This window comes from Thauera mechernichensis (assembly GCF_029588855.1).
Lineage (GTDB): Bacteria > Pseudomonadota > Gammaproteobacteria > Burkholderiales > Rhodocyclaceae > Thauera > Thauera mechernichensis.
On sequence record NZ_JARQZE010000005.1, the window covers coordinates 24114 to 252576 of the forward strand.

196 protein-coding genes, 4 tRNA genes, 1 pseudogene and 1 riboswitch (1 of these 202 running past the window's edge) are annotated in these 228463 nt (G+C 65.6%); of the genes and pseudogenes, 83 read left to right on the forward strand and 118 right to left on the reverse strand.

The annotated features are described in order from the left end of the window. The 4 genes from P7F68_RS08845 to P7F68_RS08860 all read left to right on the forward strand — a co-directional run. Positions 1-1937, forward strand: a 1937-nt coding sequence (locus P7F68_RS08845; protein WP_277832432.1) for an Ig-like domain-containing protein, incomplete at its 5' end; no start/stop codon positions are given. 2 nt (positions 1938-1939) lie between these two features. Further along, positions 1940-4111, forward strand: a complete 2172-nt coding sequence (locus tag P7F68_RS08850) for a hypothetical protein (protein WP_277832434.1) — start codon at positions 1940-1942, stop codon at positions 4109-4111. After that, the gene (locus P7F68_RS08855; protein ID WP_037982335.1) at positions 4108-4836 is read left to right on the forward strand and encodes an efflux RND transporter periplasmic adaptor subunit; all 729 of its coding nucleotides are present in this window, start codon (positions 4108-4110) and stop codon (positions 4834-4836) included. The genes P7F68_RS08850 and P7F68_RS08855 overlap by 4 nt, the downstream gene beginning before the upstream one ends. Beyond that, positions 4833-6194 (forward strand): efflux RND transporter periplasmic adaptor subunit, encoded by a 1362-nt coding sequence (locus P7F68_RS08860; RefSeq protein WP_277832437.1) that lies wholly within the window; start codon positions 4833-4835, stop codon positions 6192-6194. Before P7F68_RS08855 ends, P7F68_RS08860 begins: the two co-directional genes overlap by 4 nt. A gap of 17 nt (positions 6195-6211) precedes the next feature. On the opposite strand, the gene P7F68_RS08865 is transcribed toward P7F68_RS08860, so the two are convergent. Then, positions 6212-7186, reverse strand: coding sequence for a curli production assembly/transport component CsgG (locus P7F68_RS08865; RefSeq protein ID WP_277832440.1), 975 nt, complete (start codon positions 7184-7186; stop codon positions 6212-6214). Between the two features lie 520 nt (positions 7187-7706). Here P7F68_RS08865 and P7F68_RS08870 point away from each other — a divergent pair. Together P7F68_RS08870 and P7F68_RS08875 are read left to right on the forward strand one after the other, a co-directional pair. Continuing rightward, positions 7707-9203 (forward strand): O-antigen ligase family protein, encoded by a 1497-nt coding sequence (locus P7F68_RS08870; RefSeq protein ID WP_277832442.1) that lies wholly within the window; start codon positions 7707-7709, stop codon positions 9201-9203. 28 nt (positions 9204-9231) lie between these two features. Then, entirely contained in the window at positions 9232-9603 is a 372-nt protein-coding gene (locus P7F68_RS08875; protein WP_277832444.1) for a hypothetical protein, read from the forward strand. 117 nt (positions 9604-9720) lie between these two features. Here the strand turns inward: P7F68_RS08875 and P7F68_RS08880 are convergent, their stop codons facing one another. From P7F68_RS08880 to P7F68_RS09000, 25 genes and pseudogenes are all read right to left on the reverse strand, one after another. Beyond that, on the reverse strand, positions 9721-10080 hold the full coding sequence (locus P7F68_RS08880) for an H-NS histone family protein (RefSeq protein ID WP_338405587.1): 360 nt from the start codon (positions 10078-10080) through the stop codon (positions 9721-9723). Positions 10081-10300: 220 nt separating this feature from the next. Further along, entirely contained in the window at positions 10301-11266 is a 966-nt protein-coding gene (locus P7F68_RS08885) for a VanZ family protein (RefSeq protein ID WP_277832446.1), read from the reverse strand. A gap of 75 nt (positions 11267-11341) precedes the next feature. Further along, a pseudogene (locus P7F68_RS08890) lies at positions 11342-12733 on the reverse strand (mannose-1-phosphate guanylyltransferase/mannose-6-phosphate isomerase). After that, positions 12733-13032, reverse strand: a complete 300-nt coding sequence (locus P7F68_RS08895; protein WP_277832448.1) for an NUDIX hydrolase — start codon at positions 13030-13032, stop codon at positions 12733-12735. Before P7F68_RS08895 ends, P7F68_RS08890 begins: the two are co-directional and overlap by 1 nt. Then, a complete protein-coding gene (locus tag P7F68_RS08900; protein ID WP_277832450.1) occupies positions 13032-13322 on the reverse strand; it encodes an NUDIX domain-containing protein in 291 nt (96 codons plus the stop codon). The genes P7F68_RS08895 and P7F68_RS08900 overlap by 1 nt, the downstream gene beginning before the upstream one ends. An 11-nt stretch (positions 13323-13333) precedes the next feature. After that, complete coding sequence (locus P7F68_RS08905) at positions 13334-14110, reverse strand: WecB/TagA/CpsF family glycosyltransferase (RefSeq protein ID WP_277832452.1); 777 nt, start codon at positions 14108-14110, stop codon at positions 13334-13336. A gap of 4 nt (positions 14111-14114) precedes the next feature. Continuing rightward, positions 14115-15254 (reverse strand): glycosyltransferase family 4 protein, encoded by a 1140-nt coding sequence (locus P7F68_RS08910; protein WP_277832454.1) that lies wholly within the window; start codon positions 15252-15254, stop codon positions 14115-14117. Further along, positions 15251-16456: a glycosyltransferase family 4 protein gene (locus P7F68_RS08915; protein ID WP_277832456.1), complete on the reverse strand. Its 1206-nt coding sequence runs from the start codon at positions 16454-16456 to the stop codon at positions 15251-15253. The genes P7F68_RS08910 and P7F68_RS08915 overlap by 4 nt, the downstream gene beginning before the upstream one ends. After that, a complete protein-coding gene (locus P7F68_RS08920; protein ID WP_277832458.1) occupies positions 16457-17332 on the reverse strand; it encodes a glycosyltransferase family 2 protein in 876 nt (291 codons plus the stop codon). Next, positions 17307-18527, reverse strand: a complete 1221-nt coding sequence (locus P7F68_RS08925; RefSeq protein ID WP_277832460.1) for a hypothetical protein — start codon at positions 18525-18527, stop codon at positions 17307-17309. Before P7F68_RS08925 ends, P7F68_RS08920 begins: the two co-directional genes overlap by 26 nt. Positions 18528-18602: 75 nt before the next feature. After that, a complete protein-coding gene (locus P7F68_RS08930) occupies positions 18603-19202 on the reverse strand; it encodes an acyltransferase (protein ID WP_277832462.1) in 600 nt (199 codons plus the stop codon). 4 nt (positions 19203-19206) lie between these two features. Then, a complete protein-coding gene (locus tag P7F68_RS08935; protein WP_277832464.1) occupies positions 19207-20442 on the reverse strand; it encodes a glycosyltransferase family 4 protein in 1236 nt (411 codons plus the stop codon). A 7-nt stretch (positions 20443-20449) separates the two neighbouring features. After that, entirely contained in the window at positions 20450-21943 is a 1494-nt protein-coding gene (locus P7F68_RS08940) for a lipopolysaccharide biosynthesis protein (RefSeq protein WP_277832465.1), read from the reverse strand. Between the two features lie 37 nt (positions 21944-21980). Beyond that, on the reverse strand, positions 21981-23114 hold the full coding sequence (gene gmd / locus P7F68_RS08945; protein ID WP_277832467.1) for a GDP-mannose 4,6-dehydratase: 1134 nt from the start codon (positions 23112-23114) through the stop codon (positions 21981-21983). 18 nt (positions 23115-23132) lie between these two features. Continuing rightward, positions 23133-24161: a GDP-L-fucose synthase family protein gene (locus tag P7F68_RS08950; protein WP_277832470.1), complete on the reverse strand. Its 1029-nt coding sequence runs from the start codon at positions 24159-24161 to the stop codon at positions 23133-23135. Between the two features lie 133 nt (positions 24162-24294). Further along, positions 24295-24492, reverse strand: a complete 198-nt coding sequence (locus P7F68_RS08955) for a hypothetical protein (protein WP_277832472.1) — start codon at positions 24490-24492, stop codon at positions 24295-24297. A gap of 352 nt (positions 24493-24844) precedes the next feature. Beyond that, entirely contained in the window at positions 24845-26290 is a 1446-nt protein-coding gene (locus P7F68_RS08960) for an undecaprenyl-phosphate glucose phosphotransferase (protein ID WP_277832474.1), read from the reverse strand. 147 nt (positions 26291-26437) lie between these two features. Next, entirely contained in the window at positions 26438-27187 is a 750-nt protein-coding gene (locus P7F68_RS08965) for a hypothetical protein (RefSeq protein ID WP_277832476.1), read from the reverse strand. Positions 27188-27217: 30 nt separating this feature from the next. Beyond that, the gene (locus P7F68_RS08970) at positions 27218-27955 is read right to left on the reverse strand and encodes a tyrosine-protein phosphatase (protein ID WP_277832478.1); all 738 of its coding nucleotides are present in this window, start codon (positions 27953-27955) and stop codon (positions 27218-27220) included. Between the two features lie 42 nt (positions 27956-27997). Next, positions 27998-30244 (reverse strand): GumC family protein, encoded by a 2247-nt coding sequence (locus tag P7F68_RS08975; RefSeq protein ID WP_277832479.1) that lies wholly within the window; start codon positions 30242-30244, stop codon positions 27998-28000. A 173-nt stretch (positions 30245-30417) separates the two neighbouring features. Then, a complete protein-coding gene (locus P7F68_RS08980; RefSeq protein ID WP_277832482.1) occupies positions 30418-30972 on the reverse strand; it encodes a polysaccharide biosynthesis/export family protein in 555 nt (184 codons plus the stop codon). A 70-nt stretch (positions 30973-31042) separates the two neighbouring features. Beyond that, a complete protein-coding gene (locus P7F68_RS08985; RefSeq protein ID WP_277832484.1) occupies positions 31043-32230 on the reverse strand; it encodes an outer membrane beta-barrel protein in 1188 nt (395 codons plus the stop codon). 63 nt (positions 32231-32293) lie between these two features. Then, positions 32294-32953: a hypothetical protein gene (locus P7F68_RS08990; RefSeq protein WP_277832486.1), complete on the reverse strand. Its 660-nt coding sequence runs from the start codon at positions 32951-32953 to the stop codon at positions 32294-32296. Positions 32954-33048: 95 nt separating this feature from the next. Further along, positions 33049-33777, reverse strand: coding sequence for a hypothetical protein (locus P7F68_RS08995; RefSeq protein WP_277832488.1), 729 nt, complete (start codon positions 33775-33777; stop codon positions 33049-33051). 77 nt (positions 33778-33854) lie between these two features. Beyond that, positions 33855-34343, reverse strand: a complete 489-nt coding sequence (locus P7F68_RS09000; protein WP_277832490.1) for a MerR family transcriptional regulator — start codon at positions 34341-34343, stop codon at positions 33855-33857. A 184-nt stretch (positions 34344-34527) separates the two neighbouring features. On the opposite strand from P7F68_RS09000, the gene P7F68_RS09005 reads away from it, so the two are divergent. From P7F68_RS09005 to P7F68_RS09015, 3 genes are all read left to right on the forward strand, one after another. Next, positions 34528-35394 (forward strand): response regulator, encoded by an 867-nt coding sequence (locus P7F68_RS09005; protein WP_277832492.1) that lies wholly within the window; start codon positions 34528-34530, stop codon positions 35392-35394. Positions 35395-35452: 58 nt separating this feature from the next. Beyond that, a complete protein-coding gene (locus P7F68_RS09010) occupies positions 35453-36541 on the forward strand; it encodes a GDP-mannose 4,6-dehydratase (protein WP_277832494.1) in 1089 nt (362 codons plus the stop codon). Between the two features lie 601 nt (positions 36542-37142). Then, a complete protein-coding gene (locus P7F68_RS09015; RefSeq protein WP_277832496.1) occupies positions 37143-37967 on the forward strand; it encodes a hypothetical protein in 825 nt (274 codons plus the stop codon). A 78-nt stretch (positions 37968-38045) separates the two neighbouring features. On the opposite strand, the gene P7F68_RS09020 is transcribed toward P7F68_RS09015, so the two are convergent. The 6 genes from P7F68_RS09020 to P7F68_RS09045 all read right to left on the reverse strand — a co-directional run bounded on the left by P7F68_RS09020 (position 38046) and on the right by P7F68_RS09045 (position 45874). Beyond that, entirely contained in the window at positions 38046-39119 is a 1074-nt protein-coding gene (locus P7F68_RS09020) for a hypothetical protein (RefSeq protein ID WP_277832498.1), read from the reverse strand. Between the two features lie 178 nt (positions 39120-39297). Further along, a complete protein-coding gene (locus P7F68_RS09025; RefSeq protein WP_277832500.1) occupies positions 39298-40089 on the reverse strand; it encodes an Hpt domain-containing response regulator in 792 nt (263 codons plus the stop codon). Between the two features lie 12 nt (positions 40090-40101). Continuing rightward, entirely contained in the window at positions 40102-40869 is a 768-nt protein-coding gene (locus P7F68_RS09030) for an HD-GYP domain-containing protein (RefSeq protein ID WP_277832502.1), read from the reverse strand. Continuing rightward, on the reverse strand, positions 40866-44267 hold the full coding sequence (locus tag P7F68_RS09035; RefSeq protein ID WP_277832504.1) for a PAS domain S-box protein: 3402 nt from the start codon (positions 44265-44267) through the stop codon (positions 40866-40868). The genes P7F68_RS09030 and P7F68_RS09035 overlap by 4 nt, the downstream gene beginning before the upstream one ends. 3 nt (positions 44268-44270) lie before the next feature. Continuing rightward, complete coding sequence (locus P7F68_RS09040; protein WP_277832506.1) at positions 44271-45488, reverse strand: ABC transporter substrate-binding protein; 1218 nt, start codon at positions 45486-45488, stop codon at positions 44271-44273. After that, the gene (locus tag P7F68_RS09045; protein WP_002937142.1) at positions 45488-45874 is read right to left on the reverse strand and encodes a response regulator transcription factor; all 387 of its coding nucleotides are present in this window, start codon (positions 45872-45874) and stop codon (positions 45488-45490) included. The genes P7F68_RS09040 and P7F68_RS09045 overlap by 1 nt, the downstream gene beginning before the upstream one ends. Positions 45875-46114: 240 nt before the next feature. Here P7F68_RS09045 and P7F68_RS09050 point away from each other — a divergent pair, with 240 nt between their 5' ends. Continuing rightward, positions 46115-46609, forward strand: coding sequence for a response regulator (locus tag P7F68_RS09050; RefSeq protein WP_277832508.1), 495 nt, complete (start codon positions 46115-46117; stop codon positions 46607-46609). A gap of 49 nt (positions 46610-46658) precedes the next feature. Here the strand turns inward: P7F68_RS09050 and P7F68_RS09055 are convergent, their stop codons facing one another. The 4 genes from P7F68_RS09055 to P7F68_RS09070 all read right to left on the reverse strand — a co-directional run bounded on the left by P7F68_RS09055 (position 46659) and on the right by P7F68_RS09070 (position 49585). Then, positions 46659-47531 (reverse strand): HD-GYP domain-containing protein, encoded by an 873-nt coding sequence (locus P7F68_RS09055; RefSeq protein ID WP_277832510.1) that lies wholly within the window; start codon positions 47529-47531, stop codon positions 46659-46661. A 34-nt stretch (positions 47532-47565) separates the two neighbouring features. After that, positions 47566-48702 (reverse strand): sensor histidine kinase, encoded by a 1137-nt coding sequence (locus tag P7F68_RS09060; protein ID WP_277832512.1) that lies wholly within the window; start codon positions 48700-48702, stop codon positions 47566-47568. 73 nt (positions 48703-48775) lie between these two features. Beyond that, on the reverse strand, positions 48776-49069 hold the full coding sequence (locus P7F68_RS09065; RefSeq protein WP_277832514.1) for a hypothetical protein: 294 nt from the start codon (positions 49067-49069) through the stop codon (positions 48776-48778). Positions 49070-49168: 99 nt separating this feature from the next. After that, the gene (locus tag P7F68_RS09070; protein ID WP_002937160.1) at positions 49169-49585 is read right to left on the reverse strand and encodes a hypothetical protein; all 417 of its coding nucleotides are present in this window, start codon (positions 49583-49585) and stop codon (positions 49169-49171) included. Positions 49586-49927: 342 nt separating this feature from the next. Between P7F68_RS09070 and P7F68_RS09075 the strand changes: the two genes are divergently transcribed. After that, a complete protein-coding gene (locus P7F68_RS09075; RefSeq protein WP_277832517.1) occupies positions 49928-51562 on the forward strand; it encodes a sensor histidine kinase in 1635 nt (544 codons plus the stop codon). Next, entirely contained in the window at positions 51559-51912 is a 354-nt protein-coding gene (locus P7F68_RS09080; RefSeq protein WP_338405588.1) for a response regulator, read from the forward strand. The genes P7F68_RS09075 and P7F68_RS09080 overlap by 4 nt, the downstream gene beginning before the upstream one ends. Positions 51913-52278: 366 nt before the next feature. Here P7F68_RS09080 and P7F68_RS09085 read toward each other — a convergent pair. The 6 genes from P7F68_RS09085 to P7F68_RS09110 form a co-directional block, all read right to left on the reverse strand. Continuing rightward, positions 52279-52354, reverse strand: a tRNA-His gene (locus P7F68_RS09085). Positions 52355-52397: 43 nt separating this feature from the next. Continuing rightward, positions 52398-52474: transfer RNA gene (locus tag P7F68_RS09090), tRNA-Arg, on the reverse strand. A 27-nt stretch (positions 52475-52501) separates the two neighbouring features. Continuing rightward, positions 52502-52578: transfer RNA gene (locus P7F68_RS09095), tRNA-Pro, on the reverse strand. Between the two features lie 57 nt (positions 52579-52635). Next, positions 52636-53907 carry a hypothetical protein gene (locus P7F68_RS09100; RefSeq protein WP_277832519.1) on the reverse strand — a complete coding sequence of 424 codons (1272 nt, stop codon included), beginning with the start codon at positions 53905-53907 and terminating at the stop codon, positions 52636-52638. Further along, positions 53904-54122: a DUF2249 domain-containing protein gene (locus tag P7F68_RS09105; RefSeq protein WP_002928280.1), complete on the reverse strand. Its 219-nt coding sequence runs from the start codon at positions 54120-54122 to the stop codon at positions 53904-53906. Before P7F68_RS09105 ends, P7F68_RS09100 begins: the two co-directional genes overlap by 4 nt. Next, complete coding sequence (locus tag P7F68_RS09110; protein WP_002928281.1) at positions 54119-54574, reverse strand: hemerythrin domain-containing protein; 456 nt, start codon at positions 54572-54574, stop codon at positions 54119-54121. The genes P7F68_RS09105 and P7F68_RS09110 overlap by 4 nt, the downstream gene beginning before the upstream one ends. 172 nt (positions 54575-54746) lie before the next feature. On the opposite strand from P7F68_RS09110, the gene P7F68_RS09115 reads away from it, so the two are divergent. Continuing rightward, positions 54747-55967 (forward strand): MFS transporter, encoded by a 1221-nt coding sequence (locus P7F68_RS09115; RefSeq protein ID WP_232431528.1) that lies wholly within the window; start codon positions 54747-54749, stop codon positions 55965-55967. Between the two features lie 15 nt (positions 55968-55982). Here the strand turns inward: P7F68_RS09115 and P7F68_RS09120 are convergent, their stop codons facing one another. Next, positions 55983-57221, reverse strand: coding sequence for a BaiN/RdsA family NAD(P)/FAD-dependent oxidoreductase (locus P7F68_RS09120; RefSeq protein WP_277832524.1), 1239 nt, complete (start codon positions 57219-57221; stop codon positions 55983-55985). 149 nt (positions 57222-57370) lie between these two features. Between P7F68_RS09120 and P7F68_RS09125 the strand changes: the two genes are divergently transcribed. Beyond that, positions 57371-61054 (forward strand): DUF748 domain-containing protein, encoded by a 3684-nt coding sequence (locus P7F68_RS09125; protein ID WP_277832526.1) that lies wholly within the window; start codon positions 57371-57373, stop codon positions 61052-61054. Between the two features lie 20 nt (positions 61055-61074). Here the strand turns inward: P7F68_RS09125 and P7F68_RS09130 are convergent, their stop codons facing one another. The 8 genes from P7F68_RS09130 to P7F68_RS09165 all read right to left on the reverse strand — a co-directional run bounded on the left by P7F68_RS09130 (position 61075) and on the right by P7F68_RS09165 (position 68204). Beyond that, positions 61075-61584 (reverse strand): DUF3617 domain-containing protein, encoded by a 510-nt coding sequence (locus tag P7F68_RS09130; protein WP_002928295.1) that lies wholly within the window; start codon positions 61582-61584, stop codon positions 61075-61077. A 154-nt stretch (positions 61585-61738) separates the two neighbouring features. Beyond that, complete coding sequence (sufT, locus tag P7F68_RS09135; protein WP_002928297.1) at positions 61739-62308, reverse strand: putative Fe-S cluster assembly protein SufT; 570 nt, start codon at positions 62306-62308, stop codon at positions 61739-61741. Positions 62309-62348: 40 nt separating this feature from the next. Further along, positions 62349-62813 carry a Fe-S cluster assembly sulfur transfer protein SufU gene (sufU, locus tag P7F68_RS09140; protein WP_277832529.1) on the reverse strand — a complete coding sequence of 155 codons (465 nt, stop codon included), beginning with the start codon at positions 62811-62813 and terminating at the stop codon, positions 62349-62351. Beyond that, entirely contained in the window at positions 62813-64072 is a 1260-nt protein-coding gene (locus P7F68_RS09145; protein ID WP_270069871.1) for a cysteine desulfurase, read from the reverse strand. The genes sufU and P7F68_RS09145 overlap by 1 nt, the downstream gene beginning before the upstream one ends. Before the next feature lie 2 nt (positions 64073-64074). Beyond that, entirely contained in the window at positions 64075-65385 is a 1311-nt protein-coding gene (gene sufD, locus P7F68_RS09150; protein WP_277832531.1) for a Fe-S cluster assembly protein SufD, read from the reverse strand. Continuing rightward, positions 65382-66161 (reverse strand): Fe-S cluster assembly ATPase SufC, encoded by a 780-nt coding sequence (sufC, locus tag P7F68_RS09155; protein WP_002937180.1) that lies wholly within the window; start codon positions 66159-66161, stop codon positions 65382-65384. Before sufC ends, sufD begins: the two co-directional genes overlap by 4 nt. Positions 66162-66270: 109 nt before the next feature. Beyond that, positions 66271-67725, reverse strand: coding sequence for a Fe-S cluster assembly protein SufB (gene sufB, locus P7F68_RS09160; RefSeq protein ID WP_002937182.1), 1455 nt, complete (start codon positions 67723-67725; stop codon positions 66271-66273). After that, complete coding sequence (locus P7F68_RS09165; protein WP_002928308.1) at positions 67722-68204, reverse strand: SUF system Fe-S cluster assembly regulator; 483 nt, start codon at positions 68202-68204, stop codon at positions 67722-67724. Before P7F68_RS09165 ends, sufB begins: the two co-directional genes overlap by 4 nt. A gap of 125 nt (positions 68205-68329) precedes the next feature. On the opposite strand from P7F68_RS09165, the gene P7F68_RS09170 reads away from it, so the two are divergent. Further along, a complete protein-coding gene (locus P7F68_RS09170; protein ID WP_002937190.1) occupies positions 68330-68866 on the forward strand; it encodes a sterol desaturase family protein in 537 nt (178 codons plus the stop codon). Positions 68867-68903: 37 nt separating this feature from the next. Here P7F68_RS09170 and gstA read toward each other — a convergent pair whose 3' ends face one another. After that, on the reverse strand, positions 68904-69509 hold the full coding sequence (gene gstA, locus P7F68_RS09175) for a glutathione transferase GstA (RefSeq protein ID WP_277832540.1): 606 nt from the start codon (positions 69507-69509) through the stop codon (positions 68904-68906). 226 nt (positions 69510-69735) lie between these two features. Here gstA and P7F68_RS09180 point away from each other — a divergent pair, with 226 nt between their 5' ends. Next, on the forward strand, positions 69736-71178 hold the full coding sequence (locus P7F68_RS09180) for an MATE family efflux transporter (protein ID WP_002937197.1): 1443 nt from the start codon (positions 69736-69738) through the stop codon (positions 71176-71178). 17 nt (positions 71179-71195) lie between these two features. Here the strand turns inward: P7F68_RS09180 and dtd are convergent, their stop codons facing one another. Continuing rightward, positions 71196-71645 carry a D-aminoacyl-tRNA deacylase gene (dtd, locus tag P7F68_RS09185; RefSeq protein WP_277832544.1) on the reverse strand — a complete coding sequence of 150 codons (450 nt, stop codon included), beginning with the start codon at positions 71643-71645 and terminating at the stop codon, positions 71196-71198. An 83-nt stretch (positions 71646-71728) separates the two neighbouring features. Continuing rightward, positions 71729-73000 carry a bifunctional O-acetylhomoserine aminocarboxypropyltransferase/cysteine synthase gene (locus tag P7F68_RS09190; protein ID WP_277832546.1) on the reverse strand — a complete coding sequence of 424 codons (1272 nt, stop codon included), beginning with the start codon at positions 72998-73000 and terminating at the stop codon, positions 71729-71731. Between the two features lie 172 nt (positions 73001-73172). Here P7F68_RS09190 and P7F68_RS09195 point away from each other — a divergent pair, with 172 nt between their 5' ends. Both P7F68_RS09195 and P7F68_RS09200 read left to right on the forward strand, forming a co-directional pair. Continuing rightward, complete coding sequence (locus P7F68_RS09195) at positions 73173-74363, forward strand: class I SAM-dependent rRNA methyltransferase (RefSeq protein ID WP_277832548.1); 1191 nt, start codon at positions 73173-73175, stop codon at positions 74361-74363. 137 nt (positions 74364-74500) lie between these two features. Beyond that, positions 74501-74989, forward strand: a complete 489-nt coding sequence (locus P7F68_RS09200) for a hypothetical protein (RefSeq protein ID WP_277832550.1) — start codon at positions 74501-74503, stop codon at positions 74987-74989. Between the two features lie 14 nt (positions 74990-75003). Here P7F68_RS09200 and P7F68_RS09205 read toward each other — a convergent pair whose 3' ends face one another. Beyond that, complete coding sequence (locus tag P7F68_RS09205) at positions 75004-75651, reverse strand: pyridoxamine 5'-phosphate oxidase family protein (protein ID WP_002928334.1); 648 nt, start codon at positions 75649-75651, stop codon at positions 75004-75006. Between the two features lie 93 nt (positions 75652-75744). Between P7F68_RS09205 and pdxR the strand changes: the two genes are divergently transcribed. Further along, positions 75745-77232 carry a MocR-like pyridoxine biosynthesis transcription factor PdxR gene (gene pdxR / locus P7F68_RS09210; protein ID WP_277832552.1) on the forward strand — a complete coding sequence of 496 codons (1488 nt, stop codon included), beginning with the start codon at positions 75745-75747 and terminating at the stop codon, positions 77230-77232. 34 nt (positions 77233-77266) lie between these two features. Here pdxR and P7F68_RS09215 read toward each other — a convergent pair whose 3' ends face one another. The 3 genes from P7F68_RS09215 to P7F68_RS09225 all read right to left on the reverse strand — a co-directional run bounded on the left by P7F68_RS09215 (position 77267) and on the right by P7F68_RS09225 (position 80255). Continuing rightward, positions 77267-78364, reverse strand: a complete 1098-nt coding sequence (locus P7F68_RS09215; RefSeq protein ID WP_277832554.1) for an NADH:flavin oxidoreductase/NADH oxidase — start codon at positions 78362-78364, stop codon at positions 77267-77269. Between the two features lie 54 nt (positions 78365-78418). Then, positions 78419-79576 carry an iron-containing alcohol dehydrogenase gene (locus tag P7F68_RS09220; RefSeq protein ID WP_277832556.1) on the reverse strand — a complete coding sequence of 386 codons (1158 nt, stop codon included), beginning with the start codon at positions 79574-79576 and terminating at the stop codon, positions 78419-78421. A gap of 91 nt (positions 79577-79667) precedes the next feature. Next, on the reverse strand, positions 79668-80255 hold the full coding sequence (locus P7F68_RS09225; protein ID WP_002937225.1) for a TetR/AcrR family transcriptional regulator: 588 nt from the start codon (positions 80253-80255) through the stop codon (positions 79668-79670). Between the two features lie 125 nt (positions 80256-80380). On the opposite strand from P7F68_RS09225, the gene P7F68_RS09230 reads away from it, so the two are divergent. Further along, the gene (locus P7F68_RS09230) at positions 80381-81559 is read left to right on the forward strand and encodes an MFS transporter (protein WP_002928342.1); all 1179 of its coding nucleotides are present in this window, start codon (positions 80381-80383) and stop codon (positions 81557-81559) included. Positions 81560-81570: 11 nt separating this feature from the next. Here the strand turns inward: P7F68_RS09230 and P7F68_RS09235 are convergent, their stop codons facing one another. Next, positions 81571-84819 carry an error-prone DNA polymerase gene (locus P7F68_RS09235; RefSeq protein WP_277832562.1) on the reverse strand — a complete coding sequence of 1083 codons (3249 nt, stop codon included), beginning with the start codon at positions 84817-84819 and terminating at the stop codon, positions 81571-81573. Positions 84820-84991: 172 nt separating this feature from the next. Between P7F68_RS09235 and P7F68_RS09240 the strand changes: the two genes are divergently transcribed. The 4 genes from P7F68_RS09240 (at position 84992) to gltX (ending at position 89525) form a co-directional block, all read left to right on the forward strand. Further along, positions 84992-85984 (forward strand): ABC transporter substrate-binding protein, encoded by a 993-nt coding sequence (locus P7F68_RS09240; RefSeq protein WP_002927800.1) that lies wholly within the window; start codon positions 84992-84994, stop codon positions 85982-85984. 96 nt (positions 85985-86080) lie between these two features. Then, on the forward strand, positions 86081-86971 hold the full coding sequence (locus P7F68_RS09245; RefSeq protein WP_002927806.1) for an ABC transporter permease: 891 nt from the start codon (positions 86081-86083) through the stop codon (positions 86969-86971). Position 86972: 1 nt separating this feature from the next. Beyond that, entirely contained in the window at positions 86973-87767 is a 795-nt protein-coding gene (locus P7F68_RS09250) for an ABC transporter ATP-binding protein (protein ID WP_270069763.1), read from the forward strand. 345 nt (positions 87768-88112) lie between these two features. Beyond that, positions 88113-89525: a glutamate--tRNA ligase gene (gltX, locus tag P7F68_RS09255; RefSeq protein WP_277832571.1), complete on the forward strand. Its 1413-nt coding sequence runs from the start codon at positions 88113-88115 to the stop codon at positions 89523-89525. 33 nt (positions 89526-89558) lie between these two features. Here gltX and P7F68_RS09260 read toward each other — a convergent pair whose 3' ends face one another. The 7 genes from P7F68_RS09260 to mnmC form a co-directional block, all read right to left on the reverse strand. Then, positions 89559-90473 carry an HPP family protein gene (locus P7F68_RS09260; protein ID WP_002927811.1) on the reverse strand — a complete coding sequence of 305 codons (915 nt, stop codon included), beginning with the start codon at positions 90471-90473 and terminating at the stop codon, positions 89559-89561. A gap of 79 nt (positions 90474-90552) precedes the next feature. Further along, complete coding sequence (locus tag P7F68_RS09265; RefSeq protein WP_002938617.1) at positions 90553-91923, reverse strand: type IV pili methyl-accepting chemotaxis transducer N-terminal domain-containing protein; 1371 nt, start codon at positions 91921-91923, stop codon at positions 90553-90555. Positions 91924-92127: 204 nt separating this feature from the next. Continuing rightward, positions 92128-93855: a nitrite reductase gene (locus P7F68_RS09270; RefSeq protein ID WP_002938619.1), complete on the reverse strand. Its 1728-nt coding sequence runs from the start codon at positions 93853-93855 to the stop codon at positions 92128-92130. Between the two features lie 208 nt (positions 93856-94063). Next, positions 94064-94504 carry a phasin family protein gene (locus P7F68_RS09275; protein WP_277832577.1) on the reverse strand — a complete coding sequence of 147 codons (441 nt, stop codon included), beginning with the start codon at positions 94502-94504 and terminating at the stop codon, positions 94064-94066. Between the two features lie 142 nt (positions 94505-94646). Beyond that, positions 94647-95315, reverse strand: a complete 669-nt coding sequence (locus tag P7F68_RS09280) for a response regulator (RefSeq protein WP_002938624.1) — start codon at positions 95313-95315, stop codon at positions 94647-94649. 13 nt (positions 95316-95328) lie between these two features. Continuing rightward, complete coding sequence (locus P7F68_RS09285) at positions 95329-96432, reverse strand: PAS domain-containing sensor histidine kinase (RefSeq protein ID WP_002938625.1); 1104 nt, start codon at positions 96430-96432, stop codon at positions 95329-95331. Then, positions 96429-98351 (reverse strand): bifunctional tRNA (5-methylaminomethyl-2-thiouridine)(34)-methyltransferase MnmC2/FAD-dependent 5-carboxymethylaminomethyl-2-thiouridine(34) oxidoreductase MnmC1, encoded by a 1923-nt coding sequence (gene mnmC, locus P7F68_RS09290; RefSeq protein ID WP_277832580.1) that lies wholly within the window; start codon positions 98349-98351, stop codon positions 96429-96431. Before mnmC ends, P7F68_RS09285 begins: the two co-directional genes overlap by 4 nt. Positions 98352-98458: 107 nt before the next feature. On the opposite strand from mnmC, the gene P7F68_RS09295 reads away from it, so the two are divergent. After that, a complete protein-coding gene (locus P7F68_RS09295) occupies positions 98459-99289 on the forward strand; it encodes an ion transporter (RefSeq protein WP_277832582.1) in 831 nt (276 codons plus the stop codon). On the opposite strand, the gene P7F68_RS09300 is transcribed toward P7F68_RS09295, so the two are convergent. The 3 genes from P7F68_RS09300 to lysS all read right to left on the reverse strand — a co-directional run bounded on the left by P7F68_RS09300 (position 99265) and on the right by lysS (position 102535). Then, positions 99265-100125 carry a putative RNA methyltransferase gene (locus tag P7F68_RS09300; RefSeq protein ID WP_277832584.1) on the reverse strand — a complete coding sequence of 287 codons (861 nt, stop codon included), beginning with the start codon at positions 100123-100125 and terminating at the stop codon, positions 99265-99267. The genes P7F68_RS09295 and P7F68_RS09300 overlap by 25 nt on opposite strands. A gap of 1 nt (position 100126) precedes the next feature. After that, complete coding sequence (locus P7F68_RS09305) at positions 100127-100939, reverse strand: undecaprenyl-diphosphate phosphatase (protein WP_277832585.1); 813 nt, start codon at positions 100937-100939, stop codon at positions 100127-100129. Between the two features lie 96 nt (positions 100940-101035). After that, a complete protein-coding gene (lysS, locus tag P7F68_RS09310) occupies positions 101036-102535 on the reverse strand; it encodes a lysine--tRNA ligase (RefSeq protein ID WP_002927836.1) in 1500 nt (499 codons plus the stop codon). Positions 102536-102808: 273 nt separating this feature from the next. On the opposite strand from lysS, the gene P7F68_RS09315 reads away from it, so the two are divergent. The 11 genes from P7F68_RS09315 to cobJ all read left to right on the forward strand — a co-directional run bounded on the left by P7F68_RS09315 (position 102809) and on the right by cobJ (position 116467). Beyond that, positions 102809-104596, forward strand: coding sequence for a methyl-accepting chemotaxis protein (locus P7F68_RS09315; protein ID WP_002938632.1), 1788 nt, complete (start codon positions 102809-102811; stop codon positions 104594-104596). 68 nt (positions 104597-104664) lie between these two features. Beyond that, positions 104665-104885, forward strand: a riboswitch (cobalamin riboswitch). 157 nt (positions 104886-105042) lie between these two features. Then, a complete protein-coding gene (cobO, locus tag P7F68_RS09320; RefSeq protein WP_002927840.1) occupies positions 105043-105654 on the forward strand; it encodes a cob(I)yrinic acid a,c-diamide adenosyltransferase in 612 nt (203 codons plus the stop codon). A gap of 64 nt (positions 105655-105718) precedes the next feature. Next, entirely contained in the window at positions 105719-106795 is a 1077-nt protein-coding gene (gene cobW, locus P7F68_RS09325; protein WP_277832591.1) for a cobalamin biosynthesis protein CobW, read from the forward strand. A 1-nt stretch (position 106796) separates the two neighbouring features. Continuing rightward, complete coding sequence (gene cobN, locus P7F68_RS09330) at positions 106797-110567, forward strand: cobaltochelatase subunit CobN (RefSeq protein WP_277832593.1); 3771 nt, start codon at positions 106797-106799, stop codon at positions 110565-110567. Next, positions 110564-111583: a magnesium chelatase ATPase subunit I gene (locus P7F68_RS09335; RefSeq protein WP_277832595.1), complete on the forward strand. Its 1020-nt coding sequence runs from the start codon at positions 110564-110566 to the stop codon at positions 111581-111583. Before cobN ends, P7F68_RS09335 begins: the two co-directional genes overlap by 4 nt. Before the next feature lie 11 nt (positions 111584-111594). Next, positions 111595-112248, forward strand: coding sequence for a vWA domain-containing protein (locus P7F68_RS09340; protein ID WP_277832597.1), 654 nt, complete (start codon positions 111595-111597; stop codon positions 112246-112248). 42 nt (positions 112249-112290) lie between these two features. After that, complete coding sequence (locus tag P7F68_RS09345) at positions 112291-112971, forward strand: energy-coupling factor ABC transporter permease (protein WP_002938641.1); 681 nt, start codon at positions 112291-112293, stop codon at positions 112969-112971. Between the two features lie 73 nt (positions 112972-113044). After that, positions 113045-114280, forward strand: a complete 1236-nt coding sequence (locus tag P7F68_RS09350) for a cobalamin biosynthesis protein CobG (protein ID WP_277832600.1) — start codon at positions 113045-113047, stop codon at positions 114278-114280. Further along, the gene (locus P7F68_RS09355) at positions 114280-114909 is read left to right on the forward strand and encodes a precorrin-8X methylmutase (protein WP_002938645.1); all 630 of its coding nucleotides are present in this window, start codon (positions 114280-114282) and stop codon (positions 114907-114909) included. Before P7F68_RS09350 ends, P7F68_RS09355 begins: the two co-directional genes overlap by 1 nt. Positions 114910-114911: 2 nt before the next feature. Beyond that, positions 114912-115709, forward strand: a complete 798-nt coding sequence (cobI, locus tag P7F68_RS09360) for a precorrin-2 C(20)-methyltransferase (RefSeq protein WP_002938647.1) — start codon at positions 114912-114914, stop codon at positions 115707-115709. Continuing rightward, complete coding sequence (gene cobJ / locus P7F68_RS09365; RefSeq protein ID WP_277832604.1) at positions 115706-116467, forward strand: precorrin-3B C(17)-methyltransferase; 762 nt, start codon at positions 115706-115708, stop codon at positions 116465-116467. The genes cobI and cobJ overlap by 4 nt, the downstream gene beginning before the upstream one ends. Here cobJ and P7F68_RS09370 read toward each other — a convergent pair. Then, positions 116431-117240 (reverse strand): cobalt-precorrin-6A reductase, encoded by an 810-nt coding sequence (locus P7F68_RS09370; protein WP_277832605.1) that lies wholly within the window; start codon positions 117238-117240, stop codon positions 116431-116433. The two genes, cobJ and P7F68_RS09370, sit on opposite strands and share 37 nt — an antisense overlap. Between P7F68_RS09370 and P7F68_RS09375 the strand changes: the two genes are divergently transcribed. From P7F68_RS09375 to cobF, 4 genes are read left to right on the forward strand one after another with little or no spacing between them, the layout of a single operon-like run. Further along, complete coding sequence (locus P7F68_RS09375) at positions 117239-118459, forward strand: bifunctional cobalt-precorrin-7 (C(5))-methyltransferase/cobalt-precorrin-6B (C(15))-methyltransferase (protein ID WP_002927855.1); 1221 nt, start codon at positions 117239-117241, stop codon at positions 118457-118459. The genes P7F68_RS09370 and P7F68_RS09375 overlap by 2 nt on opposite strands. Then, a complete protein-coding gene (locus P7F68_RS09380) occupies positions 118456-118842 on the forward strand; it encodes a cobalamin biosynthesis protein (protein ID WP_002927856.1) in 387 nt (128 codons plus the stop codon). Before P7F68_RS09375 ends, P7F68_RS09380 begins: the two co-directional genes overlap by 4 nt. Continuing rightward, positions 118839-119663 (forward strand): precorrin-4 C(11)-methyltransferase, encoded by an 825-nt coding sequence (cobM, locus tag P7F68_RS09385; RefSeq protein WP_002927859.1) that lies wholly within the window; start codon positions 118839-118841, stop codon positions 119661-119663. Before P7F68_RS09380 ends, cobM begins: the two co-directional genes overlap by 4 nt. After that, positions 119650-120435, forward strand: coding sequence for a precorrin-6A synthase (deacetylating) (gene cobF, locus P7F68_RS09390; protein ID WP_002927862.1), 786 nt, complete (start codon positions 119650-119652; stop codon positions 120433-120435). Before cobM ends, cobF begins: the two co-directional genes overlap by 14 nt. A 40-nt stretch (positions 120436-120475) precedes the next feature. Here the strand turns inward: cobF and P7F68_RS09395 are convergent, their stop codons facing one another. Then, positions 120476-121411, reverse strand: a complete 936-nt coding sequence (locus P7F68_RS09395) for a transporter (RefSeq protein ID WP_277832609.1) — start codon at positions 121409-121411, stop codon at positions 120476-120478. A gap of 389 nt (positions 121412-121800) precedes the next feature. On the opposite strand from P7F68_RS09395, the gene P7F68_RS09400 reads away from it, so the two are divergent. Genes P7F68_RS09400 through P7F68_RS09410 form a run of 3 tightly spaced genes read left to right on the forward strand, consistent with a single transcriptional unit; the run spans position 121801 to position 125346 of the window. After that, complete coding sequence (locus P7F68_RS09400; RefSeq protein WP_002938671.1) at positions 121801-123450, forward strand: flavin-containing monooxygenase; 1650 nt, start codon at positions 121801-121803, stop codon at positions 123448-123450. Between the two features lie 17 nt (positions 123451-123467). Further along, positions 123468-124235 carry an SDR family NAD(P)-dependent oxidoreductase gene (locus P7F68_RS09405; RefSeq protein ID WP_037982557.1) on the forward strand — a complete coding sequence of 256 codons (768 nt, stop codon included), beginning with the start codon at positions 123468-123470 and terminating at the stop codon, positions 124233-124235. Positions 124236-124287: 52 nt separating this feature from the next. After that, the gene (locus P7F68_RS09410) at positions 124288-125346 is read left to right on the forward strand and encodes an alpha/beta fold hydrolase (protein WP_002938674.1); all 1059 of its coding nucleotides are present in this window, start codon (positions 124288-124290) and stop codon (positions 125344-125346) included. Positions 125347-125514: 168 nt separating this feature from the next. On the opposite strand, the gene P7F68_RS09415 is transcribed toward P7F68_RS09410, so the two are convergent. Continuing rightward, positions 125515-126264 carry a helix-turn-helix domain-containing protein gene (locus P7F68_RS09415; RefSeq protein ID WP_198291761.1) on the reverse strand — a complete coding sequence of 250 codons (750 nt, stop codon included), beginning with the start codon at positions 126262-126264 and terminating at the stop codon, positions 125515-125517. Positions 126265-126780: 516 nt separating this feature from the next. On the opposite strand from P7F68_RS09415, the gene P7F68_RS09420 reads away from it, so the two are divergent. Further along, complete coding sequence (locus tag P7F68_RS09420; protein ID WP_277832615.1) at positions 126781-127881, forward strand: MBL fold metallo-hydrolase; 1101 nt, start codon at positions 126781-126783, stop codon at positions 127879-127881. A gap of 80 nt (positions 127882-127961) precedes the next feature. On the opposite strand, the gene P7F68_RS09425 is transcribed toward P7F68_RS09420, so the two are convergent. The 5 genes from P7F68_RS09425 to prfB all read right to left on the reverse strand — a co-directional run bounded on the left by P7F68_RS09425 (position 127962) and on the right by prfB (position 134983). Then, positions 127962-130754, reverse strand: a complete 2793-nt coding sequence (locus tag P7F68_RS09425; RefSeq protein ID WP_277832617.1) for an AAA family ATPase — start codon at positions 130752-130754, stop codon at positions 127962-127964. A gap of 21 nt (positions 130755-130775) precedes the next feature. Then, positions 130776-131864, reverse strand: coding sequence for a tRNA (uridine(54)-C5)-methyltransferase TrmA (gene trmA, locus P7F68_RS09430; protein ID WP_277832619.1), 1089 nt, complete (start codon positions 131862-131864; stop codon positions 130776-130778). A 4-nt stretch (positions 131865-131868) separates the two neighbouring features. Further along, a complete protein-coding gene (locus P7F68_RS09435; RefSeq protein ID WP_002927874.1) occupies positions 131869-132588 on the reverse strand; it encodes a hypothetical protein in 720 nt (239 codons plus the stop codon). Between the two features lie 15 nt (positions 132589-132603). Continuing rightward, the gene (locus P7F68_RS09440; RefSeq protein WP_002938693.1) at positions 132604-133875 is read right to left on the reverse strand and encodes a hypothetical protein; all 1272 of its coding nucleotides are present in this window, start codon (positions 133873-133875) and stop codon (positions 132604-132606) included. Positions 133876-133878: 3 nt separating this feature from the next. Next, positions 133879-134983 (reverse strand): peptide chain release factor 2 gene (prfB, locus tag P7F68_RS09445; protein ID WP_157354493.1). Its coding sequence is split into 2 segments (ribosomal slippage): positions 133879-134901 and positions 134903-134983, totalling 1104 coding nucleotides; the frame shifts between segments, so codons are not numbered across the junction. A gap of 264 nt (positions 134984-135247) precedes the next feature. On the opposite strand from prfB, the gene P7F68_RS09450 reads away from it, so the two are divergent. After that, positions 135248-137914, forward strand: a complete 2667-nt coding sequence (locus tag P7F68_RS09450; RefSeq protein ID WP_277832626.1) for a bifunctional diguanylate cyclase/phosphodiesterase — start codon at positions 135248-135250, stop codon at positions 137912-137914. On the opposite strand, the gene P7F68_RS09455 is transcribed toward P7F68_RS09450, so the two are convergent. From P7F68_RS09455 to P7F68_RS09475, 5 genes are all read right to left on the reverse strand, one after another. Next, positions 137899-139002, reverse strand: a complete 1104-nt coding sequence (locus tag P7F68_RS09455; protein ID WP_002927885.1) for a dihydrolipoamide acetyltransferase family protein — start codon at positions 139000-139002, stop codon at positions 137899-137901. The genes P7F68_RS09450 and P7F68_RS09455 overlap by 16 nt on opposite strands. Further along, entirely contained in the window at positions 138999-139979 is a 981-nt protein-coding gene (locus P7F68_RS09460) for an alpha-ketoacid dehydrogenase subunit beta (protein WP_002938705.1), read from the reverse strand. Before P7F68_RS09460 ends, P7F68_RS09455 begins: the two co-directional genes overlap by 4 nt. Continuing rightward, complete coding sequence (gene pdhA, locus P7F68_RS09465) at positions 139972-141075, reverse strand: pyruvate dehydrogenase (acetyl-transferring) E1 component subunit alpha (protein WP_277832629.1); 1104 nt, start codon at positions 141073-141075, stop codon at positions 139972-139974. The genes P7F68_RS09460 and pdhA overlap by 8 nt, the downstream gene beginning before the upstream one ends. Before the next feature lie 244 nt (positions 141076-141319). Next, positions 141320-143011, reverse strand: a complete 1692-nt coding sequence (recJ, locus tag P7F68_RS09470; RefSeq protein ID WP_002927897.1) for a single-stranded-DNA-specific exonuclease RecJ — start codon at positions 143009-143011, stop codon at positions 141320-141322. After that, positions 143008-144084 carry a hypothetical protein gene (locus tag P7F68_RS09475; RefSeq protein WP_277832633.1) on the reverse strand — a complete coding sequence of 359 codons (1077 nt, stop codon included), beginning with the start codon at positions 144082-144084 and terminating at the stop codon, positions 143008-143010. Before P7F68_RS09475 ends, recJ begins: the two co-directional genes overlap by 4 nt. A gap of 163 nt (positions 144085-144247) precedes the next feature. Between P7F68_RS09475 and parS the strand changes: the two genes are divergently transcribed. Beyond that, the gene (gene parS / locus P7F68_RS09480) at positions 144248-144718 is read left to right on the forward strand and encodes a type II RES/Xre toxin-antitoxin system antitoxin (RefSeq protein ID WP_002938713.1); all 471 of its coding nucleotides are present in this window, start codon (positions 144248-144250) and stop codon (positions 144716-144718) included. Beyond that, a complete protein-coding gene (locus P7F68_RS09485) occupies positions 144718-145230 on the forward strand; it encodes an RES family NAD+ phosphorylase (protein WP_002938714.1) in 513 nt (170 codons plus the stop codon). The genes parS and P7F68_RS09485 overlap by 1 nt, the downstream gene beginning before the upstream one ends. A 47-nt stretch (positions 145231-145277) precedes the next feature. On the opposite strand, the gene P7F68_RS09490 is transcribed toward P7F68_RS09485, so the two are convergent. After that, positions 145278-146276: an SGNH/GDSL hydrolase family protein gene (locus tag P7F68_RS09490; RefSeq protein WP_002938716.1), complete on the reverse strand. Its 999-nt coding sequence runs from the start codon at positions 146274-146276 to the stop codon at positions 145278-145280. 336 nt (positions 146277-146612) lie between these two features. On the opposite strand from P7F68_RS09490, the gene P7F68_RS09495 reads away from it, so the two are divergent. The 8 genes from P7F68_RS09495 to P7F68_RS09530 all read left to right on the forward strand — a co-directional run bounded on the left by P7F68_RS09495 (position 146613) and on the right by P7F68_RS09530 (position 152814). Then, the gene (locus P7F68_RS09495; protein ID WP_277832639.1) at positions 146613-147821 is read left to right on the forward strand and encodes a PepSY-associated TM helix domain-containing protein; all 1209 of its coding nucleotides are present in this window, start codon (positions 146613-146615) and stop codon (positions 147819-147821) included. Beyond that, positions 147818-148372, forward strand: coding sequence for a hypothetical protein (locus P7F68_RS09500; RefSeq protein WP_002938718.1), 555 nt, complete (start codon positions 147818-147820; stop codon positions 148370-148372). The genes P7F68_RS09495 and P7F68_RS09500 overlap by 4 nt, the downstream gene beginning before the upstream one ends. Beyond that, complete coding sequence (locus P7F68_RS09505) at positions 148369-148695, forward strand: hypothetical protein (protein WP_002938719.1); 327 nt, start codon at positions 148369-148371, stop codon at positions 148693-148695. Before P7F68_RS09500 ends, P7F68_RS09505 begins: the two co-directional genes overlap by 4 nt. Continuing rightward, positions 148695-149264, forward strand: coding sequence for a DUF6162 family protein (locus P7F68_RS09510; protein ID WP_002938720.1), 570 nt, complete (start codon positions 148695-148697; stop codon positions 149262-149264). Before P7F68_RS09505 ends, P7F68_RS09510 begins: the two co-directional genes overlap by 1 nt. A 76-nt stretch (positions 149265-149340) precedes the next feature. Continuing rightward, positions 149341-150285, forward strand: a complete 945-nt coding sequence (locus tag P7F68_RS09515; RefSeq protein ID WP_002938721.1) for a metal ABC transporter solute-binding protein, Zn/Mn family — start codon at positions 149341-149343, stop codon at positions 150283-150285. After that, positions 150282-151034, forward strand: coding sequence for a metal ABC transporter ATP-binding protein (locus P7F68_RS09520; RefSeq protein ID WP_002938722.1), 753 nt, complete (start codon positions 150282-150284; stop codon positions 151032-151034). The genes P7F68_RS09515 and P7F68_RS09520 overlap by 4 nt, the downstream gene beginning before the upstream one ends. Further along, complete coding sequence (locus P7F68_RS09525; protein WP_002938727.1) at positions 151031-151930, forward strand: metal ABC transporter permease; 900 nt, start codon at positions 151031-151033, stop codon at positions 151928-151930. Before P7F68_RS09520 ends, P7F68_RS09525 begins: the two co-directional genes overlap by 4 nt. Next, the gene (locus P7F68_RS09530) at positions 151927-152814 is read left to right on the forward strand and encodes a metal ABC transporter solute-binding protein, Zn/Mn family (RefSeq protein WP_277832646.1); all 888 of its coding nucleotides are present in this window, start codon (positions 151927-151929) and stop codon (positions 152812-152814) included. The genes P7F68_RS09525 and P7F68_RS09530 overlap by 4 nt, the downstream gene beginning before the upstream one ends. A gap of 65 nt (positions 152815-152879) precedes the next feature. On the opposite strand, the gene P7F68_RS09535 is transcribed toward P7F68_RS09530, so the two are convergent. The 16 genes from P7F68_RS09535 to P7F68_RS09610 form a co-directional block, all read right to left on the reverse strand. After that, positions 152880-153296, reverse strand: coding sequence for an ExbD/TolR family protein (locus P7F68_RS09535; protein ID WP_002938730.1), 417 nt, complete (start codon positions 153294-153296; stop codon positions 152880-152882). Continuing rightward, the gene (locus tag P7F68_RS09540; protein WP_277832649.1) at positions 153296-154192 is read right to left on the reverse strand and encodes a MotA/TolQ/ExbB proton channel family protein; all 897 of its coding nucleotides are present in this window, start codon (positions 154190-154192) and stop codon (positions 153296-153298) included. Before P7F68_RS09540 ends, P7F68_RS09535 begins: the two co-directional genes overlap by 1 nt. 55 nt (positions 154193-154247) lie before the next feature. Next, complete coding sequence (locus tag P7F68_RS09545) at positions 154248-154973, reverse strand: energy transducer TonB (protein WP_002938732.1); 726 nt, start codon at positions 154971-154973, stop codon at positions 154248-154250. A 474-nt stretch (positions 154974-155447) separates the two neighbouring features. Then, positions 155448-157754, reverse strand: a complete 2307-nt coding sequence (locus tag P7F68_RS09550; RefSeq protein ID WP_277832652.1) for a TonB-dependent siderophore receptor — start codon at positions 157752-157754, stop codon at positions 155448-155450. 231 nt (positions 157755-157985) lie between these two features. Continuing rightward, positions 157986-159008, reverse strand: coding sequence for a FecR domain-containing protein (locus P7F68_RS09555; protein ID WP_277832654.1), 1023 nt, complete (start codon positions 159006-159008; stop codon positions 157986-157988). Between the two features lie 4 nt (positions 159009-159012). Further along, on the reverse strand, positions 159013-159534 hold the full coding sequence (locus P7F68_RS09560; protein ID WP_002938735.1) for a sigma-70 family RNA polymerase sigma factor: 522 nt from the start codon (positions 159532-159534) through the stop codon (positions 159013-159015). Positions 159535-160187: 653 nt separating this feature from the next. Next, positions 160188-162617 (reverse strand): TonB-dependent siderophore receptor, encoded by a 2430-nt coding sequence (locus P7F68_RS09565; RefSeq protein ID WP_277832658.1) that lies wholly within the window; start codon positions 162615-162617, stop codon positions 160188-160190. 292 nt (positions 162618-162909) lie between these two features. Then, complete coding sequence (locus P7F68_RS09570; RefSeq protein WP_002938740.1) at positions 162910-163911, reverse strand: FecR family protein; 1002 nt, start codon at positions 163909-163911, stop codon at positions 162910-162912. Then, positions 163908-164450: a sigma-70 family RNA polymerase sigma factor gene (locus tag P7F68_RS09575; protein WP_037982563.1), complete on the reverse strand. Its 543-nt coding sequence runs from the start codon at positions 164448-164450 to the stop codon at positions 163908-163910. The genes P7F68_RS09570 and P7F68_RS09575 overlap by 4 nt, the downstream gene beginning before the upstream one ends. 195 nt (positions 164451-164645) lie before the next feature. Further along, positions 164646-167072: a TonB-dependent siderophore receptor gene (locus P7F68_RS09580; RefSeq protein ID WP_277832664.1), complete on the reverse strand. Its 2427-nt coding sequence runs from the start codon at positions 167070-167072 to the stop codon at positions 164646-164648. A gap of 116 nt (positions 167073-167188) precedes the next feature. Next, a complete protein-coding gene (locus P7F68_RS09585; protein ID WP_277832665.1) occupies positions 167189-168214 on the reverse strand; it encodes a FecR domain-containing protein in 1026 nt (341 codons plus the stop codon). After that, positions 168211-168720, reverse strand: coding sequence for a sigma-70 family RNA polymerase sigma factor (locus P7F68_RS09590; RefSeq protein WP_002938750.1), 510 nt, complete (start codon positions 168718-168720; stop codon positions 168211-168213). Before P7F68_RS09590 ends, P7F68_RS09585 begins: the two co-directional genes overlap by 4 nt. A 225-nt stretch (positions 168721-168945) precedes the next feature. Further along, on the reverse strand, positions 168946-171207 hold the full coding sequence (locus P7F68_RS09595) for a TonB-dependent receptor (RefSeq protein WP_277832668.1): 2262 nt from the start codon (positions 171205-171207) through the stop codon (positions 168946-168948). Between the two features lie 91 nt (positions 171208-171298). Next, complete coding sequence (locus P7F68_RS09600; RefSeq protein ID WP_277832670.1) at positions 171299-172348, reverse strand: FecR domain-containing protein; 1050 nt, start codon at positions 172346-172348, stop codon at positions 171299-171301. After that, positions 172349-172846, reverse strand: coding sequence for a sigma-70 family RNA polymerase sigma factor (locus P7F68_RS09605; RefSeq protein ID WP_277832672.1), 498 nt, complete (start codon positions 172844-172846; stop codon positions 172349-172351). A 187-nt stretch (positions 172847-173033) separates the two neighbouring features. After that, on the reverse strand, positions 173034-173426 hold the full coding sequence (locus P7F68_RS09610) for a DUF423 domain-containing protein (protein WP_002938766.1): 393 nt from the start codon (positions 173424-173426) through the stop codon (positions 173034-173036). A 151-nt stretch (positions 173427-173577) separates the two neighbouring features. Between P7F68_RS09610 and azu the strand changes: the two genes are divergently transcribed. From azu to P7F68_RS09670, 12 genes are all read left to right on the forward strand, one after another. Further along, positions 173578-174021: an azurin gene (gene azu / locus P7F68_RS09615; protein ID WP_002938767.1), complete on the forward strand. Its 444-nt coding sequence runs from the start codon at positions 173578-173580 to the stop codon at positions 174019-174021. A gap of 173 nt (positions 174022-174194) precedes the next feature. Next, on the forward strand, positions 174195-174740 hold the full coding sequence (locus P7F68_RS09620; protein ID WP_037982566.1) for a sigma-70 family RNA polymerase sigma factor: 546 nt from the start codon (positions 174195-174197) through the stop codon (positions 174738-174740). Next, positions 174733-175791 carry a FecR family protein gene (locus P7F68_RS09625; RefSeq protein ID WP_277832679.1) on the forward strand — a complete coding sequence of 353 codons (1059 nt, stop codon included), beginning with the start codon at positions 174733-174735 and terminating at the stop codon, positions 175789-175791. The genes P7F68_RS09620 and P7F68_RS09625 overlap by 8 nt, the downstream gene beginning before the upstream one ends. A 114-nt stretch (positions 175792-175905) precedes the next feature. Further along, entirely contained in the window at positions 175906-178314 is a 2409-nt protein-coding gene (locus tag P7F68_RS09630) for a TonB-dependent receptor (protein ID WP_277832681.1), read from the forward strand. A gap of 256 nt (positions 178315-178570) precedes the next feature. Continuing rightward, positions 178571-180175: a PepSY-associated TM helix domain-containing protein gene (locus tag P7F68_RS09635; RefSeq protein WP_277832683.1), complete on the forward strand. Its 1605-nt coding sequence runs from the start codon at positions 178571-178573 to the stop codon at positions 180173-180175. Continuing rightward, positions 180172-180471 (forward strand): DUF3649 domain-containing protein, encoded by a 300-nt coding sequence (locus tag P7F68_RS09640; protein WP_002938781.1) that lies wholly within the window; start codon positions 180172-180174, stop codon positions 180469-180471. Before P7F68_RS09635 ends, P7F68_RS09640 begins: the two co-directional genes overlap by 4 nt. Next, complete coding sequence (locus P7F68_RS09645) at positions 180471-181301, forward strand: DUF3325 domain-containing protein (protein ID WP_277832687.1); 831 nt, start codon at positions 180471-180473, stop codon at positions 181299-181301. The genes P7F68_RS09640 and P7F68_RS09645 overlap by 1 nt, the downstream gene beginning before the upstream one ends. Before the next feature lie 26 nt (positions 181302-181327). Further along, positions 181328-181918 carry a Fur family transcriptional regulator gene (locus tag P7F68_RS09650; protein WP_277832689.1) on the forward strand — a complete coding sequence of 197 codons (591 nt, stop codon included), beginning with the start codon at positions 181328-181330 and terminating at the stop codon, positions 181916-181918. A 20-nt stretch (positions 181919-181938) separates the two neighbouring features. After that, on the forward strand, positions 181939-183084 hold the full coding sequence (locus tag P7F68_RS09655) for an efflux RND transporter periplasmic adaptor subunit (RefSeq protein ID WP_277832691.1): 1146 nt from the start codon (positions 181939-181941) through the stop codon (positions 183082-183084). After that, a complete protein-coding gene (locus tag P7F68_RS09660; protein ID WP_277832693.1) occupies positions 183081-186233 on the forward strand; it encodes an efflux RND transporter permease subunit in 3153 nt (1050 codons plus the stop codon). The genes P7F68_RS09655 and P7F68_RS09660 overlap by 4 nt, the downstream gene beginning before the upstream one ends. Beyond that, entirely contained in the window at positions 186230-189325 is a 3096-nt protein-coding gene (locus P7F68_RS09665) for an efflux RND transporter permease subunit (RefSeq protein ID WP_277832695.1), read from the forward strand. Before P7F68_RS09660 ends, P7F68_RS09665 begins: the two co-directional genes overlap by 4 nt. 139 nt (positions 189326-189464) lie before the next feature. After that, a complete protein-coding gene (locus P7F68_RS09670; RefSeq protein ID WP_277832697.1) occupies positions 189465-190628 on the forward strand; it encodes an alkaline phosphatase family protein in 1164 nt (387 codons plus the stop codon). Between the two features lie 19 nt (positions 190629-190647). Here the strand turns inward: P7F68_RS09670 and P7F68_RS09675 are convergent, their stop codons facing one another. The 8 genes from P7F68_RS09675 to P7F68_RS09710 all read right to left on the reverse strand — a co-directional run bounded on the left by P7F68_RS09675 (position 190648) and on the right by P7F68_RS09710 (position 196973). Then, positions 190648-191112: a DUF1178 family protein gene (locus P7F68_RS09675; RefSeq protein ID WP_277832699.1), complete on the reverse strand. Its 465-nt coding sequence runs from the start codon at positions 191110-191112 to the stop codon at positions 190648-190650. 71 nt (positions 191113-191183) lie between these two features. Continuing rightward, a tRNA-Leu gene (locus P7F68_RS09680) sits at positions 191184-191268 on the reverse strand. 9 nt (positions 191269-191277) lie between these two features. Continuing rightward, entirely contained in the window at positions 191278-191538 is a 261-nt protein-coding gene (gene minE / locus P7F68_RS09685) for a cell division topological specificity factor MinE (protein ID WP_002927916.1), read from the reverse strand. Position 191539: 1 nt separating this feature from the next. After that, positions 191540-192352: a septum site-determining protein MinD gene (gene minD / locus P7F68_RS09690; RefSeq protein ID WP_083485749.1), complete on the reverse strand. Its 813-nt coding sequence runs from the start codon at positions 192350-192352 to the stop codon at positions 191540-191542. 32 nt (positions 192353-192384) lie between these two features. Then, positions 192385-193146: a septum site-determining protein MinC gene (gene minC, locus P7F68_RS09695; protein ID WP_277832701.1), complete on the reverse strand. Its 762-nt coding sequence runs from the start codon at positions 193144-193146 to the stop codon at positions 192385-192387. Between the two features lie 116 nt (positions 193147-193262). Beyond that, positions 193263-194138 carry an Hsp33 family molecular chaperone HslO gene (gene hslO / locus P7F68_RS09700; protein ID WP_002942258.1) on the reverse strand — a complete coding sequence of 292 codons (876 nt, stop codon included), beginning with the start codon at positions 194136-194138 and terminating at the stop codon, positions 193263-193265. 46 nt (positions 194139-194184) lie between these two features. Next, positions 194185-194538, reverse strand: a complete 354-nt coding sequence (locus P7F68_RS09705) for an ArsC family reductase (RefSeq protein ID WP_277832705.1) — start codon at positions 194536-194538, stop codon at positions 194185-194187. A 47-nt stretch (positions 194539-194585) separates the two neighbouring features. Further along, positions 194586-196973: a Tex family protein gene (locus tag P7F68_RS09710; protein ID WP_277832707.1), complete on the reverse strand. Its 2388-nt coding sequence runs from the start codon at positions 196971-196973 to the stop codon at positions 194586-194588. Positions 196974-197231: 258 nt separating this feature from the next. Between P7F68_RS09710 and P7F68_RS09715 the strand changes: the two genes are divergently transcribed. Beyond that, a complete protein-coding gene (locus P7F68_RS09715) occupies positions 197232-199313 on the forward strand; it encodes a YgiQ family radical SAM protein (RefSeq protein WP_277832709.1) in 2082 nt (693 codons plus the stop codon). Here P7F68_RS09715 and P7F68_RS09720 read toward each other — a convergent pair. After that, positions 199310-201310 (reverse strand): GGDEF domain-containing protein, encoded by a 2001-nt coding sequence (locus P7F68_RS09720; protein WP_277832711.1) that lies wholly within the window; start codon positions 201308-201310, stop codon positions 199310-199312. The genes P7F68_RS09715 and P7F68_RS09720 overlap by 4 nt on opposite strands. A gap of 208 nt (positions 201311-201518) precedes the next feature. Here P7F68_RS09720 and P7F68_RS09725 point away from each other — a divergent pair, with 208 nt between their 5' ends. Then, the gene (locus P7F68_RS09725; protein WP_002942269.1) at positions 201519-202775 is read left to right on the forward strand and encodes a lipoprotein-releasing ABC transporter permease subunit; all 1257 of its coding nucleotides are present in this window, start codon (positions 201519-201521) and stop codon (positions 202773-202775) included. Next, complete coding sequence (lolD, locus tag P7F68_RS09730; protein WP_002927935.1) at positions 202768-203466, forward strand: lipoprotein-releasing ABC transporter ATP-binding protein LolD; 699 nt, start codon at positions 202768-202770, stop codon at positions 203464-203466. The genes P7F68_RS09725 and lolD overlap by 8 nt, the downstream gene beginning before the upstream one ends. A gap of 29 nt (positions 203467-203495) precedes the next feature. Here lolD and P7F68_RS09735 read toward each other — a convergent pair whose 3' ends face one another. Then, on the reverse strand, positions 203496-204059 hold the full coding sequence (locus tag P7F68_RS09735) for a DUF2062 domain-containing protein (protein WP_277832714.1): 564 nt from the start codon (positions 204057-204059) through the stop codon (positions 203496-203498). Between the two features lie 160 nt (positions 204060-204219). On the opposite strand from P7F68_RS09735, the gene P7F68_RS09740 reads away from it, so the two are divergent. Together P7F68_RS09740 and P7F68_RS09745 are read left to right on the forward strand one after the other, a co-directional pair. Then, on the forward strand, positions 204220-206595 hold the full coding sequence (locus P7F68_RS09740) for a DNA internalization-related competence protein ComEC/Rec2 (protein WP_277832716.1): 2376 nt from the start codon (positions 204220-204222) through the stop codon (positions 206593-206595). 83 nt (positions 206596-206678) lie between these two features. After that, positions 206679-207593 carry an alpha/beta fold hydrolase gene (locus P7F68_RS09745; RefSeq protein WP_277832718.1) on the forward strand — a complete coding sequence of 305 codons (915 nt, stop codon included), beginning with the start codon at positions 206679-206681 and terminating at the stop codon, positions 207591-207593. A gap of 43 nt (positions 207594-207636) precedes the next feature. Here P7F68_RS09745 and rsgA read toward each other — a convergent pair whose 3' ends face one another. Continuing rightward, complete coding sequence (gene rsgA, locus P7F68_RS09750) at positions 207637-208539, reverse strand: ribosome small subunit-dependent GTPase A (RefSeq protein WP_277832899.1); 903 nt, start codon at positions 208537-208539, stop codon at positions 207637-207639. 113 nt (positions 208540-208652) lie between these two features. After that, positions 208653-209900: a M48 family metallopeptidase gene (locus tag P7F68_RS09755; RefSeq protein WP_277832720.1), complete on the reverse strand. Its 1248-nt coding sequence runs from the start codon at positions 209898-209900 to the stop codon at positions 208653-208655. A gap of 219 nt (positions 209901-210119) precedes the next feature. Between P7F68_RS09755 and orn the strand changes: the two genes are divergently transcribed. Beyond that, positions 210120-210668 carry an oligoribonuclease gene (gene orn, locus P7F68_RS09760; protein ID WP_002927955.1) on the forward strand — a complete coding sequence of 183 codons (549 nt, stop codon included), beginning with the start codon at positions 210120-210122 and terminating at the stop codon, positions 210666-210668. 9 nt (positions 210669-210677) lie between these two features. Here orn and P7F68_RS09765 read toward each other — a convergent pair whose 3' ends face one another. Both P7F68_RS09765 and rpmE read right to left on the reverse strand, forming a co-directional pair. Then, a complete protein-coding gene (locus tag P7F68_RS09765; RefSeq protein WP_002942285.1) occupies positions 210678-212330 on the reverse strand; it encodes an ArnT family glycosyltransferase in 1653 nt (550 codons plus the stop codon). Between the two features lie 248 nt (positions 212331-212578). Further along, positions 212579-212797 (reverse strand): 50S ribosomal protein L31, encoded by a 219-nt coding sequence (gene rpmE / locus P7F68_RS09770; RefSeq protein ID WP_002927961.1) that lies wholly within the window; start codon positions 212795-212797, stop codon positions 212579-212581. 173 nt (positions 212798-212970) lie between these two features. Between rpmE and P7F68_RS09775 the strand changes: the two genes are divergently transcribed. The 4 genes from P7F68_RS09775 (at position 212971) to P7F68_RS09790 (ending at position 216091) form a co-directional block, all read left to right on the forward strand. Then, a complete protein-coding gene (locus P7F68_RS09775) occupies positions 212971-214011 on the forward strand; it encodes a tRNA dihydrouridine synthase (protein WP_277832726.1) in 1041 nt (346 codons plus the stop codon). 37 nt (positions 214012-214048) lie between these two features. Then, on the forward strand, positions 214049-214753 hold the full coding sequence (gene trmB, locus P7F68_RS09780; RefSeq protein WP_277832728.1) for a tRNA (guanine(46)-N(7))-methyltransferase TrmB: 705 nt from the start codon (positions 214049-214051) through the stop codon (positions 214751-214753). Positions 214754-214807: 54 nt separating this feature from the next. Next, the gene (locus P7F68_RS09785) at positions 214808-215575 is read left to right on the forward strand and encodes a UPF0149 family protein (RefSeq protein WP_277832731.1); all 768 of its coding nucleotides are present in this window, start codon (positions 214808-214810) and stop codon (positions 215573-215575) included. A gap of 141 nt (positions 215576-215716) precedes the next feature. After that, positions 215717-216091: a YkgJ family cysteine cluster protein gene (locus P7F68_RS09790; RefSeq protein WP_002927970.1), complete on the forward strand. Its 375-nt coding sequence runs from the start codon at positions 215717-215719 to the stop codon at positions 216089-216091. Positions 216092-216102: 11 nt separating this feature from the next. Here P7F68_RS09790 and P7F68_RS09795 read toward each other — a convergent pair whose 3' ends face one another. Then, on the reverse strand, positions 216103-216960 hold the full coding sequence (locus P7F68_RS09795; protein WP_002942306.1) for an ATP adenylyltransferase family protein: 858 nt from the start codon (positions 216958-216960) through the stop codon (positions 216103-216105). 285 nt (positions 216961-217245) lie between these two features. On the opposite strand from P7F68_RS09795, the gene P7F68_RS09800 reads away from it, so the two are divergent. Continuing rightward, positions 217246-218403 (forward strand): NAD(P)/FAD-dependent oxidoreductase, encoded by a 1158-nt coding sequence (locus P7F68_RS09800; RefSeq protein ID WP_277832736.1) that lies wholly within the window; start codon positions 217246-217248, stop codon positions 218401-218403. Here P7F68_RS09800 and P7F68_RS09805 read toward each other — a convergent pair. Further along, entirely contained in the window at positions 218358-219503 is a 1146-nt protein-coding gene (locus P7F68_RS09805; protein WP_002942312.1) for a CobW family GTP-binding protein, read from the reverse strand. The two genes, P7F68_RS09800 and P7F68_RS09805, sit on opposite strands and share 46 nt — an antisense overlap. Positions 219504-219709: 206 nt before the next feature. On the opposite strand from P7F68_RS09805, the gene P7F68_RS09810 reads away from it, so the two are divergent. Further along, positions 219710-219940, forward strand: a complete 231-nt coding sequence (locus tag P7F68_RS09810) for an RNA-binding S4 domain-containing protein (protein ID WP_002927982.1) — start codon at positions 219710-219712, stop codon at positions 219938-219940. On the opposite strand, the gene P7F68_RS09815 is transcribed toward P7F68_RS09810, so the two are convergent. Genes P7F68_RS09815 through P7F68_RS09825 form a run of 3 tightly spaced genes read right to left on the reverse strand, consistent with a single transcriptional unit; the run spans position 219928 to position 222511 of the window. Further along, positions 219928-221700, reverse strand: coding sequence for a potassium channel family protein (locus P7F68_RS09815; protein ID WP_277832741.1), 1773 nt, complete (start codon positions 221698-221700; stop codon positions 219928-219930). The genes P7F68_RS09810 and P7F68_RS09815 overlap by 13 nt on opposite strands. Before the next feature lie 24 nt (positions 221701-221724). After that, a complete protein-coding gene (locus tag P7F68_RS09820; RefSeq protein WP_002942318.1) occupies positions 221725-222108 on the reverse strand; it encodes a DUF6394 family protein in 384 nt (127 codons plus the stop codon). A gap of 16 nt (positions 222109-222124) precedes the next feature. Then, positions 222125-222511, reverse strand: a complete 387-nt coding sequence (locus tag P7F68_RS09825; RefSeq protein WP_002942320.1) for a YchJ family protein — start codon at positions 222509-222511, stop codon at positions 222125-222127. 151 nt (positions 222512-222662) lie between these two features. Here P7F68_RS09825 and P7F68_RS09830 point away from each other — a divergent pair, with 151 nt between their 5' ends. From P7F68_RS09830 to P7F68_RS09845, 4 genes are all read left to right on the forward strand, one after another. Continuing rightward, positions 222663-223349 (forward strand): DUF502 domain-containing protein, encoded by a 687-nt coding sequence (locus P7F68_RS09830; RefSeq protein ID WP_002942323.1) that lies wholly within the window; start codon positions 222663-222665, stop codon positions 223347-223349. A gap of 144 nt (positions 223350-223493) precedes the next feature. Continuing rightward, positions 223494-226091 (forward strand): bifunctional aconitate hydratase 2/2-methylisocitrate dehydratase, encoded by a 2598-nt coding sequence (acnB, locus tag P7F68_RS09835; RefSeq protein WP_277832746.1) that lies wholly within the window; start codon positions 223494-223496, stop codon positions 226089-226091. A gap of 263 nt (positions 226092-226354) precedes the next feature. Next, positions 226355-226639 (forward strand): excalibur calcium-binding domain-containing protein, encoded by a 285-nt coding sequence (locus P7F68_RS09840; RefSeq protein WP_277832748.1) that lies wholly within the window; start codon positions 226355-226357, stop codon positions 226637-226639. Positions 226640-226697: 58 nt separating this feature from the next. Continuing rightward, positions 226698-228463, forward strand: partial view of a DUF3427 domain-containing protein gene (locus P7F68_RS09845; RefSeq protein WP_277832750.1) — the 5' portion only. 1369 nt of this gene lie beyond the right edge of the window; 1766 of the gene's 3135 nt are visible here — the first part of the coding sequence; it begins with the start codon at positions 226698-226700; the stop codon falls past the right edge of the window.

The window sequence follows — 228463 nt, forward strand, 5'->3', positions numbered from 1 at the left end:
TGCCCTTGCCGGCGACGGTGTTCCCGTTTGCCGACGCCGACGGCGACGCGCTCGCCGGGGTGACGATCACCGCGCTGCCCGAACATGGGACGCTGCTGCTTGCAGGGGAGGCGGTGGCCGTGGGGCAGTACATCGATGCGGCTGCGCTGGCGACGCTCGAGTATGTCCCCCTGCCCGACTACAACGGCCCGGATGGCTTCGGCTTCAAGGCGTGGGACGACAGCGGCGAGGGGCGTGGGCCCGGGCTGTCGAGTGCTGAGCACCGCGCGTTGATCACGGTGCTGCCGGTCGACGATGCACCGACCAGCGCAGACCTGCCGCTGGCGAGCGCGCCTGAGCGGCTGTCCGTGGATGAGGACGGACGCCTGCCGCTGCCTGCGGACGTCTTCCCCTTTGGCGACGCCGACGGCGACGCGATGGCGGGCGTCAGCATCGTGCTGCTGCCCGAGCACGGCGTACTGCTGCTCGACGGCGTGGCGGTGCAGGCCGGGCAGTTCATCCCGACGGCGGCCCTGGCGATGCTCGAATATGTGCCGAACCCGGACTACAACGGCCCCGATGGATTCAGGTTCCGGGCCTGGGACGACAGCGGGACGGGTGGCGGCCCTGGGCTGTCGAGTGCGGAGCATGTGGCACTCATCACGGTGCTGCCGGTTGCCGATGCGCCGACGAGTGCGGATCTGCCCAAGGCCGACGATCCTGGGCGCTTGACGGTGGATGAGGACGGCCGCTTGCCCTTGCCGGCGACGGTGTTCCCGTTTGCCGACGCCGACGGCGACGCGCTCGCCGGGGTGACGATCACCGCGCTGCCCGAACATGGGACGCTGCTGCTTGCAGGGGAGGCGGTGGCCGTGGGGCAGTACATCGATGCGGCTGCGCTGGCGACGCTCGAGTACGTACCCCTGCCCGACTACAACGGCCCGGATGGCTTCGGCTTCAAGGCTTGGGACGACAGCGGCGAGGGGCGCGGGCCCGGGCTGTCGAGTGCAGAGCACCGCGCGTTGATCACGGTGCTGCCGGTCGACGATGCGCCGACGAGCGCAGACCTGCCGCTGACGTCCGACCCCGAACGGCTCACCGTGCCGGCGGACGGCCGCCTGCAGCTTGCGGCGGATCTGTTCCCGTTCGCCGACGCCGACGGCGACGCGATGGCGGGCATCAGCGTAGTCGCGCTGCCCGAGCATGGCGCGTTGTTGCTCGATGGCGTCGCCGTGCAGGCGGGCCAGTTCATTGCGAGCAGTGCGCTCGCCGGCTTGCACTACGAACCGGCGCGCGGCTTCGACGGAGCGGACGGCTTCGTATTCCGCGTCTGGGACAATAGCGGCCGCGATGGCAGTCCTGGCCTGACCAGTGTGGAGCACCGTGCGCTGATCACCGTGACCCCCGCGCCGCTGCCCTTTGTGTTCAGCAGCCGTACAGAGGCGAGCACGCCTAACGAGGCCGGGCTCCAGTGGGTGTCGCCGCTGCAGTACCAGTCCGCGTTCGCCTACGAGGTGATTGACTACGCGGTGCTGCTGGAGCCATTCAGCTACCCCGATGTGGACAGTGGTTTGGATGCCGAGAAGGCGCTTGCACAGGCGGATGTGTTCGAGGTCTGCACCTTGCACCGGCTGCTCGGCATCGGGTGCCGCTTCGTTCCTGCCGCGGCCCCGGGTGAATACCTGCTTGCGACCGGGCGCGGCTCCCTGGCGTATGCCGTGCCGACTGCGCCGGGCGTGCCGCCGGTGGGGCTGAACGCCGAGGGCGCCTTCGTGGCTGAGGCGAGCGGCCCTGAGTCAGGCTTCAATGCACCGCTCGCAGACGCCTTCGCCCATACCCTGGGTGACAGCAGTTTCGAAGGCGTGGAGCCGGGCGTGGTCGAGTTGCCCGCCGAGGGCCTGCTGATCGTGCCACAGCCGCCGGCTGGTCCGGCGGGAGAGGCCGGGGCGAGGCGCTGACGATGATGGCTGAGGGCAAGCCTGCAGCGGGTCTCGAGGCGCTCGACGCGGGCTGGAAGGGCCTGCGCGCCGACATCGAACTGCGCGTGAGCGCTGCGGACGAGGGCGGACAGGCGGCGTGGGTGATCGAAGACCCGGTCAGCGGGCGCTACTTTCGTGTTGGCCAGGTCGAGTCCGTCGTGGTCGAAGCGCTGCGCAGCGGCGCGTCGCCGTCGGCCGCACTGGAGCGTGTGCAAGGGCTCGGCTTGCCGCCACCGACACCGGCCGCGCTGCGCGCCTTCCTGGGCGAGTTGCGGCGGGCCGGCCTGTGCCGCGAGGGCGACACCGCAGCGGATGGCACCGGGCGCGGCCAGCCCGGGTTCTGGACGCGGATGCTGCATGGCTACGTCTACTACCGGATCCCGCTCCTGCGCCCTGACGCATGGCTTACCCGGCTTGCGCCGGTGCTGCGGCCGCTCGCCAACCCGCTGGCGGTGCGCGCGCTGCGCTACGTCGGCCTGCTCGGGGTGCTGCTTGCCCTGCCGCAGGCCCAGCTCTACTTCTCTACCGCTAGCTACTTGCTCACGCCCACCGGTTTTGTGAGCTTCATCGCCTGCCTGGTCGCGCTCAAGCTCGGTCACGAACTGGCGCACGCATTGAGCGCAAAGCTCAAGGGGCTTCATGTACGCAGCATGGGCGTTGCCTTCATCCTGCTGTGGCCCATCCTCTACACCGACGTTACCGACGCCTGGCGCGAACCCGACCGGCGGCGCCGGGCGCAGATTGGCTCGGCAGGCATCCGCTTTGAACTTGCGGTGGCGGGCGCTGCCCTGCTGCTGTGGTCCGTCCTGCCCGATGGCGTACTGCGCAGCCTCGCCTTCTACCTGTCCAGCGCGTCGATCCTGTCCACGTTGCTCATCAACCTCAACCCCTTCATGCGCTTCGACGGCTATTACCTGTTGATGGATGTGTGGGGAATCGACAACCTCCAGCCGCGCGCCTTCGCGTTGCTGCGCCATCGCCTGCGCCGGATCTGCCTGGGCTGGCGGGGGCAGGCCCCGGAGGCGCCGCCGCAGGCGCCGCTCATGGTGGCCTATGCGGTCGCGACGCTGGCTTACAGGGTCTTCGTGGCGATCGCGATCGCCATGGCGGTGTTCGCCTTCATCGGCGCCCTCGCAGGTGTGCTGGTCGCGGCGCTGGAGCTCTACATCCTGCTGTTGCGCCCGCTCGCGCGCGAACTGCGCGCGCTCGTCACACAGCGCGCGAGCATCGGGTCGCGGCGGCGCACGCTGGCAACGCTCGGCGTGCTCGGCGTTGCGGCCCTTGCGCTGGCGCTGCCGTTGGAGCGCACCCTGGCCGTGCCCGGGCTGCTCATGCACGAGCGCCTGCAATACGTCAGCGCACCGTTCGAGGGCCGCATCGTGACGCTGCCGCCCGCGGTCGGCACGGCGGTGGAAGAGGGCGCCGTGCTGCTCGTGCTCGAGAGTGCGGCGCAACGCCATGCGCTGGACCGGCTCGACATCGAGCTCCGCCACAACCGCGCGCAGCAGCAGGCGCTCGACACCCGCGGCAGCGAGGGCGGCTACCGCAAGTGGCTGCAGGAAGAGGAGCGTCGCCTTCTCGCAGCGCGTGCGGCAGCCGAGTCGCGCCTCGCCCAGCGTGTGGTCCATGCCGCTGCAGGGGGTGAGCTGGTTGAACGCCATCCCGACTACCAGGTGGGCGATACCGTTGCCGCGGACGTAGTGCTGGCCAGCGTCCGACAGTCGCCGCGGCTTCGCGTCAATGCGCTGGTCGAAGACAAGTACAGCGCACTGATCGACCCCGCCGGGCTCACGCGTGCCCGCTTGCGGCCTTGGGATACCGGCCTGCCCGGGCCCGAGGTCGTGGTGGCCGAGGCCCAGCCACGGGCGGCAGAGTCGCTACCGAGCGTCGTCCTTTACGACCGCTTTGGCGGCCCCATTGCGGCAGTGCAGTCGGGGCGCAAAGACCTGGGCGCCGACACCGCTGCCGCTCTGCGCACGGGGTCGGCGCTCCAACCGCGCGATGCCTACCAGGCCTTCAGCTTCATCGTCGATCTGCCGGCGATGGCCGAGCGCATTCCCGATGCAACGCCAGCGTGGGTCGAGCTGCAGCTCCAGCCGGTGTCCGTCCTTGGTCAGTTCCTCAGCTTTCTTGTTCGTACCGTATCCAGATGAGCACGCCCTTGGTCTATCTGTTTTCTGCGATCGTCGCCGCGGTCATTTTCGCCAGCTCGAGCTTTGCCGCGACCTTGCCTGAAGTCCCCGTGGCCATCGAGTCGCGTCAGCAGGTGGTGCTGTCCATGGGGCGCTCGGGGAAGCTCCTCGAACTCGTACCGGACGTCGGCAGCGAGGTGCAGAAGGGGGCCCTGGTGGCGCGTGTCGACAGTCGCGAGCTGGAACTGCAGATCGAGCGCAACAATGTCCAGATCTCCTACCTCTCCAATCTGGCAAAAACCACCCTGGGCCTGGTCAATCAGGGACTCAAGACGGAGGATGACCTCGGGCGTACGCGCGCTGAGCAAGGCGTCCTCGAGGCCGAGAACCGCATTCTGCGCCAGCAGATCCAGATGTCCAGGGTGGTTGCGCCCTTCTCGGGCTCGGTTGTGGAGCGCCATGTCAGCAAATACCAGTGGGTGGAGGCGGGCATGCCCATCGTCGAGATCGTGGACAACACCCGTCTGCGTGCAGTGGGGGACGTGCCTGCGGAGGCGGCGGCGGGGCTAAAGCGCGGCGCGCGCGCGCGCCTGGTGCTGCCCGACCTCAACCGAGAGCTCGACGTCGAGGTCGAGGCGGTGTCGGCCAAGGTGGACCTGCGCAGCAACACCGTCCGCGTGATCTGGGCGCTGCCCAAGCCCGCCAACGGCGTTGTGCACGGCATGAAGGGCATGGTGCAGCAGTGAAAGAGGGGCGACGCGAGGCCGGTGAGCTCTTGCTCGGGCGCCTGTTGCGCTTGTGCACCGCCCTCGCTGGGGTACGCGATGCGGACAAGGCCGGGCAGTTGCTGGCGAACCGGATCGGCGAGGTGCTCGCATGCGAGCGCGCGGTGCTGGTATCTGTCCCGGCGCTGTTGCCTTGCCAGGCCAGTGCGGGGGTAAAGCCTGCCGAGCGTTCGGTGCTTGCCGATGCGATCCGTATTGCCGCGGGTGAGCTCGGGCTGGGCAATGGGCCGGCTCGTCTGGGGCATTCGGCGCGGCCGGCGCAGGTGCGCAGCGAAGTCGCAGGGGAAGCGCTCGCGGATGCGCTGCAACGTGTCATCGCGGCTCAGGGCGGCACCCAGATCCTGTGGTGGCCGCTGCCGGGGCGCGATGGCGAGCCGGGCCGCCATGCTCTGTGGCTCGAGCGTCACCGCGGCCGCGCATGGACGGACGAGGAGGTGCTCTTCGCGCACCGCTTTGGGGCAATGCTGGGCGCCCTCATGCCGTCGCCGCAGCCGCCGCGCTTGGGCGCGCGCAGGCGTGCGCTGCTCGCAGGCCTTGCCGTGGTGCTCGTGGCCGCCCTGGTACCGGTGCCCGCAGCGGTGACGGCCCCGGTGCAGGTCGTGGCCGCCGAGCCGCGCCACGTGTTTTCGGCGCTGGACGGCGTGATCGCAACGCTCGAGGTAGCGCCCGGTCAGCAGGTGGAGCCCGGAGACCTGCTGCTGCGCATGGACACCCGCGTGCTCGAGAAGAACGTGGACGAGGCGCGCCAGTCGCTGGCGGTCGCCCAGGCCGAGCTCGCGCGGGTGCGCGCAGCGTCGCACTACGACGCCAGCGCCCGGGCGCGTGTGGCGGTGACGCAGATCGAGCTCGAGCGCGCGCAGCTCGAGCTCGACTTCCAGCTCGCGCAGCTCGAGCGTGCCGAGCTGCGCAGCGAGCTGTCGGGCCAGGTGCTGCTCGAAGACCCCGACCGCCTCCCGGGGGCGGCCGTGCGGATGGGTGAGCGGCTGCTCAGCATCGCCGACACGCGTGTCACGCGCCTGCGCATCATGGTGCCGCTGGCCGACTTCAGTCTCGTTGATGAAGGGGCGCCAGTCCAGGTCACACTCGACCGCAGCCCTTTGTCCGCGCTGTCTGCACAGGTGGTACGGCGTGGTTACAGCGTGCAGCTGTCCGATGACCAGCTGCCCTCGATCGCGGTCGATGCCGACTGGCGCGCAATGCCGCCGGCCGTGCTGCCCGGCGCCCGCGGCACGGCTCGCATCACCGGCGAGCGTATCCCGCTTGCCCAGCAGTTGCTGCGCAAGCCCTTGCAGGCGCTTCGGCGTGCGTGGGGCCTATGAGCGCGGCAAGCCTCTGCTCAGAACACCGCCGACGGCCCTTGCACGGGCATGGAGTAGGGCGTGGTGACGGCCTCGCCCTCGTCGAGCAGGCTGGGTTCGAAGCTCAGCAGTGCGGCCTCGGCGTCGAAGCCGACCACCGCCGCCGCTTTGGCCGCGCACTGGCGATCATGTCCGAAGTCGTGCCCGAAGTAGCCCTTCGGCCGGCACAGGCGCACCACCAACTCGCGCATCTCGTAGCCGCGCAGCGAGCCGGACACCAGCGCACCGACTGCAACGTTCTCTTGCCCGGGGCCGTTGCCGTTGTCGACGATCAGCACCTCGCCCACGACGCGGCCGGGGAGGCTGACGGGGGGCTGTGCCTGCCCCCGTGGCAGACTGTGCTCGCGGGTCTGGATCGAGAGCAGGATGCCCGGCTTCAGCCCAAGGCGGCGACCGTGGGCGATGAGGATGGTCTTGTCGTCCTCGATCTCGAGGACGGGGGCTTGCCAGGGCAGGGTGCCGAGCACTGCAGAGGCGCTCTGCAGCGCCTGGCGCACGGCATGGTCGAGTGCGCCCAGGCGAGCCTGCACGCCGTCGGCGCCCGCCTTGTCCGCGCCGAACAGGCGCGTGGTGCGCGAGAGTGGGACCCCCTCGCCGACGAACTCCATCAGCGTCGTGGTCGATGCGGGGTCGTGAATGCGCAGGCGAACCGTGCTCAGGCCAGCGCGCTCGAGCAGTTCGGCGCTCAATTGCAAGGTGTCGGCGCCGGGCTGTGGGCTGCGTCCGCCGGCTGCGCGCCCTCGGTGCAAATCGTTCCGCTTCACCAGTTCGTAGCGGCCCGAATCGACGAGCGCACGCTCGAGCGCGATACGCAAGGCCAACAGCCGCGCCGCCGCGGCGTCGTCCGCGGGGCCGTGCTCACCGGCATTGCGCACACCGGTGATGACGACGGGGCGCTTGATCCGGGCTGTCTCCAGCCCTGCCGGCGAAGTGCTGGGTCTGCTTGCGACCAACTGCGGCGTCAGCGTCGTCGCCGTGGTGGGGGCGGCCGTTGCCAGCTCTGGGCTACTGGCGCAGCCGGACAAGGCGAGCAGGGCGAATGCCAGTGCGCCGCAGCTGAGCGGTCGGCGAGGCGTTCGAGGGGGCGAGGCTTTCGATAGTGCCGGGCGCCTTGAAGGCGCGGCTGGCGGGAGGGGCGCTGACGTCATGGTAAGCCCTTGCGGTTGTATGTGCCTGTATCAGTAAGGCTGTCGGGAGACATCGTCGATACTAGTGTCTCGCTGAGAGGGTAAGTTTGATGCTGCTCAAAGGTAATGTTTTGCGGGCCGTCAGGTCGAGGCGTGGCGTCGGCGGGGCGTTCTGAGGGCCTCGGGTGCGTGGTGAGGTTGCGCCGGGATGCAAGGAGTGTCGAATATAGGGGTAATGATGTACCTCTACAACATTTCGTGCTTGCGCTGAAAACGGGTAATCGGCAGTATAGTTCTCCGCAAACATCCCCGGCCCAGGGCAGATGCGAGCGTCTGCATTGTCCCTTTGAGCCACCAGGTGCGCATCTACCCAATGGACGAACATCATTCCCGGTTCGAGCGTCTCCTTGTTGGGCTCGTTCTTTGTGTGCTTGTGGGGCTGCCCTTACCGTTGGGTAGCAATCGGGACTGGGCCATCGGGATCTTCGTTGCGGTGCTAGGTGCGATTGGGCTAGGGTGCGCGATCGTACGCAGCCGTCAGCGCGCGCCCCGCGCTGGCAATGCTGCTTGGCGCCCGGGCCTGCCGATGGTCGTGGCCCTCTTGGCGACCCAGTGTTGGGTAGCCATTCAATGGCTGGGAGGCCTTACGCTAGATCCCGGTGCGACTTTCAGGTCGCTCTCGCTGGGCCTGGCCTACTGCCTGCTTTTTGTGGTCGTCATCGAGCTCTTCCATACCCGTAGCCGACTCACCCTGCTACTGGCCACGCTCGTGGTAAGCGGCACATTGCAGGCCTTTTACGGGGCACTCATGACCTTGTCGGGCGTCGAGTGGCTGCTCGTCGGCCCAAAGGCCAGCTATCTTGGCGACGCCACCGGTACGTTCATCAATCGCAACCACCTTGCAGGTTACCTGGAGCTGACGCTTGCCTGCGGCATCGGGCTTCTGCTTGCGCTGCGAGACGGCCGCCCGATCAACTGGCGCAGCAGTCTGGAGCTTGTCCTCGGTCCCAAGGCAAGGCTGCGCATGGCGCTGGTGATCATGGTCATTGCCCTGGTCATGACGCACTCGCGCGGCGGCAACATCGGCTTTTTCGTCGGCCTGGTCCTTGTCGCCGGCATCTTCGTTGTTCGCAATCGCGAGCATCGTGCGCGCAACGTCGCGATCTTGCTGAGCATCGTCGTGATCGACGTCCTTATCGTCAGCCAATACTTCGGTCTAGAACGGCTTAAGAACCGCCTCGTCGATACCCGCCTGACCGACGTCGTCGTCGATGGCGCGGTCGTTGCCACCGCGAACGAACTGCGCGATGACGTGGTGCTTCAGTCCCTCCCGTTGGTGCGCGAACGCCCGCTCACCGGCCATGGGGCAGGAAGTTTCGAGGCGGTGTTCCCGCGCTTCCCCGACCACAGCATCCCGCTGCATTTCGATCATGCGCACAACGACTATGTGCAGTTCGTTGTCGAGTTCGGCGTGTTTGGATCCTTACCGCTCGCGGCTTTTGTGGCGCTTGCGCTGTTCCACGCATTCAAAGCCTTGTGGCGGCTGGATTCGACCTACGGCAGTGGCGTGGGGTTCGGCGCCGCCATGGGCATCGTTGCGCTGGGTGTTCACGCGGCGACCGATTTCAACTTTCAGATTCCAGCCAACGCGGCAACCTTCGTGGTGTTGTGTGCGATCGCAGTGCTCGCCGGACACCACACCAAGCGAAGTCGTTCGCGTCCAAGCCGCGTTGAAGAGCCGCCGGCGAGCGGTAACGCACATCGGGGTCTGCAGACCGTGTGGCAGTCGGAAATGGCGCTGGCCAAGTCCGCTGCACCGCGGGCAAAGGCCTTGCTCACATAAAGCAAGTAGGCGAGTAGGGAGACGAACAATGGGAGTAATTCGATACAGCGATCTTGAGCGCGCCAACAGCACAAGGGCATTGAGCTTTCATCTCGATCTCAACACCAGCACGCTGTCGAGCAGCGATGGGCGTAATCTCAAGTTGCCTTGTGAGGAGGCGCTCTTGCTTGGTCAGCTTGCCCGCGCGCCGCACACCGAGTTCAGCAGCCTCGCGCTGGTGGCCATCGTTGCCCCACTTGGCGAGGACCCCGAACTGTCACGCATGCATGCCCACCTTTTCCGGCTGCGCCAAAAGCTCGTCGCGCTCGACCGGCGCATGGTGATCGCACCCGGCCAACGGCTCACCTACTTCTATGCGGGCCCTGAAATACGCGTCACCGCGCCCCGCCCCGGGGCCTGAGGATGCCGGCGAGCCCAGCGAGGCGGTGGCAGCGCTGGCAGGCGACGCAGGTCACGGGGGGCCGCGACGGCCTTGCTGCGCATGCGGGCACCGCCCGTGTCCCTGGCCGCGCGCTGATCAGCGCTCGGGGATCAGGAACGCATCCCGCTCGTGGCCGGCGTCGATGGCTTCCTTCAGCCACTTGGGCATCACGCCTCGGCCCGTCCAAGTCTTGCCCGACACCGGATCCTGGTATTTCGGCTTCACTGGCGCGCGCTTCGACGGCCGGCCGGCAGCCGCCTCGCTGCGTGCTGCAGAAGGCGCAGCAAAGCCGAGGTCTGCCGGGGTGAGATCGTAGTCGCGCATCTTTTGCTTGATCTCCTCGATCACGCCGGCGATCTCGCTCTGGCGGAGCGCCTCGGCCTGTTTCTGCAGCGCCTCGATCTGCGCCATCAACTCTACATAAGTGGTCATTTTTGTTTCTTCCTGATCAATCATCCAACGGTTGTGACATTCACGGCCTCGAGTTTAGCCGCTGATGTCGTGAGGCCTCCACTTTGAAGAACGAAAAAATCTGCAGCATCTTCGGCCAGGCACTGGTTTTCTCAGTAGTGGAGATCTTCAGGGAGTTCATGGCATGCGAATGCGATGACCCTGGGGCGGAGCGCAAGGCCATTCACTCAGCATGCTCACTCAAGACTCTGCGAAGAACTCAGCTTCAAGCGGTGCGCGTAAACCCAAGGCGAGCCATCAATACACCCAGCATCGCCCCGCCCGCATCAAGCCCGACATCGAGCCAACCACCCTCGCGGCCCGGCACCAGAAACTGCAAAACCTCGGTTGCCGCGCCGAGCAAGATCAGGCCACCGATCAGCCGCCACGCCGCCAGATCGCGCCGAGCCACCGCCAAGGCCGCGCCCAGCAGCGCAAACATCAGGAAATGCATGTAATCCGAAAGCCCGCGCCCCTCCGAAACCGGCATCGACCAGCCCAGCCAATCCGCCAGCCACTGGTACAAGACCATCGTAACCTGTTGCTGCAGGACATCGCGCCACTCGCCCGGCATTACCACCGCCGCCAGCACCAGGGCAAATGCCAGCACCAACTCCGCCCGGTAACGCGCTGCTTGTAGCCAGTGTGCCAGCAAGGCGCCGAAAGGCACCAGCCACAACACCCACAAGGCCAGCAAAGCAGTCGACACCCAGGTACGCTCCACCAGCCAGGACAGCCGCAATTCACTCACTGAGAACGTTCCGGGCACCCGCAGTAACTGCGCCATCAACTGCAGCTCGGTGGTTTCCGGCAGCAGTAGAATCACCGAATCCACCGCCCCAGCCTGCGTCCCGGCACCCATGAACGCCGCCCGCTCATGCGTTTTGCCCTGCGCATCCACCATGCGCACCGACAACATCGCCCGATGCCTGGGTTCCTCGCCCTCACCAACGGCGTCCAGGGCCACCTCGGCCAGCACCCGCACCGCCTGCGCCCCATCCGCCATCGGCAAAGCCCAGGCCAGGCCACGTGTTCTATCTCGATTTGTCGCCGACAGCGCAAAGCCATCGGGCAAATTCGCCAGCACCGGCTCACCGAACCGGCGCAAGCCCTCATCCGCCAGCGTCGGCTTCACCGATGCCAGGGTGGAATAACGCACCTCGGGCAAGTTAAGCAGCAAGGTGGCAGCCATTGCTGCCACCAGCAAAACCCAGGATAAAAAATCTCTCACCCAACACCGCCCATCTTGCCCACACAAACCATCGACTTACCGCCCGTAGCGATCCTCAAACCGCACGATGTCATCCTCGCCCAGATAAGACCCGCTCTGCACCTCGATCATCTCCAGCGGTAGCTTGCCGGGGTTTTCCAGGCGGTGCGTGGTGCCCAGCGGGATGAAAGTCGATTCGTTCTCCGACACCAGGAAAGTCTCGTCGCCCTTGGTCACCCGCGCCGTGCCGGAAACCACGATCCAGTGCTCGGCGCGGTGGTGGTGCATCTGCAGCGACAGCACGCCACCCGGATTGACCACAATGCGCTTGACCTGGAAGCGCGAGCCGAAATCGATGCTGTCGTACCAGCCCCAGGGCCGATGAACCTTGCGGTGGGCATTGGTTTCCGAACGCCCCGCCGCCTTCAACTGGCCGACCACGTTCTTCACCTTCTGGATCTGATTGCGATCCGCCACCAGGATGGCGTCGTCGGTTTCCACCACGACCACATCCTGCAGCCCCACCGTTGCCACCAGCCGGCTGCTCGCCATCACCAGCGAATTCGCGGTATCGACCGCCAGCACATCGCCCTTGAACACGTTGCCGGCTTCGTCCTTGTCGCCGATCTCCCACAGCGCACTCCAGGCGCCGACATCCGACCAGCGCGCATCCAGCGGCACCACCGCCACCTCGCCGGTATTCTTGCCGGCGGCCGTCAGCGGCTCCATCACCGCATAGTCGATGGACTCCGACGGGCAAGCCGCAAACGCCGCCTCGCACGCCGCCAGAATATCCGGCCGGCACTGCGCCATCTTGGCCAGCCACACCGACGCCTTGATCACGAAAATACCGCCATTCCACAAATACTGGCCGCTATCCAGATAGCGCTGCGCCGTCGCCTGATCCGGCTTCTCGACAAACTGCTCGACCAGGCTCGCGCCCTCGCCCAGCGAATCGCCCACGCGGATATAGCCATAACCCGTTTCCGGTGCCGTCGGGCAAATGCCGAAAGTCACCAGCTTGCCCGCATCCGCCAGCGGCAAAGCCAGCGCCACCGCCGCCCGGAAAGCCGCTTCATCCTGGATCACATGATCGGCCGGCATGATCACCAGCACCGGATCGTCACCGCCCGCTTGCGCCAGCAAGGCGCCCAGCGTCAAAGCCGGCGCCGTATTGCGCCCGCAAGGCTACAGCACCATGCCACCGTGTCTCACGGCAATCTGGCGCAACTGCTCGGCCATCAGAAAACGGTATTCCTCGTTGCCGATCAGAATCGGCGCCGCCAACCCGGCCCCCGCCAGCGGCAAATCCTTCAGCCGCTGCACCGTGGCCTGCAACATCGAGCTCTCACCCGCCAGATTCAGCAACTGCTTGGGAAACTGCTCGCGCGACAGCGGCCACATCCGGGTGCCGGAACCACCGCACAGGATCAAAGGTTGAACGTTCATCAAATCACTCCAGGAAAACATAATTCTTTCGCCACCCAGCGCAAATACGGCTGAACATAGGCATGCGCAGGCTGCTCATGGGCTGCATCTTCAGCCGGGCTGAGCCAGCGCCAGGCGCCGTGCTGGGCCAGATAAGCCGCTTGCGGCCCATCCACCGCTTCTAGCTTGCCCGGCAAGGCCAGTTTCAAGGCCACCGACTCGGCAGCATCCAGCATCAGACAATGCGGCAAATTCACGTAATGCGTGGGCGTGTTCGCGCAAAACGCGCTATCCGGGTAGAAATGGTCCCACACGCCCATCAACCGCGCCCGGCCCGCCCAGGCCTGCGCAGTAGCATCATCCGCGCCCGGCCCGCCCAGGCCTGCGCAGTAGCATCATCCGCGCCCAGTTCAACCGCCGCCACCCGCGCCAGCGCAGCCTGCCAAGGCTCGCCCTTGCGAATCCGCCCGCCCGGCGTGAACCAGCAATGCCGCGCCGGCGCGTTCTCGCGCCAGCCGGTCAACACCCGGCCATCGACATCCACCGCCACCCAGTCCACCGACACCAGCGGCAAAGCCTGCAAGGCGCTATGGAACTCTGCTTGCGTCAAACCCGCCGCCATCACTTATTAATGCGATGCGCTTTGAACCCATGCCGGGCCATACCAAGAATGAACAACGTATTGGTCACCAAGTAGCGCTTCCACAAACGACGCGGTTCCGAACACAAGCGGTGAAACCACTCAAGTCCGTAACGCTGCATCCATAGCGGTGCACGCTTGATCGTACCGGCGTGATAATCAAAAGCCGCGCCGACCCCTACCATCACCGCATTGATACGCCCACGATGGGCATGCATCCATTTTTCCTGCTTCGGACAACCCAGACCGACAAATAAAACCGCCGCCCCTGCCGCGTTGATTTGATCCACGTAGACCTGATCCTCTTCTGCGGTCAACGCCCGAAAAGGCGGCGAAACCATTCCGCCGATTTTCAAGCCTGGGTAAGTAGCAAGCATTTTCTCGCGCAGGATCGCCAAAACATCATCCTGACCACCAAAGAAGAAAACAACCTGCCCAAGCTTTTCCGCCTCAGCCAGATAACGCCACATCAAATCCGGGCCATTGACACGCTCCTGCGACACAAAACCTGCACGACGCATTGCCCAGGCAACAGGCGCACCATCAGGCGTAACCATATCCGCCTTATCCAGCACAGATGCCAGTTCGGGGTCCAGCCCGGCAGTCACAGCCATATGGACGTTACAGATGCAGACAACCGCACTGCGACGCTCTCGCCCCCAATCCGTGAGCCGCCCCAGCGCATCGCTCCAGCTCAGCAAATCCAATGGGGCCGATAGAACCCTGACAGTCATCCGCTTCATTTCGAGGCTCTTCATAAAACTATTTCTTTGGAGCAGCAAGGCAGCGCTCGATGCCATCACAAAAATTCTTCACCATATTGTCCAGCGTATAGCGGGAAGCGCTTTCCAGCGCAGCGCTACGCATTGCCTCAAATCGGGGACGGTCCTGCAGTAAATCAACAACAGCATCCGCGTACTCCGCTACCTCACCAGCAACAACTAAACCATTTTTTCCGGATTCGAGATAAGCCATCTCAGGGCCATGCCGGGCATCGGCAGTCGTCACCATAGGCACGCCAGCACAAAAAGAATCAACAATGTGCAAACCCACCGCACCCGGATTCAGCACTACACCCGCCAACTTGAACCAAGCAGCCTTATCACGCCCTTTACTTACTCCCACCGGATGCAACCAAGGACGTGTTTTTGCAGCAACACGGACCTCTTCTGCACTGGGTCCGTCGCCAATCACAACCAATGAAAAACCCGGGACTTCAGCCCGTATGCGATCAGCGGCAGCGATCATGAAATCAATGCGCTTGTCTGGATATAAAGAACCACAGAACAGCCCCAACGGGCCTGCACCATAAATTTGGCGTAACGGAAGCAAATCGGCTTCGGTAACCGCCGCCAAATCTGCATGGAACGCTTCATTATCAATGGCATTGTCGAGTACGGTAATACGTTGATCCGGATAGCCATCAGAAACCAATATATCCCGCGTCATCTGGGTATAGGCAAACCACCAATCGACCCGCCCCACCAAAAGCTGCTTCCATTTTTCGCGTATTCCTGTTGGAGCATCCGTTTGAAAGTTACGTCCATGCCCCCAAAACGCAACTTTTGGCCCGCCCAATGGCCGGCGCAGCAACCACGCGTAATTCGCCAGAAGCTTGTTTTCCTGGGGCACGATGACCAATTCTGGTGTCGGCACTTCTTTGGCCATCGGCACCCACACACCAGATGTACTGCCGAACGTAAATGTGAGTTGTTCAACTTCATGAGCCCAAGACAAATGACCACGATCATTTATCTTCAAGGCGGCTGCATCTGGCTTGCCATGTACCAAATGAAAAGAAATTCCACGATCTACCAAAAAATCTCGTGCTCGTTCAAAAAACGCTTCCCGGTAATGCGTCAACCTTTGCTGAAAACAAACCACATGGCGAGATTGATTCATACGCGTTGGTTCTCCGCTATTGCTGCACCGTATATTCTCATCAAAATCTCGTAGTTTGCATCCTCAGTATACTTCTTTTCGAACTCCTTCCGCACGTATTGCCCCATACTCTCAAGTTTGGAGGGCTGTGTCCAAACTGATCGTACACTTTCCAACATCGCACGCGGCTGACCAGTGGGAAAAACCACTCCGCAGGAGCCATCTACAACGATGGAAGGCAAAGGTCCGATATTAGAAACAGCGACAGGTGTTCCAAAAGCAAATGCCTCAATAACAACCAAACCGAAAGTTTCAAAGCATTCAGAAGGCAAAACCAATAACTTAGCCTTCGAAATTTGCTCTTGAGCTTTGTCAGCGGGCATCTGTCCGAGAAACCGTATAGGCAAGCCAACTGCTTTTTTTTCCAAGTCCGAACGCAAGGGACCATCGCCAACCAAGCGCAATTGCGGTGCCGATTCGCCCCATTGCCGCCAAGCATCGATCAACGTAGCCGCCCCCTTTTCGGCTGAAAGTCGACCAACAAACACAACATAATCTTCGCGTTCTGACCAAGGCACCACTGGTGGCGTGCCTGGATAAAAGTTGGGCTTCACATGAATCTTATGTTCCGGCAGACCGGCATCAGCGATGATCTGCTTTTGAAAATCTGACAAAGCGATAAAGGCATCCACATCATGTTTCCAAGTACCGAGCCACCGATGTAAAGCGATATTCAATGCCAAAGGGATTGTTGCAATTCGACTATCTCTGTAACAGCCATGATTCAGTGACGGAATAACGGATTTGTGATCAATGCATTCGGTACAGACCTTACCATCGCGCATGGGAATTGCCGCCGGGCACACCAGTCGGTAATTGTGCAAAGTTAAAACGCGCGCGGAACGTTTTCCTATTGCACGAAATATTGACGGAGAAATTAGAGGAAAGGTGTTGTGAACATGACAAATATCAGGGTTGCATCGATTGATTATCTCTTGGATTTTCGTAGCTGACCAAGGATTCCAAGGAGTAGAGAGCGCGCCCTTGATTTTCCCAAAACGCCCCTGCCTTAGAATATCATCACTCTGGCGAGTGAACTTCTCTAAAAGATGCCCTCTCGTTCTCAACAGATCGTTCTCGGAATCAACGACCAGATTCTCACCCGATGGCATGCTTGAGTTGTAGAAGTTATGAGCAATTAATATCCGCAATTTTATGGCCAATTACCGAACGAGTGTTTTAAAGTAGGGCCACGCAAAATAAAGTGGCCATAAAATTCCTCCGTGCCTCCTGGTAAAACATAACCAAGATTTAATCGGAAGCCCTTTCCGGCTGGTGATGTGTTTAAACCGGGCAGCAAGGGAAATTTGCTTGTCCATGAATGTCTGGGTAACAGGATTATTTGAACATACCCCAACAAATCCTGGCGCAACAAAAATGCGGCCCCCCGCCCGGCGGACACGAAGGGCATAGTCAGTATCACCCATCGCATGCTCAAAAACAGGATCTAAATTCCCGATAATCTCAGCAACCAACCTCGGAATGAGCGCACAGTTTCCATTCATGACTTCGCACTCTACTGGCTTCGACGAATCCCAAACCTTTCGGTATTGAAACCGCCGCAATTTTCCTTGCGCGACACTTCCCCCATAGCTCAATCGACCCTCTTCATCTCGAGTGCTCCCAACAACAACAATTTTCTCACCATGAGCAGCAGATAAATCTTTGTAGGTATCGGCCAGTTTAACTAATGCGTCACTATCCAAGATAGTGTCATCGTTAAGCCAAAGATAAAAATAAAAGTCACGTTTCATTGCGTGAGCAAACGCCCAGTGCATGCCACGATTCCAGAACAAACTACCATCACCCCTAAGTATTTCTACGTTATTAAACTTGTTTGCCACCTCCTCGGCTGTGCCATCTGTGCTGCCGTCATCCACTAGCACCACGTGAATAGACCACGAGTTAGGCAGAGCCGCTGAAAACAGAGCGTGAAGCGACCCAGCAGTTTTATCCCTGCGGTTGTGACAAGTCATCAAAACCGCAACGTTTTTTTTTTCATAATTAGCCCTCTTAAGCGAAGCGTGCTTTAGCGGCATGCTCCGCTATTACCTTATTACTAGTACTTAACAAACCAACCAAAAAAGCATAAATTAAAGGAAAGTTAGTATATTGCTCACCAACCAGTAACACGGAAACAGTCAAAACCAAAAAGAAACCACGAATAGGTTTATTCTCACCCCATTTGACGAAATACAAGCTAACAAACAAGGCAAACCAGCCTATTGCGCCAAACCTTACCCAAAACCCGGTCAGAGCACTACCTTGCCCGGCAACCATCTCTGCAACCTCTGGATCTAGCGCGTAACGGGTTTCCGGATTTCCACTCCAGCCAGCAAGGGGTTTATCTCTAATAAACTCAAGGTCATATAACATATTACCAAAGCGATTGATCTGGTAATTTCCCACCCCGGCCTGTGCATTAAACATCTGTTCCTGTATTTTCTCACTAAGAAAATCCAGTTGCGTCACCGAAAAATAGGCCACAACCGCACCTACAACTAAAATTACGGGCGCCATTAAAATATAAATGGCTTGCTGCCTCTGTGGAACACGTTCAACCATGTAAAAACACAATACAGAAAAGCCCGCAATGTAGCCCATTGTCGATTGTGTCGATATCAATCCAGCAATCAATGCAACCACTTCCCAGCGCGATATGGCCGATGACCCACGAAATACTATTGAAATAAAAAGCGCAAGAACGAGATAGCCTGAAAATGCGCCAGGTTCCCAGAACATTCCACTATTACGCGTCTCATGCTCGACATGAAAATTATGAAACCCGATATGCCGTATAGGATCCAAGCCCTCTCGGGTATCCACGGAAAGGTACATAAAAGAAAGCGGGCCGGACAAGTCAATCCCGAAAACATACGGTATGTAAAACGCAAGGCTCATGCAGGCCAGCACAGCCATCACTCGAACATACTTAATGAAGAAGTTTTCTATCACTGTAGCCGCTAGCACACCAATCGCAATTTTGACCAAGAAACCCAGGCTAGCCATTATAATCAGCGCACCAAAAGTGAATAGATGTATAAAAACCAATGAAAAAATAATCAATGGAAAAACAATAGCCGTGTTTTTAATTGGAACTGGCTTTCTCATCCACATAGCGAATAAAATCACCAATACCAAAAAATAGGTAGCCTCTTTACCAAAAATCAGCGCCGTGGGGTTCCCTGAAATCGCAATAACAAAAAAAACCAAAAAATAAACAACGTGGTTCATCTTAAAACACCCCTAGCCAAATCTTCCTACACCAGTCACCGATAATTCAGTCGAAAAGCACGAAGATAATGCGCCTCATTTACAAATTACCCTCAAAACACGAGCAGGCACACCTACGGCAATAACACCAGGGGGAATATCTGAAACAACAATAGAGCCTGCGCCGATCACCGAGTTTGAACCAATTGTTACCCCCTTGAGCACTATGCTGCGCGTTCCGATAAATACATTATCTTCAATAACAACAGGAGCAGACTCAATAGAATCATGCTTAGCAAAGCGACGCCCGGCCGATTCAATTGGGTGAAAGTCATTATCTGCCACAAGAACATCAGCACCAAATAAACATTCCTTACCAATTTTTACTGAGTTGGCAGCACATATAACCACGCCACTCAAGCCCGAATCACTTCCTATCGTAATGCTGGCGCCAGGCCGCATCGTTCGAAGAATACAAGGGCGTGCTACTCCAAGCGCGGTGAAATAGCTATGAGAAGCAAGAACGACTCGGTCGCCAAGCCTGATGGTTGAATTTTTTACTACCGAGACAATCGGCATCCCGTAGAAAATATTCGCATACCCAACACTAACACCACTCATCCTGAGGCGCGAAGGCACAGTTATACACCACCATCGTTTGAGTAAAGCATAAAAGATATCCTGATACATCTTCATTTGATTACCCTATATTGCACTCAACGGGCAGTGACATTGCCTTCAGATATTCTCCTAAATAAAGGTCTGCAACGACCGGCGCGGTAAAAGTCTCGCAAGTCCGACTGACAGCCGCCTCTGAGCAGGCTTGCCAAACTGTCGCATCCGAAAGAAGAATTTTCGCAGTGTCGGCAATCGCCTGCGGTGATGTAACGTCGGTGGTGATGCCGCCTTCACCGATCACCCAGGGAACTCCACCGCTTTCATCACCACCGATAACAGGAAGCCCCAGAGACATAGCTTCGGCGATACCCATAGGGCATGACTCTTCCAGCGCCGGATGAATCATGAAATGCATTGTGCGAAGTTGTTCTAAAAGCTCACGGTGAGGGGTGCAGCCATGAAAATGGATGTCATCAGTCAAACCATTTTTATGGCACCACTGTTCTGCCACTTCACCTGGCCCAAAATCTGCGCCATAGAGGTGCAACTCCAATTCGGCGTGGCCCGACGATCTCAGTAATCCGAATGCCCGCAAAGCTGGTTCAGGATTCTTTAGACTGCCCCAGCCATTAATGACCATGGCAATTCGCCGAGGCTCCCCACCACTTGCCTGTGTAGAATTTTGAGTATGCCCTGAGTGAAGAAACAGAAAATCCGGTAAAGGGTTCTGTACGACAGCCACACTGCCTTTAAAATATTTCTGCACAGCATCGCGAAGATAGGGAGAAACAGCCGTCACAACACCTGCCTTGGCCAAGCAATGGCGCCCCATCAAATAGCGAACAAAGCGATACGCATTAGGCATGAATTTCAAAACAACATCGGGCGCATCATGACAGGTCACCACATGAGGCTTACCCGATTCAACAGCGGACAAGCCAAACTCGTAAGCCCAATGAGCATGCACCACATCAGGATTCGCCTCACGAATTGCCTTGACGAGGGCAGCACGCTCAACCGAAAAGAAGTCCATTGCTCGACCAAGATAGCCAAATTTTGGCCGGAATGAGTGTGGTCTTTGTCCAATGTAGTAGATCTGGAATTGATCACCCATGGCACAAGTCCATTTACTCCGGTCTGCGGGCATGTCGGTTGATGTCGTAAATGCCGACACTCGGTGCCCTCGCTTGAGCAATTCACCGATCAAGGTTGCCAAGAGCGGGGCACCGGAGTAACCCTTGGGTAGTCTTTCTGTATTACATGTGAGAAACGAAGCGATATTTTCAGTGGCAATAGGGCCAGCGATAGCAATATGCATATATTTATCAATTCAGGCGAAGCCAGTACGTTACACGGCAAGGCAGTGCGTTACGTTCAAGGAGTAATTTGAAGAGTGCACCACGACCGATATACGGACCTAATGCGCGCAAAAAAAACAGCAGTGCGAGCGAAGCAGTAGCCATGAGAATGAGCAGATTGACCATGTCATTCTTCGCACTAAGGAAATAATCGGTCAGCGCTACAGTGCCAGCGACAAGAAGACCAAGAACTAAACCACGTTGTAGCGCAACGCTTACCTCGAATAGCGTGACGCACATACCGAAACGCGCTGCGACCAGCAATGTTATCCAGCGAATAAGGTGTGCGATAAAAACCGCCCATGCAAGCGCATCTAGCGATTGCATGCCGGCAAAAAACAGCAGTGGCGCACTAATCAAAAGTGCGACTAACTGCGCATAAACCTCCAACTCCGTTCGATTTATCGCCATCAGTACAGGGCCAATTACAGCAAGAAAGGCATGCACTGGCATAGCAAGCGCTAGAGGAACCAATGGTGAAATAGCCGCACTCCACGCTTCACCGTAGATACCAAGAACAACTACCTCCGGCACAACTGCTACGGTCAGAAAAATAGGGAGACAGACAAGCCCAACAAATTCTGTTGCTGCAAGAAAACTGCGCTTGGTGGATTCGGGATTGTTCTGTTCGCGTGATGCAGCCGAGAATAAAACCGACTGAAGGCTGGTGACAATAACGCCGTTGGGCGTCCCCAGAAGAGTCATTGCCCGGTTATAAACTCCTAACTGGGCAACACCAAGGTATTTGCCAACAATAAAATTATCCAGGTTCAGAATGGCATAACTACAAAGATTTGCCCCAATAACCTTGCCACCGAAGGTAAATAAACCTGGCTTTGAGGGGCGTAATCGCGGTCGAATGGCAACCCTCGATTTGACAAGTACGATGACTGTATAGGCCACTGCCTGAGCCATCTGCGCTGCAACCAAACTCCAGGCGCCGTACCCTAGATAGGCCATCGGCAACCCGATGCCGACGTAGCCGAGCATGTAGGTGGCCACGTTAGCCATTTGTGAAAACTTGAACCGAAGTGCTCGATTCAATGCTGCGGTGGTGGTTTGGCCAATTGCCTGAATCAAAAACAGCCATGCCATCACAGCAATGACAGGCTCTGCCGGTGCGTGATTGAAGAACGCTGCGATCTGGCTGGTAAATAGAAATCCGAGTAGCGAAAGGCTAAAACCGATGAGCACCTGAATGGTGAATATGTACCCGACGTCTCGATCTGTCAGGTCTGGCCGCTGGATTAGGGCAGCACTAAACCCGAAGTCGGAAATCAGCTTCCCTACGCCGATCATCAACCAGGCGATCGCAACAACGCCGAACGCCTCCGGGCCGAGCAAGCGTGCCAGCCAGACGCCAATCAGGAATTGGAGCATTACCTTGAAGCCATTGCCGAGATAATTCCACTTGGCAGCCGAAACGGCGCGCTTGGTTAAGGATTCAACGTTTTCGGTCATGTGCGGCAGTGACGATGCAGATATGCTGCTTATTCATTTACCGCTCAGAACTCACAGAAATATCGTACCCATGCTTCTTCAAGAGCGCATGGCGCTTGGCCGATTCCAGATCATGCGCAACCATTTCCTCGCACATTTCCTGCACGGTGATTTCCGGTACCCAGCCAAGTTTCTCCTTGGCTTTGCTCGGGTCGCCAAGTAGCGTTTCCACTTCGGCCGGGCGGAAGTAGCGCGAGTCGATCTTGACGATGATGTCGCCGACCTTGAGTGCGGGTGCCTTGTCGCCTTCGATGGCTGCGACGATGCCCACTTCGTCCACGCCCTGCCCTTCAAAGCGCAGCGTCAAGCCCAGGTGTTCGGCGCTCCAGCTGATGAACTGGCGCACGTTGTACTGCACGCCGGTGGCAATAACGAAGTCCTCCGGCTGGTCTTGTTGCAGCATCATCCACTGCATGCGCACGTAGTCCTTGGCGTGGCCCCAGTCGCGCAGCGAATCGATGTTGCCCATGTACAGGCAGTTTTCCAGCCCTTGGGCGATGTTGGCCAGGCCGCGGGTGATCTTGCGGGTGACGAAGGTTTCGCCACGGCGCGGGCTCTCATGGTTGAACAGGATGCCGTTGCAGGCGTAGAGGCCGTAGGCTTCGCGGTAATTGACGGTGATCCAGTAGGCGTAGAGCTTGGCTACCGCATACGGGCTGCGCGGGTAGAAGGGCGTGGTTTCCTTTTGCGGGGTTTCCTGGACCATGCCGTAGAGTTCGGAGGTGGAGGCTTGGTAGAAGCGTGTTTTCTTTTCCAGGCCAAGGAAGCGGATGGCTTCGAGCAGGCGCAGCGTGCCAATGGCGTCGACATCGGCGGTGTATTCCGGGGCTTCGAAGCTGACGGCCACGTGTGATTGGGCGCCGAGGTTGTAGACCTCGTCCGGTTGCACTTCCTGCAGGATGCGGGTGAGGTTGGAGGTGTCGGAGAGATCGCCGTAGTGGAGCTTGAAGCGGGCGTTGTCGATGTGCGGGTCTTCGTAGATGTGATCGACGCGCTGGGTGTTGAACAAGGAGGCGCGGCGCTTGATGCCGTGCACTTCGTAACCTTTTTCGAGCAGGAATTCGGCAAGGTAAGAGCCATCTTGGCCGGTAACGCCGGTGATGAGGGCAATTTTCTTGGTTTGAGCAGTCATTGTTGTTTTCCTTGAAGCTTATTTACCGAGGTAATCGTTGTAGGCCAGCAGCAGGCCCTGCTTGAGGGCGATGGTGGCTTTCCAGCCGAGCTTTTCCAGCCGGCTGCTGTCCATCAACTTGCGGTAGGTGCCGTCGGGCTTGCTGGTGTCGAATTCGATTTCGCCCTGGTAGCCGACAACTTCGGCCACGGTACAGGCGGCTTCCTTGATCGTCAGGTCGCTGCCGTAGCCAACGTCGATGTGACTGAGCATGGGCTGGGTGTTGGCGTCGTAGGTGGGCTTGTCCAGGTTCATGACGAAAATGCTGGCGACGGCCATGTCGTCGACGTGGAGGAATTCGCGGTACGGGGTGCCGGTGCCCCACAGGGTGACCTTGCCGCTTTGCATCATGGCGCGGATGTCGGCGGGGATTTCGCCGTACTTGGCTTCGTCGGCTGCAATGCCGGCGCTGTCGCCGGCCTGGGCGAGCTTGCACAGGTGGAGCTTGCGGATCATCGCCGGCAGGACGTGGCTGTTGGCCAGGTGGTAGTTGTCGCCGGGGCCGTAGAGGTTGGTCGGCATGACGCTGCGGTGATCGCGGCCGTACTGGCGGTTGTAGCTTTCGCAGAGTTTGATGCCGGCAATCTTGGCGATGGCGTAGGGTTCGTTGGTGGCTTCGAGTACGCCGGTAAGCAAAGCATCTTCGCGCATGGGCTGCGGTACGGCCTTGGGGTAGATGCAGCTGGAGCCGAGGAAGAGCAGTTGTTGCACGTCGTTGGCGTGCGCGGCCTGGATGATGTTGGCTTCGATCATCAGGTTTTCGTAGATGAACTGCGCCGGGTAGGTGTTGTTGGCGTAGATGCCGCCGACCTTGGCGGCGGCGAGGTAGACCTGATCGGGCTTTTCGGCGGCGAAGAAGGCGTTGACGGCAGCCTGGTTGGTCAGGTCAAGCTCGGCGTGGCTGCGGGTGACGATGTTTTCGCACCTTGATGCCTTGAGCTGGCGGACGATGGCAGAGCCGACCATGCCACGGTGGCCGGCGACGTAGATTTTGGCTTGCGGGTTCATGCTGGGTTGGTCTCCACCAAACAGATCGCACGTATTACCTTTGGCCGCCACGGCAACCAGATTTCTTGATGACCCCCTAGCGGAAGAACTCGTCTTCGAGTGAGCGTAGGTGCTCGTGGCCGCCGGGGATGGGCTACCGGCTGATCCCGGGGTGTTTCGCCTGGGACGAGGCGAACTGGCCGGTCAGCGGTTCGCGCTGCCGGCGCACCAGCTCGTGGGCTAGATCGAAAGCCAGTTCGCCGACGACGATGCGTGCCGGGTGCGGGTTGTGGTAAAGCGCTTTCTCTTCGCGCACGAACTCGGGCCAGAAGAGGATGCCTTCGGTGGCCACTTTCGACGCTGCGGGTGTGAACGAAGTTGGTCTCTGAGTCGCAGTCGGTGGGCGTGCCGATGATCACGAACGCGGTGCTGCCGTACACGTTGTGTTTGTCGAGCGCTGCCTGGAGGTCGAGCGGCTCGTGACGCAGGTTATCCTCGATCTCGGCAGCGGCGATGGGCGACACCCAGTCGTTGAGGGGTTTCTCCTTGGCCGGCACGATGTCGAGTAACACCTCCTCTTTGTGCTGGGCGAAGAGATGGACCTTGGAGTAGCCGACGCAGCCGATGTCAGCGATGGCTATTTTCATCTGGTGGGTGGACGGTTGCGAAACCCTGCTCGCGGCTGGCGCCGCTCCTACATGGGGTTAATAGATGTGCTTGCCAAACAGCGTGAAGGGCGTCTTGATCAGGATCTTGATGTCGAGCCACAGCGACCAGTTGTTGATGTAGGCGAGGTCGAGCTCGACGCGCTTTTGCATCTTGTCCAGGGTGTCGGTTTCGCCGCGGTAGCCGCTGATCTGCGCCAGGCCGGTGATGCCGGGCTTGATGCGGTGGCGGGCCATGTAGGCCTGGATCTTGTTGGCGTAGAAGTCGTTGTGCGCCACGGCGTGCGGGCGCGGGCCGACCAGCGACATGCTGCCCTGCAGCACGTTGAAAAGCTGCGGCAGCTCGTCGATGGAGGTGCGGCGGATGAAGCGGCCGATGGGGGTGATGCGGCTGTCGTTGCGGGTGGCCTGGCGGACCTGGGCGTCGTCATGCATGCGCATGGAGCGGAACTTCCACACCTCGATGACCTGGCCGTTCCAGCCGTGGCGCTGCTGGCGAAAGAGCACCGGGCCGGGGGAGGAGAGCTTGACCAACACCGCCACCAGCACGAGCAGCGGGCTGAGGGCGACCAGGCCCAGCAGCGCCAGGCTGCGGTCCATGACGGCCTTGAGGCGGGCGGCGTTGGGGTAGGCGGTGAGGGGGCTCTCGTTGAGCTTGATGGCGGCGAGGCCGCCGATTTCGGTAACGCCGTGGTTGAGCAGCAGCAACCCGTGCAGGTCGGGGACCCATACGACGTCCACATTGGCGTCGAGCAGTTGCAGGTAGAGCTGTTTGATGTCGGCGTCGTGGGGGAGGGCGACGTACAGGCGCTGGATGCGCTGGGTGGCGAGGATATCGGCCAGGTCGCCGATGCTGCCCAGGGTGGCGAGCGTGGCGGGGGGCGGGTGTTCCGCCGCTGCGGGGGCGATGATGCCGGCCAGCGTTTCGCCCGCGCTGGTGCGCAGGCGCTGGGCGAGCTCGAGGGCGAGCGGGCCGTTGCCGATGATGGCGGCACGGATGGTGCGTTGCCTATGCGCGACGCGGCCCTTGGCCCAGCGCTGCAGCACCAGGTAGCTGCCCGTTTGGGCGGCCAGGCCGAGCACCGCCCACTGCGCGAGGACCTCGCGCGAGTAGGCGTCGGTGGTTTTGGTGGCGAAGGCAATGCCGAGCAGGCAGGCGAGCAATACGCACCAGCCCAGGGTGAGGTGTGCCGTCCCCTCGAGCGCGCCGTGCTGGGGGTGATACACGCTGCATAGTGCGTACGCCGGTAGCGACAGCAGGGCGGTGAGGGCCAGCAGTGTGGCGTAGGTGGCGTCAAAGCCGCCGGTCTTGTCGAAGGTAAGGATTACAAGTGTGGTGAGCGCGCACGCCACGGCGGCCAGCCAATGCAGCCAGAACAGGCCGTCGGTGGTGGGTGGGGTGTCGACATGTCGCGCCGGGGGCGTGGCATTGACCAGGCTGGGGACAGTGTCGACAAGACTGGCGTTCGGGTTCGATGGGGCCATGGTCTCGTCTCGGGTATGACACGCGTTAAATCACTTTACCATAAAGATTACATTACCTGACCATCTGCGCGATATGTATTGGGCGTGTGTTCCCCGAGTTGGGGAATGCTGCATGGCTGGCAGGGGCAGCGCGTGTGCCGCTGCGGCTCAGGAGCAGTGGCGGGCGAGGCGGGTGCGGGTGGCTTCGTCGAGGCTGCGGCAGAGCGCAGGACGCTGGCCGGCCGTGGTGGCCTGGGCGAACAAGGCGGTGGCGCTGGCGGCGTTGAGCCGCTTTAGCGCACGGCGGGCTGCTTCGTGCGTGGCTTGGCGCGGGCCGGTGTCGAGCTGGGGCCAGGCGGTGAAGCCGAGCTCGGCCAGGCGGCGGTTGATGTCCGGTCGCCAGGGGGCGTGGGCGTGGGCCTGGGTGAGGGCGTGGTGGAACTCGACGTCGAATTCGAGCAGGCGGAGCTTGGTCTCGGCGAGCGCCAGCCAGGCGTAGGGCCAGGTGGGGCGGGCGGCGATGGCAGCGCGGAAGGCGTCGCGCGCGGCCGCACGGCTGGGCTGCGCGTGCGCGGCGCCGAAGGGTGCGTGGTGGTGTTGCCAGGCGTGCACGTAGCCGAGGCGCTCCAGGTACGGGCCGTAGGCGGTGGGGTAGTGCGCCACAGCGCGCTCGGCAGCAGCGTGGGCCACGGCCCAGGCTTGTGCGCTGGGCGGGCTGCGGCGGTTTTCCCAGTCGGCAAGAAAGGCACGGGTTTGGAAGTCGGCGAGGCCGGCGAGTGCGATGCGGCAACCCAGGTAGATGAGGGCCAGCGCGAGTGCCCCCAGGCCATACAGGTAGGCGCGCCGGCGGGCGCGACTGGGTGGGGCGGCGTGTATGCCGGCGGCGCTGCAGGGCAGACGGGTGGGGGGCGTGGGCATGAGGGGGGCGGGGCGCGCCTTCCTGCGCGTTTAGGGCACGTTGGCGGGGAAGTGCGAGGCCGCGATTTCGCGCGGGGTGTGGTCGACGAGGCGCTGGGCGAGGGCGTGGCCGATGAGGGCGGCGGCGTGTTCGAGGCCTTCGTGCAGGAGGGGGGGGCGGTGGGCTAGGTTGTGGGCGTCGCTGGCAAGCAGGGTGACAACGCCGGCCTGCAGCAGGCGGTGGGCGAGGTCCTGGCAGGCGGGGCCGAAGCGGCCGGCCACCGCGCCAGCGGTGACCTGCAGCAGGCAGCCTTGTTGCAGGAAGGGTTTGAGCCGGCCGGGCTGGCGCAGCAGGGTCTTGTTGCGCTCGGGGTGGGCGATGAGGGGCACGACGTCGTGCGCGAGCAGCCAGGCGGTGAGCTTTTCCGCGCCGAAGGGCAGTTCGCCGTGGGGGAACTCCAGCAGCAGGACCTTTTTGCCCTGCCAGTGGCCGAGGTAGGGCAGGGTGTGGGTGGCGACGGCCTGCATGATCTCCATGCCGAAGCGCACCTCGGCGGCGGCGGATAGCTGCAGGGGGATGTCGTGCTCGCGCAGCGCCAGGGCCAGGCTGCGCCAGGCTGCGTGGATGGTGTCGGGGGTGTTGTCGTAGCGCCCGGGGTGGATGTGAGGGGTGCACACCATGTGGGTGATGCCGTCGGCCACCGCGACCCGCGCCAGCGCCAGCGCGGTGGCGAGGTCGGGGGCGCCGTCGTCGATGCCGGGCAGCAGGTGGGCGTGGAGGTCGATCATCGCGGCAGCGGGCTGTGTGCAGCGGGCAGGGCCTGCGGGGGCTCAGGCCTTCTGCGTGCTGTAGCCGTAGTAGTCGTAATAGCCGCCGTAGCGGTAGCCGTATTTCTGCGCCTTCTTGATGTCGACGTGGTTGAGCACGACGCCGGTGACGGGGGCGTTGTGCTGCAGGAGCTGGCCGACGCCCTTGACGGCGAGCGGGGTAGGGGTGGATTCGGACTTGATGACGTAGATGAGGGCGTCGGCCAAGGTGCCGAGCACGACGGGGTCGCTGACGGCCTGGGTGGGCGGGGAGTCGATGATGATGCGGCTGTAGCGCGCGGACAGTGTGTCGAGCAGGGCGGCGAAGCGCGGCGAGGACAGCAGCTCGAGCGGGTCGGGCGGGACGGTGCCGGCGCTGATGAGGTCTACGCCGTCGAGGTGCCTGATGCAGTCCTCCAGGCGGGCGTTGCCGGCGATGAGGTTGGCCAGGCCCGGCGTGCCCACCGGCAGCTCGAAGTTCTTGGCGAGCATGGGGCGGCGCATGTCGGCGTCGAGCAACAGCACCGTCTCGCCGACCTGGGCGAGCGCATAGGCGAGGTTGGACGACACCGAGGATTTGCCCTCGCCCGGAATGGAGGATGTGACCACGATACGCTTGTGTGGCTCGCTCATGTCCGCCAGCACGAGGCTGGTGCGCACGGTGCGCATGGATTCGGCAAAGCCTTTGTCGGTGTTGGCCTGGAACAGGCGCGCGATGCGTGCGCGCTCGGCGCGGCCCTTGACCAGGGGCAGGATGCCCAGCACCGGCAGGTTGAGCTTGGTTTCGACGTCTTCGGTGCTCTTGAAGGTGTTGTTGAGCGCCTCGAGCAGGAGGGCGAGGCCGATGCCGACAAAGAGTGCGAGCAGGCCGGCGATGCCGACGATGAGCGCCTTGCGCGGCTTGACCGGGGTGGCGGGGACGGTGGCTTCGTCCACGACGCGGGCGTTGGCGGTCTCGAGGTCGGAGGTGGCGGCGGTCTCCTTGAGGCGGCTCATGAACGTATCGTAGAGGGCACGGTTGGTGTCGACCTCGCGCTGCAGTTCGCGCAGGCGGAACTCCTTGCGCGAGATGTCCTGGATCTGCGCCTTGTTGGCGTCGAAGGAGGCGCGCAGCGAGCTCTCGTTGGCGATGGCGAGCTGGTAGTTGCGCTCGATGCCGGCGACGATTTGCTCGACCTGGCCGCGCAGGCTGGCGGTGGCGGCCTGGAGTTCGGTGCGTGCCGATTCCATGTTGGGGTGCCGCGGGCCGTAGCGCTTGGATAGCTCTTCTACCTTGGCGCGCGCACGGGCTTCGTCGGCCTTGAACTGCTGGATGAGCGGGTGGCCGAGCACCGCCGGCACGGTGGCGAGCTTTTCCCAGCCGCCGCTGCGCATTGACTGCACCTGGCGGTATTGGCTCTCGGCCTCGGCGCGCTGGCGACGGGCGTCGATCATGCGGTCGCCAGTGAGCGAGAGTTCGTTGGCGGTGACGGTGGCCACGCCTTGCACGTCGACGAGGTTTTCCTGCTCGCGGTAGGCCTGGAGGCGGTCTTCGGCGTCCTTGAGCTTGTCGCGCAGCTCGCCGAGGCGGCTGTTCATCCAGTTGGTGGCGGTCATGGACATCTCCATGCTCGCTTCGAGCTGGCTTTCGATGTAGCCGCGGGCGAGCGCATTGGCTGCGCGTGTGGCCATGCGGGCGTCAGCCATGTCGACCTGGATGCGCGCTAGCTGCGTCCTGCGCTCGGGTTCGACATTGATGCGCTCCATGAAGGCGCGGGTGACCTGATCGAATCGCTGCGCTTCGGTCGGGGCGGCTTCTTCCTCGAGGTGTTCGGGGAGCGTGATGGAGAGCGCGTTGAGGAAGCTGAGATGGCCGAGCAGCCCCTTGATGTTGACGAGTGGTTCGGGCTGCTGGAGGGGGTCGAACTCGGGGTGGGTGGTGAGCTCGAGCTCGCGCACCACGCGCTCGGCGAGCGAACGCGAGCGCAGCAGCTGGAACTGGGTCTGCAGGTATTCTTGACCGCTGCCTTCGAGGCCGTAAACCTGCTCGATGGACACGACCTTGGCCGACCTTTGCTCGATGAGCAGGGTGGCGATGGCGCGGTAGATGGGGGTGATGGACAGCACGACCAGGGTGGTGAGCATGGTGACGACCAGCACCAGCGACAGGATGCTGAGCTTGCGCCGCCATACCGTGTGCCACAGTTGCAGCGGGTCGATCTTGTCGACTTCCTCGTCGGCAACCCGAGGCGGGGTCCAGCGGCGGTCGAGGCTTGGGTCCTTGGTGTCCATGCGATGTGCTGCTCGGTTGGGAGGCCCTGTGCGGCTGTGGGGCGCGCAGTGGGGGCCTGGATGCTGAAGGCGGAGTGTCGGGGCAGTGGCCGGGCGTGCCGCAGGCCGGTGCGGGCCGCAGGGCCAGGGCCTAGGGCCCCGGCGAGGCCGGCGCTGCGTACGACGCCATGGCGCTAGAAGAAGCCTTGCTCGATGGTGATGGTGTCGCCCGGTTCGAGCTCGGTGTCGAGCGTGGCCTTCTGTGGCCTGCGGCTGGGGTCCTTGTCGCGAATGATGCTGATGCGGTTGGTGGAGGCGCGCTCGGTGAGCCCGCCGGCGAGCGCGACGGCACGGCGCAGGGTGAGCCCAGGCTGGTATGGGTAGCCGCCGGGCGACTTGACCTCGCCGCTGATGAAGAACTCGCGGTACTTGAGGATGCTGACGGTGACGCGGGGGTCGACCAGGTAGTCGCCCTTGAGCTGGGCGGTCAGCAATTGCTCGAGTTCGCGCGCGGTGCGGCCATTGGCGCGCACCTCGCCGATGAAGGGGTAGGAAAACGTGCCGGCGTCGGTGAGTCGGATCTCGTCGATACTGAGCTCCTTTTCGCCAAAGACGCTGATACGGATGACGTCGCCCGAGGCCAGGCGGTACTGCGCGTCGGTCTCGGCCTGCGCCGGCACAGCGCCGAGCAGGCCGAAGGTGAGCATGAGACCGAGTAGGCGCAGAAGCAGTAGCGGGGAGGCAGTCATGCAGGCGTGGCTGGAAGCGTTCGTTGCGCCGCGGCCGCAGCTGCGGACGGGTTACGGATGGCGCCGTGGATCATAGGCTGGCGTTGACCGTTACCCCGACGACGTTGCGCTTGTAGCTCTTGCCGGCCTGGGTGGAGTCGTTCTCGGTGTGCTTGTAGCCCACGCCAACGTCGAGCCATCGCCGCATCTTGTAGGTGAGGCCGATGCCGACGCTGTCGAGCGTGTCTTCGCGCGGGTTGGACGGGCGGTCGTAGTCCTGGTTGCTGTTGGTGTAGCTGAGGTTGGAGCTGAGACGTTCGCTCCAGTCGTGCTTCCAGCTGAGCGTCCACGATTGCGTCTTGATGCTGTCGGCGTTGTCGCTGCCTTCGTCGAAGCCGCGGCGGGTGTTGAGGCTGAAGCTGGAGTAGGTGAGCGGCGCCCAGGTGATACCGACTTCCCACATGCCGGTCGAGGTGTCGCGTTTGCCGGCGCGGTCGAAGTCCTTGCGTTCGCGGCCGAACCTGGCCGAACCGCTGGTGAAGGCGGTTGCGTCCCATTCGGCACCAAACAGCAACGCGGTGTTGCGGCTGTCCAGGGCAGTGTTGCTGACGTAGTCGTGGTCGGTGAGGCGGGCTTCGGCCAGCGCGCGCGTCTTGGCTGTGACGCGGTACAGGAACGCGCCGGTGACAGCGGTGCTGTCGCGCTCCTTGTCTGCGTTGAGGCGCTTTGCGCTGATCGGGTCGAGGCCATTGTCGTAGCGCAGGCGGTCGTGGTTGAGACCAAGCCGGATCTGGCCGCTGGCGTTGTCGGCGCCGTAGGTGTAGCCGGCGTTAAAGCCGGCGCTGTTGTACTTGTCGTTCTCGACTTTTTGGTCGGCCGACGCGGTTTCTTCCATCTTGCGGTAGTTGGCCGCGAGGCGCAGGCGGTTGCGCACGTCGAACTGCAGGTCGGCGGTGAGCCCGAGCAAGTGGTCGGTGTTGTCGTCCTTGCGGCTCGAGCGGTAGAGCTCGTGGTTGGCGGTGTAGCGCAGGTCTAGCTTGACCTTGCCGGTGTCGGTGCCGAGTGCAAGGGTGGGGGCGATGCTGCTGACCCAGGATGCGTCGCGGCCGCTTTCGACCGCGCGGAAATTGTCGTCGTACCCCAGGCCCAGCTTGAGCGTTGGGGTGAGCGCCAGGCCCTCGGATACGCGCACCGGCATGGGGTCGAGCGCCCATGCGGTGGCGCTGAGGGTCGAGGCCACGGTGGCGGCGAGCAGGCGTTTTTGCAGGGGCAGGTTCATGTGCGTTGGACGTCTTTGATGATGGAAAGGCCGCCGCACGGTGCTGCGGCGCGATCGACTCGATCAGTTGGGGCTTGCGGGTGTTCCGCCGCCACCTGCGCTGCTGCTGGGCACGCTGGGCGCAGCAGAGCTTGCCGGGCCGGCGGGGCCCGAAGGCGTGCTGCTTGCAGGTGCGGTGTTTGCCGCTGCTGCCTGAATGGCGGCCGCCTGTTCCGGCGCGGCGACCACTGCCGCCTGCGTGATGGCTGCAGTCTGATCGGCCGGGGCCGCGGCAACAGCCGCTTGGGTGATGGCGACCGCTTGGGCCGGCGCGGCGCTGACGGCGGCCTGGGTGATGGTGGCAGCTTGCGCCGGCGCTGCGGCGACCGCCGCCTGAGTGATGGCGACCGCCTGGGCCGGGGCCGCGCTGACCGCGGCCTGGGTGATGGCTGCAGCTTGCGCTGGCGCGGCGGCGACGGCAGCTTGCGTGATTGCCGTTGCCAGGGCCGGCGCTGCGGCGACGGCGGCGCTGGTGATGGCGGCAGCGTTCTCTGGATTGGCGGCGACCAGGCTCGCGACGACTTGGGCGAGCTGATCCCCCTGGGCGACAGTGATTGCTGCGACTTGTTCTGCAGTGAGCTCAACGCCTGCAGCCTGGAGTGCGGCAACGACGCTTTCGTCCGCCCAGCTGGTAGCGGAGGACAACGCAGCGACAAGCGTTAGTGTAATGAGAGATTTGCGCATGATGTTGGCCTCGCTCTGGATGACAATTCTTTACTTATGGTAAATGGCTGGAATTGGAAAGTAAACATTTACGATGAAGCGGGATTGTTCGGCGCTCAGGTCTCGAATACTTGATCTCCCAGCCTGAGCGCCAACCACAAGACGATGACGCCAAGCACAAGGCTGCCCGAGTTGCCAAGAGAAGCCTGCAGGGCGCCGTTGGCGGAACTGACCGGGTTGCGAGCGAGGTTGTGTCCCACCAGGGCGGCCGTGATGCCCAGCGCGCCTGCGGAGAAATGGAGCGCAGTTTGATCGCCAACGCCTTTTGCCAGTACCAGCAGGGCCGCGAGCGTAATGACGGCGAGGGTGCCGCCGAGCGCCGATGTTCTGATTGCGAGGGCGAACAGTTGAAGTGCGACGGCTCCGGCGACCAGCGATGCGAGAAAAGCGGGGAGGTTCGCGCGGACGGCCGGGTCGGTCCAGTAGCGCATGACATCAAGGATGGTGAGCGTCGATGTCACAGGCACGAGTGCCAGTATGCAGGTGGAGCCGACAAATTTGGCCGCTGCCGAGAGCGTGAGGATGTCAGCAAGCAGGCCGAGCGTGAGGTAAAGCAGGATACCCACGTACAGGCTGTGCCACTCGTGAGGTAGATTGAAGACGGGCAGCGCGAGGTGCAAGGTCGCCGCGATGGTCAGCCCGGCGGCGATCGGCGCGGCGGGTGCGGGAGCGCCGCGGTCGATTGCATGAATGCCCAGTCCGAGTGCGGGCGCCAGCCGGTTAATGAAGTGCAAGAGGCCGATCGTGGTGAATGCGATGAGGACGAAAACAAGAAGCAGATGCACGTGTGAGTCCCGGTGGAGCGAGGGATGCGAATGCGCAAAGTCGTGTGGCTGTCAGGCCTGGGTGGGAAGCGCCCGCGTCATTCACTGACCAGGTCGCACGGTGGGGATGCCAGCATGGCAAGCACGCTTTCGAGCTCGCCCCGCAGCGTGGCCAGGAAGGCCCGGCGCGCGTGGGCGCGGAGCTCGACGTCGTCCATTAGCGACAGGCGCTTGCGTACGCCTTCGAGGGTGAGGCCTTGGGTGACGTGAAGCGCCTTGACCAGCAGCACGAACTCGACCGCCTGCGTGCAGTAGCCGCGTTCGCCGCGTCCCGGGGCACGAAAGCGCGGCGGCAGGACCTCGCCGAGCCAGTAGCGGATGTTGTGTGGCTTGATGTCGCAGAACTTGCTTACCTCGGCCAGCGTCCAGGTGCGCTGCGGGCGTTGGGTGGCAGGTGCGGCATTGGGGTTGGCGGCTACCGGGGCGGGGGGCACGGCGCCCGCTGGCGGGTGCGCGCGCGGGAATGTGAGGAGCTGTGCAGTGGCGGCAGGGCCAGCGGTGGCAAGCGCCTGTGTTTGCGCGGGCATGGGGTGGCACCTCGATGAGGTTGGTGGGCTTGCGCTCTGCGAGGCACCCACGGAATGAACCGGATTCCAGTATAGTAAGATTACATTAAATCGATGACAGGGTGAGCGTCCGCGAGTGCTTGATGGAGCGTGTAACATTACGATCTGAGACTCGCTGTGGCCGCCCCTTTGCTGGAACTGCGAGATGACCATGGACACCCCGGCCGGGCAAGGCCCAAAGCGTGTAGTGATCTTCGACGATGACCCGGTGTGCCGGGCGTTGCATCGTGCGGTGGTCGAGGAGTGCGTCCCAGGCGTGGTCGTGGTGGAGGCGGATGAGGGCATCCGGGGTATGGCGGCGGTGATGAAACATACGCCGGATCTGGTGTTGGCCGATCTTGCCCTGCCCAATATCGACGGCCGGCGGGTGGTTCGCGAGCTGAAGGCCATGCCAAAGGTGTGCCACATCCCGATTCTGGTGATCAGCTCGGTGAGGTTGGGGGCGATCGACGTCCATCCGATGCAGCAGGGCGTGTTCCACGTGACCAAGCCGGTCGCGCGCGACGATCTGAAGTCCATGATCATGCAATGCCTGAGCGTGAAGCGCGTGGTGCCCGGCTTCGAGCCGAGCATTTTGCGCGGCGAGTTCTACTGCGTGTTCGACCAGCAGGCGATGGCGTTTGCGCTGGGTACCGATTGGCGCTGCCAGCTCGAGGTACTGGGCCTTTTTGTCGCGCTTGCCGACGAGCGCCTGCGGGTGCTTGATCAGGTACGGCTGATGAGGTTGCCGCACTTTGAATCCAGGACCGAGGTGCATGGCATGCTTGGTTCGGCGCGGGTTGTGGGGGCGAACCGCTTGTCGTACCGGCTTGCGGCCCTGGTGCGCGCCATTGAAGAGGATGACCTGATGCTGATCGAGCTCTATGCGCTGGAGGCCAAGGATGCGCTGGAGGCGGCGGTGTCTGCGGTGCGTGGACACATGGACAGCATCTCGCGGGAGGCTTCGGTGGAGATTCTCGACCGAATCCGTGCACGCCAGGATGACCCGGGCAAGCGCATTGGCGAGGTCTGATTCAAACAGGCGGGACCGACCATGGCGCCACAGCCAGTCGGGCGAGGAGGGGGAGACAATGACAATAAGACATCTTTACAGTGGTCGCCGGGCGTTGATCATCGGCGTTACGGGGCAGGATGGTGGGCTGCTGGCGAGTCAGCTGCTCGACAAGGGGTATGAGGTGCATGCGCTGGTGCGACGTACCCCCGCGCACCCCGAGAGCCGGTTGAAGGCGGGTGCCGGCGAGGTCGATCCCCGCGTTGTGCTGCATCGCGGCGACCTGGCCGACCTGGCGAGCCTGGTACGCACGGTGAATCGTGCCGAGCCCGGTGAGATCTACAACTTCGGCGGTTGTGGTGGTAGTGCGGAGAGCTTCGATGAGCCCGAGCATGCGCTGGAGACGGATGGTCTGGGTGTGCTGCGCCTGTTGGAGGCGATCCGTATCTGCGGGCGAGTGGCGACGACGCGTTACCTTCAGGTGTCGGGGCCTGCGCCGTTTGGCAGGCCGGATGATGCGCCGCAGAGTGAGACGACCGCGTTCAAGCCCGATAGCCCGCATGCCGTGGCGAAGGCCTGTGGGCACTGGCTCACGCGCATCTATCGGCAGACCTATGGGCTGCATGCTTGCACGGTGATCATGTTCGGCCACGAGAGCCCGACCGGGCCGGCGAACGGAGTGTTGCGCGGAATCACCCTGGGGCTGGCGAAGGTGGTGAGTGGGGAGGCGGTGGCGTTCGACGTGGGCGAGTTGCTCGACTACCGCTACGACGTCGGCTGCGCGGCGGAGTACGTGGAGGCCGCCTGGTTGCTGATGCAGCAAGCTAGGGCAGCCGATTGTGTGTTGGCGACCGGTGAGCTTCATAGTGGCCGCGAACTGATCGTGCGCGCTGCTGAGGAGATGGGCATGCGCTTGCGTTGGGAGGAAGCCGGCGACGCCGTGCTGGGTGTGCTCACCGAGGCGTTTGGTGCGGCCGCGGGGATGGAGGTGGGCCGTGTGGTGGTGCGCGCGCGTGCAGCCGAGTTGCCGGCGTCTGTTCAGCCTTTGCAGGGCGATGGCACCCGTGCATTCGAACTCCTTGGCTGGCAACCGGGCAAGGGGATCGACGAGCTGGTACGTGAGCTGGTCGCGGCCGACCTCGCTCGCCAGCTGGCCTTGCGCCGGTGATTGGGGTTGACGGTCAGTCGTTATCGCTATCGGGTATCGTAATGTAATTAAGGTGGTGGTAATATTCTCCTGGGGTTACATTAATTTTGGCGTGCTTGCCCAGGGTGTATGAGGAGGGTGGCTGCCGAGTCGTGGTTGATGTCCCCACACCTGGAGGATGAGGTGGACCCGATGCGGGGCGCCGTGCCAGAAGAGCGGTCGCTTGAAGTTCGCGTGCTTGCGCACGAGGAAGTCCTTTTTGCTCTTGTTCATCACTTGTCGGTCGAGGCGCCTATGGTCGCGAGGCCGCTGGCCATGAGGATGCGCTTGCATGCACGCGCGACGGACATGTCAGAGGAGGCGCAACGCTTGTTCGTGCAGATTGCGCGCTTGCTCGAGGGGGGATAGAGCGAGCTTGGAGGATGGGCATGCACGGGGTTAAGTTTTTGTTGTTAACTCATTGACATCAAGATCATAAAAAAGGTAAAGTTACTTGCGTGTGATGAAAGGTACTTGTAGCTTGCGACGTTTCTTCATGCTGTCTCTTTAGGGTGTCGCTCGCTCCCGCCACGATGTTGTTTCCGTGGCGGTTTTTTTTGCCTGAAACGAGGAGGTTGCGCTCATGCGGCTTGGTTTCGTGGAGGACGGCGAGGCGCGGATGCTGCGCGCAGTTCCACGCTTGAAAGCGAGCGATGGGCGCGTGCCGAGGTTTCAGCGCTTTCCAGGGCCGGTGGTGGAGGTGAAACCGGTATTCGGTGGGGTGCTGCTGTGTGTCGGTATGCGCCCGGCCGATGTCTGCGGCGGCGAGGAGACCTTGCGCTTCGGGCATGAGAGCCTGGCCATCGAGCATGTGGATGACTGCGAATGGATCGGACAGGCGCTCTTGTTGCTGCGCTTGAGGATGGTGGAGACCTGCAGCGGCGAGAGTTTTGAGCGCTGGATCGTGTTCGATTGTGCCGGGGAGGTGGTCGAGTTCGTCTGCCATGACCTGCGCGCATTCGATGAGCGCCGAGTGGAGTCGGTGCGATCGAACGATCTGCACGCGCTGTGGGTGCAGAGCACTTGGCTGGCAAAGGAGGCGTATCGCTCCCGCCAGCGGACCTCGGTTGACGGGGCGATCCTGGCGCTGCATCGCGTGGCGCTGGATGCGTTGCTGACAGCGGATGCGTTGCGTCCGTTGCTGGGGCCTTGGAGCCTGGTTTGTGCGGCGTCCTTGACGCTGGCGACGGCCGGTGAGCGCTTAGCGCTGGCCGTGGGCGAGTGTGTCTGGGTGGACGATGTGATGGTCAGCGCTGATTCGCCCAGCGTGCTGGTGGGTTTCGCTGGCTGCGAGCCGGGAACTGCGGGCGAGGCCGCTTACTACGAGCTGACGACGAATGAGCGCGGCGAGTGGGTGGGGGCGCGGCTGTTCGATGCGGCGGCTGACGAGGATCTGATGCTTTACTAGGCCCCGGTAAGTGGGCTCCCCACCAAGGCTGCCGCGCTGCAAGGCGTGGCGGCAGCCTCGGTGAGGCAGTGCGCAGGTTCAGCGCTGGGTGGTGGTTTCGGCGATGACGATGCCGAGGAGCTGGAAGGCGCGTGCCTCGGAGAGTTTGTCGGCCGCTGAGAGGTTGAGAATGGTTTTGGCGAGCGCTTCGGCGATGGGGCCGGACTGGCCGTGGGCCTTGTCGAAGAGCCCGGTCAGCGAGTCGGTCAATGTGGCTTGGTGGGCGGCGGAACCCTGCGCAGCGCGCAGTGACGGGGGCGGCGAGGCCTCGGTGGCGACTTCGGGTAGTGCGACCTGCTGGGGGGCGGGTGCCTGGCCGGCGGCGCTGTAGGCGCCGCGCGCCGATCTTGCGGGGCGCGCGAGGCGCTTCTTTTCGACAGGCGCGGCGGCTGCCGGGGGCGCTGTGTCAGCGCCGTCGGCACGCAAGCTTTGCCACACGTGGGCCGGCACTTCGGCGGCCTTGCGCGGTTTGTCCAGCCAACCCCTTGGTAGCCGGAGGCCTTCTTCGATGCCGCTGGCGAAGGGGTCGGAGACGGGCTTGCGCGACGAGGTCATGAGGCTGATTCGGCTGCCTGAGGTGCCGGCGAGCTGCGCGAGGCGGTTCTTGGAGCCACGTTCGCTGGTGAGCATGTTGAGATTGAGGCGCCGGTTCTCGTAGATCTGTTTTTTGTCGAGGGATGGGCTGGACTCTTGGACGGTCGCTGCGGTCGCGGGGCGCTCGGGGGTGGTGATCATGTCGGGGGCTCCTCGGTAGAGTGGCGCGTCCTGAGGCGGGACGTCCTGAAGCTGAGTGTCTTGGTCGAGCCAGGCGGCGGGTAGCTGCAGCATCTCTTCGATGTGCGTGGCGAGCTCGTTGCTGATCGGCGCACGGCCCGAGGTGAGCTCTTCGATGCGTGCGGGCGACAGCATGAGCCGCACGGCAAGTTGGTCGGTGGTTTGCCCACTTTGCTGCGCGTAGCGTTGCAGCTGTTCGCGGCGACGTAATGTCTTGACCAGCTCTACTGCCGTGAGTGGCGCTGCCGATACGGTACGCGCCTGGCGCGGGCCTTGGTGGCTCGGGTAACGCTCCCCGTGATGGGAGAGGCGGTCCTTGCTGAATGCGACCTTACTCATGGTATTTGTGGGTGCATGCGTGAGTGTTTGTACCTACGGATATGTACGTTGTTCCTATCACATATGCGACCGAGTTTCGCACCGGGAGCGCGGTGGGGTCAAGTTTATGTGGTCTGCAGTTGTGATTTCCATTACGCGACCAAGCTTTCCCTGCGGTGGGATACGCTAGGGTTCGGCGCTAGGACTTTTCGTCGTAAAGATCGAACTCGTTGGCAAGCATGACCGCGATCTGGCGCAGTTCCGTTGCGATGGCAGCGACCTGGCGCACGATACCGTCGGCGTCTTTGGCATCGACGTAGTCGCGCAGCGTGTTTACCTGGTCGTGCAGATTCTGCGCCCCGATCATGCTGCTGGTGCCGATCAGGGTGTGGCACCACTCGCGCAGGGAGTGGAGGTCGCGCTGTTGGACGCAGTGCTCGAGGCGGGCGATTCGGTCGGGCGTGAGTTCGTAGAACTGGCGCGCGATCTCGCGTTGCAGTGCGGGGTTGCCACCGACGAAAGCCGTGAGCTTGCTGTGCAGCAGATGGCGGGGCTCGTCCTGGCTTGTGCGCGAGTCGATGCTTTCGGCCAGTGTCTGGCGGGCAAGCTGGCGCAGTAGGGCAGGCCTGATCGGCTTTGCGAAGACATGAACGTGCGGCAATGCCCGTAGCGGAGCCATGACCTCGGCGTCTGCAGAGCTGACGACGAATACGGGTACCTCGAGCAGGCAGTCCTTACGTTTGAGGATGGACAGGAAGGCGACGCCGTCCAGGCCTGGCATGTGCAGGTCGAGGACGATGAGGTCAGGGAGGTGTGTCTTGAGGCTCATCAGCGCGAGGTAGCCGTTCGCGGCGAGCTCGATCTGGATACCCGGGGCTGCGGATGTAAGTGTTTCCTTGTAGACCGTCGCGAACAAGGGGTCGTCCTCGACGATCAGGGCACGTAACGAACGATGGCCGGCGGCTGGCCTGGGGGCGGGGTTGATGGACATCTGGGGCGTGGGCTAGTGAGCACGTACGAAGGAGGATGCGGACTGCAGGTGATGGCTCACCCATTCGCCACGGTTGATGGCGTCACGGAGCGCGGTAAGCTGGGGCAGTGAGGCAACCAGCGCGTCGACCACGGCAGGGTCGAAGTGGGAGCCGCGTCCCCGGCGCAGCATTTCCTTGGCGGTGTCGTCGGGGAGTGCTTTGCGATAGCAGCGATCCATGGTGAGCGCGTCGAAGAAGTCGATGGCCGTGACGATGCGGGCCGATTGCGGTATCGCGTCCCCTTTGAGGCGGTTGGGGTAGCCTTGGCCGTCCCAGCGCTCGTGGTGGCCAAGAGCGATCTCGGCGGCCATCTGCAGCACCGGGACGTTGGTGTTGCCAAGGATCTGTGCGCCAATGACGGGGTGCGTTTCCATGATCTTGCGTTCTTCGACGGTGAGCCCGTCGGGCTTCTTGAGGATGCCGTCGGGGATGCCGATCTTGCCGATGTCGTGCATCGGTGCGGCCTGTTCGATACGTTCGGACCAGTCTGCGGGCATCCCCATGTTGCGGGCGAGCAAGCCGGAGAGGGCGCCGATCCTGACGATGTGGGTGCCGGTGTCGCCGTCCTTGTATTCTGCAGCAAGCGCTAGCTTGGTGAGTGTGATGTGGTAGGCACGCTTGAGTTCGTCATAGGCATCCTCGCGCTGTCGGCGCAGGAGGTGGAAGTCCTGAACGATGCGCAAGATCTGATGCTGGTCGAGATCGTTGCCGATGGTGGGGGGGGTGGGGTGATCGATCATGCTGGAGATCGTTGCGTGAGGTCGGTGGGGCTTGTCATATGGGGCGTAGCGCTGGCCGTGAGGCTGGCGCCGGCGTTGTGCGTATCGTTATGGTCCAGGTCGAGCGGAAACCAGAGGGTTACGGTCGTGCCCAGATTGGGGGCGCTGTTCAGGGTAACTGCGCCGCCATGGATCTTCATGATCTCTTTGACCAGCGAGAGGCCTAGCCCGGTGCCTGGGATGTGGCCGGAGCGGTCGGTGCGGTAGAAGCGTTCGAAGGCGCGTTGGCATTCGTCCGCATTCATGCCGATGCCGTGGTCTTCGACTGCGATGCCGACTTGGTCGTGCTCACCAGGCGTGGGAGGAATGACATGGATGGTGATGTCGCCGCCTTCCGGAGAGAATTTGCAGGCGTTCGATAGCAGGTTGAGGAGCGCTTGCTGGAATTTGTCGCGATCAGCGCGGATGTTCGGGGGGGGCACTGGCATGTCGACGATGAGCCGGTACCGCGGGTCGGGGACCATGAAGGCCTTGATCGTTTCGTCGAGGAGTTCGGGTACGGCGAGCGTGGCGAAGTTGAAGATCTCGGCTCGCCTTGCCTCTATGCGGGCAAGGTCGAGGAGGTCGCCGAGCATGGCGCTGAGTCTTTGGGCTTGACGATTGATGGTTCCGAGCAGGTCTCGTGTTCTTTCTTCGTCGTAGCGTCGCATGAGCAACAGCTCGGAGAAGCCGACGATGCTGGCCATTGGGGTCCGGAGCTCGTGGGCTGCGGTCGACAGGAAGTCGCTCTTCATGCGGTCGAGTTCGGCCTCGCGGGTGATGTCGCGGTAGTACACGATCAGCGAGGTCGATTCTCCACCGCAGAAGCGATAGGTCTGGTGGAGTGTGATGTTCTTGGGCTTGAGCAGGTGAACATTGCAGTCTTTTGCCGGGTCGGTGGCGTCGGCCTGGTTGTCGGCGCTGCGAGCGTGCATGTGGGCGGGCAGGCCCGGGTAGGCGTAGGCGGGGTCGCATTGCGCGCGCAGCTGGGCTTCGAACTCGGTGACCGTGAGCACGATGAGGGCGCCCATGGTGGTGCCGAAGACGCGCTCGGCGGCGGCGTTGGCATAGACGACTTGGCCGCGGTCGTCGAAACAGATGAGTGGGTCGGGGCTGAGGGTGAAGACGACGTCGAGCCGCTCGAGCCAGTCGATGAGCAGGTCTTCGGCGGCGCGTGCTTCGGTGATGTCGGTCTGGATGCCGACGTAGTGGGTGATTTCGCCGGTGACAGGGTGGCTGACCGGCGAGATGGAGAGCTGGTTCCAGAACTCGGTGCCGTCCTTGCGTACGTTGCGCAGGACGACGCTGCAGGCTTTGCGGTCGGCGATGGCGTTGCGCAGTTGTGCGACGGAGGGGGAATCGGTGCCTGCCGGACGCAGCAGCCGGCAGTTGAGTCCAAGCACCTCGGCCGCGGTGTAGCCGGTGATACGCTCGAACGCCGGGTTGACGTGGATGATCGGGTTATCGGGCTGCTGCAGGTCCGTGATGATGATGCCGTTCGAGGCCGCCTCGAGTGCGCGGTCGCGGATCTCGATGGCGAGCCGGGCGTCATGATTCGCGGTGACGTCGGAGAGTGTGCCTGCGAAGCCGACGGCGTGACCGGCGTCGTTGGTCTTGAGGGCCACATCCACCCACAGCCAGCGTGTGCTGCCGTCGGCACAGCGCGCGCGGGTCTCGAATTCGTGGTGTTCGATGCGATGTTCGAGCAGGGCGTCCAGGGCGGGCCGGTGGCGGGCAGTGTCGGCCGGGTGGATCAGTTCCGTGAGCCGGCGGCCGAGGCTCTCGGCGATCGAGTAGCCGGTGATCCGCGTCCAGGTCTCGTTGAGAAATATGCAGCGACCTTCGAGATCAACCTCGAACACTGCTTCGCGGAGGCTGTCGAGGCGTGCGCGATATGCCCGGGCGGCCTGAACGCGACGAGTGACGTCGGTGACGACGACGATGGTGTGGCGGCCCGAGGCGACGTGATCGCCATGGAAGTCTGATCGCGAGAGCTGAAGATAGGCGCGGCTACCGTCTGGACGTAGCCACTCGAGTTCTTCGTTGTCGCCAGCGTGGCGTGCCGCGAGCGCCGTGTCCCCGGTCGGTGCTGGCAGGTGCCTGTTCAGGAGGGCAGGCCAATGCGCGCCGATGACGCTCGCCGTGCCCAGCCCCGTGATGGACAGGAAGGCCGCGTTTGCGTAGCGGATGTGTTCGGATTCGGTCTCGGCGCGGTCGAGGATGAGGATGCCGCTATCGGTGGAGGCGAGGGCGTGTTCCTTGAGGTGGCGGTCGGCCTCGGCGCGTTCCATGCGTTGGGTGCGGTCATCGAGGGTTTGCGTCAGACGGAGTTGTGTGTCCCTGAGCGCAGCGATCATGCGATATACGGCCGCTTCAAGGAGCCGGAAGCTGTCTTGTTCACCGGGTTCGAGTGGGCGTTGCGGGATGTCGTCGAGTTGGCCCGCAGCGACGCGTTGCGCCGTGCGCTCGAGTTCGGCGAGCGGGGCGGCGATGATCTTGGCGATGCTGCGACTCTGCCACCAGACGAGTGCGAGCACCACGGCGCAGATGCCGACGAAGCCGACCAGCAGGCGGTAGAGGGGGAGATAGGCGCTGTCTCCGCTTACCTCGACTTCGATCGCGAGCGGGAGTGAATGCCCGAGCTGAGGAGTGACGAAGGTGGTGAAGCGCAACTGGCCGTCGCCACTGTCAAGGGTGTCTGAGTGGCTTGCTGTCTCGGGTAGGCTGCGCAGCGCGACCCGATAGGTCGAGGGTGGGTGAAGGTCCAGGGTTTGGAAAACGGCGGAGAGGCTGATCTCGGCAACGAGGCTGCCTTCGTGACTGTTGGTTGGCAGATAAATGATGGGTGCAGCGACGCTGAGGCGTTGCTCCGGGTCAGCCCCCGGTTGCGGCGGGCTTGATCCGAGCTCCAGGCGTGGTAGCCCGGCCGCGATGGCCTCGGTGGATAGCCGGCGCCGCTTGTCTTCGGCCATGCCGCTGCCGTTGCAGCCGTACTCTAGCGTCTCACCACGAAAGTCCGTGAATTTAAGGACCCGCAGCTCGGGCGTGGCGGCGCAGAGGTCGCGCAAGATGGGCCGGATGTAGAGCGTACGCTCGCTGGAGTCGGCCAGGGCGTTGCTGAAGATCGTTTGGGTTGCTGCACTGCGGACTTTTTCGACACTGCCCGCGAGCCGAGACTCGAAGCGCAAGCGTGTCTCGATGCCGAAGACCTCGAGCTCGCTCGCCATCTTGTCGTGCAGGAAGGAGTGAAGCGCTGCGTAGGCGAGCAGGAGCATCGGCAACAGCACCAGGGCTGTGAGCAGGCCAGACAGCAGCGCGATGCGCGTCGCCAGATCGCTGCGCCGCCAGCGCTCGGTTCGCGTCAGCAGGCGAATGGGCATTTCCTACCTCGGCTCGTCGATAGGTTGGAGACGACCACGATCGTCGAACTGGCAGAGCAGGACATCGGCGCGCTCGAGTGCTTCGTGTCGAGCCGGGGTGAAGGCGGGGTCAAGATGCTTGACCACACCATCGTAAGCGGGCAAACGCTCGAGCGCAGCGCGGATGTCTGGACGATGGGTGCTGCGCGCTTGCTCGATGGCGAGCGCGAGCAAGTGAATGAGGTCGTAGGCGGGCCCGAGCCCGGTCATGGACGGGACGGCGAGTGGGTCGGCGACGCTGAAGTGCGACATGGCCGCGAGCGCCAGGCGTTGTGCTGCGGGGTGGCTGGCACGTGCGAAGTTGAAGGACTGGACGACGGTGAGGTCGACGCGGTTGAGGGCAGGGCCGCATAGCTCGGGAAAGCGTCCGCCGGTGATCCCCCAGTGGCTGAAGATGGGGCGTTGATCGGCTTGATCGAGCTCGGCGAGTGCGCGAACGAGCGCTGCACCTTCGGGTTCGTTGGCGACGAGGAGAATGGCCTGAGCGCCTGCGTCCACCAGGCTGCGGTAGTTCTCTTCGATGCTTCTCTCGCTTCCCCAGCGGTGCCATTCGACGCCGACGAGTTTGAGTGCCGTCCGCCCCTCGTGGGTAATGAAGTGCTCGGCGAAGTGAAGGCTGCTTCGGCCCCACGCCGAGGCTGGGACGATCACGCCGACGTCGCGATATCCGCGTTCGATGATCTGCTGCAACAGCCGCTCCATGGCGATGCTGTCTCGGAGCCCAAGACGAAAGGCGAAGTTGGGTTCGCGGCCATTGTTAACGATTGCGTCAGCGGCTGCCCATGGGTTGAGGAGCGGCAGCTCCAGGGCGTGAAACGCAGGCAATTGCTCGAGCACGACGGGAGAAAACTTGCCGCACAGGTAGGCGGCGATGTCGGGTTGGGCCGCGAGGTGCTGGACGTTTGCCAGGCCGCGGGCCGGCAGGCTGCGGTTGTCGGTGGTGACGAGCTGGAGCGGGCGGCCGCCGAGGACGCCGCCGCGCACGTTGATGTCTTCGATGGCGAGCCGGGCGCCGAGCTCGATGGCGTCGTCGGCGGTGCTGGTGCGGTTGAAGAACTCGGCGTCGAGCCCCACCATGACCGGTGACGCGCCGTCGAAGGCACGTGCGATCGGGGTGAGTGCAAGCAGCCCTGCTGCGCCTGCGTGCAGCACTTGCCTGCGGCTGATACGCGGTAGTGCCATCACCGACGCCTGGTGGCCGAGCTCGCCAGGCGCTCGACGGTTTCGATCAGCTGCAACGGACTGAATGGTTTCGTCAGGTAGTCGTCGCAGCCTGCACGCCGACCTTCCTCGAGATCGGTCTGCTGTCCGCGGGCGGTAAGCATCACGATGGGCGTGGCGGCGATCTCGGCGTCGGCACGCACATGTTGGCAGACCTGAAAACCATCGAGCTGGCCGGGCATCATCACGTCGAGCAGGACGACGCCGGGCCGGAGTGCCTTGATCATCTTGAGGCCAGTGTCGCCGTTGTCGGCTTCGTGTACTTCGAAGCCGTCGTAGTCCATGGTCATGCAGATGAGCTTGCGGATCTCCGGCTGGTCCTCGATGACCAGGATGATCTTGTTCATGATTACTCCGAATTGTATGCGCGTGGTGCCGTGTCAGTAATGTGCCGGCTTACGAAGTAGCCTGCATCAGGCGCATAATGTTACATACCCTGGTAGCCGATTGGGCAGTCGTGCTTGTTCCGATCCGTACTTGAACAGACGCACCGAGCAGTGAAGCGAAGCCCCGTGCGATGCGGCTGGTGCCGGACAGGGCGAAAGCTTACTACTGCGTAGACTGTGAAACCATTAGATTTGTCACATATGAGCAATATTCATTCGGAAGTACATGGAGCGCCGAGCGAGCTTTCGGAAAGCGCAGAAGGTATCGCGGCGCTTGGGGTCTTGATCGTCGATGATGAGCCGGAGATCCGCTTGATGTTGCGTCTGATCCTCGAGCAGCATGAGTGCAGCTTGCACTTTGCTTGTGACGCGGACCAGGCGCTCGATAGCGTTAGGCTGGCGCCGCCGGAGCTGGTGCTGTTGGACATTGGCTTGCGGGAACCCCGAGAGGGGCTGAGCTTGTGTGCCGAGCTCAAGAGGCGTGCCAAGGGGCGGCTTCCTGTCGTCATCATGCTGACGGGCGACAACGACCCGAGCACCATTCGCCAGGCTCAAGCGTGTGGCGCGGACGGTTACCTTGTGAAGCCCTTTACGCCGATGCAGATCCTGGGCTTGATCGATAGTTTCGATGCGTGGCGAATCGATCCCCGGCGTGCCCCTCCTGCGTTCTGGCCTGCCGCGTATCGCCTGCGCTAGTGTGCTCGGGTTTGGGCCGGCAGGTCGCCTGCGGGCTGAGCGGTCGGCATCAAGCGACTTGCCACCATGGGGGGTAATCGATGTCGGTGCCGAGCTTTGCAGCACATTCAGCAGCACGTTCGCGGATTCGAGCGAGTTGCGGACGCTGTGCTTGCATGGCTTGCACGACCGCGGGTTCGAAGTGACTGCCACTTGAGAGTTCGAGTAGCTCGAACACCTGATCTTCAGCCAGGACCTCGCGGTAATCCGAGCTCGAGCAGAGCGAGTCGACGAAGTCCGCTACCGATACGATTCGGGCTGCAAGGGGTATGTTGGTGCCTTTGCGCTGCGCCGGGTAGCCGCCACCGTCCCAGCGCTCGTGGTGGTTGAGTGCGATTTCTGCCGCGAGTGACTCCAGCGGGCTTGTCGAGCTACCAAGAATGTTTGCGCCAACCAGGGGGTGGTCGCGCACGATGACCCATTCACGTTCGGTGAGGCGACCCGTCTTGTAGAGGATCGCGTCTGGAATACTGATGTTGCCGAGATCGTGCACTGCTGCGGCGTCGAAGATCATGTTGCACCAGGCTACCGGTTGCCCGAGCGCTTGCGCGATGACCGCCGAGATTGCGCCAACTCTGAGGCAGTGCGCTGCACCCCCGGCCTCGCGGCGCGAGGCGATAAGGATGAGGCGGCGTATGGCGCGGCGGTGGGCATGGCGCACCGCTCGCATGGCGGCGTTGCGCTCCTCGACAACGGTGTGGAGGTCATCCACGATACGGAACATCTGCTTGTAGACATCGCCCGCCTGCCGATTCGGGGGGGCTGGCTGCACGTAAGCCACGGCGCTTGCCGCATCCGCAGTCCTCGCGGGTGGCAGGCTGTCATTGCCGATGATGATGCTGTCGGCGGAGGGGCTTCCGGTGGGGCGGGCTGTGGAGCTCATGCGGGCGTTCTGTAAGTGGGCTGGAGGCGCTTGATCATGATGAGGCTCGCTCAGCGGCCGCGGTGTTGCGGTCAGAGAGCAGGCGCACGAGGTCGTTGGCGTAGCGCTGCGCCTGAGCAACATTCATGTCCTGGGATGGAAGTGGGCTTGTTCCTGCAGGTAGTTCGATGATGCAGGTGACGAAGCCATCGAGCTCTTGCTCCAGCACTAGCCGACCGCCGTGGAGCTCGACGACCTTGCGTGCGAGCGGCAGGCCCAGGCCGAGGCCCGGTCGCTCGTCGCTGGCAGCTTTGCCACGCATGAGCGGATTCGCCAGGCGGCGCCGGAGCAGTGCGGGCTGCAGGCCATAGCCCTGGTTGCGCAGCGTGATGCGTACGTAGTTGCCAATGCCGCACGCACTCAGGGCGATATCGGTGCCGTGACCCGAGTGGCAGATGGCGTTGTCGATGCAAGCGTCGAGGGCCATGCCGAGCCAGTATGTGCTGCCATATACGGTGGGTAGCAAGCCTGTTGCACTTTGAAGCAGCAGACGTTGGCTGCGGCTCTTGGCTTTAGCGTCGTGACGGGACAGTGTTTCGTCGAGCCAGGATTCAAGGATGATCCTGTCCTCGCCGAGAATGGGGCGGCCGGCGGAGAGTTGGGCGATCCCGGCCAGCGCCTTGAGCTGGCGCGTGATGTCCAAGCCTTGAAGGACGAGACGCTCACGTCGTGCGAGGAGGGCAATTGGGCCCAGCGTGGGTTCGCTGGTGTCGGCCACCAGGTCGCTTAATTGCTCGGAGAATTGAACAAGCGGGGCGGCGAGGGCGTTGTCGATCAGCGCCGAAAGGTTCGCAATCGTGGTCTCGTACAGCGAACTTTCGGTGAGGTTGCGAACCACGACGACGAGATCGTTGCCGGCAGGGCTGCGGACAAGATGGACTTCGAGGCGGTCTGGGGTTGCGACGTGGTGGTCGAAGACGAAATCGGTCTCGAAGCGATGCGGTAGATTGAGGTGACCCGCACAGGCTTGATCGATGTTTGCTGCGATGCTGGCGTGCGGAAACGTTTCGCCAAGCACGATCGGCATCAGTTTGCGAATACCTTCATTTGCGAAGCGGACCGCACCATCGGTGGCGATAACCGCAAGACCGTCGGTGAGGCGGTTGAAAAGGTCGATTATGGAGGGGGTCATCTCGGGTTGGTTTCAAGCAGTCGCGTTACCTGGCATCGTGGAATGGAGCGATAGCTGGCGACCTGCTCAGTGCTTAGATTCGATCAAAGTGGTGGAGCGCTTCCCGGCGGTCACTCGAGGTTTCGGAAAGTAGGCCTTGGGAGAAGAGCTTGAGGTACGTTTTGTCGAGCACAAGGCCTGCATAGCGCGGCGCCTGCGCTTCGTCGTCGACATCGATGCCTGCGATGGCGGTGTCGAACCACTCGAGCATGGCTGCGATGGTGCGTTGCTCTGCAGCAGGAAGGGGGAGTCCTCCGGCAAATGTGAGCAGGGCGCGCTCGCGTTCCTGGTCGATGCAGACGAGACCGGCTGTGATGAACAAACGCATGGTCTTATTGAGCTCCGAAGGTGCAGGGGCTAGGTATTGACAGCAGGCTGTTCGTGGAGCAACTGGACGAGTCCTCGTGGCCGGAACGACGCGGCGCGATCACGTGTATTGTCTTGCGGTGTCGAGCGCATGGTGCCTCCACATGAACCAATGGGTGTATAGCCCGAGCAGCAGCGCAAGCGCGAGCAAGGATACCCAGCCCGGTACACCCGCCCTCCAGAGCGCGTAGCCGGCTAGCACGGCCTGCAGGCCGAAGAGCATGCGAACCACACTGCTCTTCGCTTCGGAGTAACCGCAGGCCAGGTGCAGCCCGCGTAGATCGTCGGTGGCGCATGGCCTGCCCACACACGCCTCACTGTGCCTGCAGAGCATCAATGACAGCGAATCCATCATGTGTCGCGCAAGCAGCCAAGGCACAAAGAAGATGTAGTCGCGATAGGGCGAGGGAAGTGAGTCGTCCAGGATTACAATGACGGCACCAAAGAATGCGACATCAGTCAATCGTCGGGTCAGCATGGCCGAGTCAAACCTCTCGTTCGAACCTGTTTCCCGCGAGCGCGGGTGGCATGTGTGTTCTCCGGGGAGTGTTCGGTAATCTTTACATGTCTGGCGATCCCTGGCAAGCATCAGAGCGAGCCGCATCGAAGCTGCGGCGTCTTGGTAGCGAGGGTAGGCAGCATAGGTCTGATAGTGCATCGGTATTAAGTGGGTGTTAGCCGGCCTTTCAGCGACAGCGTCACGACAGGCCGGCGCCCGCGGTGTTACAGTAAAACAAGGTGAATAATGTATCGATGGATGTGGGCTCATCGCCTTCCGCCTCGTTTGGCGCGGGCGGCAGATGGTGTGTGGTCGCTCTTTATGATTGTGGCCCTGGCGGGCGCCCTGCTTGTAGCGCTCTGGGTGGCGACAATTCATGACATTCAGCGTGATGCCCGTGTTGAGAAGCTTGCGATCGAGAGGCAAACGATGAGTCTCGCGCGCGTCTTCGAGGAACACACGGTTCGTACTTTGGGAGCAGTTGACCAGGCGCTTAGGTTCGTGAAGTTTCAGTACGAGAGGGCTGGTGATTCGTTTGACATCGCATCAGCTGTCGAGCAGGGCACGATCGAGAGCAGCCTTTTTCATCAGGTGGGCGTGATCGATTCGAATGGAATCTATCATCTGTCGAATCTGCCAGACTTCAAGCGGGTTGACCTGAGTGACCGTGAGCATTTTCGTGTGCACGTGCAGTCGGATTCACGCACCTATTTCGTGAGCAAGCCTGTGCTTGGGAGGGCGACGGGTGCGTGGTCGGTACAGCTTACGCGACGCATCAACCGAAACGATGGAAGCCTGGGCGGTGTAGCGGTGATCTCGATCGATCCTTTCTACTTCACGGCGTTCTACAACGAGGTGGATGTTGGCAAGAAAGGCGTCGTTGCGCTGGTCGGGCTTGATGGCATCATTCGAGCGCGCCGCTCGGGTGATGAAATGGCGGTTGGCCAGGACGTGAACCGATCCAGTTTGTTTACGCGCTTGCAGGATGCGCCCGTTGGCCATTACACGGCCCAAAGCGTGATCGATGGTCGAACAAGAGTGCACAGTTACCGCAAGCTTCCGGATGTGCCCTTGGTGGTGGTGGTTGGGCTGGACGAGGAAGAGGCTTTTGCGGAGCTCCTGGAGCGCCGCCGATCGAAGCTCGTGTTTGCCGTTGGGATGAGCTTGGTGATCGCCTTGTTCTGCGCGTTGTCCATTTTGCTGATACAGCGGCAGCGGCGGATTTCTGCACGTTTGAAAGAGACGCAGGTACGTGCGGAGTCTGCCAACCGATTGAAGTCAGAGTTCCTGGCATCCGTGTCGCATGAGCTCAGAACGCCAATGAACGGTATCATTGGCTATGCTGAGTTGATTCGAGATCTCGCGACCGACAAGGAGCTCAAGGGGTACGCGAAAGTCATCTTCGAGAGTAGTGAGCACTTGCTGTCCTTGCTCAACTCGATCCTCGACCTTGCGCGCATCGAGGCGGGGCGTATACGACTCCGATACCAGCTCGAAGATGTCAGCGGCGTTGTGGGCGAGGTGTGCTCAGCGCACGGCGCGGTGGCGCAGAAGAAGGGCGTGGCGCTGAAATGGTCGGTTCCACCCGGGCTAAGCCTCGAGTGTGATCGAGTCCACGTAACGCAGATCTTGCATAATTTGGTGCAGAATGCCATAAAGTTTACCCATTCAGGAGAGGTCTCCGTGAATGTGTCCGTGGGTGATGATGAATGCCGATTCGATGTCATCGATACCGGCGTGGGTATTGCCCCGGACCTGCATGCAGCGATCTTTGAGCGCTTCAGGCAGGGTGAGTTCTTCGAAACGCGCAGCGCGGGGGGCGCGGGCCTTGGGCTCGCCATCTGTCGTGAGCTCGCCGAGTTGATGGGCGGGACGGTGCGCGTTGAGTCGACGCCGCAGGTGGGGAGCACTTTCAGCTTTTCGTTACCGCTTAAACATCGGGGAACCGAGTCTTGAGAGTTTTGATTGTTGACGACAACCCGATCAACCGCTTGCTTCCTGGCGCGTGGATCACCCGTAGCGGCTGGGATGCCGTTGAGTGCCCCAACGGCGTGGAAGCGCTGAAGAAGTTGAGCGCCGAGCGTTTCGATGTGATCTTGCTGGATTTGAGCATGCCAGGTTTGTCCGGTATCGAGGTGTGTAGGCGCTTGAGGGCGCTTCCAAACGGAAAGGGCGTGCGCGTGATTGCATACACCGCACACGCCGTCCCGGATGCGCTCGAGGGCTTGACGGCGGCAGGCTTTGACGAGGTCCTGATCAAGCCCATCACCAAGGAAGCTCTGATGCGTGTCGTCACGGGCGAATGATCAGGACAGGGCCCGACGTCTTCAAGCAGTTGGTGATCTCGGCATTTTGTGAGCCCGGTGTGTCGGTGGCTGGCGTAGCCCTCGCTCAGCGGCGTAAACGCAAGCCGGTGGACCGCGCAATGCGTGAGCACGCCAGCGAGCGATCCAGCCGTCGAAAGCCTGGCGAGGGTAGATCTCGCTGCGTTGGCTGCACTGGGCTTTGTGCCGGTGGGGGGGCGCACTTTGGGGGCGCCTGGGCGCAGCTACAAGAGAACGCACAGCGGTCAAAAACGAAAAACCCACCGCTTAGGGTGGGTTCATCTACATGCAGTATGTTTTCGGAGACTTAGCGCACCGACTGGGATCTGCGCTAAGTCTTCAAATTTGTGGGGCGACATACCGGTTTCGAACCGGTGACCTTTGGAGCCACAATCCAACGCTCTACCAACTGAGCTAATGCCGCCACTACTTGGCCCCGGTAAAACCGAAGCCCAGAAAACTCGTCCTGGCCTGCCCGGCAGGGATCGAACCTGCAACCCCCGGCTTAGAAGGCCGGTGCTCTATCCAATTGAGCTACGGGCAGATCCCGCGGGCATATCGAGGTGTGAGCTGGTCGGGGTGGAGGGATTCGAACCCCCGACATCTTGCTCCCAAAGCAAGCGCGCTACCGGACTGCGCTACACCCCGAGAGCCGCGAACTATACAGAGTCCTTTTTGCCGCGTCAAATCAAATCAGCAGAAAATTCACAGTGTCGATGCGCGATGCCATTCACGTACGACGCGGACCAGGTTTACGAACAGCCAAATGAACTCCGCGGCGATGAGCATGCCGGCAAGCGGTGCCAGCTTAGGGATCATGACGGCAGCGCAAAGGGCGCCGAGGGCGACTGCGTGGAGTTGCAACTGGCGGCGTACCGGTGGGTCGGGCAGCAGCTTCTTGACGTTTGGCGCGCGCACGCCCGACTGGGTCAGGTTGAGCCAGGCGAGGAAGGGGACGATCTTGTAGAGCATGGCGCTGATCGTGCCGACGAAGGTCCCGTGCAGGATCAGCACGCCGGCCAGCACGGGCCACTGGGAGCCGTCATGGAACTGGGCCAGCAGCAGCACGCCAAGGCTCGCCAGGAGCGCGAGCATGGCAAGGCGGAAGGCTCGGAAGGGGGCATCCGGCACACCGCGCCGCGAGCGCATCTGCAACCGCAGCGTCTGCAGGCTGAATGCCGCGGCGGCGATGAGCAGGGCGATTCCGCACAGCAATGCGCCCGTACTCAGTCCGCTGATCATGCAGATCGACCACAGCACCAGTAGCGCCAGCGTGGCCGGGGACCACACGCGGGTGAAATCCGCGGGGTAGGAGGGCGTGATCTGGAACATCGGCACCACGACCCAGCTCGTTGCCGCCAGCAGGATGCCACCCCAGCCCATCCAGGCCCACACGGCATGCATGTCCACAGCGGTAGGGAGGTCGATCGGCAGGGCGAGACCGCGCCCAAGGGCGAACGCCAGCAGCGTGCCCAGCAGGGTGGCCACCGTCAGCCCGACCAAGGCCAGGCGCAGGTCGCGCGGCGTTCGGCTGGCACCTTGGTTGGGCGCGGCCTTTGCCAAGGCGATGAGGCTCGAGGCGAGAAAGGCGACGAGCCCGCCGGCCACCAGCATGGCCCCGGTGACGATCGCGGCCGGGATGCCCGCACCCAGCCCTAGCGCGAGGCTGGCGGCTCCGAGCGCGAGGAGCGCGTGGGTGGTCGCCGCAATGCGGCGCGGCGCTGGGAGCGCGGCGCCCGCTGCCACCGGGAGGATCTGCAGCAGCGCGCCCAGCATGACCTGCAGCATGAAGCCGGCAGCGAACAGGTGGACGACTGCCAGGGCGCCCGGTGTCCACCGTGAACTCAGTAGCTCGGCGTCGAACAGCAGCACCAGACCGGCTGCGAGACCGAACAGCGGTGCAGTGAGGAAGAAGCGGAGCGGGGCGGAAAGCGGTGGCGTGTCCTGGTAGGCGAGTCCGGGATTGGCGCTGCTCATGGACGACCGATCAGGATCTCGATCGCGCCGTCGTCACGAAAGTTCGCCTCGTGCCGATAGCCGTCCCGATCAAGCATGCGCAGCAGCGGATGCGGCATGCGATCGATCAGCAGGGTGAAGCTGCTGCCGGGGGCGAGGTCGGCGATGGCCTCCATGGCGCGCTCGAAGGGCTGGGGCGGCTCCAGGCCGCGGGCGTCGACAGTCTTGTTGCTCATGCAGCGTGCTCCCTTGCGAGACGGTGCGACAGGTTGCCCACAACGGCTTCGCTTTGCGCGCCGAGCCGGGTATCGCACATTGGGTAGAGGATGTTCTCTTCTTTCATGTTGTGCTGCTGCATCATGATCAGCAGCGTTTCGGCCTCGCCCGCGAACTCGTCGGCGTCCTGGTTCTCGAGGGCCGAGGCCAGGCGTTCGAGTGTTGCGCGCATCTCGACGTGCTCGCCGCGCATCACCTGGGTCGGCCCCTGGGTCATTCCGGTCGCCGCCTCGAAGCGCGGGAACAGCTCCTGCTCCTCGGCCTGGAAGTGGGTCTCGAGGCTGGAGGTGAAGCGGTTCAGCGCCTTGGTCGCAGCCGGCCAGTCCTTGCGGGCCGCAAGGGTCTCGGCCGCTGCGAACTCATGGTCGCAACTGCGGTGGTCATGCGTCATCAGTTCGGCGATCGAGGTCATTTTGCGCTCCGGCGGTGGATGCGCTCATTCTCCTTACCGCGTGTTCATCAGCATTGATAAGTGTCAATTAGGGCGTGCTGATCGGCCGCGCGCAGGCCCCCGGCGAGGTGGGATGGCCTGCGCGCGGCGCTGCAGGCACAATCCTGCCTCGACCTTCCACGGGATGTTTCAGATGCATGACTCCATGGGGCCGAGCGCCTGGGGCAGGATCTTCCTGCCCTTTGCGCTGGGCTATTTCCTTTCCTATCTGCTGCGCACGGTCAATGCCGTGATTTCGCCGGCGCTCACCGGGGAACTCGGCCTCTCGGCGGCCAATCTCGGTTTGCTCACGAGCACCTATTTCCTCGCCTTCGGGCTGGCCCAGATCCCGGTCGGGATGGCACTCGATCGTTATGGCCCGCGGCGGGTGGAGGCGATCCTGCTGCTGGTCACCGCGGCGGGCGCGGTGCTGTTCGCACTCGGCGAATCGCTCGCCGTGCTCGGCGCCGGGCGTGCGCTCATCGGACTGGGGGTTTCGGCCTGCTTGATGGCAGCGCTCAAGGGTTTTGCGCTGTGGTACCCACCCGAGCGCCAGAGCTCGATGACCGGATTCATCATGGCTTCCGGCGCGATGGGCGCGCTGGTGGCGAGCGCACCGCTCGAGGCCGTGCTGCCGATCCTGGGCTGGCGCGGCGCGTTCTGGGTGGTCGCTGCACTTGCAGTGGTGGCCGCACTGACCATCCACCGCTCGCTGCCCGATGCGCGCTCGAGCGGTCCGCGGGGCAGCCTGGGCGACGGCCTGCGCGTGGTGGCGGGGATCTACGTCTCTCCCGCATTCTTGCGCTATGCCGCATCTTCGGCCTTCTTCGTGGGCGGCTTCATGGCGATGCAGAGCCTGTGGGCCGTGCCCTGGCTGATGAACGTCAATGGCTTCGACCTTGCAGGGGCGGCGCGCATGCTGGTCGTGCTCAACCTCGGCAGTCTGGTCGGACAGTTGTCGATCGGTTTCCTGGGCGTGCGCCTCGCACGCCTCGGTGTCGGGCCCATGGCCTTGCTGCGCTGGGGTTATGCGCTGTTGGTGCTGATCCAGTGCGCGATCCTGTGGTCGGTCGCGCCGCCGGCAGTGCTCTGGTTCGCCTACGGCATGTTCTCCGCGGTGAACTCGCAGACCTATCTTGCGGCGTCGAGGGACTTCCAGCCCGCGCTGTTCGGCCGCGTGAGCACGGCGATCAACCTGATGGCCTTTGCCGGTGCCTTTGCCGTGCAGTGGGGGCTGGGCGGGGCACTCGACCTGTTGCAGGCCAGTGGGCACTCGATCGAGGCGGCGCTGTGGGTCAGCTTTGCAGGGCTGATCGCGCTGCAGGCGGTGGCCTTCCTGCCCCTGCTGCGCAAGGGCGGGCGCCCTGCGGCCTGAGTCGTGCGCGTGGTCTCAGGCGGCTAGCCCGCAGGCCACGCCCGACGACCACGCCCACTGGAAGTTGTAGCCGCCCAGGTGCCCGGTGACGTCGACAACCTCGCCGATGAAGTACAGGCCAGGTACCTCGCGCGCCTCCAGCGTCTTTGACGACAGTGCGCGGGTATCGACCCCGCCCAGCGTGACCTCGGCCTTGGCGTAGCCCTGGGTGCCCGAGGGCGTCAGCTGCCAGCCCGACAAGGCGGCGGCGATCGTGCGCAGCTCGGCGTGGCGGTACTGGTTGAGCGGGCGCTGCCAGTCATGCAGTTCGCACCAGGCGTGGGCGAAACGCCGCGGCAGGCGTTCGGCGAGCAGGTTGGCGAGCAGCGTCTTGTCCTGGGCGTGTGCCAGCAGCCAGTCTTCGGCGTCGACGCCGGGCAGCAGGTCCAGGCTGACCGGGGCCCAGTCACCGGCATCGTAGGCCTGTTGCTGCCAGTAGCTCGACACCTGCAGTATCGACGGGCCGGACAGGCCACGATGGGTGACAAGGGCGGCCTCGCGGAACACCGGGCCGCGGCACTGGGCCCCCACCTCGAGTGAGATCCCCGCAAGCGGTGCGAGCAGTGCGAGCGTTTCCGGCGGCAGGGTCAGCGGCACGAGGGCAGGGCGGGGCGCCACCACCGGCAGGCCGAACTGCTCGGCCACACGGTAGCCGAAGGGGGTGGCGCCGATCTTGGGGATGGCCAGGCCGCCGCTCGCGATGACCAGGCTGTGGGCGGAGAAGCTGCCCTGCGTGGTGGCGACGACAAAGCGCTCCGCTTCGTCGCCGCTGCGTGCGACGCCTTCTACCGTGGCGGGCATGGCCCACTCGACGCCGCCGTCATCGCAGCGCGCGCGCAGCATGTCGATGATGTCCTGCGCAGAGTCGTCGCAGAACAGCTGGCCCCAGTCGCGCTCGTGATAGGCGATGCCATGGTGCTCGACGAGTTCGATGAAGTCGCGCGCACCATAGCGCGACAGCGCCGAGCGCGAGAAATGCGGGTTGCGGCTCAGGTAATTGTCGGCACTGACACGGCGGTTGGTGAAGTTGCAGCGCCCACCCCCGGAGATACGGATCTTCTCGGCGAGCCGGGTCGCGTGATCAACCAGCAGCACGCTGCGGCCACGCAGGCCGGCAGTCGCTGCACACATCATGCCTGCAGCACCCGCACCAATGACGATGACGTCGAAACTGCGCCGGCCGGATTGCGGAAATGGCTTGCTGGCGTGCTTCACGGCCTTACCTGTGGCTGCAAAGCGGCGCAGAATACGCCTTGTTCCGCAGTGCGGCAATCAGGAGCGGCCTTGGCCGGTCATCAGCATGACCTGCATGCTTCAAGCTTCTGAAGTCATCCAACAAATTCAGGACCCAGAGGAGTACACACATGCCCGATCCCACGACCGACCCGAATCCGGCCTCTCTCAGCGGTCGCCGGCCTCGTCGGGCGCTGTGGCTCGGCGGCGGCCTGCTCGCACTCGCCGCGCTGCTTTACCTGGTCGTGCCGCCGCTGGCGCGCCAGCAGGCGGAGACGATCCTTAGCGAAAAGCTCGGCCGCGAGGTCCGTGTCGAGCGTGTGCTGATCAATCCCTTCCGCCTCACGGCCGAGGTCGGTGGCTTCAGTGTCAAGGAGGCCGATGGCAGCGCCGATGCGCTGGCGTTCGAGACCCTGCGTGTGAATCTCGAGCTGGAGTCGCTCGTTCGGGGCGGGGTCGTACTGCATGAACTGGCCCTGATCGGGCCGAGACTGCGCGTGGCGGTCGATGAGCAGGGCGGACACAACTGGGCCGACGTCATCGAGCGCTTGGCTGCGCTTGGCGGTGAGGACAAGGGCGATGCCGGCCCGATGCTGTTCTCGGTGGGCAACATCCGCATCGCGGGCGGGCTGCTCACGGTGGACGACAAGGCGCGTGGACTCACGCACGAGCTGAGCGAGATCGGACTGGGTGTGCCATTCCTCTCCAACCTGCCGGTGCGTGTCGATGTGTTCGTACAACCCTCGCTGTCGGCCAAGCTCAACGGTGATCCCCTCCTGCTCAGTGCGCGCACCAAGCCTTTCGCGGATTCGCACGAGACGATTCTGGATGTGGTGCTGCAGCAGTTCGACCTCGCGCCCTGGCTCGCCTACCTGCCGGCGGAAGTGGGGGTGCGCCTGCCGTCTGCACTGCTCACGACCAATGTCGAGATCTCCTTCCGCCAGCCAGCGGGGGCAGCCCCTGAGCTGGCGCTGCGTGGGCCGCTCAAGCTCGAACAGGTCGTGCTGCAGGATCGCGATGGCGCTCCGCTTGCCAAGGTGGCCGAGGCTGAGCTCGAGTTCGCCGATGTGCAGCCGCTGATCGGCCGTTGGCAGTTCACCCGGCTGCGGCTTGCACAACCCGAGGTGGATGTCATCCGGCGAGCCGATGGCAGCCTCAACCTCGCTGCGTTGATGCCGCCCGCGCACGGGGCGACGACTAGTGGCGCGGCAGCCGTGCCGGCGGAGGGCGGTGGCCAGCCTGCACCCGCTGCCGCATCTCCGGCACCGGCGGTGGATTTCCTGCTTGCGCTGGCGCGCGTCCGCGATGGCGTGATCCGCTTCGAGGACCAAGGCGTGGGTGGCCCGTTCCGCATGCGCATCGAAGCCATCAACCTCGACATGCGCGACCTTGCCAGCAGTGGCGATCTGCCCGCCGAGCTGCGGCTCGACTATCGCACTGACGCGGGTGAGCAGTTCGTGCACGAAGACCGGCTGCGGCTCCAGCCCTTCGAGTTTGCCGGGCAGACTCGATTCGATGCGTTGCAGCTCGCCCGCTATGCACCTTACCTGGCGGCTGCGCTGCCGGGTGGCGAGTTGCGTGCGGGGACGCTGTCGGGGGCGGCGAACTACCGCGTCGTGCTGGGTGAGGATGGGCAGCCGAAGGTGGACCTGAGCCTCGGTACGCTTGCATTGCGCGAATTTGCGTTTGCCCTGAAGGGCGCCAAGGAGCCAGCAGTTCGGGTGCCTGAACTCGACCTGAGCGAAGCGGTGCTCGACCTCGAGGGGCGCAGGCTGCGGCTGGGGGCGCTGGACGTCAAGGGGGCGGCGGTGGCCGCAGTGCGACTGCGCAACGGTGATCTCGATCTGGTGCGGGCGCTGTCGGGCCCGGCTCCCGAGCCCCGCGCCGCTGCAGGCAGACGGAAGCAGCCCCAGCCGCCGCCTCAGCCCGATTGGGTGGTGGAGCTCGACAAGCTCGCGCTCAAGGCAGCGTCGCTGCGCTTGGAGGATCGTAGCGTGGGGCGCCCGGTGGTTACCACGATCGACGACATCGATTTCGAGCTCGAGGGCTTTTCGAGTGCAAAAGGGAACACCAGCCAGTTCAAGCTCGACTCGCGGCTCAACAAGCGTGGCCGGGTGGCGGTCTCGGGGCCGCTCTCGCTGACGCCGCTGAAGGCCGAACTCCGGCTCGACCTGCGCAGCGTCGACCTCATGCCCCTGCAGCCCTATGTGCTCGAGCAGACCAAGATCGCGATCTCGCGCGGAAATCTCACCACGCAGGGCCGGCTCAACCTGCAGACCGGGCGGCGGGGACAGTTGCTGGCGAGCTTTCGCGGTGACCTCGGGGTGGCCAACTTTGCCTCGGTCGACCGCCTCAACGCGACCGACTTCGTGCGCTGGCGCACCCTGCGCGTCGGCGGCATCGATGCCCGCCTCGAGCCCTTCTCACTGGCCATCCGGCGCGTGGCGATCGACGACTTCCATACCCGGCTCATCCTCGACGAGGAGGGGCGCCTGAACCTGCGCGAGATCGGTGGGGGCGGGTCGCAAACGGCAGCCACGCAGTCCGCGCCACCGACCTCCAGCGCTGGGGGGAGCTCAGCTGCCGCGTCGTCAGTGCAGGGCCCGGATGCGGTGGCGGCAGACGGGCCGCCTCCGCCGCCAGTGCGTATCGACCGCATCGAGATCAAGCGTGGCAATGTCGCGTTCAGCGACCGCTTCATACGGCCGAACTACGACGCCAACCTGACCGGCCTTGCCGGCGAGATCGTCGGCCTGTCGACCTCGTCGGACACCATTGCCCGGGTCGAACTGAGCGGAGAGGTGGACAAGACCGCGCCGCTGTCCATCAGCGGCGAGCTCAACCCGTTCCGCCAGGACGCCCATCTCGACATCATCGCCAAGGTCAAGGACTTCGAGCTCACCGGCCTGTCCAGCTACTCGGGCAAGTATGTTGGCTACGGTATCGCACGTGGCAAGCTGTCCGCCGAGCTCAACTACAAGATCGAGGACCGCAGGCTCACCGCCACCAACCAGATCTTTCTCGACCAGCTCACCTTCGGCGACAAGGTCGACAGCCCGGATGCGGTCAACCTGCCGGTCCAGCTCGCCGTGTCGCTGCTCAAGAACAGCCGTGGCGAGATCGATCTGCACCTGCCGGTGAGCGGCACCCTGGATGATCCCGAGTTCAGCGTGTTCGGCCTGGTCGTGAAGATGTTCTTCAACCTGATCGGCAAGGCCATCACCTCGCCCTTCACCCTGCTCGGCGCGGCGTTCGGCGGTGGCGAGGAGTTGTCGCATCTCGAGCTCGCGCCCGGTAGCGGTCGACTGGATGAGGCCCAGCAGGACAAGCTCGCCAAGCTGGCGCAGGCCTTGGCCGAACGTCCTGCGCTGCGGCTCGACGTGATTGGCCGTGCCGACCCCGCCTCCGACCTCGACGGCCTGCGCCAGGCCGGGTTGGACAATGCGCTGCGGGCGCAGAAGCTCAAAGCGCTGATCGCACGTGGCGAGGAGGCGCCGTCTCTCGACGACATCGAGGTTGGCGCAGACGAGTATCCGGCCTTGCTCGAGAAAGCCTACAAGGCGGCCGACATCAAGAAGCCGCGCAACCTCGTCGGCCTGGTGAAGGATCTCCCAGCCGCCGACATGGAGGCGCTGCTGCGCGCCAGCGTGAGCGCGTCGGAGGCGGAGTTGCGCGCACTTGCCCAACGGCGCGCACAGGCTGTACGCGAGTGGATGATTGCGCAGGGGGGCATCCCGGGCGAGCGCATCTTCGTGCTCGAGCCCAAGGTCGAGCCCGTGGCCGAGGGCGGCCAGGTGCAGTTCTCGCTGCGCTGAACGGGCTGCAGTGGTGGCGCTCAGCGCAGCTTCACGACGGGCTCGCCGAGGTTGAGGTTGCCGACGCCGTCCTTGCCCTGAATGAGCATCTTGCCGACCGGATGTTCCGCCTTGCACGGCGACAGGCGGCGTCCGTCCATCTCGAAGCGCGCCAGCTCGACACCGTCGAGCGGCGGGGAATAGGTGGCGGTGAGTTCGCCGTGGTAGTTGTACTCGAAGTCGCCGGTGAAGCGCGCCTCGATCCGGGCCTGGCTCCCCCGCACCGTGCATTCGGCGCGGTAGTAGCGGTAGTGCGCGTCCTTCGACCACGATTCGCCGCTGCAGGCCGGCTCTTCGTGCCCCGGGCGGCGCAGGATCGGCGCGGGCGTCGAGCCCAGGCAGACATGGAAGCTGGCGACCCCGGCCGCCTCGGTGGCCGGCGCCGTGTTGATCAGCCACAAGCCCGGCAGGCGTGCAGGGGCGTCGATCGGGGTTGCCGCGAGGGCTGCGGTGCTGGACAGGGTGGCAATCAGGAGCAGGACTGGGCGCATGGCCGGTCTCCGGGGGGACGGGTTGATGGGGTCGAAACCTAGCGGCGACAGCTTATCAGGCGTGTTCCGGCAGGCGATTTGAGCCAGCGCAAGAAGTGCGCGCCCGTGCAACCAGGGGCAGGGTCTGGTGCATTCGGAGGCCTTGCCCCGCCCCCTACAGCATCCCCATTTCCAGGCGTGCCGCCTCGCTCATCATTTCCCGGCTCCAGGGCGGATCCCACACCAGGCTCACCGTCGCCTCCGCAACGCCGGGGATGGTCAGCAGCTTGTCGCGCGCTTCGTCCGCGATCAGCGTGCCCATGCCGCAGCCCGGCGCGGTGAGGGTCATGTTGACGGCAAGGCGGAAGCGCCCATCTGCCAGCGCTTCGGCCGTGCATGCGTAGACCAGGCCGAGATTGACGATATCGATCGGTATCTCGGGGTCGTAGCAGGTGCCGAGCTGTTCCCACGCCGCGCGTTCGATGCCTGCAGCGTCGAGTGCGCCGTCGGCAGCGGGCGGGGGTGGCGGGGGCAACTGTGGTTCGAGGCCGAGCGCGTCGGCGTTGCGCTCATCGATACGGTAGAGGTTGCCCCCGCTCATGACCGTGATCGAGCCGCCCAGGCGCTGGGTGACCAGCGCGTAGCTGCCTTCCTCCAGCGTCTGGGGCTGGCCCCAGGGCACGCTCACCGCCGCGCAGTCGCGCTGCAGGATGCGGGTGTCGGTTTCGCCGTAGCGTTCGCCCATGATCTGCTCCTGTGCCGCCTCATCGGTTGGCGGCCTTGGTTCATTCGGTATGTGCCGTGGATGCCTCACCGGTCAAGGCGTTGTGCAGCGTGTGCCAGGCCAGGGTGGCGCACTTGACCCGCGCCGGAAACTCGCGCACACCGGCGAGTGCGGCGAGCTTGCCGAAATCGCGCTGCGGGCCGGGCTCGTCGCGCGCTGCGGTGAGCAGGGCGTGGAAGTCGCGAAACAGCGCTTCCACCTCGGCAAGCGGGCGGCCCTTGACCGCCTCGGTCATCAGCGACGCCGAGGCGGTGGAGATGGCGCAGCCGTGGCCGACGAAGCTGGCGTCATGAACGATGCCATCGGATACCTGCAGGTAGACCGTGAGCTGATCTCCGCACAGGGGGTTGTGGCCGTCGGCGTGGCGGTTGGCGCCGGGCATGGGGCGGTAATTGCGCGGGCTGCGGTTGTGATCGAAGATCACCTCCTGGTAGAGCTCGCGCAGCATGTCGTCCTTGTCGTTCATCACGCGCCCCTGGTGCCGAACATGCGTTGCGCCTTGTGGATGGCGGCGACGAGCGCGTCGATGTCGGCCGGGCTGTTGTAGAGGGCGAATGAGGCGCGCGCAGTGCCGGGGATCCCCAGGCGTGTCATCAGCGGCATCGCACAGTGGTGGCCGGCGCGGATCGCCACGCCTTCGCTGTCCAGGATGGTGCCGAGGTCGTGCGGGTGGATGCCATCGACCAGGAAGGACAGGATGCCCGCCTTGTTGGCCGCCGTGCCGACGAGGCGCAGCCCGCGGATGTCGGCGAGCGCGGCGGTGGCTTGTTCGAGCAAGGCGTGCTCGTGGGCTGCGATGCGTTCGAGCCCGATGCCGCGGACGTATTCGATCGCCGCGCCGAGGCCGACCGCACCGGCGATGTTCGGGGTGCCGGCCTCGAAGCGTTGTGGCGAGGGCGCAAAGGTGGTGTGCTCGAAGGCGACGGTGCGGATCATGTCGCCGCCGCCTTGCCAGGGCGGCATGGCGTCGAGCAGCGCGCGACGGCCGTAGAGGGCGCCGATGCCGGTCGGGCCGTAGAGCTTGTGCCCGGAGAAGGCGTAGAAGTCACAGCCGATGGCTTGCACGTCGACCGTCGTGTGGGCGACGGCCTGCGCACCGTCTACCAGGACGACAGCCCCTGCGGCGTGCGCCTTGGCGGTCAGCTCGGCGACCGGCAGCACCGTGCCGAGCGCGTTCGACACATGGGTGATCGCGACCAGGCGGGTACGCTCGCCGAGCAGGCCGTCGAAGGCGAGCATGTCGAGCTCGCCATTGATCTCCACCGGCACGACCTTGAGCACCGCGCCGGTCTGCTCGCACAGGAGCTGCCAGGGCACGATGTTGGAGTGGTGCTCCATGTGGGTCACCAGGATCTCGTCGCCCACCGTGAGACGTGGCCGCCCCCAGCTCTGTGCGACGAGGTTGATCGCCTCGGTGGTGCCGCGGGTGAACACGATCTCGTCTGCGCTGGCGGCATTGAGCAGCCCTTGCACGCTCGTGCGCGCAGCGTCGTAGAGCTCGGTCGCATGCTGGGACAGCCAATGCACGCCGCGGTGGATGTTGGCGTTCGAGTGGCGGTAGAAGCCGCGCTCGGCCTCGATCACGGCATCGGGCTTCTGCGTGGTTGCGCCGTTGTCCAGGTAGGCCAGGCGCTTGCCGTGCACCGGCCGCGACAGGATCGGAAAGTCGGCCGCGCGCTGCAGCAGGGCAGGGCGGGTGGCCGGTGCGCTTTGAAGGGTGTGCATACTCACTGCAGGGCCTCCATCCGTGCGCCGCCCGGCAGGCTCGACAGCAGCAGGCCACGGCCGCGCTTGCGCACGGCGGCGTGGGCGATGCGTTCGATGACCTCGGCGGCAAAGGCATAGGTCAACAGTTGGCGCGCATGGTCGGTGTCGATGCCGCGCGCGCGCAGGTAGAAGAGGGCGTCCTCGTCGATCTGGCCGACAGTGGCGCCGTGGGCGCATTTGACGTCGTCCGCATAGATCTCGAGCTCTGGGCGGGCGTCGGCCTCGGCCAGCCTGGACAGCAGCAGGTTGTCGCAGCGCTGTATGGCATCGGTACGCTGTGCGTCCTGGGCGACGATGATGCGTCCGGCGAACACACCGCGCGCGTTGCCGTCGACCAGGCCACGGTAGTACTCGCGGCTGGTACCCAGCGGCCTGGCATGCTCGATGAGCGTGTGATGGTCGACATGGCGCCTGCCATCGACGTGATACAGGCCGTTGAACAGTGTCTCGCAGCCTTCGCCGGCGAAGCGGGTGCGGATGTCGTTGCGCGCCAGGCGGGCGCCGAAGGACAGCGAGTGCGAGGCGAAGTAGGCGCCGCGTGCCTGTTCGGCTTCGATCTGCGCGAGATGGATGGCTTGCGCGTCCTGCTGCTGCAGTTTCACGTGGGTGATGCGGGCGTCCTGCGCCGCCTGCACCCGGGTGACGATGGTGCCGAGCGTGGCGCCGCCGCCGACATGGTGCTCGACAACCGTTGCCTCTGAATTGGCATCGGCCACGATCAGGTTGCGCAGGTGGGTGTCGGCCGCGCCGGTGGCGCCGATGAACACCAGGTGCAGCGGTTGCTCGAGCGCGGTGCCGCGCGCCAGATGCACGAAGGCGCCGTCGCTGCATAGCGCCAGGTTCAGTGCGTAGGGGCTGACGCTGTCGTCAGCGCTGCCGAAGGCGGCCTCGGCCGCATCGGGGGCGCTGTTCAGCGCCTCCGACAGTGCGCCTGCCTTCACGCCGGCCGGCAGCATGCCGGTAACCGACAGGGCTGGCGCGAACCGTCCGTCTACGAACACCAGCCAGTGGTCGCCCTCATCGAAGGCCGCGCGCAGCGTGGCCAGTGCGAACGCAGGGTGGGGGGCAAACTCCGGCGCCGCCAGCGCCTGCTGATCGAGGAACGCGAGCGAGGTGTGGCGCCAGCCTTCCAGCCGGCTCGTCGGCCAGCCGAGATCGGCGAAGCGCGCGATCGCGTCGGCGCGGCGACGCGCCAGCCAGGGCAGGGCAGCGCCGGGCAGCTGGCTGGCGCGCTCGCGCTGGCGGGCGACCCAGGCGTCGATCGTGCTCATGACCGTGCTCCTGATGCAGCCGCGGCGGCCTTGCCGTCGGCGTCGATCCAGCCGTAGCCGTGCGCTTCCAGCTCCAGCGCCAGTTCGCGACCGCCCGAGCGCACGATGCGGCCCTGCGACAGCACGTGCACCTTGTCGGGCACGATGTAGTCGAGCAGGCGCTGGTAATGGGTGATGACGATCATCGAGCGCTCGGGCGAGCGCAGACGATTGACGCCCTCGGCGACGATCTTGAGCGCGTCGATGTCCAGGCCCGAGTCGGTCTCGTCCAGCACTGCGAGCCGGGGTTCCAGCAACGCCATCTGCAGGACTTCGTTGCGCTTCTTTTCGCCGCCGGAGAAGCCCTCATTGACCGAGCGGTAGAGGAATTCCTCCTTCATGCCGACCGCCTTCATCTCGGCCTTCACCCGCGCGAGGAAGTCCATCGCGTCGTACTCGGGCAGGCCGCGGTGGCGGCGCACCGCGTTGACCGCAGCCTTGAGGAAGTAGGCGTTGGACACGCCGGGGATCTCGACCGGGTACTGGAAGGCGAGGAAGAGCCCGGCGCGCGCGCGTTCCTCGGCAGGCAGGGCGAGCAGGTCGGTGCCGTCCCAGTCCACGCTGCCGTCGGTGACGGTGAAACTGTCGCGCCCGGCGAGCACCTGGGCCAGCGTGCTCTTGCCCGAGCCGTTGGGGCCCATGATGGCGTGCACCTCGCCGCTGCCCACCTCCAGGTTCAGACCCTTGAGGATGGCCTTGCCGTCGACTGCCGCGTGCAGGTTGTTGATCTTCAGCATGTTTTCTCTCCCGATTTCAATTCCATATCTCGCCTGAGGCCCCTGCACGACAAGCGTGCGGCTACCGGCTCCTACGAGGACCTGCGGGGCCGATCTATCCCATTTCGGTTTAGCCGACGCTGCCTTCGAGGCTCACGCCCAGCAATTTCTGCGCTTCCACAGCGAATTCCATCGGCAGTTCCTTGAACACCTCGCGGCAGAAGCCATTGACGATCATCGACACAGCGTCCTCTGCACTGATGCCGCGCTGCATCGCATAAAAGAGCTGGTCCTCGCCGATGCGCGAGGTGGTGGCCTCGTGCTCGACATGCGCTGTGGGGTGGCGTACCTCGATGGTGGGGAAGGTGTGCGCCGCGCAGCGATCGCCGATCAGCAGCGAGTCGCACTGCGTGTAGTTGCGCGCACCTTCCGCCTTGGGCGTGACGCGTACCAGGCCGCGGAACGTGTTGCTGCCGCGCCCGGCCGAGATGCCCTTGCTGAGAATGGTGCTGCGGGTGTTGCGCCCCATGTGGATCATCTTGGTGCCGGTGTCGGCCTGCTGCAGGTTGTTGGTCAGCGCCACCGAGTGGAAGTCGCCCACCGAGTCGTCGCCGCGCAGGATCACGCTCGGGTACTTCCAGGTGATCGCCGAGCCGGTCTCGACCTGCGTCCAGGAGATGTGCGAGCGCGCGCCGCGACAGTCGCCGCGCTTGGTAACGAAGTTGTAGATGCCGCCCTTGCCGTCCTTGTCGCCCGGGTACCAGTTCTGCACGGTGGAATACTTTATCTTGGCGTCGTCGAGCGCGATCAGCTCCACCACCGCGGCGTGGAGCTGGTTCTCGTCGCGCATCGGCGCGGTACAGCCTTCGAGATAACTGACCGAGGCGCCTTCCTCGGCGATGATCAGCGTGCGCTCGAACTGGCCGGTATCGCGGGCGTTGATGCGGAAGTAGGTCGACAGCTCCATCGGGCATTTCACGCCCTTGGGGATGAAGACGAAGGAGCCGTCGGAGAACACTGCGGAGTTGAGCGCAGCGTAGAAGTTGTCGCCCGGCGGCACCACCGTGCCGAGGTACTGGCGCACCAGCGCCGGGTGCTCCTTCACCGCCTCGGAGAACGAACAGAACACGATGCCGTGCTCGCCCAGCTCCTTCTTGAAGGTGGTGGCCACGCTCACCGAGTCGAACACCGCATCCACCGCCACGCCAGCCAGGCGTGCGCGTTCGTGCAGCGGCACGCCGAGCTTCTCGAAGGTGCGCAGCAGTTCCGGATCGACCTCGTCCAGGCTCTTGGGGCCGTCCTTCTTCGACTTGGGTGCCGAGTAATAGACGATGTCCTGGAAGTCGACCGGCGGAAACTGCACCGCGGCCCAGAGCGGCGGCGTCATCGTCAGCCAGTGGCGATAGGCCTCGAGCCGCCAGTCGAGCAGCCATTCCGGCTCGCCCTTGCGCGCCGAGATCGTGCGGATGACGTCTTCGGACAGCCCCTTGGGCACGGTGTCGGTCTCGAGCCGGGTTTCGAAGCCGGCAACGTAGTCCTGCTCCAGAAAGGCACCGAGTGCTTCATTTCTCGTGGGGGCGTTCATGCTCGCTTCTCCTTGTCGGTGGCTACTGCGTGCGGGCCGAGGATGAGGTGTTCGTCCGGACCCTTGCCGCAGCCCTGCGGCTGGATCATGTCGGCGACGCTGACGTCCTGGAGTGCGTGGCGCACCACCTTGTTGATGCGAAGCCAGTTGTCACGGATGCGGCAACCGTCTTCCATATTGCACAGGCCGCTGCTCGCACTGCACTCGGTGAGCCCGAAAGGGTGCTCCTCGAGTGCGTCGATGATTTCGGCGACGCTGATCTGCTGCGGCGGGCGCGCCAGGCTGTAGCCGCCCTGCGCGCCGCGCTGACTGGTGACAAGCGCACCGCGTCCAAGCGTCTTGAGGACCTTGCTGACCGTCGGCACTCCCAGCCCAAGCGCGTCGGCCAGCCCCGCGGCGCTGAACACCCTGGCGGGGTCGCGGGCCATGTGGGTGAGGATGAGCGTGCCGTAGTCGGTGAGCTTGCTGATGCGCAACATGTCTGTGGGTTCCGGGGTCTGTGTTTAAAGAGTACGAAAATGGTGCGATATAGTCAAGCGCTGCAGTCTATAAAGAAAGGAGTGCGATCCAACCTCGTCCTTCTCAAGTGGAGGCCTTGCTGCCGATGCGCCACATCACGCGCTTCGAATGGCCCTATCCCGTCTCACTTGCATTCCCGTTGCTGGGTCTTGCTGGGCTCGTGGTGTGGTGGCCTGTGTCGCTCTGGCGCTGGCCAGCCCTTGTCGGCGCGCTCGCCGGCCTGGCTGGCTGGACCCTGCTCGAGTATGTCCTGCACCGTTTCGTGCTGCATCGCATCGAGCCCTTTCGCACCTGGCATCTGGCCCACCACGCCGACCCATCGGGCCCGATCCGGGTGCCGGTAGCCTTCAGCCTGGGGTTGTTGCTGGCGGTCCTGGGCGTGCCTGTGCTGCTGCTCGGGGCGGACGGGATGGCCGGCCCAGTGTCCGCGGGGCTGCTGTTGGGGCAGGTCGTGCAGGAGAGCGTGCATGTGAGGCTGCATGCACCGGCTGATGCAGGCGCGGGGCTGGCGCGCCTGTGTGCGCATCACGCCTACCACCATCAGTGCGACGCCGAGCGGGCGTTCGGGACGCTGACCTTGTTCTGGGATCGCTGTCTTGGCACCGCACCGCCCGCACGGTGAGGGAGAAGGCGGCGGGGGGCGGATGCGGTGGAGGGGCTCAGCCGAGGCTTTCGGTCTTCAGTACGGCCTGGACTGCCGGACGCTCGGATACACGTGCCACAAAGGCGCTCAGGTGAGGCCACTGCGCGAGGTCGAGCTGGATATAGCGCGCCCAGCTCAGGACGGTGAACAGATAGGCGTCGGCGACGCTGAAGTCATCGCCCATCAGATACGTCTTGCCGGCCAGTTGGGCGTCGGTGTAGCCCAGCCGGCGTTCGAGGTTGGCGCGTGCCAGCGCCTTCCAGTCGTCCTTTGCGGCCGGGTTGAAGAACGGGCTGAAGGACTTGTGCAGCTCGGTGGCGATGAAGTTGAGCCAGCCCTGCAGCTGATAGCGGGCGATCGTGCCGTTGGCGGGGGCGAGCTTCCTGCCGGGGGCGTGGTCTGCGATGTACTGCAGGATCGCCGGCCCTTCGGTCAGCAGCACGCCGTCGTCGAGCAGCAGGGCAGGGACGTAGCCCTTCGGGTTGATGACATTGAAATCTTCGTTCTGGGCCGTGCGCTTGGTCTTGAGGTCGACCGATTCCGTCTCGTAGTCGAGTCCGGACTCTTCAAGGGCGATGTGCGGGCTCAGCGAGCACGCGCCGGGCTTGAAATAGAGCTTCATGGGGGCTGTCTCCACCAGGGGGAAGGAGCTGCCTATTATGCCCTTGCAGGCATTCCCGAGGCACCGGTCGCGGGCTCACCGCCGGTACGTCTGTGCGCTTGAACCTCGAGCCAGTCCGGCTGTACCCTGGCCGCCCGCAGTCGCAGTGTCGCGGCGTGGCTCAACCCTTGAAAACCTCACACCCCTGGAGCTCCGACATGATCCCTGCGTTGCAGCGGGCGGTGGTATGACCTCGCGCGAGACGGCTCCGGAGGCTGAAACGCATAGGCTCCCTGGCGGAGCACCCACGAGCCTGTGGGCCGACCTGCGCGCCGCGCTGCGCGGCACCAACGCCGACTACACGCGCATTCCGCTCAAGCGCGCGGTGTTCCTGCTGGCCGTGCCGATGATGCTGGAGCTGGTGCTCGAGTCGACCTTCGCAGTGGTCGACATCTTCTTCGTCGCCAAGCTCGGCTCGTCGGCGGTGGCGGCCGTCGGCCTGACCGAGACCTATCTGTTCCTGCTCTACTCGATCGCGATGGGGCTCGCGATGGCGGTCACGGCGATCGTCGCGCGGCGGGTCGGCGAGCATCGGGGCGACGAGGCCGCACTGTCGGCGGTGCAGGCCATCGCGGTGGCGGTACTGGTGTCGCTGCCGTTTGCCGTGGTGGGTATCGTCTGGGCGCAGGATCTGCTGCGCTTGATGGGGGCGGACGCCTGGGCCGTCGAGCACGGCTACCGCTACACCCAGTGGATGCTCGGCGGCAACGCGGTGATCATGCTGTTGTTCGTCATCAACGCCATCTTTCGCGGTGCGGGCGATGCTGCGGCGGCGATGCGCGTGCTGTGGGTCGCAAACGCCTTGAACATCGTGCTCGATCCGATCCTGATCTTCGGCCTCGGGCCGATCCCGGCGCTCGGCATCGAGGGCGCGGCGATCGCAACCAACATCGGCCGTGGCGTGGGCGTGCTGATGCAGCTGTGGATCCTTGTGCGCGGCAGCGAACACTTGCGTATCTGCCGAGCCAGCCTGCGCTGGCATGGTGCCACCCTGATGCAGATCGTGCACACTTCGCTGGGCGGCATCGGACAGATGATCGTTTCGATGACGGCGTGGATCTTCCTGATGCGCATCCTCGCCAGCGTATCGACCGAAGCGGTTGCCGGGGCGACGATCACGATACGCATCATGATGTTTACGCTGATGCCGGCCTGGGGCATGTCCAACGCTGCGGCCACGCTGGTCGGGCAGAACCTCGGCGCGGGCGAGCCCGAGCGCGCAGAGGCCGCCGTGTGGCGTATCGGCTGGATGAACATGGCCTTCACGCTCGCCGTGTCGGTGGCCTTCTTCTTGCTCCACGACGAACTCGTCGCACTGTTTTCCGATGACCCTCAGGTCATCGCCATCGGTGGCGAATGGCTGGCCATTCTGGCGTATTCCTACTTCGTCTATGGCTGGTGGATGGTGTCGGTGCAGGCCTTCAACGGTGCGGGCGACACGATGACGCCGACCTGGATCAACCTCGTGTTCTTCTGGCTGATCCAGATCCCGCTCGCCTGGGCGCTAGCACTGCCCCTGGGGTGGGCGCACTCGGGTGTGTTCTGGGGGGTGTTCGTGTCGGAGACCGCGGTCGGGCTGTTTACGCTGTGGCTGTTCAGCCGTGGCCGCTGGAAGACGGCAAAGGTCTGATGATGGGGGGCTGATGATCAGGCGGGCGGCGCAATCCGCAGCGGAATCGTCACCGGCCCGTCGTTGACCAGCTCCACCTTCATGTCGGCGGCGAAGCGCCCGGTCTGGACGACGGGATGCGCCGCCTGCGCCCGGGTGACGAAATGTTCGTACAGCGCCTTGCCGGCGTGAGGGTCGGCGGCGTTGGTGAAGCTCGGGCGGTTGCCGCCCGCGGTGTCGGCAGCGAGGGTGAACTGGCTGACGATCAGCAAGCCGCCTTCCACATCCTGCACCGAGCGGTTCATCTTGCCTGCGGCGTCGGAAAAGATGCGCAGCTTCAGCACCTTGGCGAGCAGTTTGTCGGCCTCGGCGGGGGTGTCGGCGCGCTCGGCGCACACCAACGCGAGCAGGCCTGGGCCGATCTCGCCGATTGTTTCACCGTCGACGATCACGCGCGCTTCGGAGACGCGTTGCAGCACTGCGAGCATTCGGGCTCCTCAACAAATAGGACGCCACCCGGAGGTGGCGTCGAAAGCGATTGCGGCCGTCGCGCTGGCGACGGCAGGTGGGGTCAGACCGCGGCCAGCGCCTGCTCCAGGTCGGCGATGATGTCGTCGATGTGCTCGATGCCGATCGACAGGCGCACCATGTCGGGCGATACGCCGGCCTTGGCCAGTTCCGCCGGCGACAGCTGGCGATGGGTGGTCGAGGCGGGGTGGCAGGCGAGTGACTTGGCGTCGCCGATGTTGACCAGGCGGGTGATGAGCTTGAGGGCGTCCTGGAAGCGGCCGCCGGCTTCGAGCCCGCCCTTCACGCCAAACGACAGGATGCCCGAGGCGCGGCCACCCATGTATTTCTGCACCAGGCCGTGGTCGGCGTGGTCGGCCAGGCCTGCATAGTTCACCCAGTCGACCTTGGCGTGCTTCTTCAGGTACTCGGCCACCTTGATGGTGTTGGTGCAGATGCGGTCCAGGCGCAGTGCCAGCGTTTCGATGCCCTGCAGGATCAGGAAGCTGTTGAACGGCGAGATCGCCGCGCCGGTGTTGCGCAGCGGTACGACGCGCGCACGGCCGATGAAGGCCGCTGCGCCGAGCGCTTCGGTGTAGACCACGCCGTGGTAGGACACGTCCGGCTCGTTCAGGCGCTTGAAGCGCGCCTTGTGCTCTGCCCACGGGAACTTGCCCGAATCGACGATGATGCCGCCGATCGAGTTGCCGTGGCCGCCGAGGTATTTGGTGAGCGCGTGCACCACGATGTCGGCGCCGTGCTCGAAGGGGCGGCACAGGTAGGGCGAAGGCACGGTGTTGTCGACGATCAGCGGCACGCCGGCCTTGTGGGCGATCTCGGCCAGGCGGCCGATGTCGGTGACGTTGCCCAGCGGGTTGCCGACCGATTCGCAAAAGATCGCCTTTGTACGCTCGTCGATCAGCGCAGCGAAGCTCTCCGGGTCGCGGTAGTCGGCGAAACGCACCTGGATGCCGAACTGCGGCAGGGTGTGGGCGAACAGGTTGTAGGTGCCGCCGTACAGCGTCGACGCCGAAACGATGTTGTCGCCGGCTTCGGCGATGGTCTGGATGGCGTAGGTGATCGCCGACATGCCCGAGGCCACGGCGAGCGCGCCGATGCCGCCTTCCAGTTCGGCGACGCGCTGTTCGAGCACCGCGGTGGTCGGGTTCATGATGCGGGTGTAGATGTTGCCCTGCACCTTGAGGTCGAAGAGATCCGCGCCGTGCTGGGTGTCGTCGAAGGCGTACGAGGTGGTCTGGTAGATCGGCACCGCGACGGCCTTGGTGGTGGGGTCGGGCGAGTAGCCGCCATGCACGGCAATGGTTTCGAGCTTCATGTGTCAGGTCTCCCCTACGGTGAAAGTGCCGGGGAGTATAGCCATCGCATGGGGGATATCGAAATAGCGGAACAATCCAGGGCGCTGCCTCAAGCGTGCGCTCGCTATGGGCCAATGCCGCATGACCCGGTACACTCCGCGGCCTGACTTACGCGATATCACCCGGAACCCCATGGCCCAACTCATCCTCAAGCCCGGCAAGGAACGCTCGCTGTTCCGCCGCCACCCCTGGATCTTCGCCGGGTCGGTCGACCGTCTCGACGGCCGCGCGCGGCCGGGCGACACGGTGACGGTGGTGACGGCCGAGGGCAAGGCGCTGGCGCGCGCGGCGTGGTCGCCCGAATCGCAGATCCGCGCGCGGGTGTGGAGCTTCGACGCCGAGGCGGCGATCGACCATGCCTTCTTCAAGCGTGCGGTAGCGGCTTCGGTCGCGCGCCGCTCCGCGATTCCCGCGCTGAAGGGGCAGGAAGGCGTGCGCCTGATCCATGGCGAATCCGACGGCCTGCCCGGGGTGATCGCCGACCGCTACGGCAATGTCGTGGTGCTGCAGCTCACCAGCGCGGGCGCGGACAAATGGCGCGAGGCCATTGTCGCCGGGCTGGTGCAGGCCACCGGCTGCGCGGCGATCTACGAGCGCTCGGACTCCGAAGTGCGCGGCCTGGAAGGCCTCGAACCGCGTACCGGCTGCGTGCATGGCGAACTGCCGGCGGGCGGGCTGACCATCGTCGAGAACGGGGTGCGCATGGAGGTGGACGTGGAAGGCGGCCACAAGACCGGCTTCTATCTGGACCAGCGCGACAACCGCCTGCTGACCGGCCAGCTCGCGGCCGGGCGCGAGGTGCTCAACTGCTTCTGCTACACCGGCGGCTTCTCGCTGCAGGCGCTGGCCGGCGGGGCGAAGTCGGTGCTGTCGATCGACTCCTCGGGGCCGGCGCTGGCGTCGGCGCAACGCAACCTCGCGCTCAATCCGCAGCTCGATGTCAGCCGCGCCGAATGGCACGAGGCCGACGTGTTCAAGGCGCTGCGCGCGCTCAAGGACGAAGGCCGCAGGTTCGACCTGATCGTGCTCGATCCGCCCAAGTTCGCGCCTTCAGCCGCACACGCCGAGCGTGCCGCGCGTGCCTACAAGGACATCAACCTGTTCGGTTTCCGACTGCTCAACCCGGGCGGCATCCTGATGACCTACTCCTGCTCGGGCGGTATCGGCCAGGAACTGTTCCAGAAGATCGTCGCGGGCGCGGCCAACGACGCCGGTGTCGATGCGCGCATCATCTACCGCCTGGCAGCCGCACCCGACCATCCGATCGGGCTGGCCGTGCCCGAAGGCGAGTACCTGAAGGGGCTCGCCTGCCAGGTCGGCTGAGCCGGCGCTTTGACGCAAAGTCGAGGCGGCATCAGGCGGCAAGGACGTCGGTGCGCATTGACTTGGTCGTGTCCGATCGTCCGCCCTCAGGCATCATGGCGCCCCTCACTCCCCGATAACCGGAAACAAGGCTCCGCATGTACCCCATTCACGATACCGACGCCCAGCTGCTGCTGGCCACCTTCATGGCTTCGAAGAGGCGGCCCGCGGCGCTGGCGGAGATCGTGGCTGCCGCCGAGTTCATGGGCTGCCCCGTGACTGCACCCAGGGCATGGGTGAGTGCATTCGAGCAACTCTCCACGCATGGCCTGCTGGTGGCTGCGGGCGACGGCTACGCCCTTGCCCCGGCCGCTCAGGAGATGGCATCCGGTCTGCCAAAGAAGGCGGAGAGCGATGAGCGTGTCTTTCTCGTGCGTGAGAGGCTGTCTGCCTACAAGGCACCTGCCTCGAGCGCGGCCGTCGTCGTCAGCGAGGCGCAGTTCGAGGCCGCCCTTGCGGCGCATGCCGCGCTCGCACAGCAGGGTGGCAAGAACCTGCTGATGCCCAAGCCCAAGCGCGATGACGACGACCGCCCGCGCCGTCCGCAAGGCCGTCGTCCCTTTGGTGGCCCCCGCCGTCGCGCCTGACGCCGCGCCTGCATTCAGCCGAAGCGGGTCGCCGGCACGCGCTCGCCGACGCTGTCGGCCTCCGTCAGCGGCTCGCCAGTTGCCGTGCGGAGCGGGATCACGCCTGCCCACACCGGCCAGTCGAGATCTTCCGCATCGTCCTTGACGCCCCAGTCGCGCACCTTGGCCGAGGCCTCGGCTAGCGCGATCCGCAGCAGGCCGGTGGCGTTGAGTTCCTTGTCGGAGATCGGGCGCAGCGTGTCCCAGCGGCCGGGGTAGAAGCCTTCGATGAAGGCGCGCAGGCTGCCGAGTTTGTGTGCGGGGTCGGTCACCAGTTCGAAACGGCCATAGATGACCACCGAGCGGTAGTTCATCGAGTGATGCATCGCCGAACGCGCCAGTACCAGCCCGTCGGCCAGTGCGATCGTCACACAGGCCTCGCCTGCGGTCAGCGCCTTCAGCATGCGCGAGGCCTTGGCGCCGTGGATGTAGAGATGATCGCCCTCGCGCCAGTGGATTGTGGGGATCGCATGCACGACGCCGTCGATCTGGAAGGCGACGGTACAGATCATGGCCGCGTCGACGATGGCGGCGACCGTGCTCGCATCGTAGTGCGCGCGCTCGGGCAGGCGGCGGATGCGGGCACGGGAGGATGGGGCGGCGGCTGAGGCGGATTGGGGCATGGCAAGGTGCTCGCAGTGGTTTCGATGGCGCCATCCTAGGGTATCGGTGGTACCTTGCGTGGTGCCACAACGACCACTCTCAATGGAGCCACGATGGAGTTCGACTGGCTGCTGGCCATGCTCTCGCCCGAGACCGTGCCTGGGACCACGCCCGGTGAGGGAGGTGGCGCGGGCGCCGAGGCCATCCCGCGCCAGCGCATGCTCTATCTGCGTTTGCGCGAGGCTGTGCTGGCGGGGCGGCTTCCCGCCGGGACGCGCCTGCCAGCCAGCCGAAGCCTGGCGGCGACGCTGGGTATTGCGCGCAACACGGTGCTGTTTGCCTACGAGCAGCTGGTTGCCGAGGGCTGTCTGGTCGCCGACCGTCAGGGCACCTGCGTGGCGCCGCTGCCGGCGCCGTGCGCGGCGCGACCGGCTGCAGTGGCGGCCACGAACGCGCCAGGGCTTGCCGAACGGGCCGCGCTGGCGGTGCGGCGCGAACCCGCGCGTGATGCCGAGGCGTTACCGTTCTCGCCCGGAGTGCCGGATTTGGGCGCCTTCCCGTTCCGCAGCTGGCGCGCCTGCCTGGAGCGTGCGTGGCGCGATGCCGGCTGGCGCCAGCTGGGCTATGCCGCACATGGCGGTGATGCGCTGCTGCGAGAGGCACTGGCGGGCCATCTCACCAGCGTACGAGGCTTGGCCGTGGCAGCCGGGCAGATCGTCGTCACCAGCGGCACGCAGGCTGCGCTCGATCTCTGCGCGCGCTTGCTGGCCGATCATGGCGACACGGCATGGGCTGAAAACCCGGGCTATCTCGCCGCCCGCGTAGCCTTCGGGCTGGCCGGGCTGCGGGTGCATGACGTTCCCGTCGATGCACAGGGAATGGCCCCGGAAGAGGACGACTGGGGCCGCCATCGGCCGCGTCTGATCATGGTGACGCCTTCGCACCAGTATCCCAGCGGCCGCGTAATGCCGTTGTCGCGCCGGCTGGCATTGATCGAGCGTGCCCGTGAAGTCGGGGCGTGGATCATCGAGGACGACTACGACAGCGAGTTCCGCCGCGCCGGCCCGGCGCCGCCCGCGCTGTTCGGCCTGCAGCCCGATGCACCGGTCGTCTACGCCGGCACCTTCAGCAAGACGCTGTATCCCGGCCTTCGCCTGGGCTACCTGGTGCTGCCGCAAACCATCGCGGCCGACTTCGTTCATGCCGCAGCGCTGGCCACGCGCGCGGGGCAGGGCATCGAGCAGCGTGCGCTGGCCGACTTCATCCGGCGCGGCCACTATACAACCCACCTGCGCCGCATGCGTGCGCGCTACAACGGCCGGCAGGCGGCGCTGCGCTCGGCCATGCAGCGAGTCTTCGGACAGGACGTTGAGCTGTCCGGAGGAGAAGCCGGGCTGCATCTGGTGATGCGCCTGCCCGACGCTGTTGCCGACGTGGCGGTGGCGCAACGCGCCGCCGTGCTGGGCCTGGGCGTGAGGGCGCTGTCCGCCTACGCCAGGCCACCCGTGCGCTGCAACGGGCTGGTGCTGGGCTACGGCAACCTGGATGAGGACAACGTCGCCGAGGCCGTACGCCGCCTGGCGCTGGCGGTCGGCGGCTGAGCGCCTCGCCGCCGACCGTGGGCTATCCCGTGGCTCAGCGGGTGCCGTAACGCTCCAGCCAATGCGCGTACGGTGCAGGCAGCACCCAGGTGGGGCGGTCGATCTTCAATGCGCGCGCGGCCTGCATCGGCCAGTGCGGATTGGCGAGATGGGCACGGCCGACCATGACGAGGTCGAGCTGGCCCCTGGAGACCGTACCATCGGCGATCTGCGGATCGTCGATGCCCCATGCCGCGGCGACGGGCAGACCGGCCTCGGCGCGAACACGGCCGGCGATGGGGGCGAGGAAGGCCGGGCCCCAGGGGATGTTGGCCTGCAGGGTCGAGAAGCCGACGCTGACGCTCAGCAGGTCGAGCCCGCCCTGCCTGAAATTGCGTGCGAGCTCGATCGACTCCGCCAGCGTTTCCTCGTCGCGGTCGTCGTATTCGATGACGCCGAAGCGCGCGGTCAGCGGCAGGTGCTCGGGCCACACCTCGCGCACGGCGGCGAGCGTCTCGAGCAGGAAGCGGCCGCGGTTAACCGCGTTGCCGCCGTAGGCGTCGTCGCGCTGGTTGGCATGTACCGAGAAGAAGCTCTGGCCGAGGTAGCCGTGGGCGAAGTGCAGTTCCAGCCATTCGAAGCCGGCGTCGCGTGCGCGGCGGGCGGCAGCGACAAAGTCGGCGCGCACGCGGGCGATGTCGTCCAGCGTCATCGCCTTGGGCGCTTTCGGCAGGTGGGCGCCGAAGGCAAGGGCCGAGGGCGAGATTGTCGCCCAGCCGCGCGGGTCGCCCTCGGCAATGTGGTCGTCGCCCTCCCACGGGCGGTTGGCGCTGGCCTTGCGGCCGGCGTGGCCGATCTGGATGCCGGCTACGGCGCCGGCCGCCTTGATGGACGCGGCGATGGGGGCGAGCGCCTCGGCCTGGGTGTCGTTCCACAGACCCAGGCAGCCAGGCGTTATCCGGCCCTCCGGCGAGACGGCGGTGGCCTCGACGATGACGAGACCGGCGCCGCCGCGTGCGAGCGCCGGGTAATGCACCGCATGCCAATCATTGACGACGCCATCTGTGGCCATGTACTGGCACATCGGCGGAATGGCGATGCGGTTGCGCAGGGTGACGTCCTTGAGCCTGAAGGGCTGGAACAGTGCGGTCATGCGTGATCCTCTCCTGGGGTTCTTGTGTGAGTCGTATGGGGCTGGGGGCAGTGCTTAGAAGCAGGCCTCGAGGATGCGGCGGCTGGCGGCGAGGTCGATGTCTCGGTGTTCGCCTAGTGCGGTCATGCCGTGGGCTTCGAGCTGGGCGACGATGCGGTCGACCGCGTCGGCGCCGATGCCGTAGGCGGACAGGCGGGTGTCGACGCCGAGCGATTCGAAGAAGGCACGCGTGCGGGCGATGGCGGCGTCGATGCGCTCGTCCTCGCTGCCGGCGTGGATGTCCCACACGCGCGCTGCAAACTGCAGTAGCTTGGCGCGCTTGGCTTCGCGACGCAGATGGAGCAGGCTGGGCAGCACGACGGCCAGGGTCTGAGCGTGGTCGAGGCCGTACAGCGCGGTGATCTCGTGGCCGATCATATGGGTCGCCCAGTCCTGCGGCACGCCGGCGCCGATCAGGCCGTTGAGGGCCTGGGTGGCGGCCCACATCAGGTTGGCGCGCACATCGTAGTCTTCGGGCGTGGCCAGTGCCTGCGGGCCGACTTCGACCAGCGTCTGCAGCAGGCTTTCGGCGTAGCGGTCCTGCACAGGGGCGTTGACCGGGTAGGTCATGTACTGCTCCATCACATGCACGAAGGCATCGACCGCGCCATTGGCGATCTGACGCGGGGGCAGGGTGAAGGTCTTGACCGGGTCGAGCACCGAGAAGCGCGGGAACACCAGCGGGCTGCCGAAGCCGAGCTTCGCCTGCAGCGACTTGCGGGTGACGACCGAGAAGCAGTTCATCTCCGAGCCGGTGGCGGGCAGGGTCAGCACGCAGCCCATGGGCAGCGCCTGGGTGAGGTGCTTGGCGCGCGTTTCCAGAATCTCCCAGGGCTCGTTCGGGTAGTTGACTGCGGCGGCGACGAACTTGGTGCCGTCGATGACCGAGCCGCCGCCGACCGCGAGCAGGAAGTCCAGCTTGTCGCGGCGGACCTGCTCGACCGCAGCCATCAGGGTTTCGTAGGACGGGTTGGGTTCGATGCCGCCGAAGCGCTGCACGGTGCGCGCGCCCAGGGCGGCTGCGACCTCTGCGAGGGTGCCGTTGCGTTCGGCGCTGCCACCGCCGTACAGCACCAGCACGCGGGCGTCGGCGGGGACGAGATCATCGATGTGCGCGATGCTGTCCTTGCCGAAGACGATGCGGGTAGGGTTGTAGTAGTCGAAGTTCAGCATGTGGGCTCCTGTTGCCGCCTTGGGTGTGGCCTCATGTGCGGCCTTTGAGAGGTAGGAATTAGACTGGTCGTCTAGAGTTCGGGGAAAATGATCAGGGCTCGAGCAGGTCTTGGGTGGCCGCCCAGGCGTGTTCGAGCGGGCTTTCGTCGCGGTGCAGTTTGGCGAGCAGGCTGGCACCGAGCCAGAGCTGGTACAGCATGCTAGCCGTGGCCAGCGGATCGAGCGCCGGCAGCGAGCCGTCGGCGACGCCGCTCGACACGCAGCCAGCGAGGCGGCCGATGATGCGGTCGGTGCCGTCGCGCAGCGTGAGTCGCATCGCTTCCGACAGGTCCGCCACCTCGGCGCCGAGCTTGACCACGAGACATTTCTGTTCGTCGCAGTTCTCTTGCCCCTGCGTACTGCGCCACTGGCCGAAATAGCGCAGGAGCTGCGTCTTGCCGTCCAGCCCGGGCATGCCGAGCAGGGTGTCGAGTTGGCCCAGGTAGTTGTCGAAGTAGTCCTGCAGCAAGGCCTGGCCGAAGGCCTCCTTCGACTTGAAGTAGTGATAGAAAGAGCCCTTGGGCACGTCCGAGGCCTGCAGCAGTTCCGCAAGACCGACGCACGAGAAGCCCTTGGCCGCAATGATGCGGTTGCCGGTATCGAGGATGTGCTGACGGGTATCGGTGTGGCGCGAACTCATGGAGGCGGATCATACGTGCTACTAGACCGGTCGTCTAGATCTGGCCGAGTTGGCACGCCGAGGCACGACGTCCGTCGCATTAAGCGATACAGTTCCATCCCCAATCAGAAAACAACAAATTGCTCATGAAGAAGAACCTCTGGCTGCTGGCCATCGCCCAGGGCCTGTTCCTGACCAACAACGTGGTCTTCATCGCCATCAACGGCCTGGTGGGCTTGTCGCTGGCGCCGGTGGCCTGGATGGCGACCCTGCCGGTCATGGGCTACGTGGTTGGCGGCGCGCTGTCGACCGGCCTGGTGGCCCGTACCCAGCGGCGCTGGGGGCGGCAGGTGTCCTTCCAGCTGGGCCTGGCGGTGGCCTTCGTGACCGCGCTGCTGTGCGCCTTTGCGCTGTCGATCGGCAGCTTCTGGCTGCTGGTGGCAGGCACGCTGGTGGCGGGCTACTACAGCGCGAACGGTCAGCTCTACCGTTTTGCTGCGGCTGAACTGGCGCCGGCCTCGTTCCGCGAGAAGGCGGTGTCGCTGGTGCTGGCGGGCGGCCTGATCGGGGCGGTGATCGGCCCCAACCTGGCCAACTACACCCGCGAGTCGATGGGCGCCCCTTTCCTGGGCTCTTACCTCGCGCTTGCCGTGGTGGCGCTGGTCTCCATGGCGGTCATGCGCGGCATCGCGTTTCCGCCCGAGCCGGCGCGCAAGGCGGGTGCAGACGGCGGCCGCCCGCTCGCCGAGATCATGCGCCAGCCGGTGTTCGTCGTGTCTACGATGGGGGCGGCGCTGGGCTATGGGGTGATGAACCTGCTGATGGCGGCGACGCCGCTGGCGATGGACGTGTGCGGCATGCCGTTCTCGGATGCTGCGCTGGTGCTGGAGTGGCACGTGATCGGCATGTTCGCCCCTGGTTTCTTCACCGGGCACCTCATCAAGCGCTTCGGCGTGCTGCAGATCATGGGCGTGGGGGTTGCGCTCAACTTCGCCTGCATCTTCGTAGCGCTGTCGGGGCAGGACCTGCACCAGTTCCTGATCGGCCTGTTCCTGCTCGGCGTGGGCTGGAACTTCCTGTTCACCGGCAGCACCACGCTGGCGATGCAGGCCTACCGGCCGGAAGAGAAGGACAAGGCACAGGCGGCGATCAACTTTGCGGTGTTCGCAGTCATGGCGCTGACCTCGTTCGCCTCGGGCGCCCTGGTCACGACCCAGGGCTGGGCGCTGCTCAACCTCGGTTCGCTGATCCCGGTAGGGCTGACGGGCGCGGCCCTGGTGTGGCTGGCGCTGCGCCAGCGGCGCGAGGCGGCGCAGGCGTCCTGATTGCGGCGCACTCAATGAAAGTCGCGGCTGCGGGCTGCGAGCGTGCCGAGCAGGGCGGAGTGGTCCACCACCCGGCTTGCCACCAGGTGCACGACGCGTCCCTGGCGGCTGACCTGGCCGAACACGCCCATCAGCTGCGCGCCGAGCAGGATGCGGCGCTGCAACTCGAACAACTCGGGGCGTACGATGACGTTGGTGAGCCCGGTTTCGTCCTCCAGGGTGACGAACAGCGTCCCCTTGGCGGTGCCCGGACGCTGGCGGCAGGTGACCAGGCCCGCGCCGCGGGCCAGCATGCGGTCGGGCGCAGTTGCGATATCGGCGGCAGTGAGAAAGCGCAGCCGGGCGAGCTGCTTGCGAACGAAGGACAAGGGGTGGCGGCCGAGGGTGAAGCCCAGGCGCGCATAGTCGGCGAGCAGGTCTTCGGCTTCATCCGGGGCGGCGAGTTCGGCGGCTGCATCTCCGCCCGGAGCCGCGGCCAGCAGGCCGGGTAGCGGCGGCGCGCCACTCGCCTGCCACAGTGCCTGGCGGCGGTGGCCGGCGAGGCTGGCGAGCGCGCCGGCGCCCGCCAGCCTGCGCAGCGTGCCGCCGTCGAGCCCGGTGCGCAGCGCGAGGTCCTGCGTATCGGCAAAGCGGCGTTCGAGGCGTGCCGCCACGATGCGGGCGGCTGCATCCCGGCCCAGGCCGTGGATCATGCGCAGACCAAGGCGCACGGCGGCCTGCGCAGCGGCTGGAGCGGTGTCGGGTGTGTCCGCGCTGGCGGGTGGGACGGCTTCGAGCGTGCAGTCCCAGTCGCTGGTGCATACATCGGCCGCGCGCACCTCGACGCCGTGGCGGCGTGCGTCCTGGATGAGCTGCGAGGGCGAATAGAAACCCATCGGCTGGCTGTTGAGCAGGGCGGCCAGGAAGGCGGCGGGCTCGAAGCACTTCATCCACGCCGAGGCGTACACCAGCAGCGCGAAGCTGGCAGCGTGCGACTCGGGAAAGCCGTAGCTGCCGAAACCTTCGATCTGCTGACACAGGCGTTGGGCAAAGTCGGCGTCGTAGCCGTTCTTTGCCAGCCCGGCAAGGAGCTGTTCGCGGTAGCGCTCGAGTTCGCCCTTGCGCCGCCAGGCGCCCATCGCTCGGCGCAACTGGTCAGCCTCGCCGCCGGTGAAGCCGGCGGCCACCACCGCCAGCTGCATCACCTGTTCCTGGAAGATCGGCACCCCGAGCGTGCGCGCCAGTACGCCGCGGATCTCCGGGCGCAGCCCGTCCATGGGGTCCTCGCCGCGCGCGTCGCGTTCGCGCGCGTGCAGGTAGGGATGGACCATGCCGCCCTGGATCGGGCCGGGGCGCACGATGGCGACCTCCACCACCAGGTCGTAGAAGCGGCGTGGCCTCAAGCGCGGCAGCATGGTCATCTGCGCGCGCGACTCGACCTGGAACACGCCGATCGAGTCGGCGCGCGACAGCATCGCGTACACCGCGGGCTGCTCGCGCGGGATGCTCGCCAGCGTCAGTGCCTGCCCGCGCCAGGCCGACACCAGGGCCAGGCCGCGGCGCAGTGCGGACAGCATGCCGAGCGCGAGCACGTCGATCTTCATCAGGCCGACGGCGTCGAGGTCGTCCTTGTCCCACTGGATCACGGTGCGTTCTGGCATGGCGGCATTCTCGACCGGCACCAGTTCGTCGAGCCGGCCGCGGGCGATGACGAAACCGCCGACATGCTGCGACAGATGGCGCGGAAAGCCGATGAGTTCCTCGGTGAGTGCGACCAGGCGCCGGGTGACCGGGCTGGTGGGGTCGAAGCCCGCTTCCTGCAGGCGCTCGGGCAGGATGCGACGGCCGTCGAACCAGTGGTGCTCGCGCGTCAGGCGCTCGATCTGCGCCTCGTCCAGGTCGAGGGCACGGCCGACGTCGCGCAGGGCGCTGCGTGCCCGGTAGCTGATTACGGTGGCAGCCAGCGCTGCGCGTTCGCGGCCGTACTTGCGGTAGATGTACTGGATGACCTCCTCGCGGCGGTCGTGCTCGAAATCGACGTCGATGTCGGGTGGTTCGTTGCGCTCGCGCGAGATGAAGCGCTCGACCAGCATGATGCCCAATGTCGGATCGACCTCGGTGATGCCCAGTGCCCAGCACACCACCGAATTCGCCGCCGAGCCGCGGCCCTGGCACAGGATGCCCACGCTGCGGGCGAAGCGGACGATGTCATGCACGGTGAGGAAGTAGGGCTCGTAGCCGAGCTCGACGATGAGGGCGAGCTCGTACTCGATCTGCCGGCGCACCTGGGGTGGGGCAGGGTCATCGGCAGCGGCGGGTGGCAGCTCGCCCGCCGCGGGTTCGGCGACGGCGTGGCCAGCCTGTCCGCGGTAGCGCCAGCACAGCCCGCCTTCCACCAGCCGACGCAGCCAGCTCGCCGGAGTCTCGCCTGCGGGGACGAGTTCGGCCGGGTACGCGTAGCGCAGTTCGTCGAGGCTGAAGCTGCAGCGTGCGGCGACTGCGAGGGTCTCGGCGAGCAGAGCGGGGGGGTAGCGGCGGGCGAGGGTGTCGCGATCGTGCAGGCGCAGCTCCGCATTGGGGGCGAGTGCGAGTCCGGCCTCGGCGACGCTGCAGTGCAGGCGCAGCGCGGTCATCACGTCGGCCAGTGGACGGCGCGCGGCGTCGTGCATGAGTGCGGCGCTGGCGGCGACCGCGGACACACCGGTGGTGCGAGCGATGCGGCGCAGCAGGGTGATGCGGGCGCGGTCGCGGCCATCGAGCCGCACCGTCACCGTCAGCCAGCTGCGGCCGGGATAGCAGCGCGCCAGCCACGCGGCATCGGCCGCCAGCGCCGTGCTGGCAGCGTCAACGCCGGTGCGGGGCGGAAATGCCGCCGGCGCGACCAGCAGCGCCAGGCAGTCGGTCTGCAGCCCCTCGCGGCAGGCAGCCTCGACCATGTTGCGGGTGAGGTGGTAGCGCCCCTTGTCTGCTGCGCGCCGGGCCTGGGTGATGAGGCGAGACAGCTGGCCATAGCCGGCGCGCGTGGCGGCCAGCAGCACGATGCAGGGGCCGTCGGCAAGTTGAAGCTCGCTGCCGATGATCAGCTGCGGCCGTGCGTCGGCAGGCAGGGCTTGCAGCGCACGGTGGGCGCGTACCACGCCCGCGAGCGAGCATTCGTCGGTGAGGGCGATGGCGGTGTAGCCGAAGGCCGCCGCCTGCGCCACGAGCTCCTCGGGGTGCGAGGCGCCGCGCTGGAAGCTGAAATTGCTGAGGCAGTGGAGTTCGGCATGTTGCGGAGTCACATGCGAACTGTAAAAAAATACAGCTCCAGACGCAAGCGCGTGCCCTGCCCCCAGGGCGTCGTCCGCTGGCAGCCTCGTCTTAGCTGTCGCGGAAACCGGGCGGGCCCGGTACACTCACGCGCTTTGGCCGGCGCTGTCGCAGGCCGAGTCTGCAGATCATTTTCGGGCCGATATGGCCAGCAAGGAGTTTTCGATGCGCTTCGAGATGACCCGCGCCGCACTGTTCGGCGCCCTGGCACTGGCCTTTGCGCTGGGCACGCCAGCCCATGCGCAGCAGAAGTCGGTGGCCATCACCGCCATCGTCGAGCATCCGGCGCTTGACGCCGTGCGCGACGGCGTCAAGCAAGGCCTGGCCGAGGCGGGCTTCGAAGAGGGCAAGAACCTCAAGTGGCAGTACCAGAGCGCGCAGGGCAACACCGGCACGGCGGCGCAGATCGCGCGCAAGTTCATCGGTGACCGCGTCGACGTCATCGTCGCCATCGCCACGCCTTCGGCCCAGGCCGTGGCTGCGGCAACGCGCAACATCCCGCTGGTGTATTCCGCAGTGACCGACCCGGTCGCCGCCAAGCTGGTGCCGTCGCTGGCCGCATCGGGCACCAACGTCACGGGCGTGTCCGATGCGCTCGAGCTGGACAAGCAGATCGAGCTGATCAAGCGCGTGACGCCCGAGGCCAAGCGTGTCGGCATGGTCTTCAACCCGGGTGAGGCCAACTCGGTGGTGGTGCTCGAGCGCATGCGCGAACTGCTGCCCAAGTACGGCATGAGCCTGGTCGAGGCCGCCGCGCCGCGTTCGGTTGACGTCGGCTCTGCCGCGCGCAGCCTGATCGGCAAGGTCGATGTGTTCTACACCAGCACCGACAACAACGTGGTGTCGGCCTATGAGGCCCTGGTCAAGGTCGGCATGGATGCCGGCATCCCGCTGGTGGCTGCAGACACCGACAGCGTCAAGCGTGGCGCCGTCGCCGCCTATGGCATGGACTACAAGGCGCTCGGCGTGCAGACCGGCCACATGGTGGCGCGCATCCTCAAGGGCGAGAAGCCGGGCGACATCGCCTCGGAAACCAGCAACAGGCTCGACCTCCATGTGAGCCCGGCCGCCGCCCGTCGCCAGGGCATCACGCTGTCGGAGGCGCTCATCAAGGACGCCGCCCAGGTCGTCGAGTAAGCGGCTGCAAGCCCGGTACGCGACTGCCGCGGTGCAGTCGCCCCGGGTGTTCGCGGCGGGGTTTCCTCGTCGCCCATCCTCAAACGGTTATTTCCCATGTCGCTCTACACCTTGCTCGGGGCACTGGAGATCGGCCTGATCTTCAGCCTGGTCGCGCTGGGCGTGTACATTTCCTTCCGCCTGTTGCGCTTCCCCGACCTTACCGTCGATGGCAGCTTCCCGCTCGGCGGCGCCGTTGCCGCGACCATGATCGCAGCCGGCCAGGACCCCTTTACCGCCACCATTGCCGCCACGCTGGCAGGTGCCGCGGCTGGCATGATCACCGGCTGGCTCAATGTGCGCCTCAAGATCATGGATCTGCTCGCCAGCATCCTGATGATGATCGCGCTCTACTCGATCAACCTGCGCATCATGGGCAAGCCCAATGTGCCCTTGATCATGGAGCCGACGGTATTCAACCTGCTCCAGCCCGAGGCGCTGGTCGACTACGTGTTCCGCCCGCTGCTGCTGGTGCTGATCGTGATCGTCGTGAAGCTGGGGCTCGATGCCTATTTCTCCACCCAGACCGGGCTGGCCATCCGCGCCACCGGTTCCAACGCGCGCATGGCGCGCGCGCAGGGCGTCAACACCGGGCTGGCGGTGCTCGCCGGTATGGCGCTGTCGAACGCGCTCGTCGGCCTGGCCGGGGCGCTGTTCGCGCAGACCCAGGGCGGGGCTGACATCTCGATGGGCGTGGGCACCATCGTCATCGGCCTGGCGGCAGTGATCGTGGGCGAGAGCCTGCTGCCTTCGCGCAAGCTTTACCTGGCGACGATCGCGGTCATCGTCGGCGCCATCGTGTATCGCTTCTTCATCGCGGTCGCGCTCAACTCCGACTTCATCGGTTTGCAGGCGCAGGACCTCAACCTCGTCACCGCGTTGCTCGTCACCGTCGCGCTCGTGGTGCCCAGGCTGCGTGCCCACTGGTCCGGCAGGAAGGGAGGCTGACATGCTCAACGTTCAGGATCTGCGCCTGACCTTCAACCCCGGTACGCCGATCGAGACCCAGGCCCTGCGCGGCATGTCGCTCGAGATCCCGACCGGGCAGTTCGTCACCGTCATCGGCTCCAACGGCGCCGGCAAGTCGACCTTCCTCAATGCCGTCTCCGGCGAGCAGAAGGTCGACAGCGGCAGGATCGAGATCGACGGCATCGACATGACCCGTCAGCCGGTGTGGGCGCGCGCGCGCCACGTCGCCCGCGTGTTCCAGGACCCGCTCGCGGGCACCTGCGAGGACCTGACCATCGAGGAGAACATGGCGCTCGCCAGCATGCGCGGCGAGCGTCGCGGCTTCTCGTTTGCCGTCAAGCCGGCGCTGCGCGAGGAGTTTCGCGCTCAGCTGTCGACCCTCGGCCTCGGCCTGGAGAACCGCCTGTCCGATCGCATCGGCCTGCTCTCCGGCGGCCAGCGCCAGGCAGTGAGCCTGCTGATGGCGGCGCTGCGGCCGTCGCGACTGCTGCTGCTCGACGAGCATACCGCAGCGCTCGATCCGCGCACCGCGGCCTTCGTGCTCGAACTTACCGTGCGCATCGTCGCCGAGCACAAGCTCACCACGATGATGGTCACGCACTCCATGCGCCAGGCGCTCGACGTCGGCCAGCGCACGGTGATGCTGCATCAGGGCAGGGTAGTGCTCGACGTGGCGGGCGAGGAGCGCGAGGGCCTCGACGTGCATCACCTGCTGGCGATGTTCGAGAAGGTGCGCGGCGAGGAAATCGACGACGACAAGCTGTTGCTGAGCTGAACGCCTGCACGGATGCCGATGCCCGAAAGGCTCGCGACTTGCGTCGCGCCTACGGCACCCCGCGGCGCGGATCGCCCCCGCGTGGGAGCGGCGCGAGCCGCGAGGGGTTGAAGGCGACGGGGCCTGGGGCCAGCCGCGAACAGCTCGCGACTTGCGTCGCGCCTACAGCACCCCGCGGCGCGTATCGCCCCGCGTGGGAGCGGCGCGAGCCGCGAGGGGTTGAAGGCGACGGGGCCTGGGGCCGGCCGCGAACAGCTCGCGACTTGCGTTGCGCCTACGGCACCCCGCGGCGCGGCAATCGCTTAGAATCCGCGCTTCGCTCAAGCATCCAGTTTCCATTTCGCCATGTCCCAAGCCATTGCCTCCCGTCCTGTCCGCACCCGCTTCGCGCCCAGCCCGACCGGCTATCTGCACATCGGCGGCGCCCGCACCGCGCTGTTTTCCTGGGCCTTCGCCCGTCGCCATGGCGGAACCTTCGTCCTCCGCATCGAGGACACCGACGTTGCCCGCTCGACGCCGGAGGCGGTGCAGGCCATCCTCGACGGCATGGACTGGCTGGGCCTGGCGCATGACGAAGGCCCGTTCTATCAGATGCAGCGCATGGACCGGTACAAGGAGGTCATCGGCCAGATGCTGGCCGCCGGCACCGCCTACCACTGCTACATGTCGTCCGAGGAACTCGACGCTATCCGCGAGGCGCAGCGCGCCCGCGGCGAGAAGCCGCGCTATGACGGGCGCTGGCGCCCCGAGGCGGGCAAGGCCCTGGCGCAGCCGCCCGAAGGCGTGCAGCCGGTGGTGCGCTTCCGCAATCCGACCGATGGCGTGGTGGCGTGGGACGATCTCGTCAAGGGGCGCATCGAGATCGCCAACGCCGAGATGGACGACTTCATCATCGCGCGTGCCGACGGCACGCCGACCTACAACTTCTGCGTGGTGGTGGACGACTGGGACATGGGCATCACCCATGTCATCCGTGGCGACGACCATGTGAACAACACCCCGCGCCAGATCAACGTGCTGCGCGCGCTCGGCGCCGAGGTGCCGCTCTACGCCCACCTGTCGATGATCCTGGGCGACGATGGCACCAAGCTCTCCAAGCGCCACGGTGCGGTGAGCGTGATGCAGTATGACGAGGACGGCTACCTGCCCGAAGCCGTGATCAACTATCTGGCGCGCCTGGGCTGGAGCCATGGTGACGACGAGGTCTTCAGCCGTGCTCAGTTCGTTGAATGGTTCGATCTCGACCATATCACCCCCTCGGCGGCGCAGTTCAACACCGAGAAGCTGAACTGGCTCAACGCGCAGTACATCAAGAAGGCGGATGACGGCTTTCTCGCTGCCGAAGTTGCCAACCGCCTCGCTCGTCGCGGTGTCAATCCCGAAACCGGGGTGGCGCTCGAGGCCGTGGTGGCGCTGTACAAGGACCGTGTCGCCAATCTCAACGAACTGGCGGACTCGGCCGAGCTGTTCGTGGCCGATGTTCATCCCGCACCCGAGGTGATCGGGCAGCACCTGACCGATGCCGCGCGCGCTGCGCTGGTCAGCCTGCGTGCCCGCCTTGCCGGCACCGACTGGAACAAGGCTGCGCTGTCGCAGGCGATCAAGGACACGATGGCCGAGCATGGCCTGAAGATGCCGCAGGTGGCCATTCCGCTGCGGGTGGCCGTGCTGGGCGTGCCGCAGACGCCGTCGATCGATGCGGTGCTCGAAGTGCTTGGCCGCGAGCGCGTGCTGGCGCGCCTGGACCGCCATCTGTGACCGAGGCTTTCCGCGGCGGTTGAGCGTCGCGCTTCAGCGCTGCTGGCGGCGGGGGCGAAACTCGCTGCCGACCCAGCGCGCGAACTCGATTCTGGTGCAGCGGCCGGTACGATCCAGGCCGCGTCCGGCGACGACCCGATAGATGACGATGTCTTCGTCCGGGTTTGCCGAGCGGTGCTCGTCGATGATCTGGCGCACGGACCATTGTTGTCCCGGGCGGTCGTTGCAGTAGAAGTGACCGGCCTTCACCTGGGGCAGTCTGCTGTCGGCGCTGGATTGCGCGATTGCCAGCGCGCGGTGGACGACCTGGCGAAGTTCGTCCGTGCCGACGTCCAGCACGACATTGAGCTCGTCCATTGCCTTGCGTACATGTTCGTCGCCGGGCAGTGGGTAGCCGCCACCGCCACGCCCAGGGGGCAGCGGTGCGTAGTGGGTGAGGCTGGCCGGATAGCGCCGCCAGGGGAAGGGATAGTTGAAGAGGATGGCGGTTGCGCCGAGGATCAGGCAGTTCAGGCCGACCGGATAGAGGGCATAGGCAAAGCCGAGGTCGTGGATCGCCGGGCCGCCGACGACCGCAGCCAGTGCGGTCGCACCGCCGGGCGGATGTATGCAGCGTGCCAGGTGCATGACACCGATCGCGCCGCCCACCGCTGCCGCGCCGGCCAGCGTCGGGTCGGGGATGATGAGCTGGCTGAGCACGCCGACCAGTGCCGACAGCATGTTTCCGGCCAGCAGGGGCCAGGGCTGCGCGAACTGGCTGTGCGGCGCGGCGAACACGATCACCGCAGCAGCGCCGAGCGAGGGCACCACGAACACGGCCGCCTCGCTGCCCACCATGCCCTGCGTGAGCGCGACCACGATTGCGATTCCGAGCAGGCCTCCGAGACTTGCCACCCAGGGCTCGCCGCCATGCTGGCTGCTGTGTGGAATGCCTGCGAGCTCGTGCATGCGCTCGCGTATGGCGGTCAGTCTTCGTGTCGATGACATTGCTGCTTGGTGGTGTCGGTGATCGGTTTTTCGCCCGGTTCTACTTCGTCAGGCGTTCGTACAGCTTGACTGCCGTGTCCACGTAGCGCAGCAGGCGGTCGCCCTCGGCCAGCAGCAGGCGCGCGTGGCGGTTCCTGTTCATCCGCGAGGGGTCGGGCGCGAGCGCGGCGCTGAAACGCTCCCACTGCTGCGCGACCTCGTCGAGCTGGGCGATGAGTTCCGGCAGCCGGCGACTGCCTTGGCGCAATTCGTCGAGGTTGGCGTCGAACTCGACGATCGATGCGCTGATCTGGTCGTCGATCTCCTCCTGCGTGTCGACCAGTTCGCGGAACAGGAACAGCTTGCCGATGCGCTGCGACAGCATGCGGTTCCTTCCCGCAACGTTCACATAGCGTGCGTCGGGCGTGCCGGCGCACTGCGCAGCCACGCTGGTGAGGTGGTCCGCGACGTTGAGCACTGCTTCGCTGAGGCGGAACAGCTTCAAGCGGTCCTGGGCGGTGGCTGCAGTCGATAACAGGGCTTGGCGATAGGCCGGCCAGGTGCTCAGGACAGCCGCCAGAGGTTCCTCCAACGCCGCTTCCAGTGGCAGTTTGCGCAGACGAGCCAGGGTGCGTTCGAACTCGCCGTCGAACTGGCGCAGGCGGATCCGGGCATCAGCGGGTGCGATCTCCCACACCAGCCGGGCCGAGGCGATGGCCAGCTGCTGCGAAAGGAAGCGAAGGCGACCGCAGAGGTTGATCAGCGCCCCGGGCGGGAGACCGTTACGCATGTCCGTGGCCGTGCGCCGTGTCTTGCGCGCAAAGCTCAGGCGATGGCCGGCGTCACCGAGCCCGGTATCGAGCAAGGCCGCATGCTGGATGTGGAAATTGCGCTTGTCGACCACGAGCACCCCCTGGTCGATCAACTGGCGCAGGCTGCGCGAGAAGGCCTCTGGCGTGAGTCCCACCTGAGATGCGATCACCTTCTTGGTGGCATTCAGCGTGACGGTGCTTTCTCCTGCCAGCCTGCCTGGCTCGCCGGCTTGCTCGAGAAGGTAGTCGAGGATGCGCTGGGCGCCAGTGGTGCTGCGATGATGCCCCCGGCTGTCGGTTTCCGTCGCCGACAGGCGACGCGCGAGCGCTTCGATGATCGATGCGCTCAAGGCCGGTTCGGCGCTGATCATCGGCCGCAGCACGCGCATGTCGATCGCAACGAGAATGCAGCGGCTGCTGCTTTCGCACGAGGAGCGGTAGTGCGTTGCGCTGAAGGTCTCACCGAGGTTGAGCAACTGAGGGCCCTGGACGACTTCGATGGCCCGCCGGCCACCATCCTCGAGTGGCTGGAAGCGCACCACGCTGCCGCTGCACAACAGCCAGGCGTCGCGCACGGGCTCGCCGCTGCGATACAGGCTTGCGTGGCTGGAGAGTTCCACGAGGCGCCCTGCGCGCTCGAGTTCTTCGAGGCGTTGGGGTGACAGTCCAAAAAAGATGGCACAGCGGGACAGGAAGTCCCGTTGTGCCCAAGTACCGCGTCGTAACCGTGTGTTCAAGTGATTCAGGCCTTTTGTCCGTTGTCCGACCGGCGGTGCCGGCACCAGAGGCCGGTCGGACATCGTGCCCTCCGGGTAGCCTCGATATTAATAGACGTCGTGCTGGGTGTTATAGACGTTGAACTTGCCGGTGGGCGTGATCAGGCGCGGGTCGCGGATCACGGCCTTGAGCTTGCGCGTCCTGTCATCGACCACGACGATGGCCGATTCCTGGTCCGCACCATTCCACACCGAGAACCAGACCTCGTCGCCCGCCTTGTTGTACTCGGGCTGCACGACGCGCTTGGGGCCGGCCTTGATGCCCGACCAGTCGCCGATCGGGATCAGCTCGTAGCCCTTGTCGATGTTGTCGATGTCCCATACCGCAACCGCCTGGCTGATCTTCTCGTCGGGGTTGAGCGTGGTGTCTACCCACAGATTCTTGGAGGTGGGGTGCGTCTTCAGGAACAGTGAGCCGCCGCCCAGGCCCTTGAGCGTGCGCACGACCTTCCAGGCGTTGTCCGGGTGCTTTTCGGGGTCGGTGCCGATCAACGAGATGGTTTCATCGCCGAGGTGGCCGGTCGCCCACACCGGGCCGTACTTGGGATCGAGGAAGTTGGCACCGCGGCCCGGGTGCGGCACCTTGCCCACGTCCACCAGTTTCTCGAGCTTGCCTTCCTTGGTGTCGATGACGGCGATCTTGTCCGAGGCGTTGGCCGCGTCCATGAAGTAGCGATGCGAGGACTCGAAGCCGCCGTCATGGAGGAAGGGCGCGGCCTCGATCATCTTGATGCTCAGGTTCTCGAGGTCGCGATAGTCCACCGAGTACACCATGCCGGTTTCCTTCACATTGACGAAGAACTCCGGGTTGAAGTGCGAGGAGATGATGGCGGCCACGCGCGGTTCGGGGTGGTAGTCCTGGGTGCCGACCACCATGCCGCGGGTCGACACGATCTTGCGCGGCTGCAGGGTGTCGCCGTCCATGATCACGAACTGGGGCGGCCAGTAGGTCCCGGCGATGGCGTACTTGTCCTCCCAGCCCTTGGCCTTGGAGCTCTCGACCGAGCGTGCCTCGAGGCCGACCTTGATCTCGGCGACGGTCTCGGGCTTCTCCATCCACAGGTCGATCAGGTTGATCTTGGCGTCGCGGCCGATCACGAACAGGTAGCGGCCCGACGCCGACATGCGCGAGATATGCACCGCGTATCCGGTCTCGATGATGCTGACGATCTGCTTGCTGTCGCCGTCGATGAGGGCGATCTTGCCGTCATCGCGCAGCGTCACCGAGAACAGGTTCTCGAGCTTGAGGTCGTTCATCTTCTTCGTGGGGCGCTTCTCCACCGGGATCACGACCTTCCACGAGGCTTCCATTTCCTTGAGGCCGAACTCGGGCGGGGCGGGCGGCGTCTGCTGGATGTAGCGTGCCATCAGGTCGACTTCGTCGTCGGTGAGCACGCCCGAGGTGCCCCAGTTGGGCATGCCGCCCGGCGAGCCGTACTTGATGAAGACCTTCAGGTAGTCGAGTCCCTTCTCGAGGGTAAGGTCAGGCGTCAGCGCCTTGCCGGTGGCACCCTTGCGCAGCACGCCGTGGCAGCCGGCGCAGCGTTCGAAGAAGATGCGGCTGGCTTTGTCGAACTCGGGCTCCGACATGCGCGGTGCGAGCGGGTTGATGTCATGGTGCATCGGCACCTCTGCCAAGGGCGAGCCTGCAGCCTGATATTCCTTCATTGCTGCGTCACTATGGCCGGCCGGAGCCTCGGCGAAGGCCGCCTGGCAGGCCAGAGCCAGGGCCGAGATTGCAATGGCGCGAAGATGCTTGGAACTTCCTACGATCATGATGTGCTCACCCCTGTGAAAGTTGCTTCGGTGGCGCACTCTTGCAGGCTGAAAGTTCCCTGCTTTGATCGACATCAATATTTTCGGACCCCTAGTGCTGGCGCGGTTTCTATCGATTTGCGTGCTTGATGATCATCAAGCACGCAAATCGCGGCGACAAAAAAGCCCCGGCAGGCCGGGGCTTGAAGCGGGGCGCTGGTACGCCTGGTCAGGCTGCCTTGCGGGTGCGTGACGCGGTGGTTGTGGCGGGTACGATGACCTCCAGCGGGTTGACCTTGCTCAGCTTGCCGGCCTCCTCGAACATCGACTGCATGGTTCGTTGCAGGTCTGCAAACTGGCGGGAACCCACTTCGACGACCTCGCTTTGCGTCTGCACGCAGAGCTCACTCACTTCACGCAAATAGCTGGTGAGGTGCTCGAAGCCCTTGCTCTGGGTGGCGCCCTGTGTCGCGAGTGCGCTGCGCAGGTCGCCCGATTCGAGCTGTGCGCCACTGTTCGAAGCCAGCTCGCACAAGGTGCGTGCGGTGTCGAGGTTGAGTGCGAGCAGTTTCTCCGCGGCGGAGAGGGAGATCTGTGCGTAGGCCTCGAAGTGTTCGATGCTGGCTTGGGCGTTTGCCGAGAATTTCTCGACGTTGGGTTGGTGGATCATGAAGGCCTCCGGACGGTCGTTGCAGGAAAGTGCTTGTTCTGGCGATGCTATATGAATGCGCGTTGCGCACCCATACCCGCTTCGCGCTGTTCTGCATACCGTGAACACGGTAGCCATCGGCCAGGGACGGACGCCGGCAAGGTCAGGGCAGGCGAGAGAGCTCGCCTGCGGTGCTTGGGCTGATGCCGTTGGTGATCGCGTAACGTGTGAGTTCGGCGACATTGTGCAGGTCGAGCTTGCGCATGATGTTGCGCCTGTGCACCTCGACGGTGGACGGGGCGACATGCAGGCGTTCGGCAATGCGCGGTGAGGTGTAGCCCTCGGCAATGAGCTGGAGCACCTGGCGTTCGCGCGCGGTGAGGCGGGGCAGCGCGGTCTCGAGGCTGTCGCGGTCTCGCAGGGCGCCTGCAACTGCCCCAGCCACATCGGGGCAGATGTAGCTACGGCCCTGCTGCACCGTACGGATCGCACGCAGCAACTCGTCGCCAGCCTCTGCCTTGGTGATGTAGCCGCTGGCGCCGGCGTTGAGCAGATCCATGACGAACTGGCGGTCGGCGAAGGCCGAGAGGCCGATGACACGAACGCCAGGGTGGCTGGCACACAGCCTGCGGGTTGCCTCGATGCCGTTCATGCCCGGCATGGCGACGTCCATGCATACGAGATCCACCGCTTGGCGGGCGACGACAGCGAGGACTTCGTCGCCACTCGCCGCTTCGGCGACGACCTCCAGGCCGTTGTCACGGGCAAGCAGGGCACGCAGGGCGTGGCGGAACATCTGGTGGTCATCGGCAAGCACGATACGAAGCTTCATGATGGTCGCTCCGTCAACAAGTCAGGTGCGGGATGGAAACCTGTATGGCAGTGCCTTCTCCAGGCTTGGTCATCAGAACGAACTGGCCGCCTGCCAGCTCCACGCGTTCGCGCATCGTGATCAGCCCAAGTCCGGGCGTGCTGCCCGGTTGTCCGAGCAGGGCAAGCTCGAAGCCTACGCCGTCGTCCACGATGGACAGGCGCGTGCGCGTCGGCTCGCGCTCGAGCCCGATACGAACCTGCCCGGCGCATGCGTGCTTGGCACAGTTTGTCAAAGCCTCCTTCACCAGCCTGAACAGCAGGGTCTGGGCCTCGGCGGCGAGTCCGGGCGTTTCGGCACCGGCCGTTGTCAACACCACATCGAGCCGTGTGCGTTTTCTGAACGCTTCGACATATTCCCGCAGCGCAGGTTCGAGACCTGCGTAATCGAGTGTGGCCGGACGCAGGTCGGTGCAGATCTCGCGGATGCCTGCGGTGGTGTCCGCCAGCAGTGCGTCGACGTCCTCCAGCAGCGTTCCGCACGCTGCGCGCACTTGTGTGGGCAGGCTGTCGGCGAGGTTGGCGAACAGGATGCGCAGCGCGGCGAGGTTCGGACTGGCGCGGTCGTGGAGCGCGCTCGCAAGCTGGCGGCGTTCGCGTTCCTCGATCTCGATCATGTGGCGGGACAGCTCGGCTACGCGGGCGAGCTGGCGGATACGCTCGGCCTCGAGGCGTTTGCGCGTGGTGATGTCCTGTACCGTGCCGTAGAGTCTCACGACGCGACCGCTTGCGTCCTTGTGCGGCTCGATGACAGTGAAGTGGTGACGCTGCTTGCCTGAGGGCAGCAGCACCTCTTGCTCCAGCGAACAACGATCGCCGGTGTCGATTGCGTGCCAGAAGAGGTCGCGGGTGCGATCGAGCGAGCTCGGTGTGTAGTAGGACAGGACCTCGTTGATGTCCGGTTCGCCCAGGTGCTGAGGGCGCTCGAGCATGCGGAAGAGCTCGCGCGACCAGGTCATCCTTCCGCTGTCGCGGTCGAGTGTCCAGTCGCCGACCTGGGCAAGGCGTTGCGTCGTTGCCAGCCGCCATCCGGTCAGCTCGAGCGCGGCCCGCAACTCGGCGATGTTGCGGCCGCTCATTCGGCCGTACGCCCCGGGCGCGGCGGACGGAGCAGGAAGCGGCCCGGATCGAGTGCCTCCCAAAGGTCGCGCTCCAGCGGCAGTGGTTCGGCGCACAGCGCACTGGCGAGGCTCTCGGCCGCCAATGTCGTCCACACCAGGCCGCGTGCGCCGTAGCCTGACAGCACATGCAGTCCCGCCTGGCGCGCCAGACCTGCGAGTTCGGCCCGTGGCGCGGCTGTCCCGTCCGCAGGTAGGGCGCCGATCATCGGCAGGCGGTCGGGGGAGGCCGGGCGGAAACCGACACGGCCGCGCAGCGCAGTTGCGTCGAGGCCATGGGTGAAGCCAGGCAGCATGGCTTCGAGCTTGCCGAGGTTGTCGGCATGGTCGCGGGCACGAAGCGCAGGCTCGCTGTCATCGACGTCGAAGGTCGCGCCCGCGCAGCGCAGTCCGTCGATCTCCGGACTCACGTAGCCGCCGCGGCACACCACGACGCGCGGCGGGCTGGCACTGGCAGCAGGCAGCAGGGACACCTGTCCGCGGGCACTGACTACCGGGAGCCGCATGCCGGTGTCCAGTTCGAGTACGCCGACGCCGGCCGCAAGGATGACCACCGGCGCCGCCGCAATCAGCCGGTGCTGGTCGTCGTAGGCGTGCCACAGCCCGCCCTGGCGCTCGAGCTGAGCCAGCTTGCGGCCGAAGTGCGTGTGCAGGCTTTGCCCGCTTGCGGCCAGGTTGGCCGCGCACAGGCTGGGCGGCTGCACCCAGCCGCTGTCAGCGAACCACCATCCGCCCGCGGCGACGGTGCAGCCGGCAATGCGTGCGGCAGCGTCCGTGTCGACGTGGCTCAGATGCGAGGCGGGCAGGCCCAGGCGTTCGACCACCGCCTGCATCTTGGCTGCTTGCGCGCCGTCGCGTGCAAGGTGGAGCACGCCGCAGGCGTCCGCCTGCACGGCGAGGCCGCGCGCGCGCAGGCGCGCGATGTGCGCCCAGCCATGCAGCGTGCCGGCGCGTGTGAGCCGGCTCATGCGGTTGTCGTCCAGGCTGGGTAGCGGGCGCAGCACACCTGCAAGGTTGCCGGAGGCGCCGTTTGCGGGGCCTGCTGCCTGGTCGATCAGTTCGATCGTCCAGCCCCGTGCGGCGAGGCGTTCGGCCATGCTGCACCCAGCCAGCCCCGCGCCCACGATGAGCGCATGTCCGCGTGCTGGCAGTGCCTGTTCGTCCGTCTGCGAGTGCGTCTCGCTGTTGGCGAGGATGCCGCACAGCATCTGGCGCTTGCCGCCGAAGCCTGCAGCCTTGCGGACCTCGAAGCCGGCGCGGCGCAAGCCTTCGCGGACTTCGCCCGCCACCGACCACGTGGCAAGCGTGGCGCCCGGTGCGGCCAGGCGGGCAAGCAGGTGAAAGATGCGCGCTGACCAGAGCTCAGGGTTGCGTGCGGGCGAGAAACCGTCGAGATAGAAGGCGTCTGCACGGGCTAGCAGCTGGGCCAGGCCCTCGCGTGCATCGCCGAAGTAAAGCGTCAGCGTCACCTGGTCGTTGTCCAGGTGCAGGCGGTGCAGGCCCGGCGTCAGTGCGGGCCATTGCGCGCGCAAGGCGTCCGCTTGTGCGGCGAGTTGCGGCCAGCGCGCATGCACGCGGGCAAGGTCTTCGGTGCTGAAGGGGTGCAGTTCGCAGGAGATGAAGTGCAAGCGTTTGCAACGCTGCGGATCGGCTCGCCATGCGGCCCAGGTGGCGAGAAAGTTGAGTCCGAGTCCGAAGCCGGTCTCGACGATGACGAAGTGTTCGCGGCCCTGCCAGCGTTCGGGCAGGGCGTTGCCGGCCAGGAACACGTGCTGCGCCTGGCCGAGCGCGCCATCGGCCGAGTGGTAGATGTCGTCGAAGGTGCTGGAGTAGGGAACGCCGTCGGCGCTGTGCTCGAGGCGGGCGGGGATGATCGGCATTGTGCGGCGGCGAGGTGTTCCGGCGCAGGGCCGGCGTCAAGGTGGTGTTTGAAAGCGTGTAATGGTAGCTTGCGCGCCGTTCAATTTCGATTCGCCCTGGTAACGCCATGTCCGCACTCAAAGCGCTCGTCGAATCTTCCCGATTCCAGAATTTCATCATCGCGGTGATCGTCATCAATGCGATCACACTCGGCCTGGAGACCTCGCCCACCGTGATGGCAGCGGCCGGTAGTGCGCTGGTCATGCTGGACCGTGTCGCGCTCGCCATCTTCGTGCTCGAGATCGTGCTCAAGCTGGTCGTGTATCGGCACAATTTCTTCCGCAGCGGCTGGAACGTGTTCGATTTCCTGATCGTGGGCGTCACGCTGCTGCCGGTGGGCGAGGGCGTGTCGGTGCTGCGTGCGCTGCGCATCCTGCGCGCGCTGCGACTGATCTCGGTGGTGCCGTCGATGCGCAAGGTGGTCAATGCGCTGCTGCGCGCGATCCCTGGCATGAGTTCCGTGCTGACGCTGCTGCTGCTGGTGTTCTACGTGGCCGCGGTGATGGCGACCAAGCTCTTTGCAACCGACTTTCCGGAGTGGTTCGGCAGCATCGGTGCGTCCTTCTACACCCTGTTCCAGGTGATGACGCTGGAGTCATGGTCGATGGGGATCGTGCGCCCGGTGATGGAGGTGCATCCGCTTGCATGGCTGTTCTTCGTCGTCTTCATCCTGACCACCACTTTCGCGGTCCTCAACCTGTTCATCGCCATCGTTGTGGACGCGATGAATACCAGCGATCATGCCGAGCAGGAGGAGACCCGCGAACTGGTGGTAACCGAGCATGAGCTGGTGATGGCGGAGCTGAAGGCCTTGCGCACGGAGCTTGCCGAGTTGCGCGCCGAGCGCGGCGGTGCTGCCCCGGCAAGCGGCGATCAGGCGCTGGCGAGCCGCCTGTAGGCGCGCAGGCGCACTTCGGCGCCAAGCGCGAGTCGCGTGAGCGCCGCTGCGCGTTCGCGCCCGGCGGGGCTGGTGCGGTAGAGGTGCGGAGTCATTGTCAGCAAGTCGGCGATGAGTGCAGCGCCTTCGAGCTCGAAGTCGAAGGCCAGGCGGCGTTGCTCGATCAGCTCGAAGCCTGCAGGTGGCGCATCGTCGAGCATGCGCTCGGGCTTGATGCTCGGGTAGATGATCTCGCGCAGCGCGAGCAGGTGGCTCGGGCCGGTGTCGAGTTGCAGCAGTATGCCGCCGGGACTGAGAACGCGCGCGAACTCGGCATGCACCGGGAAGCCGAAAAGGCACAGCACGGCATCGAGCGTGCCGGGCAGGATCGGCAACCGGGCATTGCTGCCCACGATCCAGCACGTGTGGGGATCCCGCCGCGCGGCGGCCAGCACTGCCCATTTCGAGATGTCGAGGCCGACGAGACTCAGGTTGTGGGCCTCGCCGACGGATTCCGCTACGCAGCGCAGGTAGTAGCCCTCGCCACAGCCCGCGTCCAGGCAGGCAAGCTCGTCGGTGTGCGCAGCGCCAAGCTCGATCAGTGCGGCGGCGACTGCATCGGCGATGGGACGGTAGTGGCCGGCCTCGAGGAATCGCCGCCGTGCAGCGACCATCTCCTTGCTGTCGCCGGGGTCCTTCGAGCGCTTGTGTTGCACCGGCAGCAGGTTGATGTAGCCCTGGCTTGCGATGTCGAAGCTGTGGCCCGCCTCGCAACGCCAGCAAGCGCCCCCGTGCTGCAGCGGTGCGCCATCAAGTGGGCAGGCGAGCGCAGTGAAGGGCGCGCGGGCGAAGCTCACATCAGTGCCCCCAGAAAAGCACCAGCAGCAAGCCGCCCAGCGCGAGCCGATAGATCACGAAGGGCAACATGCCGATGCGGTCGAGCAACTTCAGAAAGACGTGGATGCACAGGTAGGCACTGATTGCCGACAGCACCACCCCCCAGGCCATTGCCGACCAGTCCACGGCATGTTCTTCCCGGACAAGGTCGAGCGCACTCAGGCCACCGGCGAGGACGATCACCGGAATCGACAGCAGGAAGGAGAAGCGCGCAGCCCCCGAGCGTGACAGTCCGAGCAGAAGCCCAGCGGTCATCGTGACCCCTGAGCGCGAGGTACCGGGGATGAGCGCCAGGGCCTGTGCGCAGCCAATGAGCAGGATGTCGCGGCGGGAAAGCGCATGTTCGCTGCGCGGCTGGGCGACCTTGCGGCCATGCAGGTCGGCGACCCAGAGCAGCAGGCCGAAGCCGATCGTGGTCCACGCGATGACCAGCGGTGAGCGCAGCTCCTGCTCGATGAAGCCCTTGAACAGCAGTCCGGCGAGTCCGACCGGGATGGTGCCGAGGATGACTGCCCAAGCCAGGCGGCTGTCGCCGACGCGCTGCCTGCGGACGAGCGATGCGGCCCAATCCTTCGTCATGGCGGTGACTTCGTCGCGGAAGTACCACACCACCGCAACCAGAGTGCCCAGGTGCACGGCGACGTCGAAGGCAAGACCCTGGTCGTCCCAGCCAGCGAGCCTTGGGAACAGGATCAGGTGCGCCGAACTGGAGATGGGCAGGAATTCAGTGAGGCCCTGGAGGATTGCAAGGATGACGATCTGGATGAAATCCATCGGGGGCCCTTACCGGTGGTGTGTACGGGAGTGCGGCGCTCACGGCAAGGTGCCGTGGCGCCTGCACGCGATCGGGCGTGATGCGTGCTCAGTCGCTCATTCCATGCGCATTTGCGGGAAGAGGATGACGTCGCGGATTGACGGCGAGTCGGTGAGCAGCATCACCAGGCGGTCGATGCCGATGCCGCAGCCGCCGGTCGGGGGCAAGCCGTACTCGAGCGCGCGGATGTAGTCGGCGTCGAAATACATGGCTTCCTCGTCGCCGGCCTCCTTGGCCTCGACCTGCGCACGGAAGCGCGCGGCCTGGTCCTCGGGGTCGTTGAGCTCGGAGAAGCCGTTGGCGATCTCGCGGCCGACGATGAAGAGCTCGAAGCGCTCGGTGATCTCGGGGTCGGTGTCGGAGGCGCGTGCCAGCGGCGAAACCTCGACCGGGTAGTCGATGATGAAGGTCGGCTCCCACAGTTCGGCTTCGGCGCAGGCTTCGAAAAGCTGCAGCTGCAGGCTGCCCAGGCCGCCCGGCTTCACCTTTTCGCCGAAGTCCTTGATCTTCTGCTTGAGCCACGCCGCGTCCGCCAGCTGCTCCAGCGTGAAGCCCGGGTGGTACTTGCGAATCGCCTCGACGATGGTGAGGCGGTGGAAGGGCTTGGAGAGGTCGAGCTCACGCCCCTGGTACACGAAGGATTCGGTGCCCAGCGCCTCGCGTGCGGCGTGGCGGATCAGGCCTTCGGTGAAGTCCATCAGCGTCTTGTAGTTCGCGTACGCCTCGTAGAACTCCATCATGGTGAATTCGGGGTTGTGGCGCGGGCTGAGGCCTTCGTTGCGGAAATTGCGGTTGACCTCGAACACCTTCTCGAAGCCGCCCACCACCAGGCGCTTGAGGTAGAGTTCGGGCGCGATGCGCAGGAACAGCTCCATGTCGAGCGCATTGTGGTGGGTGGTGAAGGGCTTGGCTGCGGCGCCACCCGGGATCGGGTGCATCATCGGCGTCTCGACCTCGAGGAAGCCGTGGCCTGTCATGTAGTTGCGGATCGACTGCACCATGCGGCTGCGCGCCACGAAGGTGAAGCGCGACTGCTCGCTCATGATGAGGTCGACATAGCGTTGGCGGTACTTCTGCTCGACGTCGGTAAGGCCGTGGAACTTGTCCGGCAGCGGACGCAGGCTCTTGGTGAGCAGGCGGATCTCGCTGGCCTTGACCGACAGTTCGCCGGTCTTGGTCTTGAACACCGTGCCGACGCAGCCGACGATGTCGCCGATGTCCCAGGTCTTGAACTGTGCATACACGTCCTCGCCCACGCCGTCGCGCTGCACGTAGAGCTGGATGCGGCCCGACAGGTCCTGGATGGTGACGAAGCTCGCCTTGCCCATCACGCGCTTCAACATGATGCGGCCGGCCACCTTGACCTCGACCGGCATGGCTTCCAGCGCCTCGGCGTCTTTCTCGCCATACAGCTCGTCGAGCTTGCCGGCGGTGTTCTCGCGTGAGAAGTCGTTGGGGAAGGCACGGCCGCTCTGGCGCCAGGCAGCGAGTTTCTCGCGACGCTCGGCGATCAGGTGGTTTTCGTCCTGCGGCGGGGTGTTCGTCTGGTCGGACATGGTGTGGATTCGGGTCGGATGGAAATTCGTGGGCGCCGGCGCGGTGCCTGCGGCAAAGGCGTGATTGTCGCAGGCGGAGGGGGGGCAGGGCAATTGCGGCAGGGCAGCGCTGCCATCCCCTTCTGCCAGAGGGAGGGGGCAACCGCGGGGTGACGGCGGCGCGGCAATGGGGCGTGCATTGTTTCTCGGAAATATTTCGCGAACCGCCCTAAAGTGCGTGCTCTGCACTCCGATAGTGGTATCACCGATCCTATTCGTCCCAGGAACCAGGAAATGAGCAGTTTCCGCGAGCTATACGAATCCGTCGAAAAGACGTTCTGGAACTCTCTGACCAAGAAGCTCAGCAGCTTCCTGTTGCTGCCGCTGCTGAACATCTGCTATCTCGTCCTGTTCTGGTGGCAGTCGGCCGAGATCGAGCGTCTCATTGCACGAGGGCCCGAGGCAGCGGCCGGCATTACGGCGATGCTGGACAAGGGCTTCGTCATTGCGGTCTTCCTGAGCGCCCTTGCGCTGGTGATGACGGTCGGACACATCCTCTACATGCGCCACCTGATCGTGCGTCCGGTGCGCGCCATCTGTGGCGTGTTCGAAGAGATCGCGCGCGGCGAAGGTGACTTCTCGCGCAACCTGCCGGTGAGCAGTCATGACGAACTCCGCGACCTGGCCCTCGGTTACAACCGCTTTGCCGACCGCATGCGCGAGATCATCGGCGAAGTGCGGAACATGAGCGTCAAGATTGCGCGCGAGGCCGTGCAGGTCAAGCTGCGCATCGAGGAGTCGGCCGCAGGCGCGCGCGAGCAGGAGCGCATGACCACTCAGGTTTTCGAAACCAGCACCGCCTCCACGGCGGCGATTGATGACGTCTCCCACAGTGCGCACCAGATCACCGACTCGACCAACGCCAACCTTGCCATTGCGCGTGATTCGCTGGTCGAGATGCAGGAGATTGCGGGCAAGATCAACACCGTCAGCGACAAGGTGCTCAGGTTCAACACCACGGTGGACGACCTGTCCACGCGTTCGGAGAGTGTCAAGCAGATCGCCGTGCTGATTCGCGAGATCGCAGACCAGACCAATCTGCTGGCGCTCAATGCCGCGATCGAGGCAGCGCGTGCCGGCGAGGCGGGGCGTGGCTTTGCCGTGGTCGCGGACGAGGTGCGCAAGCTGGCCGAGCGCGTCAACAAGGCCACCGAGGAGATCGTAGGCAACATCAATGGCATGCTGGGCCTGGTGGCGAACACCCGCAGCGAGAACGAGATCATCAATGTCGACGTGCAGGATACGCGGACGGTGGTCGAGCGCTCTGCGCGTCAGTTCGAGCACATGGTCGGCGAGTTCGAAGCCACAGGACAGCAGCTGAGCCAGATCGCCAGCGCGATGGAGTCGTTGAGCAGCACCAATGCCCGCGTGCACGAGAGTGTCACCGCCATCAACCAGCTGTCGGCCAAGGTTGGCGAGCAGATGCAGGACAGCGAGCAGCGAACGGTCGGGCTGACCAAGGCGACCGAGGCGGTACAGGAACTGGTGTCGCGCTTCAAGATCGGCCGCGGGACCTTTGACCAGGTGGTCGACCAGACCCGCATCTTCCGCGACCGCATCCAGGAACAGCTCGAGCAGATGGCGGCCAACCACGTCGATGTCTTCGATCGTCGCTATACGCCGATGGCCGGCACCAACCCGCCCAAGTTCAAGGTGAGCTGGGGCGAGGAGTTCACCCGCCGCTGCCAGGCCATCCTCGACGGCAGCCTCAATGCCGCGCAAGGCGCAGCGTTTGCCGTGGCGGTCAATACCGACAGCTACCTGTCGACCCACAACAGCAAGTTTTCCAAGCCGTTGACCGGCAATTACGAGGCCGATCTGGTCGGCAACCGTACCTGCCGCAAGTTCGACCGCCCACCCGAACTGCGCGCGGCGCGCAATACCGAGTCGATGTTGTTGCAGACCTATCTGCGTGACACCGGCGAGGTGCTGTGCGACATCGCCATGCCGATCATGGTGGGTGGCCGGCACTGGGGCAATGTGCGGGTCGGTGTGCCTGCCGAATCCCTCATCGCCGACTGAACTGAATACCCGCATGGGGCATGCCGGCAGCAAGACGGCTTGCCCTGTGGGACTGCGGCGGCGTATAGTCCGCCCCGTATCGAACGGGAGCGCCTGGATGAGTCCTCATCCGGGTGTGAAACGGGAAGTCCGGTGAAGCGAGGCCATAGGCCCGCCATTCCGGCGCAGCCCCCGCTGCTGTAAGCCTGACGGTGCCATCAATCAATGCCACTGGAGCACACTGCTCCGGGAAGGCGATGGCAACCGGACGAAGGTGAGCCAGAAGACCGACCCGCTCGATCAGACAGGTAAGTGCCCCGGGGTGCGGGCAAATGCCGACTGCTTGAGCGGATCCCTGATCCGCCCGCGTCCTGCCCGATCCGAGTCTCTGCGGTATCGCACGCGTTCATGCTGTCGCCATTGTTCCGCCCTCCGCTTACACCTTGGAAGACTTGGAGCGCGGAACGATGGATGAGAACAGGAAGCACAGCCACAACGAACGCATGCAGCGCAAGAAGGAGGTGGTCGATGCGGCCATCGAGCGCGCGCAGGAAGAACGCGGCATCGTCATCCTGATCACCGGCAACGGCAAGGGCAAGACGACCTCCGCCTTCGGCACCCTCTATCGTGCACTCGGCCATGGCCAGCAAGCGGGCGTGGTGCAGTTCATCAAGGGCACCCATGCTACCGGCGAGGTGGCCTTCCTGCAGCGCAACCCGGGCGCCTGCGCCGTGCGCTACCACGCGATGGCCACCGGCTTCACCTGGAACACGCAGAACTGGGACGCCGACAAGCGCGCCGCCGACGAAGCCTGGGCGCAGGCCGTCGCCATGCTCGCCGACCCGGCGCTGAGCCTCGTCGTGCTCGACGAACTCACCTACATGCTCAAGTACAACTACCTCGACACCGAACAGGTGCTCGCCGCGGTGCGCGCCCGCCCGCCGAAGCAGACCGTGATCATTACCGGTCGCGCAGCCAAGCCCGAACTCGTCGACCTGGCCGACACGGTCAGCGAGATCGCCGACCGCAAGCACGCCTTCAAGGCCGGGGTGAAGGCCCAGGCCGGCATCGACTTCTGAGCGCCTGGCGCTTGCCTGCCGCACACATCCTGCGATCACACCCTCGCGCCTCCGGAGCATCCCGATGAGCATTCGCCCCAAGATCCCCGCCACCATCGTCACCGGCTTCCTCGGCAGCGGCAAGACGACCCTGCTGCGCCACATCCTCGCCCATGCGGGCGGGCGGCGAATCGCCGTCATCGTCAACGAGTTCGGTGAGCTCGGCATCGACGGTGAGATCCTGCGCGGCTGCGGCATCGGCTGCGAGGATGAGGGGGGCGAGCGTGCTGGCCAGCTCTATGAGCTGGCCAACGGTTGCCTGTGCTGCACCGTTCAGGAGGAGTTCTACCCGGTGATGCGCGAGCTCATCGCACGCCGCGACGACATCGACCACATCCTCATCGAGACCTCCGGCCTCGCCCTGCCCAAGCCGCTGGTGCAGGCCTTCAACTGGCCCGAGATCCGCAACGCCTGCACCGTGGACGCGGTGATCACCGTTGTGGACGTGCCCGCCGCCGCGGCCGGCCAGTTCGCGGCCAACCCGCAGGCCGTGGACGTGCAGCGCCGAGCCGACCCCAACCTCGACCACGAGTCGCCGCTGCACGAGCTCTTCGAGGACCAGCTGTCGGCAGCCGATCTGGTGATCCTGTCCAAGACCGATCTTGCCGACGAGACGGCACGCGCTACCGTCGAGGCCCTGGTACGCGAGGAACTGCCGCCCGCAGTGAAGGTGGTCGCGAGCGAGCACGGGCGTATCGACCTCGACCTCGTCCTTGGCCTGGGCGCTGCCGCCGAGGACAACATCCACCTGCGTGCGAGCCACCACGACCATGAAGAGGGCGAAGCCCACGACCACGACCACGACGCCTTCCAGTCGGTCTCGGTCGAGCTGCCCGCGGTCGATCGCGAGCGCCTGCTTGCCATCCTCCATGATCTGGTTCAGGCCCACACCATCTACCGCATCAAGGGCTTCGTGGCCCTGCCGGGCAAGCCGATGCGCCTGGTCGTGCATGGCGTCGGCCGGCGCTTCGACAGCTACTTCGACCGGCGCTGGCTGGCGGACGAGACGCCGCGTACCCGCCTGGTGCTGATCGGCGAGGACCTCGACGCCAGCGCGCTGGCGGCTGCGCTCGCCGTTGCCGAAGCGGTCGAGACCGCCTGACATGCACCTGCTGGCGGCACAGGCCGGAGGCTTCGTGGAGGACGACGCGGTGGTCACGCGCATCGCGCAGGACCCGGCTGACATCGTCATCCTCAGCGCTGCCGACACAACCCTGGCCCTGCTCGCCGCGGCCTGCCCCGGGGAGGGGTTCCCGAGCGTGCGCCTGGCCAACCTCCTGCATCTGCGTCAGCCTGCGTCGGTGGACCTCTACCTCGACGAGGTGCTGCAGCACGCGCGGGTGGTCGTCATCGACCATCTCGGCGGTGAGAGCTACTGGCCCTACGGCACCGAGCAGGTTGGCCAGGTGTGCCGGGCACATGGCATCGCGTTGGTGATGTTCTCGGGCGATGCGACCGAGGACACCAACCTGCTCATGAAGGGCAGTGTCGACGTCGAGCTTGCACGCACGCTATGGCGCTACCTGCGCGAGGGCGGGCCGGCGAATGCGCGCAATTTCTATCGTTTCATCGGTGCGCAGTTCTTTGGCCTGGATGATGTGCCCGAACCGCCGCGCCCCTTGCCCGCGGTGGCGGTCTTCCATCCTGCGCACGATCTCGGGGCGCTCGCGCACTGGCAGGCCGACTGGGAGGACGGTGCTCCCTGCGTGCCCGTGCTGTTCTACCGTGCCCATCTGCAGGCCGGCAATACCGCCGCCTTCGCCGCCTTGTGCGCCGCCTTGCAGGCGCGCGGCATGAATCCGCTGCCGCTCGCCGTAACCTCGCTCAAGGATCCGCAGTGCATCGACAGCCTGCGTGCGCTGGCGACCGAGCAGGGCGCAGCGCTCATCCTCAACACCACCGCGTTCTCGCGCGCCGCGCTCGATGAGCCCGGCGACCATGCGCTTGCGGGCGACGTGCCGGTACTGCAATTGGTGCTCTCCGGCGGCAACGAGGCACTATGGCGCGCCGACCCCCACGGGCTGGCGCCGCGCGACATCGCCATGCACATCGCCATGCCCGAGGTCGACGGCCGCATCATCACGCGTGCGGTGAGCTTCAAGGGGCTCGACCACCGCTGCGAGGCGACGCAGAGCGACGTCGTGCAGTACCGCCCCGAGCCCGGGCGCATGGATTTCGTGGCCGAACTGGCGCAGCGCTGGTGCCGGTTGCGCACCCTGGCCAACGCTGACAAGCGCCTTGCCCTCATCCTCGCCAACTACCCGGTGCGCGACGGCCGGCTGGGCAACGGCGTCGGCCTCGATACCCCGGCCTCGGTGCTCGCCATTCTCGATCGCCTGCAGGCCGAGGGCTACGCGGTGTCCGACCGTCCTGCCGACGGCGAGGCGCTGATGGCGCAGCTGCGCGCGGGCATCACCAACGACCCCGACAACTGGGCGCTGCGACCGGCGCAGCAGAGCCTGGCGCTGGCCGACTACCTGAGCTTCCTCGAGTGCCTGCCGGCGGCCTGCCGTGAGGCCATCGTCCAGCGCTGGGGGGCGCCCGAAACCGACCCGATGCTGCGTCAAGGGCGCTTCATGATCGCCGGCCTGCGCTGCGGCCAGGTCTTCGTTGGCATCCAGCCCGCGCGCGGCTACCAGCTCGACCCGATGGCGAGCTACCACGATCCCGACCTCGTGCCGCCGCATCATTACCTTGCCTTCTACCTGTGGCTGCGCGCGCACTGGCGCTGCGACGCTATCGTGCACGTGGGCAAGCACGGCAACCTGGAGTGGCTGCCGGGCAAGAGCGTTGCGCTGTCCGAGACGTGCTGGCCGGATCTGGTGTTCGGGCCGATGCCGCACCTGTATCCCTTCATCGTCAATGATCCGGGTGAGGGCACCCAGGCCAAGCGCCGTGCGCAGGCGGTCATCATCGACCACCTGATGCCGCCGCTGACGCGTGCCGAGAGCTACGGCCCGACGCGCGACCTCGAGCGCATGGTCGACGAGTACTACGAGGCGGTCATGCTCGACCGCAGCCGCGCCGACCTGCTGCGCCGCCAGATCCTCGACCACATCCTGCGCCACGACTTGCACCGCGACCTCGGCCTGGCCGCGCCGGCCACGACCGAGGACGAGCAGCTGCTGCTCAACCGTACCGACGCCTACCTGTGCGAACTCAAGGAGGCGCAGATCCGCGACGGCCTGCACGTGTTCGGCCATTCGCCCACCGGCCGCCTTCGCCGCGACACGCTGCTCGCCCTGGCACGCCATCCTGCTGGCGACGGGCAGGGCGCGCGCCAGGGGCTGACGCGCGCGCTCGCAGCCGATCTCGAACTCGGTACGGGCTTCGATCCGCTCGATGCCGACTGGGCCGCAGCCTGGGAGGGGCTGCGCCCGGCGGCGCTGGCGCAAGTGGATGCAGGCGCATGGCGCACCACCGGCGATACGCGCGAACGTCTCGAATTGCTGGCCTTGCAGGTGCTCGATCACGGCCTGCCCGCTGCAGATGACATGGCCTGGCCGGCGACGCGTGCCGTGCTTGCGCGCATCGACGCCGAGCTCAAGCCGCGTCTCGATGCCTGCGGCGAGCAGGAGCTGTACCAGCTCATGCGCGGCCTGTGCGGGCGCTTCGTGCCGGCCGGGCCGAGCGGGGCACCGACCCGCGGCCGGCCCGACGTGTTGCCCACCGGGCGCAACTTCTATTCGGTCGATACCCGCGCCGTACCGACCCAGACAAGCTGGACTCTGGGCCTGCGCTCGGCCGAGCGCCTGGTCGAGCGCCATGTCCAGGAGCATGGCGATTTCCCGCGTGCCATCGGGCTGTCGGTGTGGGGCACGGCAACCATGCGCACCGGTGGTGACGACATTGCGCAGGCCTTCGCCCTCATCGGCGTGCGTCCGAAATGGGCCGACGGCAGTCATCGCGTGAGCGACTTCGAGATCCTGCCGATGTCGCTGTTCGACCGCCCGCGCATCGACGTCACGCTGCGCGTGTCGGGCTTCTTCCGCGACGCCTTCGCCAACGTCATCCGCCTGTTCGACGCCGCGGTGCAGGCGGTCGCCGCGCTCGACGAACCCGCCGATGTGAACCCGATCCGCGCCCGCATCCTGGGCGAGGCGAGTGCGCTCGAGGGGCGCGGTTTTGCCTCCGCCGAGGCTCGCCGTCAGGCCGGTCACCGTGTCTTCGGTGCCAAGCCCGGGGCCTATGGCGCGGGACTTCAGGGCCTGATCGAAGGCCGTAACTGGGATAGCGATGCCGACCTGGCCGCCGCCTACCTCACCTGGGGTGGGCACGCCTACGGCCAGGACGACTATGGCACCCCCGCAAGCGACAGCTTTGCGAAGCGGCTGGCCGGAATCGACCTGGTCATGCAGAACCAGGACAACCGCGAGCATGATCTGCTCGATTCCGATGACTACTACCAGTTCCAGGGCGGCATGAGCGCGGCGGTACGCCACCTCTCGGGCAAGCAGCCGGCACTGTACTTCGGCGACCACAGCAACCCCGGCTCGCCGGCGATCCGCTCGCTTGCCGAGGAGATCAGCCGCGTCGTGCGCAGTCGCGCGACCAACCCGAAGTGGATCGAGGGCGTGATGCGCCACGGCTACAAGGGCGCGTTCGAGATGGCGGCGACGGTGGACTTTCTGTTTGCCTTCGATGCCACCGCGCGTGTCGTCCGCGACGACCAGTACGCCCGTGTCACCGACGCCTATCTGGAGGATGCCACTGCCCGCGACTTCCTCCAGCGCCACAACCCCGAAGCGCTCGCCGGCATCTGCGAGCGCCTGCTCGAAGCCATGGACCGAGGCCTGTGGCAGTCGCCCGGCGACTACCGTGGGCGTGTCGAGCAGCACTTGCTCGCTGCCGAACAGCGTGTGGAGGAACGATGAGCCCTGGTGCCAGCGTCGGCCTGCCGCCGGCCTTTCCCTTCGTCGCCCTGCATGGCCAGTCTGCGCTGCAGACGGCCTTGCTGCTGTCTACAGTCGATCCGCTGATCGGCGGCGTGCTGGTGGAGGGGCCGCGCGGCACCGCCAAGTCGACCGCCGCACGCGCGCTGGCAGCCCTGCTGCCGGGCGGGCGCTTCGTCAATCTGCCACTGTCGGCCAGTGAGGAACAGCTGGTGGGTACGCTCGACCTCGAGGCTGCCCTCAAGGCCGGCGACGTACGCTTCCGTCCCGGCCTGCTGGCGCGCGCACACGAGGGCGTGCTCTATGTAGACGAGGTCAATCTGCTCGCCGACGGTTTGGTGGATCTGCTGCTCGACGTGTGTGCGAGCGGTATCAATCACGTCGAACGCGACGGCATCAGCCACGTGCATCCGGCGCGCATCACGCTCGTTGGCACGATGAACCCGGAGGAGGGCGAGCTGAGGCCGCAACTGCTCGACCGCTTCGGCCTCTTCGTGCGTATCGGCAACGCCCTGGCGCCGGCTGCGCGCGAGGCCATCGTGCGTGCCCGCCTCGCCTTCGACGCCGATCCGGCGGGCTTCGTCGCCAGCCATGACGAAGCCCAGCGCATGCTCGGCGCACGTATCGTCGCGGCGCGTGCCGCGCTGCCGGCCATCGGCTTCGACGACCCGACCCATGCTGCCGTGGCGGCACGCTGCCATGCCGCGGCAGTGGAGGGGGTCCGCGCCGACCTGGTGATGTTGCGTGCGGCCCGAGCCCACGCCGCGCTCGAGGGGCGCACGCGCATCGAGGTCGCCGATGTCGATGCGGTCGCCGAGCTGGTGCTCGCCCATCGACGCCAGGACGACGCCGAGCGCGCAGCGCAGCCGCCGGCGCCTGCACCGGCCACTGATCAGTCGCCGCCCGCCAGCGGCGAGGACTGGGGGGCGCTGCCTGCGCAGGACGTACCCATTGCTGCAGTCAAGAACGTGAGGCCGCTCAATGCAAAAAAGCCCTGACGCGTCTCGCAGTGCCCGGCAAGGGGGCTGCGGGACGCGCGCCGAACGCGCCGCGGCGCGCACGCGGGTGGCGCGTTGCCGGTGGCCGCATCGACTGGCCGCGCAGCCTTGCCGCCAAGGGGGTCGGCGTGCTCGAGCCCGCCCACCTGCGTCGTCGACTGCGCCCCGTGGGCAGCGCGTGCCTGCACTGCCTGGTGCTCGATTGCTCGGGCTCGATGCTGAAGGGGCGCCGTCTGGCGCTCGCCAAGGGTTTGCTGCTGGCGTGGACCGCTCAGCTCTACCGGCGGCGCGAGTCGCTCGCTGTGATCGGCTTCTCGGGCACTGCGGCGCGCGTGCTGCAGCCGCCGCGCAAGGCGGTCGCCTTCAACACGCGCTGGATCGCGCCCGTCGCCGGCGGCGGTGGCTCACCCGCCGCTTCGGCGGTGGTGCTCGCCGACCGCATGCTCGCCAGGCGTCGGCGCGCACAGGCAGGCGAGACAGTCCATCTCTGGCTGCTGTCGGACGTGCGCTTTGCCAGCCTGCCGCCGCGCCCGGTACATGCCACGCACTGCAGCGTCATCGATTTCGACGAGGGGCCGTTCGCCCTCGGTCGTGCGCGCCAGCTCGCGCAGCTTTGGGGTGCGGAGCATCTGTCCGCATCCGCTTTCGCGTCGGCCCTCGGCTGACGTTTCGTTCCACCACCCGTGCCTGAATCAGGAGAAAACACCATGCATATCGAACCGGGTATCGTCGAGGGCAGCAAGATCCTGCTCAGTTATGGCACCGCTGCGGCGGCCATCGGTTTTGCCGGCAAGCTCGTCGTGGATGCCGTCAAGCGTGACGGAGCAGCGGCAATCATGCTGCGCGCCGTGCTTGCCACCGCCCTGGTCTTCGCCTTCTTCGAGATCCTGCCCACGCAGGAAGTCGGCGTTTCCGAGGTCCACCTCATCCTTGGCTCTACGCTGCTGCTGCTCTTCGGCGCGGCGCCCACGGCGATCGGCCTGGCGCTGGGGCTGCTCGCCCAGGGGCTGTTCTTCGCTCCCGACGACCTGCCGCAGTACACGATGAACGTCACCACCTTGCTGGTGCCGCTGTTTGCCATCGCTGCGCTCGCACGCCGCATCATCCCAGCGAACACGCCCTACGTGGACCTGAGCTATGGCCAGGTGTTCAGGCTGTCGCTGGCCTACCAGGGCGGCATCGTCGCCTGGGTGGCGTTCTGGGCGCTCTATGGCCAGGGCGTGGGCGCGGACAACCTGAGCAATGTGTTCAGCTTCGGTGCTGCCTACATGCTGGTGGTCGTGCTTGAGCCGCTCGTTGACCTTGGCGTGCTCGCCGCGGCGAAGGCGCTTCATCAGCTCAAGGGCAGCATGGCTGTCGACAAGCGCCTGTACGAAGGCGCGCGCTGAGCTCGGGCACAGCCTCCGGCGGCGTGACGATTCGGCGCTGGAGGCGTGCCGCCTCTGAACTGGCAGACTGAAGATGACAGATAACGCGACCGCGCTGGCAGGAGCCCGCGTCGGGACGATGGCTGCGCCGCGCGTGCAGGGCTGGTGCCCGGGCGCGCTGCGGCCGATGATGTCGGGCGATGGCCTGGTACTGCGACTGCGTCCGCGGCTCGCCCGCTTCACCCGCGACCAGATCCTGGGCATCTGCGCGGCAGCTCGCAGGCATGGCGCCGGCCTGGTTGACCTTACCAGCCGCGCCAACCTGCAGGTACGCGGCGTGCCCGAAGCGGCCTGGCCGCAGCTGCTCGACGCCTTCGGCGAGCTCGGCCTGCTCGACGCCGATGCTCGCCTGGAGGGGCGGCGGAACCTGCTGGTGGCGCCCGATTGGGTGGCGGGCGACGACACCGAGCGCCTTGCCGTCGAGCTGGCGGGGCGCCTGGATGAACTCCCCGACCTGCCGGCCAAGGTCGGCTTCGTGATCGATGCCGGCGACGCGCCCCGGCTGCTCGGCGACCCGGGCGACTTCCGCATCGAGCGTGGCGAACAGGGTGGCTTGATCCTGCGCGCCGCAGGGAGGGTGCAAGGCGTTGAGGTCACTGCCGATGCAGCGGTTGACGCACTTATCGCCCTCGCTCACTGGTTCGCGGCAAGTGGCGGCGCTGCCGCCGGGCGCATGGTACGCCACCGGGCACCCCTGCCAGCCTGGGCCTGCGGAGCGCTGTTGCCTGCTGCTGCGGCAGCCCGCCTTGCCCCGGGCGCGCATCCGCTGGGGTGGGTATGCAGCCTGCCGTTCGGCCAGGCCGATGCGGCTGCGCTGGCCGATGCCGTGGTCGCGAGCGGCGCCAAGGCCGTGCGGATCACGCCTTGGCGGCAGCTGCTGCTCGAGGCGGCCCGGTCCGGTGTTTCTCACAAGCTCGACAGCGCCTGTACCGACAGCGACGCGTTGGCGGCAGCCGGCTGGCAGGTCGAAGCCTGCGCAGGCGCGCCGTATTGCGTGCAGGCGGGCGTCGACACCCGCGCGCTCGCGCTGCGCCTGGCGGCAGCAGCTGCGCAGGGTGGCCTGTCGCTGCCTGCGGCACTGGCGGATGCGCCGCGCCTGATCCACGTCTCCGGCTGCGCCAAGGGGTGCGCACACGCGGGCCCTGCAGCCATCTGCCTGACCGGTCGCGGTACGGCCTTCGATCTTGCCTTCGACGCCCGTCCCGGCGAGCCCGTGCACGCGGCGGGGCTGAGCCCGGCTGCCGTGCTCGAGCGTCTTGGAGTTCATTGATGCCCCATGTATTCGAAACCGACGGTGCGGCGATCTACCGCCAGTCCTTCGCCATGATCCGCGCCGAGGCCGAGCTCGGCCGTTTCGATGCCGATGAGGAGCCGGTCGCGGTGCGCATGATCCACGCTGCGGGCATGGTCGGGCTCGCGCCGTTCATCGAGTTCTCGCCCGGCTTCGCCGTCCGTGCGCGGGCCGCACTCGCCGCCGGAGCACCGATCCTGTGCGATGCGCGCATGGTGTCGGAGGGCATCACCCGCGCGCGCCTGCCGGCGGACAACGTCGTGCTGTGCACGCTGTCCGATCCGGCCGTGGCCGGCATGGCGCAGGCCATGAGAACAACCCGCTCGGCCGCTGCGCTGGAGTTGTGGCGGCCTCATCTGGAAGGCGCCGTGGTGGCCATCGGTAACGCGCCCACCGCGCTCTTCCATCTGCTCAACATGCTCGAGGACACCGCCTGCCCGCGCCCGGCGGCCATCATCGGCTGTCCGGTCGGCTTCGTCGGCGCGGTCGAGTCCAAGGATGCGCTGTGGGATGCGCTGCCGGTGCCGAGCTGCATCGTGCGTGGCCGGCTGGGCGGCAGCGCGATCACCGTCGCGGCCGTCAATGCGCTCGCGAGTCGCAAGGAATGACAATGTTAAAGATCACCCCTTCCGTGATGGAACGCGTGCCGGCCGACACCCTGGGCGGCGCGCAGGCTGCGGCCACCGCGCTCGGCACCATCCATGGCGTTGGCCTCGGGCCTGGTGCGCAGGACCTGCTGAGCGTCCGCGCCGACCGTCTCGTGCGCGGCACCCGGCATGTAGCCTATTTCCGCAAGGCCGGGCGTGCCGGGCGTGCGCGGCGCATCGTCGAGGGTATGCTGCGTGACGACGTGGTCGAGTTTGCGATGGAGTACCCGGTCACCACCGAGATCCCCTTCAGCGACCCGCGCTACAACGCCCTGCTCGCCGAGTTCTACGCGGCATGCATCGAGCGCCTGCACGCCATTGCCCGCAGCGGCGAGGACGTGGTGGTGCTGTGCGAAGGCGATCCCTTCTTCTACGGCTCCTTCATGCACCTGTACGCACGTCTGCAGGGCGTGGTGCCGGTGCGCGTGGTGCCGGGCATCACCGGCATGTCGGGGGCATGGACGGTGAGTGGCACGCCGATCACCTGGGGCGATGACATGCTCACCGTGCTGATGGCCACGCTGCCGGAGGAGGATCTCGCGCGCCGTATCCGCGACACCGATGCGCTCGCGGTGATGAAGGTCGGACGCAACCTGCCCAAGCTGCGCCGCGCAGTGGCTGCGGCCGGGCGCGAGGACGAGGCCTGGCTGGTCGAGTACGCGACCATGCCCGAGGAGCGCGTGACGCGCCTGCGCGACGCCAGCGATGCCACGCCGTATTTCTCGATCCTGCTCATCCACGGCCAGGGGCGGCGTCCATGAGCGGCTGGCTGGCAATCGCCGGGCTCGGCCCGGGCGGGCAGGCGCTGGTGACACCGCAGGTGGCCGCCGCCCTCGAGGCCGCCAGCGACGTGGTGGGCTACTTCCCCTATGTGGACCGGGTGCCGGTGCGCGCCGGCCAGGCCCGCCATGCCTCGGACAATCGCGAGGAGCTGGCGCGCGCCCGGCACGCGCTGGCCTTGGCCGCATCCGGTCGTGGGGTGGTGGTCGTGTCCTCGGGCGACCCTGGCGTGTTCGCCATGGCGTCCGCGGTGTGCGAGGCGCTCGAGCATGGGCCGGCCGCCTGGGGCGATGTCGAGGTACAGGTGCTGCCCGGCATCACTGCGATGCTGGCTGCCAGTGCGCGTGCCGGCGCCCCGCTTGGGCATGACTTCTGCGCCATCAACCTGTCCGACAACCTCAAGCCGTGGACGCTGATCGAGCGCCGCCTGCGCCTTGCGGTCGAGGCCGACTTTGCCATCGCGCTCTACAACCCGCGCTCGCGGTCGAGGCCCGAGGGCTTCGCGCGCACGCTCGCGGTGTTGCGCGAGGTGTGCACGGACGACCGCCTGATTCTCTTCGCGCGCGCGGTGAGCACACCGGACGAGCACCTCGAGGTGGTCCCGCTCGGCGCTGCGCACGCCGAGATGGCCGACATGCGCACCGTGGTGATCATCGGCTCCAGCCTGACGCGGCTGCTGCAGCGTCCGGCCGGCGCCTTGCTCTACACCCCGCGCGCCACCCCGGGGGTAGCGCCGTGACCCAGCCAGGCGAGTACCGCGTCCACCTCGTGCACCTCTGTGCGCGCGGGCAGGACGGGGCGCTGCACCATCAGCACCGGCACGCCGAGTTGGCGCGCCGCGGCGAGCTTGGCGCTCGCGCCCTCGCCGCCGGCGTTCTTGCTGACGACGAGTTCGATACGGTGGCGCTGCAGCAGCGCGAGGTCGCCGGCGACATCGAAGGGACCGCGGTCGACCACCACGTGGTGGTCGGGCAGCGGGATCGGTGCGGCCGGCGGGTCGACCAGGCGCAGCACGTAATGATGCTGGGGCTGCGCGGCGAATTCGGCCAGGTGCATGCGGCCGAGCGCGAGCAGCACCCGGCGGGGCGCACCGCCAAGCGCAGCGACGGCGGACGGCATGTCGGCGACCGTTTGCCAGCGGTCTCCAGCCTGCGCGGTCCATGCCGGGCGGGTGAGGGCGATCAGCGGCACGCCCGCCTGGCGGGCTGCAGCGATCGCATTGGCGCTCATGCGCGCGGCGAAGGGATGGGTGGCGTCAATGAGGTGGGTGATGCGTTCGTCCGCCAGGTAGCGCACCAGGCCGTCGACGCCGCCGAAGCCGCCGACGCGCGTCGGCAGGGGCTGCGGGCGGGGCGTCTGCACGCGCCCGGCGTAGCTGTAGCAGGCCCGTATGCTGCTTGCTGCGAGCACTTGAGCGAGCGCGCCGGCCTCGGTGGTACCGCCGAGGACAAGGACATTGGGAGCGTGCTTGGGGGAGACTCTGGGGAGGGGCTTGTGGTGGAGATCGGGCATGGATGAATCGCGCAGCCCTGCGTGGCTGACCATCGTCGGAGTCGGCGAGGATGGCATGGCGGGGCTGGCCGAGGCAAGCCGCGCTGCGCTCGCCGGTGCCGAGTTCGTGATCGGGGCGCAGCGCCATCTCGGCCTCGTGCCCGCGGTCGCCAGCCCCGATGCCGAACGCATCGAGTGGCCGGTGCCGTTTGCTGACGGCATCGAGCGGCTGCTCGCGCTGCGTGGCCGGCGGGTGGTGATGCTGGCCTCGGGCGACCCCTTCTGCCTGGGTGGCGGCAGCGTGGTTGCGCGCCATCTCGCCGTTGGCGAGTGGACCGCGCTGCCTGCGCCTTCGGTGTTCAGCCTTGCTGCGGCTCGCCTGGGCTGGCCGTTGGAGCGCACCGTCTGCGTGGGCCTGCATGCGGCGCCGCTCGGCCGGCTGCGCGCGCAGTTGGCGCCGAGGCTGCGCATGCTCGTCACCCTGCGCGATGGCGCGGCCGTCGCCAGCCTGGCGCACTGGCTGGTGGCGCAAGGCTTTGGTGCCAGCACGCTGCATGTGCTCGAAGCCCTCGGCGGCGTGCGTGAGCGCACGCGTACCACCCTTGCCGCAGGCTACGCATTCGCCGATGTGGCGCATCCCGTGGTGGTGGGCATCGAGGCCGCGGCTGAGGCCCGCGATGTGGTGCCGCGCGCGTGCGGCCTGCCTGATGGCTTGTTCGAGCATGACGGCCAGATCACCAAGCGGCCGATGCGCGCGCTCACCCTGTCGGCCTTGGCGCCGCGGCCCGGCGAGCATTTGTGGGACATCGGCACCGGGTCGGGATCGATCTCGATCGAGTGGCTGCTTGCCCACCCTGCGAATGCGGCCACAGCCTTCGAGGCCGACCCGCGGCGTGCGCAGCGCGCGCGCAGCAATGCATGCGCGCTTGGCGTCGACTGCCTGCAGGTCATCGAGGGGCGCGCGCCGGCCGTGCTCGATGGCCAGCCCTTGCCCGATGCCGTATTCGTTGGCGGCGGGCTGTCGGCGGCGTTGCTCGAGGCCTTGTGGGCCAGGCTACGGCCGGGCACGCGCGTGGTCTGCAACGCGGTGACCCTGGAGTCGGAGGCCTTGCTCGCACAGTGGCAGGCTGTCCATGGCGGTACGCTGCTGCGCATCGAGCTGGCCGAGGCGGCGGCGCTCGGCAGTCGCCGGGGCTGGAAGTCGGCCTACCCGGTCGTGCAGTGGAGCACCTGCCGATGATCGTCGCTGGCTTCGGCTGCCGGGCAGGGGCGTCTGCTGCCGCCTTGCAGGCCGCGCTCGACGCGGCACTGGTCACGGTGCGTGCACGCCGCCCCGGTCTGCCGGGCCCCGATGTGCTGGCGGCGCCGCTCGACCGCCTTGCCATGCTCGAGCCGCTGGCTGATGCGCTCGGGGCCCGACTCGTCGGTGTCGATGAAGTTGCCTTGCGCGGGCAGCATACTCCGACGCGCTCGCTTCGCATCCTCGCCGTACGCGGCTGTGGCAGTGTCGCCGAGGCCGCGGCGCTGGCCACGGCCGGACCGCTATCGCGCTTGCTTGTCGCGCGGCACATTTCCCCCGACCGCAGCGCCACATGTGCGCTCGCCCAAGGATCCCAGACATGACCATTCACTTCATCGGCGCCGGACCCGGCGCCCCCGACCTGCTTACCCTGCGCGGACGCGACCTCATTGCCGCATGTCCGGTCTGCCTGTACGCCGGCTCGCTGATTCCCGAGGCCGTGCTCGGCCATTGCCCGCCGGGCGCGCGCATCATCAATACCGCCCCGCTGTCGCTCGACGACATCGTGGCCGAGATGCAGGCCGCGCATGCGCGCGGGCAGGACGTTGCCCGCCTGCATTCTGGCGATCTGTCGGTGTGGTCGGCGATGGGCGAGCAGTTGCGCAGGCTGCGTGCGCTCGGCATCCCGTACACGGTGACGCCAGGCGTGCCTTCGTTTGCGGCTGCGGCTGCCAGCCTGGGGACCGAGCTGACCCTGCCGGGGATTGCGCAGTCGGTGGTGCTCACGCGCACGCCCGGGCGCGCGAGCGCGATGCCGGCCAGCGAGAGCCTTGGCCATTTCGCCGCCACCGGCGCCACGCTGGCCATCCACCTCTCGATCCACAACCTGGCGGGGGTCGTCGCCAGCTTGCTGCCGCACTACGGCCCGGCCTGCCCGGTGGCGGTGGTGTGGCGGGCGAGCTGGCCGGAGCAGCGTATCGTGCGTGCGACGCTGGAGAGCATCGCTGCTGCCGTGGATGAGGGCATGGAGCGTACCGCGCTGATCCTGGTCGGCCCCGCGCTGGCAGCCGAGGGCTTCGACGAGAGCCGGCTGTACGCGCCGGACTACGAACGCCGCTTCCGGCCGCAGTCGGCGCTTGCCAACAGCCCGACGGCAGCGCCGGCGGATGAAGGCCGGGGCGAGAGGCAGCATGCGGGCTGTTGAGGACGTTGACGCGGCGCTCGAGCTGCAGCTGGTCGGCATCGGGACCGGCAATCCGGCACACCTGACACTGGCGGCGATCGAGGCGCTCAACCAGGCCGCGTTGATCCTGCTGCCGCGCAAGGGCGAGGACAAGCTCGAACTGCTCGACCTGCGTCGCCATATCTGCGCCCGCGTGCTCGACGGGCCGGTGCGGATCGTCGAGTTCGACCTGCCGCAGCGCGCTGCAGACGGCGATTACCTGGCAGCGGTGGCGGACTGGCATGAGGCGATCGCCGCAGAGTGGCTGCGTCAGATCGATGTGCACCTGCCAACCGGCGGCGGCAAAGTGGCGCTGCTGGTATGGGGCGACCCCTCGCTCTACGACAGCACGCTGCGCATCGCCGCTCACGTGCAGCACGAGCGCCCGCTGCACGTGTCGGTGGTGCCCGGCATCACCAGCCTTCAGGTGCTCACCGCGGCGCATCGTATCCCGCTCAATGACGTCGCTGCCCCGGTCATGATCACAACCGGCCGCCGCCTGCGCGAACAGGGCTGGCCGGTCGGCGCCGATACCGTGGCGGTGATGCTCGATGGCAACTGCGCCTTCACGACCCTGGAGGGCGCTGGCATCGAGATCTGGTGGGGTGCCTACGTCGGCATGGCGCAGCAGGCCCTGGTCGCGGGCCCGCTCGGCGAGGTCGCGGACCAGATCGTGCGCCTGCGTGCGCAGCTGCGCGCCCGCCACGGCTGGATCATGGATATCTACCTGCTGCGCCGCCGCAGTCGGGGCTGAGCGCCCAGCGTCGGGCGCTCAAACCACGGGCCTGTGCTGCTCAGAACACCTTCAGCATGCGCAGATTGACACGAAGGTCTTCGCGCACGCCGTTCTCGATCGATAGATCCTTGCCCAGTGAGCCGAGGATCTGAAAGTCCGGTGCCAGGAAATGCGATGCGCCGATGGATGCACGACTTCGGCGTTGCCGGTCGTTCTGACTTGTGCCGTCGATCTTGGTCTCGCCTCCGGTGAATTGGGAGATGCTCAGGCTGAGTGCCGTGGCCGGGGAGAGGTGGTAGCGCAGGTGCGACTGGAGATCCCAGCTGTGTTGCTGACTCAGGGTTCTGCGGGTCGGGCCGAAGTCGCGGTTATTGCCGTAGTACTGCACATCTCCTACCAGATCGAGGGTGAAGGCCTGCCCCAGGGGCATCACGCCGGCGACCTGGAGAGCGAACTTCCAGCGGTTCTCGCCAAAAGGATTGAGTGTGCGGCTACGACTGTACTGCCCGGTTGGCAACCACAGCCATGGCGTCACCCCGAGTACCCGCCGGTGATCGTCCTTGTACAGGAATACGGTGCTGGCAAGTATCAGATCTCCCATGCCGTTGCGGACGCTGGCGCTGTTCAAGGTACCCGCCGTCTGAACCGACCCGAAGGGGAGCAGGACCTGAGGCGCCACAGTGACGCCGCCGATGTCCACATACTTGACGGCGCGCACGATACCCACCTGGGCCCTCACGCGCGCGTTATCGTCGATTCTGCGCCCACCCGCATAAAGGGCTTCCCCACTGGAATATTGGTAGTAAAGCAGTCCCAAGTGGGTGCCGGCAGGGGCGTGGTCATAGTCTCCGGCGTCCACGCTGACCGCGAATGCAAGTGGCGATGCCAACGCGAGCGCGCCGCCCGCAATGCGCTTCCGGGTGTCGTTGCGAAGGAGGGCGACGACACGTTGGAAACTGCCCGCTGCGGTTACCCGTTCGATTTTCGTGCTCATGGAAAGTGTCTCCTTTGGTTCTTGGGGGGGCTTATGTCTGGTGTGATCAGTTGATATGCGCCCAGGCGAGTCCGCCGTGGGTGTCGGTGACTGATCGTTCCAGTTCGGCAGTGCCACGTTCCGAAGCCAGATTCCTGTACTTCCGCAAACTGCTTCGGGGCCTGGCCGCATGAAAATCTAGTTGATGCCGTCCTTGCGCCAAAGGCGATGCAGGGTGCTTTCACGATTCGTTCAAAGGAATGCCTGGAATCGACAAGATGCGATGTCGTCTCCGCCCATACATTCCTTCGCAACACGGAGCAGGCTGCCGTTTTCAGGCGCTGCGCCGTGTCGCAACTGGAGCCCAGCTCAAGGGCAATCCATACATTCGAGAATGTGAAGGAGACAAGATGAACATCGCATGCAGTGAAAGCTCAGCAGTCAAGAACCCGAAGGTTCCGCAGCAATTCGACGCGATCGTGATCGGAGCAGGCGTCGCCGGCCTGTACCAGCTGCACCGCTTGCGGGAGATGGGAATGAAAGTTCGCGGGTTCGAGACGGGTTCCGGCGTGGGCGGAACCTGGTACTGGAACCGCTACCCCGGTGCTCGGTTCGACTCTCAGGCGGAGATCTACCAGTACTGGTTCTCGGAGGAGCTATACAAGTCGTGGCAGCCGTCGGAGCGCTTCCCCGCCCAGCCTGAGACGGAGCGCTGGCTGAACTACGTCGCAGACAAGCTCGATCTGAAGAAGGATATCCAGTTCAATACCCGGATCGCCTCGGCGCACTATGACGAGCAGGAGGAAGTGTGGCGTATTGCCACCGCCGACGGCGAGCAGATGACAGCGCAGTTCCTGATCGCCTGCTGCGGGATGCTCTCGGCTCCGATCGTCGAGCGCTTCCCCGGCCAATCGTCCTTCAAGGGCGAACTCTACGTTACCGGTCTTTGGCCCAAGGAGCCGGTGGACCTGAAAGGTAAGCGGGTAGCCGTTGTGGGCACCGGAGCCACCGGCATTCAGGTGATCCAGACCATCGCTCCCGACGTCGGCTCGATGAAGATCTTCGTTCGTACGCCCCAGTATGTCATCCCGATGCGAAATCCCAAGTACACCAGGGATGACTGGGCGAAATGGGGATCGCGTTTCCACGAGTTGAAGAAGCGTGTCCGCACGACCTTTGCCGGTTTTGACTATGACTTCGACGCCGGTCCGTGGCACGAGCAGACTCCTGAGCAGCGTGCGGAGGTTCTTGAGCGCCTGTGGAACGATGGCTCTCTGGCTCTGTGGTTGGCGTCCTTCCCCGAGATGTTCGTCGATGAGGAGGTCAGCGAGGAGGTTTCGAAGTTCGTTCGAGCCAAGATGCGCGAACGCCTGCAGAACCGGGAAGACCTTTGCGATCTGCTGATCCCGCAGGAGTACGGCTTTGGCACCCACCGCGTCCCGTTGGAGAACAAGTACCTGGAGGTGTATCTGCAGCCCAATGTGGAGGCAGTGGATTGTCAAAGAGCCCCGATCGAGCGCGTCGTACCTGAGGGCATTCAGACCGCCGACGGCAAGGTGCACGAGGTTGACGTGATCATCCTCGCCCTCGGTTTTGACGCCGGTTCCGGAGCGCTGACCCGGATCGACTTCCGCGGCCGTGACGGCCGCTCCCTCAAGGAACAGTGGGGCAAGGAGATCCGCACCGCCATGGGCCTGCAGGTGCACGGGTATCCCAACCTGTTTACCACTGGCGCGCCCCTCGCTCCATCAGCGGCCCTTTGCAACATGACCACCTGCCTTCAGCAACAGGTGGACTGGATCACCGACTGCATCGCCTATGCCCGCAAGAACGGCAAGAAGGTGGTGGAGGCGACGAAGGAGTTCGAGGACGACTGGGTACGACACCACGATGAGACCGCCGCCAAGACGCTGGTGGTCAAGACGGACTCTTGGTACATGGGTTCGAATGTGGACGGCAAGCCGCGCCGTCTGATCTCGTACATCGGCGGGGTAGGCAACTACAACAGCCAATGCGACGAACTGGCCAGCAAGGGCTACCCTGGCTTCGCGATGCGCTGAGCGGAAAGGAGAACATCATGGATCGACTTTCCGGCAGGACAGCCGTCATTACCGGCGGCAGCAGTGGACTCGGACTCGCCATCTCCCGGCGTATGGCCGAGGAGGGGGCGTCAGTCGTCATCTTCGACCGCGATCCTCAAGGGCAGGCTGTGGTGGACGCCATGTGCTCGTCCGGAGGCAAGGCACTCTTCGTGCAAGGCGACGTGACCGATGAGCAACGGGTCTGCGAAGCGATGCGGATCGCAGCCACCCATTTCGGACGTATTGACGTACTGGTCAATAACGCTGGCATCGAAGGGGAGAACATACCTACAGACCTCCTGACCCTGGCCGAATGGAACCGGGTGATGGCTGTGGATGTGACCGCCGTCTTCCTATGCACGAAACATGTCATTCCCCATCTGCGCCAAGTGGGCGGTGGTTCCGTGATCAACATATCGTCGATCTACGGCATCGTCGGCGGCGGGGACATCCCGCCCTACCACGCGGCAAAAGGTGCCGTGCGGACAATGACCAAGAACGATGCCTTGCTTTACGCAAAGGAGCGCATCCGCTTCAACTCGATTCACCCGGGCTTCGTGTTCACCCCCTTGGTCGACCGTTACGTCCAGGACAACGGGCTCGAGCACGACGCTGCCAAAGCGCATCTGGATGCCCTGCACCCGCTGGGTGGCACCGGTACCCCTGACGACATTGCCTGGGGCGCCGTTTATCTGGCGTCGGATGAAGCGCGCTGGGTAACGGGTGCCGAACTCGTGATTGACGGCGGCTATACGGCCCGCTGACCCCCATGGCCAGCCGTCCGTGCGGCTGGCCCTTCTCGGAGGAGATATAAAAATGACCCCTTACTACACCCAGCAGATACATGGTCCATTCAAGACGATCAGCATCGGTCAACTGGATCTCGAGGAAGGCGGTGTGCTTGACGACTGCACCCTGGCGGTTGCCACTCACGGCCAACTCAATGCGGCGAAAGACAACGCCATTCTCGTGCCGACCTGGTACTCCGGCACCAGCAAGATCATGGAGCAGGTCTACATCGGCCCGGGGCGAGCCCTTGATCCGAGTCGCTACTTCATCATCGTGGTGAACCAGATCGGTAACGGACTGTCCATTTCGCCCAGCAATGCACCAAGCCGGATTGCGGGCCCGCGCTTTCCTCGCGTGCGTATCGGCGATGACGTACGCGCCCAGCATCGTTTGCTCAAAGAGCATTTCGGTATCCAGCGGCTCGCTTTGGTGGTTGGAGGGTCGATGGGGGCCCAACAGACCTACGAATGGGCCGTGCGCTACCCTGACATGGTCGAGCGAGCTGCCCCCATCGCCGGCACCGCGTGCAACACCGAGCACGACTTCGTGTTTACCGACACGCTTGTGGAGGCCATCACCACGGACCCCGGCTTTCGTGATGGCGCCTACGCCGATTCAGCCGAGGTGGCAGCCGGTCTGCGTCGGCACGCGAAACTGTGGACCGTGATGGGGTGGAGCACGGAGTTTTTCCGCGGGGGGCGACACCGGGTATTGGGATTCGAGAACATGGCTGCCTTCGTCGATCAGTTCATGACGGGCTATTTTGGTCCCATGGACCCGAACAACCTGCTTTGCATGGCCTGGAAGTGGCAGCGGGGTGATGTGAGCCGCCACACTGGCGGAGATTTGGCCCAAGCCCTAGGGCGTATCAAGGCAAAGACGTTCGTGATGCCGATCAGCCACGACATGTTCTTCCCGCCCTCTGATTGCCTGGCCGAACAGCAGCTCATCCCGGGCAGCGAGTTCCGCCCGCTCACCAGCATTGACGGACACCTCGCCCTGTTCGGAACCGATGCCAACGCGGTGTCCGAGGTCGATGCCAACCTGCGTGCCCTGCTGGACATTCCAGCGACCACGGGCACCTGAAGAACGCTCCCCCCAACCCCGGCGAGGCACGACTTCGGGCTCCCTCCTCGGGGCCGCTTCGGGCGCATCGGTGTCTGCCGATGCGCCCATTTTTTTTGCGTACCTGGGCCGTCGCTATGGGCGAGAGGCGGGGCGTCGGCACGGTGGTTCCCGCTGTCGCCCGACCGCTCAGCCGCGGCCTTCCTTTCTGAGACGTGCCGGTGTGATGCCCATGCGGCCTCGCATCGTTCGTGTGAGGTGCGCTTGGTCGGCAAAGCCGCACATGGCAGCGACCTCCTTGATGGCTTGGGTACCAGTGGACAGCAGGCGGACCGCCCTCTCGAGACGGCAGCGCGTGACATAGTCGTATGGGGACAAACCCTTGGTGGCGCGGAAGTGGCGCGAGAAAGTCCACACACCCAGCCCTACCGTCTCTGCCATCTGCTCAATCGTGACACCCTCATGCAGGTGGGTGTCGAGGTATTCGTCAAGTCGGCGCATGCGGCTCGATGACAAGGGACCGACCGGAACATCGTTGCGGAAATTGATCAGTGCGTACTTGCGGAAGAGATGCACGGCCAATTGAATAGCCAGGGATTCCGCATAGAGACTGCCTCCGAGTCCTCGGTGCTCCGCTTCGGTGGTGATCGCATCGACAATACCCGTAACCACCGAATCCTGAGCCTGAAGGATATCGTGCAGACGTACCTCCGAAACCGGGCGGTCGGTGATGTCGGTTGCAACCCGGGTCATCAGGGCGTCGGATAGGTAGGTGTGGGACACATTGATGCATTCCGTCCAGTGCCAGTGGGACTGTTCGGAACGGGTGAGGAGGGAGAAGTCCCCCGGCGTGCAGCGCTTGCGCGTCCATCGTCCTTCCACCCGGCGATCCATTGGAGTCTGACCGCTTCGATAACGCACCACCATGTAGTGATCCATTGCCGGGATCGGAACATCGAGGCCGGTGTATAGGTACGCCCTGTGCCCAACATCCTTCCACCCCAAACCATCACTGGCGGAAACGATCTGCCCTGGAACCCAGGTGGGAAGGTCTCGCGGTGTAATCAGAGTAGGCATAGGGCGACTCGTTCGGGGCAAAAGCGCGTTGAGCAAACCGTGCCTGAATCAAGGGGAAACAAGAATACAAGAAATGCTGTATTGGGCGATTCAAATTTCTGATTCCGTAGCCATTGCTTGGATTGGGAGCGAGGGTGGGGCCGGTGAGTCCGCTGACAACACCTTGTCCGCTACGGCTCCGATTCGTTCGCCCGTGACCACGAAAGAAGTACATGAGCGTTATCGGGCTACATCCTGACGGCATGATGGGGCACACTGTACAGCCCGACCTCTGCGGTCGGTGCTGATTGGCACAGGACGTGACTGGTGCGGCATTGCCCGTCCTCAGACGATCGCCACGAGCACTGCAGATTACTCAAGCATGCAAAGGAGCCAAGAATGGTCTTGCCCCCCTCCGCAACACGGCACGGCAGTACGCTGCGGCCTCAACACCTCTTCCTCGCCCGCGCAGCGGCACCGGCGCGGTCGCAACGCGGTACCTTGGCCCGCGCGGCAGCCAGCATCGCACTCGGCGTCGCCTTGTTCGCAGCTGCGCCGCTGAGCGGCGTTCCGCTTGGCGGGGCGAGCGCTCTTGCCGCGCCTCCAGCCCAGATCAAGACACAGGTGCCTGGCTACTATCGCCTTGGGCTTGGCAGCTTCGAAGTCACCGCCTTGTACGACGGCTTCGTCGATCTGCATGTCGGATTGCTCAAGGGCATGGGGGTGGAGCAGATCCAGTCCTTGCTGGCGCGCATGTTCCTTGAACACACTGAAGGCGTGCAGACGGCCGTCAACGCTTACCTGGTGCATACCGGCGAGCGTCTGATCCTGGTCGATGCAGGTTCGGCGGCCTGCTTCGGTCCCACCCTGGGACAGGTCGTCGCCAACATACGTGCCGCCGGTTACGCCCCGGAGGCGGTGGATACCGTTCTGCTTACCCACCTCCATCCCGACCATGTGTGTGGCCTGCTGAGTGCCGATGGCAGCGTCGCCTTCCCGAATGCGACCGTGTGGGCTGCACAGGAGGATGTCGACTACTGGCTGAGCGAAGCCATCGCGGAGGCGGCGCCAGAGGGCAACCGACCATTCTTTACCATGGCGCGACAGGCGGTCGAGCCTTACCAGGCTGCTGGTCGCTTTCGTAGCTTTGGGCGGAATGACGCGCTGTTGCCGGGTGTGACGGTGATACCGACCCCCGGGCATACGCCGGGGCATACCTCGTACCTATTCGATTCGGGCGGTCAGAAGCTGCTGGTGTGGGGCGACGTCGTGCACAGCCACTCGGTGCAGTTCCGCCATCCGGAAGTGGCGCTGGAGTTCGACACCGACCAGGACGCGGCGATCACTGCCCGGCGTGCGGTGTTTGCCCGAGCGGTCGAAGAGGGCTGGCGTATTGCCGGGGCGCATCTGCCATTCCCGGGGTTGGGGCGTATGCGCGCGGAGGCCGAAGGGTTCGCCTGGGTGCCGGTGGAGTTCGGCCCGATCCGCGATAGCCGCTGAGCACACCCAGCAGAGCTCCCCGATGTGAGGGGTGCTCTGCTGGCTCCGGGTTTGGGCAACCGGGCAGCAAGGGAGGCGCCTTAGTCCACTGCGCGCTGCAGGATTCCGATCGGCGGCGCCCAGTCGCTCGCCGGCTGTTTCTTGCGCGTCACCAGCGTGAGCTGCGCGGGTGCGAACACGTTGGCGTTGTGGGTCACCGGCGTCGTGATCAGGTACTGCGCACGGGTGGCGCGCAGGAAGGTGCCGACGCGGTCGATGTTGGCGACGTCCAGATGCGCGAAGGGTTCGTCGATGAACACGAAGCCGCCAGGGCGCGCTTCGTCCATGAGCAGGCCGATGAGCAGGATCAGCGACTTCATGACCTGCTGGCCACCCGAGGCCTCGCCGTCGTTGAGGCCCACTGCGCCCTTGCGGTCGAAGTCGAAACGCACCTCGAGGCCGGCCTGGGCGAGCGAGAGGTCGTCGTTTTCCAGGTGCGGCGTGGGGCAGTCGACGTTGACGTTGGCGAGTTCGCCGAGCGCCTTCAGGTTCTTCGCGTACTGGCGCACCGTGGCGCGCAGTTTGGCGATGTAGGCGGCGCGCGCATTGTCGGTGTGCAGGCGTGCGGTGGTGCAGTAGCCCTGGCGGTTGAGGTAGTCGCGCTCGCGCAGTGCGACGTCGGCGCCGAGGCGGTCGCGCACGACCAGTACGGCAGGGTCGGTGATCCAGTCGCCTTCGTCGAGGTGGCGGCGCAGGCGATCGAGCTGGAGTCGCGCGCCGCGTGCGTCGCCGTACTTGTCGGCAAGCAGGGCGAGTTCGTTGGGCTCCAGCCAGTGTGCGGCCATGCCGTGCCGGCGGTGGCGCAGCTTGACGATGCGCTCGGCCTGGGCGTGGCGGCGCGGGCCGTGCTCGCGGGCGATGTCCGCCAGGCGCAGATCGACTGCCTTGAGCTCGCGGGTGCGGCGTTCGAGCTCGATCTGGATGCCGTTGAGCTTGTCGGATAGACGGTCCATCTCGCCGCGTGTGTCGCTGCGTGCGGCGATGGCTTCGGTGAGCGCCTTGCGTGCGGCAGGCAGCTCGGCCTCGGCGCTGGCGTAGGCCTCGCTGCGGGCGGCGAGCAGTTGTGCCGACTGCAGACCGAGCAGGCCCTGGCGGATGGTGGTGAGGCGCGCGGCGGCGGCGTCGAGCTTGGGGCGCAGGGCCTGGAGCTGTTTGTCGAGCGCGCTGATTTCATCCTGCAGCGCGGCGATGCGCGACTGGCGGGCGAGCTCGCCGAAGTGGAACTCCTGCGGCCGGCCGAGATGGCGGGCGCCGCGACGCTCGCGGTGGTAGCCGTCGCGGGTGATCCATTCCTGCTCGCGCGGCAGGTCGCGTGCGGCCTCGGCATTGTCGACGCGGCGGATGCGGGTGAGCAGATCGGTGAGCCAGCGCGGCACCGCGGCGCTGAACTCGACCACTTCGGCCAGGCTCATGCCGCGTGGCGGTGGTGCGTGCTCGCGTTCGGCGACGATGAAGTGGCGGAAGCGTTCGCGCTCGCCGATCGCCCAGGCGGCATGGCGGTCGCCTTCGCGCTCGAGCAGGATGAGGTGGCGGTATGGACGCAGGATGGCTTCGAGCGCAGCCTGCCAGGCCGGGTCGGTCACTTCGACCACTTCGGCGAGGCTGCGATGGGCGATGCCTTCGGCTGTCAGCTTGACGCGGAAGCGCGCGACCTCGGCGTCGCCCGGCGGGCCGGCGCGGTTGCGCTCGCCGCGCAGGGTGTCGGTCTTGTCCTCGAAGGCGGCGAGCAGCTCGCGTTCCTTGCGGCGCAGGCCGGCGAGCGCGGCGTCGGCGTCCTCGTGCTCCTTCTCGAGCGCGAGCGCGTCGGCGCCATGCTCGCTGGCGAGCTGGGCGCGCAGCACGTCGCGCTCGGCGAGCAGTTTCTCCAGGTCGCGCACGCGGTCGTGGGCGGCGAGATAGTGCTGCTCGGATGCGCTGTCCGCCTCCCTGAGGCGCTTGCGCTCGGCCTGCACGGCTTCCTGCTCGGACCGCACCAGTTCGAGGCGCTGGCGCGATTCGCGCTGCTCGACGAGCTTCTCGGCGCGCTCGCGGCCAACGCGCTGCAGGGCTTCGCGTTCGCTGGCGATCTCGCGCTCGAGTTCGGCAATCTCGAGTCGGGGGACGATCTCGGCTTCCAGCGCCTGCACTTCGTCGGCGAGCTGCTTCCATTCCAGGAAGCGGTTGGCCTCTGCCTTTTTCTCCTCAGCCTGGGTCTTGAGTCGGTCGAGGTCGATGCCGAGCTCGTCGAGTTCGCGTTCGGCCGACTTCTGCTCCTCGCGTGCGGCCTGGTAGTTGTCCAGCACCTCCTTGTCGCCGAAGACGTCGAAGACGAGCTCCAGCAACGCCTTGGGCGAGTATTCGCACAGCTTGTCGGTGTCGCCCTGTTCGAGCGCCAGCACCTTGGTGATGGCCGGTGTCAGGCCGCCCCAGGCCAGCCGGTTCTGGTAGTCGCGCAGGCCGACCCAGTCATTGGTCTGTTCGAGCGCCTCGATGGGCACGTTGCCATCGACGATGGTGTAGTCGCGGATCCATTCGCCGCCAGCCTTGCGGATGCGGCAGGCGAGCGTGACCTCGTCGGCCAGGCAGGGAAAGAAGGGGCGCTTGCCGCTGTGGCCGGGCTGGTTTGCGACCACGGCGCGGATCCAGGCGAAGCTGCGGTCGGCGCGGCGCACATAGCGGCGGAAGTCGCGCTTGCCCGAGCAGCGCAGTGCGAACAGGGTGCGCAGGGCGTCGAGCAGCGTGGTCTTGCCCGAGCCGTTGGGGCCGACGATGGTGATGATCTGGGCGTCCAGCGGCAGGGTGAAGCGCCGCCAGAAGTCCCAGTGGACGAGCTCGAGGGTCTTGATGTGGAACATGGGCCTGGGTCGCGGTGAGGTTCAGCGCCGCTGCAGCAGCAGCCCGCACTCGAGGTGGTGGGTGTAGGGGAACTGGTCGAATGCCGCCGCGGCCGCGATGCGGTGGGTGGCGGCGAGCGCGGCCACGTTGGCGCGCAGCGTCTCGGGGTTGCAGGAGATGTAGAGGATGCTGTCGAAACGCTTCGCCAGCGCGATCGTGCCGTCATCGAGGCCGGCACGCGGCGGGTCGACGAAAAGGGTGGAGAAGCGGTAGCCGGCGAGATCGACGCCCTGCATGCGGCGGTATTCGCGGCCACCGGCCAGCGCGTCGCTGATCTCCTCGCTCGCCATGCGCACCATGGTGACGTTGCCGATGCCATTGTCGGCGAGGTTGGTGTGGGCGGCGCGCACCGAAGTCTTGCTCATCTCGGTGGCGAGCACGCGGTCGAACAGCGGCGCCAGCGCCACGGTGAAATTGCCGTTGCCGCAGTAGAGTTCGAGCAGGTCGCCACCCAGGCCCCTGGCCTGCGCACGCGCCCATGACAGCATGTGCTGGTTAACCCCAGCGTTCGGCTGGGTGAAGCTGCCCTCGAACTGCTGGTAGCGCAGGCGCTGGCCGTCGACAACGAGCGCTTCCTGAACCCAGTCGCGCTCGAGCACGATCTTCTGCTTGCGGCTGCGGCCGATCACCTGAATGCCCAGCGCGGCGGCGAGCGCGCGCGCAGCGGCCTCCCAGGCCTCGTCGAGCGGACGGTGATAGACAAGGCTCACCAGGCATTCACCGCTCAGGGTGGCGAGGAACTCGACCTGGAAGATCTTGCGGCGCAAGGCCTCGCTGGCCTGGATGGCGTCGCGCAGGCGCGGCATGAGGCCGGCGATGGGTTCGGCGGCAGCAGGAAAGCTGTCGATCAGGATGGGCTGCTTAGGATCGGCGCTGTCGAACATCGCATAGTCGATGCGGCCGTCGTGGTGCCACAGGCGGAATTCGGCACGCAGGCGATAGTGCAGCGGCGCCGAGCGGAAGACTGTGGGTTCGGGCAGCGCAAGCTCGGCGAAGTCGGCGCTGTAGCGCGCGAGCTTGGCGGCGAGCTGCGCTTCGTAGTGCGCGGGGTCGATGACGGGCAGGGGCATGGGTTCAGCGCGCCTCCTCGGCAACCTCGTCGTCGGGCAGGGCGTCGGCGAGGCGATCGGCATGGGCGAAGGCGTTGGCCTCGGGCATGGGATGGCCGGCGGCGGCGAGTACCTCGCCGAGCGTGCCGTGGATGATGCGATCGGCCATCACGCGGTAGTCGAGCGCGAGGTCGAGCAGCGGACCTTCGCTGATGAGGCCGTTGCGGCGTTCGATGAAGCCGAGGCGGGCGAGTTTGCCGAGCATGAAGTTGCGCACCTTGGTGCGTCCGCCGAGGCGGGGGCCGAAGTCGGCGATCAGCGAGGCCTCTGTGAGCGTGCCCGAGACGGCGTCTCCATGCGCGACCGGTTTGTCGCCGCCGAACATGTCGGTCTGGCCGTCGTCCACCCGCTCGCGGCGGGTGACCTGGCGCTCGCGCTTGGGCAGCACGATCAGCGACCAGATGATGACGAGCAGGGCGATCTCGTCGCGCGTGAGGCCCATGTTGCTGGCGGCGTACTCGCGGCCGGCGCCGAACACCGGTTCGGCGAGTTCGGGTTGCAGGGCAACACCGACGTGGGCGGCATAGGGGTTGTCGAGCAGGCGCAGGCCGACATCGGCGAGGCGGCGGTCGAGTTCATGGCGGAAGGTCTCATCGACCAGGGCGCGCCGTACCAGCTTGTCGTTGCGCGGAAGCCAGCGCTGCGCGAGCAGCCGCGTGGTGAGGGTCTTGAGTTCGTGTTCCATGGAAATCCTGGGGGCTCAGGCTGGCGTGGTGGCGCGCGGACGCACCTCGCCGAGCGTCATCGCCGCGATTTCGTCTTCACCGACTGCAGTCAGGGTGTCGCTGAATGCGACCTCGATCGGCAGGCGCATGAAGCTGCCGACCGGGCCGTCTTCCGGGCCGGCCTCGGCGCCGTCGGCCAGCAGGGCAAGCAGCGACAGGCGATAGCTCGCCGGCGCGAAGCCGCCGCCGGCGATGACCTGGTGCAGCGGCTGCGGCACTGGCAGGGTGCCGAGGCGGTGGGTGAAGTGCTCGAGCAGGCGCAGGTCTTCGGCTTGCAGCGTGACGCCTGCGGGCTCGGCATCGGGCGGCGGCAGTGCCGCTTGCGTATCGGTAGCGGCGGACTCGCCTTCGAGCATGGCCTCGGCGCGGTCGAGCAGCTCGTGGCCACCCGCCAGCAGGGCGAGTTCGGGCACGGCCGCGCAGGCGTCGGCTGCGAGCCCGGCAATGCGGTGGGCATCCAGGCTGCGTAGCCAGGCGGCGACATCGGAGGACGAGATGCCCGAGCCACCCAGGGTGACGCGCTGGGCTTCGATCTTGTTGAGTGCGCGCTGGAAGGAGGCGTCCACTCGCGCCAGGCGCGACTGCGCCAGGCCGATGCGCTGCGCAATGCGGGCGATGTCGAAGTCGACCTCGGGGTCGGCGAGCAGTTTGTTGAGGATGTCGGTGCCGCGGTCGAGCCAGCGCCCGTTGGCAGACAGGCGGCGGCGGGCGTCCAGGATGCGGAATTCCGAGCCGGAGGCGATCGCCTCCTCGAAGTGCCAGGAGAGGTCGTTGAGCTTGGACAGCAGGTGGCCGAGCGCCTCGGGGGTGATGCTGCCCACCGCCTGCAGGCCGGCGAGCTGGGCGGTGAGGAAGCCGAGTTCGGCGTCTTCCTCCTCGCCGAAGCGCAGCAACATGGCGATCGCTGCGACCGCATTGCGACCGATGTCGGAGAGGGCGTAGTGGCCGTCCTCGCCGATGGCCAGCAGGGCATTGTCGCGCAGGCGCTTCAATACCGTCTCGAGCTTGACCGGGTCGAGATAGGTGAAGCGCGCACGCAGCGCCTCGGGCGACCAGCGCGGACTGTCGGCCTCGCGGCCGATCTCGCGCAGCACGAGCAGGCGCATGAGCACCTCGGCCTCGGTGCCGCGGAAGAGCGTGATGAAAGCCTCCAGCAACGGGCGTGCCGACGCCAGTGCCGCCAGTTCGGGCACTTCGTCGGCGTCCACGCCTGCAGCGAGAAAGTCGGTGAGGGGCGCTTCGGTCAAACCTTAGACGCCCTGCTTGAGGCTGGCGGCGATGAAGTCGTCCAGGTCACCGTCGAGCACGGCCTGGGTGTTGCCGACCTCATAGTTGGTACGCAGGTCCTTGATGCGCGACTGGTCGAGAACGTAGCTGCGGATCTGGTGGCCCCAGCCGATGTCGCTCTTGGAGTCTTCCAGCTTCTGCTGCTCGGACTGGCGCTTGCGCAGTTCGGCCTCGTACAGGCGCGCTTTGAGCATCGACATGGCCTCGGCCTTGTTCTTGTGCTGAGAGCGGTCGTTCTGGCACTGCACGACGATGCCGGTCGGCTCGTGGGTGATACGCACTGCGGAGTCGGTCTTGTTGATGTGCTGGCCGCCGGCGCCCGAGGCGCGGTAGGTGTCGATGCGCAGATCGGCGGGGTTGATCTCGATCTCGATCGAGTCGTCGACCTCCGGGAACACGAACACCGAGGTGAAGCTGGTGTGGCGACGGGCGTTGGAGTCGAACGGCGATTTGCGCACCAGGCGGTGGATGCCGGTCTCGGTGCGCAGATAGCCGTAGGCGTATTCGCCCGAGAGCTTGATCGTGCAGTTCTTGATGCCGGCGACTTCGCCCTCGGTCTCTTCCATCAGCTCGACGCTGAAGCCCTTCTTCTCGCCGTAGCGCAGGTACATGCGTTCGAGCATGCCCGCCCAGTCCTGGGCCTCGGTGCCACCGGCGCCGGCCTGGATTTCGATGAAGCAGTTGTTGGGGTCCATCGGGTTGCTGAACATGCGACGGAATTCGAGCTTCTCGATCTCGCCCTGCAGCTCGCCGAGATCGGTCTCGACCGCCTCGAAGGTGTCGTCGTCGTCCTCGGCCTCGGCGAGCTCGAAGAGATCCTTGAGGTCGCGCGACTGCGCGTCGATCTTCTGCAGCGTCAGTACCACGTCTTCGAGCTGGCGCTTTTCCTTGCCGAGCTCCTGCGCGCGCTCGGCGTTGTTCCAGACGGCAGGGTCTTCCAGCGCGCGGTTAACTTCTTCGAGCTTCGATGCTTTCACATCGTAGTCAAAGATACCTCCGTAGTTCGCGACCGCGGGCGGCGAGGTCGGCGAGTTTTTCGGCGATGGCGTTCTGGCGTTCGGCTTCCATGGCTGCGGCTCCGGCTCAATCTGGGAAACCGCGCATTATAGCCGGAGCGCGCGCCTGCCTGCAGGCCTCGCTGTCACTGCCATGACCCCTGAACGACGTGTCATGAACCTGGCGCAGCGCGGGGACCGGCGGTCAGGCACCGGGTTCCTCCGACGCTCGCCGCCAAGCCGGACTGGAACCCGCAGCGCCTGCCCGATAACATGCGCTCAGGTGTGCTGCGGCCCTGTCCTGGCCGGGCGCCTCCTTTACGTGCAACTGGGTGCCATGCAGCGGAACAAGAGAACGATCCATATCGCACTGGTTGCGACGGTGCTGGCGCTGAACCTGTTCATTGCCGGCTTGCTTGCATACACCCTTGAGGTGGCGAAGGAGCGCAAGGAGGAAGAAGTCCGGGTGACCGTGGAGAATCTGTCGCTGCTCCTTGACCAGAGCGTAAGTTCGTCCATCCGCGAGATCGACCTCAGCCTGCGCGAAGTGCAGGGTGATCTCGAACGTTCGCTGCTCGAACACGGCAGGCTTGACCACGCACTGCTGAGCGAGCGTATCGCGCGTTTCCACGACTGGCTGGCGCCGATTGCCGAGTTCAAGGTCACCGACGCCGAGGGCAGGGTGATCCTCGGGCACGCGGTGACGTCCGATACCCGGGTCAGCTATGCCGACCGCAGCTATTTTTACGAGCATCGGAGCGCGGATGATGGCGTCACACGCGCCAGCAAGCTCGTCTATGGCCGTGTTGCGGGCACCTGGGGCAATGTCTTCTCGCGGCGCTACAACGACGCCTCGGGGCAGTTTGCGGGGGTGGTGACCGCGGTGGTGCCGGTGGCGTACTTCGAGCGCTTGCTGTCCGGCCTCAGCCTCGGCAGCCGAGGCATTGCGCTGATGCGCGACCTGGACATGAGCCTGATCGCGCGCTTTCCTCCCCTTGAGACCGATGCCGGCGGAGTAGGCTCGCGTGGCGGTTCGCTGGAACTGCGCGACATCGTCGCGGCGGGCGTGCAGGCACAATCCTTTTACAGTGCGCAGACCGCAGACGGCATCAACCGCATCAATGCCTACCGCAAGCTCGCCTCCATGCCGGCCTTCGTGGTCGTGGGTTGGGGCGAGGACGACTACCTTGCCCAGTGGCATTACGACCGCTGGAAGGCGATCGTGTTCTTTCTGACGTTCTGCGCCGTGACGCTGGTCGCAGGCGGCTTGTTGTGGCGCTTGGTCAGGGCCACCGAGCGCGCCAATCAGCGCAGCCGCATTCTGTTGCAGAACGCGAGCGATGGCATTCACATCACCGATGCCGCGGGCACCGTGGTGGAGGCCAGCGATGCCTTTTGCCGCATGATCGGGCACCCCCGTGCCGACGTGATCGGAATGAACGTGACGCAGTGGGATGCAGGTTTCTCGGCCGATGGGTTGCGGGAGATCATCGAGCGCTTGCTGGAGTCGTCGGAGGTGCTGACCTTCGAGACCGTTTACCGCCGTCGCGATGGCGGCACTTTTCCCGTGGAGATCACCGCGTTTGCGCTCGAGGTTGACGGTCGGCGGGTGCTGTTCTGTTCCGCGCGGGACATCAGCGCGCGCAAGTCGGCCGAGGCCGAAGTGCGGCAGCTTGCCTATTACGATGCACTCACCGGACTGCCCAACCGGCGCCTGCTGCTCGAACGGCTGGAGGCAGCCCAGGCGGCCGGTGCGAAGCTCGGCAGCCGTGGCGCCCTGTTGTTCATCGACCTCGACAACTTCAAGACGATCAACGACACGGTCGGGCACCAGCAGGGCGATGCCCTGTTAAAGGAGGTGGCGAGCGTACTGGGTCGATGCGTGCGCAAGGAGGATACGGTGGCTCGGCTCGGCGGAGACGAGTTCGTGGTCATGCTGGAGAACCTCGACGAACGCGAGGACGCGGCGGCCCGCGTCGCAGAGGCCATTGGTGGCAAGATCCTGCAGGCCTTGCGCAAGACCTTCGCGGTGGGCAACTGCGAACGCCGTGTGTCGGCCAGCATCGGCGTCACGCTGTTTGGCGGAGAGGCCGGCGAGGCGTTGGAGGAGCCGTTGATGCGGGCCGACCTCGCCATGTACCAGGCCAAGTATGCCGGCCGTGATGCGATGCGCTTCTTCAACCCGCAGATGCAGGCCGACGCCCAGATCCGTGCAGAGCTCGAGGCCGGGCTGTGGAGCGCGCTCGAGAAGGGGCAGTTCGTGCTCGAGTATCAGCCCCAGGTGAGGGGCAGCGCAAAGGTGATCGGGGTGGAGGCGCTGGTGCGTTGGCGGCATCCCGAGCGTGGTCTGGTGTCGCCGGCCGAGTTCATCCCGATCGCTGAGGAGAACGGCCTGATCGTGCCGCTCGGTCGCTGGGTCATCGAGACTGCGTGTGCCCAGCTGGCGGCGTGGGCATCGGTGCCCGGGCGCGCGGAATTGTCGATCGCCGTGAATGTGAGTGCGCGTCAGTTCCTGCAGCCGGATTTCGTGGCCGATGTGCTCGGAGCCCTGGAACGCAGCGGCGCTTGCGCGCAGCGGCTGGAGATCGAACTGACCGAAAGCACGCTGATCACTGACATCGAGCAGATCATCGCCCGCATGGAGGTGCTGAGAGCGCATGGGCTGCGCTTTTCCCTCGACGATTTCGGCACGGGCTACTCTTCGTTGGCCTACCTCAAGCGCTTGCCGCTGGATCAGGTCAAGATCGACCGCAGTTTCGTACGTGACATCCTGGTCGATCCGAACGATGCGGCCATTGCGACCATGATCACGGTGCTGGGCGAGACACTGGGCCTCGTGGTGGTCGCCGAAGGTGTCGAGACCGAAGCCCAGCGCGACTGCCTGCTGCAGATCGGTTGCCGGGCCTATCAAGGTTTCCTGTTCAGCCGCCCGCTTGGCGCGGTGCAGCTGGAGGCGTTCCTGGACGCGATGTCACCACAGGCGGCGGCTCAGTCCCCACGTTGAAGATCGTCGATCACTGCCCTCAGGAAGCGCGCCGCTTCCCCGCCGGTGACCACCCGGTGGTCGAAGGACAGGCTGAGCGGTAGCACGCGGCGCACCGCAGGCTTGCCATCGACCGGGCGCAGCTGTTCGTGCACCCGTCCGGCGCCCAGGATGGCTACGGTGGGCGGCAGTACGATCGGCGAGGCGTACTTGCCGCCGATCATGCCGAAGTTGGACAGCGTGATGGTGTTGCCGCGCAACTCCTCGGCCGGGATCCGGCGCGCCTGCACGTCCGCCCGCATGCGGTCCAGCCCGGCGCGCAGGTCGGCCGGGTCACGGTTGGCGACGTCGCGCATCACCGGCACGAACAGGCCCTCGGGCAAGTCGAGCGCGATGCCGACGTCGATCCTGCTCACCAGACGGCGGGCCATGGTGTGGCTTTCGTACCATGCGTTCAGCGCGGGCTCGGCCCGGCAGCCGGCAACCAGTGCGCGGAGCAGGCGTACGGTGACATCTGCGTCCGCAGCCCAGGCGTGGATGTCGGCATCGTCGATGACGGTGGCGGCGGCCACCTCGCTCTGGGCCAGCGCCATGTTCTGGGCCATTGCGCGCCTTACGCCGCGCAGCGGCTCGGCAGGGCCGACCTCGGCGAGGATCTTCGCCACGCGCTGCACGTCTGCAGTGGTGATGACCCCGTCGGGCCCGGACGGCGTGACCATCTCGAGTTCGACCTTGAGCTGGCGGGCGAGCGCGCGCACCGCGGGTGTGGCCCGGATGGCCCCGCCCGCGTGGGCGACGGGGGCGGGTGCTTCGGCCCTGACCTCGCGGCCGACCTGCACTTCGCCCACCACCGTACCAGCGTCCTCTTCCTCGGCTGCGCCCTCGAAGCCGACGAGCGGTGCGCCCACATGCACGACCTTGCCGGCCTCGCAGTAGAGCTTCTGCACGCGCCCGGCGAAAGGTGAGGGGATGTCGACGATGGCCTTGGCGGTCTCGACCGAGACCAGGGGCTGGTCTGCGGCGATCTCGTCACCGACACTGACGTGCCATTCGACGACCTCGGCTTCCTGCAGGCCTTCGCCGAGGTCGGGCAGCTTGAAGATCTTCATGATGCCTCCAGGGTCTTGCGCGCCGCTGCGACGATGCGCTCGACGCTGGGCAGGTACTGGTTCTCGAGCCGCGACAGCGGCATCACGGTGTCGTAGCCGGTGACGCGCTGTACCGGCGCCAGCAGCGAGTACAGGCCCTCGTCCGCGAGGCAGGCGGCGATCTCTGCACCCAGGCCTGCTGTGCGCGCAGCCTCGTGCACGATCACGCAGCGCCCTGTGCGTGCCACCGACTCGAGGATGGTGGCGGTGTCGAGCGGCTTCAGCGTGGCGACGTCGATGACCTCGGCCGATACGCCCTCGGCGGCGAGCGCATCGGCGGCGGCCTGGGTTTCGTGCAGCATCGCGCCCCAGCTCACCAGGGTGAGGTCGCTGCCGCTGCGCAGGGTGAAACATACGTCGAGCGGCAGCGCCTCGCCGTCGTCGGCGACCTCCTGGCGGAACAGGCGGTACATCCGCGTCGGTTCAAGGAACATCACCGGATCGGGGTCGCGGATGGCCGCAAGCAGCAGGCCGTAGGCACGCGCGGGTGACGAGGGCATCACCACGCGCAGGCCGGGCGTGTGGGCCAGCATCGCCTCGGGGCTCTCGGAATGGTGTTCGGGCGCATGGATGCCGCCGCCGCAGGGCGTGCGCACGACCAGCGGACAGGCGAGCCGGCCGCGCGTGCGGTTGCGCAGGCGTGCGGCGTGGTTGATCAGGTGGTCGAGCGCCGGGTAAAGAAAGCCGGAGAACTGGATCTCGGCGACCGGTCTGAGGCCCATCGCCGCCATGCCGATCGCGGTGCCGACGATCGCGGTCTCGGCGAGCGGGGTGTCGATCACTCTGCCGGCGCCGAAGCGTTGCTGCAGCCCGACCGTGGCGCGGAACACGCCGCCGTTGGCACCGATGTCCTCGCCGAGCAGCACGACCGCTTCGTCGCGTGCCAGTTCGTGGGCGAGGGCGAGGTTGACCGCCTCGACAAGGTTGATCTCAGCCATGATCGCCTCCCGTGTTTCTGCCCGCGCTGACAGGTGCGAAGCGCAGTGCCTCGTCGCGCTGGGCGGCGAGCGCGGCGGGCAGTGTTGCGAACAGGTGCTCGAACATTGCTGTGGTCACAGGCGGTGGGGTCGAGAGATAGGCCTCGACGGCGGCATTCACGGTATCGGCGCATTCGCGTGCGAGCGCTTCTTCCTTGTCCGGCCCCCAGGCGCCAAGCTTGAGCAGATGGTTGCGCAGGCGGGTGAGCGGCTCGAAGGACCATTGTTCCTGCACCACGGCCGGGTCGCGGTAGCGCGAGGCGTCGTCGGCGGTGGTGTGGTCGCCGAGGCGGTAGGTGACGGCCTCGATCAGGGTCGGCCCACCACCCGCCCGCGCCTTGGCGAGTGCTTCGCGGGCACAGTGGTGCACCGCCACCAGGTCGTTGCCATCGACCTGTACGCCTTCGATACCGGCAGCGATGGCCTTTTGCGCCAGCGTGGCGGTGGCGCTCTGTGCGCTGCGCGGTACCGAGATCGCCCACTGGTTGTTGCTGAGCACCACGACCAGTGGCGCTTGCCACACGGCGGCGAAGTTGAGCGCTTCGTAGAAATCGCCCTTGGAGCTGGCGCCGTCGCCCAGGAAGCTCACCGCGGCACGGGCCTCGTTGCGCAGCTTGAAGGCGTAGGCTGCCCCCGCGGCGTGGCACACCTGGGTGGCGATCGGCACACAGTTGGGAAAATCCAGGCGTGCCGCGGCGAAGTCGCTGCCGCGCTCATCGCCGCCCCAGTAGCGCAGGCTTTCGTCGATGCGCACGCCGCGCACGAGCTGTGCGGCGTGTTCGCGGTAGGACGGGAAGAGCACGTCTTCGCTGCGCATCGCGCTGGCCACCCCGACGCCGATGGCCTCCTGGCCGAGCGCCGAGGCGAAGGTGCCCAGCTTGCCGGTCCGTTGCAATGCGATGGCCTTGGCGTCGAAGGTCCGGGTAAGGTACATCGCGCGGTACATCGGCACGAGTTGCGCCGGATCGCGCGCGAAGTCGGGCAGCGGCCCGAGCGCCTCGCCCTGCGGGTCGAGGAAACGGCGATGGTCGATCTGGAACCGGGTAACAGTGCTCATGGCGCGCTCCCCTTCGGTCTCGGTCGATCCCGCATGCACCTGTGCCCGTCGGGGGGTGTCTCCTTGGGCTGCCTTCCGCATCCGGGGGCGAGTGTCGGCGGCTACCGGTTTGCGGTGCCGCGACCTGGTCCGTTTGCCGGGTTGGAGCGCACGCGGGCATGGATGTTCCCGCATGCCCGCGGGCCGAACGATGTCGGGCCGTGACCGGTGTCTCGCCAGCAGCCAATGACCGGCTGGTGCGCGCTCAGGCCGCCTCGAAATGCTCCAGCATCAATTGCACGCTGGCGACGCCGTTGTACTCGTTGACGCCGAGACGGAAGGCCGCATGGATCTGGGCGGCAGCACCGTCGGCGTGGTTGAAGCGGATCGCCTCGTAGCGCGTACCGCTGCGCGACAGCTCGAGCTTGAGGTGCTTGTCCTTCAGCAGGCGCTGGCGCTCGACACGGAAGACGTCGTCGAACACCGGCGCCGCAAAGCCCTGGCCCCAGATCTCGTTGTCGAGCATGCGGGCGGCGTCGAGTGCGAAATAGCCGGATTCGAGGCTGCCGTCCGTTTCGATGCGACGCTCGAGCTGCGCGGGTTCGAGCAGTTCGCTGACGACCTCTTCGAAAGCAGCGTCGAAACGTGCGAGTTCGGATTCGCGGATGGTCAGGCCCGCGGCCATGGCGTGGCCGCCGAAGCGCACGATGAGTTCCGGGTGGCGCTTGGTGACGAGGTCGAGCGCGTCGCGCAGGTGCAGGCCCGGAATCGACCGCCCGGAGCCCTTGAGCTCACCGTCGTTGGCGCGCGCAAAGGCGATGGTCGGGCGGTGCAGGCGCTCCTTGATGCGGCCGGCGACGATGCCGATCACGCCCTGGTGCCAGTCGGGTTCGAACAGCGCCACGGTGGCGCGGTTGCCTGCCTCGAAACCGGAGAGCCGGGCGAGTGCCTCCTCCTGCATGCCGGCCTCGATGCCGCGCCGCTCACGGTTGAGCTTGTCGAGTTCCTGGGCGATGTTCATCGCGCGGCCGGGGTCGTCGGTGATCAGGCACTCGATGCCAAGGCTCATGTCGGAGAGCCGCCCCGCGGCGTTCAGGCGCGGACCGATCATGAAGCCGAGATCCATCGTGCTGGCGCGAGCCGGATCGCGCCCGGCGAGTGCGAACAGGGCGCGTATGCCCGCCTGCATGCGCCCGGCGCGCATGCGTGCCAGACCCTGTGCGACCAGGATGCGGTTGTTGCGGTCGAGCTTGACCACGTCGGCGACGGTGCCGAGCGCGACCAGGTCGAGCAACTCGGCGAGGTTGGGCTCCTTGCCACCGGCGAAGGCGCCGCGCTCGCGCAGCTCGGCGCGCAGTGCGAGCATGGTGTAGAACATCGCGCCCACGCCGGCCAGTGCCTTGCTCGGGAAATCGCAGCCGGGCTGGTTGGGGTTCACGATCACGTCGGCTTCGGGCAGCACGTCGCCGGGCAGGTGGTGGTCGGTGATCACGGTGGCCATGCCGTGGGCACGCGCTGCGGCGATGCCCTCGACGCTGGCGATGCCGTTGTCGACGGTGATCAGCACGTCTGGCTCGAGGCGTGCGGCGATGTCGACCATCGCAGGCGTGAGGCCGTAGCCCAGGGTCACACGATCAGGCACCAGGTAATGCACGTCGGCGCCAAAGGCGCGCAGCGCACGCATGCCAACGGCGCAAGCGGTGGCGCCGTCGCAGTCGTAATCGGCGACGATGACCATGCGCGCGCCAGCTTCGATGGCGTCGGCCAGCAACTGCGCTGCCTCTGCCGTGCCGGTAAGCGCCTCGGGCGGCAGCAGGTTCTTCAGGCTGGTGTCGAGTTCGTCGGCGCGGCTGATCCCGCGCGCGGCGTAAAGGCGGGCGAGCAGGGGGTGCAGGCCGGCATCGGCAAGGCGGGCGAAGGCCTGCTGGGGGACGGGGCGGGGCTGGATGCGAGTCATCGGGCTTCGTGGGGGGGCGGTGGCGGCGTTGCCTCAGGCAGCGGCAGGGGAGCTGGGGCGAGCGACTTCAGCAGGTCGTCGAATGCGTAGGGCTTGCGCCAGAACTTCCAGCGCTCGCTACGCTGGTTGGCGACGAGCAGCGTCGCGCGGTCGCCGGGGGCGGTGATGTGCAGGCTGTCGATGCGGCCGCGTTTCAGTGCAGTGGCGAGTGGCGCGAACCAGTCGCGCTCCAGTGCTTCGAGACCAGTGCGCCATGCATCGAGATCCAGCGCTTGGGCGGGGAGTCGCAAGCCGTCGAGTACGACCAGCGTGTCCTGTCGGAGTGCGGCGGAGACATCGGGCATGGCGACGGGGAGGCCGCAGTTGCGTGCCAGGCCGACGCTGAGCGGGTCGGTGGCCTGCACCAGCGCTGCCGGTGCCTGTGGTGCGTGTTCGAGTGCGCCGGCGCCCCACAGCCAGATACTATTTACCGCGCGCAGGCCGGATGCCTCGCGGGCGCGGCTGCGCGGATGATTGTGCAACACGATCTGCGCTTCATTCATGGTGCGCTGCCACAGGCGGGCGTCCTCGCCTTCGGGAAGGAAGTGCTTCACCGGGCGGCCTACAACGTCGTCCAGTGGGTATAGCGTGGCCTTGGAGGCTTGTGCCAGCCTGAGGTACCAGCGTGTCGGCGTGCAGGCCTCGAACTGGCCGAGGTCGGTGAAGACCTCGTTGAGCGCAGCGACCAGTTCAGCGGCTTCCTCCGCATCAAGCTGGCTGTCGTCGAAGCTTTGCAGCAGGAGATGCTCGCGGGCGAAGGAGAGGTTGACCGGGTCAGCGCACAGCCAGTGGTCACCCTCCGCCGGGGGCGGGGCATCGGGCTCGCCACTGCGGCGCAATGCGGCCAGCGGCAGCGGTCCGCCTTCGAGTCCGAACAGCCGCGCCAGCTGGCGGTCGTAGGGCTCGAACGCGAGCACCGAGCGCGAACCTCGGCCAAGCAGGCCGGCCAGCCCGTCGAGCGTCAGGCCCGAGGCCGGTCCGAGCAGGGTTGCGGTAGGCCACAGCAGGCCGGGGATCAAGAGCTGGATATGCATCGGAGACGTAACCTTGGAAGCCGCGCGAGTCTAGCACGCGTGATGGGCACTGCTCGCCTGCGTGGTCATGGCGGTGGCGCAGCCGCGATCAGGCTTGACACGAGATACTGAAGGGTCTTCAATTGATCTATTGATATCAATCAGATGATTGCAGGAGCCCAGCATGAAGCCCACGCCCACCCCAGTTCGAGCGCCTTCAGCCGCCTACGCCGCACGCGCCACCCTGAGCGGGGCAGACATTGATCGTTACCTTCATGCAGCGTCCGCGCTCGAGCGTGACCACATGGTGCGCGAAGGTTTCGAGACCGGCTCGCTCGAGGCCTTCGCACATCGCTTCGGACGCAGCGGGCGCAGCTTGGCGCAGTTGCTGGGTGTGGCACCTGCAACCTATGACCGCCGCGTGCGCGAGGGCAAGCCTCTGTCGCAGGACGATTCCGACCGCGTCGCGCGGTTGATCGACGTCGAGCGTGCGGCGACCCGGGTGTTTGGCGACGAGGCCGCTGCGCGCGAGTGGTTGGCTGCTCCCGTCCCCGTGCTGGGTGGCGCCATACCGATCGAACTGCTCGCCACCACCCCGGGGCACCAGGCGGTGATGAACGCGCTGCGCCGAATCATGGCCGGTACCGTCGCCTGATGGCGGCGCGCACGGCTACATTGTGGCGGCTGGCGCAGGACTGGATCGATCTCGATACGGGTGCGCTGCTCTGTGCGGCCGAGGATCTCGCCTGCGCAGGCAATGGTGCGGCTGCGGTCGGGGGGCGCTGGAACAGTGTCGGCAGACCGGTGATCTATCTCGCCGATAGTCTCGCGCTTGCGCAGCTGGAGAAGCGGGTGCACACGCCGTTGCGCCCGCCGCGGGAACTGGTGGCTGTCGAGGTGACGCTTCCGGCGGCAGCAGTGCTCGAGGCCGAGACGCTTGTCCCGCCCGTGGGCTGGGACATGGACAACGTGGATTGGTCGGTGGGCCGTACGCCATCGCAGCACCTCGGTGATGACTGGGTCGAGCGCAATGACACCCTGCTGCTGCGTGTGCCGTCGGTTGTTGTGCCCGTGGGCTGGAACTATCTGCTCAACCCGTCTCACCCCGATGCGCGCCGGCTGCGCACACGGCGCCTGCCTTATCGGCCCGACGCACGCTTGTGGTGACGGCGGCGCTGCCCGCATGGGCACGCGCCGCTGCCGGAGTGGCTGCCTCAGGCATGCCTTGTGTAGCGGCGCACGCCGAGCAGGCTCAGTAGCCCGATGGCGAGCAGGGCTGGCACCGCGGGCTCGGGAACGGTGGCATGGAAACGCTCGCCGAGCAGCCGGTGCGCTGCACTTGTCGGGTGGACGCCGTCGAAGAAGAGATACTCGTCGCAGTTCGACACTGCACTGAAGATGCACCCGTCACTCACGTTGTTGAAGCCATAGGTGCCGGGATCGCCGATGACCTCGTCGAGGAAGGCTGCGGTGTCGAACTCCATCAGGCGGAGCCCGCCGGGGAGGCCGGGAATGCTCCCGGCACGGATGTGCGCCAAGGTGCTGGCGAGCGCGTTATTGAAGCCGGTCGAGATGAGATCCAGGCCTTGGCGTGCCTCGTCGGTCTGCCCCAGGCCCAGAGGGGTGCTTGCCAGGTTGGGCATGTTGGGGATGAGGAAGTCGGTGGCGCCGATGCTCGCCAGCAGACCGATCGAACTTACCAGATTGGTCACTGCCGTCTCGGCGGCGGCAAGCAGGTTGCCGCCGGTTGCGAGCGTGAAGAAGAAGTCGTTGGGCGCTGCCCACAGCATGAACAAGCTGCTTGCCGGGTCGAAGCTCGCCGCCGGGCTGCCCATGAACTGAAGGACCTGCGCCTGGGCGCCGGTCAGCTCAAGGCTGGGCGGCAGGGGGAAGGGTGAGCCGGTGAGGTAGTTGAAATTGCCCAGGCCGGTCATCGCGCCGCCCACCGCAAAGTTGCTGCCGCCGCTGGTCGATGGGGCAAGCGCGATGCCCAGTTGTGCCGCGAGGTGTTCGGCCGCTGTCGGGCCATCCGTGAATCGCTCGGCGTAGGGCGGCGATGGCGGCCAAGGGGCGAACGGCGCCCCGGCGGCGGACGACAGGGCATAGGCATTGCCGCCGTCGGAGAGACTGTCACCAAACACGAACATGGCGTTATAGGCAGCCTGGGCCGGCAGGCCGGCCAGGAGCAGGCAGGACAACAGGAACGCGCGCATCTTGATGTCTCCTTTTGTTGTTTGTCAGCCGACACGGGTGGCGTGCCCGGCTGCGGCACTTTTAACCCAGCGCCGGGGCGCGGGCAAGCGAGGGGATTCCCTGCTTCGGAGAAGCATCAATCAGTTTGAAGGCTTGAATGTAACTGCGTGTAACAAACTAGCCCATTTTGCGCGCTCAAACGACATGTCCTATGAAAGCACCTGATTTGCTTTGAGTCCCGTTCCTGTCGATTGCGAGGCACGGGTTTTGTTGTTTTCTGGATTGGTGCGTTGCCTGCACAGTGGAGTTTTCATGGTTCGGAACGGGAGAGCCCTGCATGGATGGGAGTGGCGCCGATGAAGTCCACAGTCCCTATGATCGATGGTGTGCAGGGACGGAGGAGTGGCGCACGCGTCTGGTTCCTTGTCCATAGTTGGGCTGCACTGCCGCTGTGGATGTTCATGTTCTTCGTCTGTCTGACCGGGTCGATAGCGACGGTAAGCCAGGAGATCGTGTGGTTGGCGGATCCGGCGGTACGCGCTCGTGCTCCGGCACACGATGCGCAAGTGCTTGGGTACGACGAGATCCTGGCTGCAGTCAACGGGGCGCAGCCCGACGCCGTAGTGCAGTCCATCTCTCGACCGGTGAAGTCGCAGTTCGCGCTCAGCGTGCGCGTAGGCTACGCCGATGGAACCAGTGGCACGCTGCATGTGAATCCCTACACTGGGGAGATACAGGGCGCGCACTCGGGGTTCGATTTCCGTCAGTTCATCCGTGCGCTGCACGGCTGGCTGTTGATGCCGTTCGACAACGGCTTCAATCTCGGATGGTATGCGGTCTCCGCCCTTGCCTTGCCGATGCTGGTATCGCTAGTCACTGGGTTGGTGGTTTACAAGAAGTTCTGGCGTGGCTTCCTGCGACCGCGCTTGCGGTTCGCGCAGGGCGCGCGCGTCTTCTGGGGCGATTTCCACCGACTGGCTGGCATCTGGTCTATCCCGTTCATCCTCATCATGTCGGTGACCGGGCTGTGGTTCCTGGTGCAGGCAACGCTTTCGGACCTGTCGATCTCGATCTCGACCGAAGGCGTTCCACCCGTGGTGGCGCGCGAGGATGCGCCGTATACCGCAGATGGACTGCGCGCACCGATGATCTCGCTCGACGGGGCCGCAGCCAAGGCGAGCGAGCATCTGCCTGGCCTGGAGCCGATGTTCGTGCGACTGCCGGGTACTGCCTACGATCCGATCATGGTGCTGGGGCGCGGGGGCTATCCGCTGCTGTTCGAACGTCTCCACATCAACCCCTACGATGGCGACGTGGTGTATGTGCGTCGCGTCTCGGACCGCTCCGGCCTGGAGTTATTCACCGAGTCGATGCGGCCGCTGCATACCGGTGACTTCGCCGGTCTGTGGCTGAAGCTGGTGTACTTCCTGTTCGGTGTGCTGCTCACCATGATGGTGCTGAGCGGCATGCTGATCTGGACCAAGCGCACGGCGCAGGCCACCATCGCTGCGCTGCGCCGGCAACCGCAGCCGCAGCCGGTTATGGCGCAGGAGGTGAGCGAATGAGTCCGACCAGTACCTTGGCGGCGCCCAAGCTGGGCAAGAAGCCCGAAAACGTCTCGCGCAAGCGCTGGCTGTTCCGCATCAGCGTCGTGATGGTGTTGCTGCCCCTCTTCTATCTTCCGGGTTACTTCGATCGCATCGAGATGAACCGCGGCGCCAAGGGCCTTGGCGAACGCATGGTGGGCGAGTTCGCCGTCGGCCCTTGGTCGATCCGCCTTGCCGAGTGGAACCTCATGCCACCCGCGCTCGATGGTGAGGCGGGGTACATGAAGACCTTCAGCCTGGCGCTTTGTGCGCAGTGTACAGCGCAGGTGAAGGCGGTCTACATCCGCGTCGGCAAGCCGCGCAGTCTGCGTGCGGCAGGCGCGATCTTCTTCGGCTCGCCCTACCGCCAGTTCGCGAACCTGCATGTTCCCGATAGAGCAACCCCGGATTCCGAGGTGTGGATCACGCTGGAGGGCTGGGACGGTTCCACGCACCAAGTGGCGCTGCCGCTTGCCGAGGTCTCGCCAGTCACTGCCGGATGGCTAGTAAAGAAAGGAAACCCCACATGAGTCTCGACTTCCCACGCAAACCGCTGCACCTCATTCTGGCGGGCCTGCTTTCAGGGCTTGCGGGCCTTGCCGTCGCGCACAACCCGGTTTGCGTCTGCGTACCCGATGGCGATACCGTTGTCTGCACCGGCGGTTTCTCGGATGGCAGCAAGGCGCCCGGTGTCACCATCGATGTCGTCGCCTACGATGAGACCATCCTCATACAGGGCAAGCTTGGCGACGATTCCACGCTGCGTTTCAAGCGGCCCGAAGGGGAGTTCTACGTGCTCTTCGATGCAGGTCCGGGACATGTGGTCGAGATCGATCACACCGAGATCCGCTGATGGCTGCTGTCCTTGTTCGACCCGCTGGTGCGGGTCACGAGTCCTTGTTCGTGGCCCTGGCCTGCTGCGTGATCCTGGCAGCGGCGGGGGCGGTGGTCGGGGTGCGTGCCGCGCACGTCGGCGTGACCGTTGTGGAGGCGCATCAGCTTGACGCGCGTGACGGACTGAGTGCGGCCGAACAGGGGCTGTATGCCGATCTGCGCCTCGTGCCCATAGAACTGACGGCGTGGGGGGGCGTGCCACCTGCAGTGGCTGAGTTGGCCGCGGCGCTCGTTCCGCCCTTCGTCGCCGACCTTGGCATGGCATGGCGTGGAGCACACAGTTGGTCCCTGATCGAGCACGCGGGGATGAGTGCCTATCTGGGCCTGAGTGCTGAACCGGCAGTGGCCGGTTCGTTCCTGCTGGTGCTGCCACTTGTGGGAGAGGCTGACTCGCAGCCAGAGATCTGGCTGCACCGCGAGTCCGATGCAGCAGCGCCTGCCCGGTTCGATGCTGGCTTTCTTGTCGAGGCAGGGTGGCGCGAGATCGTCAGCCGTTTCGATGCGGGTGTGACGCGCCACAAGCACTGAATTGAGCGCGGGGCCTGGCGCCCGCGCCGATGTCCAATCCCACAGCCGTTCGCGACTGTTTCTTCATGGAGTTTCCATGTCCGATACCTATCGTTTCTCGCGTTCGCGCCGACGTCTGCTTGCAGGGCTGGCGGCGCTCTGCGCGCTGCCCGCTGCTACGCATGCAGGCGCGCCTGCGCGCAGTCGCCCGCTGCGAATCGGTGTCACGCTGCACCCCTACTACAGCTATGTGAAGAACATCGTCGGCGACCTTGCCGAGGTCGTGCCGGTGATTCCCGCCGGCTTCAATCCACACGCCTACGAGCCGCGCGCCGAGGACATCAAGCGCATCGGGTCGCTCGACCTGATGGTGGTCAATGGTGTTGGTCACGATGACTTCGCCGAGCGCATGATCGCTGCCAGCGAGAAGCCCGACCTGCCCGTGATCGAGGCCAACGCCGACGTGCCCTTGCTGGCTGCCACCGGCATGGCGGGCCGTGCCGGGTCGGGCTCGGTTGTCAATCCGCATACCTTCCTGTCGGTGACCGCATCGATCGCGCAGGTCAACACCATTGCGCGTGAGTTGGCGCGTTTCGATCCTACCAATGCCGCGACCTTCCAGGCCAACGCGCGTGGCTTTGCCCGCCGTCTGCGCCAGCTGCGTGCCGATGCGCTGGCCGAACTGGCCGACATGTCGGGCGCAGAGTTCCGGGTGGCGACCATACACGGCGCCTACGACTACCTGCTGCGCGAGTTCGGTATCGAAGTCACGGCGGTGGTGGAGCCGGCGCATGGCATCGAGCCAAGTCCTGCGCAACTCAAGGGCACCATCGACCGTTTGCGCGGACTGGACGTGAAGGTCATCTTCTCGGAAATGGACTTCCCCTCGGCCTATGTCGACACCATCCAGCGTGAAACCGGCGTGCGCCTGTACGCGCTCACCCACATCTCCTATGGCGAGTACGAGGTTGACAAGTTCGAGCGCGAGACGGCCCGCAACCTTGCTACCGTCGTGCGTGCGATCCGTGAGGCCGCGCAATGACGCATTCGCCAGCAGGTCCCGAGATCCGCTTTGAGTCGGTCGGGCTGACGCTCGGGCGCACCGAGATCCTGCGCGATGTCTCATTGCGCGTCCTGGCTGGCAGTGTGCACGCGCTGGTCGGCCCCAACGGCGGCGGCAAGAGCTCGCTGGTAAAGACCCTGCTCGGTCAGATGCCGCATCGTGGCCGCCTGTCGATCGCTTGGCCTGCGCAGCCTGGCACGATCGGCTACGTACCGCAGGCGCTGGAGTTCGACCGTGGCCTGCCGATGACGGTGGAAGACTTCATGCGCGCTACCACCCAGCGCCGACCGGCCTTCCTGGGCCGCGCATGCGGCCAGATGGCGAGTATCGATGCAGCGCTCGAACGCGTGGGCATGAGCGACAAGCGCCTGCGTCGCATGGGGGCGCTGTCCGGCGGTGAGCGCCAGCGCGTGCTGCTGGCGCAGAGCCTGATTCCGAGACCGGGTCTGCTTGTGCTCGATGAGCCGATGGCCGCGCTCGACGAAGCCGGCATTGCAGTGTTTGAGCATCTGCTTGCCGACTGGCGGCGCGACGGCGTCACGGTGCTGTGGATCGAGCACGACATCGACGCCGTCGCCCGGCTTGCCGACCGCGTCAGTGGGCTCAACCGCAGCCTGCTGTTCGACGGTGCGCCGCTCGAGATGCTGGCGCCCGAGCGACTGCTCGCGCTGTTCTCGGCACGTCCGCGCATCACGCCGGCGCCCGTCCGGCTGGGGGTGGCGGCGTGAGCTACGAGTCCTTCCGCCTGCTGGTGCAGGGTTGGGCCGCGGCGGGTTGGCTGCCGCCCTCGCTGGGCTATGGCTTCGTCGTCAGTGCGTTGCTCGCCGGGCTCATCATCGGCCCCGTGCTCGGCGGGTTGGGTACCCTGGTGGTGGTCAAGCGCTTTGCCTTCTTCTCCGAGGCGGTCGGCCATGCGGCGCTCACCGGCGTTGCGATCGGCATTCTGCTGGGCGAACCCTACACCGGCCCATATGGCAGCCTGTTCGGCTACTGCCTGCTGTTTGGCATTCTGCTGAATTTCCTGCGCAACCGTACCGGGCTCACACCCGATACGCTGATCGGCGTGTTCCTCTCGGTATCTCTGGCGCTTGGCGGCAGCCTGCTGTTGCTGTTGTCCGGAAAGGTGAACGTCCACATCCTCGAGAACGTGCTGTTCGGCTCGGTGCTCACGGTCAACGGCCAGGACCTCGCAGTCCTGGCGGTGGTGGCCGTGCTGGTGGCGGTGCTGGCGCTGCCGCTCTACAACCACATGATGCTGGCAAGCTTCAATCCACAGCTCGCCACCGTACGCGGTGTGCGCGTGAAGCTGCTGGACTATCTCTTCGTTGCGCTGGTGACGGTGGTTACGGTGGCCTCCGTGAAGGTCATCGGCGCCATCCTGGTGGGGGCCTTGCTGGTCATCCCGGCGGCCGCTGCGCGCCTGTTGAGCCGCTCGCTGCGTGGCTTCTTCTGGTTGTCGGTGCTGTTTGCCACGCTCAGCACGCTGGCCGGCATCCTGGTACCGATCGAGCTCGAACTGCCGGTGCCCTCGGGTGCCGCAATCATCCTGTTCTCCGGTGCGCTGTTTGCGCTCGCGGCCATCGCGCGCGGCACCCTACCTGCACTCAAAGGGCAAGTTGCATGACTACCTTGAAGACGCTCGTCGTCGCCTGCGCGCTTGCGTGCAGCACGCCTGTCTGGGCCGGTGAAATCCCGCAGCCAGAACTCGCCGCTACCGTGCTTGCGGCACATCCCGTTGTGTATGCGCTGACGCGCGAGTTGGCCGAAGGCACGCGCATCGACGTCAGCCGCGTGGTGCCGGATACCTTGCCGCCCACGCGTCACGCGGCATACTTCAACGGACGCGGTGCTGCGGCGCTGGAGCGCGCCGCGCGCGAGGCCGATGCTGTGGTGGGGTTGCGCGCCGTGTGGGCCGATGACGTGCTCTACCCCCATGCCCGGCGCGCCAACCTGCGGATCGTCGAAATCGATGCAGCTCGCCCGGTCGATGGCACGCTGCCCGGCGTGGCGCTGCGGGCCGGTGATGCCGATGGGCTGAACGCCTGGCTCGATCCGACCAATCTCGGTCGCATGGCCGACATCGTGGCGCATGACCTCGCACGTCTTGCACCGGCCGATGCCGCAGCCGTGGCACAGCGTCTGGCAGCGTTCAAGCGCGAAGTGGTGCGCCTCGCGGCCGAGGCCGGTCGGCGCTTTGCCGCGCTCGACAATCCGGTGGTGTTCAGCCTGTCCGATCGGCTCGACTACTTCATCACCGGCTTCAACCTCGATCTGGAAGGGCGCGACCTGCGCGCCGATGACGAGTGGTCGCCGCAAGCCGTATCCGCCCTGCTTGAGCGCCTGCACGCGGCCGACGTCGGCATCGTACTGCATCATCGTGCGCCGCCCGAGGCGTTGGCCCTGGCGCTGCAGCGGGCTGGCGTGCGTGTCGCGGTGCTCGAAAGCGCAGGCAACGATCCCTTGCAGGCCTTGCGCGACAACGTTACCGCCATCCTGGGCGCGAACTGAAGTCCGGCAGGTCGAGCGCCCGCCCCTCTCCGGGGCGGGCTTGTTCGCCGCGGCCAGAAAGGGGGTTACGGCTGGGGGTCGGTCACAAAGCCCAGCTTCTGCATGCCAGCGCGTTGCGCCGCGGCCATGACCTTGACTACCTGCTCGTACTCGACGCTGCGATCGCCACGAACGTGGATCTCGGGTTGTGGTTCTTCACTGGCGATCTGGATGAGACGCGCCTCGAGTGTCTCGTAGTCGATCCGGTCTTCGTTCCAGTGCAGGCCGCCCGCGGCAGTGACGGCGATCGTCACCGTACGCGGTTCGACGACGTTCGGCTGGTTGGCCGCGCGGGGCAGATCGAGCTTCACCGAGTGGGTCATCACCGGCACCGTGATGATGAAGATGATGAGCAGCACCAGCATGATGTCGACCAAGGGGATCATGTTGATCTCGCTCATCTCGGTGTCGCCCGTGTCCTCCAGTCCGTTGCCGAAAGCCATCAGGAGGCCTCACGCGTCTTGTTGGCGACATGCAGCTTGGCGACCTTCACAGGCGCTCCGGTGACGAGGAATGCGTGAAGGTGATGGGCGAAGCGGTTGAGTTGTCCGAGGACGCCCTTGTTGGTGCGTACCAGCGCGTTGTAGCCGAGCACGGCGGGGATCGCAACGGCGAGGCCGAATGCGGTCATGATCAATGCTTCGCCGACGGGCCCGGCGACCTTGTCGATTCCGGCGTTGCCCGATACGCCGATACCGACGAGCGCGTGGTAGATCCCCCAAACCGTGCCGAACAGGCCGACGAAGGGGGCCACGGAGCCAACCGAGGCGAGCACGGAGAGGCCGCTCTGCATGCGTTCTGCGCTCTCGTCGATGGCGGTGCGCAGGCATGCGGTCAGCCAGTCGGCCAGGCTCAATTGTCCGTGGAGCTCCTCGCGATGCGCGGCGTGATGGTCGCAAGCCCGCCCACCCTCGTCCACCAGACGGCGAAACGGGTTCGTGGCTGTTTCGCCACCTATCAGATTCAATCCCTCTTCGATGCTCTGCGCGTGCCAGAACAGCTGCGCGCGCCGGGCAGCGCGTCTGAGGCGCATGGCCTGGATGCCGCGAGTGGCGATCACATACCAGGATGCGATGGACATAATGAAGAGCATGATTGCCACGGATTTGATGACGAGATCGCCCTGGGCCCAGAGCGCCTCGATGCCGTAGGGGTTGGCCAGCGTATCCACGGCGCCGGTATCCGGTATCGGTGGTGTGGCTGTACCGAGCGCTTCGCCCGCAGTAGGCAGGGCGTCGGTCGCCGGCGTGGTGCCGGTCTCCACGCCGGCAGTCGATGCGCTGTCTGCTACGTCGGCGGAAGCCGGTATGGAACGGAGGTTCTCGGATTCGTTTTCCATCTGTGTTTCCTTGCTTGAAGGGTGCGCCCGGGAGGCGTGAGAGTTGGGCCTGGATTCAGTTGAGCAATGAGAAGATGACCGGCTGCACATACCAGAACGCGATCGGCTTGCCGCCCCGTGTTGCCGGGACGTAGCGCCAGCGTTCCACTGCCGCAATCGCGGAGTCGTCCAGCCGGCGGTGGCCGCTGGATTCACGCAGCTTCACCTCCGCCACGGAGCCGTCCGGCATGATGTGTACGTCGAGCAGCACTCGCCCCTCTTCCCGCATGCGCCGCGATAGCGGAGGGTAGGTCGGAGCAGGGTTGTTCAGATGCGAGGCATCGACGCGTGGAGGCGTAAGCGGCGTTTCGGTCGTTGGGCCTGCCTGCCCAGGCGGAGGAGGGCGATGCGGCTGTGGCGGCGCGTCCTCCGACGGCGCTTTGCTCGCCTGCGGCGCTGGCGGCGGCTCGGCTTCGTCCATCGGAATCTCGATGGCAGTCTCCGATGGCGGCAGCGGTGGTGGCGGTGGAAGTGGCTTGCGCTTCGGCTCGGGCTTGGGCTTGGGCGGCGAGGGCTTCGGTGGTTCAGGCTTTGGTGGCTCCGGATCGGGCACGGGAGGCGGCGGTGCGAGGGGGGCCGGTGTTGGGGGCACGACGGCGTCAGACGGTACGAGCACGCCCTGCATGGTTGGCTGCACGAGTTCGGAGCGGCTCTGGTCGAGGGCGTGCGTTGCCCACGCCACGGCGCCGACATGCAGCGCCAAGACCAGAACGAAGGTTGACCCGCGTTCGGCGGTCTTCATCGCGGTGCGCCTGAGCGCCGGCTCCCCTGCCTTGGGGAGGGCACCAAAGAGTTCCTGCGGAAAAGGGAGCAGCCATATCGCATTGCTGGTTCTGTAATCCTGTCGAAAAAAATGCAGCGCCCGCAGGCGCTGCGAAAAACTGCCTCGTGGGACCTTGCCTCCGGCGAACATCCAATCGAACCAGCGGGAAGGCGCAAAACCGGTTTCGGTTCGCTTGGCTGGATCACTTGTGTCGGTCGCAGTGGCCCCTATGCGAGCGCGTTCGAAGCGCTTGCGGCATGTGCCCGATGACGCTCCGCGTAGCGGACGTCTCTATTAGCCATGTCGTTTGACATGCCCAAAAAGTGCAACTTGATACATGGTGTTACATATTGCAGGCCGCCGCAGGCGAGGCCTTGGCTCGGTCGCCATAGGGTGGACGTCAAGGTCAGCCATGGGCAGCGCTCTTGAGTGACGCACCACCCCCCATTGCGATCAGTACTTCCAGTTCAGGGTCAAGCTGGCGTTGCGTGGCGCGCCGTAGAAGCTCTGGGACCAGAACAGGCTGCTGAGGTACTTGCGGTCCGTGGCGTTGTTGAGTTTGGCGGTAACGTTAAGCGTTGGAGAGATGTCGTAGCTGGCCATCAGGTCGAGCAGCGCGTAGGCGTCCTGACGGCTGGTGATGGCGCTTGCTTCTGCACGGTGGATCTCGCTCTGCCACTTGACTGTTGCTCCAACCTTGAATCCATGCAGGCCCGGCACACGGGCCACGGTGCTCAGGCGCAAGGTTCTGCGCGGGACATGGGTACGTACGTCGCGGCCGTCTTCATCTTTCAGGCTGAACTGCGTGTAACCCGCATTGATGTCCCAAGTCGATCCGATGCGTCCAGCCATATCGATCTCGAAGCCCTGGGAGCTGGCGTTCACGCCGCGGTAATAGGAGCGTCCGGCACTGAAACCATCATATTCTGCCGTGTTCTTCTGGTCGGTACGGAACACCGCCAAGCTACCGTTCAGTCTGCGCTCGAACCATTCGCCCTTTATGCCTGCCTCGAGGTTCCTGCCTTCGATCGGTTCGAGTACGCTGCCCGACTGGGTGATCTGGTGCTGGGGGTTGAAGATCTCGGCGTAGCTCGCGTAGGCGCTGTGATGGCGGTCGATGTCGTACACGACACCGAGGTAGGGAGTAGTGCGCGTCTCGCGGTAGTCGTGTACTGCGCCGTACTGCACGCCCGAACTGGTGACGCGGCTCAGGTTGGCGCCGGCGAGCAGCTTGAGGTCGGAGGTGAGGCTGAAGCGTCCGGCCGCGTAGACGCTGTCGCGGCGGTTGACGAAGTCGGCATGGTCGCTCAATCCGACGTCGAACGCGGGGCGGGGGAAGCTGCCGGCGAGCATTTCGCTCTCGGTCAGTGGCAGGTGTGTGTCGTCGTCGCGCGAATGCAGCCAGTTATCGCTCTTGCTGCGGCTGATGCCGAACACCAGCTCGTGCTCGTGTCCGCCCAGGGCCACGGTGCCGGTGAGGTTCACGTCAGCTGTCCATTGGCGTTCGGTATGGCCGTACTTCGAAGGCCAACTGAACAAGCCGGTGCCGGTCTCGCGATCGGGTGTGCCATACACATAGAAGAGCTCACCGTCCGATTCAAGGCTGCGGCGCAGCAGCGTGGCCTTGGCCTGCCAGCGGTCGTTCAGGCGGTGGTTCAGTTCGGCGAAGGTCTGGGTGTCGTCGCTGTTCCAGTAGGCCCATCTTGCTGCGCTGCTGGCCGATCGTTCGTAGTGGGTGGGTGTGCCGTCACTGTATCTGAGTGGCAGGGCGCCCCACAGCGTACCCTTCGGCCGGTTGCGCTGTTGTGAGTGGCCGATGGCCAGCAGCGTGTCAGTGTCGATATCGTGCTCGACGATCGCAGAGAACAGCTTTTTGTCGAGGGAGTAGCGGTCCAGATGTGAGTCCTTCTCTTGCGCGGCGACGATCAGCCGGCCTCGCCAGCGCCCATCCTCATCGAGTGCAGAGGAGAAGTCACCGTCAATGCGGCGGTTCTGCCAAGAGCCAAACGTTACGGCCGCCGAGGCCTGCAGTTCGCGGGTGGGGCGCTTGCGCACGAAGTTGACGGTACCCGCGGGATTGCCGATGGAGGCAAGCAGCCCGTTGGCGCCGCGCAGGACCTCGACGCGGTCGTACGGGGCGGTGTCGATGTCGCCGAGTTGATCGCCGGTGGCGAAGGGCAGGCCGATGCCGTCGACCAGAAAGTTGCTGACTTCGAAGCCGCGGATCGAAAAGTAGGTGCGGTCGGACTCCACCAGTTCGACATTCACGCCTGTTACCGAGGCGAGCATGTCGTTCACACTGGTCAAGCTGAAGTCGTCCATCATCGCGCGGGTGACGACGCTGACCGACTGCGGTGTCTCGCGTTGGGAGAGCTCCAGTCGCGTGGCGGTGGAGGTTGAACGTGCGACATAGCTGCCGGTGCGCTCAGTCGCAGTACCGATCGCGGCCGAGACGGTGACCGCCGACAGCATGGCAGCGTCGGGCGACGGCGCGGCTAGCCGCAAGGTGTAACTGCCCGGTCCAGTGGGTACCAGTTCCAGGCCGCTGCCGGTCAGCGCACGCTCCAGTGCCTGTTCGGCACGCATGCGGCCACGGACCGCGGCGGCGTTGCGGTTCTCGAGTGTTGCGGCGCCTGCGGTGAGGGCGATGCCGGCTTCGCGACTGATGCGGTTGAGGGTGGCGGCGAGCGGGCCGGCGGGCAGGTCGTAGTCGCGCACCGTCTGCGCGACATGCGGTGATGCGGTCTGGCTCTGGGCCATGACCGCGGTCGGTACGGTGCCCAACAGTGCGAACGCAATGGCCAGGGCGACAGGGCGAAGGTGAAGGACAGGGGAATGGGGGGGCACGGGCGAAGCTCCAGCGAAGACGTTGAAAAGGGAGAACGAGATGCTTTCCCCGTCTGCCGGACGAAGTTGCGAAAGTGACAGTCGAATCGGAAGAATTTTTCTGGCAGGTGCAGGTTTCGTGTCGCCGGTGTGGCACCTCCGGCTTCAGCGCTCGCGCTCGACGTGCAGCCACACGCCGCCGCGCTTCACCAGACGCACTGGCAGGGCGTGAGTGAGTGCGGTCAGGGCGCGCTCGGTATCGGCCAGCGGAACGGTGCCGGTGACGCGCAGGCTGGCCGCGTCGGCCGCGATGGTGAGCGGTGCGGCTCGATGGCGGGCGAGTTCGGCGACGACTTCGCCGAGCGTGGCGTTCTCGACCACCAGCATGCCGTCGATCCAGGCGTCGGCGTCCGGCCGCACGGGCGTGGGTTCGCCGACTGCGTCGGCACGCAGCCAAACGCCGTGGCCGGCGGAGACCCGGCGCTCGGCCGGGCAGGCCTGAGCGGGTGCAGGGTCGCATGCGGTGGGGCGTGCCATTACCGCGGATTCGGTGACGGTAAGCGTGGTCAGGTCGGCTTCGTGGCGGACGATGAAGCGGGTGCCGAGTGCGCGCAGACTGCCTTGCGGCGTCAGCACCATCAGCGGGCGCAACTCCGCCTCACTCGCGGGTGCGCTGCGCACATGGATCTCGCCTTGGCGCAGGACGATGGCGCGCCGATCGGCGTCGAAGGCGAGGTCGATCGCGCTGCGGGTATTGAGGACGACGATGGTGCCGTCCGGGAGCACGACGCTGCGCTGCTCGCCCGTGCCGCTGCGGTGGTCGGCGAGCAGGCCGGCGAGCGGGTGGTGGCGGTCGAGCACACCCGCCGCAACGGCGGCCAGCAGCGCCAGCGACAGCAGACCGGCGGCCGCTCGCGTACCGCCGCGACGGCGCGGTGTGATCAATGTTTCGCGCAGCGGTGCCGCAGCGTCTCGTGGCAGGTCGTGCAGGCCATGGTCCAGCAGGCCGAGCTGGCGCCAGGCGCGGGCGTGGTCGGCATCGGCCTCCAGCCAGCGGATGAGGCAGGCGCGGTGTTCGTCTGAGGCGTCGCCCGAGTCGAGCAGGACTTGCCAGGCAATGGCTTCGTCCAGCACCCGGTCGGAGACCGGACGGTCGTCCGTCGAACGGGCGCTCACGTTGCTTGGCATGGCTTTACGCAGGGCTACCGAAACGCAGCCGGTAGCAATGCCGCGCCGCCTCGGCAAGGTATTGGCGCACGCTGGAAACCGATACGCCGAGCCGTGCGGCGATCTCGGCGTGGGGCAGGCCGTCGAGCCGGCTGTACAGCCAGGCGGCCCGCATCCTGGGCGCCAGCCCGTCCAGCATGCGGTCGACTTCCAGCAGTGACTCGATGACGAGATGACGCGCCTCGGGCGAGGGCGTCTCGGCTTCCGGCATGTGTGCAAGTGCTTCCAGCCAGGCGCGTTCCAGTTCGCGTCGGCGGTAGTGGTCGATGAGCAGGCCGCGGGCGACGGTGGTGAGGTAGGCGCGCGGTTCGCGCAGTGCTTCCACCTGTTCGCGCCGTCCGGCGAGCAGTCGCACGAAGGTGTCCTGGGCGAGGTCGGCGGCCTGCTGCGAACAGCCGAGCTTGCCGCGCAGCCATCCCTGCAGCCAGCCGTGGTGATCGCTGTAAAGGTTGGCGATGGGATCGGCGCGACGGGCAGCGGTGCTCACGTGTGTCTCCGGAAGGCGGGAGCGCTGGCTGGCCCTGTAATGGGTTGGCTGGCTTACTTCAGAGTAAGAATTGTTCGCATTGTCGCGGATCGGAGGTTGCGCCGTCAAACCATGCCGTGCGGAAGTCTCAAGATGACTTTGCTACAGCCTTCACAGCTTATATTCCAGCGTGATCGAAGCGGTGCGGGGGTACCGTAGGTGGCTCCGTACTCGGCTGTCCGCAGGTACTTCTTCTCGAACATGTTGCTGACGTTCAGCCGTATGATGGCTGCCTCGGAAAGCTCATAAGCCGCAATGAGGTCAGCCAGGACATACACGTCTTGCCACGCACCGCCGCTTTTCGAAACGTCGGACTGCCGGAGCACACCCGTACCAACCTGCAGCTTCGGTAACATCGGTACGTGCGTGTCGGCGTGCAGTTTCAGCGTACGGCGTGGTACCCACTCGTAGATGTTTCGGCTGTCCGGTCCCTTCAGCTGAAGCGAGGTGAAGCCAGCTGTGAGATTGGTATCTGAGCCAACGCGGCCCGCGGCCTTGATCTCTAAGCCGTACGCCTTTGCTGGGCTTCGAAGCGCCTGACGAGGATGACGATGAATGATGAGTGCGTAGCTGCGGGAGCCCTGCCCCTATCCGTCCTTTGTCCTCGACGAGGTTCAAAACTGCGCCCTCAGCACTAACGAAACGTTGCGTGCCTCGCCGATATTGCTTGATCCCTCCTCCCATCCGCCGCTGGCCCAGTACTTCTTATTGAACACGTTGTTGATGTTGCCAATCAGTGTCAAGGCATGGCCTTGCACGTCGAAATCGTAGCTAAAACCAGCGTTGACTATGGTAAGGCTTGGTACTGTCAGCAGATTCTTGTTGTCGTTGTAGGTGGCGCCAAAGTAGCGCGCTGCACCGTGGATAGACAGGCCCGAGATGTTCGGCACCTTATACTGAGCATGGCCGACGACCTGCCATTTGGGTGCATTCGCGGGCGTATTCCCTTCAATCGCGGCACTGGCAGCGGAGACTTTGTCAATCGTGGCATCGAGATAGGTTGCGCCCATGCCCAGATTCAGGTTCCTGGTGAATTGATAGGCGCCTGACAGTTCAGCGCCTTGATACAGCACCAGCCCATCCTGTGTTCGATAGCGCTCACCACCCCTGACTACGTCAATTTGATTGGCTCTTTCGATCCGGAAGATCGCTGCACTGTAGTCAAACGTGTTTGCCTGGCCTTTGATGCCGACCTCGGCTTGCTTGGAAATCGTCGCAGGCAGCAACTCTCCAGCATTGGCGTAAATGTCACCCACACGGCTGCCGGGCTCAAGGCCCTCGACATAGCTGCCGTAGAGACTGGTCTGAGCATCGGGCTTGTAGATCAATGCCAGTGTTGGCGTCGTCTCGCGAGTTCGGTAGCCGGCCTTGTTGTGATAATCGGTGAAGCGCAGACCCGCAATTGCCTGCCAGCGCTCGTTGAAATGGACGGTGTCACTGAGGAAAACATTCTTCTGGACGACTTCGGGACTTGCGGGGTTCAGCGAAAAATCAAGAGTGTGGCTCACTCGGTAGGGCTGAGACACATGGATGTTGCCTTGGAAATCATTGTCCGGATATCTGAAGTTGCTGTAGCTCGTTTCGGTCTTCTGCAAACCAAGGCCCGCGACGAGCTCATGCTTCATACCAAACGCTGATACTGTGCCCTGCAACATCGCTTGGGTGAATAATGTGTCGTGCCGACCAGCGAAATTGTAGATCCCCCCGCTGTAGTCGCCTGCGGAGTTCAACAGATCGGCAAATGCCTTGTTCGAGCGGTGATTCTTGCGCGAGAAGCCGAGTTGGTAATCCAACTTCCATTGATCGTCGATCTGCCATTTAACACCGGTGGAAGCCAGCAGTGTTTCGGTCTTATAGTAGGCATTGTTAATGTTGATATTGCGATAGTCGTATGTAGGGGTTGGCATGCGACCGCCACTTCCGGCGACATCGTACTCGCTCAGGTAAAACTGGAATGGCTCTCCCTTGATCTTGCTGTCCTCATAAACCAGTGTGGTCTGCCATAGCAGTGAGCCTCCGAGCTGTTTATCCACGGCTAGCGATACCACGTTACGGTTGATTTCGCTGGTGTTATAGGCCGTACCCTGTTCGGTTGCAAAGTTCGCGCGTATGGCGAGATCACCATCTATGTTATGACTGGTGTCTACGTGTGCAGTGAATAGTTTGGGGTTGCGGTAACCGACGCTCAGAGAGGTTTCGGGTGTTTGGCTCGGGCGCTTCAACTGGTAGCTCAATGCACCGCCTGGGGTGCCGAAACCGTACATGAATCCAGTCAAGCCCTTGAGCGCCGAGACACTATCAATTACCTCAGTGGGAAAGTCGCCTCCCCAGGACAGCACCATGGAAATGTCGTCCACGTAGGTATTGCGCACCGGCAGTCCGCGTATCCGTGTTCCCCACCAGTCAACGTTGAAAGAGGGAGTGGGCGTGTAGACCGACGGATCGCTGAAGAATATCTGGCCAATTGACTTGGCTCCGCGCTCGATTATTTCATTGTTGTCTACGACGGTGATGGAGAACGGAGTGTCCAGAACCGACTTGGTACCCAATGCGCCCGAGGCGGCACGCTTAGACAAATAGGCAAGATGAGAATGTTGGGTAGAGATGTCCCCCTTCACTGTTACAGTCGGCAACGTCGCTTCCCCTCGCTTGTCATCCACTGGCGCAACCCGCAGCACATACCGCCCCTGTGCATCCGCAACCGCCTGCAAACCGGTGCCAGCCAGCAGCGCCGCCAGCCCAGCCTTGGGCGTCAGATTGCCCTGGACGCCGGGGCTTTGCTTGCCCTGAGCCAGCTCGGTGCTGCCGGAGAGCAATACACCCGATTCGCCGAGGAAGCGGGTCAGCACCACGTTCAGCGGGCCGGCGGGGATGTTGTAGCTGCGGGGGCTGGCGGCAGTGGCTGGTTGCGCCTGGGCGGCGCCGACCCAGCCGCCGATGGCAGCGCCGGCCAGCAGCAGGTGGACGGCGACAGCCGTGGGGCGCAGGGCGAAGCGCGGCGACGGCTTGCGGCGCGTGGCTTGCGATGTTGGGTGACGAGACATGTGGTTTATCCCTTTTCGGTCGGATTGGTTCACGTAGCGGACCGGAACGCGTCAGCGCCCGCATGCCGGAACCTGCCCGCCAGCGGCGGTGCAGGTCTCGTCACGGGCTTGGCTGGTGCCTGACTGCCCTGGCGGGCTGGATGCCAGGGCGGGTGGCAGTGGCTACATGTTTGCTCCCCGCAAAAACGGGGGCGCGCACATGGCGACTTGTGTGTCCCTGTGGGGTAAACCGGATGAGGGCGAAAAATGTGGAAGTTTTCGGCGAAATTTCTTCGAACGCCCGCCAGGGTGTTCAGCGGGCGCGGGCTTCGATGGTGGTCCACCAGGGCAGCGGCTGGCGCACCTGGATGGGCAAGGCCTGCTGGAGCATGGTCAGGGTGCCGTTGAAATCGTCCAGCGGATAGCTGCCGAGCACCGTGAGATCGGCGACTTCCGGCGCCACGGCGATGTGGCCGCGACGGTAACGGGCGAGTTCGGCGACGACTTGCGCCAGGGGCATGTCCTGCGCCAGCAGGATGCCGCGCGACCAGGCTTCGCGGGCGGGGTCGGCCGCCGTTGTATCGTCCCGGCGGTCGGCGGTGAAGCGGACCTGTTGGCCGGCGGCGACGACGGTGCTGTGCCCGCTGTGGGCCAGCGTGATTTCCACTGCGCCTTCATAGACGGCAAGCTGGGTGCCGCCGGCTTCGTCCAGGCGGACGTTGAAGCGGGTGCCGAGGGCGCGCAGGCGCCCGTGGGCGGTGTCGACGAAGAAGGGTCGGCCGCTGTCGGCAGCGGTCTGGATCAGGATTTCGCCGCTGCGCAGGCGCAGGTGGCGCCGGTCGGCGCGGTAGTCCTGATCGAAGGCACTGGCGCTGGCGAGCCAGACCTGGGTGCCGTCGGCAAGGACGACGTCGCGCCGTTCTCCGGTGGCGGTGTGGTGATCGGCAAAATGGGCGAGCAGCGGATCGACCCAGCCCGCCTGCTGCCAGGCGGCCCAGCCGAGCAGGCCGCCGGTGCCTGCCATTGCGGCGACGCCCAGCAGTGCGCGGCGCTTGACCAGCCGTTGGTTGGCCGTCTGCAGGACATCGGCGGCCAGGCGTGGTGTGGGGGTGGTTTGCAAGGGGGCGAAGCGTTGGCTGACGCGCTCGACGAAGGTCCAGGCGGCATGGTTCTCGCCACCGCTAGCGAGCCAGACCTGCCAGCGCTCGCGGTCAGCGGGCGTGGCATGACCCGAGTTAAGCAGTGAGAACCAGGTGGCGGCCTGTTCCATGGCCTCGTGGCTGGGCGCACGCAGGCCGGGCGGGAGGGCGCTCATTCTTGCTTGACGCCCCCGCCGACCACACTGGCGGCCTCAAGCCTCATGCAGTGCAGCATGGCCTGGGTGATGTAGGTACGCACCGTGCGCGAGCTGACACCCAGTTCGCACGCAATCTCCTGGTGCGTCATGCCGCAGGCGGCGGACAGCACGAAGGCCCGGGCAGCCTTGGCCGAAAGACTGCGCAGCATGGTGTCGATCTCGCGCAGGGCCTGCAGGACGATGTGCTGATCCTCGGGCGACGGCGCCTGGGCCTCGGGCAACACTGCCAGGGTGTCGAGCCAGGCGCGTTCGATTTCCCGGTGGCGCCACAAGTCGATGCACAGGCCATTTGCGACGACCCGCAGGTAGGCACGTGCCGCCGGCTGGCTGTCGAACTGCTGCGGTGAGCGGAGCAGCCGGATGAAGGTGTCGTGGGCCAGGTCGGCCGCCTCCGACGCATTGCCGAGGCGCCGACGCAACCAGCCTTGCAGCCAGTTGTGGTTGTCGCGGTAGACAAGCTCTACCGATGAGGATGATGCGTAAGCAGATGAACTCACAACCGGCCCGGAGTGTATGGATAGAGTGCGTAATAGCAATGATTCGCAATTATCCATGCGACGGTGGGGAGACGCAAATGCAGCACCGAGTACGCTCGGCCAAGTCGGTCAGGCAGTCGGGAGCGGCGAGGACCGTCGGCCGCGTTGCCACCCGGCACGTCAGGGCGAGCCGGGTGGCGTCGGGTTACGCGCTTGTCAGAAGGCGTACTTCATCGACACGTTCACGCTGCGTGGCTCGCCCCAAGTGTAGGTGCTGTATGCATTGAAGATCGTGTAGTACTTCTTGTCGAGCAGGTTGCTGACGTTGAGGGTGCCGGTCAGCTGCTTGTTGAAGCGATAGCTGGCCATCGCGTCGACGACCCAGTAGTCGGCCACCGTGTGCTTGACCATGCCGCCGGCCGCGGGGTTGAACACGTCGCCCCAGGTCTCGTCCTGCCAACGTGCGCCACCGCCGAGCGTCAGACGGCCATCTTCGCCTCCCGGTTTGTAGGTTGCGAAGATCGAGAGTTGGTTGGCTGGCGCCAGGGTGGACACCTTCTCACCCTGCCGACGCGACACACTGTGGCTGTAGCCAGCGTGGAGACTCCAGTGCGCATCGAGCCGGCCGGACAGTTCCAGTTCGTAACCCTTGGTCTTGACGCCGCTGATAGCGCGGTAAGCGGTGCCGCCGTCGGGTGTCAGACCGCCCGTGGCTTGTGCGAAGTTGTCTTGTTCGAGCTGGAAGATGGCTGCGCTGGTGTTGAGCCGACCGCCCAGGAACGCACTCTTGATACCGAGTTCGAGGTTGTTGCCTTCAAGCGGATCGAGGGCCTTGCCGGACTCGTCGCGCCGCGATTGCGGTTTGAAGATGCCGGTGTGGCTGGCATATACGGAGTGGGTGCCGTTCAGGTCGTACACGATGCCGAGGTAGGGGACGACGACACCGGACTCGTTCATGCTGCCGCGGTCGTAGCTGGAAACGCGTGCGCCGGTGATGAGCTTGAGGTTGTCGCGCAGGTTCCAGCGCACGGTGCTGTAGAGCCCCTTCTCGCGCGTGGTCTCGTCATTCTGACCATGCCATGCTGCGGGGTCGTTCCAGTTGGGTTCCGGCACCCTGCCGTTCCAACCGTAATAGTCGGCTACGCTGGTTGGGTAGCCGACCTGCGGTCCGTCGCCCTTGTTGGTCCAGCGGCGGTCGCTGGCGCCGCCGCCAAGCACCAACTCGTGTTTGCGGCCGAACAGCTCAAACGGGCCGCTGGCGTAGAAGTCGGCGGCGTCTGCACGTGTCTTGCCAATGTACCGACCGACCCACATGCGCGTACCGGAGCCGTCTGCCGGGTTCGGGTTGCCGCCACCGACCGCGCCCAACGGCGCGTCGTAGCCGTTGATCTGGTGATTGAGCTGAAGCTTCACCACCCAGTCGTTGTCGAAGTAGTGTTCGAGTGTGGCGAACACTGTACGCGTGTACTGTTCCCAACTGCTCCAGGTGGCGCCGTTGTTGAAAGAGCGCGGGCGCTTGTTGAAGTTGCCTGTGGTGTCGTAGATCGGGATGCCGCCCCAGGTCGAGCGCGTTGGCTTGTTGTCCTGGTAGTCGGCGCCGACAGTCAGCAGCGTGCTGGTGCCGAGATCGGCCTCGAGGATGGCGTAGAACACCGGTGTCTTGCGGCGGTAGCCATCCAGGTGCGATTCGCGGTCCTGATAGGCGGCGACGGCACGTCCGCGCACCGTACCCTCTGCATTGAGCGGGCCGGACAGATCGACCTCGGTGCGGTAGTTGTTCCACGAGCCCGCGCCGAGGCTTGCGTGGCCCTGAAACTCGCGCGTCGGCTTCTTGCGAACCAGATTGATGGTGGCGCCTGGGTCACCGCTGCCGGTGAGCAGGCCTGTGGCGCCCTTGAGCACCTCGACACGGTCGTAGATCGCCATGTCGCTGAGCGTATTGCCGGCTGAGTAGCCGGAGTTGCGCTCCATCGGAATGCCGTCGTACTGGAAATTGTTGATCGCGAAGCCGCGCGCGTAATACACGGTGCGCTCGCTGTCATAGGTCAGGATGCTGATGCCCGGCGTGTGGTGCATGACCTTGTCGATGTTGGTGAGTTGGAAGTCATCCATCTCATTGCGCGTGATCACGCTGATCGACTGCGGCGTCTCGCGGGGCGAGAGCACCAGACGGGTGGCAGTGGCGATGGCTCCGGGAGAATAGGTAGCAGTGCCTTCGGTGATCTCGCCGAGCTGGTTGGCGCTGACCTGAACCGCCTGCAGCGTGGTCGGGCCGGTGGGCCGCTTGCGGAGGGTGATCTCACCGCTGCTGTCGCGTACCGCATCGAGGCCTGTCCCGCGCAGCAGGCGTTGCAGCGCGTCGGTGGCAGACAGTTGGCCGCTGACGCCGGGGGTGGACAGACCGGCGGTGAGTTGCGCATCGACTGCGAGCTGTACGCCCGCCTGCTGCCCGAAGCGGCTCAGGGCTTGGTCCAGGCTGCCCGCCGGGACATCGAACTGGCGTACGGTATGCTCGGCGCCCGATTGCGCCAGTGCCGATGCAGAGGTTAGTGCAATGCCGCTGCCCAGGAAGGTGAGCAACAGCGCACGTGCAATTGGAGCCATACGATGGTGGGTTGGCTGGTGACTGCGGTTCGGGTTCATCGAAATTTCCTGTGGTCGGACAGTGGTCGGGCCGGTGCGGACGCGATTTCCGCGAGGCCTCAGCCTGGTATGCCCAACGAGACCGAAGAACCTGCCAACTTTTTTGATGCTTGGGGTCAGCCTTCGGCACGAGGTAGCACGCGCACCCAGTAGCGGGTGAGGGTCTGGATGCGCACCGGCAACCGTCTTTCGAGCGAGGCGAGCACGGTATCGGTGGGCTGGTCGCCGTGCAGTGGCCAGCTGCCGGTGATGCGCAGGGCAGCGACCTCCGGGCTCCACTGGAGGTGTCCAGCGCGATGGCGTGCGATCTCTGCGAGGAAGTCATCGAGGCGGCGGTTGGCCGCTACCAGCATGCCTTCGGTCCACGCATGCGTGCTTTCATTGAGCCCAGTGCGGGCGAGCAGCCGATCGTGGTCGAACTGTGCCTGCTGACCGGCTTCGATGCGTGCGGTTGGGCCGCGGTTGCGAAAGAGAATGTCTACAGCGCCTTCACGTACGCCGAGTCGGCTATGGTCTGCCAGTTGCAGGACATGGAAGCGGGTGCCGACCGGCACAAGGCGTGCATCCCTGGTGTCGATCGACAGTGGCCTGCCTGCGGGGTCGGGGGCGGTGACCACCTCGATCTCGCCCTCGCGCAGCACGATGCGCCTTGCCTTGTCGTCGTAACGAAGATCGACAGCGGTCGCACTGTTGAGGCGCAACTGAGTACCGTCCGCGAGGGTTATGCGGCGAAGCTCACCGGCCGCGGTGCTAAGGTCCGCCGGTGCAGCAAGCGCGTGGAGTTCGTCACGGCCGCACCACAGTAGCGCGCCCGCTGCGCCGGCGCAGAGCAGGTGGCCGAGCATGCGTCGCCGCCCCATGCGCCCGGCACGTGTCAGTGTCGCGCGCGCCAGGTCCGGGGCTCCGGCGTTGTGGCCCTGCATGATCTGTCCCATGTGCTCCAGCCGTGCGAGGGCGTGGGCGTGGTCGGGATGCGCCTCGCGCCAGGCCTGGAGTGCACGTCGGTCCGCAGCGGAGATGTGGCCGGAGGACTGCAGCACGAACCAGTGTATGGCCCGATCGACGACTGCCTCAGCGATCGGGCGGCCATCGTCAGCCGGTGGCGTACGGGGATCGTGCAGTTGGTCCAAGGAATGGGTCATGCGGGGTAGAGCGCTTTGTAGCAATGCGCCATGGCTCGGATCATGGCCTTCTGGACCACGTTGATGCTGACGCCGAGCTCGCTGCCGATGGCGCTATAGGTGAGGCCTTCGATCTGCGACAGCAGGAAGATATCCCGCACGCGGGGCGGCAGGCCATCGAGCACGCGGGCGATCTCGACCAGCGCTTCAATTGCCAGTGCACGCTCTTCGGGCGACGGTGCGAAGGCTTCGGGGCGGCTGGCCAGCTCTTCGAGGTAGGCCTGCTCGAGCGCCTTGCGACGCCAGTGGTTTACGACGAGCCCGTGCGCGATGGTGGTGAGGTAGGCACGCGGCTCGCGAAGATCGACCATCTCGTCCTTGGCAAGCAGCCGCAAGAAGGTGTCCTGCGCAAGATCCGCCGCCTGTTGGTTGCAGTTGAGGCGACGCCGCAGCCAGCCGTGCAGCCAGCCATGGTGTTCGCGATAGAGGCTGCCGATGGCTGCCCGACAAGTCGCAGCGGTACTCACGTGGGTCTCCGGGAGGCGGTCTTGCTGGCTGGCCCGGAGTGGGTTGGCTGGCTAATCTGTTATGCGAATGGTTCTCATTATGGCACTTGTGTCGTCGCTGCTCAAGCGGTCATGGGAGGTGCGGAGCGCCCAAATCGCTGCGCTCGATGCACGTCGTTTGCGCTCCTGGCGATGTTCCGTACTTGAACCATCGCCAGGGAGCAGGGGCTGGCTCGTACCGGATGGTCAGAAGCGTGCGCTCAGGCCGATGCGCAGTTCGCGCCCCGGTTCACGCGAGCCGACGACGCCTTCGTAGCCCGGAATGTGCTGGAAGTCCTCCGTGGTGGCGTGGTCGAGGTAGCTCTTGTCGAACACGTTCCTGACACTCAGGCTCACCGTGTAGTTGTCGCGACCGCTCGGGTGCCAGCGTGCATAGAGGTCATGGACGCCGTAGCCCGGTTTGCCAATCGTGCCGACGACGGTGGATTGACTGTCGATGCCGCGCACGAAACGGCCTTGCCAGCCCATTTCGAGGCGGTCGTTGGGCGTGTAGTCGAGGCTTGCGGTCACGGTGTTGCCCTGGCTGATGCCGAGTCCGTTGTGGGCGTAACCGTTGGGTACTTCGTCGTTCAGCGTAAGCAGGTTGCGATGGAAGTTAACCGCCATGGTCAGGCGATTCCACTGGTAGCCTGCCGTCAGCAGGAGCCCGCGCGATTTCAGTTGGCCGACGTTCTCGTAGCGGTTGGGGCGGCCGAGAGGGTCGGCAATGGCGTTGTCGATGAGGGTCTCATACACCTTGGCGCCGAGCCGAAGTCGATCACGCTCGTATTCGGCCCCAAGCTCGGACGAGCGGGCCTTTTCCGCCTTGAGTCCGGGAGCGTTTGTGGCCACCGACATCTTGAAGGCGTCCATGTTGCCCGGGCCGCGTAGCGCGCGTGAGTGAGCCGCGAGCAGAATGAGTTCCGGCGTCAGAGCGTAGGTGAAGCCGACGTTCGGGCTGAAGCCGCTGGCCTTCATGGTAGTGCCGCTGTCGTCGGTGACCTCGTAGCGGTCGTGACGGACGCCGATGTCCATATGCAGAGGGTCAGCCAACTGGATACGGTCCTGCACGAAGAAACCGCGGACATCGCCGTTTCCAGTTTCCTCATTGAGGTTGGAGAGCGAGCCTGCGTTGACCTTGTCGCGGCGGTAGTCGAAGCCATAGGTTACGCGATGCCGGCCAAGGACACTGGTGTTGCGCATATCGAAGCCTGTCGACTCCATCTGTGCGACATAGACGCCCCAGCGGCCGATCACATTCTGCTCGAAGTCGGTTTGCGTCTGGTAAAGGTTGGCGGCGAGATCGAGCAGCGGGTTGTCGGACTTCCAGGTGTAGCCCGCATTCCAGGTCCTGCGCTCGCTGCTCATCGGATAGGCCGGGTTCCATGAACTGCGGATCCATTGCGGGCGCTGGTTGCGCATGCCCTCGTTGTCATGCCGGTCGTAGGTCACGCGCAGGGTCTGCTCGGTGGTCAGCTTGCCGACCACCTTGAAGAAGCTCGATTCTTGCTGTGAGCCGGTGCTATGGACGCGTTCGCCGCTACCGTCCTCGTAGTCACTCTGGTCCAGGCGGGTCATCGAGGCCATGGCCGACCAGTTGCCGCCGAGGCGGCCGAAGACCGTGGTGTGGGCCTTGTAGCCTTCGGCGTTGCCGGTGTATTCGCCCTTCACGAGTGCACCGGCTTTTTCGTCCCGGCGCAGCAGCTCTTCCGGGTCCTTGGTGATGAAGCGGATGGCGCCACCTAGGGCGCCCGGGCCGGCCGTGGCGTCCACGACACCGGGCATGATCTCGACACGGCTGATCAGCTCGGGTTCGAGCTGCAGGCGGCCAGCGTGATGAAAGGCGCGGTTGCCTTGGACGGTGCCGTCGATCGAGACACTGACCAGAGTGTCCTCGACCCCGCGCACGAAGATCTTTTGTGCGATTCCATGTCCGCCGCCGACGGAGACCTCAGGCTGGCCGGCCAGGATGTCTTCCAGGTCGTTTGCCGCATAACGCTCAAGCGTACGGGCACTGACCCGTCCAGGGGTGGCGGTGCTGTCTGCGAACCCGGCGGTTACACGCACGGCCTCCAGGGTGGCCTCGGTGCCGCCCGCTCGCTGCGCGCGGGCAGTACGGCGAAGCCCGTACTTGCCGCCACTGTCGCGAAAGCCCTCCAGTCCGCTGCCTTCCAGCAGGCGGTCGAGGCCCTCTTGCGGGGAGTAGGTACCGCGCAGCCCGGCGCTGTTCAGGTCGGCGACGAGGTCGCTCGGAAAGGCCAGCAGGATGCCGGCTTCCCGCCCGAAGCGGTTGAGCGTGCTCTCGAGCGAGCCGGGGCCGATGTCATACTTCTTTCGGGCCGTGGCGGCGCTGCTGGCCGTCACGTCGGCGTGGACGGACTCCGGGAAGACTCCGGTGACGACCATTGCAACGGCGAGGCTGAGCAGGGTGCGTTGGACTATGGGGGTGTTGCTGTGTCGTGGGCGCATCATCGAATCCTTGATAAGGGTGGGCAAGCGTCGAGGCTTGCCTTCCATGTCTCGCGAGATTCGAAAACAGCTCAGCCTGATCGAAAATAGATCAACCGCGGCGTGCTGCCCGCACCGTTGCCCAGTAGCGGGTGAGGTAGTGAATCTCGACCGGCAGCGTGCGGCGTAGCGCATCGAGGATTCTGTCCGGTTCGGCCAGTGGGTAGGAGCCCGACAGGCGCAGCGCTGCCACGGCCGGATCGCAGTTCAGGCGGCCCGGGCGATGGCGGTCGAGTTCGGCCAGGAAATCGGCCAGACGCATGCGGCTGGCGACGATCATGCCGTCCTGCCAGGCAATGCGGTCATCGTCGGCAGTGCCGCTGGCAAGAATGGTGTGCCCGGCGAACTCCGCGCTGTTCCCCGTACCGACCGTAAGGCTGGGGGCGGCGGTGCCCGCGGGACGGATCTGGACCGCTCCCGCGAAAACGTCAAGTCGCGTCCTGTCGTCGTACAGTCGAACGGAAAAACGCGTGCCCAGTGGCTGCAACACGCCGTGCGGGGTGAGCACCTGGAACGGTCGGGGCCTTGGGAAGGCTTCGTCACGCCCGGTGTCGATGAGGATCTCGCCGCGCACCAGTTGCAGCCTGCGGGCGTGATCCGAAAAGGCGATGTTGAGCGCGCTGTCGCTGTTCAACAGCACGCGGCTGCCATCGGCCAGTTGCAGCGTACGCCGTTCTCCTGTCCTGCTGCGTGCGTCGGCGATCCAGGGGCGCCAAGGTGCGTGGTCGTGCGTTGCCAGCGTCACACCACCGACGAACAGGGCCGCAGCGAGCATTTTGACGGCCTGGCGCCGTCCGCGCGAGGCCGGTCGCGTCAGTGCCGCCTGCGCCAGCGCCGAACCGAGCGGTGAGGCGAGCCCGTCCAGCCGGGCATTGACCGCCTCGATGCGCTGCCAGGCGCGCTCATGTGCTGGATCGCGCGCCCGCCAGTCCAGGATTGCCCGTTCGATGTCCGATCCCGGCTTGGCAGATTGCAGTTCGACCAGCCAGGTGACCGCCTGGCGGGCGACATCGGCGGAGACGCCGTCAATCCTGCCCTCACTCCCCGCCAGCGGTGGCGAGTTGTCAGTGTTGGCCGGCGATGCGGGTGACAGGCCGAACATTCAGTCCAACGCCAGGGCAAAGTAGCATTGCGTACCGGCCTTGATCAGGTAGCGCTTGACCGAGCTGATCGAGATGCCCAGCGTTGCCGCGATCTCGGTGTGGCTCATGCCGTCGAGCTGCGCATGCAGAAAGGCGCGCTTGACGACGGCGGGCAGGCCGTCGAGCAGGCGGTCGATCTCCACCAGCGTCTCCAGCAGGCAGGCCTTTTCCTCTGCCGAAGGCGCTACTGCCTCGGGCCACTGCGCCAGCGTCTCCAGGAAGGCGCGTTCCACGCGTTCATGGCGCCAGTGGTTGGAGAGCACTCGCTGGGCAACGGTGACCAGGAATGCACGGGGCTCGTCGAGGACGGGCATCTCCTCGCGGTTGAGCAGGCGCATGTAGGTGTCGTGCGCGAGGTCCGCCGCGCGGTGCGTACAACCGAGCTTCTTGCGCAACCAGGCATGCAGCCACCGGTGGTGGTCTGCATACAGGTCGGTGATGGGGTGGGCAGCGGGCACGGGCGACTCCGGGCGGGGAGGAAAGCGCTGGCTGGCTGCCTGAGGTCAGGGTGGCTGGCTATCGAGAATGGTTCTTATTTTGTAGGTTTCCTCGGAGGGCGTCAATTCGCGTTACGGCCCGCCCGCGAGACTGGCGTGTTCCAGAGCGCTCCCGTCAAGGTCCCGTGCCGCCCCAAGAGTACACTCTTTACCCCCTTCGCCACCCCGCTGCCGCCAGCGCCAGCCAGCCAAAGATCAGGCAGAAGCCTCCCAAGGGGATGACCTCGGCAAGTGCCCCGTAGTCGATACCGCCGATGATGCGGATGAGATAGATGCCACCAGCGAAGCCTGCGATGCCGACGGTGAACAGGGCACCTGCAACGTTCAGCCACAGGCTGGGTTGCCAGCGGTACCAAAGGGCAACACCAAAGAGGGCGAGGGTGTGCAGCATGTGATGAAGGCTGGCGCTGCGGGCGCGTTCCAGCGCAAGCGGTAGGTCTTCCGCCATGACATAGGCCGGCAGGCCGTGCGTGCTCCAGGCGGCGACGGCGACGCCGATGGCGCCGAGCAGCCCAGTCAGGGTGATCCAAAGGCGGTACATGTTCTTCCTCGTCAGACGATGGTGTGTGGGGGCAGGAGAGCGTTGGTCGACACCGTTTTACCGTAATTTGTTACGATTGAGAATCATTACTATTTTGGCGGCTCAGCATGGCTCGTCTGCCCTGTCCAAATTCCTGATAAGGAGATACTCGATGAAGCGACACCTGATGCTAGCGCTCGCCTTGTTGGCAGGCGCGGCCCCATTGTCTGCTGCGACCTGCGAAGTGACGGTCGAAAGCAACGATGCGATGCAGTTCAATCTGAAGGAAATCACGATCGATCGCAGTTGCAAGCAGTTCACGGTTCATCTCAAACACGTCGGCAAGCTTGCCAAGGTGTCGATGGGGCACAACTGGGTACTGGCGAAGACCGCCGATCTTCAGGCGGTCGCCACCGATGGCGCCAAGGCTGGGCCGGCGAATGGCTATCTGGTTCCCGACGATCCTCGGGTGATCGCGCATACCGCCATGATCGGCGGCGGCGAGTCGGACTCCGTGACCTTCGATGTCGAACGGCTAGGTGACGGGGGGGATTACAGCTTCTTCTGCTCCTTCCCCGGGCATTGGGGCGTCATGAAGGGGGTGGTGAAGTTCTGAGCGCTCCTTGCTGGCGCCGGGGTGCCGTCTTCGACCTGTGCTCGTTGAAGGCCCCCGATGTTGGCAGCTTGCGCGGGATGCTTCTGCGAGCCGCCAGGGCGCCTTGCGAGTGGGCGAGGCCTTTCTGGCAAGTTGGTCAGAATTGGCCCTATCACGGTTGATTGACTGTTTCGATGCTCTCTCTTCCCCGTCAGAAATCGATAGAACTGCTGTATCGAGAACACAGAGCCTGGTTGAAGGACTGGCTTCGCGTGCGGCTGGGTTGTCCCCAGTATGCCGCTGATCTGGCGCAAGACACCTTCGTGCGTTTGATTCAGGCGAGGCAGGGGGCGACCGAGGCGGTCAAGCTCAAGGCGCCGCGCGCCTATCTGAGAGTGATTGCGCATGGTTTGATGGTGGATCACTGGCGGCGTGCGGATCTGGAGCGCGCTTACGCCGAGGCCCTGGCGTCGCGCCCGGAGGGTTTCGAGCCGTCCCCGGAGCATCGCCTTATGGTGCTTGAGGTGCTCTTGAGGCTCGATGCCTTGCTCGGACGACTCAAGCCGCGGATGCGCGAGGTGTTCATCCTGGTCCATATCGACAACTGCACCCTGGCTGAGGTCGCTGAGCGACTCTCGTTGTCGAGGGCGACCGTGGAGCGCGACCTGGCGGCGGCGATGCGCCACTGTTACCAGCAGGTGTTCGAAAACGTGCCGCTTGGCGAACCGGTTCATGGCTGAGATGACGGTGGGGCTTGGTGTCGTCAATCCCCTCGCGGCGGTGGAGCCGAGCGCCGAGGTGGTCGAGTCGGCCATCCAGTGGTCGATTCGCATGCGCTCGGGTGATGCGGACAGTGCCGCCTGCGAACGGTGGCGTGCGGTCCACCCCAGTCATGAATTGGCATGGCAGCGTGTGCAGTGGATGTGTGGCGCACTATGCGCCTTGCCGCCGGGCGAGGCCTCGACGGGTGTTGTCGATGCGTTCGCCGTCGCGGGTGGCCGCCGTAGGCGTCGGCGCCAGTTTGTCGCCATGCTTGCGGTTGCCGCTGTGCTGCCCATGCTTGCGGGACGCCGCTGGGGCGATGAGGCGGGTAGCCAGGCCGTGTATGCAAGCACTGCACCGGGTGGCTATCGGACGGTGTCTCTCGGCGGCGGAGGCACCTTGCGGCTGAATACCAATACGGCCGTCAGGTTGAGTCTTGAGGACCGGACGGAGCATGTCGAACTCCTGCGTGGAGAAATTTACGTCGACGCGACGCTGCGGGGCGCGGCGAACATGCTTGCCCTGCAGGTGTTGTGCCCCTTCGGCTCTGTGGCTTGCGAGGGCGCTGCCGTCTTCGCAGTCCGGCTCGACACTGGGCGAGCCCTGGTGCATGTCGAGGCGGGCGAGGGCCATTTGCACGGGATGGCTGCCGGTCCGCATGTTGATGGGTTGGCTGCACCTGCAGGGGGTTGCTACGAACTCGCCAGTGGTGGCGTCGTGCCTGCGCCGCAAGCTGCCCGGCTTGATCCGCTTGGGTGGGTCGATCGCGTGCTGGCGGCACGCGACATGAGCCTGGAGAGCTTCGCCGCGGAGTTGTCCCGCTACCGCCACGCATCGGTGAGCGTGGCGCCCGAGATCCGCGATCTCGCCGTCTCCGGTGTGTTTCAGGTTGGCGATGTGGCGGCGGCGCTGAAGCTGCTCACCCGCATGCTCCCGGTGCGCGTCGCCGGCCTGGCCTCCTGGTCGCGAATGCCGGTGCGCCTGCTCGCCCGCGATACCGGCGCGCCGGCAAGAAGGATAAAAATGTGAGGGATTTTTTCGGCTCGTCCGGCAAACAGGGAAAGCGAGTTTTTCCTGTCCAACTGAGGAGTCATTAGTATGTCCCCCGTATATATGCCCGGGTTCGTTCCACGCACGAATCCGTTGAAGCAGGCTCTGTACCGAGCCTTGTTGGGTGCCGGACTGGTGCTGACAGGGTCGCCGACCGTCGCAGCGCCTGCGGTTGAGGTGGCCCAGGGCCCCGTCCAGCGTTTCCTGCTGCCTCCGGGCACGCTGGCGCAGGCACTCGACTCGCTGGCTCGCCAGGCCAGGGTGTCAATCGCCTATGACGGGGAACTCGAAGCCATCGCCAAGCCGGCTCGCGGACTCGATGGCGAGTTCAGTCTCGACGAAGGCTTGGCTATGCTGCTCGCCGGTACCGGGCTCGAGGTGCTGGTGGTGCCAGAGGGGCGCATCGTGCGCAGGCGCCCCCAGGTGCCAGATGCAGCATCGGTGGCTGCGGCTGAACATGCCACGCTGTCCGAGGTGACCGTTCTAGGGACCAGGCTGGCGCTGGACGTAATGAAGTACCCAGGCTCGGTTGCGGTGCTAGATGACACCGCGCTCGATGGTACGGTCAATGTGATCGAGGCCCTTGGCCGTGTGCCCGGCGTCGCTTCGGGCAGCGACAGTGGGCGCAGCATTGGTTCGCAGTTCACGGTGCGAGGGTTCGGCTATGGTTCCGAGGACCGTGTGATCGTGTTGCAGGACGGCGTGAGACGGTCGTCCTCGCTTTATTCCAACCATGTTTCGACCTTCCGGTCGGACAACGACCTGCTCAAGCGCGTTGAAGTGGTGAAGGGCGCATCGTCGGTCTCGCACGGCGGCGGGGCGATCGGGGGGGTTATCGGGATGACCACCAAGGATGCCGGTGACTTCCTCGCTGCTGGCGAGGAACGGGGTGTGGCCGCCAAGCTTGCTTATCAGACCAACAACTATCGTGAGATGTATCTGGCGGGCGCGCTCGCTCCGGCCGATAAGCCTTACGAACTGCTGGTCTACGGCAAGCGGGGGCGGGTTGGCGATCTGCGGCTTTCGCGCACGGTGGACAAGGGCAGCGGCGTGTTCAACCGTGACGTCGATAATCGCGAGGATCTCGAGGTCGGCTTCATCAAGGCTGCATGGAACCTCCCCCATGGCCAGCGCGCTGCGCTTTCCTACTACGACTTTGCCGAGGACACCGAAGTGACTTGGCAGACGCTTTTCCACTCGGGCTACAGTACGACAACGGGACCGGTGCGAGGAACCCTGCGCCAGCGCGACATGGTGGCGAGCTACACCCTGCAGCCGGGATCGCCGTGGCTGAATGTCTCGGCGATGGCGTACCACGCGGTTGGCAGTTATGACCGCGGCTACGAGTATGTCCTGAGCAGCGGCGCTCAACGCAAGCTCGACTACGAGAACAAGGACACACGCCGTGGATTGCGCCTGAACAACCAGATGTACTTCGATGCCCTGGGCGCTCGTCATCGCCTGATCGTGGGTGTCGATTACGAGCGCCGTAACGAGGATGCCAGCTATGTGCTCGATGGCGTGACGACGGTGTTCGGCTCGATTCCGAATACCTACGATGATCTGGGCCTCTTCCTGCAGGAAGAGGCAAGTTTCCTCGATGACAGGTTGGTCGTGCATCTAGGTGGTCGCTACGACCGCTTTCAGCGCAAGGTGAATGCGAACGAAGGGGAGTACAGCAACAGTCACTTCTCGCCGCGCGTGGGCGTCAGCGTGGCTGCGGGGCAGGGCTGGCATCTGCTGGGAAACTATTCGGAATCCTTCCGCGCACCGACGCCGCACGAGACGTCCTCGAGCGGACCACTCAATCCGCACTACTACTACCTTCCGAACCCCGATCTCAAGCCGGAGATCGTGCGGGAGTTCGAATGGGGCGTGTCCTTTGACCGTCGATCCATGTTCGTTGATGGTGACCGACTGCGCATGAAGTCGACGTACTTCGACGGCACCATCGACAACCTGATCAAGCTGCAGCCCGACCTCACCGGGCCCAAGCCGCCGGAGAGCAATCACTACGCGACCTACGAGAACGTAGACAAGGTGGAGCGTCGCGGCTACGAGCTGACGACGGCCTACAGCACCCGCCGTGCCGGAGTCGATCTGTCCTACGAGCACCTGAAGCAGCGCGACAAGGCGACCGGGCGCTTCACGCCTCAGGCCTATGCCGACCGTGTGCGTGTGGGCGTCCATTTCAGCCCGTTCGAACGCATGCGGGTGAACGTGGACGTCAGCCATTGGCGCAAGCCGGACCAGAATCCCGAGACCGTGGTGTCCGGGGGGCGGACGCTCTGGTATGTGCGCGATGACTTCACTCAGGTGAACGTCGGCGTGCGGTGGGCGCCAAGACTGGTTGATGGGTCACTATTGGGCAAGGAGATAGAGATCTCGGCCGGCGTCAACAATCTGTTCGACCAGCCTTACATCAACGCCTTGAACGTGGAAACGACGACACGCGTCGGCAAAGGCCGAAATGCTTTCCTGAGCTTGACGAGTCGGTTCTGAGCGGATGGGGCGCGAGGCTCCGCTGCCGTAGCGACGCTGACCATGACGCGCCGGGTCAAGGGCACGTCATGGTCGAGTCAGGGTTAAATGTAACAAAATGTGAATTAGTGACCGTTTTGGGGCGCTTGAACGACATCGACAGTAAGGCACAGCAAACCGTTGGCGCACCTGAAGCCGATGCCTTCGCCATGAAGTCATCGGTCGCCAGCGTAGTTGCCACGGTGCGACAACAAACGACGCTCCCCGAGAGGAATTGATGAAGGATGGATTTCGCCAGTGCATGGCCTGGCTCCACACCTGGGTTGGCCTGGTTGCCGGCTGGGTGTTGTTCTTTGTGTTCGTGACCGGCACGGCCGGATACTTCGACGACGAGATTGACCGCTGGATGAAGCCCGAACTGCCGCTGTCGGCGAGGGTGGAGGTGGGCGATCGCGCCGCAATGCTCGAGCGCGCGCTTGACCGCCTTGAGTCCGTGGCGCCAGGCGCGAAGGAGTGGACGATCCTCCTTCCGGGCGAAGCCGTCGTGCCGCGTGGCGCGCGCGGACTTGCCGTGCGCTGGGAGGAAATGCCCGAGTTCGGTCGCGACCAGGGGCGCCGTGGCAGCGAAGGACTCGACGCCGAGAGCGGGGAGCCGGTACCCGATGTGGAGCCGCGCGCGACCAGGGGAGGGCAGCTGCTGTACCGCATGCATTACCTGCTGCACTACATGCCGACCACTGTGGGCATCCTGCTGGTTGGCGTGTGCACGATGATGATGCTGATCGCCATCCTGTCGGGGGTGGTCACCCACAAGCAGATCTTCAAGGATTTCTTCACTTTCCGGCCTGGCAAGGGGCAGCGTTCCTGGCTCGACGCGCACAACGTGGTGAGCGTGATGGCCTTGCCGTTCTTTCTCATGATTACTTACAGCGGTCTCATCCTGTTCCCGGTGCAATACATGCCCGGCGCGATCTACACCGTCTACGGCGGTTCCGAGCAGGGGGTGAGGGCGTTCTCCGATCAGTTCTTCGAGGTCGAGCGCGACCGATCCTACGAGCCTCTACAGCGCCCGCACGTCGCCTTGGACGCGATCGTTGCCCAGGCCGAAGCCCAGTGGGGGGATGGACAGGTTGCGGCGCTGGAGTTGAGTCACCCGGTCGATGCGGTTGCGACGGTGACCGCGCAACGGCGGCATGGCAGCAAGATCGATTTCCGAGAGCCGGAGTCGCTCCGTTTTGCCGCCCACACTGGAGAGCCCTTGGCAGCACTCGAGCCCAGACATGCGGTCGGACAGACACGCAACGTTCTCTATGCCTTGCACGAGGGACTGTTTGCCGGCCCCTGGTTGCGTTGGGTCTACTTCGGGTCGGGCTTGCTGGGTTGCGCCATGATCGCGACAGGACTGGTGTTGTGGACGGTCAAGCGACGCAAGCGCCACCACAAGCAGGGTGCAAACGCCTCCGCTTTCGACGCAGCGGGGTTGCGGCTGGTCGAGGTGCTCAACGCCGGTACGATCGCCGGCCTGCCAGTGGCCGTGGCGGCGTACTTCTGGGCCAATCGGCTGCTGCCGCTGGACATGGCGGATCGGGCACAGTGGGAGGCCCACATGATGTTTGCCGTGTGGGGCTGGCTCTTCATCTATGCCTCGCTGAGGCCGCTGCGGCGAGCTTGGGTCGAGATTCTGTGGCTCGCGGCGCTGGCCTATGCCTTGCTGCCAGTGCTCAACGCTGCCACCACCGATCGCCATCTCGGTGTGACGCTGCCACATGGAGACTGGGTCTTGGCCGGCTTCGATCTCATCATGATTGGTCTTGCTGCCGTGTTCATCTACATCCTGCGCAAGCTCGATCGCCGTTGGACCAAAGGGGAGGTGACTGCATGAAGGTCTTGTCTGCGTCCGCCCGTTATCGCTGGGCGGTCTTGTCGCGGGTGCTTGCAGCGTCGCTTGGGGGCTATGCCTTCACGTGGGCGGCCATTGTGCTTCTGGCGTTGCTCTGGCCGTTGCCGCGCGCCCAGGCCGTCGGCCTGGCCACGATGCTGGGCTTCCTCATCTATGCAGCAGTCGCGATGTGGGTCTTCGCCACGCGTTCGGCCTGGCGTGCCTGGGCTGGAATCGTTGCTTGGACTGCGCTGTTCGCAGCGCTCGGCTGGTGGTTGATGCAGGGGGCGGCGACGTGATGGCGATTGCTCTGCTGGTTGTCACGACGTTTGCCTTTGCCGCGTTTGCGCTTGGCATGGAGCGCCACGCGAAGGACGTGCTTGGCGTTGTTCCTGCTCCACGCAGGCGCCTGGGGCTTCGCATTGCCGGATGGGTGCTGCTGGCCGTGGCAATGGCAATCGGCATGCTGGGCTGGGGGGCCACGGTAGGTGTCGTCGAATGGACGGGCGCGATGACGGTCGCGACCGTGCCGCTGGTCATGCTGGTGCTGCCGTACTACTCGCGTAGGCACAGGCGCAGCGCAGCGCCCGCCATGCCTGCCTCCGGACCCGAGTTCGGCGAGCTCGTGGCAGCCCGCCGCAGTTTGACCGCCAGGCTATGGAGAGGCGTGCGGGTGCTGGTACTCGTTGCTTTGCCTGCTGGGATCGCATGGGCCTTCGTTAATGTTCCGCCAAGTCCCGTTCAGCGAGATGACGCCCTTGCCGGCCGCGTGGGGCCGTGGACCTTCGTCATCGCCGATGTCACCCGCAAGCCGCCCGAGCCCTCGGCGCTGGGTACGGCGATGAAGGCGTTTCAGGTTCGCTTCTGCACAGGCTGCGACACCCAGATTCGATCGGCCTATTTGAAGATCCGCCAGCCGCGCTCCTTGCGCGGTGCGGGGATGGTCTTTCAGGGACCGTCGTGGAACCGCAGGGCTGACATCCAGATTGCACCGACTGCGCGGATCGAGGACGGCTTGTGGCTCACCGTGGAGGGTATGGATGGCAGCGTGCACGCCGTCGAGATCGACCTAGCCCGCGTGTCGCCCGCCACCGCGCGTTACCTGTCGGCGCTGACGGGGAGGCAGTGAGGTTCGGACTGGATTCAGGAGCGAGCATGTTCATCCGCAAGAAGAACGCGAGGGGTGCTGACTACAGGGTGGCGCAATCGGCGCGGCAGGCAGCCAAGCTCGAGCCACGCCTGGAGGCCGCGCAATCTGCGCTGGTGAGCGCCGGCCTGCGCGTCACGCTTCCACGCCTTCTGGTCCTGAGCCTGTTTCTCGCAAGCCGGGTGGAGGCCATGTCCGTGGACCAGGTACTCAGAGCCTTGTTCGAGCGCGGGGATGCGATGTCGCCCTCGACCGTCTACTCGGCCTTGCGCCAGCTCGATGAGGCCAGGCTGATCGTGAGTCGCTACGAGGACGGTCGGCGGGTGTTCGAGCCATGCGGTGGTTTGCCGCCGGCGCGCGTGGTTTGCGATACCTGCGGGACCGAACGCATCCTGCGAGATTCGGAACTGGACGTGGTCGTGCGCAGGGCAGTCGGTGATGCGGGCTTTAGCCTGGGCGACTACACCCTGGTGGTGCGTGCCTCATGCAGCGCGGGTTGCCCCGAGTGCTGCGGCGAGGCGCGCATGTCGGCCCAGCCGGATACGGGATCGGCACTGGGCGTCGGCGGGGTCGCCGTCGCAGGCTCAAGTTACGTATGAGTGATTCAACTGTGAGACGAATGCGCTCTCTGCGCCGTATTGGCTTGGTCGTGGCCGTGCTTGCTGCGGGCGGCCTGGCGTGGTGGGCCGCAGGCGAGGATGAGTCTGCCGCCGGTGCGCCGCCTTTCAGTCCATGGGCCGGTGCGGTGCCCGTGCGAACGGTACAGTCCGAAGCGGGTGTGCTGGAGGTGAGCCTGCAGGCAGTCGGCGACGTGACGCCGCTCGCGGCGGTGACCGTCAACGCGCGCGTGGGAGGGCCGCTGCAGCGCCTGCTTTTCGTCGATGGCGGTACGGTCGAGGCGGGTGCCGCACTGGCCGAGATCGATTCCGCGCCCTACCGGGCGAGGCTGGCCCAAGCGCAGGGCGAACATAGCCAGGTCATGGCACGCCTTCGTCATGCCGAGCGCGAACTGACCCGTTCGAAGGCACTGTTACGAGAGGATGCGATCGAGCGACAGGTCGTTGAGGCAGCGGAGTCGAACATCGCCGAGTTACGCGCCGCAGTTTCGACTGCCGAGGCGCGCGTGGCCGATGCGCGCCTGCAGTTGGACTGGACCCGCATCACGGCGCCGATTGCCGGTCGCCTCGGATTGCGCGGGCTCGATGCCGGCAACCTGGTCGTTGCGGGCAGCACGGAGCTGGTCACGATCGTGCAGATGAAACCCATCGGCGTCACCTTCGGCGTACCGGGGCACGAACTAAATGCGGTGCGCGCGGCCATGCGGGACGGGCGGACGCTGGCGGTGGATGTCTATGCGCGTGACGGCAGCAGCCTGCTCGCACGCGGTGTTCTTGCGACACTGGACAACCGTATCGATCCGCGTACGGGCACGGTGCGCCTGCGTGCCGAGTTCGCCAACGAGGATGAGGCGCTGTTTCCGAATCAGTTCGTCAACGTCCGTCTGCGCGTTGGTGTGGATCGCGAGGCGGTCACGATCCCCGCTGATGCCGTCCAGTACGGGGCACGGGGCGCATACGTCTACGTCATCGAGGACAACCGGGCGAGGTTGCGCCCGGTCGAGACGGGCAGGGTGGCCGATGGACTGGTCGCCATCGTCGATGGACTTGCAGCCGACGAGATGGTCGTCCTCGAGGGGGTAGACCGATTGCGCGACGGTCGCGAGGTGTCGCTGCAAGGCGAGGTCGCGGTCAGCGCGCCGAAATGAACCTGTCGCGGCCCTTTATCCTGCGGCCGGTGGCGACCGTGCTGCTAACGCTGGCCATGCTTGCCAGCGGCTTGCTTGCCTGGCGCTTGCTGCCGGTTGCTGCGTTGCCGAGCGTTGACTATCCGGTCATCCAGGTCATGACCTTCCGTACCGGGGCATCGGCAGATCTGGTGGCGCGCACGGTCACAGCGCCGCTCGAGCGCAGGCTCGGGCAGATCCCTGGGTTGCGAAGAATGTCTTCGACGAGTTCCGCGGGCGCCTCGTCAATCACACTGCAGTTCGCACTGGAAGTCGATATGGCCGTGGCCGAGCAGGAGGTCCAGGCCGCGATCACTACGGCGGCCAGCCTGTTGCCGCGCGATCTGCCCACTCCGCCCGTTTACCGCAAGGTCAACCCTGCCGACACCCCCATCCTGACATTGGCGGTGTCGTCTTCCAGCATCGCACTTGTCGAACTCTACGATCTCGTGGATACCCGCGTCGCGCAGAAGCTGGCGCAGCTCTCCGGGGTCGGGATGGTCAACCTGGCTGGTGGCCAGCGCCCGGCCGTGCGGATCCAGGCTGATCCTCGTACGCTTGCTGCGCACGGAATGACGCTCGAGTCCCTGCGCTCGGCCGTCTCGGCAGCCAATTCGAACCAGCCCAAGGGCAGCCTGGATGGCCCCTACCGCTTCGTGATGATCGAAGCCAACGACCAGATTCGCTCGCTTGACGATTACCGGACACTGGTCGTGGCATGGCGTGACGGCGCCCCATTGCGCCTTGGCGACCTGGCTAGCATTGAACGTGGTGCTGAGGATCGCTTCCAGGCAGCGTGGGCCGGAGTCTGCTGGGCGCTCGAAGAGGGCGCAGTCGCTACCTGTGCGCCTAGACAGACGCGCCAGGTGCCTGCAGTTCTGGTGAACGTCTATCGACAGCCCGGCGCCAACGTCATCGAGGTGGCCGATCGCGTTCGCGACCTGCTGCCGAGCCTGACCGCAACCCTTCCGGCTGCGGCCGATGTTGCGGTGCTGACGGACCGCACCGAGTCCATCCGAGCCTCGGTGTGGGGCGTGCAGAAGGAGCTCCTGTTCGCGGTAATGCTGGTGGTGCTGGTCACCTTCCTGTTCCTGCGGCGCGCTTCGGCCACTCTCATTCCGAGCGTCGTCGTGCCCTTGTCGCTGGTCGGAACCTTCGGCTTCATGTACCTCGCAGGCTTCTCGGTGAACAACCTCAGCCTGATGGCACTGACCATCGCGACCGGATTCGTTGTTGATGATGCGATCGTCATGCTCGAGAACATTGCACGCCACCGCGAGTCGGGCGAGTCCGCACTGCAGGCTGCGCTCAAGGGGGCAGCCGAGATTGGTTTCACGCTTGTGTCGCTCACCTTCTCGCTTGTCGCAGTGCTGATTCCCTTGCTGTTCATGGGTGATGTGGTGGGGCGCATTTTCCGCGAGTTTGCCATTACCCTTGCGGTGGCGATTCTGATCTCGCTGCTCGTGTCCCTCACCCTGACGCCGATGATGGCCGCAAGGATGCTTGGAAGCACGCAAGGAGGGGGGCATACCGAACGCGGCGGTGCCGGCTTGGGTCTGTTCGACCGCCTGCTGCGCGCCTACGGAGTCATGCTCGAGCGTGTTCTAGCGCATCAGACGATCACCCTTCTGGTCCTGCTTGGCACGCTGTGCCTGACGGCGCTGCTCTACGTCGCAGTTCCGAAGGGCTTTTTTCCCGTCCAGGACAGTGGTGTCATCCAGGTCGTCACCGATGCGCCGCAAACGGTTTCGTTTCGCGCCATGGCCGAACGTCAGCAGGCATTGGCTGAGATTGCGCTGGCAGATCCCGACGTGGCGGGCCTGTCGTCCTTCATCGGCATCGACGGTAGCAATGCGACGCTCAACAGCGGACGCATGCTCATCAACCTGCGCCCGCACGGAGAGCGCTCAGCTGGCGCAGTAGAGATCGGGCGCCGCCTGGCGACTGCGATGCGTGAGGTGGAGGGTATCCGCGCATGGTTGCAGCCGGTTCAGGAGTTGTCCATCGAGGATCGTGTGAGTCGTACGCAATACCAGTTCACGCTCTCGTCCCCCGACGAGTCCGAGCTTGCCGACTGGGTGGGGCGCACGATAGAGGCACTGGGTGGCCTTACCGAGCTGACCGATGTCGCGGCCGATCACCAGCGCGAAGGCCGGCAGGTTTTCGTTACGATTGATCGCGACGCAGCCGAGCGTCTCGGGGTGCGTACTTCTGCCATCGTCGAGGCGTTGCATTCGGCCTTCGGCCAGCGCCAGATCGCGACCTTGTTTACACAGGCCAACCAGTACCGAGTTGTCCTCGAGGCGAACACCGAGCGCGCTGGTGGTCTGGCTGCACTCGATGCGATCCATGTTGCTGCGGGCGACGGTACGCCAGTGCCACTGGCGTCGCTTGCGCGTTTTGAACAGCGTGCGGTTGCGCTCGCTGTTCACCAGCAGGGACAGTTCCCCGCCGCCACCTTGTCGTTCAACCTTGGTCCAGGTGTGTCGCTGGGCGATGCGATCGAGGCGATCGAGCAGGCGCTTGCGAGGATCGGTTTGCCGCCTTCGGTGGACATGCGCCTTCAGGGGGCAGCGGAGGCCTTCCAGACCTCGCTCTCCGGCACCTTGTGGCTGATGCTGGCAGCCGTGGTCACGATGTACATCGTGCTCGGCGTGCTCTACGAGAGCACGATTCATCCGCTGACAATCCTGTCTACGCTGCCGTCGGCAACGGTGGGCGCGCTGGGGGCGCTCCACCTTTCCGGCCGGCCGCTGGATCTCATCGCAGTGATCGGCATCGTGCTCCTCATCGGTCTGGTGAAGAAGAACGGCATCATGATGGTGGACTTCGCACTCGATGCGCAGCGGCGCCATAAGATGTCCTCGCTTGATGCGATCCGCCGCGCGGCCATGCTCCGCTTCCGGCCGATTCTCATGACCACGCTTGCTGCCCTGGTCGGCGCGTTGCCGCTCATGTTTGCATCCGGGTCAGGCGCCGAGCTGCGTCAGCCGCTTGGCGTTGTGATGGTCGGTGGCTTGCTGGTGAGCCAGGTGCTGACAGTCTTCACTACCCCCGTAGTGTTCCTGTTCTTCGACCGCCTGGCCGTCGGTTGGCGGCGGCGCACAACGGTGCAGGAGCATGCGGTGTGAGGGCGCTGGCACGGCTGTTCGTGCGGCGGCCGGTTGCAGCGTCGCTGCTGGCCCTGGCCTGGTTGCTGTGCGGTGCCCTGGCACTGCGCCTGATGCCGGTCGCGCCGCTGCCGCAGGTGGACATGCCAGTGATCGAGGTTTCGGCAGCACTGCCCGGCGGTAGTCCCGAGACCATGGCGCGCATGGTCTCGGCGCCGCTCGAGCGCGCGCTCGGCAGCGTTGCGGGAGTCGCCGAGATGAGCGCCTCGACGTCCCAGGGCGCGGCGCGCGTTCGGCTGACCTTCGAGTTCGATCGTGACATCGATGATGCGGCCCGCGATGTCCAGGCGGCGATCAATGCAGCCATAGGTGATCTACCTGCAGGTATGCCGGGGGCACCCGTGTATCGGAAGGTGAATTCGGCACAGGCGCCGATCATGGTTCTGGCGCTATCTTCGGCCAATCTGGCGCCCGGCAGGCTGTACGATCTGGCGTCGACCATCCTCGCGCAGAAGATCGCGCAGATGCCCGGTGTGGGAGAGGTGACTGTCGGTGGCAGTGCGCTGCCGGCCGTGCGCGTGCAACTGGATCCGGCCAGCCTCGAGTCGCACGGGATTGCGCTCGACGAGGTTCGGCGCGCGATCGGCGACGCAGACGCCCAACTGCCACTCGGTGCCATCGAAGACGGGGGGCTGCGCTGGCAGGTCGGGGCGGGGCCCGATCTGCGCGTGGCAGCTGACTTCGAACAACTCGTGCTTCGTCACGACCATGGTGCGATGTTGCGCCTGGGTGATGTCGCCCGGGTCTCCGATGGTGTCGAGAATCGCTACGCCAGTGGGCACCACAACCGTGATCCGGCGGTGCTGCTCACCGTCGGTCGCCAACCAGGGGCGAACATCGTCGCCACCATCGACACCATTCGCAGCCAGATGCCGACGCTGACCGCGCTGCTACCGGCTGACACCACGCTGGACGTGGTCGTTGACCGCTCGCCGGGAATCCGTGCGTCGCTTGATGAGGCCTGGGCCACCCTGTGGATAGCGGGGACACTGGTCGTCCTGGTGGTATGGGCCTTTCTGGGTAGCCTGCGCGCAGCGTTGATTCCTGCGCTTGCGGTGCCGGTGTCCCTGGTGGGGGCTTGCGCACTCATGTACCTCGCCGGCTTCTCGCTCAACAACCTGAGCCTGATGGCGCTGATCGTCGCTGCCGGACTCGTGGTCGATGATGCGATCGTGGTGCTCGAGAACATCGAACGCCACATCGCCGCGGGCATGCGGCCGTATCGCGCCGCGATCGTGGGGCTCGGCGAGGTGGGCTTCACACTGCTCGCGATGAATCTGGCGCTGATTGCGGTATTCGCTTCCATCCTCTTCATGGGCGGCGTGATCGAGCGTCTTTTTCGTGAGTTCTCGCTCACCCTTGTGATGGCCATGACGGTGTCGCTGATGGTCTCGCTCACCCTCGCCCCCGCCCTGTCCGGACAGATGCTGCTGCGGCCCTCGGAGCACCCTCCCAGCCTGCTCGGCCGGCTCGCAAGCCTTGTCTTCGGGCGTCTTGAGGCCGTCTATGCGAGGACTCTGGACTGGGTGCTCGCGCACACGTGGGTCGTTCTGCTCGTGCTCGCGGTTGCTGTCGGTCTTACGGTCTGGCTCTATCTGCTCGTACCCAAGACCATGCTGCCGGAGCAGGATACGGGGCAGTTGCGCGGGCTCGTACGCGGCGACGACGGTTTCTCGTTTCAGGTCATGCAGCCCAAGATCGAGCGCTTCCGGGAGTACCTGCTGGCCGATCCCGCAGTGGCCGATGTCGTCGTCACCAGTGGCGGAAGTGGTGGCGGGATGAGCAACGGCTGGCTAATGGTGAGGCTCAAGCCACTGGCCCTGCGCGGCGAGAGCGCTCGTGCCGCGCTCGAGCGCATCCGGCGCAATGCGCCGCGGGAGCCGGGGGCAATCCTGCTGCTCAACATCGACCAGGATCTTCAGTTGTCGGCGCCCTTTGGCGGACGCGGCGAGGAGTTGCTCCTGCTCGGCGATGATCTTGCCAGGCTCACGCAGTGGATGCGAAAGGTTGCTGACGGCATGCGCACCCTGCCCGAGGTCGCAGACGTCGATGATTTCGGCAACGACGCGACGCAGATCGTCGTCATCGACATCGACCGCGAGGCCGCTGCTCGTCTTGGCGTTGACGCGGAGCTGGTCACCAGCCTGATGAACAACGCCTTTTCGCAGCGCCAGGTGGCCACGCTGTTCGGCCGGCTCAACCAGTACCGCGTCGTCATGGAGCTCGAGCCAGGCCACACGGTCGACGCCAGCGTGCTCGATCGCCTCCAGGTGGTGACGCGTGATGGGCAGCGGGTGCCGCTGTCGGCCTTCGTGAGCTATCGGTATGAACTGTCCTCCGATCGAGTTTTTCGCGCCGATCAGTTTGCCGTGGTGGGGGTGGAGTATGACCTTGCGCCCGGTGTGACCGCATCGGAGGCGCAGCAGGCGATCAACGGCTTGTTGGCAGGACTGATGCTGCCGAACGACATCATTGCCAAGCCGGGGGGCGATGGCAGCCGCCTTCAGCAGACCATGCAGGCGCAGCCCTGGCTCATACTTTGGGTGGTGGTGGCGGCGTACGTGGTGCTCGGCGTACTCTACGAGAGCACGCTGCATCCCCTGACCATCCTGTCGACGCTGCCGCCTGCCGGGGTCGGCGCACTCGCAGCGCTGCATCTGGCAGGTATCGAGTTCAGTCTGATCGCCCTCCTGGGGCTCTTCCTGCTCATCGGCGTTGTCATGAAGAACGCCATCCTGATGATCGATTTTGCGCTCGACGGCGAACGTCGGCTCGGGCTCGAGCCGAGATCGTCGATCCGGCGCGCCGCTAGCCTGCGCTTGCGGCCGATCCTGATGACCAATCTCGCTGCGGTGCTGGCTGCGCTGCCGCTCGCGTTCGGGGTGGGCGAGGGCGCCGAGTTGAGACGTCCGCTCGGCATCGCCATCGTTGGCGGGCTGGCGGTCAGCCAGTTGCTGACCCTGTACACGACGCCAGTCGTCTATCTCGTGCTCGACCGGATGCGCACGGGTTTCACGACTGCGCGTGGTGGCCCCGCTGCCGCCATGCGTTGATGCCGTGTTCGGCATGCCGGAGGCGGATAGAATGCGCTGTCTAGCCCACTCGATCTGGAGCAGCCAGTTGATGATGAGCGGCGGATTTCAGCATGCAAGGGAGGATGGGCAGGGTCTGCAGCCGTCTGCCCCTGGTGACTTGCCCCTGCCTACCGCGGCCGTTCTTCCCGACTACGGCGACGAAGGCTTGTACGGCTTCGCCGCCGGCTTGCGCACCTGGCTGCATGACCTCCGTGCCGGTTGGCACCATGGTGGTGTCGAGCCCGGCGCGAGCAGCACGGTGGTGGTGATCGTCATCGATGGCTTGGGCGACGGCTTTCTCAACACCGTGGGCGCGGGCTCGACGCTGCTCGCGTATCGGCGTGGCAGCATGAGCTCGGTCTTTCCGAGCACGACTGCGAGCGCGCTTACCACGCTGCTTACTGGGGTCGCGCCGGCGGTCCATGGGCTGAACGGCTGGTTCATCCACGACCGTCGCTTCGGGGGGGTGATCGCGCCGCTGCCGCTGCTGCACCGGGGCGGGCCTGAGATTTCTGCGTTCCGCCTGCTGCCACGCCTGTGTCCGGTGGCGCCGATGTGGCACCACGCGTGCCGCCCCGTCAATCTGGTGTCGCCTGCCGAGATTGCCTACTCGCGTTTCTCGCTGCATCACGGCCGCGGCGCCCATATCGAGCCCTACGATGGCATCGAGGATTTCGGCCAGCGCATCATCGACATGGTCGATGCCCTGGCCTCCAGTGGTGGCCTCGTCCACGCCTACTACCCGGGCTTCGACGCCTTGAGCCATCTCCATGGCTGTCGGTCTGCGCATGTGCAAGCCTGTTTCTGGCGGCTCGATGCACTGTTCGCAAGCTTGCTCGATCGCCTGTCGGGGCGTGGCGTGCATCTGGTGGTGACGGCTGACCATGGCTTCATCGACGCGCCTGCCGCTGGTCGGGTGGATATCGAGCCGGGCAGCGAGTCTGCGGCGATGCTCGCCGCACCCTTGTTTGGCGAGCGCCGCCTGGCTTTCTGCAAGGTTCGGGAAGGGGCTGGCGACGAGTTCGAGGCTTGGGCAGGCACGGCGCTGGCCGGCAAGGCGGTTGCGATTCGCGCCCACGACTGCCTCGCTGCCGGCCTGCTCGGGCCGGGTGAGGCGCACTCTCGGCTGCTGGAGCGGGTGGGGACGCACGTGTTGCTGATGGAGCCCGGATGCACCATCGTCGATCAGGTTGAAGGCGAGACGCCTTATGCGCTCATTGGTGTCCACGGTGGCCTGACCGTGGACGAGATGCGAGTGCCGCGAATTGTCACCTGCACCTGAGTGCAGCGGCGACTGCGCTTCAGTGCAGATCGTCGTCCTTGACGGGTACGGGTAGCACCATGATGCCTTCGTCGAGCAACGCCTCGACGTCGTCGCGTGATGCGGCTCCGCGGATGTTGCGTGCCTCGGCTTCGCCGTAGTGGATGCGCCGCGCCTCCTCCGGCAGGCGCTCGCCCACGTCCTCGGCGTCGCGCGCCAGATTGCGCAGGGCATGGACAACCTGCGCAATCACTTGTGAGGGTGGCGAGGAGGCAGCGCTTGCGGGTTGGCCAGCATGTTCATCCGCGCCAACTGGCTTGCGTGTGCCGGGCATGGACGTGCGGGTCTGCACGTAGGGGGCGCTGGGCAGGCGGCGGATGCCGCTGCTGCCACAGATCGGACAGCTCACCAGACCGCGGGCAAGCTGATCCTCAAAGGCTGCGCTGGAGGCGAACCAGCCTTCGAATACGTGTTCATCGGGACAGGACAGATTCAGTACGATCAAGGCGGGCGTCCAGCGAAAAGAGGGCGCAGGCCCTATCCGGGCCGCAGTGCATGGACTTCAGCTGTGGTAAATGGTGCCCGGAGCGGGGATCGAACCCGCACGCCATGAGGCGAGGGATTTTAAGTCCCTTGTGTCTACCAGTTTCACCATCCGGGCGTTGTCGCGTCAGCGGCCCTGTTCGGGCAGCACGATGTTGACCTCAAGCACCTCGTAGTTGTCCTGCTTCTCGAGCTGCACCTTGATGTCGTCGGGGTTCACCGCGACGTACTTGGAGATGACCTCGATGAGCTCACGCTGGAGCGCAGGGAGGAAATCGGCCGTGGCACTGCCGCCGGCGCGCTCGTGGGCGATCAGCAGTGACAGGCGGTTCTTCGCGATCTCCGCGGTCTTCTTCTTTTCGCCGAAGAGGCGGGCGAGGAAGGACATGTCACTTGCCTCCGAACAGACGCTTGATGAGGCCCGGCTTCTCGTAATTGACGAAGCGTAGCGGACGGTCTTCGCCCAGGAAGCGGCCGACCACGTCGGAATAAGCCTCGGCCACGTCCGTACCCTTGAGATGGATGGCGGGGGTGCCCTGGTTGGAAGCGTGCAGCACCGACTCGGACTCGGGGATGACGCCGATGAGCTGGACCCGCAGCAGTTCCTGAACGTCCTTGTAGGAAAGCATCTCACCGTCATCGACACGCTTGGGCGAGTAGCGGGTGATGAGCAGGTGCTCCTTCACGGGCTCGCCGCCTTCGCGTGCGCGCTTGGACTTGGACTGCAGGATGCCGAGGATGCGGTCCGAGTCGCGTACCGAGGAAACCTCGGGATTGGTGGTCACGATGGCCTCGTCGGCGAAGGTCAGCGCCATCACGGCGCCGCGCTCGATGCCGGCCGGGGAGTCGCACACCACGTATTCGAAGCCCATGTGCTCGAGCTCCTGCAGCACCTTCTCGACCCCTTCCTCGGTCAGCGCATCCTTGTCACGGGTCTGCGAGGCGGGGAGGACGAAGAGGTTCTCGCAGTGCTTGTCCTTGATCAACGCCTGGTTCAGGCGCGCTTCGCCATTGACGACGTTGACGAGGTCGTACACCACCCGCCGCTCGCAACCCATGATGAGGTCGAGGTTGCGCAGGCCGACGTCGAAGTCGATCACTGCGGTCTTGTAGCCGCGCAGGGCGAGGCCGGATGCGAAGGCTGCGCTGGTGGTGGTTTTGCCCACACCGCCCTTGCCTGAGGTTACGACGATGACTCTCACGCTATCCCCTTGGTCTGATGCAATGCGCTGGCTCAGCCGAGCTGCAGCGCGTCGATGTTGAGTTGATGGTCGCTGCCCGTCAGTCGCACCATGGCCGGACGGCCTGCGATGGATTCGGGAATGCCGCGTTCGAACGTACGGAAAACGCCAGAGATCGAGACGAGCTCCGGCCCGAAATTGCTGGACATGATGCGAGCCGAGTGGTCGCCCTGGGCGCCCGCGATGGCGCGCCCGCGCAGGGGGCCGTAACAGTGGATGCTGCCATCGGCGATGACCTCGGCGCCCGGGCTCACGCCCCCGAGCAGGACCAGGTCGGCGCCGCGTGCATAGACCTGCTGGCCCGAGCGCAGCGGCCGGTCGACAAACAATGTCGGCGCGGGGCTGGGCGACGCAGCCGGCTGAGCAGCGGGCTGGGAGGCAGGCGCTGCCGCAGGCTCGGGCTGGCGCGCCGGCTCTGCGGCCGGCCGCTCCGGAAGCAGGGCGGCGTCCAGCAGCGCCAGTCCGGCCTGGCGGGCGCCGGCGTGGTGGCGTTCGGCGAGCCGGCAGGTACCGATCGGCTGCAGGCGGTAGCGTCGCAGCAGGGACTGCAGGCCCGCCCAGTCGATGCGCTCGGGGCCGTCGCGCAGGCTGCCGAAGTCGAGCACGACCGCCTCGCCGTTGAAGAAGTCGGGCATGCCGCCGAGCATCTTGTGCAGGGCGTCGGCGAGGACGGTGGGCTCTGCGGCCTGCAGCACGGCGACGGTGGCGCCCAGCGTGGTGTTGCGAAACTCGATCGGGCGGGCGGGCGCGGGCATGGACTGAACGTTCTTCAAAATCAAGGAAGTGTACTGATGCTCAGGCCATCGGGCAAGCGCGTACGGTGCATGCGTCGTGGGTGTCGCCTGATCCGCCGCCCACGCGTTGTGTGCCGTCAGTGCAGGGTCGGCGGCCGGAACAGTGCGTCGATGTCGTCCGCATCGAAGCGGTAGGTGTGGTTCGACAGGTCGTCGTGGACGACGATCTCTCCGTGTTCGGCGAGCATTGCGCGAACCTCCTGCTCGCCCAGGCCCTGGAGCATGGCCCCCACCTTGGCAGGGTCGGCAGGCCAGTCGTGGCGAACCGGCCGAGCCTCGAACAGGCGCACGGTCTCCTCGGCGAACAGCCGGCGCAGGATCTCCTCGGCCTCCAGGCCAAGCAGTTCGTCTTCGCGCACGGTCTGTGCCAGATGCTGCACCCGTGCCCATCCGTCGGCGTCGCGTTCGTCGGCGCCGGGCAGCTTCTGGACGAACAGCGCGACGGCGGCATCCGCCGAGCATGCCAGCCAGAGGCCTGCGGGTTGTTGCTCCGACTGGGCGAGATAGTTCTCGAAGCAGCGGGCGATGCTGTCGCCTTCGAGCGGGACCAGGCTCTGGTAGGGCTGATCGAGGCCGGGGATGTCGAGCGAAAGCTGCAGGCGGCCGTCTCCGACCAGGTCGGCGACCCCTCCGTCGAGGGCCACCGAGGCAGGCACGGCGTCGGCCTTGGCGTAGGCGCGCAGGTTGAGCGATTCGTTGCAGTCGACGACGAGCAGGCTGACCGGACCATGGCCGTTGACCTGGAAGGTCAGCCGCCCGGGCTGCTTGAGGTTGCCGGCGATGACGGCAGACACGGCAGTCATCTGGCCGAGCAGGCTTGCCACGGCAGGCGCATACCCGCGCTCGCGCTGCAGGGCCTGCCAGACGTCGGTCAGACGGACCACGGCGCCACGGATGTCGAGTTCTTCCAGCAGGAAGCGCTGGACGTAACTTTTTGGGGGACGGGCATTCATCTGTCGGTATTCCCTTGTCCCTGCACGCATGCAGGGGCTGTGTTGTTCAGCGTCGGGCGAGGCGCTCGAATGCTGCGGTATCGAGACCGACGACGACTTCGCCGTCGGCGAACTCGACCACCGGGCGGCGGATCAGGCTGGGCTGGGCCTGCATCAGCGCGATTGCGGCAGCGGTGTCGGCAAGCGCTTGCTGTTCGGCCGAGAGTTTGCGCCAGGTCGTGCCACGTGTGTTGACGAGGGTCTTCCAGCCCAGGCGGTCGCACCAGCGGGTCAGCGTTGCGGTGTCGATACCGACCTTCTTGTAATCATGGAACGCATATGCGATGCCCTCGCCATCGAACCAGGCGAAGGTTTTTTTCATGGTGTCGCAGTTCTTGATGCCGTGGATGATCGGTTTCATGTCCTGAGTCAGTGCTCTGAGGGTGGCGTGCGGCGGCGCGGTCTTGACTACTTGCCGTTGCGGGCGCGGGCGAAGGCATCGGCAAGGGCGTTACCGGTCGCTGCGCGTGATGCGTCCTGGCGGCCAGCCGTCTTGTCCTGGGCGGGGGCACGACGGCCGTCATTGGTGCGCGGGCGCTGGTCGGCGCGTATCGCCGGGGCGCTGTCGCCACGGCGTGGCGTGGCGTCGTGGCGTCTTGCTCCAGGCTCGTTGCGCCTGGGCGTCGCTTCGTCCCCGAGCCGCATGGTCAGGGCGATGCGATGGCGCGGGATGTCCACTTCGAGCACCTTTACCTTTACGACTTGGCCGGCCTTGACCACGCTGTGGGGGTCCTTGACGAAGGTGTTCGACAGCGCGGAGATGTGGACCAGGCCGTCCTGATGCACGCCGATGTCCACAAAGGCACCAAAGTTGGTCACGTTGGTGACCACGCCTTCGAGCAGCATGCCGGGCTCGAGGTCCTTGAGCGTTTCCACGCCCTCCCGGAAGGTGGCGGTGCGGAACTCGGGGCGCGGGTCGCGGCCGGGTTTCTCGAGCTCGGCGAGGATGTCCTGCACCGTGGGCAGGCCGAAGCGCTCGTCGGTGAACTCCGCCGGCTTCAGGCTCTTGAGGAAGCTGCCGTTGCCCATCAGCTCGCGCACGCCTTTCTGCACCTTGGCGAGAATGCGCTCGACCACCGGGTAGGCCTCCGGGTGCACAGACGAGGCGTCGAGCGGGTTGTCGCCACTCGGGATGCGCAGGAATCCCGCGGCCTGCTCGAAGGTTTTGGGGCCGAGGCGTGGTACGTCCTTGAGCGCGTTGCGGCTGCGGAACGGCCCCTTGGCATTGCGATACTCGACGATGTTGCCGGCCAGCGTGGCGTTGAGCCCCGAGATGCGTGCGAGCAGCGGCGCCGAGGCGGTATTGACGTCCACACCGACCGCGTTCACGCAGTCTTCCACCACCGCATCCAGGCTCTTGGCCAGCCGGCCCTGGTTGACGTCGTGCTGGTACTGGCCGACGCCGATCGACTTGGGGTCGATCTTGACCAGTTCGGCGAGCGGATCCTGAAGGCGACGGGCGATCGAGACGGCACCACGCAGGCTGACGTCGAGCTCGGGGAACTCGCGTGCGGCGAGCTCCGAGGCCGAATACACCGATGCGCCGGCCTCGGATACCACGATCTTCGTCAGGCGCAGCTCGGGGTGGCGCTTCATCAGTTCTGCGACCAGCGCGTCGGTTTCGCGCGAGGCCGTGCCGTTGCCGATGGCAATCAGCTCGACACCGTGCTTTTTCGCCAGCGCGGCGATGGTGGCGATCGAGGACTCGCGGTCGCGGCGCGGCTCGAAGGGATACACGGTGGTCGTGTCGACCACCTTGCCGGTGGCATCGACCACCGCGACCTTGACCCCGGTACGAATGCCCGGGTCGAGGCCGATGGTTGCACGCGTGCCAGCCGGTGCTGCAAGCAGGAGATCCTTGAGGTTGCGCGCGAAGACACGGATCGCCTCTTCCTCGGCGCGCTCGCGCAGCTCGCTCATCAACTCGAGTTCGAGGTGGATGGAGATCTTTACGCTCCACGCCCAACGTGCAGTCTCGGCGAGCCAGCGGTCGGCCGGTCGGCCCTGGTTGCGAATGCCGAAGTGCACCGCAATGCGCCCCTCGCAGGGGTGCGGGGCGTCGGGGTCGTCGCGGTCGACGTCGAGTGCAAGGCGCAGCACGCCCTCGTTGCGCCCGCGCAACAGCGCCAGTGCGCGATGCGAGGGCATGGTCGCAATCGGCTCGGCGAAGTCGAACCAGTCGCGGAACTTGGCGCCTTCGTTCTCCTTGCCCTCGATCACGCTCGATCGTACCTGTCCATGCTCGTGCAGCCAGCCACGCAGCTCGCCAAGCAGGCGGGCGTCCTCCGCAAAGTGCTCCATCAGGATCTGGCGCGCGCCGTCGAGCACCGCTTTGGTGTCGGCGAAGCCAGCCTCGGCATTCAGGTATTTCCCGGCCTCGGCCTCGGGCGTCAGGGTGGGGTCGGCGAGCAGGGCTTCGGCAAGCGGGCCGATGCCGGCCTCGCGCGCGATCTGGGCCTTGGTGCGACGCTTGGGCTTGTAGGGCAGGTAGAGGTCTTCGAGGCGCTGCTTGGTGTCGGCGTGCTCGACCTCGGCGCGCAGTTCGGCGGTGAGCTTGCCCTGCTCGTCAATCGACGCGAGCACGGTAGCGCGCCGGTCTTCGAGTTCGCGCAGATAGCCAAGTCGCTCCTCCAGCGTGCGCAGCTGGGTGTCGTCCAGGCCGCCGGTGACTTCCTTGCGGTAACGGGCGATGAAGGGCACGGTGGCGCCGTCATCGAGGAGCTGGACTGCGCAGATGACCTGGCGCGGTGAGACACCGAGCTCGTCGGCGATGCGATGTTCGATCGGGGGAAGCATGGGCGGAATACGGCCTCTAGGCGCTGGAGAGGGGGAGGGGCCGGATAGTGCAACAGGCAGCGCGCGAAGATCAACCGCGATTGCGTGATTGTGTGGGCGTGATTGCGGCCAGCGTGGCCGGGTGTCGATACAATGGCGCCCATCATGCGTCAAACAGTTCGCTCCCTGCCTCCTGCTGCCCCTCCGCCCGCCTTGCCCGCAGGCGCTCCCAGCATTCTGCCCGCCGCCGAAAGTGGCGCCGCCGCGCCTTTCCTGCCCATGTCGCGCAAGGAAATGGACGCGCTCGGCTGGGACGAATGCGATGTGATCCTGGTGACGGGCGATGCCTATATCGACCACCCCAGTTTCGGCATGGCCCTTGTCGGGCGCCTGCTCGAAGCCCATGGCTTCAGGGTCGGCATCATCAGCCAGCCCGACTGGCAGTCGGCCGAGCCCTTCCGTGTGCTGGGCCGGCCAAGGCTGTATTTCGGCATCACCGCCGGCAACATGGATTCGCTGGTCAATCGCTATACCTCGGACCGCAAGATCCGCTCAGAGGACGCCTACACGCCGAATGCCGAGGCTGGCAAGCGGCCCGACCGCGCGGTGACGGTCTATGCGCAGCGCGCCCGGGAAGCTTTCCCGGGTACGCCGATCGTCATTGGCAGCATTGAGGCCTCGCTGCGCCGGATCGCGCACTACGACTACTGGTCGGACAAGGTGCGGCGCTCGGTGTTGCCGGACGCCAAGGCCGACATTTTGCTCTTCGGCAATGCCGAGCGTGCGCTGGTGGCGCTCACCCAGCGCATGGCGGCGGGCGAGGCGATCGACTCGATTCGCGATCTGCGCGGCACCGCCTTCATGGTCAAGCCGGGCTGGCGCCCGTCCGACGAGTGGCACGAAACCGATTCACTGGCGCTGGACCGGCCAGGGCGCATCGACACTCACCCCGACCCCTACGCGATGGAGCCGGCGGCGGCTGCGCCCAAGTCGACGGCGGACGGCGCCCAGCCGGTGCGCATCGTACCCGCGGCAGAGCGTGTCGCCGCACGCCGCGCCGACCGTGCCCACACGGTAATCCGCCTGCCGTCCTACGAGCAGGTGAAGGACGATGCGGTGATGTACGCGCACGCCTCGCGGGTGTTCCACCTCGAGTCCAATCCGGGTAACGCGCGTGCCATGGTGCAGTGTCATGGCGAGGGGCCGGGCGCGCGTGACGTGTGGATCAACCCGCCGCCGGTGCCGCTCACCACGCCCGAGATGGATTTCGTCTACGGTCGTCCCTACGCGCGTGCGCCGCACCCGAGCTATGGCAGTGCCCGCATCCCGGCCTGGGACATGATCAAGTTCTCGATCAACATCATGCGCGGCTGTTTCGGTGGCTGTACCTTCTGTTCGATCACCGAGCACGAGGGCCGCATCATCCAGAGCCGCTCGCATGAATCGATCATCCACGAGATCGAGGAGATCCGCGACAAGTCGCCTGACTTCAAGGGCCACATCACCGATCTTGGCGGGCCCACGGCCAACATGTACCGGATGGCGTGCAAGAGCAAGGCGATCGAGGAAAACTGCCGACGCCTGTCCTGTGTGTACCCGGGCATCTGCGAGAACCTGAACACCGACCACAGCTCGCTCGTCGAACTCTACCGCAAGGCGCGCGCCGTGCCCGGCGTCAAGCGCATCACCATCGGCTCGGGCCTGCGCTACGATCTGGCAGTGCGCTCGCCCGAGTACGTCAAGGAACTCGTCACCCATCACGTCAGCGGCCTGCTCAAGATTGCGCCCGAGCACACCGAGGAGAACACCCTCGCCAAGATGATGAAGCCGGGCATCGGTGCCTACGAGGAGTTCGCCCGCATGTTCGAGAAGTTCTCGGCGCAGGCTGGCAAGAAGCAGCACCTGGTGCCGTACTTCATCGCTGCCCATCCGGGGACGACCGACGAGGACATGCTCAACCTGGCGCTATGGCTGAAGAAGCACAACTTCCGCCTCGATCAGGTGCAGACCTTCCTGCCCACGCCGATGGCGATGGCGACCACGATGTATCACTCGCGCAAGAACCCGTTGAAAAAGGTGTCGGCCGACTCCGAAGTGGTCGAGACCGCGCGTGCTGGCAAGATCCGCAAGCTGCACAAGGCCTTCCTGCGCTGGCACGACCCGGAGAACTGGCCGGTCCTGCGCGAAGGCCTGATGCGCATGGGGCGCGCCGAACTCATCGGCAACGGGCCCAACTGCCTTGTGCCGCGGCATCAGCCGGTTGCCAACCAGGCGAGCGTTGCAACGCGCAAGCCGGCACCCGGGACGTGCCGATCGTCCGCGAAAGGCCGTAAGGCCGTTGACCGGCGGGGCGCGCGCTAGGAGCGGGCACTTCGTTGGCCGGCTGGCAGTGCGAGCGCCGATGCCGCGCTGGTCTCGACGCGGTTGCGCCCGCCCGCCTTGGCGCGGTACATCGCAGCGTCGGCCCGGCGCAGCAGCGACTCGGCGCTGTCGTCCTCGCCGCTGAAGCAGGTCAGGCCGATGCTTGGCGTGCTCTGGAGCGTCGCGGAACCCACTTCGAAAGGCTGGTTCAGCGCGGCGAGGATCTTGTCGGTGATGACGGTGCCCTTGGCAAAGGCCTCCGTGCTGGAGTCGCCCAGGTCCTCGAGCATGATCACGAATTCATCCCCGCCCAGGCGTGCGACCGTGTCGCCCTCGCGTACGCATTGGCGCAGGCGGCTGGCGACCTCGCACAGCAACTCGTCGCCGGCTTCGTGGCCGTGGGCGTCGTTCACCGCCTTGAAGTGGTCGAGGTCGACGAACAGCAGCGCGCCGTGGTGGCCGTGGCGCCGGCTGTTTGCAAGGCCCTGCCGCAGCCGGTCGAGCAGGAAGCGGCGATTGGGGAGTTGGGTGAGCGTGTCGACGAAGGCGAGGCTGCGCATGGTCTCCTCGGCGTGCTTGAGCGCGCTGATGTCGACGATCACCCCATCGAGCCAGAGGTCTCGACCCAGCGCATCGGCGTGCACCCGCCCGCGCTCGCTGACCCAGCACACCGCTCCGTCACCACCGAGCATGCGGTATTCCACCTCGTAGCTCGTCTGCTTGTCCGCGGCGTCGCGGATGGCCTGCTCGATGCGAGGGATGTCCTCGGGCTCGATGAAGTCGGCGAACGACACCGCTCCGGAGACGAACTCATCCGCCGTGGCACCAGTCAGCGCCTCGACGCTCTGGCCGATGTGGATCACGGGCCAGGGGGCGCCGACCTGGCAGCGGAAAACCACGCCAGGTACGTTCTCGACCAGGGCGCGGAACTCGTCCCTGCTGGCGGCAAGGCTGTTTGCCGCGGCCTGCATGCGCCGACGGTGGACTGCGTTGGTACGCAATATCGTGAACAGCAGCACCCCTAGTGCCGAGCCGCCGACGAGGATCAACATCGGTTCCGCACTTTGGGAGTCGGCCTCGAAAGCCGCCGTGCTGCTGAAGCGCACCACCCAGTTGCGGCCCCCGACCTCCACCGCATGCGTCACCGTGTGACGTGCGTCGTGGCGCGCTGGGGAAGAGGCGAATAGCAGGTTGGCGTCGTCGGGGTAGTGGTCGAAGAGCTCGACGATGGCGTTGCGCAGGCCGTCGGCGAAGATGCTGCGCATCATGTCGTGCGCACGAAATGGGCTGTAGACATAGCCGAGCAGTGCGGTCCGTCGCCCCCCGACATCACGGGTGTCGATCTGGCGATCGAAAACGGGGAGATAGATCAGGAAGCCGGGCTGAGTGTTCCGGCCGTCCTCCTGGACCAGCGTCACCTTGCCCGATAGCGCGGCTTGGCCACTGTCGCGCGCGCGCGACATCGCCTCGCGCCGCACCGGCTCCGAGTACATGTCGTAGCCGAAGGCACGCAGGTTGCGGTCGATGAACGGCTCGAGGTAGACGATGCTCGTGTAGGGGTCGCGCGCGCCCGGCGGGTGGACGCTGTAGCCCGGAAAGCCCTCGCTGCGCACTGCGGCATGGTGCTCATCGAGCCTGGATGCAGGGATCACCTCGGCAAAACCGATGCCCTGGATGCCTGGCAATCCATCGTCGAGGTCGAGTGCAGCGACGTAGTCGTGCCACTCCTTGCGGTCGACATGCTCGCTCGCCGCGAACAGCGCCGCGCCACCGCGCAAGACCTGCTCGTAGGCGCGCATGCGCGACAGGAGCTGGTTGCGCGCCACTTCCGTGCCGATCATGAAGCGGTCCTGGGCCCGCGTGTCGAGATGGGTAGCCACGTACTGCGCCAGTGCGATGGTCAGCGCACAGCTCACGCCCAAGGCAAGCCACGCGGCGGCACTGCGGTCGAGCAGTCCCGGGGTGCGGCCTTGCGGAGCATTCGCTTCTGGCGGCATGGGGCGACGTTTCCTGCGCTGTCGTTATCGATCAGTGTTTCACGAATTTCGGGCGCCTGCCAGCGTCGTGGCCGGCAGGCTGCAGCGCTGCCGGGCTTGGCGGCAAGTGCCCCGACTTACATTCGCATGCGCTTTGGTGTCGCGCTGCAGGCCAAGGGCGGGCACAATGCCGGGCTTGTCCGAACCGGGCTGAGGATACCTGAATTCCATGCGTTATGAATTTCTCGTGGGCATGCGCTACACGCGCTCGCGCAAGCGCGCGCAGGGGCGCAACCGTTTCATCTCCTTCATTTCGCTCGTATCCATGTTTGGCATCGCGCTCGGGGTTGCGGCCCTGATCGTCGTACTGTCGGTCATGAACGGCTTCCAGGAGGAGTTGCGCACCCGCATCCTGGGGGTCGCCTCCCATATCCAGGTGCAGAGCCGGGGCGAGGGGTTGGAGACCTGGCAACAGGTCGCAGAGGAGAGCATGCAGCATCCGTCGGTGCGCGCGGCCGCGCCCTACGTGCAGGAGCAGGGCATGCTGTCCTTCGACGATGCAGTACGCGGCACCGTCGTGCGCGGGGTCATTCCGAGCGAGGAAGACAAGGTGGCCGACTTCGGCGGCTACATGCAGAGTGGCGACTTCCACGCCTTGCAAGCCGGGCGCTTCGGCATCGTGCTCGGGCGCGACCTTGCATTTGCCCTGCGCGTGCAACTGGGCGACAAGGTGACACTGATCGCGCCTCAGGGGCTGGTCACTCCAGCCGCGGTGCTGCCGCGCGTCAAGCAGTTCGAGGTGGTGGGCATCTTCGAGGCTGGCATGTACGAATACGACTCCGGCCTTGCCCTGGTGCATGTCGCCGATGCCCAGGCGCTGTATCGGCTCGGTGATGCGGTGAGTGGCGTGCGGCTCAAGCTCGACGATCTGTTTGCCGCGCCCCGTGTGGCCCGCGAGCTGGCGCTGATGATCAGCGAGCCTGGGCTGATCGTGGCTGACTGGACGCGCAGCCATGCCAACTTCTTCCGCGCCGTCGCGCTCGAGAAGACGATGATGACGCTGATCCTGTTCCTGATTGTCGCGGTGGCCGCCTTCAACATCGTATCCACGCTGGTCATGGCAGTGCAGGAGAAGTATGCCGACATCGCCATCCTGCGCACCCTGGGTGCGAGCCCGGCCTCGATCATGACCATCTTCGTGCTCCAGGGCTCGATCATCGGTGTCGTCGGTCTGCTGGCCGGCGTCGCTGGCGGGCTTGCCATCGCCGGCAACCTCGATGTGGTGATCCCCGCGCTCGAGACGGTGACCGGGGCTACGCTGTGGAACAAGGAGGTGTACTACATCGACGAGTTGCCATCGAAGGTGTTGACGTCCGACGTGGTCAGCATCGTGTCCGTGTCCTTTGTGCTCACCCTGCTGGCGGCGATCTACCCTAGTTGGCGCGCGTCACGGGTGAACCCGGCGGAGGCCCTGCGCTATGAGTGATCCCGTGATGATGCCGGCGGCTTCGTCGGTGGTGGCCTGCGAAGGCCTGAGCAAGCACTTCCGTGAAGGTGCCGATGCGGTGAAGGTGCTCGACGGCGTGAATCTGCGCATCGAACGTGGCGAGCGCGTCGCCATCGTCGGCGCCTCGGGTTCGGGCAAGAGCACGCTGCTGCATCTGCTCGGCGGGCTGGACGTACCCAGTGCGGGCAAGGTCAGCCTGATGGGGCAGGATTTCTCGGGCATGTCGGAGACCGCGCGCGGCCGGTTGCGCAACGCTGCGCTAGGGTTCGTGTACCAGTTTCATCACCTGCTGCCCGAGTTCAGCGCGCTGGAGAATGTCGCCATGCCGCTTTACGTCCGCCGTATCGCCCGCGAGGAGGCCGAGGCGCGTGCGGCCAGGATGCTCACCGAGGTCGGCCTGGGTCATCGCCTCGATCACGCGCCGGGCGAACTGTCCGGTGGCGAGCGCCAGCGTGCGGCGATCGCTCGCGCCCTGGTGAGCGAGCCGGCCTGCGTGCTCGCCGACGAGCCGACAGGCAACCTCGATAGGCGAACTGCGGGTGCGGTGTTCGAGCTGATGCTGTCGCTCAATGAGCGCTTCTCGACCAGCTTCGTCATCGTCACCCATGATGAAGCGCTCGCCGCACGCGCCCAGCGCACCTTGCGGCTGAGTGATGGCCGGCTCGAATAGTGCCGTCGCGGGAGGCGCTGTTGCCGTGCTCAGCGCGGAGCGGCGCCTCCCGTTCTTGCGCGCCGGGCTTTGCGCTGAGCCCACTGGCGCAAAAGCCAGTAGCGCCAGCTCCAGCGCACGCCCAGGTAGCCCACGATCGACAAGCCCGCCGCGAGTGCCACCAGGCCGATGAACAGGGGTCTGCCCAGGCTTGTCGTCCACGCGAGCAGATCGCTGATCCAGGTCGCCGGGTTCAGGCTGGCGAGTTCGGGGGGTGGAGCAAACGCAATGTCCCCGTTGCCAGTGATGAGGCTGCCGATCCCGAAGGCCAGCACATACAGGGGCACGATGGTGATCGGGTTGGTGTAGAGCGTCGTCAGCAAGGCGAGCGGCAAATTGACCCGAAAGGCCACGCAGAAGAGCGCAGCACTGAGCATCTGCAGCGGGCCGGGGACAAGGCCGCAGAACAGGCCCACGGCTACCGCGCCCGCGGCGGAATGGCGGTTCAGGTGCCACAGGCGCGGATGCAGCAGGGTGGATGCGAACGGGCGCAGCCAGCGGTTTGCGCTGATGGTCTGGTGATCGGGCAGGAGGCGCTTGAGACGCTCGCGCATGGACTTGTCTTACTGGCGCAGGGTTCTTGGACGGCGGCGCAGTCTAGCAGTTCGGCAGCCGTCCGGGCCCTTGTGTCCCGGCTGATGTAGGCTGCCGATTGTCACCACAGGTTTCGCTGCGGATAGGCAGCAAGCAATGCTTTTGGCATCATACGATGTCATGAGGATGGTCGCGTTGGGTTTCCTGGCAGGCGTGTGCCTGCTTCAAACCCGCAGCACGCTCGATGCCGGGCCTGCAGCGGCGGGCATTGCACTTGCGTGCGTGCTGCTCGGGGCGCTGTTCGGCGCGAGCGCCCGGGGCTGGGCGGGGCGCTACGCCGTCGCTGCCTGTGTCGTGGCGATGGCATGTGCGACGGGGTTCGCGTGGGCGGCGCAGCGTGCGGAGTGGCGCATGGCCGATGCCCTCGCCCACACGCTGGAAGGGCAGGATATCTCGGTGGCCGGGCGCATCACCGGCTTGCCGCAACCCTTGGCCGGCGGCTGGCGATTCGTGTTCGAGCCCGACGCCGCGCCGGAAGGTGTGCCCGCTCGCATCCAGTTGTCGTGGTACGAAAACCGTCGTGCGCCGAACCCCCTTCCGGCCTTGCAGGCCGGCGAGCGTTGGCATTTCGTGGTCCGCCTCAGGCCCCCGCATGGTTTTGCCAATCCGCATGGTTTCGACTACGAGGGCTGGCTGCTCGAGCGCGCCATTCGTGCGACCGGCTACGTACGTGCGGATGCCGAATTGCTCGACGCTGCGCCAGGCGGCGTAATGCAATGGGTGCACCGTCAGCGCGGGGTCGTGCGCGAACGCATTCTCGCCGCATTGCCGGAGGGCGAGCATGCCGGCGTGCTCGCCGCACTGGCCGTGGGCGACCAGCGCGCAATTGCAGAGGCCGACTGGACCGTATTCCGCAATACCGGCATCGGCCATCTCGTGGCGGTGTCGGGGCTGCACGTCAGCCTGGTCGGCCTGCTGTGTGGCGGCTTGTGCAGCCTGGCGTGGCGGCGGGCTCCGGGCTTGGCGTTGCGTCTGCCGGTGCACAAGGCGCGCGCCTTGGCAGCCCTTGCGGGGGCAAGCGCCTATGCACTGCTGGCCGGGCTTGGCCTGCCGGTGCTGCGGGCCTGGCTGATGCTGGCGGTGGCGGTACTGGCGCTGCTTTCCGGCCGCAGGCTGGCAGCTTCGCGCGTGCTGGCGGCAGCGCTGCTGGTGGTGCTGGTGGCCGACCCGTGGGCCGTGCTGTCGGCCGGGTTCTGGATGTCGTTTGCGGCGGTGGCGATCATCCTGGCCGTGCTCGGTGGTCGCGTCCGCCCGCCTTCGGGATGGCGCGCCGCGTTGCGCGTGCAGTTGGCGATCAGCTTTGCGCTGGCGCCTGCGCTGCTCGCCCTGTTTCAGTCCTTCCCGCTCGTGTCGCCGCTGGCCAATCTGGTCGCCATCCCGGCGGTGAGCTTCGTGATCGCGCCGCTCGTGCTGCTCGCGCTGATCGTGCCGGTCGATGGTCTGTTCGTCCTGGCACATGGCGCCACCGTGATAATGATGGATGTCGTGCGGCCGCTTGCCGAGCTCGAACACGCGCTCTGGGAGCAGGCCCGGCCGCCGCCATGGCTGATTGCCGCTGGGGCGCTCGCCGTCGCCATGCTGTTGTTGCCACGCGCGACGCCCGGGCGTCTGGCGGCGCCGGCGCTGCTTGCCGGACTGGCGTTGTGGGCACCACCGCGGCCGGAGCCAGGTGCTTTCGTAGCCCGCACGCTCGATGTCGGCCAGGGCTTGGCGGTGCATGTACAGACGCACCGCCACGACATGCTGTTCGATGCCGGTCCTGCTTACGGCATGAGCGCCGACGCGGGTCGCCGTGTCATCCTGCCCTACTTGCGCGCGCACGGCGTTGCCGCGCTCGATCTGCTCGTGCTTTCACACGATGACATCGATCATGTCGGCGGTGCTTCGAGCCTCCTTGAGGCAACGTCGGTGGGCACCGTGCTTGCCGGTCCACATGACGCCGATGCACGCTGGGGAGCAGCCTGGGCAGCCCAGGCAGGCGCGGCGGGTGCGGCGTGGCGTTGCCAGCGCGGCCAGGCATGGGAATGGGATGGCGTCCGTTTCGAGGTACTGCATCCGGGCGGTGAGGTGGCGCTTGCTGGCTCGTCACGCCACGATAATGACAACTCCTGCGTGCTGCGAGTGCTTGGCCCCGGGGGCGCGCTCTTGCTTACCGGCGACATCGGACGCAACGCGGAGGCACAACTGATCGCCCTCGAGCGCGAGGGTTTGGAGAGCGACGTGGTATTAAGTCCTCACCATGGCAGCCGCAGTTCGTCTTCGCAGGCGTTCGTGGCTGCGACCTCGCCTGAGCACGTGATCCATTCGGCGGGCCGGCGCAACGCCTTTGGTCATCCGCATCCCGAGGTGTTGGCGCGCTGGGCGCAGGCGGGTACACGCAACTGGCGTACCGACAGCCAGGGCGCGGTGACGGCGGCGTTCCCGGCGCGTGGCGGCGAGCGCGTCAGCATCAGGGCTGAGCGCACCGAACGGACGCGATACTGGCATGGGCGCTGAGTGCCGTCAGCGACAGTCGCAGCCTCAGCCGCATTCGGGCTAGACTTGGGTCACTGCCGATAACACGGGATCTGCCTGCTGCCATGACTACATCGAGCCCCCTGTTCGCCGCGTCCACCCTCGGTGCAGGTTCGCGGCACAACCTGCGCGAGCGTCGTGTGCAGTGCCTCGGGCCGCATGGCCTGCACCGCATGGCCTACACCGAATGGGGCGACCCCGCCAACCCGCGCGTACTGCTCTGCGTCCACGGACTGACGCGCAACGGCCGCGATTTCGACGACTTGGCGCGCGCGCTGGCCGACGACTATCGCGTCGTCTGTCCTGACGTGGTTGGGCGCGGGCGCAGCGACTGGCTGGGGGTCAAGTCCGATTACGGCTTTCCCGTGTACGTGGCGGACATGGTGACGCTGATCGCGCGCCTGGATGTCGAGGAGGTGCATTGGGTCGGTACTTCGATGGGCGGCATCATCGGCATGCTGCTCGCCAGCCAGCCGCATACGCCGATCAGCCGCCTGGTGCTCAACGATGTCGGTCCCGTCATCACCCGCGTGGCGCTCGAGCGCATTGCTCAGTACGTCGGCATGACGCCGCGCTTTCCGAGCATGGAGGCGGCCGAGGCCTACATCCGCGAGGTGAGCGCGCCGTTCGGACCGCTCAGCGATGCGCAATGGCGCCACCTCACGCAATACTCGGTGCGGCCGGTTGGCGGCGAAGGCGGTGGCTTCGCCTTTGTGTATGACCCAGGGCTGGGCGATGCCTTCCGCGCCGGGCCGATCGATGCCGATATCGACTTGTGGCCCGTGTACGAGGGCGTGCGCTGCCCGACCCTGGCCTTGCGCGGTGCGCAGTCCGATCTGCTCGCGGCCGACGTCTTCGAGGCAATGGGTACGCGAGGGCCGCGGGCGCGCACCGTCGAATTCACCGGGGTGGGGCACGCGCCGATGCTGATGGATCCGGCGCAGATCGAGGTGGTGCGGGGCTTTCTGCTCGAAGCCTGATCATCAGGCCCGCCGCGCCAGCCCTGGGCCGCTCCCGTCAGGACTACCAGCCCGGATTGAGCCTACGTGCGGCGGCGATCTCTTCGCGAATGCTGCGGTAGTGTTCCCAGCGTCGGCGGTGGATTGCACCGGACTCGAGGGCGGCACGCAGCGCACAGCCTGGCTCTGCCTCGTGGCGGCAGTCGCGGAAGCGGCATTGGCCTAGATGAGGGCGGAACTCGACGAAGGCTTCGGCGAGGTCCTCGGCTGAAAGGTGCGCAAGCCCGAAAGCCTGCAGCCCAGGGCTGTCGATGAGCCAGCCGGCAGGCTCGCCAGCCTGCGCCGGCGGTAGTGGATAGAGGCGGGCGAAGGTGGTGGTGTGCTTGCCGGAGTCGAGCGCGGCCGAGATTTCCCGAGTGGCGGCATTGGCCTCGGGGACAATCGCGTTGGTCAGGGTGGACTTGCCCATGCCCGATTGGCCGACGAAGATCGCGCGCAATCCTGCGAGGCGCTTGCGCAGCAGATCCGCACCCTCCAGGGCCGAAACCTCGATCACCTCGTAGCCGAGGCGCGCGAAGGGTTCCAGCTGGGCGCGTGCAGCAGACAGACGTTCATGCAGGTCGGCCTTGTTGAGGACCACCAGCGGCGTGATTTCCTGGCTCTCGGCGGCGGCAATGCAGCGCGACACCAGCAGATCCGAGAAGCCCGGCTCGGTTGCGACGACAATGACGATGTGGCTGAGGTTGGCGGCGATCAGCTTCTCGCGGAAGGCATCCGATCGCCACAACAGGTTGCGGCGCGGTCTCAGCGCCTCGATCACGCCCTGGCCGTCACCCCCGGGCAGGACTTGTATCTCGTCGCCGCAGGCAAAGCTGCTCTTCTTGCCGCGTGGATAGCAGCGCAGGCGTCCTTCGGGCGTGTCGATTTCGTAGTGGCGGCCAAAGGCGGCGACGATCACGCCATCCACCCCATGTTCTTGGCCACCGCCGGGCCGGACGCGTTTTCTCACTCGAACCTGTCGCTGTGCTTGTTGTGGAACCGGGCGCGATGGTATTCGCCCTCGGCCAGGAGGTCCACGATTCAGTGCGGCAATGCCTGCAGGCGCGCCACGCGCAGCACCGCGGGCGGGTGCGAGTCGAACACGCGCGAATACAGGGGGTCAGGCGTCAGCGTCGAGGCATTGTCGCGGTAGAGCTTGACCAGCGCTGCGACGAGATCCGATGCGCGCGTCTGCTTCGCCGCGTAGGCGTCGGCCTCGAACTCGTGCCTGCGCGACATGTGGCTGAGCACCGGAGCGAGCGGAAAGGTGAAGGCAGGCAGCACGAGGAAGAACAGGGCCAGTGCGGTCGCCATGTCGTTTGCCGAAGTCCCCAGTCCGGTGAAGAACCAGGGCTGGCTCGCGAGCCATCCCAGCAGGGCGAGCAGGACCAGGCTGGTCGGTGCAAGCACGGCCAGGCGCTTGATGATGTGGTGGTGACGGAAGTGTCCGAGTTCGTGGGCGAGCACGGCTTCGACTTCGTCTGCGTTGAGCTTGGCGAGCAGGGTGTCGAAGAAGACGATGCGCTTGGCGGCACCGAAGCCGGTGAAATAGGCATTGCCATGCGCCGAGCGCCGTGAGCCGTCCATCACGAACAGCCCCTTGGACTGGAAGCCGCAACGCGCCAGCAGGGCTTCGACGCGTGCCTTGAGCGCGGAGTCGGCTAGCGGCGTGAAGGTGTTGAAGAGAGGCGCGATGAAGGTGGGCCAGATGATCATCGCCAGCAGGTTGAAGCCGAGCCAGAATGCCCACACCCACAGCCACCAGAGTTCGCCCATTGCGCCCGCGAGCCATAGCAGCAGCGCAAGCACGGGCAGGCCGATCAAGGCCGCGAGTGCGCCCTGGCGGACAGTGTCGGTGACGAACAGGCGCGGGGTCATGCGATTGAAACCGAAGCGTCGCTCGATGCCGAAGGTGCGTGCGAGCACGAAGGGCAGGTCCACCAGCCAGCCGAGCACACCCAGCGTCGCCAGCAGGGCGACACCGTGCGCCAGGCTACCGGCACCGAGCAGCGGCGCCCACGCGTCATGGATGAACTGCAATCCGCCGCCCAGTGTCAGCACCAGGACCAGCACCACGCCTGCCACCGCGTCGCGCATGCCGAGGCTGACGCGTGCTGCCGTGTAGTCGGCCGCACGCTGGTGTGAGGCGAGCGGGATGGCATCGGCAAAGGCCTCGGGCACGCGATTGCGATGTGCCTGCACGTGGTGCCTGTGGCGCTGCATCAGCGCCAGCCGCGCGGCGAGGCCGAGCAGCAGGACGCAGACGAAGAGGGCGGTGAATGCATTCATCGGTGGTCAGGGGAGGCGAGGGGGACTGTTGAACAACGGGCCTGCTGCCGAGGACTGGGCGTTCGGCCATGGGGTGCGGGGCGCCAGCTTCGAAACACGGGCTGGCGCTCCTGCGATTGCTGCGCCAGGGTGAGCCATGGCTGCAGCGAGTCATGCGAACTGTGACACAATCGCCCCCTTGATTGTTTCGTGGCAACGCACCGACAGGGCGCATCGATTATGGCACAGGACCCCAAGACCCTTATCTGGCTGGACATGGAGATGACCGGCCTGGAACCCGATCGCGATCGCATCATCGAGATCGCCATCGTGCTCACCAACGAGCAGCTCGAGACCATCGCCGAGGCGCCGGTGATCACCGTTCACCAGCCCGACAGCGTGCTCGACGGCATGGACGAATGGAACCGCAACACGCATGGCAAGTCCGGCCTCACGGCGCGGGTGCGGGCATCGACCGTGTCCGAGGCGGAGGCCGAGGCTACGGTGCTGGAATTCCTGCAGCAATGGGTGCCGGCGCGCAGTTCGCCGATGTGCGGCAACTCGGTGTGCCAGGATCGTCGCTTTCTTGCACGCTGGATGCCGGGCCTGGAGGCCTGGTTCCATTACCGCAACCTCGACGTGTCCACAGTCAAGGAGCTCGCCAGGCGCTGGCGCCCGGAGGTGTACGAGGGCGTCAAGAAGGCCGGCACACACACCGCACTGGCCGACATCCACGAATCGATTGCCGAGTTGCGCCACTACCGCGATCACTTCCTGCGCCTGGACTGAGCAGCGGTCCTACTCCCTCCGCCGCAACAGCCTGAAGTTCTCCTGGCGCTTGCCGGCGCCACGGCGGAACTCCCACACTGTCTCCCATTCGGGCGCGAGCTCGACGGCGCCCTCGCGACGCTCGAGCTGCACCAGCAGCAGCGGGCACGGCGTACTGCCTGCGACGATACGTTCGGCGCGCAGCCCGGCGTAATAGTCCATCGAGGTGCGCATCGCGTCGGATAGTCCGGTGGTGGCAATGCAGCTCAGTGGCCGTTCGCTGCGTTCGCCCTGGACGGCGATGTCCAGCGATTGCACCACACCGCGGTAGCTGCGCCCATGGTCGAACCACGGCATCAGCAGGACCACGGCAAGGCTCCACAGCATGACCAGGCCGATTGCCCAGTTGGCAGGCGCTCGCGAGATGCTGCGTGGCAGGCGCGCCACGAGCAGGATCCACAGCGCAGTGATCGCCACGCCTGCGATCAGGCGGTATTGCTCCTGTGGCAGGACGAAGTCGGGCGCATTGCGCTCAACGTGGCGGGCAAGCCCTGGCGGCCACTCGAATGCCTGAGCGCTCCACGCCAGCCAGACCAGGATCCCGAATACTGCCAGGCTCATCAGCGCGAACCAGTCGAAGGCGCTCGCTGCGCCGCGACGCAGTTGCACGACCCCCACTGCCGCGAGCAAGGCGGCACCTGGAATCAGGGCGAGCATGTTGGCCTGCGACAGGTCGCCGGACAGGACCACCCAGCCCAGGCCCAGCGCGAGGCTGAGCACCGGCAGCAGGGCGGGCAGAGAGCTGAGGTGGCGGCGGGCGCGCCACAGCCCCCACAGTGCGACTGGCCACAGCGGCCACAGGAACCAGCCGACGAGTTCGAGCAGGCGGGGTGTTTCCGCGACGGCCAGTGCTGCGGCCGACAGCCTCAGCCATTCGGCACCCAGCCACAGGTTGAGCAGTTCGGGGGCGTTCAGGTGCAGGGCAAGTGGCCAGGCACCCGACACGGCCAGCATCAGGCACAGACCGGCAAGCAGTCCGCCGCTGGCGCGTGGCTGGCGGCATTCGGCGCTGAGTAGCGCCAGCATCATCAAGGGCGCTGTGATCAAGAGCCCGCCGAGGCCGCCGGCGAGGAAGGCAAGGCCGCTGCCCAGCCCGGCCGTGACGCCGCCGGCGAGGGGGCGCCGCGGCAGTTCGGCCAGACCGCTCAGAGTCAGTGCGAGCATCGCGAACACCGCCAGCAAAGGCTGAGTCTCATGGGCATGCAGGACGAGACCGAGCGTACCGAGCGCTAGCAGGGCCGCTGGCGTGCGACTGGACCGACCATGCAGGGATTCTGCCGCGCGTGCGGTGAAGAAAATGGCGATTGCGACGAACAGCGCACTCGCAAGGCGTGCAGCGCCATGTGCCGTGAGCAGATCGCCAGCCAATGCGGCAAACACCGCTGCCACCCAGTAGTAGAGTGGCGGATAGTCTGTCAGTGGCTCGCCAGCCAGCATCGGGAACAGCGCCGACTCGCCCTGCAGGATGCTCAGCACGGGGCCGAAATAGCGCGCATCGTCGCCGCGCCAGGGGTCGTGCACGGTGAGACCGACAAGCAGGTAAGCCGCGATCAGCACGGTCAGGCCGACGGTGCCATAGATGCGGCGCTGGAACAGGGTGGGCGTGGCGGGCTCGCGAATCATGCGCGCATTGTGCGGGTGAGTTGTATTGCTGGCAAACATGCCGGCAGCGTGGGCTGAGGGAGCGGTGCGGGCGCAACGCCCGCTACGCCCGCCAGGACTGTGCAGCGCTGCTGCGCCGGGGCTTTGGGCGCCACGCTTGTGTATGCGCCGGACACAAAAAAGGCAGCCGAAGCTGCCTGTTCTGTGCTGCCGAGGCGCGTTTGGGCGCTCTGGCGTGCGGCACCTCGTCGGGCGCCGCGCGTGCCGGATCAGCTGGCGCGCTGGACGCTGCCGTACTTCTGGCGGAAGCGCTCGACGCGGCCGGCGGTATCGACGATCTTCTGCTTGCCGGTGTAGAACGGGTGGCAGGCCGAGCACACTTCAACGTGGTAGGCGGGCTTGCCCAGGGTCGAGCGGGTGACGAACGTGTTACCGCAGGAGCAGGTCACGTTGACGTCGTTGTACTTGGGATGGATGTCCGCTTTCATGGTGGTTTCCTGATGCTGGCGGGCGGCGGATGTGACCACCCTGTTGTGAAGAATCCGGGATTATCCGACAGTCGCAACACCCATGCAAGGAAAATGCGCAGCGCGGGCCTGGCTGCGGTATTACAATCGCGCCCTTTCGGATCGGCTGCCGCCTCTGCGGCAAGGAGACCGCGGTGCTGTTGCTCGCGCCCATGGAAGGCTTGCTCGATGACGTCCTGCGCGCGGTGCTGACGCGGGTGGGCGGCTACGACCACGCGGTGACCGAGTTCGTACGCGTTTCCGGCAGCCTTCTGCCCGACCGCTACTTTCGCCGCATCGCCCCCGAGCTGGATGCCGGTAGCCGCACGGGCGCCGGAGTGCCTGTGCGGGTGCAGCTGCTCGGTTCCGACCCGGCCTGCATGGCGGCCAACGCCGAGCGCCTGGCGCGGCTCGAGCCCGCCGGGGTTGATCTCAATTTCGGCTGCCCTGCGCCCACGGTCAACCGCCATCGTGGTGGTGCCGTGCTGCTCGACGAGCCCGAACTGCTACATCGCATCGCCGCAGCGCTCGCGGCTGTGCTGCCGCCTGACCTGCCGCTCACGGCCAAGATGCGCCTGGGGGTTGCCGACCCGGGCCGCGCGCGCGAGTGTGCGCTGGCCCTGGTCGAAGGCGGTGTGCATGGCCTGGTGGTCCATGCGCGCACCAAGGTGCAGGGCTACAAGCCGCCTGCGCACTGGGAATGGGTTGCGCGCATCGCCGATGTGGTGAACGTGCCGGTCGTCGCCAACGGCGAGGTGTGGACCGCCGCCGACTGGGTGCGCTGCCGCGCCGTCGCTGGCGTGCCGGGCGTGATGATCGGGCGCGGCGCGGTGGCTGACCCCTTCCTCGCCGCGCGCATCCGCGCAGGGCGGCTGGACGCGCCGGACGCCGCCGAGCGCGCGCGCGAATGGCAGGTGTTGCTGATGCTGCTGGAGGATTTTCGCGTCCGCGTGCGGCGCAAGGTCGAGCCGCGCCACGTGTCCGGGCGCATCAAGCAGTGGCTGCACCTGCTCGCCCGCAACTACCCACAGGCCGATCGCCTCTTCACCGACATCCGGCCCATCAAGGCGCTGGCCGAGATCGAAGCGGTGATGGCGCGACACGGCGTCCCGCTCGGTGCGCAGGCGAGCTGCGTGGCCGATACCGTTGCCGATGCCTTGCCTGAGGCCAAGCGCCTGCTGCCGATCGCCGCATGACCCAGACCGAACCGACGTGCCTCGCCGAGGACAGCCGATGAGCTACGCCAACTCCAGTATCCCGCAGAGCGCCCAGCAGACGGTGCACGATGCCCTCGCCGAGCGTGTGCGCAAGCACCTCGCGGAGCCTTTTCGCAAGCCCTACGCGGAGTACAACCGCGCCGCCTTCGACATCAGCCTGGCGGGCTGGGACGGGCGTGCGCCGCTCATCCTGGACGCCGGCTGCGGCGTGGGCCACAGCACCATCCAGATCGCCCGCCAGTTCCCGGACCACTGGGTGATCGGCGTCGATCAGTCCCAGGACCGGCTGTCGCGACGCAAGCCCTACCCGGATGCGCTGCTGCCCAGGAACATGGTCTTCGTGCGCGCCGACCTGGTTGACTACTGGCGCCTGCTCGACGCCGCCGGGCTGCGGCTGGCGCGCCACTACCTGCTGTATCCCAATCCCTGGCCCAAGATCGGCCACCTGGGGCGACGCTGGCACGCTCATCCGGTGTTCCCGTGGATCGTCCGCGCCGGCGGGGTGCTGGAATGCCGCAGCAACTGGCAGGTCTATATCGAGGAGTTCGCGTGTGCGCTCGGCGTGGTACTCGGCAGTGCGCCGTCGTGGGAGACCTTCGAGGCAGACCAGCCGCTCACGCCCTTCGAGCGCAAGTATCGCGATTCCGGCCAGGCGCTTTACCGGCTCGTACTCGAACTGCCGTCCGCCGCAATCACTGCGGGCGCTGTAACGGATCTTTGACTTGCCGGGCGGCGCTGCATGCGCCACCCTTGGTACCGACCTGTGGAGACTGCCATGACCGACCTGCCCGAAAACACCCCCGAAAACACGCCTGCACCCCCGGCCAAGCCCAGTCTCATGCGTGACGAGGACTTCGAAGCGCTGGAGGAAATCCTGACCTCCGACGTCGTGCCGGAGGACTGCATGGATCTCGAGATGCTGGACGGCTACCTCGCTGGCGTTCTGCTGTCGCCGCGGCCGATCGGTCCCGAATGCTGGATGCCCGGCGTCTGGTCGGCTCATGGCGACGAGATCGGCTTCGGCTCGGGCAGCGGATTGCAGCGCGCGATCCGTCTGGTGAAGGCCTATCACAACGAGTTGCTCGCCACCCTCGGCCTGGACGATGACGACGAGGCCTGCTGGGAGCCGTTCTGCTTCGCCATCTCCGAAGGCGACAGCCTGAAGCTGGGCGAGGCCTGGATCGACGGTTTTGCGCAGGGTCTGGACCTGTGGCCTGAAGGTTGGGAAGAAGGGCTGGACGAGGAGGCGGTGGAGGCCGTGCGCGAGGCGCTCGACGAGGTGCTCGCGCCCTGGGGCGAGGACGACGCGGCGGGCGCCGATGATGAAACCCGTCTGGGCTGGCTCGGTGCAGTGGGCGAGACGGTCAACGACGTGTTCTCGCACTGGCGCGACCTGGGGCTGCCAACGGCAGAGGTCCTGTCGACCGAGGCGCCGCGCAAGCCCGCCGCCGCGACGCCTGGGCGCAATGACGCCTGCCCCTGCGGCAGCGGCAAGAAGTACAAGAAGTGCTGCGGCGCGGAGGGTGCGCCTCAGGAGGATTGAATCTTTCTGAAAATTGTTTTGCAGGGCATTGATTGATAAGCACTAATCAGGTGCTCGGGGGCTTGCGCGGTGTGGCCGTTGGGATAGAATCCGCGCGCCTCTCGGCCCCCGATCAATGTTCATTTCCTGCGAAAACGGTTCATGGAAGGTTTCAACCCCTGCCTGGATTGCGGCATCTGCTGCACCCACTTCCGGATCTCGTTCTACTGGGCAGAGGCGGACGATGCCCCCGGTGGGTTCGTGCCCGCCGCCATGACCGAGAAGCTCAACCATACGATGCGTTGCATGAAGGGCAGCAACACGGTGCCGCGGCGCTGTTCAGCACTCGCCGGCGAGGTTGGCAAGCAGGTCGCATGCACCATCTACGAGAACCGTCCGACGCCCTGTCGCGAGTTTCCGGTCTATTTCGACGACGGCACGCCCAACCCGAAGTGCGATGAACTGCGCGCCACCATTGGCCTGCCGCCGCTGCCGCACTCGCCATTGCCCCAGTCGCCGCTGCCGCGTGCAGCCTGACGGAATGCGCCTCACCCCGGCCGACCAACTGCGGCCAGCACCGCAAGCGCACCTGCAGCGCGCAGGCGCTCGATCTGGGCGTGGTCACGTACGAACAGGGAACCTGCGTACGCCAGCGAGTTGATCGACACGTCCTGCCATTTCTCCTGCGTGCGCGGCACCAGCAGCAGGCACTCGCGGCTGACCAGCAGGTTGTAGTCAGGCATCGATTGGGCGCGCGCGGGCATGGAAAGTGCTGCGCAGGCAGTCTGGAGAGCTGCGCGCAGGTTCTGGCCGGCAGCTGTGTCGTCTCTCCACGCGTGCTCTTCCAGACCGACGAACGCGTGTGCCCAGGGCAGTGCGGGGTTGCATACCGCGTACCCGGGCCTATCGAGGCAGGAGCGCGGCACGAAGGGTGTCAGTGCAGCTGCGGTCGACGGTACCCACTGCAAGTGCTTGTGCGCCTGGCTGGCACCGGCAATGCGTCCGCCGTTGTAGAAACCCAAGCCGCCATGTGCGCGCAGCACCTTTGCGAGGGCGAGCAGGTCGGAGTCCGACAGTGCTGCCGTCTGGGGCTCGAACGCACGGGTGACGATCAGCAGGTGGCGCTCGATCACCGGAAACTTGTTGAGCACGACGAGGTGATGCTCGCCGATTGCTGCCACCGTCAGCGCGGGCTCAGGCGGCAGGAATGGGTTGAAGTCGGGGCGCCGGCGAATGACGGTGTCGACGCGTGCGCGGTCCTTGAGTGCGAGCGAGGATACCCAGCGTACGGAAAAGCGCAGGCCTTCGGCGTCGAGCCAGGTCTGCTCGGTGCGAATGGGCTGCAGCGCACCGCACGCGAAGGCGTCTGCGCTGCAGCGGTCTGCACGCTGCAGCAGCGCGTCCATAGGACAATCGGCTGTCGTTGCGCCGGGAGCGTCCGTTTCGTTGGCGGATGCTTCGATTCGGGGTGGCGCGATGGCGGTAGGGCGGGCGGTGCGGGTCATGCGGGCGAGTGGTCTGGGCCAAGGGGGGGATGTCGTTCCCTGCATGCTACATGGAGCGTTAAGCTCCGACCATTGGGCTGGGCACACGCGGAGGCTCGCGGGTGGCGCCGGTCAGCCATTCATCAAGCGCGTACCGGCCTGAGTCACTGACCTTGTGCGTTGATCCGGCAAAGGAGAAAAGCGGCCATGGAGCAGGTCGATGTCGTGGTGATCGGTGCCGGCGTGGTGGGGCTTGCGTGTGCGAAGGCCTTGGCCGAAGCAGGCCGCGAGGTGCTCGTCATCGAGCGTGAAGACCGTATCGGTAGCGGTATCAGTGCCCGCAGCAGCGAGGTCATCCACGCCGGTCTGTACTATCCGCCGGGCTCGTTGAAGGCCCGGCTGTGTGTAGCCGGGCGGGAGATGCTGTACGCGTACTGTGCGCGGCGTGGGGTCGCGCATGTGCGCTGCGGCAAGCTTGTGGTTGCCGCGCGGGCGGCCCAGACCGATGCGCTCGAGGCGATCGCGGCGCGTGCCCGCGCCAACGGGGTAGGCGACCTGCGCCGGCTCGATGGCAGCGCCTTGGCAGCGCTCGAACCGGCGCTGGAGGCACATGCGGCGCTGCTGTCGCCGTCGACCGGCATCATCGACAGCCATGGCCTGATGCTCGCCCTGCTGGCCGATGCCGAGCGCCATGGTGCCGTGCTTGTGCTGCGCAGCCCGGTGACTGGCGGGGTTGCCGAGGATGGAGGTGTGGTGCTCGAGGTGGGCGGCACCGCGCCGATGAAGCTGCGCGCGCGCTGGGTGGTCAATGCGGCCGGGTTGGAGGCGGTCGGTCTGGGGCGTGCCATCCGCAGCGCGGCCTCGGCGCAGGCGCCGCGGGCCTGCTATGCGCGCGGGGTGTATTTTGGCTATGCCGGCAAGGCGCCGTTCTCGCATCTCGTCTATCCCATCCCCGAGCCTGGCGGGCTGGGCGTACACCTCACCCTGGACCTGGCCGGCCAGGCCCGCTTCGGGCCCGATGTCGAGTGGGTCGATTTCCCCGACTACCATGTCGATCCAGCGCGGGCGGAGCGCTTTGCCAGCGCCATCCGCGACTGGTGGCCCGCGCTCGATGCAGCGCGACTGCAGCCTGCCTATGCCGGCGTGCGGCCGAAGATCGTCGGCCCGGGCGAGGCGGATGCCGACTTCCGCATCGACGGCCCGGTGCAGCATGGCGTGGCGGGTCTGGTGCACCTTTACGGCATCGAATCGCCCGGCCTGACCTCGGCGCTGGCAATCGGCGCCCATGTGGCGGGGATGGTGATCAGCGGTGCTAGCCTTCAGGCTGAGGGTTCGGCCTCTGCCTCGACCCCGCCGATGCTGTAGAAGAGCTCGACCACTGCCGTGCGTGGCAGCTCGCGGACGATGAAGACCAGGCGGCTCTTGCGGTCGTCGTAGGGCGGCTGGTCGGGCCAGGCTGGCAGGCTCGTGGGCTGGTAGATCGAGTGCTGAACGCATTGGACGATGCGTGGCAGCGGGTCGCCGGCGACGTTGAGCAAGCCCTTGATGCGCAGCACGCGTTCGCCGTAGACCTGCAACAGCAGGCCGAGCGCATCCGAGAAGGCGAACCAGTTGAGCGGCTCGGGGAAGGTCAGCACGTAGCTCGTCACGTTCGCGTCGTGGCGGGCGGGCGCCGTCGGCGCCACGATCGGCTGGCCGCTCTTGCGCCAGGCCAGCGGCGCAGCAAGTGCGGCCTTGCGTGCCTGCTGATGGCGCACCCGCTCTTCGCCAAGCCAGGCCGCGACGTCAGGCGACTTGGCGCCAGGGTCGTAGAGCCCGCAGCCGAACACGACATCCGGGTCAATGCTGCCATGGCTGATCTCGACCTGCTGCGCGCCCGGGTTGAGTGTCGCGATGCGGGCTGCAACCTCTGCCAGGGTTGCGGTGTCGGCGAGGTCGCACTTCGTGATCAGCAGGCGATCGGCCATCGCCACCTGGCGCACCGCCTCGCGGTTGTCGCCGAGCTGGGTGATCGCATGGGTGGCGTCCACTGCGGTGATCACGCCGTCGCAGCGGTAGCGTTCGGCTATGAAGGGTTCCTCCATCACGGTATGCACCACCGGCACCGGGTCGGCAAGGCCGGTGGTCTCGATCAGCACGCGGGTGACGGGCGGAATCTCCTTGCGCAGCGCGCGCATGAAGATGCCCTTGAGCGCCTTCACCAGGTCGCCCTGCACGCTGCAGCAGATGCAGCCGGAGTCGAGCAGTACGACCGACTCGTCGACCTGCTCGACCAGATGATGATCAACGCCGACCTCGCCGAACTCGTTGATCAGTACCGCCGCACCAGCCATTTGCGGCTGCTTGAGCAGGTGGTTGAGCAAGGTGGTCTTGCCCGCCCCGAGGAAGCCGGTGAGGATGGTGACCGGGATGCGGTGGTCGTGAGAGGCAGGTGGTGGGGCGCTGGGCGGCGTTGTGGAGCTCATGTTCGGCAGGCGGTGGAGGGCGTGAGGACGTGATGGTAGCAGCAGCGTTGGATGGAAGAATGCAAAAGGCTCGCGACTGGCGTCGCTCCTGCGGTGCCCCTTAGCGCACGTCGCCTGCAGGGGGCGCGGCGCGGGCCGGCAGGCCGGATTCAATTGAGTTGGAACGGGCTCGCAGGCTACAGTGGCGACCGTTTGTGGAGAATACGATGACGATGCAGTTTGAAGTGCGCGGGGAGTACATTCAGCTCGACCAGTTGCTCAAGGCGAGCGGGCTGGTGGGCTCGGGGGGTGAAGCGCATGCCCTGGTGGAGCAGGGCGGTGTGGCGGTGGATGGCGTGTGCGAGACGCGCAAGCGCGCCAAGCTGAGGCCCGGGCAGCGCGTGCGCCTGGGCGGTGAGGAGGTGGTACTGGTCGCCGCGGGCGCTCAGGGCAGATAGCTGCCGTTGCTCTTTGGTCTGCCGTTCGCCGGGGCGGGCAGGCTTGCTCGCGCCTTGCTGCGTGCGAGGCGCTCCCAGATCCAGCCGCCGGGCAGGTCTTCGCCGGTGAGCACGTAGTTGAGCGTGTGCTCGTTGCCGACGATGAGCCGGAAATCGTTCAGCGCGGCCGCGGTACCGGCGAGCAGCAGTTCGTCACCGGCTCGGATTGGTGTGTTGGCGGCCGGCATCAGCAGGTGGTCGTCGTCGTCGCGATCGAGGAATAGCACTTCGCAGTGCAGCGCCACGCTGCGATCGACCGGCGAGCGCAGCAGCATCGACAGCGTCACAGTCTCGCCGCGCATCAGGCGCCGGTAGAGGGCTGGGGCGCGGCTGAGGTTGATGCGTTCGCTGCGGATCTCGGGCACGGTCCAGCCCAGGCGGGTGGTGAGGCGTTCGAGGTGGGCGCCGCACCAGTCCTCGTCACGCGTGCGCACCTCGGCAAGGAAGGGGGCGAGCAGCGGTGTGCTGAGGATGGCCAGGCATTCGTGGGCGATGATGCGGCTCGGTACTACGGTGATGTCCGATTCGAAGGCATCGAACAGGGCGCGGTTGTCGTAGTGGTTCTGGCGCAGGATGACGAACAGTCCGGGGTTGAGCTCGCGCGCGGTCACCGCGATCGACAGGTTGTCGACATCGGAGCTGGTGCCGCACACGATGCCGCTGGCGGTGGTCACGCCTGCTTCGGTGAGGGCGTCCTTGCCGGTGCCGTCGCCCTGCACCCAGCGGTGCACGCCGTCGCCCTTGGGCTCGATGTCGATGATCGTCACCGGCACCGCCTCGGCATCCATGGCATCCACCATCCAGCGCCCGAAGCGGCCATGGCCGCAGATGATCCAGTGTCCGCGCGGCGGGTCGCGTCGGCGTTCGAAGCACGTACCCGGCAGCCCGGTGAGCCAGCCCATGAGCTGGGAAGCGTTGGGCGCATGCAGCGCTAGCGCCAGCGTCTCGCTGAAGCGTTCGAAGGGGTTGATGATGTGGCGGGTGCCGAAGGAGGCCATGTTTGCCGAGGTGGCGCGATGCTCGGCACGGCATACCGCCGGCACCTTGGGCGCCAGCAGGCGCGCCGAGATGGCCAGTGCGAGGTTGGTCTGGTCGTCGTTGGTGAGCGCAACCACGCCCGCGCAATGGGGGTGTGTGAGGCCGGCATACTTGAGCGTTTCGGGGTTGCCGGCGTCGGCGCAGATTGCCGGTACGTCGAGCGCGTAGCTGTGCAGGTCGATCTCGCCCACCTTGTTGTCGTCGATTTCCAGTACGACGGCGCGCACGCCCTTGCGGTCCAGTGCCTGGCAGATGAGCCGGCCGGTCTCGCCATAGCCGGCGACCAGGTAGAAGGGTTCGCGCAGGCGGCGCACCGCGCGCACGAAGCGCTGCATCGATATGGCCTGGCGCAGGCTGCGGTCCGACAGCAGGTTGAACACCGAGCCCAGCGTGTAGGCCCAGCCGATCACCGACATGTAGATGGAGATGGTCACCCACAGCCGCTGCTGGTCGGAGAATGAGTAGGGCACCTCACCGAAGCCGATCGTCGTCGCCGTGTAACTCATGAAGTACAGGGCGTGGAAGAAGCTCAGGTAGGTGACCTTGCCGTCGTCGTCCACGCCGGGTACCAGCGTGAGCCCGAGCACCGAGATCGCCATGATCGTGATCAGCATGATCAGCGGTGTGCGCATGCGCCGCATGATCAGGAAGAAGACGCTGTGGTGGCGGGCGAGCGGTTCCATGGCCGTTATCCGGGCGGGAGCAAGTCAGCGGCGCTGGATGATGGTCTCGGCGATGAGGATGACCACCGACACCATGTTGGCCAGCAGCGCGCCTGCGGACAGCGACACGATGCTGGCCGTGGCCTCCGGTGTCACGCCTGCTGCGGAGACGTGGGCAGCGTAGCCCCACACCATGGCCGCCGCCACCAGCTGGAGGTCGGCCACCAGGCTTGTCGACAGGTGGATGGCACCGATCTGGGTGCGATCGCCGAACTTGAGCACGGTGGCGATCATGCTCACCACGAGGGCGGCGAACAGTTCGTAGATGTGATGGTGGGTGGGGTTGTCGAAGTCGCCGAGCACGAAACCGAAGTTGAGCGTGGCAGCGAGCACGATGAAGAAGCCGAAGATGACTTTTTCGAGGTTCATGGCGGGCAGGTCCGGGTCAGAAAAGGGTTCCGTCGACGTAGTACCAGCGCTCGTCGACACGCACGAAGCGGCTGCGCTCGTGCAGCCGGTGGGCGCGGCCACCGATACGGTAGCGGGCGACGAACTCGACCTCGGCGCGGTCGGGTGCGCAGCGTACATGGTCCCTGACCTGCAGGCCGATCCAGCGTACCGCCGGCTCATTGGCTAGGTCGAGCGCAGCCGGGCGCGTGCTCGGGTGCCAGGTGGCGAGCAGGTAGTCTTCGCGGCCGAGCACGAAGGCGGTATAGCGCGAGCGCATGAGGGCTTCGGCACTGGCGGCTGGTGCGCCGCTGTCTAGCAACAACGCGCAGCAGTGCGCATGGAGGCGGCTGGAGCCGCAGGGGCAGGGCTGGTCTGGCTTCATGCTGGATCAAAATGCTGCAATGCCCCGATTCTGCCCGAATTCGACGCATGCACAGAGAAAACCGCTAACGCGCATGGGATGCCGCGCGGCGGGCAGCGGGCTTGCGGTATCCTCGCACGCTTTCACATCCGCTTAACGAACCGCGCTCGCGATGGACAAAGACACACAACAACGCATCCGCACCACCCGGCGCTACCTGCTGATCGGCCTGTTGACGGCCGCGCCGCTGTGGGTCACCTGGCTCGTATTCGACTTCATCTTCACCCAGCTCTCGAAGCTGGGCACGCCCTGGGTCGTTGCCATCTCGCGCGGCCTGCGGCGCAACTACCCGGCGATTGCCGATTTCATCCTGCTTCCGCAGTTCCAGTCGGTACTGGGCGTCATCTTCACCCTGGTGGTGCTCTACCTGCTGGGCTGGCTGGCTTCGCTGGTCATCGGCCAGCGCATCATCGACTGGCTCGAGCGCCTGGTGCAGAACATTCCTCTGGTGGCGGCCATCTACGGCGGCACCAAGCGATTTCTCGCCGCCGTCAAGGAGAAGCCCGCTGGCGTGCAGCGCGTCGTGCTGATCAGTTTCCCCAGTCCGGACATGAAGGCAGTGGGCTTCGTCACCCGGGTGATCCGCGACGAGACCACCGGTGAGGAACTGGCCGCCGTGTATGTGCCGACTTCGCCCAATCCGACCTCCGGATACATCGAGATCGTGCCGGTGTCGAAGGTCGTGTCGACCGACTGGACCATGGACGAAGCAATGAGCTTCGTGATGACCGGAGGCGCCACCTCGCCGGCGAACATCCGTTATCGCGCGGCAGGCGAAAGCCGCGCCGGAGAAGAGTAGAATCTGCAAGTTTTCACCCGGATCACGTGTCTGCTTGCTGCGCTGCACCGCAAGTCTTATAAAAGACATATAATCCAGTTCGATCCGCAAGGGTGATCCCCGTGCGGAGCCTTGATCACCGCCACGAAAAGTGAGGAAGTCGCCGTGCTTGAAGCCTACCGTGCCCATGTCGCCGAACGTGCCGCCCTCGGAATCCCGCCGCTGCCGCTGAGCAAGCAGCAGGTTACCGAACTGGTCGAGCTGCTGAAGAACCCCCCCGCCGGCGAGGAGGCCTTCCTCGTCGAGCTCCTCACCTATCGTGTGCCGGCTGGCGTGGACGACGCCGCCAAAGTCAAGGCCGAGTTCCTGGCCAAGGTCGCCAAGGGCGAGGAAGCCTGTGGCCTGGTGTCGCGCGCCAAGGCGACCGAGCTGCTGGGCACCATGCTGGGCGGCTTCAACATCAAGCCGATGATCGACGTGCTGGGCGACGCCGAAGTGGGTCCCATCGCCGCCGAAGGTCTCAAGAAGACCCTGCTGATGTTCGACTACTTCCATGACGTCAAGGAACTGGCCGAAAAGGGCAACGCCAACGCCAAGGCCGTGATGCAGTCGTGGGCCGACGCGGAGTGGTTCACCAGCCGCCCGGAAGTCCCCGCCTCGCAAAAGCTCACCGTGCTCAAGGTCACCGGCGAAACCAACACCGACGACCTGTCGCCCGCGCCGGACGCATGGTCGCGCCCTGACATCCCGCTGCACGCGCTGGCCATGCTCAAGAACCCGCGGCCGGGCATCGAGCCGGAAGAAGCCGGCGTGCGCGGTCCGGTCAAGTTCATCGAAGACCTGCGTGCCCGCGGCAACCTGGTCGCCTACGTCGGTGACGTGGTCGGCACAGGTTCCTCGCGCAAGTCCGCCACCAACTCGGTGCTGTGGTTCACCGGTGAAGACATCCCCTTCGTCCCGAACAAGCGCTTCGGCGGCGTGTGCCTGGGCTCCAAGATCGCCCCGATCTTCTTCAACACCATGGAAGACGCCGGCGCGCTGCCGATCGAGATCGACTGCGGCCAGTTCGACATGGGCGACGAGATCGAGCTCAAGGTCGACGCCCAGAGCGGCAAGGTCACCGCGCTGAAGAACGGCGCCATGATCGCCGAGTCGCAGCTGAAGACCCTGGTGATCCTGGACGAGGTGCGCGCAGGTGGCCGCATCCCGCTGATCATCGGCCGTGGCCTCACCACCAAGGCGCGTGAGGCCCTCGGCCTGCCGCCCTCGACGCTCTTCCGCCTGCCGCAGGCCCCCGCCGACACCGGCAAGGGCTTCTCGCTGGCGCAGAAGATGGTCGGCCGCGCCTGCGGCATGCCGGAAGGCCAGGGCATCCGTCCGGGTACCTACTGCGAACCCAAGATGACCACCGTCGGCAGCCAGGACACCACCGGCCCGATGACCCGCGACGAGCTCAAGGACCTCGCCTGCCTCGGCTTCTCCGCCGACCTGGTAATGCAGTCCTTCTGCCACACCGCGGCCTACCCGAAGCTGGTCGACGTCAAGATGCACCGCGAGCTGCCGAGCTTCATCAGCACCCGCGGCGGCGTGTCGCTGCGTCCGGGCGACGGCGTCATCCACTCCTGGCTCAACCGCCTGCTGCTGCCCGACACCGTCGGCACCGGCGGCGACAGCCACACCCGCTTCCCGATCGGCATCTCCTTCCCGGCCGGCTCCGGCCTGGTCGCCTTTGCCGCCGCCACCGGCGTGATGCCGCTCGACATGCCGGAATCGGTGCTGGTGCGCTTCAAGGGCACGATGCAGCCGGGCGTCACCCTGCGTGACCTGGTCAACGCCATCCCGCTGTACGCGATCAAGCAGGGCCTGCTCACCGTCGAGAAGAAGGGCAAGAAGAACGTCTTCTCAGGCCGCATTCTCGAGATCGAAGGCCTGCCTGACCTGAAGGTGGAACAGGCTTTCGAACTCACCGACGCCTCGGCCGAGCGCTCCGCCGCCGGTTGCACGGTCCACCTCAACAAGGCGCCGATCGTCGAGTACATGAACTCGAACATCACGCTGATGAAGTGGATGATCGCCAACGGCTACGAGGATGCACGCACCCTGCGCCGCCGCATCAAGGCCATGGAACAGTGGATCGCCAGTGGCGAGCTGCTGGCGGGCGACGCCGACGCCGAATACGCCGCCGTGATCGAGATCGACCTGGCCGACATCAAGGAACCGATCGTCGCCTGCCCGAACGACCCGGACGACGTCAAGCTGCTGTCCGAAGTCGCCGGCGACAAGATCGACGAAGTCTTCATCGGCTCGTGCATGACCAACATCGGCCACTTCCGCGCCGCCGGCAAGGTGCTCGACGGCAAGACAGACATCCCGACCCGCCTGTGGATCGCCCCGCCCACCAAGATGGACGCGATGATCCTCAACGAGGAAGGCTATTACGGCGTGCTCGGCAAGTCCGGTGCCCGGATGGAGATGCCGGGCTGCTCGCTGTGCATGGGCAACCAGGCGCAGATCCGCAAGGGCAGCACCGCGATGTCGACCTCGACGCGTAACTTCCCCAACCGCCTGGGCATCGACACCCGCGTCTATCTGGGTTCCGCCGAGCTGGCTGCGGTGTGCGCGCTGATGGGCAAGATCCCGACCGTGCAGGAGTACCTGGCGCAGGTGGAGGTGGTCAACAAGAAGGCCGCCGACATCTACCGCTACATGAACTTCGACCAGATCGAGGAATTCCGCTCGGTCGCGGATACGGTGGAAGTCTGAGGCGGTAGCTAGCTGGAAGGCTGGGACGGCCGGGAGGCCGTCTCGCGCGAGAACCCCTCGTCAGAGTGTCTGACGGGGGGTTTTGCTTTTGGAGGGCCGTAAGCGCTTGCGAGCCCCCCGGCCATTGCCAGTTCCACGAGAAGGCGATCGCCCTCGTCGGGCAGCTTGGGGCTCATTTTGAACGCAGAAGCGGACGTTCACATGCCAGCTGCCTATAATCACGAACGAATCAAACTGTGATCTCTATCGGGATTGGTGACGACTTGAAGAAATTGCTGATTTACGCGCTCATCGCCTTTGTCGGCTGGACCTACTACCAGAAGAACATTGCGCCAACACAGGCAGAGGCATGGGTGGAGCCGCAAGCGTCTCGTGCGCCGGCCGCTGCAGTCGCCCAGCCAGCAGAACGGTTCTCTTGCGACGGCCGACAGCACTGCAGCCAGATGCGCTCGAGAGCTGAAGCGGAGTTCTTCCTGCGCAATTGCCCGAATACGAAGATGGACGGTGACGGCGACGGCATCCCCTGTGAAAACGACAGCAGGTTCTGACATGCCTCCAAGCAGCCGGCTTGCCGCCACACGCTGAGCCCGCTTCCGAGACCGGTGCATGCCCTTGTCCGACGGCCTCTACGACCAGCTCCTCACTGATGCCCTGCGCGACGTCGTCACGCGCACGACGGACGCGCGCGCCCATAGCCTCAGGCCCCTCACCGCTGAAGACGCCCCCGAGCGACTGGCGGATGCGCTCGCCTCCCAGCTTTCCCGTATCCTCGAGGACCTGCATGGCGACGGTGCCGAGAAGCTTCGTCAGCAACTCGACCTCGTCAACTTCCTCCTCGTCAGCCTGAAGCAGCGCCTTGGTAGGCGCGCCGACGACGCTGAGACACTGGCCGCGCCGCCACAGATTCTCCAGGCCATCCACCAGCAGTCGCCAAAGCCGGCGATCCCGGAGACCGGCCTGGCCTTCCCCTGGCTCTTCACCGCGGGGAAGGGCTCGCCGTCGCTGCTGACGGAGTTGCGCAGCGAGCTGGCGGCCTGCGATCAGGTGGACATCCTGGTGAGCTTCATCACCCATTCCGGCGTGCGCAAGCTGCTCGACATCCTGCAGACGATCACCGCGGTCGGGCCCGATGGCGAGCCGCGCACGCGGCTGCGGGTGCTGACCACCACCTATACCGGCGCGACAGAGATCCGGGCGCTGGATGAGCTCGCCCGGCTGCCGGGCTGCGAGATCCGCGTGTCACTCGACGGCCGTCGCACCCGGCTGCATGCCAAGGCCTGGCTGTTCCGCCGCCGCACCGGCTTCGGCTCCGCCTACGTGGGCAGCGCCAACTTGTCGGGCGCAGCCTTGATGGGCGGGTTGGAATGGACGGTGAAGTTCACCGAGCGCGGGCAGACAGATCTGTTCGAACGCGCCAGCGCGCACTTCGAGACGCTTTGGGAAGACAGCGAGTTTCAGGGCTACGACTATGCCAACCCTGTGCATCGCAAGGCACTGGGCGACGCGCTCAGGCGCGAGTCCGGCGACGAGCTGATCGCGCGCCCGACCTACTTCGACCTCGAGCCCAAGGCCTACCAGCAGGAGATGCTCGACCAACTGCAGATCGAGCGTGATCACGGCCGCTGGCGCAACCTGGTGGTGGCTGCGACCGGTACCGGTAAGACGGTGGTGGCCGCTTTCGACTACAAGCGGCTTTGCCAGCAGGCGGGTGGACGGCCGCGCCTGCTGTTCGTGGCGCACCGCGAGGAGATCCTGAAGCAGGCGCTGCGCACCTATCGTGAGGTGCTGCGCGACCACGCCTTTGGCGAGATGCTCGTCGGCGGCAGGCAGCCCGAGGGCTTCGAGCATCTGTTCGCCACCATCGACAGCGTGTCCGCGCGCGAGTTGGTGCCCCGTTGCGGTGCCGATTACTGGCACACCGTGGTGATCGATGAGTGCCATCGCCTGGCAGCGGATCGCTTCGATGCCTTCGCGAGCAGGGTGCGGCCGCGCGTGCTGCTCGGCCTGACGGCGACGCCGGAGCGCAGCGATGGCAAGCCAATCCTGGGCTACTTCGACAATCGCCCGGATGGCTCGCCGGCGGTCGAGCTTCGGCTCTGGCATGCGCTCGACCAGCAGTTGCTATGCCCCTTCGAGTATTACGCCTGCGACGACGAGACCGATTTTTCCGCTGTGCCTTGGCAGCAGTCAGGGGAGGTGGCCGCGATCGACAAGCTGGTCACCGGCAACGATGTCCGCGCGCGCCTGGTGCTTGACGAGTGGCGGCGCCTGGTGGGTGATCCGACGCGCGGGCGGGCGCTGGTGTTCTGCGTCTCGGTGGCGCATGCGCAGGACATGACCGCGCGACTGAACCGGGCCGGCATCAAGGCGCT

Bases quoted from the DNA above. Each gene is read 5' to 3' on its own strand.
- P7F68_RS08850 (WP_277832434.1), top strand. From the start codon at position 1,940: ATGATGGCTGAGGGCAAGCCTGCAGCGGGTCTCGAGGCGCTCGACGCG.
- P7F68_RS08855 (WP_037982335.1), top strand. From the start codon at position 4,108: ATGAGCACGCCCTTGGTCTATCTGTTTTCTGCGATCGTCGCCGCGGTC.
- P7F68_RS08875 (WP_277832444.1), top strand. From the start codon at position 9,232: ATGGGAGTAATTCGATACAGCGATCTTGAGCGCGCCAACAGCACAAGG.
- P7F68_RS08880 (WP_338405587.1), bottom strand. From the start codon at position 10,080: ATGATTGATCAGGAAGAAACAAAAATGACCACTTATGTAGAGTTGATG.
- P7F68_RS08885 (WP_277832446.1), bottom strand. From the start codon at position 11,266: ATGGCTGCCACCTTGCTGCTTAACTTGCCCGAGGTGCGTTATTCCACC.
- P7F68_RS08895 (WP_277832448.1), bottom strand. From the start codon at position 13,032: ATGGGCGTGTGGGACCATTTCTACCCGGATAGCGCGTTTTGCGCGAAC.
- P7F68_RS08905 (WP_277832452.1), bottom strand. From the start codon at position 14,110: ATGAAGAGCCTCGAAATGAAGCGGATGACTGTCAGGGTTCTATCGGCC.
- P7F68_RS08910 (WP_277832454.1), bottom strand. From the start codon at position 15,254: ATGAATCAATCTCGCCATGTGGTTTGTTTTCAGCAAAGGTTGACGCAT.
- P7F68_RS08920 (WP_277832458.1), bottom strand. From the start codon at position 17,332: ATGCCGCTAAAGCACGCTTCGCTTAAGAGGGCTAATTATGAAAAAAAA.
- P7F68_RS08925 (WP_277832460.1), bottom strand. From the start codon at position 18,527: ATGAACCACGTTGTTTATTTTTTGGTTTTTTTTGTTATTGCGATTTCA.
- P7F68_RS08930 (WP_277832462.1), bottom strand. From the start codon at position 19,202: ATGAAGATGTATCAGGATATCTTTTATGCTTTACTCAAACGATGGTGG.
- P7F68_RS08935 (WP_277832464.1), bottom strand. From the start codon at position 20,442: ATGCATATTGCTATCGCTGGCCCTATTGCCACTGAAAATATCGCTTCG.
- P7F68_RS08940 (WP_277832465.1), bottom strand. From the start codon at position 21,943: ATGACCGAAAACGTTGAATCCTTAACCAAGCGCGCCGTTTCGGCTGCC.
- gmd (WP_277832467.1), bottom strand. From the start codon at position 23,114: ATGACTGCTCAAACCAAGAAAATTGCCCTCATCACCGGCGTTACCGGC.
- P7F68_RS08950 (WP_277832470.1), bottom strand. From the start codon at position 24,161: ATGAACCCGCAAGCCAAAATCTACGTCGCCGGCCACCGTGGCATGGTC.
- P7F68_RS08960 (WP_277832474.1), bottom strand. From the start codon at position 26,290: ATGGCCCCATCGAACCCGAACGCCAGTCTTGTCGACACTGTCCCCAGC.
- P7F68_RS08965 (WP_277832476.1), bottom strand. From the start codon at position 27,187: ATGCCCACGCCCCCCACCCGTCTGCCCTGCAGCGCCGCCGGCATACAC.
- P7F68_RS08970 (WP_277832478.1), bottom strand. From the start codon at position 27,955: ATGATCGACCTCCACGCCCACCTGCTGCCCGGCATCGACGACGGCGCC.
- P7F68_RS08975 (WP_277832479.1), bottom strand. From the start codon at position 30,244: ATGGACACCAAGGACCCAAGCCTCGACCGCCGCTGGACCCCGCCTCGG.
- P7F68_RS08980 (WP_277832482.1), bottom strand. From the start codon at position 30,972: ATGACTGCCTCCCCGCTACTGCTTCTGCGCCTACTCGGTCTCATGCTC.
- P7F68_RS08985 (WP_277832484.1), bottom strand. From the start codon at position 32,230: ATGAACCTGCCCCTGCAAAAACGCCTGCTCGCCGCCACCGTGGCCTCG.
- P7F68_RS08990 (WP_277832486.1), bottom strand. From the start codon at position 32,953: ATGCGCAAATCTCTCATTACACTAACGCTTGTCGCTGCGTTGTCCTCC.
- P7F68_RS09000 (WP_277832490.1), bottom strand. From the start codon at position 34,343: ATGCCCGCGCAAACACAGGCGCTTGCCACCGCTGGCCCTGCCGCCACT.
- P7F68_RS09005 (WP_277832492.1), top strand. From the start codon at position 34,528: ATGACCATGGACACCCCGGCCGGGCAAGGCCCAAAGCGTGTAGTGATC.
- P7F68_RS09010 (WP_277832494.1), top strand. From the start codon at position 35,453: ATGACAATAAGACATCTTTACAGTGGTCGCCGGGCGTTGATCATCGGC.
- P7F68_RS09015 (WP_277832496.1), top strand. From the start codon at position 37,143: ATGCGGCTTGGTTTCGTGGAGGACGGCGAGGCGCGGATGCTGCGCGCA.
- P7F68_RS09020 (WP_277832498.1), bottom strand. From the start codon at position 39,119: ATGAGTAAGGTCGCATTCAGCAAGGACCGCCTCTCCCATCACGGGGAG.
- P7F68_RS09025 (WP_277832500.1), bottom strand. From the start codon at position 40,089: ATGTCCATCAACCCCGCCCCCAGGCCAGCCGCCGGCCATCGTTCGTTA.
- P7F68_RS09030 (WP_277832502.1), bottom strand. From the start codon at position 40,869: ATGATCGATCACCCCACCCCCCCCACCATCGGCAACGATCTCGACCAG.
- P7F68_RS09035 (WP_277832504.1), bottom strand. From the start codon at position 44,267: ATGCCCATTCGCCTGCTGACGCGAACCGAGCGCTGGCGGCGCAGCGAT.
- P7F68_RS09040 (WP_277832506.1), bottom strand. From the start codon at position 45,488: ATGGCACTACCGCGTATCAGCCGCAGGCAAGTGCTGCACGCAGGCGCA.
- P7F68_RS09045 (WP_002937142.1), bottom strand. From the start codon at position 45,874: ATGAACAAGATCATCCTGGTCATCGAGGACCAGCCGGAGATCCGCAAG.
- P7F68_RS09050 (WP_277832508.1), top strand. From the start codon at position 46,115: ATGAGCAATATTCATTCGGAAGTACATGGAGCGCCGAGCGAGCTTTCG.
- P7F68_RS09055 (WP_277832510.1), bottom strand. From the start codon at position 47,531: ATGAGCTCCACAGCCCGCCCCACCGGAAGCCCCTCCGCCGACAGCATC.
- P7F68_RS09060 (WP_277832512.1), bottom strand. From the start codon at position 48,702: ATGACCCCCTCCATAATCGACCTTTTCAACCGCCTCACCGACGGTCTT.
- P7F68_RS09065 (WP_277832514.1), bottom strand. From the start codon at position 49,069: ATGCGTTTGTTCATCACAGCCGGTCTCGTCTGCATCGACCAGGAACGC.
- P7F68_RS09070 (WP_002937160.1), bottom strand. From the start codon at position 49,585: ATGCTGACCCGACGATTGACTGATGTCGCATTCTTTGGTGCCGTCATT.
- P7F68_RS09075 (WP_277832517.1), top strand. From the start codon at position 49,928: ATGATTGTGGCCCTGGCGGGCGCCCTGCTTGTAGCGCTCTGGGTGGCG.
- P7F68_RS09100 (WP_277832519.1), bottom strand. From the start codon at position 53,907: ATGAGCAGCGCCAATCCCGGACTCGCCTACCAGGACACGCCACCGCTT.
- P7F68_RS09105 (WP_002928280.1), bottom strand. From the start codon at position 54,122: ATGAGCAACAAGACTGTCGACGCCCGCGGCCTGGAGCCGCCCCAGCCC.
- P7F68_RS09110 (WP_002928281.1), bottom strand. From the start codon at position 54,574: ATGACCTCGATCGCCGAACTGATGACGCATGACCACCGCAGTTGCGAC.
- P7F68_RS09115 (WP_232431528.1), top strand. From the start codon at position 54,747: ATGCATGACTCCATGGGGCCGAGCGCCTGGGGCAGGATCTTCCTGCCC.
- P7F68_RS09125 (WP_277832526.1), top strand. From the start codon at position 57,371: ATGCCCGATCCCACGACCGACCCGAATCCGGCCTCTCTCAGCGGTCGC.
- P7F68_RS09130 (WP_002928295.1), bottom strand. From the start codon at position 61,584: ATGCGCCCAGTCCTGCTCCTGATTGCCACCCTGTCCAGCACCGCAGCC.
- sufT (WP_002928297.1), bottom strand. From the start codon at position 62,308: ATGGGCGAACGCTACGGCGAAACCGACACCCGCATCCTGCAGCGCGAC.
- sufU (WP_277832529.1), bottom strand. From the start codon at position 62,813: ATGAACGACAAGGACGACATGCTGCGCGAGCTCTACCAGGAGGTGATC.
- P7F68_RS09145 (WP_270069871.1), bottom strand. From the start codon at position 64,072: ATGCACACCCTTCAAAGCGCACCGGCCACCCGCCCTGCCCTGCTGCAG.
- sufD (WP_277832531.1), bottom strand. From the start codon at position 65,385: ATGAGCACGATCGACGCCTGGGTCGCCCGCCAGCGCGAGCGCGCCAGC.
- sufC (WP_002937180.1), bottom strand. From the start codon at position 66,161: ATGCTGAAGATCAACAACCTGCACGCGGCAGTCGACGGCAAGGCCATC.
- sufB (WP_002937182.1), bottom strand. From the start codon at position 67,725: ATGAACGCCCCCACGAGAAATGAAGCACTCGGTGCCTTTCTGGAGCAG.
- P7F68_RS09165 (WP_002928308.1), bottom strand. From the start codon at position 68,204: ATGTTGCGCATCAGCAAGCTCACCGACTACGGCACGCTCATCCTCACC.
- P7F68_RS09170 (WP_002937190.1), top strand. From the start codon at position 68,330: ATGCGCCACATCACGCGCTTCGAATGGCCCTATCCCGTCTCACTTGCA.
- gstA (WP_277832540.1), bottom strand. From the start codon at position 69,509: ATGAAGCTCTATTTCAAGCCCGGCGCGTGCTCGCTGAGCCCGCACATC.
- P7F68_RS09180 (WP_002937197.1), top strand. From the start codon at position 69,736: ATGACCTCGCGCGAGACGGCTCCGGAGGCTGAAACGCATAGGCTCCCT.
- dtd (WP_277832544.1), bottom strand. From the start codon at position 71,645: ATGCTCGCAGTGCTGCAACGCGTCTCCGAAGCGCGCGTGATCGTCGAC.
- P7F68_RS09190 (WP_277832546.1), bottom strand. From the start codon at position 73,000: ATGAAGCTCGAAACCATTGCCGTGCATGGCGGCTACTCGCCCGACCCC.
- P7F68_RS09195 (WP_277832548.1), top strand. From the start codon at position 73,173: ATGGCCCAACTCATCCTCAAGCCCGGCAAGGAACGCTCGCTGTTCCGC.
- P7F68_RS09200 (WP_277832550.1), top strand. From the start codon at position 74,501: ATGTACCCCATTCACGATACCGACGCCCAGCTGCTGCTGGCCACCTTC.
- P7F68_RS09205 (WP_002928334.1), bottom strand. From the start codon at position 75,651: ATGCCCCAATCCGCCTCAGCCGCCGCCCCATCCTCCCGTGCCCGCATC.
- pdxR (WP_277832552.1), top strand. From the start codon at position 75,745: ATGGAGTTCGACTGGCTGCTGGCCATGCTCTCGCCCGAGACCGTGCCT.
- P7F68_RS09215 (WP_277832554.1), bottom strand. From the start codon at position 78,364: ATGACCGCACTGTTCCAGCCCTTCAGGCTCAAGGACGTCACCCTGCGC.
- P7F68_RS09220 (WP_277832556.1), bottom strand. From the start codon at position 79,576: ATGCTGAACTTCGACTACTACAACCCTACCCGCATCGTCTTCGGCAAG.
- P7F68_RS09225 (WP_002937225.1), bottom strand. From the start codon at position 80,255: ATGAGTTCGCGCCACACCGATACCCGTCAGCACATCCTCGATACCGGC.
- P7F68_RS09230 (WP_002928342.1), top strand. From the start codon at position 80,381: ATGAAGAAGAACCTCTGGCTGCTGGCCATCGCCCAGGGCCTGTTCCTG.
- P7F68_RS09240 (WP_002927800.1), top strand. From the start codon at position 84,992: ATGGCCAGCAAGGAGTTTTCGATGCGCTTCGAGATGACCCGCGCCGCA.
- P7F68_RS09245 (WP_002927806.1), top strand. From the start codon at position 86,081: ATGTCGCTCTACACCTTGCTCGGGGCACTGGAGATCGGCCTGATCTTC.
- P7F68_RS09250 (WP_270069763.1), top strand. From the start codon at position 86,973: ATGCTCAACGTTCAGGATCTGCGCCTGACCTTCAACCCCGGTACGCCG.
- gltX (WP_277832571.1), top strand. From the start codon at position 88,113: ATGTCCCAAGCCATTGCCTCCCGTCCTGTCCGCACCCGCTTCGCGCCC.
- P7F68_RS09260 (WP_002927811.1), bottom strand. From the start codon at position 90,473: ATGCACGAGCTCGCAGGCATTCCACACAGCAGCCAGCATGGCGGCGAG.
- P7F68_RS09270 (WP_002938619.1), bottom strand. From the start codon at position 93,855: ATGATCGTAGGAAGTTCCAAGCATCTTCGCGCCATTGCAATCTCGGCC.
- P7F68_RS09275 (WP_277832577.1), bottom strand. From the start codon at position 94,504: ATGATCCACCAACCCAACGTCGAGAAATTCTCGGCAAACGCCCAAGCC.
- P7F68_RS09280 (WP_002938624.1), bottom strand. From the start codon at position 95,315: ATGAAGCTTCGTATCGTGCTTGCCGATGACCACCAGATGTTCCGCCAC.
- P7F68_RS09285 (WP_002938625.1), bottom strand. From the start codon at position 96,432: ATGAGCGGCCGCAACATCGCCGAGTTGCGGGCCGCGCTCGAGCTGACC.
- mnmC (WP_277832580.1), bottom strand. From the start codon at position 98,351: ATGCCGATCATCCCCGCCCGCCTCGAGCACAGCGCCGACGGCGTTCCC.
- P7F68_RS09295 (WP_277832582.1), top strand. From the start codon at position 98,459: ATGTCCGCACTCAAAGCGCTCGTCGAATCTTCCCGATTCCAGAATTTC.
- P7F68_RS09305 (WP_277832585.1), bottom strand. From the start codon at position 100,939: ATGGATTTCATCCAGATCGTCATCCTTGCAATCCTCCAGGGCCTCACT.
- lysS (WP_002927836.1), bottom strand. From the start codon at position 102,535: ATGTCCGACCAGACGAACACCCCGCCGCAGGACGAAAACCACCTGATC.
- P7F68_RS09315 (WP_002938632.1), top strand. From the start codon at position 102,809: ATGAGCAGTTTCCGCGAGCTATACGAATCCGTCGAAAAGACGTTCTGG.
- cobO (WP_002927840.1), top strand. From the start codon at position 105,043: ATGGATGAGAACAGGAAGCACAGCCACAACGAACGCATGCAGCGCAAG.
- cobW (WP_277832591.1), top strand. From the start codon at position 105,719: ATGAGCATTCGCCCCAAGATCCCCGCCACCATCGTCACCGGCTTCCTC.
- cobN (WP_277832593.1), top strand. From the start codon at position 106,797: ATGCACCTGCTGGCGGCACAGGCCGGAGGCTTCGTGGAGGACGACGCG.
- P7F68_RS09335 (WP_277832595.1), top strand. From the start codon at position 110,564: ATGAGCCCTGGTGCCAGCGTCGGCCTGCCGCCGGCCTTTCCCTTCGTC.
- P7F68_RS09345 (WP_002938641.1), top strand. From the start codon at position 112,291: ATGCATATCGAACCGGGTATCGTCGAGGGCAGCAAGATCCTGCTCAGT.
- P7F68_RS09350 (WP_277832600.1), top strand. From the start codon at position 113,045: ATGACAGATAACGCGACCGCGCTGGCAGGAGCCCGCGTCGGGACGATG.
- P7F68_RS09355 (WP_002938645.1), top strand. From the start codon at position 114,280: ATGCCCCATGTATTCGAAACCGACGGTGCGGCGATCTACCGCCAGTCC.
- cobI (WP_002938647.1), top strand. From the start codon at position 114,912: ATGTTAAAGATCACCCCTTCCGTGATGGAACGCGTGCCGGCCGACACC.
- cobJ (WP_277832604.1), top strand. From the start codon at position 115,706: ATGAGCGGCTGGCTGGCAATCGCCGGGCTCGGCCCGGGCGGGCAGGCG.
- P7F68_RS09375 (WP_002927855.1), top strand. From the start codon at position 117,239: ATGGATGAATCGCGCAGCCCTGCGTGGCTGACCATCGTCGGAGTCGGC.
- P7F68_RS09370 (WP_277832605.1), bottom strand. From the start codon at position 117,240: ATGCCCGATCTCCACCACAAGCCCCTCCCCAGAGTCTCCCCCAAGCAC.
- P7F68_RS09380 (WP_002927856.1), top strand. From the start codon at position 118,456: ATGATCGTCGCTGGCTTCGGCTGCCGGGCAGGGGCGTCTGCTGCCGCC.
- cobM (WP_002927859.1), top strand. From the start codon at position 118,839: ATGACCATTCACTTCATCGGCGCCGGACCCGGCGCCCCCGACCTGCTT.
- cobF (WP_002927862.1), top strand. From the start codon at position 119,650: ATGCGGGCTGTTGAGGACGTTGACGCGGCGCTCGAGCTGCAGCTGGTC.
- P7F68_RS09395 (WP_277832609.1), bottom strand. From the start codon at position 121,411: ATGAGCACGAAAATCGAACGGGTAACCGCAGCGGGCAGTTTCCAACGT.
- P7F68_RS09400 (WP_002938671.1), top strand. From the start codon at position 121,801: ATGAACATCGCATGCAGTGAAAGCTCAGCAGTCAAGAACCCGAAGGTT.
- P7F68_RS09405 (WP_037982557.1), top strand. From the start codon at position 123,468: ATGGATCGACTTTCCGGCAGGACAGCCGTCATTACCGGCGGCAGCAGT.
- P7F68_RS09410 (WP_002938674.1), top strand. From the start codon at position 124,288: ATGACCCCTTACTACACCCAGCAGATACATGGTCCATTCAAGACGATC.
- P7F68_RS09415 (WP_198291761.1), bottom strand. From the start codon at position 126,264: ATGGATCACTACATGGTGGTGCGTTATCGAAGCGGTCAGACTCCAATG.
- P7F68_RS09420 (WP_277832615.1), top strand. From the start codon at position 126,781: ATGGTCTTGCCCCCCTCCGCAACACGGCACGGCAGTACGCTGCGGCCT.
- P7F68_RS09425 (WP_277832617.1), bottom strand. From the start codon at position 130,754: ATGTTCCACATCAAGACCCTCGAGCTCGTCCACTGGGACTTCTGGCGG.
- trmA (WP_277832619.1), bottom strand. From the start codon at position 131,864: ATGCCCCTGCCCGTCATCGACCCCGCGCACTACGAAGCGCAGCTCGCC.
- P7F68_RS09435 (WP_002927874.1), bottom strand. From the start codon at position 132,588: ATGGAACACGAACTCAAGACCCTCACCACGCGGCTGCTCGCGCAGCGC.
- P7F68_RS09450 (WP_277832626.1), top strand. From the start codon at position 135,248: ATGCAGCGGAACAAGAGAACGATCCATATCGCACTGGTTGCGACGGTG.
- P7F68_RS09455 (WP_002927885.1), bottom strand. From the start codon at position 139,002: ATGAAGATCTTCAAGCTGCCCGACCTCGGCGAAGGCCTGCAGGAAGCC.
- P7F68_RS09460 (WP_002938705.1), bottom strand. From the start codon at position 139,979: ATGGCTGAGATCAACCTTGTCGAGGCGGTCAACCTCGCCCTCGCCCAC.
- pdhA (WP_277832629.1), bottom strand. From the start codon at position 141,075: ATGAGCACTGTTACCCGGTTCCAGATCGACCATCGCCGTTTCCTCGAC.
- recJ (WP_002927897.1), bottom strand. From the start codon at position 143,011: ATGACTCGCATCCAGCCCCGCCCCGTCCCCCAGCAGGCCTTCGCCCGC.
- P7F68_RS09475 (WP_277832633.1), bottom strand. From the start codon at position 144,084: ATGCATATCCAGCTCTTGATCCCCGGCCTGCTGTGGCCTACCGCAACC.
- parS (WP_002938713.1), top strand. From the start codon at position 144,248: ATGAAGCCCACGCCCACCCCAGTTCGAGCGCCTTCAGCCGCCTACGCC.
- P7F68_RS09485 (WP_002938714.1), top strand. From the start codon at position 144,718: ATGGCGGCGCGCACGGCTACATTGTGGCGGCTGGCGCAGGACTGGATC.
- P7F68_RS09490 (WP_002938716.1), bottom strand. From the start codon at position 146,276: ATGCGCGCGTTCCTGTTGTCCTGCCTGCTCCTGGCCGGCCTGCCGGCC.
- P7F68_RS09495 (WP_277832639.1), top strand. From the start codon at position 146,613: ATGAAGTCCACAGTCCCTATGATCGATGGTGTGCAGGGACGGAGGAGT.
- P7F68_RS09500 (WP_002938718.1), top strand. From the start codon at position 147,818: ATGAGTCCGACCAGTACCTTGGCGGCGCCCAAGCTGGGCAAGAAGCCC.
- P7F68_RS09505 (WP_002938719.1), top strand. From the start codon at position 148,369: ATGAGTCTCGACTTCCCACGCAAACCGCTGCACCTCATTCTGGCGGGC.
- P7F68_RS09510 (WP_002938720.1), top strand. From the start codon at position 148,695: ATGGCTGCTGTCCTTGTTCGACCCGCTGGTGCGGGTCACGAGTCCTTG.
- P7F68_RS09515 (WP_002938721.1), top strand. From the start codon at position 149,341: ATGTCCGATACCTATCGTTTCTCGCGTTCGCGCCGACGTCTGCTTGCA.
- P7F68_RS09520 (WP_002938722.1), top strand. From the start codon at position 150,282: ATGACGCATTCGCCAGCAGGTCCCGAGATCCGCTTTGAGTCGGTCGGG.
- P7F68_RS09530 (WP_277832646.1), top strand. From the start codon at position 151,927: ATGACTACCTTGAAGACGCTCGTCGTCGCCTGCGCGCTTGCGTGCAGC.
- P7F68_RS09535 (WP_002938730.1), bottom strand. From the start codon at position 153,296: ATGGCTTTCGGCAACGGACTGGAGGACACGGGCGACACCGAGATGAGC.
- P7F68_RS09540 (WP_277832649.1), bottom strand. From the start codon at position 154,192: ATGGAAAACGAATCCGAGAACCTCCGTTCCATACCGGCTTCCGCCGAC.
- P7F68_RS09545 (WP_002938732.1), bottom strand. From the start codon at position 154,973: ATGAAGACCGCCGAACGCGGGTCAACCTTCGTTCTGGTCTTGGCGCTG.
- P7F68_RS09550 (WP_277832652.1), bottom strand. From the start codon at position 157,754: ATGGCCCAGAGCCAGACCGCATCACCGCATGTCGCGCAGACGGTGCGC.
- P7F68_RS09555 (WP_277832654.1), bottom strand. From the start codon at position 159,008: ATGCCAAGCAACGTGAGCGCCCGTTCGACGGACGACCGTCCGGTCTCC.
- P7F68_RS09565 (WP_277832658.1), bottom strand. From the start codon at position 162,617: ATGTCTCGTCACCCAACATCGCAAGCCACGCGCCGCAAGCCGTCGCCG.
- P7F68_RS09570 (WP_002938740.1), bottom strand. From the start codon at position 163,911: ATGAGCGCCCTCCCGCCCGGCCTGCGTGCGCCCAGCCACGAGGCCATG.
- P7F68_RS09580 (WP_277832664.1), bottom strand. From the start codon at position 167,072: ATGAACCCGAACCGCAGTCACCAGCCAACCCACCATCGTATGGCTCCA.
- P7F68_RS09585 (WP_277832665.1), bottom strand. From the start codon at position 168,214: ATGACCCATTCCTTGGACCAACTGCACGATCCCCGTACGCCACCGGCT.
- P7F68_RS09595 (WP_277832668.1), bottom strand. From the start codon at position 171,207: ATGCGCCCACGACACAGCAACACCCCCATAGTCCAACGCACCCTGCTC.
- P7F68_RS09600 (WP_277832670.1), bottom strand. From the start codon at position 172,348: ATGTTCGGCCTGTCACCCGCATCGCCGGCCAACACTGACAACTCGCCA.
- P7F68_RS09610 (WP_002938766.1), bottom strand. From the start codon at position 173,426: ATGTACCGCCTTTGGATCACCCTGACTGGGCTGCTCGGCGCCATCGGC.
- azu (WP_002938767.1), top strand. From the start codon at position 173,578: ATGAAGCGACACCTGATGCTAGCGCTCGCCTTGTTGGCAGGCGCGGCC.
- P7F68_RS09620 (WP_037982566.1), top strand. From the start codon at position 174,195: ATGCTCTCTCTTCCCCGTCAGAAATCGATAGAACTGCTGTATCGAGAA.
- P7F68_RS09625 (WP_277832679.1), top strand. From the start codon at position 174,733: ATGGCTGAGATGACGGTGGGGCTTGGTGTCGTCAATCCCCTCGCGGCG.
- P7F68_RS09635 (WP_277832683.1), top strand. From the start codon at position 178,571: ATGAAGGATGGATTTCGCCAGTGCATGGCCTGGCTCCACACCTGGGTT.
- P7F68_RS09640 (WP_002938781.1), top strand. From the start codon at position 180,172: ATGAAGGTCTTGTCTGCGTCCGCCCGTTATCGCTGGGCGGTCTTGTCG.
- P7F68_RS09645 (WP_277832687.1), top strand. From the start codon at position 180,471: ATGGCGATTGCTCTGCTGGTTGTCACGACGTTTGCCTTTGCCGCGTTT.
- P7F68_RS09650 (WP_277832689.1), top strand. From the start codon at position 181,328: ATGTTCATCCGCAAGAAGAACGCGAGGGGTGCTGACTACAGGGTGGCG.
- P7F68_RS09655 (WP_277832691.1), top strand. From the start codon at position 181,939: ATGCGCTCTCTGCGCCGTATTGGCTTGGTCGTGGCCGTGCTTGCTGCG.
- P7F68_RS09660 (WP_277832693.1), top strand. From the start codon at position 183,081: ATGAACCTGTCGCGGCCCTTTATCCTGCGGCCGGTGGCGACCGTGCTG.
- minE (WP_002927916.1), bottom strand. From the start codon at position 191,538: ATGTCCTTCCTCGCCCGCCTCTTCGGCGAAAAGAAGAAGACCGCGGAG.
- minC (WP_277832701.1), bottom strand. From the start codon at position 193,146: ATGCCCGCGCCCGCCCGCCCGATCGAGTTTCGCAACACCACGCTGGGC.
- hslO (WP_002942258.1), bottom strand. From the start codon at position 194,138: ATGAATGCCCGTCCCCCAAAAAGTTACGTCCAGCGCTTCCTGCTGGAA.
- P7F68_RS09705 (WP_277832705.1), bottom strand. From the start codon at position 194,538: ATGAAACCGATCATCCACGGCATCAAGAACTGCGACACCATGAAAAAA.
- P7F68_RS09710 (WP_277832707.1), bottom strand. From the start codon at position 196,973: ATGCTTCCCCCGATCGAACATCGCATCGCCGACGAGCTCGGTGTCTCA.
- P7F68_RS09715 (WP_277832709.1), top strand. From the start codon at position 197,232: ATGTCGCGCAAGGAAATGGACGCGCTCGGCTGGGACGAATGCGATGTG.
- P7F68_RS09720 (WP_277832711.1), bottom strand. From the start codon at position 201,310: ATGCCGCCAGAAGCGAATGCTCCGCAAGGCCGCACCCCGGGACTGCTC.
- P7F68_RS09725 (WP_002942269.1), top strand. From the start codon at position 201,519: ATGCGTTATGAATTTCTCGTGGGCATGCGCTACACGCGCTCGCGCAAG.
- lolD (WP_002927935.1), top strand. From the start codon at position 202,768: ATGAGTGATCCCGTGATGATGCCGGCGGCTTCGTCGGTGGTGGCCTGC.
- P7F68_RS09735 (WP_277832714.1), bottom strand. From the start codon at position 204,059: ATGCGCGAGCGTCTCAAGCGCCTCCTGCCCGATCACCAGACCATCAGC.
- P7F68_RS09740 (WP_277832716.1), top strand. From the start codon at position 204,220: ATGAGGATGGTCGCGTTGGGTTTCCTGGCAGGCGTGTGCCTGCTTCAA.
- P7F68_RS09745 (WP_277832718.1), top strand. From the start codon at position 206,679: ATGACTACATCGAGCCCCCTGTTCGCCGCGTCCACCCTCGGTGCAGGT.
- P7F68_RS09755 (WP_277832720.1), bottom strand. From the start codon at position 209,900: ATGAATGCATTCACCGCCCTCTTCGTCTGCGTCCTGCTGCTCGGCCTC.
- orn (WP_002927955.1), top strand. From the start codon at position 210,120: ATGGCACAGGACCCCAAGACCCTTATCTGGCTGGACATGGAGATGACC.
- P7F68_RS09765 (WP_002942285.1), bottom strand. From the start codon at position 212,330: ATGATTCGCGAGCCCGCCACGCCCACCCTGTTCCAGCGCCGCATCTAT.
- rpmE (WP_002927961.1), bottom strand. From the start codon at position 212,797: ATGAAAGCGGACATCCATCCCAAGTACAACGACGTCAACGTGACCTGC.
- trmB (WP_277832728.1), top strand. From the start codon at position 214,049: ATGAGCTACGCCAACTCCAGTATCCCGCAGAGCGCCCAGCAGACGGTG.
- P7F68_RS09785 (WP_277832731.1), top strand. From the start codon at position 214,808: ATGACCGACCTGCCCGAAAACACCCCCGAAAACACGCCTGCACCCCCG.
- P7F68_RS09790 (WP_002927970.1), top strand. From the start codon at position 215,717: ATGGAAGGTTTCAACCCCTGCCTGGATTGCGGCATCTGCTGCACCCAC.
- P7F68_RS09795 (WP_002942306.1), bottom strand. From the start codon at position 216,960: ATGGACGCGCTGCTGCAGCGTGCAGACCGCTGCAGCGCAGACGCCTTC.
- P7F68_RS09800 (WP_277832736.1), top strand. From the start codon at position 217,246: ATGGAGCAGGTCGATGTCGTGGTGATCGGTGCCGGCGTGGTGGGGCTT.
- P7F68_RS09805 (WP_002942312.1), bottom strand. From the start codon at position 219,503: ATGAGCTCCACAACGCCGCCCAGCGCCCCACCACCTGCCTCTCACGAC.
- P7F68_RS09810 (WP_002927982.1), top strand. From the start codon at position 219,710: ATGACGATGCAGTTTGAAGTGCGCGGGGAGTACATTCAGCTCGACCAG.
- P7F68_RS09815 (WP_277832741.1), bottom strand. From the start codon at position 221,700: ATGGAACCGCTCGCCCGCCACCACAGCGTCTTCTTCCTGATCATGCGG.
- P7F68_RS09820 (WP_002942318.1), bottom strand. From the start codon at position 222,108: ATGAACCTCGAAAAAGTCATCTTCGGCTTCTTCATCGTGCTCGCTGCC.
- P7F68_RS09825 (WP_002942320.1), bottom strand. From the start codon at position 222,511: ATGAAGCCAGACCAGCCCTGCCCCTGCGGCTCCAGCCGCCTCCATGCG.
- P7F68_RS09830 (WP_002942323.1), top strand. From the start codon at position 222,663: ATGGACAAAGACACACAACAACGCATCCGCACCACCCGGCGCTACCTG.